Raw genomic sequence first — 230686 nt, 5'->3', positions numbered from 1 at the left:
AAATCCCGGAGGTGTTGCATAAATACACTGGATTTACGAGAATCGATTAAGGATTTTACGAATAAAAGAATCCCTTTGGTTTTACCGGAGGGATTTTTTGTTGTAGCATACTTTTTTATTTTAACCGCGAAGAAAATAAAAGTGCAAAGAGAATCTTGCACACTTCCATTATGAAAAATTACGGGACACTTGGCCGCATGCGTTTTTTTTGTTTGGTGGTCGTTAAATATTCATTTGTAGCGGTGAAATATTCATGCAAAAGGTTAATTGATACAACAATTAATTTCATATTTTGAAAGGTTTCGTGCAATTTTCAAAGCCCAATAGTTTGATTGAAAAGACCAGTACCGGCTTTTTGTAGATGAAATGAAATAACCCGTCAATTCTTACCGGACTAGACGGTTCGATTTTTTTTGCGTCATTGGGGTGTTGAGTTTAATTACTGTATTATGAAGACTAGATTGCCACTCCTTCGTGTGCTGAACCTCCTGTTTGGCGCATGTCTTTTCGTCCCCCTGATTTCCAATGGGCAGTACTGCGATTCTATCACACCGACATTCAATGTGGACCTGTCTGCAAGTCCGTATATGACCTGGGTGAGCCCCACTACCGACAGAGATGGTTTTTGTTGCGGGGCTTCCGCACCGGATAAATGCCTGGAATTTGTCATTACACTGAATCCGAATTCCGCAGCTATTGTATTTAATATTGCTTCGGGAGCGGTGCCTCCGGGGGCGTTGTTCTACCAGATTGATTGCGGAACACCCACGCCGGTTGGTTCACCGATCTGTTTGTATGGTACAGGCCCGTTTCATCTTACATTTTGTAAACCCGGGAACAATACCAATACCTTCTCCATTGAAACCATTCCTAATCCGATATTTGGCCCCAACCTGACGCTGGGAGATGGATGTTCGGATGAATTATGGGTACAATTTTACGATGAAAGCACCATTACATGGAACAGTATCAATCCGGGAACACCGGGCTCAGAAAACGGACTGCTATCCTGCACGGCTGCCTGTGATACGGTAGTTGCATCCAACAATTCATTGGCTCCTCCGGTTGTGGATTACCTGGTTTGCGGAATGGCTGCAAATGGGTGCACAAGCGCACCAATTTGCGATACGATGACGGTTACTTTTGCCTCGCCGCTGACTGCGGCAATCCTAGCCCCTGATACAATTCTTTGTCCGAACGAACTGACTGTTCCGGTGACTGCCCAGGCATCAGGCGGAACACCTCCGTATGCATTTACATGGTCTAACGGGGCAAATACTTCCGGAACGGCTTTAGGAGTCGGAACACATTCCGTAAGCGTTACAGATGCAACAAACTGCATCATCCGGCAGGCTTTTGTTACTGTTACGCAATTGCCTGCTCCAACTGTTGATGCAGGTCCTGCAATAGATGTTTGTTTGAATTACATCGGAGCAATTACATTAACAGCAACTGCTTCCAATACCCAGGGAGTTTTGTGGTCGGGAGGAACCGGGACTTTTTCACCGAGTGATACATCGATGGTTGTGGACTATTATCCCGGTGCAGGTGAGTTCAGTACCGGAATTGTCCAAATCGGAATAGGAACGGTAAATAACACAGGTTGCCCGGAAGCTTCGGACAGTACGCAAATTGCCTTTAATCCGGTTTTGGAGACAGTACTTATCGAAACGCAGGACGTTTCTTGTTTTGGAATGGCTAATGGTACGGCGATGGTAACTATGACAGGATTAACCGGTCCTTATTCTTTCGCCTTTGACGGAGGAGCTTATACCGCTTCCAATTCAGTTATGAATTTGGCACCGGGACAACACACGGTAAATATCTTGAATTCCATCGGTTGTGATACACTGTTGTTATTTGTTATTAATGAACCACCGCTTTTACAAGTGAGCCAGGTCAATATTACGAACGTCTCTTGTTCGGGTGGTTCCGATGGATCGGTCACCGTGCAGGGAACGGGAGGTTACGGCACATATGTTAATAGCTGGAATACGAATCCGGTACAGACTGCCGCAACGGCAACCGGTTTAAGCGCCGGAAATTACACGGTAATACTTACGGATCAGAATGGATGTACAAGCAATTTGACCCTGACAGTCAGCGAACCTTTACCACTGGCAAATAACTTTACCGTTATTCAGCCAAGCTGTAACGGATTCAATGATGGAAGTGTCCAGGCAGTGGTTTCAGGTGGTACGGCTCCATATTCTTATAACTGGAATAACGGCGGGAACGGAAATGCTATTAACGGACTCCTTTCAGGGAACTACTCGGTAACAATCGCGGATTTAAACGGTTGTACTTTACTTCAGAATGTGTTTGTTCCGCAACCAGCACCTCTTGCCATGACCATTTCACCCGATACCATCATTTGTCCCGGAAGCCCGATAACACTTGGCGTTCAGGTAAGCGGTGGTACGGGAACTTACTCCTTCGATTGGTCACCACAAACAGGAAGCTCCAATCAACTAACAGTTTCGCCGGTTGTTCAGACCACTTATACCTGTACTATTACAGATGCGAACGGATGTTTGATCGGATCTTCAGCGACTGTTTCCATGATTTCTTTGAATCCGGCAGATATTTACGCGACTATTTCAGACTCAGCTATCTGTGTGGGAGAAGAAGTAACAATAAGCGGGGCTTATACCGGTTCGGACCAAACCGTTGTACTCTCCTGGACTCATTGTTCTTCCTGTCCGATTACGCAAACCATTGCGCCGTCAACCGCTACTACCTATACCATTTCGGCAACAAATCAATGCAATCAGCAGATTAGTGCTGATGTAACAGTAATCGTATCTGAACCTCCTGTGGTGAATTTAAACCCGGATCTGGGAACTTATTGCCAGGGAGAATATTTTTCTGTGTCAAATTCGGGAACGAATGATCCGTCATGGATTTATACCTGGGTTTTCGCTGATGGAACTGTTTCACATGATATGACTGCGGTTCACGTATTCAATACGGCAGGTCAGTTCGACGTCAGTTTGACAATCGTGAATCAATTCGGCTGTCAAAGTGCTGCAGCTGCAAGCGGCACCGTGACGGTCAATCCACGCGCGGTTGCTTCTTTTACCTCAGACAGAACAGAAGTTACGACCATCGATCCGGTATTTCATTTCACCAATACTTCCCAGAATGCTTCGGAATATGAGTGGCATTTCGGAGATGATGATATGAGTTATGTCACGAATCCGACTCACAGTTACGATACCTATGGAGAATTCACGGTTACATTGAATGCAAATAACGAATACAACTGCCCGGATCAGGCTCACCTGGTTGTGACGGTAAAACCTTCTTTCGAATTGTTTGTGCCGAATGCATTTACTCCGGACGGAGATGAATTCAACAATACGTTTATGGCGACTGGTTATGGAATACTGGAAACCGATTTTTCGATGGAGATTTACAATCGGTGGGGCGAATTGATTTTTGAATCCCATAACATGCAAATTGGTTGGGACGGTTCATACGGCGCAGGTACAGAACGTGTTCAGGACGGAACATACACCTGGGTAATCCGGTTTAAAGATTTGACAAATACCTTGCATGAAAAAAACGGGCATTTGAGTCTGCTGCGTTAAGTAACAAATACACAGGTAGGGGGGTAAAATTTTACGCCCCTACCTGTTTCTGGTGATTTTATGTAATTTAGTAAAATGCTGAGAATCCTGTCTTTTGTAATACTGCTTGCCACCCTCGCTTCCTGCGAAGGCAAACTGGGCAAGTTTGAAGAAGATGTGCTGTTCTCAAAAGCTACCAATGATTCCGTTCAGGTTCTCCTCCGGGAACTGGATACCAACCAGGTTCTGAAACTGCGCGGAAAATCCAAAAGAATGCTGCTGAATTTCAATATAGAATTGGGAAATGACACGCTCGACATTGAAACGGCCAGAGAGATCGATGGGTTTATCCGGGCATACCGTGCTACGGATTTCTTCACTACGGAAATCAGGCAGTTGCGCCAGGCGCAAAAAGATCAGCAGGAAAGATTGCAGAAATTGCAGTCGGATATTGAGAATGGGGCGGGCGACCGTTCGGCCTATTACGAACAGGTTCAGTTTGAACGGAGAGAAGCCCGACAGATTCGCTTGCATAGTTTATCCCTGGAAAAAGAATTTATGGATTTTAAACAATCTTACGAGCAATTTAAACCTACATTTGAGCGTTTTAAAGCTGTACACTAAATAAATCATGAAACAAGCGCTGATTTTCTGTTGTCTTCTTCTTCTTTCTTTTGCGGGTTCGGCACAAACCAGTACCGACCAGCAATTGGCGAATTTGTATTACAACAATGGCGAATTCGAAAAAGCACTTCCGTATTTCGAGAAGATCATTACTAAGCAAAGCACGAAGTTTGACCAGTTGCGCTATGTGGATTGCCTGGAGAAAACCAACCAGGTAAAAGATGCTGAGAAATTCCTGAAAAAACTGGTTTCAGCCAATTCCAATGATTTCGATTATACGATTGCGCTCGGAGATTTATACGAACGGACAGAACGCACTTCGCAAACCGAAAAATTGTACAACGACCGTATCAAACAAGTCGCGTCGAATGGCTATGAAGTAGTTGAATTGTACAATTCCTTCATCAAAAAAGGAAAAGTAGAGTGGGGACTGAAAACCCTCGAAGCGGGAAGAAAAGAATTGAAGAAGAACTATCCTTTGCAGATCCAGTTTGCGGAAGTCTATTCCCTGTTGGGAAGAACCGATGAAATGATCGATGAGTATTTCGATGTCCTGGACCAGTATCCGAACTACAGCAGCAACATTCAGAATGCTTTGACCAAACAGATCGATTTCTCGGAAGATAAAACAGGTGTTTATCAGAAACTGAAAGACAAACTATTGGTGCGCATCCAGAAGAAGCCGAACGATTTTGTGTATTCCGAAATGCTGATCTGGCTGTTCATCCAAAAAAAGGAGTTCAAATCGGCGTTGACACAAACCCAGGCTTTGGACCGTCGTGAGAAAGGAAACGGGAACCGCGTGATGGATTTGGCGGAAACCTGCGTGGAAAACAGCGATTACACAACAGCGCGTTCGGCATACAGGTACGTCATCGACCAGGGGCCGCAAAACCCGAATTACTATGCGGCATACAGTGCGTTGCTGAACATCCGTTACCGCGAAATTACCATCGAAAAGAAATACCAGCCGCAGGATATCCGGGAAGCAGAAAAAGAATACCGTGAAGGGTTGAAGCTTTTGGGCTGGGGAAGAAACGCGGTTTATACGGCAAAAGAACTGGCCGAGATCAAAGCCTATTACGGAAACGACGCCAAAGGAGCAGCCGATTTGCTGGATAGCTGCCTGGCTGTAAACGGATTATCCGACCTGGAAAAGGCACAGATCAAAATGGCATTGGCAGACGTATTGGTACTCCAGGACGATATCTGGCAGGCATCGCTTTACTACATGCAGATCGACAAGGATTTCAAGTTTGAAGCAATCGGTTCCGAAGCGAAATTCAAGAATGCCCGCATTTTCTATTACGACGGCGATTTCAAATTTGCGCAGTCGCAATTAGACATCCTCAAAGAATCGACCAGCAAGCTCATTGCAAACGACGCGATGAAACTATCCGTGCTGATCACAGACAATTTGGGCCTGGACAGCAATTACACCGCCATGTACCAGTTTGCACAGGCAGATTTGCTCTTGGAACAGCACCAATACGAGCGGGCATTTACCCTATACGATTCGATCAATCAGGCATTTCCGGCACACGGATTAGCAGATGAAATTTTGCTCCGCAAGGCACAAGCCATGCAATACCAGGGAAAATGGCAGGAAGCACTCGATTACCTGAACAAAATTGTCACCTATCACATGGATGACATCCTATCCGACGATGCGATATTCACCATCGCTGAGATCTATGAGAAGAACCTCCACGACAAGGAAAAAGCCGCGGAATACTACAAAAAAATCCTTTTTGAATGCAAAGGAAGCCTATTGACAGTTGAAGCACGTAAACGATACCGGGCATTGCGCGGAGATGTATCCGATTCGGAGGATCTGTGATTTCGACTCTGTTCAGTCACCGGTTCATCTTTTATCATTGAACAGCTATTAATCAGTGTATTGAAATTTAGTTTCACCTTTCAAAGAACTTTAAGGTTTCAAATGTTAAATTTTTGTTTCACGGAAGTGTAACCAAAAAAGTTTTTTACATTTATTCCATTAACTGAAATCTTAAACTGTTCAAAAGTATGAAACCTGCTGTTCAAAAGGCTATGTATGCCTTAACCACCGTATTAGTAATTGCCAATCATTCTTATTCCCAAACCAATACATTCCCGGCTACGGGAAATGTAGGGATTGGAACCGGCGCTGCGCCCACAGCCAAGTTGCAAGTCAACGGATCTGCCAGGATTGACTCTACCTTAACCATAAACGATTCCATGATCGTAAACCGGGATGCACACATCCGCAGCGATTTGCAGGTGGATGGAAATACCACACTTGAAGGACGTTTGATACTCAATGCGTTTCGTGACTCCACCTTGGCGAATGATGAAGTAATCCTGATCGACTCTACCGGAAATCTCAAAAGAGGCGGTGATTTAAAGAGTTTGGTTTATTCCGAATCAACCTATGTGCCTTGCAAAGACGATAACGGTGGAAATACTACACCTGCCTCTCCTGTTTGGTTGAATGGTCCGGGTAAAATATACACCAGCCATCATTGCGTTCCCGATGTTAAAGTGGGAATCGGCCAGAATGATCCGGACTCAAAACTGCATATCACAACCGCTCTGAACAAAACTACGCATCCATTAATCATAGACAAATACTTACAGGGAAGTCCAACTAACTATAAATTACTGGAACTGGACAACGATGGATTGCTTTATGCCCGTGAAGTAAAAGTAAATCTGGATAATTGGCCGGATTATGTGTTCGATGCCAATTACCGGTTGATGCCTTTGAACGAATTGCAGGCATTTATTCAAAAGAACAACCACTTGCCAGACGTTCCGGGCGCTTGTGAAATGGAAGAATCAGGAATCAATTTGGCAAAGAACAACGTGATGCTGATGGAAAAGATCGAAGAATTGACTCTTTACGTGCTTCAGATCAACGAAAGGCTAAAGACGCAGGAAGAATTATTGAAACAGCAGGAAGAAACCATCCGCCTGCAACAGGAATTGATCCGGAAACTGGAACACCAATCAAAACCTTAAACCATGAGAAAGTTTATAACAGGAATGTTCCTGCTCATGGGATTAAATGGGTGGGGACAAATAGACACCGTTTTCTTATCACAGGAAAAACTGGCAGATACCATTTATCATAAGTTGTCGGCCAAGGCCCCAACCGGGTATTTGGCGAATAAACTAACGCTTTTGCCTGTGGATAGCCTCTTGCTTAAAACCGGTCAATTTGAGGGTGATTCCACCGGGTATAAATCAAATGCCGACAGGATGATCCAATGGTTGTATGAGATGAACAGCATGGCATTTGATAAGACGCTCTTACCACCTATGGATTCTGTTTTCAATGAAGCTTACAGCTACGTGGGTGAAATGGATTTCGAACTGGAGATCATCGTTGTTCCCATAGGCATCTTTGAACTGGAATATAATACTGTAGATGAAGAGCTTGGGTTAAGCAATGGAATATTGGGAAAAGAAACTTCTGTATTCTCTGATCTGGATCCGTTGGATCAATCGATTGTTTCAACGGATACATCCCTGCTTGCCGGGCCATTATTCGATTATTTTTCGAGTGACGTCATGGGAATAGTGCTGAAAAGCGACTTTTTCATAAGCAATATCAGGAGTATCAGTGACGTGCAGTCCGTTGAATTAGGTCGGGATAGTACCTGGAAAACCATCATGTTTGACGAAGTAACCTATTTCGCTCCACACTATGACTCCATTCAGTTCTTCCAAATACGAATTACTTATACCGACAGTACTTCAAAATTATTTGGTTTTATCCTGAATACTCCGGAAGTACTGCAGGAAGACAAGCCCAAGATTTTTTTCGATCCGGGAGAATGGGAAGGTGACGACGATGATTATGCAACCGGCTGCAAGAAAAAAGACAAAGAAGGAGCGGGTTGTACCAGATGTGGCATGATCCAAAAAGATGGGAACAAATTGAAATGGTGTATGATCCCGGCATGTGGAAGATACCGTCCTGAAAAACCCTATATTTTAGTCACCGGGTACCGTCCGCCGATGTTCGGCCAGGGATTCAAAAAAACGTGGACCATTTATAACGATTGGCACGATAACCTGCTCCAAAACCTGCGTGGACAGGAATACGACATCTTTATTGTGAAATTTAATATGGCCGGTAAACCTTATAAGCATGGGATGCAGGAGTCGGCCGAATTGCTCGAAACATTCCTGATTGATCTGAACATGAACCTGAAAACCGGGCAGTATTTTGAAAACATTATCCAGGGTTCTTCCATGGGAGAAGAAATTGCCCGTTTAACCTTGTTGCGCATGGAAAAAAAGCACATGGACTACAGCCAGAATTATCCGCATCACCACACAAGGTTGAATAATGCTTACGATGCCAATTTCTTCGGGGCGAATATTCCGTTGGGTTACCAGTACCAGGTTTATAGTGCGAATTATTACAAGAGTAATATTCTCGGGGGTAACGGATACATGACTCCTACACCGCTGATAAATGGGGTGCATTATTTTTTAAGCACTTTTTTATTGGCAACCGTCAATCAAAAATCATTCAAAGAGCTGGTGGCTTATCATGCGGCGTTCGATAATGACAACATCTTCTTGTCTCCCATACAGGAAATTAATTATACGGAACCTTCCTATCATTGGAGAAGACAGAATTTCCTGGATGCTCTGACTGAGGTAGATAACGGTGAACACATTTTCCCGATGCCGGTAGCAACAAGGAACATCGCTATTTCTTTGGGAAAAATTGAAGGAAAAAACAGCGATGGGACCGAGGAATACAACAATGCAGGAGAATACTGGCAGAATATTTCCTTCCTGGGCTACCGGTTCCGGGTTGGAACAGCGAAGTACATGCCATCCGGGCAAACCTTCCAGATCTTTAAACGGCAATTGCCGCCTTTATTCCTGAACCCGTTCCAGACCGTCTGCAAACACGAGGTCAATGTATCCCTAATGCAGGAAATTGACAATGTATCCGGTTCGTTTATGAATGGCGTCGGGAATTTCATTTCGGTGTCCGATTGGACCTTTTTCCCCATCACCCAGATTTACAACGGGAAAGCCTTCTACAGCCACAAATCGGTAGTGACGGCTCTGGGGATTAACCGGAATCTCTGGCCGGCAGACGGCAGTATGACAGTGAATGTAAAGGATTTGGGATTGATGTACAATCAATTTGACATAGTTAATATTCCCCAGTCAAATCATTATGGTTATCCGAATTTGGGACGTCCGAATGACCATTTCCAGGTCACTCCTTTTGAAGCCATTTATATCGACAACAAAATCAATCCACACATTATTTTAAAGGATGATGAAGCTACTGACCTCAAAGCTCTGAATGATTTCATCTTTGACGAAGCAGAGCCCTGGTATCTGAAACTGCAGAACCAAAACGTCGGCTCCAGAGCGCGATCCAATTATAAATACTACGTGCGTCGCCGGGCACTCCATTGGATTACAGTGGGACACCTGGTAACTCCCGCTACCGATCCGGGAGATTATGTAACCCGGGCAAATGCGGTAGTGGATCTACGCGCGGGAGACGAGATCAACCTGAAACCCGGAGTGCATTTCATGAATGGTTCAACCGTGCATCTGAAAATTGAATTTGAACGCTGTGAGGCTACTGATTTGACACCTGGTGAAACTTCTCCGGGGGAGTATACCGGTTCGGAACATCCTGAGCGAAAGCTGGATACGGAGGAGTTGAGGAGAGTCTGGAAATCAGTCCGGATCTATCCCAATCCGACGCTTGACGGGACTTTTTCTTTGAAAGCTGACCCGGAAGTGCTAATTTCAGCTATCCGGATCTACAACATGTTTGGGGTTTTGATCAGTGAAACAAACAATATGGAAACATTGGAATACCATCACCGCTCCGCATTAAGCACAGGGACCTATTTGATCCAGGTAAGTACCGGTTCAAAAACTGAAACACATAAATTGGTTGTATTATGAAGCAATTGGCAATTTTTAGTTTGGTATTCCTATTTGTTGGAGGTTGCACCAAATTCGGGAAAAATATGACAGTGAAAGGAAGAGTATTGAATCCAATTACGGGTGAAAAAATTCCAAATGCACCTTTGATCATGTATCGTTCTACACTGGATTATCCCAGTGGAAAGAAAAAAGTAAAAGAAACAAAGACAGATTCGGAAGGGTATTTTGAGATTAGTAAGGCAAGCCTTTCTAAGTGTTACTTAACGTGTAATGTAACGGAAGTGGGCGATTATTATCCGATAGGTTGGGAGAAGAAGGATGACATTCCTTTGTTTGATGCTTTTACTATCAGTATTAAAAAGGGTAAAACCATGCATGCGGATTATTATGCTGTACCATACGGAGAACTTAAAATCAGTATTCATAACGTAAATTGCCAAGGGGCAAATGATACCCTGATTTATAAAAGAAGCTACGTCTCACTAAATGGAATTTCTGTCTTTCAACCATTCACTTTAACAGGCTGTTATGATAATGATGGGGTTTTCGCTAAGGTTCCAAGTGGCGAGTATTTAGTTGAATGGACAGTAATAAGGAATGGCACAAGTAATGACTATACTCATATTGTCAGTGTTCCTGCAAATGGTCAGGCATATTATAATATTGACTATTGATATGAAGTCTGTTTTCATTCTCGTTTTGATATTGTCAATATTTTCTTCCTGCACCAAATTCGGGAAGAATATGACCATAAAGGGCCGTGTTTTGAACCCTGTTACGGGACAAGGAATTCCGAATGTACCGGTGGTTATGTACCGTTCCACTTTGGATTACCCCAGTGGGAGCAAACGGGTGAAAGAAACGACCACAAATTCGGAAGGATATTTTGAGATTAGCAAAGCGAGTCTCTCCAAATGTTACCTGACTTGTCATGTAACCGAAGTAGGTGACTATTATATTATAGGTTGGGAAAAGAAGGATGACATTCCTTTGTTTGATGCTTTTACCATCAGTGTTAAAAAGGGTAAAACCATGCATGCCGATTTTTACGCAGTACCTTATGGAAACCTACAGATTAATATTAATAACACTTCTTGTTTTGACTCAAACGATGAATTAAAAATTTACAGAACTCATTCAATTGTTGGTTTTTATGATAATGTTCCTAACCCAGCGGTTTATATGGGGTGTATAAATCAAACAGGGAATATGAATAAAGCTCCAATGGGTTGGTATAAGTATAATGGAACTGTTACAAAGAATGGAATTGTAACTGCAAAAAGAGATAGTATCTATTTAAGTGAAGGAGAGACTAAAATTTGGAATATCAACTATTGATTCTATGCGCTTACTGCTATTCTCAATTTTGATTTTTGTTTTGGGTTGCACCAAATTCGGGAAGAATATGACCATAAAAGGCCGTGTTTTGAACCCTGTTACGGGACAAGGAATTCCGAATGTACCGGTGGTTATGTACCGTTCCACTTTGGATTACCCCAGTGGGAGCAAACGGGTGAAGGAAACAACTACAGATTCGTAAGGATATTTTGAGATTAGCAAAGCGAGTCTCTCCTGAACCACAAGACCACTAAATCTCCGGCCAACCTCTGTTAATCTCCAGCAAACCCAAGTCAATCTCCAACGAACCTTTGTTAATAGCGCAGAGACTTTTGTTAATAACTCGGAAGCCTTTGTTAATCTCCCGTCAACCTCTGCTCGTGGAAAGTAAACCGAAGTCAATCTCCAACCAACTTATGTTCGTGGAAAGTAAACCGAAGTCAATCTCCAACCAACTTATGTTCGTGGAAAGCGAACCTACATCAATCTTCCGCCAAACCGATGCTCGTAGAAAACAAACCCAAGCCAATATCCAACGAACCGATGCTCGTGGAAAGTGAACCGAAGTCAATCTGCGGGCAACGGAAGTCACTGTGCAGCAAACCGGGCTGTTTGTTAAAGAGGAGGATGAAATTTTCAGGGTCGGCGAAGCAGACAAATGTTTTTGCGGGTTATTCAGACTACTAACTAGTCATTCATTTCAAGTACGGAAAATCGCAACAACAATCTCGAATCATTTTCGCAAGTTTGCAGAAACCAAATGAAATGAAGTTATCCGGTAATGTGTTGTTTTTCCTGATTGTTTTAAGCTGGTTCCTGTCAACTGGCAGCCACGCTCAAACAGACCGGTTTTCGGAAGGATCCGGGTTGCCTGCGGCGTCTCGCGAAAGTGTTATTCGCAGCATGCGCATACACAATGGCTATTTCGATACATTCTGGACCGGCCCCCGGGTCAGTTACATGCAGGGAAAACACGGCTTCCTTGGGGTTTCCGGAGCATTTATGTGGCACAATATCGGCTACATCCCCGAGGCACACATCGGATTTGCGGCGGGAATGGACTTCCGGCTCACTAAATCCGCGGTTTATGTACCGAAGCTTACGTTTGAGGGCCGTTACGCCGTTTTCCTGGCAAGAGTGGGTTACTCCTATCTTACCGATTTCAAATCCGATTCCGAACACCGCTTTTCTGCAGAAATCGGATTTTCGCTCCTGAGTTTCCTGGATATCACATACCTGCATTCCTTCGGGTCGAAACGGAATCCGTTCGGGCTGAACAACGATTACTTCAATCTGACTGTCACTATTCCTTTGAACAGTGATTGGTGAAATCAAGAAATTTTTTCATAAAATGAACTGGAAATTCGTTAAAAAAATCTTTTAACATTTTCATTTTCACACCACTCCTTTTAGATCCCATCACATCAATACGCCTTTATCATCGCTCTACAAAACCTTTTCTTCGACCAACGGTTTTACTGGGTTTTAAAAGTATTTACCCTGTAATTTAGATTAAATCTAAATAGTTTTTTTCGCGGTTTTGTCTTGTTAAAAAGTATTAAATTCGCCTGTCTTAAAAATTAGAGATTATGTCTTCTGCAGAAGATTACTTACCGATATTGCTCCAGGCAGGTGTTGCCCTGGGCTTTGTTGTAATGGTTTTGGTAGTTGCCCCGATGTTGGGTCCCAAACTATTCGGAAAAAAGAAAAATGCCAACTGGGAGTGTGGTATTGAAGAAGTTGGAAACGCTCGTTTTCCGATCTCCATTCGTTATTTATTAACCGCAATTTTGTTCGTACTGTTCGACGTGGAAGTAATCTTCTTCTACCCGTACGCGGTGAATTTTAAATTCCTGCAGTCCGACGGATTGATCGCGGTAATTGTTTTCGTAGCATTCTTCCTGACCGGATTTTTCTACGTACTTAAAAAAGGTGCTTTAGAATGGGAAAAGTAGAAATTATCAATGGTGTAGAAACCATTAACGGAGAAGGGTTCCAATTGACCATGCTTGACAAGGTCATCGGAGCTGCTCGTGCAAATTCCGTGTGGCCCCTGCCGTTTGCTACCTCTTGCTGTGGTATCGAATACATGGGAACAATGGGGAGTAACTACGACGTGGCGCGTTTCGGAATGGAACGTATGTCCTTTTCTCCACGCCAGGCAGATCTGTTGATCGTTGCCGGTACAATCTCCAAAAAACTGGCTCCGATCCTGAAACAGGTTTACGAACAAATGGCAGAGCCGAAATGGGTTCTTTCTGTGGGTGCATGCGCTTGTTCGGGGGGAATTTTTGATACATACTCCGTATTGCAGGGAATTGACCGCGTGATTCCGGTAGACGTTTACGTTCCGGGATGTCCGCCAAGACCCGAGCAAATCATCGAAGGATGTATGAACATTCACCGTTTGGTGAAAAACGAATCATTGCGCCGACGTTATTCGGATGAATACAAGCATTTGTTGAAGAAATACGATTTGAACGATGAGTAATTTGACAAACGAAGCGGTACTGAGCCGTATCCAGGGAAAATTCGGAGAAGCTGTTCGCAATGCCGAAGAACCTTACGGATTATTGACCATCGAGATTGAAGCTGCGAAAGCTCATGATTTGATCCAATGGTTGAAAACAGATGAGGTTTTGAAAGTTTCTTTCCTGACCCTGATCGGTGGAGCTCATTTTCCAAACGATAAAGGACGCGAGATCTGTGTAAACTATCACCTGCATTCCTTCGTGAACAATGTGCGTTTACGCGTTCGTGCATTTCTTCCGATCGAAAACCCGAGCATTCAGTCCATTACGGATATTTATGTAGGAGCTGACTGGCAGGAGCGTGAATCGTATGATTTCTTCGGGATAATTTTCGAAGGACATCCGAACCTGACTCGTATCCTGAATGAAGACGATATGGATTACTTCCCGATGCGTAAAGAATACCATTTGGAAGATGCAACAAGAGAAGATAAAGACGATCGCTTCTTCGGTCGGTAATTAAAAAACTATGAGCGATACTCCAAATAACAAAAGCCTGTTTGCCGATGAAACCATCGACGGACAAATCGCGACGCTGAACCTTGGGCCGACTCACCCGGCAACACACGGAATTTTCCAGAACGTGTTGACCGTTGACGGTGAGAAAATCCTGGATTCGGTTCAAACAGTAGGTTACATTCACCGTGCTTTTGAAAAGCTGGCTGAAAGAAGGCCTTACAACCAGATTACACCGATCACAGACCGATTGAACTATTGTTCTTCCCCGATCAACAACATGGGTTGGGAAATGACGATGGAAAAACTGATCGGGGTGCAGGTGCCGAAGAAAGTGGATTACATGCGTGTGATCATCATGGAATTGGCGCGCATTGCAGACCATTTGGTTTGTAACTCGGTAATCGGGGTGGATACCGGGGCATTGACGGGATTTACCTACATGTTCCAGGAGCGTGAAAAAATCTACGAATTGTACGAAGAAGTATGTGGTGCACGTTTGACCACCAACATCGGCCGTATCGGAGGATTTGAGCGCGATTTTTCACCGGCGTTCCACACGAAATTAAAGAAATTCCTTCAGGAATTCCCGAAGCGTTTCCAGGAGTTCGACGACCTGTTATTGCGTAACCGTATTTTCATGGACCGTACCATTAAAGCCGGGCCAATCAGCGCAGAGCGTGCAATGGATTACGGATTCACGGGGCCAAACTTGCGTGCGGCAGGTGTGGATTACGATGTAAGAGTGATGACACCTTATTCTTCCTACGAAGATTTCGACTTTGAAATCCCTGTCGGAACACATGGAGACACTTACGACCGTTTCTGTGTGCGCCAGGAAGAAGTGCGTCAGAGTTTGAGAATCATTGAGCAGGCGTATAAGAACATGCCGGAAGGAAAACACTTTTCACCGGACGTTCCTGAATTCTATTTGCCTCCGAAAGCAGACGTTTATACGAAAATGGAAGCGTTGATCTACCACTTCAAAATCGTAATGGGTGAAACACCGGTTCCGGTCGGAGAAGTTTACCACGCGGTTGAAGGTGGAAACGGGGAATTAGGGTTCCACCTGATTTCAGACGGAGGAAGAACACCATACAGACTTCAGTTTAGAAGACCTTGTTTTATTTACTACCAGGCATATCCGGAAATGATTAAAGGGCAAACCATCTCAGATGCCGTTTTGACCTTAAGTAGTTTGAATGTGATTGCAGGAGAATTGGACGCATAAGATGAGTATATCAGTTACACATAATTATACAGATCAGCCTGAACCGGAGTTTAGCGCTGAAAAATTGTTGGAAGTACAACGCTTCATCAGCATGTATCCGGAAGGAAAACAGAAAAGTGCGTTGATGCGTATTCTTCATTTGGCAGAAGAAGAGTTCGGAGGCTGGTTAAGCGTTCCGACCATGAATTACGTTGCCCGCTTGTTGAATATCCAACCGATCGAAGTATACGAAGTAGCCACTTTCTATACCATGTTTAACATTGAAAAACCTGGGAAAGTTGTTTTGGAAGTGTGCAGAACGGGGCCATGTATGTTGGTTGGTTCGGATCAGATCATCGAATACATCGAGAACAAATTAGATATCAAAGTTGGCCAGACTTCAGCAGACGGAATGTTTACATTGAAAACTGCCGAATGTTTGGGAGCTTGTGGTTACGGGCCGATGCTGCAATGCGGAAAGCACTACCACGAACATTTGACTCCTGCGAAAGTAGACGAGTTATTGGACACCTTGCGTAAAGAACATTCAGAGAAATAGGAATGGGAAGAAAATTATTATTGGAACATGCAAACGTTCCCGGAATCGAAACTTTTGAAGTTTACCGCAGAAACGGAGGTTACCGTTCTGTAGAAAAAGCTTTGAAAACGATGTCGCCGCAAAATGTGGTGGAAGAAGTTCAGGCATCCGGACTGAGAGGTCGCGGAGGAGCAGGTTTCCCGACAGGAATGAAATGGTCTTTCCTGGCAAAGCCGGAAGGAGTTCCGCGTTACTTATTGTGTAATGCCGACGAATCTGAGCCGGGTACTTTCAAGGACCGTTACTTGATGGAGAAAATCCCGCATTTGCTGGTAGAAGGAATGATCGTTTCTTCCTATGCATTGGGATGTAACCAATCGTACATTTATATCCGCGGGGAATACATGTGGGTGTTGGAAATTGTGGAAAAAGCAATTGCCGAAGCATACGCAAACGGATTCCTGGGGAAAAATATCTTAGGTTCGGGATACGACCTGGATTTGGCTATTGCACCGGGAGGTGGAGCTTACATCTGTGGGGAGGAAACTGCCCTGATCGAATCCCTGGAAGGAAAACGCGGAAACCCGCGCATCAAACCGCCATTCCCTGCCGTAAAAGGATTGTGGGGATGTCCGACCGTAGTAAACAACGTAGAATCTATCGCAGCAGTTGTTCCGATCGTTAACGACGGAGGTGCTGAATACGCGAAAATCGGTATCGGGAAAAGTACCGGTACCAAATTGATCTCAGCTTGTGGAAACCTGGTAAAACCGGGGGTTTACGAAATCGAACTGGGATTATCCGTAGAAGAATTCATTTACTCCGACGAGTGGTGCGGAGGTATTGCAAACGGTAAGAAAATCAAGGCTTGCGTGCCGGGTGGTTCTTCCGTTCCGATCCTGCCTGCAAACCTGATTACCAAAACAGCTGAAGGAACAGACCGTTTGATGTCTTACGAAAGTTTGGCTGAAGGTGGTTTCGCAACCGGATCCATGTTGGGTTCAGGAGGTTTCATCGTGTTTGATGAAGATCAGTGTATCGTTCGGAATACCTGGAACTTCGCGCGTTTCTACGCCCATGAGTCTTGCGGACAATGTTCGCCTTGCCGTGAAGGAACCGGATGGATGGAGAAAGTACTTCGCCGTTTGGAGCACGGACAAGGTCACATGCACGACATTGACCTGTTGGCAGAGATCAACAAAAAAATAGAAGGAAATACGATTTGTCCGCTGGGTGATGCAGCAGCATGGCCGGTAGCAGCAGCAATCCGTCATTTTAGAGAAGAATTTGAATGGCACGTGACACATCCGGATGAAGCAGTAAAACGCAACTTCGGAATTGCGTCAAATCACATGCCTTTAGTATAAAACAGAGATCATGGTAAAAGTTATCATTGACGATATCGAAGTAGAAGTAGAACCGGGAACAACCATCCTGAATGCTGCTCGTAAGATCGGTGGAGATGTAGTTCCTCCTGCAATGTGCTATTACAGCAAACTGCAGGGAAGCGGTGGAAAATGCAGAACTTGTTTGGTGGAAGTAGCCGCAGGTTCAGCAGCAGATCCGCGCCCGATGCCCAAATTGGTTGCATCGTGTTCAACTCCGGTAATGGATGGAATGGTTGTAAAGAACAAAACTTCAGAGCGTGTATACGATAACCGTGCTGCAGTAACTGAGTTCTTGCTAATTAACCACCCGTTGGATTGTCCGATCTGTGACCAGGCCGGAGAATGTCACTTGCAGGATCTTGGATTCGAACACGGAAAAGAAGGAACACGTTACGAAGAGAAACGCAGAACGTTCGATCCGATCGATATCGGTGACAAGATTAAGCTGCACATGAACCGTTGTATCCTTTGCTACCGTTGTGTTTACACGGCAAACCAGTTGACGGATCAGCGTGTTCACGGGGTGTTGCACCGCGGAGATCATGCGGAGATTTCAACGTACATCGAAAAAGCAATCGATAATGACTTCTCGGGGAACGTCATCGACGTATGTCCGGTAGGAGCATTGACTGATAAAACATTCCGTTTCAAAAGCCGTGTGTGGTTCTTAAAACCGATGGAAGCTTCCTGTGAGTGTACGAAATGTGCCGGAAAAGCAGTTGTTTGGATGTTCGGAGACGAAATTTACCGCGTAACAGGCCGCAAGGACAAATACGGTGAGATCGAAGACATCGACGGGAAAACAGCATGGATTTGCAACGAGTGCCGCTTCGACAAGAAAGACAAGACCAAATGGAATATTGAAGGACCACGAGTGATCAATCGTCACTCCGTGATCTCTCAAAATAAATACATCGTTGACGAACGTCTTGAAACCAAAAAATTGAATTAAGATGATCATTAAATTAATCATAGTTGTTGTTTTATTCGCGGTTACGCTGGGAATTGCAGCTTATTTGACCCTGATGGAACGAAAAGTTGCTGCCTGGATGCAGGACCGTATCGGACCGGACAGAGCGGGACCATTCGGTTTGCTTCAACCGTTGGCTGACGGTGGAAAAATGTTCTTCAAGGAAGATTTCCGCCCAACGAACGCCGATAAGTGGTTGTTCATCATCGGGCCGGGAATTGCCATGTTTACTTCACTCATTACGGGTGCGGTCATTCCGTGGGGACCGGATCTGAAATTATTCGGTGAGCAGATTTCCCTGCAGGTGGCAGATGTAAACATCGGAATCCTCTTCATTATGGGAGCAGTTTCCATCGGAGTTTACGGAATCATGATCGGAGGCTGGGCTTCCAACAATAAATTTGCCTTGTTCGGAGCAATCCGTGCAAGTTCGCAAATGATCTCCTACGAATTGGCGATGGGAGTTTCCGTGATCACGATCGTGATGATGACCGGATCTTTGAGCCTGAGAGAGATCGTAGACCAACAGCACGGTTTCTGGCACGACGGATGGTTCTCCTGGAACGTATTCAAGCAGCCGATCTGTTTCGTGGTATTCTTAATTACTGCTTTGGCAGAATGTAACCGCGCTCCGTTCGACTTACCGGAATGTGAATCCGAGTTGATCGGTGGTTACCACACGGAATATGGTGCGATGAAATTAGGGTTCTTCTTATTTGCGGAATACGTAAACATGTTCATTTCCTGTGCAGTAATCTCCGCATTGTTCTTCGGAGGGTACAACTTCCCGGGAATGGATCATTTCTCCGGAAACACTTTGGCGATCCTGGGAACACTGGTTTTCTTCGCAAAAACGTTCTTCTTTATTTTCGTATTCATGTGGATCCGCTGGACATTGCCGCGTTTCCGTTACGATCAGTTGATGCACATCGGCTGGAAAAAAATGATTCCGATCGCATTGATCAACCTGTTGATCACAGGTGTTGTTATCGCTTACACTTCCGGATGGTTCTCCAAAAACAAGGACAACGAATCTGCAAGCAATGCGAAAGTAGAACAGCCTTTGGGTGTCAATACATCCTTTGAAAAGACGAAAACCGGAAATAGCTTATAAATATTCGAATGGAAAGTTTATCAAATCGTAAAAAAGTTGTTTCGAACAAGAAGATGACCTTCATGGAGAAACTGTACTTCCCGGCAATTCTGGGAGGTATGTGGATCACCTTTAAGCATTTATTCAAGAAACACAATACCGTTAAATATCCGGAAGTAAAACGCGAGTTTGCTCCTGTGTATCGCGGACAGCACGTATTGAAGCGTGACGAACAGGGAAGAGAGAATTGTACTGCTTGCGGATTATGTGCAGTTGCATGTCCGGCAGAAGCAATTACCATGACTTCCGAAGAACGCAAAAAAGGCGAAGAGCACTTGTACCGCGAAGAAAAATATGCTTCCACGTATGAGATCAACATGCTGCGTTGCATTTTCTGTGGTTTGTGCGAAGAAGCATGTCCGAAAGAAGCAATTTTCCTGACAGATCGTATCGTTCCTACCTATTTTGAGCGCAACGATTTCATATATGGGAAAGATAAACTGGTAGAACCGGTTGATCAGCGTGTGGATATCAGTAAGAGACAATTAACCGGAAAAAGACCTGCGTAATGAGTTTGGATATTATATTTTACATCCTGGGCGGATTAACGATCGGAACAGCTTTGATGGTTGTTTTGAGTAAGCACCCGGTGAGAAGTGTATTGTACCTGGTACTTACTTTCTTCCTGATCTCTGCGAATTATGTATTGATGAACGCCCAGTTTATCGCCATTGTAAACATCATCGTTTATGCGGGGGCTATCATGGTACTATTCCTCTTCGTATTGATGTTACTGAACCTGAACAAGGAAAACGAACCGAAACACTCACCGTTGATGACCATCGGTGCGGCAATTGCCGGCGGAGGATTGTTTTTGGTGGTAGTTGCAGCTATGCGTGAGGCAATTCTTGCAGCTCCGATGATCGATACGAATTCGCATCAGGTGGGATTGGTTGAAAACCTGGGAAAAGTATTGTTTACGAAATACGTACTTCCTTTTGAGGTTTCTTCCGTGTTGTTCCTTGCAGCAATGGTGGGAGCAGTTCTTTTAGCAAAACGTGAAAAACAAACGATAGAGTAATATGTTATTAGCGACATTATTTGAATCAGGTGTAAAGATCGAGCACTACATGGTCCTTGCTACGGCATTGTTCGTGATAGGTGTATTCGGGGTGCTTTACAGAAAAAATGCGATCATTTTGTTGATGTGCATTGAATTAATGCTCAACGCGGTGAATTTATTACTCGTAGCGTTCTCCACGTATTTCGGGCAGGCAGACGGACAACTTTTCGTATTCTTCATCATGGTCGTTGCGGCCGCTGAAGCTACGGTCGGTTTGTCGATTCTGGTATTGCTTTACCGGAATACGCGTTCTACAGATATTCGATTGTTTAATAAATTAAAAAACTAAAACATGTCGGTATCACAATTACTGCCTTTGATTCTTTTGCTTCCATTAATTGGGGCTTTTATTAACGGTACAATCGGAAAATCACTTTCAAAAGTGATGGTAGGAGCTATCGGGACCGGTGTTATGGCGATTTCGTTTGTTTTTGCTGTAATGGCTTTTATGCAAGTTCAGCACAGCGAGCCGGTAACCGTTCATTTGTTCACGATGATCAAAACAAGTTCATTCTCTCTGAATGCGCGTTTGTTTGCAGATAACTTGTCCCTTTGGATGACTTTGATCGTAACAGGGATCGGAACATTGATCCACTTGTTCTCAATGGGTTATATGAAGCACGATGCGGGATATTACAAATTCTTTGTTTACCTGAATCTCTTCATCTTCGCCATGTTGACCCTGGTATTGGGAAGCAACTACTTTATGCTGTTCTTCGGATGGGAAGGTGTAGGAATCTGCTCATACCTGTTGATCGGTTTCTGGTACCAGGATTTCAAAAACACACTGGCTGCACGAAAAGCATTCATCATGAACCGTATCGGGGATTTGGGACTTTTGGTCGGATTGTTCTTAATCCTTGGAAAATTCGGAACCCTGGAATATGCTGAAGTTGCGAAAGCGGTGATGACGGAAGGATTTGAGATTTCTGAAATGCTGATCTTCGGAATCACGATCTGTTTGTTCATCGGTGCAACCGGGAAATCGGCTCAGATTCCATTGTTTACGTGGTTACCGGATGCGATGGCGGGACCAACTCCGGTTTCTGCATTGATCCACGCGGCTACGATGGTAACAGCAGGTATTTTCTTAACCGTTCGTTCCAACTTCCTGTATGAACTGGAAGGTGCGCATGTGGTGAAAGAAATTATCATGTACGTGGGTCTGGCAACTTCGATCATTGCGGCATTCATTGCAATGCGCCAGAACGACATCAAAAAAGTATTGGCTTATTCAACCGTTTCCCAGTTGGGAATGTTGTTCGTGGCCCTGGGAATGGGAGCTTACACGGCTGCGATGTTTCACGTTACCACTCACGCATTCTTCAAAGCTTTGTTGTTCCTGGGTTCAGGAAGTGTGATCCACGCCATGTCTGACGAACAGGACATCCGCAAAATGGGAGGTCTTCGCAAGAAAATTCCGGTTACGCACGTTACATTCCTGATCGGAACACTGGCAATTTCAGGTATTCCGTTGTTATCAGGGTTCTACTCGAAAGATGAGATTATCGGTCATGCTTTCGGTGACAATAAGTTTGTATTCGGAGCATTGATGTTCAGTTCTGCATTGACAGCAATCTATATGTTCCGTTTGTATTTCGTGACTTTCTTCGGGAAATTCAGAGGAACACACGAGCAGGAACACCATTTGCATGAAGGGCCTGCGTCTATGACATTGCCTCTGATCATTTTGGCTATTCTTTCTGTTTTCGGTGGATTACTGAACTTACCGGGAGTTTTCCTTCATAAAGGAACACATTGGTTGTCGCATTACTATGCGCACAACGTGGCAGGTCCGGGAGTAGCTGTTGGTGAGCACGGTGATTCATCCATGACATTGATCTTAATGTGTATTGCAGGAGCAATGGCAGTAATTATTGCCGGGATTACTTACACGGTTTATGTCACCAAGAACAGCATTCCGAAAGAAGATGACCAATTGAAAGGTTGGGAGAAAGCTTCTGCCATGAAATTATACTTCGACGAGATCTACGATTTCTTATTCGTAAAACCGGTTCTTTGGATTTCTGAAAAAGGAGCACATTACTTCGAAGGCGCATTCCTTCACCGCGGAGTAGTAACTATCGGGAAAGTGATTGGTAAATCAGGTGATTTGGTTCGCAAGATCCAGACAGGAAGAACCGATAACTACCTATTGTGGATGGTTTTCGGAATCATCGGGTTGATCGTTTATTACATTATCTATTATAAAAACTAAAGCGTGGCACTACTTTTATTTATACTACCAGTTTTCTTTGCGTTATCGGTATTGATTGTTCCGAAACAAGGAGTTCGGGCATACGGAATTATCGGTTCGCTTGCCGTGTTAGGGGTTGTGATAGCATGTATGATGCAGTACAACAACGATGGAACAGTGCAGTTGTTTGCACATCAGCCGTGGCTTGCAGGAATTACTATCAGCTTCGGATACGATGGAATTTCCTTATTGATGTTGTTATTGACAGCAGTATTGGTTCCGTTGATCCTGGTTTCAAACTTCAAAAATGAATTGGCGGAGAACCGTTTATTCACCAGCATGGTTTTCTTCATGCAATTGGGATTAATCGGTGTATTCGTTTCAATGGACGGATTGTGGTTCTACGTTTTCTGGGAAATCACATTGATTCCGATTTTCCTGATTTCCTGGTGGTTCGGAGCCCCGGAAAGAAAAGCGGCATTGATGAAATTCTTCATCTACACATTCGTAGGATCTTTGGCAATGCTGGCTGCATTGATCGGAATTAAAGTAAATGCACCTTCTTTCTACATAGAAGATTTGAAAGCAGTGGTGTTCACATCGAAAACAGCTTGTTGGCTGGCGTTAGGTTTCTTCTTTGCGTTTGCGGTGAAGATCCCGGTTTTCCCGTTCCACACGTGGCAGCCCGACACATATACGAAATCACCGATGGCAGGTACCATGCTTCTTTCGGGTATTATGCTGAAAATGGCATTGTACGGAATGATCCGCTGGATGATTCCATTATTCCCGGAAGCGGTTCATTGTCTTCAGTGGCCGGTAATTATTCTGGCAACAATCGGAGTAGTTTACGGTGCTGTAATCGCCATCAAACAAAAAGATATGAAGCGCGTATTTGCATTTGCTTCCATGTCTCACGTTGGATTGATCGCCGCTGCAATTATGGTTTGGGACTTTGACGCATTGTCCGGAAGCATGGTGCAGATCGTCAACCACGGATTGGTAGCAGTAGGATTGTTCTTAGCGGTAGAAATTATCGAACGCAGAACAGGAACCAGAAACCTGGCTGATTTGGGAGGATTTGCAAAACAAGCTCCGAAATTTGCGTTCTGGTTTGCAGCCTTGGCTTTTGCTTCCGTTTCGGTTCCGTTAACAAGTGGTTTCATCGGGGAATTCCTGATGTTGAAAGGATTGGTGCAGTTTGATATGATCATCGGAATTATTGCCGGAACAACCCTGATCCTCGGAGCGGTTTACACCTTCAGAGCTTACCAGTTGAGCATGTATGGTCCGGTTACCAGAGAACAATTTGCAGATTTACATTGGTCTGAGTTGGTTGTATTGGCAATCATCATCATTGCAGTAGTAGTCCTGGGAGTTTATCCTGCTTTGATTACGGATTTCGTGAATCCGAGTTTAAAAATAGTATTACAAACACTTTCAACACCTTCAGGTTTATAATATGGATGCATTAATAATTGTTTTTGCCAGTGGATTGATTTCCTTATTTGCTGCTTTTGCAAAGAAACCTTGGTTAGTTGTTGGATCTGCTATGGCAGGTTTGTTGGCTGCGATCATCGTTATTATCGGGCAACTTCAAACAGGAAAGGCATTTTTTGACTTCCTGACATACGAAGGATTGGCTTTTGACCAATTCGCATTGCTGTTCAGTCTGGCAATTTGCGTTTTGACTTTATTGATTGTCGGTATCGGATACGAGCGATTCAAAGAAAACCCGGTACATACGGGGGAATACGTCGGTTTATTGATGTTCTCCGCAACGGGAGCAATGATCATGACAGCTTACACAGACATGTTCATGTTCTTCCTGGGGTTGGAAATTCTTTCTATTCCGATTTATGTCATGGCGGGAAGTAACAAAGCGGATGTACGTTCTTCGGAAGCATCTTTGAAATATTTCCTGACAGGTTCATTCGCTACGGGAATTTTCTTATTCGGTTTGGCGTGGGTTTACGGTGCTACCGGAACCTTTAAATTGGCGGAAATCTACATGAAAGTAGCGGAAATGGACACTTTGAGCCCGATCCTGATGATTGGAGTCTTGTTGATCATGGCTTCGTTCATTTTCAAAGTAGGTGCAGCACCATTCCATTTCTGGAGTCCGGATGTATACGACGGAGCGCCACCGGCAGTAACCGGTTTCATGGCATCTGTGGTAAAAATCGCTGCATTCTATGCGTTCCTGAAAATGTTCGCAATCTGTTTCGGACAAGGCGAATTATTTCTATTCTGGAAAGATGCGCTGATCGTTATGATCATCATTACCTTGTTTGTCGGGAATTTATCTGCACTGCGCCAGGTGAAGTTCAAGCGCTTATTGGCTTACTCTTCCATTACGCATGTGGGTTACACACTGATCCTTTTCGTATCACAGGTTGATTATTTCTTCTCTTCAGGATTCCTGTGGTTCTACATGTTCTCTTATGGATTCTCTATCGTTGGAATTATCGCGGTTGCGATTGCTGTAAATGATCCGGAAGACCGCATCGACGGACTGAGAGGATTAGGAAAACGCAATCCGTTCCTGGCAATTGTTGCCATCGTAGCTTTGTTGTCATTGGCAGGAATTCCGCCTACATCCGGTTTCTTTGCTAAATACGTCTTGTTCTCTGCAGCATGGAAAAGTGCTTCCTGGTTGGTAATCATTGCTTTGATTAACTCAGCGATCAGTATTTACTACTACCTGAAAGTAATCGTAACGATTGCTTCTCCGGCAGACCAGGAACAAGAGAAGATCAAATTGTCACCTTTAACAATTGCGGTTTTGACCATTGCATTGGTTGGTATGCTGGGATTCAGCTTCATCCTTCCTTTGTTGAATTGAGATACCAATTTTTCTTAAAATAGTAGCTATGCTTCGAAATTCACGCCACTTTTGTGCTATGTTTTTGAAGTATAGCTTTTTTTTGCTGCTCCTTTTTCCAGCATTCCAATCTTCCGCACAGCTTATTGAGAATACGAAAGGAGTTGCTTTCACGGATATTCCCTTCTTCAATACGAAATTTGTGAAGGGCAGCAAAATCAAGGAAATTCACGGGAAATTCACCTTTAAGAAGCAGGGTGATATCATGCGTGAATCGAATTATGTGTACGTTTTCGACTTTGATACGCTGGGAAACCTGGTCCGCCATTATCAAACTTCCAAAGGAGATCAGATCACAGATACCAATGTCCGTTTTTACGATTATACCGCCGACGGAAGACTGGTACGCAAAAGAATCAGTCAGAAACGCGGTTTCCTATCCACTTACTATACCTATAATTCCGAGGGACAAATTGTAAAAGAGGAAGTTTACCGGGATATTGATACCATGAACAGCATCCTGAAACCGGCTATTGAACGCAGCTTGCTTTGGAATACGGAAACCATGGAATACCAGCTTTATGAAGGACAATTCAAGAAGAAAGTGTTCAACAGCTATGGAAACCAATACCTCGAAGTGACCCAATACAAGGACAGTTTGGGCTATTTGGCCCGGGAAGAAGAGTTGTTTACCATTACCCGCAACCGGATTACCACCAAATACAGCTATTCGGATAAAGGATTGATCGAGAAAGTAGCCGTTTATAAAAACACGGATACCGTTCCAATGTCTGAATCACGCTACACGTACGACACTTTTGGAAATTTGCAGGCAAAATATGTTTACAAGGATGGAGTATTCATTACCGAGTACCAGATTGTCTACAGCGGATTGACCGGCTTGTTGTATTCCATTATCATGCGAGAAGTGAGCAGCAATTTCATTTCCATTATCCGTTTCTCAGAACCTACGTTTTGGGATAAGCATTGAGGGAATCGCATAGGTTCAATCTAAAAACCACATAGGTATATAGAACACAGAGTTTTTTTTTGATTAGTGCTATTCAAGCTGGTAATTTGTAGTTTCGCTCCGCTCTCATTTTCTTTTAACCACATAGGTACATAGGTCACATAGAAATCAAGAATGTTGAATTTGTGTAGAAATCCAATAGGTATATGAAAGAATATTACTCTCTTCAACCTAAATAGATCACCTCGAGGAATATTAAAGAGGTCTTGCCTAGGATTAATACTATTAACCTTATAGAAATATTATGTCTGGTTTTAAATAAAAGGGTTGTATTGCTTGCAGACAGTTTAAAAAAACTATGTGACCTATGTACCTATGTGGTTCAATTACCATTCTATGAGGTTTATTATTCCATGAGGTTGAAACAAAAAATCCCTTCCACCGGAGTAGAAGGGACTTCCATTTATATAAAGTTTGCTTCGGTTGCGTTTTATAATTGTCCGTCCGAATGGTATACACCACCTTTGTAGACTTTAACTTTCAGAAGGATTCCATCGCTGTCATAGACATATACTTTTCCATCCCAAAGTGCGCCGTTCTTGAAATCTCCGTCTTGCCAGATTTCTCCGTCACTGTTGTAAACTTTGTTATATCCGTTAGGAGCCCATTTCACACCTTGTGTTTTAGGAGTTCCATTGATTGCAGGAGCTTTTTCCTTGGATTGGCTCGGGTCCTTCACCTTCACCATCGGGTGAACCGGTTCTTTTGTTTCTGTTTTGGTTTGGTTACCTGAACCATCGTAATAAGAAATCTCTTTTACGTCACCGTTTTCGTAATAACGTACCGCTTTTCCGGAAATTACACCGTTGTTTGAATCGTATTCGTATTCCAACTGCCCGTTCGGATAGTAGTAACGGATTTTCCCGTTCTCTTTCCCGATTTCGTTGTATTTCCCCTGATAAGACGGCTGGCCGTTTTCGTAATAACGAATCAATGAATCTTTATAGATGTTCTTTTCGAAATTGCCTTTTTCTTTCGGCTGGCCATTCGCCCAGTAACGGGTAAATTGTCCTTTCGGACGGTTGTTTTCGTAATTTCCTTTGAGAGACGGAGTAATTCCATCCGTATGATATTTGATCCAAATGCCTTCCTTACGGTCATCCACGTATTTGCCTTCTTCTACCTTACCGTTTGCGGGAACACCGGAATCAGGACGGTCTTTACCATAGTAAATCCACTTGCCCTGTTTTCTTCCTTTTTCATCTGTAACATTCAGCTTACCATCCTGATCAGTGATTGGGGATGCCTTGGCGGTCATAAGTAGTGACAGGAAAAAAACAACGAGTCCGACTTGTTTATACTTCCACATGTTTTGAATTAGTTTTGTAGCGCATTCTAAAGATAGAATTATTTTGGTACAGTTGCCTAAATACATACAAAATTTCGCTGAAGTGCTTTTTTTTTTCGATTAACAATGAACAGTTTGATTTTTTTAAACTCTAACTATAAGTTATTTAACATTTCACGGGTCGTTTTGTCTAAATCATAACGTTCTTCCCAACCCCAATTTTCGCGTGCGGCTGAGTCATCAATAGAAGCAGGCCAGGAATCAGCGATTGCCTGTCTGAAATCCGGATCGTAACTAATTGTAAAAGAAGGAACTACCTTCTTAATGCTTTCAAAAATTTGTTTCGGTGTAAAGCTCAGTGCGGAAAGGTTATAGCTGGAACGGATTTTCACTTTTTCAGCAGGTGCTTCCATCAGTTCAATCGTGGCACGGATCGCATCATCCATAAACATCATCGGCAACGCCGTATCTTCTTTCAGGAAACAGGTGAAATGCTCTCCTGCCTTTGCCTTATAATAAATGTCTACCGCATAATCCGTTGTACCGCCGCCCGGAAGACTTTTGTAGGAAATCAGTCCCGGGTAACGGATACTGCGTACATCCACACCGAATTTATTGAAGTAATATTCGCACCATCTTTCCCCGGCTTGTTTGGAGATCCCGTAAACTGTACTTGGTTCCATCACGGTGAATTGCGGAGTATGGTTTCGTGGTGTTGTAGGTCCGAAAACCGCAATCGATGAAGGCCAGAAAATTTTGGAAATATGCCCTTCCTTGGCAAGATCCAAAATAATGAACAGGCTTTCCATGTTCAGTTTCCATGCAAAATCCGGGTTTTTCTCTGCCGTAGCCGAAAGCAATGCGGCCAACAGGTAAACGTCGGAGAATTGTTGTTCGATAATATAGGAACGAACCAACTCTTTATTCAAAGCATCCAATTGGATATATGGTCCGTTTGCAAGGTTATCGGGACATTCATCTTTTAAATCAGCAGCGACAACGTTTTGAGCACCAAATTTCTCTCTCAGTGCCAATACCAGCTCAGTACCAATTTGTCCGCAGGAACCTAAAACCAGAATTTTTTTCATGGGGTGCGATTTGAGCGCAAATATACTTTTTTTTCAATGGAATGAAAGTTTTCACTTTCGGTTAAAAACTGACAATTCTCATTTTTTAGTTCCCTTTTTGTCGGTATTTTTGTGTAACTTTCAGATACTATGTGGTTGGAATTGATGCTAAAACTCATGTGGTTACTTATTCGGAAACCCGAATGAGCAGGTATTCCCTGTTATCGTCGAATTGTTAAAAACTAAATAAAGAAACATGCCTTTTTACTATCATTTGGGGAAAATTCCTCCTAAAAGACATACTCAATTCCGAAAGGAATCCGGTGATTTGTACTACGAACAATTGTTCGGTACGGAAGGATTCCACGGTTTTTCTTCCTTGTTGTACCATGTACATCGTCCGACAATGGTTAGATCCGTGAAGGAATTGAAAGATTTGACCCCGGTTCCTGCAGTGAATAAGAACATTACTTCACGCATGCTGAAAGGGTATAATGTGGCGCCCAAAGATGATTTTCTGGATTCCCGCGAAATCGTGTTGTTCAATAATGACCTGAATATTGCGCTTGCAGCACCTAAAAAGTCGATGCAGACCTATTTTTATAAGAATGCAGATGCCGATGAAGTAATCTTCATCCACGAAGGAAGCGGAAAATTGCGAACGATGCTTGGGAACATTCCGTTCAGTTACGGGGATTACCTGGTTATTCCACGCGGAATGATCTACCAGATGGAGTTTGAAACAGAGAAAAACCGCTTGTTCATTGTAGAATCGTTTTCCCCGATCTTAACTCCGCGCAATTACCGCAATAAGTTCGGACAGTTGCTGGAGCATTCTCCGTTCTGTGAACGCGATTTCAGAGGACCGACCGAACTGGAAACGCACGATGAACTGGGAAGCTTCATCATCAAGATCAAAAAAGAGAACATGCTGCACGAATTGGAATATGCTTCGCATCCGTTCGACGTAGTAGGCTGGGATGGGTACAATTTCCCGTATGCTTTTTCGATCCATGATTTCGAACCGATTACCGGACGAGTTCACCAGCCACCGCCGGTGCACCAAACGTTTGAGGCACACAATTTCGTGGTTTGCTCATTCGTTCCGAGAATGTACGATTATCATCCGCTTTCCATTCCTGCACCTTACAACCACAGTAATATCGATTCCGATGAGTTGCTGTATTATGTAGACGGTGACTTTATGAGCAGAAACCACGTGGAGAAAGGATACATTTCCCTGCATCCGGGTGGAATTCCTCACGGGCCGCATCCGGGAGCTTACGAAAGAAGTATCGGGCAAACAGAAACGAAAGAACTTGCCGTGATGGTAGATACTTTCAGACCATTAAAATTAACACAGGCGGCTGTTGATATGGAAGACGATTCCTACGCAACAAGTTGGCTGGATAAGTAACATTGTTTCCCCCTTTAAAGGGGGACAAAGGGGGATGGCTACCACCCCTCTTAATCTCCCCTCAAGGGGAGAAATGTAAAACATTTAAATAAAAAATATGAGTAACGAAATTAAAAACGTAGAATACGGATTAGAGAAAATTTTTGAAGGCGCACAAGACTTTTTACCTTTGCTGGGAACTGATTACGTGGAGTTTTATGTAGGTAACGCGAAACAGGCGGCTCACTATTATAAAACAGCATTCGGTTTCCAGGATTTGGCTTACGCTGGATTGGAAACAGGTGTGAAAGACCGCGCTTCTTATGTATTGAAACAAGACAAGATCCGCATTGTACTTACAACTGCATTGAAGAGCGATTCACCGATCGGGGAACACGTGAAAAAACACGGTGACGGAGTAAAAGTGATCGCGCTTTGGGTAGAAGATGCCAGAAAATCATACGAAGAAACAACCAAAAGAGGAGCGAAGTCTTTCTTTGAGCCGATGGTTGAATCAGACGAACACGGAGAGGTGGTTCGTTCCGGAATTTACGGGGCTTACGGTGAAACGGTTTTCGTTTTCGTGGAGCGCAAAAATTACACGGGAATTTTCCTTCCGGGTTATGTAGAGCATAAAACAGCTTACAATCCGGCTCCGGTTGGATTGAAATTCATTGACCACATGGTAGGAAATACCGGGTGGAACAGAATGAACGAAGCAGTAAAATGGTTCGAAGATATCATGGGATTCGTAAACTTCCTGTCATTCGATGACAAACAGATCACTACCGAGTATTCTGCTTTGATGTCGAAAGTAATGTCGAACGGGAACGGACGTATTAAATTCCCGATCAACGAACCGGCGGAAGGAAAAAAACGTTCTCAAATCGAAGAATACATTGATTTTTACGAAGGAGAAGGAGTTCAGCACCTTGCAGTGGCAACAGACGATATCATCCAAACGGTAGCGGATATGCGTTCCCGCGGGGTGGAGTTCTTATCAACACCTCCTCAGGCATATTACGATGCAATTCCGGAGCGTTTGAAAGACCACATGAACAAATTCAAGGAAGATATCAACGAGTTGCAGAAACTGGGAATTATGATCGATGCGGATGACGAAGGTTATTTGCTGCAGATCTTTACAAAACCGGTAGAAGACCGTCCGACTGTTTTCTTCGAAGTGATTCAGCGAATGGGAGCAAGAGGGTTCGGAGCAGGAAACTTCAAAGCTTTGTTCGAATCCATTGAAAGAGAGCAGGAAAAGCGTGGAACGCTTTAAGAGGTATCAGGATTTTAAGACCTTAAGACTTCTGGACTTATATTAATATAAGAAAGCCCGGTGAAATTCACCGGGCTTTCTATTTTCAAAGTCTTAATATCCTAATGTCTTAATATCCTAATGTCCTAATATCCTAAAGTCCTGATATCCTGAAGTCCAATCATCCGATCATCACCCCTTTTCCACCCAATTTCGGGATAGTAGTCATATTCTTTTCATTGATCGTTTCCGGAAGGAAGATAAAACGCTTGTCGTACATCACATCGTCTGCCCAAAATGAAACCCAGTATTCGTTGGTAAGCCCGAAAACCTCTTCCATAATCGGTTCGATTTTCGCCGCTTCATTCGGTAAAAGTACTTCCAGGGAATGACGTAAAGTAGAGGTTTTGATTTTCTCACCGGTGTTCACATCTTCGCCATACCCACGACTGGTAATGATAATTCCTTCCATGATGTCGTCACGTAAATTCAACAGGTAGACATAATGCTGTGTTCCGCCTTCTTCATTGATTTCGGGCACAACTACCACTTTTACATTTTCAACTACGGGACCTTTTAATTCTTCGCGCATGGCTTCAACTTATTTTGGATTGCAAAGTTAATCATTTGTTGGCTATCTCCTCCTTCAACGTTCGGGATGGATTGTTTATTTGGCTTCGAACTCGTAGATGTCGAAAATTTCTTCGATGTGGTGCTTATTCGTTTGATTGAATCCGGCATTCAATGTGTTCAGAATGTTGTTGTTAGGAGCGGAGAAATTACTGGCGGCGTCTACCAGAACAATGCGTTTTGCAGCTTTGTAATCGATCCATTCCAGGCTGTTGATGCAGTAAAGGTTTCGTTTACTCAATTTCCGTTGGACCAATTCCATATCGGGAAGCTTGAACAGATTCCGGTCATAATAATAAATGAAGTTGAGTGAGAAATGAACCGGGACAACCAAAACAAGTGTTTCTTTATTTTCCAGTTGTTTGACCAACTGAACCGTTTGCCTCACTTCGCGTTTGTTGGTCTTATCAGGTTTTACAGTAACGATAAACAATAAACAGATAAATCCCGGAATCAGGAGTCTTAGTTTCGGCTTTTGAATGATGAAATCTGTGGAAACAGCTACCAGAACCGGGAAACCGACGGCAATAAACATCAGGTAGCGGTCCAGGAACATGGGAATCCAAAACGAGATCACAAACATGAATAAGAACGGAATGTAGAACCAGCAGAGAATGAGTCTGGTTGCCAGCCGGTTGGGATTTTGTTTGCGTTTTACAACTAAAATAATCAACCCAGCAACCATTCCTGCAAGTGTAAACACAGCGGTTACCGGTGCATTGCTAAACGCCCGCAACATTTCATAAAGTGCATTCATCCCGCTTGGAGGCGCTACCCAGGTTCCGCCGGCAGAACTGGAGAAACGGTTTAGAACTGTCCAGATATAGGGCGAATAAGCGATGAGCATAACTACTACGAACAAAATCAGGAAGCGGTAATACTCGCGGAGTAATTTCCGTTGGAAAAGGATAAAGAAGAATTGAATGAACAGGATGAAAAACCCGAAAAAGTGTGTGTAGATCAATAAGGTGTTTGCCAGGAAGAACCAGCATAATTTCCAGCGATTGCTGTTTTTCGAATGGATGATTTCCAGGTAGTAGTACATGGAAACGGAGGTAAGGAAACCCATGAGTGCGTAAGCTCTTGCTTCGTGTGCATACAGGACCTGGTAAGTGGAGAAAGTAAACAGGATGGAGGCAATAACCGCCACGCGCAGGTTGAAGAATCGCAACCCGATCCGGTAGATAAACAATACCGTAAAAGCACTGAAAATCAGTGAAGGCATCCGCACCGAAAGTTCAGAAATACCGAACATCCTGATCCAATAATGCAATACCAGGAAATGCAGCGGCGGATTGTTCTCACTCTGGAAAACACTAAAAAGATGATCCAATGATTGCCGTGAATGATACACACTGAACGGTTCATCGCCGCCCAGGGAATTGGAGCCGAGGAATAATCCCTTCAGGACAAAACCCAAAAGGATGAAAAAGAGCGGAAAATAATATTTCGTATAATTTTTGCGGTCCATCAGTACTTCATTGCCCGGTTGTTTGCGGGCATGAAAGTAATCATTTGTTTGCAGCCGCTATGCTTCTTCCCATGCGGATGTATTCGAACAAGTCGGACGGATGGCCGATTTTCTCCCGGTTTGCCTGTGTATTTTCGGTTTCCAGGATTTTCGGATCTGTATCCGGCGCGCGTTTATGCCCGGTACGTACCACGATGAGTTGTTCATCCGGGATAGCAATGATGTACTGGCCCTTGATTCCGCGGCAGTAATAAACCGGGTGCCCGTTACTGATGTAGGTCCAGATATGCAATCCGTAGCGTGTATTCGGAACACCTTCTTCCGTTGACATGACCGGGTTTTTAACCATTTCATCAAAATAGGAAGCAGGAATTACCTGTTTGTCGTTCCATTTTCCATGATTGGCCAATACTTTCCCGATGCGTGCAAAGTCGCGGGTGGTGCTGTACAAACAGCAGAATGCTTTTTCGTCCCCGCTTTTCTTGTCCAGACTCCAGAATGCATCCGATTCGGCGCCCATAGGCTGCCATAATTTCTCGGAAGCATATTGTGCCAGGTCTTTTCCGGTTGCTTTTTCAAGAATAAAAGCAAGCAGTTGGGAATTCCCGCTTTGGTAGATGAATTCTTTTCCCGGAGCACGTTCCACATGCTGACGCGTAACCAATCCTCTCAGATCCCAGCCGTAATAAGATTCGGCATTTTCCGACAAGGGATTCTTCCCGCTTTCCGTCCAGTCGAGTCCCGAGGCCATGGCAAGCAGGTGACGAATGGTGATTTTTTCTTTCCCTTTCCCTGTAAACTCCGGAATATATTGATAAACCGGTTCGTCGAGGCTTTTGATAGCGCCTTCTTCGTGCGCGATTCCGATCAGGATACTCACCACCGTTTTTGCGGCAGAAAAGGAATTGGAAACCGTTTCCGGATGGTGTTCATCCCAATAATGCTCGTAAATAACCTGATTATTTTTCACGACCAGGAACGAAGAGGTCATCCACGTATCCATATATTTCAGGTCTTCTTTGCCGAGTGGTTCGCCTTTCACCAGATCGAACTTCCAGGGTTCGCTTTTTTTCGGAGCTTTTACCGTTGCGTTGTAGAATTTATTCAGGTCGTAGATCGTGGGCGAAGTTTCTCCCTGCAAATAAGTGTAGTAAATGCCTTTGTAGAGGTAAAAACGGCCGCTTAGAAGAATGAAAATATTGACAGATAAAAAGAGGATTAAGACAAACCAGCCGATTCGTTTTAACCATTTGAGCAAGGTGCGTTTCATGACTATTGTGCGTAAGTGAATCCGAATTGGGAGGCTAGTTTTTCCTTTAAGAGGTCTTTTACTTCCTGCATATCAACAGCTCTACCAAGTTCCTGTTGCAAGGAAGTTACAGATTTATCTTCAATTCCGCAAGGCACAATGTGAGAAAAATAAGAAAGATTGGAATTGATATTGAAACCGATCCCGTGCATGGTCACCCAGCGCGATGATTTAACGCCCATAGCACAGATCTTTCGGGCAGTAGGCAATTCCGGATCGATCCAAACGCCGGTGAATCCCTGTGAACGTTCTCCCTTGATTCCGTAATGTGCCAGCACCTGGATAACGGCTTCTTCCAGGTAACGCATGTATTTGTGGATATCCGTGAAGAAATAATCGAGGTCTAAAAGCGGGTAAGCCACCAATTGTCCGGGTCCGTGATACGTAATATCGCCCCCGCGATTGATCTTATAGAATTTGGCGTCGTGCTCTTCCAGGCCGGTTTCGTTCAAGAGTAAATGGTCTTCCGTACCGCTTTTCCCTAAAGTAAACACATGCGGATGCTCGCAAAACAACAGGTGATTTTTGGTTTCTTCCGTGCTGGTTTCGTTCCTGCGCTCGATTTTCAAAGCAATGGTTTCACCGAAAAGCTTTTCCTGATAATCCCAGGCCTCCTGGTAATCAATTAGCCCCAAATCCTGAAAGTGAACCTCTGGTAACATGCTCAAAAGTTTAAAATGTTCAATTGTTCAAAGTTCAAACCGAAAGGGAATAAGTTTTTGAACCTTTTCAACTCTTTGAACCCTTTTGAACTTGTTTTAGAACTCCAAATATACGAAAGGTTGGAAGGAATTGGAAGCGGCCTGGTACAAGATCACTACGAAAATAGCAATGATTAACATTTGTACGGCGTAATGCGTTTTTATGAACGCTCCCACCATAAAATCTTTCCATCTCTGAGGCATCCAGTGCAGGAAGAATCCAAGCAGCATAATCAGCAATGCCGGATAATACGTATTGATCAGCGTCTGGAAAGTTTCGCCCTTATAATCGAAATGATTGAAAATACGGTCCAGCATTTTGGTCGGAGCTCCTTCTGTTTTCAAGCGGAACCAGATCCTTGTAAATGTAATGAAGTTGAAAGTCAGCAGGATCTTCCAAAAATGCACGATCCACCACGAACTCTTTTCGTAAGGCGAAACCTTTTTCCAGTGATTGTAAATCACCAGCGCCATTCCGTTCATAGCTCCCCAGATCACGAAGTTTTGCGAAGCTCCGTGCCACAATCCGCCGAGAATCATGGTAATTAGCAGGTTCAAATCACGGTACATGAAGGTTTTCACTTTCGGACTGATCAGGATCGCAATTCCGTATAAGCTCATTAAACCGACATATACAAAGATCAGCTCAAACCAGCCGGTAATGAAGATCAGGAAAACGAAAATGACAATGATCGCGATGAACGTTCCGACAGTTCCCTTTTTGTTTCCTCCAAGCGGAATGTATAAGTAATCGCGCAGCCAGGAACCCAGTGATTTGTGCCACCTTCTCCAGAAATCCGCAACACTGTTTGCTTTGTACGGAGAGTTGAAGTTCGGAAGTAATTCGAAGCCCATCAGTTTGGAAATCCCGATCGCGATATCCGTGTACCCGGAGAAATCGCCATAGATCTGCAGGGAATATCCCCACATGGCAATCACGCTCCAATATCCGGGGTAAGTTTCCGGGTTGTCTACAATCGCATTGATAAAGTGTGTTGCAATGAAATCTGCCAGTACGATCTTTTTAAACAATCCTTTCATGATCAGGAAAACCGCTGCGCTGAATTCCGGTTGGCTCAGTTTGAATTTCTGATAGATCTGCGGAATGAAATCGCGTGCACGAACGATCGGTCCCATGAGCACGTGTGGGAAGTAGGTCACATAAAACGCGTAATCCCAGAAGTTTCTCACCGGCTTGATTTCCTCGCGATAAATGTCCACGACATAGCTGATCGACTGGAACGTAAAGAAACTCACACCAGCCGGCATCAAGATCATCGTTTCAAAAGTTCCTTCCCCGAAAAATCCATTTCCCCACTGGGCAAACTGGTTGAAGATCTCGTAATCGGTGTGGAACATCTTGTTGAAAGACTCCGTAAAGAAATGGGCATATTTGAAGTATCCCAGGAAGAATAAATTGAAAGTTGCGGAAAAAGCGATAATCCATTTACGTCCCAGTTTGTTTTCCACCCGGAAAATCCATTTTCCCAACAGGAAATTGACCACCACCGAAAGTGCCAGGAGCGTTACAAAAAAGCCGGAAGTTTTGAAATACAGGAATAAACTTGCCACCGTAATGAACATGCTTCGCACCAGCTGGTGTTTGTGCAAAAAGCTGAACAGCACCATGAACGCCAGGAAAAAGATCCAGAAATCCAGCCGGTTAAATGCCAGGTCATCTGCTGACATGTGCGTAAAACTAAAAATGCGGTGCAATGATTCCATAAAGGGTTTTAAAGTATAGTTTTAATTGATGTATTTTCTGTTTTCCATTTGCTGCAGCCACTTTTCAAAAGCGTCTATGAACAGATCGCCTTTCAGGTGGTAACCGGGTGCTGTAAAGTGAACCAAATCTCCACGCATCAGCCCCTGAGCTTTCCAAATCCTGGAAGAGCCCAATTCACCCATAATTCCGTAAAAATCCCAAACGGGACACTGGTATTTCCGGGCTAACTCGATGATTACTTCTCGCTGGCGGGCAACATTTTTGTTGAGGTATTTCTTTCGGTAACCGGCATCATTCGGAACAGTGAGCAAAATGGCACATTCGGGGTTTGCCGCCAGTACTTTGAGCATCATGGCTTCCAGGTTGTTCCTGTAGGTTTCCGGGTTGAAGGAAGCGTAAGGAACATTCGCGTCATTCGTTCCAACGGAAAATGCAAAGAAATCCGGTGGTGATTCTTTCAATTGTTCTTCAAAATCTTTATTCGCCAGGTAGGTGTATAATCCGGCACCGTTGATCCCGATGGCGGTGTAGGAAACCCCCGGAAAAGCATTGCTCAGCTGAAAGGCATTTAACTGTAAATGATACGGGCCTGCAATCAACCGGGTGAACTGAACATTGAAAGTATCTATGGGATCTGTAAAGACCGTTTCCGTATATCCCAGCGTTTCGTTGCGGAATTTGTTCACGATCAGGATTTCATCCGGCCCGAAATTCAACTCATACGGGAAAACACCCTTGTTGTGATAGATCCGCAATCTCGTAAACCCGGGCTTGACGTCCGTTTTGTCGTAATTAAACCGGACTTCCACAATCGAATCTGCTGTTTCAACCACGGCTCCCATCAATCCGAACTCAATTCCTTCCGGGCGATTGAAGTTTACACTCCGGTAGGTGATCCAGTGATTTTTGGAATGGAACTCGTAATTCCAGGGATTATTGGTGTGTGCCAGGTCGAAAGGAAAGACCAATCCGCGCTCTCCGGGAACTCCCGGCCAATGCGTTTGTAAGTAAGTGCGGATATCGTGTGTGTATACATCTGCCTGCAAATGCGATCCGCCGATGTGGTAGAAATTCAGTTTGCAGTTCCTGCGGGTAACCATGTTCCTGAAATCCTGGAAAAGGCGCTCCCAATTGGCACTTTGCGGACTGTAAAACCGGAAACAGTTGTTTTCGAAATGGATAAAGGGATATTGGCGTTTCAGGTTCGTGTCCAGGTGATGAAAAAGCGGATAAGTGTAAGTGTCGAGCGGCGTTTTTTCGCGCAGGGTTACCACCTGTGACTGTCCCGTACAGGCAATCAATGAGGCAATAATCAATGCGGTGTAAAAACTAAACTTCATCCAATATTTCATTTGAGCAACGAACATGCCGTTTTTAGTTAGCTCCTTGTTTCCATTTGACATATTCCGCTGCAAAAGCATCGAAGAAAAGCTGCGAGGCAATACTTGCTCCCCGGTTCGTGAAGTGGATGTAATCATTCCCGGCAAGGCCTTTTTCCACCCAACTCGGCATGGAATTTTCGCCACCCATCGCACTGAATAAGTCCCAATAACAAGCACCCACTTCTTTGGATACTTTGGTCATTTCCTGCACCAGGAACGGAAGCATTTTATACGTTACACGGCCGTTTGCAGATTGCATGGACATATCACTTGGCCCGATTACAATAATAGAGGCAGACGGACGCAATTTTTTCACGGTATACAATTGTCCCTTAAACTGCTTGGCATAACGTCGAACCGATGATGAATCGCTCATATAAGGAACGCCGTTTCCTCCGAATTGCATGATCACCATTTCCACATTCAGGTCTGCGTACATTTTGGATGCGGTGTTGTGATCGATCTTTCCGAAAAATGTTCCGCTGGAACCACGCATCCCGATGTTATCCACAAATACTCCGTAATCACTTTCCAGGGAAAACCCGATGATTGTAGGACTGACGGTTGCAGAGAATTCGTAACGCAATTTTCCGGGCGTTGAAGGGAATTCCAGTGAAAGCACGTGGTATTTCCCATCGTTTTCCAAACTGTCTTCATGGATCAGGTTGGTTCCGTTATAAACTTTAATTTTACAAGGTTTCAGACAGCTTGTATAGAACATTTTTGCGTGGTTGTATGTTCTTGCGCGGGAATAAGCCGTTTTTGTCGGTTCTATCTCGATGAATGCTTCTTTAACAGTGGTTGAAAGCGCCATTTGTGCACTGTCCATTTCAGGTGTAAAACGGGCTGCTGTATTCATAGAACCATACTTCCTGGATTTCAGGCTGGCACCTCCGAAAGCCGTATAACGGGTAAAATTGGGTGAGCAGGTTTGTTTGAAAGTAATGGTATTGTATTCGTTCTTGGCAGGAATCGTTCCCGGCCCGAATCCGCCGAACTGTGACTGTAAACGTTGACGAATGTACGAGGTCATGCGGTCGCCTTCAATTTGCGAATCCCCGTAATGCAGAATGCGCACTTTTTTTCCTTTTGCGGCACCATCCAGTTTTTCGAAGAATGCGTGAAGTTCTTTTTGGCCTTTTTCGTTGAATTGCAGGCTTGTGGCAGCTTCAGCAGATAATGTTCCGCCGGCAGGTGCGCCCATTTTTCCATCCGATTCGAAGGTGTTCTTAATTGTAGTGTCCGCAGAAACATTTTCGATGTTCACCGTATCGACCTTCACGATATTGGTGATATCCTTCTTTTCAACCGGTTTCGGAGGTGTCAACGCATCATTGAATGTGAGGAACTGGATCTCCGTTCCGAAAAGATCGATTTTATCTCCTTTTACCAAAAAACTGATGCCCGTTAACAATGCCAGGATTCCGGCAAGGTAAAAAAGGACATGAAAAGGTTGTAATTGCTTCACTTCCGTTAAAATTGAGCTACAAAATTAATCCAATTAAGCAAAAGACAAATGTTTGTTTATTATCTGCCCGGATTTGGGGATTATTTGAGGGTTTCTGTGTTTAAAAATACGGATAGACATGTGTCTATTTAGATAGTGATGGTGCGGTTTTTAGATCGACTTTCGTACCTTTAATCCATGGAACAATACACAAATGAACTCATTCACGAAAGTAGTCTTTACCTGCAGCAGCACGCTCACAACCCTGTAAATTGGGTTCCCTGGTCGAAGGAAGCTTTTGAAAAAGCAGAAAAAGAAGGGAAACTGGTACTGGTTTCCGTTGGTTATTCTGCCTGTCACTGGTGCCACGTGATGGAACACGAATGCTTCGAAGATGAAGAAGTGGCTGCATTGATGAACAAGCATTTTGTGTGTATCAAGGTCGACCGGGAAGAACGCCCGGATGTGGACCAGGTTTACATGACTGCAGTGCAATTAATGACACAGCGAGGTGGATGGCCCCTGAATTGTTTCACCATTCCCAACGGACAACCGATTTACGGCGGAACTTATTTTCCGAAGGAACAATGGATGCACGTTTTGAAATCGCTGAACCATACCTATACTGCCGAACCCGCAAAAGTGCTGGAATATGCCAGAGAACTGGCAGACGGTGTGCAGCAATCGGATTTGATTGCAGTAGCCGAACCAGTGAAACCTTTCCCGGAAAATAAGTTGTGGGAACTGGTTCGCAGGTGGCAGCCACGTATGGACATGGTAGAAGGAGGCCCGACGATCGCACCGAAATTTCCGCTTCCGAGCAACCTGGAATTCCTGTTGCACTATGGCGCTTTCACGAAAAATGAAGAAGTTCAGAAATACGTAAACCTGACCTTGCGCAAAATGGCCCTGGGTGGCATTTACGACCAGGTTGGCGGTGGTTTTTCGCGATATTCAGTTGATTTGTTGTGGAAAATCCCGCATTTTGAAAAGATGCTTTACGACAACGGACAGTTGATGAGCGTGTATGCACAGGCGTATACGCAAACGCAAAATCCGGAATACAAACGGGTTTTGGACCAGACGCTCGGGTGGCTGGAGCGCGAAATGCAAAGCGAAGAAGGAGGGTTGTTTGCCGCCCAGGACGCCGATTCGGAAGGAGTAGAAGGGAAATACTATGTCTGGACGAAGGAAGAAATTGAAGCAGCATTGGGTGAAGAAGCTTCCTGGTTCTGGAAATTTTACAACCCGGGAAATAAAGGATATTGGGAACACCAGCAATGGGTGCTGGTTAGAAATGAAACCTGGGAAGAGTTTTGTAAAAACAACCCGGAGATCGATCCGGCAAAGATTCGTTCGCAACTCGACACCTTATTGCATATTCGCAAAAAGCGCATTGCGCCGGTTACCGATACCAAATGTTTGACAGCCTGGAATGCTTTGACATTAACAGGTTTACTGGAAGCATTTAAAGCAACGGAAGACCATGCGTACCTGAAACTGGGGTTGCAAATTGCTAAATGGATTCGTAAATACCAGGCGACTGAAGATTTTCAATTATTCCATACGCGTCAAAACGGGCGTTCGTTCATCACCGGATTTTTGGATGATTATGCAACAACCATTCAGGCATTTCTGACGCTTTACCAGCTGACTGCCGACGAAGAAGATCTGGAATTTGCCCAACAATTGTGCAAATACACACTGAACCACTTCTACGATGAGGTTTCGGGGATGTTCTATTTCACGGCCGATGACCACGATCTGATCGCACGGAAAATGGAAATCAATGACAATGTAATTCCGGCAACGAACAGCATCATGGCAAATAATCTGCTCACGCTTTCCCTGCTGACAGACAACCTGGATTACGAAGCAAAATCGAAACAAATGCTTCAAAACGTGATTGATGGCATGGAGCAATACGGTTCCGGGTATTCCAATTGGGCGTTGCTATTGCTGCGTTTCCAGCAGGAAGTGCGTTTACTGACTATTCCAAAAACCGCCGACTGGAATTTGTTCCGGAAACAAAGCTCCCCGTTTTTACTGGTGCGCTATACCGATGATGCAGAAGCAACGGTCTGCGCTGCCGGTTTGTGCTCCATCCCGATGGTGCATGTAAGAGAAGTGGAAGATTATTTGGAGAATTTGAATTGAAAAGAAAAATCATATCGATCTGTGGGCATGCGATTAATCGCATGCCCACAGGGTTTGATTATTTTTTTTCTTCTTTCAACATTTCCGGGGCCTTGATCTTGAACTGCTCCAGTCTCGGCTGTGAAACAGCTTGAACATACCCGTTATTCGGGTTGCGGCACTCAAAATTCTGATGGTATTCCTCCGCTTTGTAGAAGGCGGTGTATTTCACTACTTCTGTTGTGATTCTAGGGAATTTCTTCTCTTTCAGTAATTCATCAATATAAGCTTTTGCATGATCGCGCTCATAATTGGTTTGATAGAAAATAGCCGAGCGGTATTGTGTTCCCGCATCCGGGCCCTGGCGGTTCAAAGTGGTAGGATCGTGGGAATCATAAAAGACTTTCAATAAATCATCGTAGGAAATAACGGTAGAATCGTAATAGATTTTCACGGTTTCCGCATGTCCGGTTGTGCCGGTACACACTTGCTCATACGTTGGGTTTGCTACATGTCCTCCGGAATACCCGCTTTCCACTTCGGCAACACCTTTTACCGATTCATAAATGGCTTCCACGCACCAAAAACAGCCGCTTCCGAAGTAAGCTACCTGGTATTTGGATAATTCGCTGCTTGTTTTCGGACTTTTGACAGCTTCGGGTGTTTTTGTTTTCTGACCGCAAGCACTTACGGATACAAGCGTAACAACTAAGGAAAAAATGAGGTGTTTCATGGATAATTTTTTTCAAGTTACGACAGAGTTTGGCTTGTGGTTTTATCCTTGCCGGATTTTAACCTTTATTAAACGTTTTAGTGCATCCGTTCAGACAAATAATTGAGGCAGAAACAACAAAAAAAAGTAGAAAGGTTTAAAAAGTCGGCTCAACTGATTATATTCGCACCCTTAAAAGAAAATATAGAATGGCAATCATCGGTAGAATCAGAAACATGCGTTACCTGCTTGTAGGTATCACAGGTTTAGCTCTTTTAACTTTTATCCTTACCGGATTATTTGATAAAATCGGCTCTTCAGTTGACAGAGGTACACTAGGTACAATCGACGGAAATGAGGTAGATACAGCAGTTTATTATTCCAAATTGCGTCAGTTTGAAATGTCTGACAGACAGCAGTTCCAGCAACAGCAAAAGGAATATACAGACAGAGACCAGGAGCAATCCGCTGACAAAGCATGGTCTGCTGCCGTAGATGAAATTATCTTAAAAGGCGAATACGAAGCGCTTGGTTTGGCGGTTTCTGAAAAAGAATTCACTTCTTTCCTTTACGGAGAAGAAGGATTTACCTTGTTGCCGGAAATTCAACAGGCATTTACAGATCCTGCTACCGGACAATTCAATGCTTCCCAATTGGAAAAATACATCCAGGACCAGGAGAAATCAACTGACCCGAATGCAATCGAAGGGTGGAAGAGAACGAAAGAAGCGATCCGCACGCAACGTATGCAGGAGAAATACTTCCAGTACCTGGGCCAGGGAGCTTATGTTACGAAATTGGAAGCTAAGAACGAATATTTGGCTAAGAACGAATCGAAGTCTGTTTCTTTTGTAATGGGTGCTTACCGCGATATTACAGATGATCAGATGAAGATTTCTGACAAAGAAGTTCGCGCATTCTACGAGAAAAACAAAGAAAAACCGAAATACCAGGTAATGGCAGGACGTGACGTGAAGTACTTCGATGTAACGATCGTTCCTTCCAAATCGGATTCCAATGCATTCAACAAGGAAATGACTGCGATCAAAAAGGCATTCGCAGCATCTACCAATGATTCCTTGTTTATTTTGGAAAAATCCGAATTGCCGAGAATGTATGCTTCCGGTCACATGATGACTTTCCGTCCGGAAGGAGATCCGAAAGCGCGCCAGGGAATGACTTACCCGGCTGCAATGGATACCGTATTCAAAACAGCGACAGTTGGTCAGATTGTAGGGCCATACAACGATAACGGAACAACCCGCATTGCGAAAGTGATGGATTTCAACTCCAACGTGATGAAAGTACGTCACATTTTGATCAGCGCTCAAAAAGGAGATACCAAGAAAATTGCTTCCGCTAAGAAATTGGCCGACAGTTTGGTGAAAGTGGTAAACGCTTCCAACTTCGAAGAATTCGTGAAAAAATATTCGGAAGATCCGGGATCGAAAGACAAAGGAGGAGTTTACGAAGATTTCATGGATTATGAAATGGTAACGCCATTCTCTGATTTCGCGAAGAGCAAACCGGTTGGAACAATCGGAGTGGTTCAAACGGATTTCGGATTCCACATCATGGAAGTGTTGGACAGAAAAAGCGATGCAAGATTCCCGGTATTGGCAGTTGTTCAAAAAACATTGTTGCCAACGGAACAAACAAAAATGGACCTGAAAGACAAAGCTTACAACTTGCTTTCCAAAATCGACCGTGAGTTGAGCAAGAAGCAGGATGTGACGGATAAAATCATTTTGTTCGATACCATCGCGCGCAGAGAAGGATATTACTCCAGACCGGCACGTATGTTTGACGAAGCTCCGAAAGTACAGGGATTCACTACGAAGATGGCTGCACAATCCATTTTGGAATTGGCTTACAACGACGAAGCAGAAGTAGGTGACTTGTGTTCAGCTCCTATCCAGGACGATAACCGTTTGATCATCGCGATCGTTTCTTCGATCCGTGAAAAAGGAGTTCCTGCATTGGTTGATACTTACGAAAGAATGCGAACAGATGCTTTGAATGAGAAAAAAGCAAACTACATTTTGAAGAAAATGGGATCTGTTACGAACCTGGAAGCATTGGCTAAGAAATTGAAAACAGAAGTAAAACAAGCGGAAGTAACCTTTGCATCTCCAAGTATCCAGGGAGGTGGTTACGAGCCGGAATTGGTCGGAGCATTGTTCTCCGGGAAGATCAAGGATAAAATGTCTTCCAAGGCATCCGTTGGTCAGTCGGGAGTATATGTATTCCGTGTAAACAAAACGGTAAAAGCTCCGGCAGCGAAAAACTACGATGCAGAGAAAATGCAGATGTTGAGCCAGATCAAAGGAAGCATCGCAAATGCATCCCGCCAGGCTTTACAGAAGAAATTGAACGTAATGGATAACCGAGCGCTTTTAGAAGCAGGAATTATCCGTTAAACGATCATTGATAGAGATTATGGAAGGTTGTGTCTTACGGGATACAACCTTTTTTGTTTTCCGGTATTATAGGATAAAAATCACCTCATGAAAATCGCTTTGTTTTTAGTTGTTCTTGTTCTTTCCTTTTTTTGCTCTGCACAAGAGAAGGAACAGCCTTTAAAAAACTTGTTCAACGAATATTATATTTCCGTTAATCACGGAATCGGTGATGGTTCTTTCGGAGGTGGTTTGGGGTTGAATCACGTTTTTCACCCCGATAAGATTGTTTCGTTCAGGACCGGATTGGATTTCCAGTATTTTAGTGAGATGTCCTATTCAGAACAACCTTCTCATTTTGGTTCTCCGTATGACTATTATTGTTCATATGTGGATTTGACGGTTCCAATTGTGATGAGGATTAACATCAAATGGGTGTTTATTGAGCTTGGTGGAAATCTGGCAGTAGGGATAGCAGGCCAAAAGAGAGGAGTTTTAAGTGATTATTCCCAACCATTATTGGAAACAACAACGAAAGATTCCTGGAATCCTGGATTTTCTGTAGGCCCGGTATTGGGAATCGGAGCTCGCATTCCAATGAATGAAAAACTGGATCTACTAATTCGTCCGGATGTGGGAGCAAGCATTTCTTTAGATCGCGAGTTCGGAAATCTGTATGGACGTTTGTGTGTGGGAATTCATTTGAAATAAACAGAATATGAAAAAGCTGCTTTTGATTGCATTTATGAGTTCCTGTATTTTAGGCTTCGCACAAAAGGAAAAACGCTCATTCAAAGACTATTTCAATGAGTTCCACATTTCAGTGAACCATGGGATTCCCTTTGGGGCGTATAACCGGACATTTTTTGGCGGGGGACTTGGAATGAGCCATGTTTTCCGGGCAGATAGAACAGTAGGAGCAAGAGCCGGGTTGGACCTGGACTTTTTTCATTTTTGGAATAATGGAGGATTCGATCATTTTTTGGAACAAACCATCATCAATCAACACCTTTATCTAACAAGTTTAAGCATTCCCATCAACCTCCGGATCAATTTGGGAGAAAAAAAGAACTTGCATCTGGAATTGGGTGGCAGGCTGGGGTTCAATCTTTATTCTTTTTATGAAGCCGATATACTCCATTCAGATTCCACTAACCAACCATACTTTGTGCACGAAAGACATCCGGGAGGGCCGGTTGGATTTGCATTTGCGGGAGTAAATTCAGGGCTTGGTTATCTTATTCAATGGAATGAAAAAATGGATTTCCTGATCAGACCAACATTTCAACTGAATATTTATGATCTGGATAGATTGCATATTTATACTCAGTTAAATCTGGGAATTCATTTGAAATAAACTATTATGAAGCAATCAAAATATCTGATCGCCATTTTTGCTGCAGCAATTAATTTTTTTTATCCTTCTTCTATGGTTTTTGCACAAACAAAGCTAAAAGATATTGCGGGATGGGAATTTCATGCTTCAGCAAACCTTCCTTTTAGAGGAGAAAGAACCTTTTTCGGAACAGGAATGGGTGTAAATATGCTAATTAAAGATACCGGTTTGGTAAGTTTCAAAACCGGGTTGGAGGTAAATTATTTCCATACCTGGGATAAATATCTGGATGCAGGGAATTTTACCAATCAAAGGAATGTGCATTATCAACATGCGCTTTTATCTATTCCGGCGATCGTTCGGTTTAACATAGGGAATGACTTCAAATTACTAGTGGAACTTGGCGGATATTTGGGAATAACGCTGGGAGGTGAAATGAGATCCGATTATTCTTTCTATGACCCGTTGAGTAATGCCAAGTTTAATGGAATTAAACACGAAAGTTATTTCCCGGGATTGGCATTTACACCTACACTGGGAATCGGGGGAAGATTTCCACTTTCAGAACGGATAGATTTGTTGTTAAAACCTGAGTGTGCCTTTGTGATGTATGAAGAAATCAAAGAGCGTTATTTTTATGCACGCCTTTGCGCCGGAATCCATCTGAAACCTAAGCGAAAATAGAGGTTTATGAATAGTTGTATTTAGAATGAAAAGGTTGGATGCTAAAGTATCCAACCTTTTTTGTTTTTTGCATTATCCCTTAAGGATTCGATAATTCGTTTTATCTTCATAAAATAGAATTAAACTGAAAGAATGAAACTGCTTAAACCGGTCAACTTATTGGTATTTACGGCTCTTTTAGCTGGAAAAAACACCTTTTCCCAATGTTTCGACGATACCTATGCCAAAATCACGAAGAAAGAAGTGATTTCCTGCAACGACCAGGAGTGGGTATTGGAATACGAAGACAACTTTGACGGAAAGGAATTGAAATCCAGGGAATGGATTCTTCCTTATCAGGGAGTTCTGGCGGGTTTTAATTTTGAGAAGGATGGTTCCAAAGTATGGTATGCGAATACGAATACGCATCCGAAAATTCCGCTTTCGAACAATATTGTTACCGAGAATGGGATCCTGAAGCTGATTGCACGCAAAGAAGCAACACCGATCCAGGGAAGCTATGTCGTGGACTGGTCGAAAAATCCTCCGGGAAGAGATTCCTCTTCGTTCCTGTATTCTTCTGCCTGGATTGAATCGCAGCGCATGTTTGGCTACGGGAAATACGAAGCGCGGATCAAAATTCCCAAAGGAAAAGGTCTGTGGCCCGCTTTCTGGCTGTTCAACGGGGAGAACGGAAAACACAACTATGAAATAGACATTTTCGAATTCTGGAACGAATACACTTGTGCCGGCAGGTATAAGAAAAGCCGTTTGTCGAAGAATCCGCATTTTACCATTCACGGTGACAGCATCAATCGCAGCAGTTCGCAATGTGCCGACGATATGTACCCATGTTACGGAAACTGGGGCAACTCCAAAACCGATTTCAGCGCTGATTACCACATTTATGCCGTGGAATGGGACTATTACAAGATCCTCTGGATGATCGACGGAGAGTTGGTGCATGCATTGTATCGCTATAATTCGAAGAATGGCGTGCCTACGGACTGTAACACGATCGTGGAAGGACAGCAATACAAAGTCAACGAATCCTGGCCGTTTACGGAACAAATGCAGGTGCGTTTCAACCTGGGAATCCAACACGGAAACAACAACGACCCGAATGCAAGCGATAATTTCCCGCAGGCTATGGAAGTGGATTATTTCCGTTATTACCGGAAGGGGCCTGGTAAAAAATAAGAGCTAACTAAATCCATCTAAATCATGAAAACCGCCTTAATCTTATTGATTCTAATTCCTTTCGCATCCCAAACGCAGGTTCCGGGTTTTGAGTTTCACGGCTCTGTGAATCAACCTTTGAGTGGGGAAAGGACGTTCTTCGGAGCAGGAGTTGGCGCGAACATTCTCTTTAGAGAAACCAAACGGGTCAACTTTAAAACGGGTATAGAAGGTAACTTTTTTCACACCTGGGAAGCCAATGCTTTTAAAGGAAAAAATGCCCATCATCAGTACGGCGTTATTTCTGTTCCGGCAATGGTCCGGTTTACTTTTGGAGAAAAGAGTAAACTGTTCGTAGAATCGGGAGTTTATTTGGGAATCGGTTACGGTGAAACCAGGACTGATTACTACACGTTCTACGGTTCGTACAGGTATGAAGATTATTTTCCCGGTTTGGTAATTACCCCGGCACTTGGTCTGGGAGGCAGGTTTTCGTTTTCAGAACGTATGGACCTCTTTTTGAAGCCTGAGTTTGCATTTACGGTTACTGAGTTTGATCCCTATCCCATTTCATTTGGAACATCGTATTTTTATGCCCGTTTTTGCGCAGGGATTCATTTGAAACCAAGACCCAAAAAGCCGGCAAAAAACGGAGTGATTAAAATTGAGCCGCTCCATCCGTAAAATCCGGTTTTAACTTCCATCTAAAAATTTAAATCATGAGAACATGCTTCATCATACTTATTTTCATTCCTTTTGGAACCCTGGCACAAAGAAACATTGGTTCTGAATTCCATCTTTCCGGGAATCATCCGCTGATTGAAGGCATCGGGGCCTCATTTTTTGGCGGAGGCATAGGAGGGAATGTCATTTTCCGGGATACAAATACCTTTGGTATTAAAACAGGAGTGGAAATCAATTACTTTCATACCTTGCGAGCTTCTCAGAATCTTTCGTATTACCATGGTGATAACCATTGCGTCTTTGTTACCATTCCGGCAATGATCCGGTTTTCCACGGGGAAGAAAAATAAGCGGTTTTTTGAAATGGGAGCATATGTTGGAATTGGTTCCGGTAAATCAGAAATGGGTAAATATTCCCAATTTGTACCCTATTCCTCCGGGGTCGTCTTTACACCTGCAATTAGTTTCGGGGGAAGAATTTCTCTTTCGGAACGGATTGATTTATTGCTGAGACCTGAATTAGGGTTGACGGTAACTGATTATCATGCGAGTGACCGGGTATTTGAAACCTGGTATAGTTATGCCCGTTTTTGTGCGGGAATCCATGTGAAACCAAAAAGAACGGATAAAATTAAATAAAACAAGTAGGGGTGTAAAATTTTACACCCCTACTTATTTTTTATATGCTTATTTTAAAGGAATTACTTCACTTCTTTTTTCATTGGGTCCGGACCTGGAATGATGTTCAATAACTCGATATCGAATACTAGATCCGAATAAGCCGGAATTGCTCCAGGTCTTCCCTGAGCTCCGTATGCTTTGAAATAAGGGATTACGAAAATTCCTCTTCCGCCTTTGCTTAAAATAGAGATCGCTTCGTCGTAACCTGCGATCATTTGTCCCACGTTGTGCGTGAAATCCAATGGCTGGTTGCGATCGCGGGAAGAATCGAATTTTGTTCCGTTTAAGAAAGTTCCTGTGTAATGCGTGGAAACCTGGTCGCCTTTTTTTGCTTTTTCACCGTTTCCTTCTTTTTGGATCACATACACCAACCCGGATTCAGTCTGTTGTGCAGCCGGGTATGTTTTGCGGATCTCGTTCAATAAATAAACGCGGTATTCTGCTTCCGACATGCCAGCAATTTTCGCTACACGTTCTTTTTCAAGAGCATCCAATTTTGCCTGTTCCGCTTTTTTCACTTCCTCTGCTGCTTTCGCTTTTGCATAAGCTGCTTTGAAAGCTTCCGTTGCGTTCCATGCCTTTGCTGCTTTCCCGTTGCGAATAATGATAACTTTCGTCATCACGTCGTTTTGTTCGATTTTATTCACCACATCCTGTCCTTCCACTACGTGACCGAAAACCGTGTGTTTTCCGTTCAACCACGGAGTTTCCTTGTGAGTAATGAAGAATTGGCTTCCGTTTGTAGCCGGTCCGCTGTTTGCCATGGAAAGGATTCCAGGCCCGCTGTGAGTCAGTTCGGGAGTTGTTTCATCGAAGAACTTGTATCCCGGTCCACCCATTCCTGTTCCCTGCGGATCTCCACCCTGGATCATGAAATCCTTGATCACGCGGTGAAATTTCAACCCGTCGTAGAATGGTTTGGTAATTTTAATGGAATCGAAAAGAGTCAGGTTCCCTTCAGCCAAACCAACAAAATTGGCAACGGTCATAGGGGTTTTCTCTTCCTCTAATTTTACAATGATGTTTCCTTTCGTGGTTACAAATGCGGCGTAAATACCAGGCTGTGCATCTTTTGGCAACTCAACTTTCTGAGCCAAAAGGGAAGTGGTAGTCATACATAAAAGCACCAAAGCTGAAATGTATTGAAATCCTTTTTTCATAGTTAATTATTTGGGTTTAAAAATAGCGCAATTTTGCGAACTGCATCCGAAAAATCAAAAATCAGTCCAAAACGAATGCAAAATTCAAATTGCAAAACATAAAAATGGGAATGCTAACTTTTGAATGCTGAATTCATCATTTTGAATTCTTATGAGCAAAGTCATTTTTTGCGTCGAAAAAATCCCGAAATTTGTTTTACAAAAATACACACACATGCGCGTAGAACAATTATACACCAAATGTTTAGCCGAAGCGGCATATTTCATTGAGAGCGAAGGAGAAATAGCAGTTATTGATCCGTTGAGAGAGGTTCAGCCTTACCTGGACCTGGCAAAAGAATGGAACGGATCGATCAAATACATCTTTGAAACGCATTTCCATGCGGATTTCGTTTCCGGGCACGTAGACCTTGCAAAACGCACGGGAGCACAGATCGTTTACGGTCCTACAGCAAAAACAAATTTCGAAAGCATTATCGCAGAAGATAACCAGGAATTTAAAATCGGGAAAGCAACAATTAAAGTATTGCATACTCCGGGCCACACGCCGGAATCGGTTACTTATTTACTGATCGATGAATCGGGGAAAGAAAAGGCGATCTTTACAGGAGATACGTTGTTCTTAGGTGATGTGGGCCGTCCTGACCTGGCAATTAAGGGAGATCTGACACAGAACGAACTGGCAGGAATGCTGTTTGATTCCCTGAGAAACCGCATCATGGTTTTACCGGATTCAATAACGGTTTATCCCGGACATGGAGCCGGAAGTTCCTGCGGAAAGAACATGAGTTCCGAAACAGTTGGAACGCTGGGCGAGCAAAAACAGACCAACTATGCGTTGCGTGCTGATATGACTCGTGACGAGTTCATCAAGGAAGTAACGGAAGGAATTTTGCCTCCGCCTCAGTATTTCCCGAAGAATGCTTTAATGAATAAGAACGGGTACGATTCGATTGACGAAGTGATCTCGAAAGGGAATACCGCATTGAGCGTAGCCGAAGTGAAAAGACTGATGGATGAAAACGTATTGGTACTGGATGTTCGCAACCAGGATGAATACATCAAAGGAGCAATTCCGAACAGCTTGTTTATCGGTTTGAACGGAACGTTTGCCATGTGGGTCGGAGCACTGATTGAAAACATCAACCAGCCGATTGTATTGGTTGTTCCGGAAGGAAAAGAAGAAGAAACAGTGACCCGTTTGGCGCGTGTCGGTTACGATAATTGTGTCGGATACCTGGAAGGCGGAATGAAAGCGTGGACAGAAGCCGGAGAACCGGTTGAAACGATCGAATCCGTAACAGCTGAAAGTATTGCAGATAGAATTGATTCATTGCCTATCCTGGATGTTCGCAAACCGGGAGAATACGAAGCGGAGCATTTGGAAAATGCAGAACATGTGGCTTTGGATTTCATGCTGGATGACCTGGGTGACCTGAAACCGAACAATCCGTATTACGTGCATTGTGCCGGAGGTTACCGTAGCGTGATCGCCATTTCGTTACTGAAGCAAAAAGGCTTCAAAAACCTGATCGATATTGCCGGCGGATTCGGGGCAATCAAAAAAGCTGGAATCCCGACAACGGATTTCGTTTGCAGTTCTAAAAAGTAACGTATCAACTGATTTATAACCTGTTTGAATCCAGATTTTTACGTAAATTTGAGAAAGGATTAAAAATTAAAAGATGAGCGAGGAAAAATTCACAGTAAAAGAAAAGGCAAAAGTGAGCCCTTTACTGAGTGGTTTGGAAGAATGGGTTGAAGGAGTCATCATTAAGATCTTTAAAAATCCGTTTTTAGGGGATGAAATCGCTATAAAAGATTCTCAGGGTAGAATATTTTTCGGAGAGAAGAAATACTTTAAGAAGAGTTAAGAGTGTTTGCTATCAGTTTTGACATGCTTATTTCCGATTTAAAGGAGCATTATAGAGATCCTTATAATAATGCTTACTATGAAATCGCGACTATTTTAGAAAAATATGATTTCTATCGTGGACAAGGAAGCGTTTATTTGTCAACCAAAAATGACATGGCAAATTTGCTGAGAGCGGTCAATGCGTTGAAAAATACACCTTGGTTTAAAAATTCAGTTCGGGACATCAGAGCTTTTAGGGTCGAAGATTGGTCTGATTTTACTTCATTTATCAAGGAAGATTAGTTTTCAAAGTCTTTAGAAAATATAGAAAGTAGGGGTGGAAAATTTTCCGCCCCTACTTTTTTTGAACCCATTGAACCTTCTTTGAACTATTCCATCTAAATTTGCGCCCATGGAACAGAAAGAAGATTTATTAAAGGAAGTTATTTCTCACGCGAAGGAATACGGATTCGTTTTCCCTTCATCTGAAATTTACGACGGTTTGGCTGCAACATATGATTACGGTCAGCTGGGCTCGGAATTGAAGAACAATATCAAACAGTACTGGTGGAAATCCATGGTACAGATGAATGATAATATCGTGGGAATTGACGCCGCAATCTTCATGCATCCTACCACCTGGAAAGCTTCCGGGCACGTGGATGCATTCAATGATCCGTTGATCGACAACAAAGATTCCAAAAAGAGATACCGCGCGGATGTATTGATCGAAGAGCATATCGAAAAGATCCGTCAAAAGATCACTAAGGAAGTGGATAAAGCTGCGAAGAAATTTGCAGAGGCTTTCGATGAAGCTCAGTTCCGCGCTACCAATCCGAATGTATTGCGCAACGAGGAAAAGATCAAAGAGATTGAAGACCGCATGCGTGTGACTTTGGAGAACAATGACCTGGAAGGAGTGAAAAAGCTGATCGAGGACCTGGAAATCGTTTGTCCGATCAGTGGCTCCAGAAACTGGACGGAAGTGCGTCAGTTCAACCTGATGTTCTCTACCGAATTGGGTTCTGTTGCAGGAGATGCTTCCACGATTTATTTACGTCCGGAAACGGCGCAGGGTATTTTCGTGAACTTCCTGAATGTTCAGAAAAGCGGCCGTATGAAAATTCCTTTCGGGATTGCACAGATCGGTAAAGCATTCAGAAATGAGATCGTTGCACGCCAGTTCATTTTCCGCATGCGAGAATTCGAACAAATGGAAATGCAGTTCTTTGTGCGTCCTGGAGAAGAAATGCAGTGGTACAACCATTGGAAGGAAGCACGTTTGAAATGGCACAAAGCGCTTGGATTGGGCGAACAGTATTACCGTGAGCACGATCACATTAAATTGGCCCATTACGCAAACGCGGCCAGCGATATCGAATTCGACTTCCCGATGGGATTCAAAGAATTGGAAGGAATTCACTCCCGTACGGATTTCGATTTGAAGCAACACGAGCAGTTCTCCGGAAAAAAAATGCAGTATTTCGACCCGGAATTGAACCAGAATTATGTTCCTTACGTGGTGGAAACGTCCGTAGGTTTGGACCGCATGTTCCTGGCTGTAATGAGCGCTTCCTACAAGAACGAAAAACTGGAAGATGGTTCCGAGCGCGTGGTATTGAGTTTACCTGCGCAACTGGCTCCGTATAAAGTGGCAATCATGCCATTGATCAAGAGAGACGGATTGCCGGAGATCGCAAGAGAGATCTTCGAGGATCTGCGTTTTGATTTCAACTGCCAATACGACGAAAAAGATACTCCCGGAAAACGTTACCGCCGCCAGGATGCGATCGGAACACCTTATTGTGTGATGGTCGATCACCAGACTCTGGAAGATAATACGGTGACAATCCGTGATCGTGATACGATGGAACAGGAGCGCATTGCAATCTCTGAATTAAGAGCAAAAATCGATGAGAAAGTAAGCTGGAGAAACTTACTGGCGAAGTAATATAAAAAAACAAAATTTGAAGGCCCTGACATTTGATGTTAGGGCTTTTTTGGTACTAGTTGGGAATCGGTTATTTTGATATATTTACCGTGTTGTTTTCCTCTTGGAATTCAGATGGAACTTAAACTTTAACTATTCACATCGCGTATGAAAAAACGTTATTTAATTACCTACAAAGACAAAGACTTAACTCTCCAAAAGATCAACACATTGTTTGGAACGAATAATTCGATTAAAGAGTTTTCAGCCGATACAATCATCAATGAGAGCAGCAATTATCACTTCCGGAACTTGGGAATTAGTTCTCATATGCTAAGTGAAAAGGATGTACAAGTCTTAAAAACTAATCCGAAGATCGCTTCTATTGAAGAGGATACCGGAACCACTTTTTCTGCTAACACTTCTGATACAAAACCAAAATTGCGTGCCGCATTATCTGACTCTTATTCCTGGAACATGCAGCTGATCAATGCGCCTAAGGCCTGGGCAAAGGGATATACGGGCACAGGGGTAAATGTTGCGATCCTTAGTACAGGGATTGCTAATCATCCGGAGCTTAATATCAAAGGCGGAATTTCCACCATACCCAACTGGAGCAGTTATATGGATGACCAAGGCCACGGGACACATTTAGCTGGTATTATTGCCGGTTTGGGTAAAAGTTCCAAAAGTATACGCGGGGTAGCCCCGGATGCATCCCTATATGCTGTGAAGGTATTAGAAAAGACTTCTGTTGGGGGAGCAGAAGGTAAAATGACATGGATAATAGCCGGCATGGATTGGTGTATTGGAAATGGAATAGATGTTATGTGCATGGGAGTTTCCAGTCAGATAAATCCGTCAGAAGCTTATTCCGTGGGAGTTAAGCAATGTCAGCAGGCAGATATTATGGTGGTTTGTGCCTCCGGAGATTCGTTTGGATATGGGGGGTTTTCATATGTCAACGCTCCCGCAAATTCAGGGATACTCGACACGCCACTTGCGAGTCCGATGGCAGTTGGAGCAATTGACAATACATCACAGGTTTCAGCTTTTTCTTCCAGGGGAGGAAAATCTGAAATACATTGGAATTACATATCAGTTGTTGCCCCTGGTGTAGATATCTACTCAACGTTTTTGAATAATGAATTTCGAATAATGTCAGGAACAGGAACAGCTTGTGCGCATGTTGCAGGACTTGTAGCTTTATTGAAACAAAAAAATAAGGAGATGCAACAAAGGAATGGGAAGCTGAACCCTTTGGTAATAAAATCACTGATCTGCTCGACAGCAAAAGGATTAGGTCAAGCCCCACTTCCGAATACACCCTACGGATATGGATTAATTGATTGCGATAAAGTGACAAATTAGATCATTAAAAAGGGCTGTTTCAATTGAAACAGCCCTTTTCTATTACTACTTAAAGGACTCATTCCCGTACTGCACCTTTCATAATGCCTTGTAACAATCCGTCGAATTTGATATCGCCGCTGGATAAATTGTGCGTTTCGTGGATATCGAATGTTTTCCCGAATCCCATCACGCTTCCGCGTACTTTTCCATCAAGTTTTAGTTCAAATTTGTCGGCACTTACCAGCTTCGCAATGCGAAACAAAGCCCCGTCACTCAAACTAAGCTTCAACGGAATGGTGTAAACGTTTTCGGATTTGCGCTTGATCTTGATCTTTTTGGTCAAATCAATATCTCCGATCTCCAGGTCATTGATCGAAACGGTTAATTCTCCCTTCTTGATTTTGAAACCGTATCCGTTGTCATTGTCAACTGTTGCATCAAAACTCACGTTCAGGGTTTTACCTTCCAGTTTTCCGAATTTGAAATTGGAATATCCCGAAACCACCGGTTCCTCGAAATCACAGCTTGAAACTGTTAAAAGGACCGCACACGCACATAAAAAAAAGAGCTTCTTCATAATTTACTTCATTGCTTCATTGAAATAATGGAAGAAATACGGAATGGTTTCAATTCCTTTGTAAAAATTGAACAACCCGTAATGCTCGTTCGGTGAATGGATCGCATCGGAATCCAGGCCAAAGCCCATCATAACCGTTTTCAGGCCCAATTCTTTTTCGAACAAAGCAATGATCGGAATACTTCCTCCGCTTCTTACCGGGATAGGTGTTTTCCCGAAAGTTTCTTCGTAAGCTTTTGCAGCACTTTTGTAAGCAATGGAATCGATCGGTGTAACTACCGGTTCTCCGCCGTGATGCGGATTTACGACTACCTTCACACCGGCCGGTGCAATGGATTCAAAATGTTTGGCAAACAACTCCGTAATTTTATCCGGTTCCTGGTTTGGTACCAAACGCATGGAGATTTTAGCGTAAGCTTTGGAAGCAATCACTGTTTTTGCTCCTTCGCCGGTATATCCTCCCCAAATTCCGTTTACATCCAGTGTAGGGCGAATAGAACCTCTTTCAGGTGTCGTGTATCCTTTCTCTCCGTAGACTGCATCAATATCCAATGCTTTTTTGTATGCTTCTTCATCGTAAGGAGCTTTTGCCATTTCAGCGCGCTCTTCCATGCTTAGTTCAACCACATCCGCATAAAATCCCGGAATGGTAATGTGATTATTTTCATCGTGCAACGAAGCAATCATTTTCGTTAAGATGTTAATTGGATTCGCCACGCATCCGCCGTAAAGCCCGGAATGCAAATCGCGGTTCGGTCCTGTAACTTCTACTTCCACATAGCTCAAACCTCTCAATCCGGTTGTGATGGAAGGAACGTCATTTGCAAGCATACCTGTATCCGAAACCAAAATGATATCGGCTTTCAAACGTGCTTTATTTTCTTTGATGAAAACACCCAGGTTGACCGAACCTACTTCTTCTTCTCCTTCGATCATGAATTTCACATTACATGGAAGTTCATTGGTTTTCATCATCGCTTCGAAGGCTTTCACGTGCATGAAGAATTGTCCTTTATCGTCACAGGCGCCGCGTGCGAAGATGGCTCCTTCCGGGTGAATTTCCGTCTTTTTCACCACCGGTTCAAACGGGGGAGAAGTCCACAAATCGATCGGGTCCGCAGGCTGCACATCATAATGTCCGTATACAAGCACTGTAGGCAATGCCGGATCAATGATCTTTTCACCGTAAACAATCGGATGTCCGGCGGTCGGGCAAATCTCTACGTTTTCAGCACCTGCTTCCTGCAGGAATTCAGCTACTTTTTCTGCTCCGCGAATCACATCCTTTGCGTAAGCGCTGTCAGCAGAAACGGTTGGAATTTTCAATAAATCAATCAGTTCGTTCAGGAATTTGTCTTTGGATTCCTGTATATATTTTTGGGTGTTTTGCATAAATTTTCTATTTCTCAGGCAAATTTGGTTAAATCATAGCGTTTTTAATCGAATAATTGTGATTAAAATTTAACAGTTAAACAAAAATTAATATAATTGACATCGAAACGCAACCTTTAACATATTATTTCAGTCTAAAGGAAGTACGAGATTATAACGACTATGAAGAAAATTACTACAATACTGTCGATTGTATTATTGTCAGTTAGCTTTAACGGAAATGCCCAAATTTCTGTGACTAGCGGACAGCCCATTACAGATTACGTGACGAACCATTTATTAGGTCTCGGTGTAACTGTATCCAATGTAACATTTACCGGAGATCCTGCCCAGATCGGTTATTTTGACGGAACGGGAGTAGCGGGTTTTGGTTTTGCTGACGGAACAGTTATATCATCCGGAGGAGTAACCAACCTGGTACCGGGAAATTTCGGTACGGATGATTTTTCCATGAATACGAATGCGGATTTGGTGGCTGTTGCACAATCAGTTACCACAAACCCTGCAGCCAGCAACATCAACGATGCGAATGACGTGGGTATTCTGGAGTTCGATTTCGTTCCGGAATCGGATTTGGTTTCGTTTAATTTTATTTTCGGATCAAACGAGTACGAATATTGGATCAATTCGCAGTACAATGACGCATTCGGGTTCTTTGTCAGCGGACCGGGCATTACAGGGCCTTACAGTGCTCCTGCCGGTTTTCCGGGAGGATCGCAAAACCTGGCGCTGGTGCCGGGAACAAACCTTCCGATTACCATTAGTACGATTTACCCGGCAAACGCTGCATCGGGGGCTGCCTCAAATCCAGCCGGACTGAATCCTCAATTTTATGTAGATAATTCGAGCAATACGAACGTTCAGTTAAACGGTTATACCGTTCCGATGAACATTACTTTCAGCGTAACATGCGGTGAAACGTACCACTTTAAGTTTGCGGTTGCCGATATGCAGGATCAATCGTTGTCTACAGTTGTTTTCCTGGAAGCAGGTTCATTTACTTCTCCTCCGATTAACCTTTCGTTATCCAATACCACAGGTGGGGGAAGTGATACAATCATTGAGGCATGTTCGGATGCAAGATTTGTATTGGCACGCAGTATTTGCCAGTCATTATACGACCTTACAATTAACTTCACTACTTCAGGTACGGCAACAAACGGAGTAGATTACAACATTGCTCAGCCAAGCCCATTGTTTATGCCTGCAGGTCAGGATACGATCTACCTGGATTTTTCAACCATTGCAGATGCGCTTGTTGAAGGAACAGAAACCGTTACTATTAATATCGATTATGTGGATCAATACGGGAACCCTCAAACCAGTTCGGCAACTTTTTATTTAAGTGATATTACTCCGCTTGGAATCAACGAAACAGACCTGAGCCTGGCATGTTTTGACGACGAAGTTATTTTAACGGCTGTTGGAACAGGAGGTTCCGGTACCTATGTTTACGATTGGGTTTCCGGTAGTTCAACGACTACGCAAGATACGGTAAGTATTCTTCAAAACGGTGTAACGAATTACGTGGTTTCCATTACGGATGCCTGTTTGGGAACATACACCGATACGGTTACGGTAACCATGAATCAAACATTGGTGATCGATACGATGATTGCTTACACAGCTTCGGCTTGTACACCGGATGGTGCGGTAAGCGGTTTAGGCGCAGGAATGACGGGAATCCCTCAATACCATTGGGAAGGGCCGGGCACAGGCGGACCAAGCCAGATTAACGCATCCGTGATGCAAAACCTTTCTCCGGGATGGTATGTATTTACGGTTACCGACAACGTTTGTTCCGTGACAGATTCCATCTTCCTGAACAGCGAACCGGGTCCAATTGCAGACATGACGTTGAGTACTATTTCAGGATGTAACCCAACAACGGTTACTTTCACAAACAACAGTCAGAATGCAACGACGTACGAGTGGTATTTCGGAAATGGAAACAGTGTTACGGTAACTGATCTGAGTTCTCAAACACAAACATTTACGGTTTCGGCAGATCAGGCGTTAATCGCAATCAACGGGCCATGCAGAGATACGGCATTTGCTTCTGTTTTGATCGTTGAATGTGGATGTACTGATCCGCAGGCAACGAACTACAACCCGAATGCAGTTCAAAACGATGGTTCGTGTATTTTCCCGGAGCCAAGTGTAATCGTTCCGAACATCTTTACACCGAACGGGGATAAGAACAACGACGTGTTTAAATTAACGACCGTGAATGCAACGGAGATCGAAATCAAAATCAATAACCGTTGGGGAAATAACGTATACGTTGGAACCGGTTTGGATGCTGCCTGGGATGGAAAAATCGACGGGACACTTGCACCTGACGGAGTTTACTTTGTACAGTATACCGTGAAAGGATTAATGGGAAGAGAAATCACCGGACAGGGATTCCTGCAGTTGATCAGATAATAGAAAATAGAAATAAAAAAATAGGGGTTCAGCATACTGAATCCCTATTTTTTTGTTCAAATGTTCAAATGTTCAAATGTTCAAATGTTCAAATGTTCAATTTGAACGATTTAAACCCTTTGAATTTTTTAACTGTCTAAAGCAACGAGTGTTTTTCCGCTCATTTCCAGCGGAGCGGCAATACGCATGCGATCCAGTATCGTTGGTGCTACATCTGCCAGAATCCCGGGATTTAAATGGATATCTTCGTTCTTTGTTACCAGGATTACCGGAACAGGATTCGTGGAGTGTGCTGTATTTGGAGAACCGTCCGGGTTGAACGCAACGTCTGCATTTCCGTGATCGGCAATAATGATCAATTCGTAGTTTAACCGGGTAGCCAGATCTACAATTTCTCCCAGGCAGGAATCAACGGTTTCAACAGCTTTTACGATCGCGTCATAAACTCCTGTATGACCCACCATATCGGGATTCGCGAAATTCAGGCAGAAAAAATCAGGTTCATCCGCTCTTAAATCTTCCAGTATGCGCTCCTTCACTTCCGGCGCACTCATTTCCGGTTGAAGATCGTAAGTGGCTACTTTCGGAGATTTTACCAGGATGCGGGATTCGCCCTTGAATTCCTGTTCTCTTCCTCCGTTGAAGAAGAAGGTCACATGCGGATATTTTTCCGTTTCGGCAATGCGAACCTGTGTACGGTCCATTTTACTAAGAATTTCACCCAACGTATTGTGCAGGTTGTCTTTTTCGAAAATGACATGCACGTTTTTGAATTTCGCATCGTAGCGTGTCATCGTATAATAATCGATTTGCAAAGGCCTCATTCCGTATTCCGGGAAGGATTGCTGTGTCAGGGCCTGACTTATCTCTCTCGGGCGATCTGTCCGGAAATTGAAACAAATGACCGTATCTCCGTCTTTGATTGATCCTTCGCCTGAACTGTTTACCAGCGGCAGGATGAATTCGTCTGTAATATCTTCTTCGTAGCTCGCTTCGATTGCTCTTGCGGCATTGGAAAACGGCGTTCCGATTCCTTTTACCATGGCATCGTAAGCAACTTGCACGCGTTCCCAGCGGTTGTCGCGGTCCATAGCGTAATAGCGTCCCGTAATCGAGGCGATTTTACCCGTCGTGTGCTGCAGGTGGTTTTCCAGCTTTTGGATAAACCCTAAACCGCTTTTCGGATCACAATCTCTTCCGTCTGTAAAGGCATGCACCCAAACTTTGGTGAGCTCATAACTTTTAGCCATGTCCAGCAGAGCATGCAAGTGTTCCTGCGAACTGTGTACACCACCGTCGGAAACAAGCCCGATGAAATGAACCGCTGTGCCGTTCTTTTTTGCTTTCTCAAAGCAGTCGGTCAATACCGGATTTTTGAAAAAAGCGCCTTCGCGGATGGATTTATTGATGCGAGTGAGTTCCTGGTAAACAATGCGGCCCGCGCCGATGTTCAGGTGGCCCACTTCCGAATTTCCCATTTGTCCGTCAGGAAGCCCCACAGCTTCACCGCTTGCAATCAAGGTACTGTGCGGATATTTCTCCAGCAGGGAATCCATTACCGGAGTGTTTGCATTGAAAATGGCATCTGCTTTTGATTGGTCACCCAATCCCCAGCCATCTAAAATTATTAAACCAACTTTTTGATTAGTTATCATAAGGCATTTGTATTTGGAAACATGCTCCCGGCCCGTCAGCTTTGATCAGGCGCAGGTTTCCCCCTAAAGTCCGTGCGCATTCCCTGGCAATAAACAAGCCTAGCCCGGTTCCTTTGGTGGTGCGTGTTTCCTCGTTTTCTAAACGATTGAATTTTTTAAATAAAAGATCCTGCTGTTCTACCGGAATTCCTTTTCCATAGTCCCTGACATCAATGGAAACATAGTCGTTTTCCTTGTGAACCGTCAGGTCAAGCCCCTTTTCCGTGTACCCGTATTTGAACCCGTTTTCAATCAGGTTATTCAAAATGTTGGTAAAAATGAGTGGGTCGGTTTCCAGTTGAAGGTCTTCAAAATCATTCAGTCGAATGGAACTATTGAAGCGTTTCTCCTGGATGTTTATCAAATGAGTCAGGAATTCCTTCAGGGAAATAGAGGTCATTAAACGAGGCAATGCCTGTTGTTCAAGCCTGGAAGCGGTCAGGATCTGTTCTACCAATGTTTCCAGCCTGCTGGATTCGTCCAGTGCTTTTTGGATCAGTTCAGCCTGTTTTTCTGCGCTTAATTGATGCTTTTGAATGGTTTGCAGGTACAATTTGGTAGCTGCGAGCGGAGTTTTCAGTTCGTGTGTAACGGAAAGCATGAAATTATTCTGCTGCCGCGCCATCTGGATCTCTTTTTTGATAGAACGCTTGATTTTCCAAAGCCCGAAAAGGAGTAATACCAGGAATACGGAACCTTCCCCGATGATCATCACAATGCGTTTGGTAATCAGTTCATCGGTATGCTGTGAAGCACGCGTTAAATCAATAAGGTGATAGCCCCACCAAAGGAATTGAATCAGTACATAAGCACCCAGCAAGTATACAAAAACAGTTGTGGGTTTTTTAAGCATTTCTCTTAATAAGCGCGTTCGTTTTTGCCCTCAATATAGTTAATAAATGCCTTATTTACGACTTTATTTCCTCCCGGAGTCGGGTAGTTACCGGTGAAATACCAGTCTCCCGTATTTCCCGGACAAGCTCTGTGCAAATCCTCCACTGTCTGATAAACGATGTTTACTTCAGCTTTGATATTTTCAGGAGTCAGCATTTTAGCGATCTGTGCAGAAATTTCTTCCGCCGTAAAAGGAGCGTAAATCTCTTTCACATAGTTTACGATCTGCTCTTTCGGCAGTTTTTCCTGCTCTTTTGACTTGCGGTAACACTCGTCAATGATATGCTGTCGGCCGGTTTCTTTCAGCAAAGTAATTGCGGCATCAAAAGCGATGAAATCACCCATTTTTGCCATATCGATCCCGTAACAATCCGGGTAACGGATTTGCGGAGCCGAAGAAACCACCAAAATGCGTTTCGGGTCCAAACGGTCCAGGATGCGCAGGATGGATTGTTTCAAAGTTGTACCTCTTACGATACTGTCGTCAATCACAACCAGGTTGTCTTTTCCGCGAACTACAGAACCGTAAGTAATATCGTAAACCTGAGCAACCATGTCGTCGCGGGCATCATCTTGCGTGATAAATGTACGCGCCTTGGCATCCTTAATAGCGATTTTCTCAATACGAGCACGGCGGTTCAGGATCTCTTTCAGTTGTTCAGGGCTCGGTTTTCCTTCAATGGCAGATAGTTGCTCGAATTTTTGTTCGTTCAGGTAATCTTCCAATCCTTTGATCATTCCGTAGAAACTGCTTTCAGCGGTATTCGGGATGAAAGAGAAAACGGAATTATCCAGATCGTAATCGATTGTTTTCAAGACGTTCGGAACTACAAAACGGCCTAAATTCTTGCGTTCTGCGTAGATATCGTAATCATTTCCTCGGGAGAAATAGATGCGTTCGAAAGAACATTTTGCCGGAGCTTTCGGAGCGTTGATCTCCACTTCGGAAACAGTACCGTTCTTTTTGATGATCAGTGCGTGTCCCGGAGTCAATTCCTTGATCTCGTCGTATTTCAGGTTAAATGCTGTTTGGATAACCGGTCTTTCCGATGCCACCACACAAACTTCTTCGTCTTCGAAATAAAACGCCGGTCGGATCCCGTTCGGGTCTCTCAGCACGAATGCATCCCCGTGGCCCAGTAATCCTGCCATTGCGTATCCGCCGTCCCACACTTCCGAAGAATGTTTCAGGATTTGCTGAATATCAATCGTATCGGCAATTTTCTGGTAGATCTCCTGGCTGTTTAATCCTTCAGCCTGGTATTTTTGGAATAATTCGTCGTTTGCAACATCCAGGAAGTGGCCGATCTTTTCCAGTACGGTAACCGTATCGGATTTTTCTTTCGGGTGCTGACCGATTTCCAGCAGTACCTCGAATAGTTCGTCGACATTTGTCAGGTTAAAGTTCCCTGCAACAACCAGGTTCCTGGTGATCCAGTTGTTTTGTCTTAAGAACGGATGGCAGCTTTCGATTGAATTCCTACCGAAGGTTCCGTATCGCAAATGTCCTAAAAACAACTCCCCGGTAAACCCTGCGTTTTTCTTCAGATAATCGACATCTTTCAGTAATTCCGGGTTTTCTTCCCCGATTTCGTAAAAACGCTTATTGATGTGATCGAAAATATCCTGGATCGGTTTCGGATCGATGCTCCGGTAACGCGAAATATAACGCTCCCCGGGTTCCATGTCCAATTTAATGTTCGCAACTCCTGCACCGTCTTGTCCGCGGTTGTGTTGCTTTTCCATTAAAAGGTGAAGCTTGTTTAGACCATAAAAAGCCGTTCCGTATTTATCAACATAGTACTGTAAGGGCTTTTTTAATCGAATGACTGCGATTCCGCATTCATGTTTAATTGCATCGCTCATGGGCATCAAAAATCTTGGTGCAAAGGTACGCAATCTAAATCGATTCAGGCTAGAAATATTCGACCAAAAAACAACTTTTTATTGAATTCATAGTCTTATAAATACCGCAGAATAAATAACACTTTTTGTGCTTTTTTATTTTGAATAGTATTTGTAAATTCGTTTGATGTTTTTTCGCGTTCTGATTGGGGTAATGTGCTTGTTTTCAGTTGCTTTCGGGCAAACTGACAAAGTGTTGTTACATCCCAACGAAGGACAGTGGGATCCGAAGATCCATTTCAGGGTCGACATGCGCCAGGGATCCGTGCTCATCAATGAAACGGGTTTTGCTTATTTCCTGCACGATGCGATGGATCACAACCACGAAGAAAAAGGGTCGGTTGAAGATAAAAAAATCCATTGCCAGATACTCCGGTCCGAATTTCTGAATACTACCTGGAAAGGTGCAAAGACAAAAGGAAAACCGAGCCGTTCTTACCGCAACTATTACCAGGGAAGCGATCAAAGCAAATGGAGATCCAAAGTTTTCAGTACGGAAAAAGTTACCTACGATGAGGTTTACGAAGGAATTGACCTGGTCGTTGAAGGCCGGTCGGATTTTCTGAAATACTCTTTTGTACTGGCTCCCGGAGCGGATGTCAAAAAGATTGCAACGAAGATTTCCGGAAGCGAGAACGTGTTTTTGCGCGAAGGAGATTTGGTGACCCGGACCGATTTCGGTGAAATTATTGAAAAAGAACCTGTTGCCTGGAGCATTCACAACGGAAGAAAAACCAAGGTGCCCGTGGCGTTTAAACTGGAGAATAATCTGGTTACTTATGAATTCCCAAAGGGATTTCCGGAAACAGATACGCTGATCATTGATCCGGATATCGTGTTTTCTTCTTTCACCGGGTCGACCCTGGATAACTGGGGAATGACGGCAACTCCTGACCAGGATGGAAACTTGTATGCGGGTGGAATTGTGTTTGCCGGTACGGGGTCTTATCCGACAATTACCGGGTCTTTTGACCTGAGTTTCAACGGCGGGAATTCTTATCAGTTCGGAACAGGAACCTTGCCGGGCTTTGATGTGGCTATTTCGAAATTCAATGCAACCGGAACAAATTTGGTTTATTCCACTTACCTGGGTGGTTCTGGAAATGAGTCCGTGCACAGTTTGGTAACTGATGAACAGGGTGACTTATACGTACTTGGCGTAACGAGTTCTACGAATTTCCCGACGATCACCGGATGTATCGATCAAAGCTTTAATGGCGGGCCAACTGTCGCTACCAACGAATTGGGGTTCCAGGGTGCGGATATTTACGTATGCCACTTCGACGCGGCAGGTTCAAACTTGGTAGGTTCTACCTACCTGGGAGGAACGGGAACGGACGGTATCAATTCCGGAAGTTTGTATTTCAACTACGGAGATCCTTTCCGGGGAGAAATCGTTGTCAATTCCGGACAAGTATATGTAACCAGTTCTACTTCATCGACTAATTTTCCTTTGGCAAATGCCTTCCAGGGTACTTTAAACGGTGCACAGGATGCGGTTGTCATCAAAATGAATTCCGGGTTGACTTCCCTCATTTGGTCGACTTATGTGGGCGGTTCAGGCCACGATTCCGGCAACGGGATCCAGATCTCCAGTACCGGAGAAGTATTTGTGGCCGGAGGAACAACTTCCTCCAATATGCCATTTACTTCCGGAAATGATCTGACCTACAATGCTGGTATTGCAGACGCTTATGTAATGCGTCTATCCGGAACTTCCGGTGCAGTTTTGTCCGGAACATACATTGGAACGAACGAATACGACCAGGCCTTTTTTGTCCAGTTGGACCTGGATGACAATGTGTATATCTATGCGCAAACAGAAGGTTCGATGGCCATTTCACCGGGCAAATACGGAGTGGGAAATTCGGGGCAGTTTGTTGCGAAGTTTTCCCCCGATCTGACCGGCTTATTATGGACTACATCCATCGGTTCCGGCTCCGGGCATATTGAAATTTCACCGACTGCTTTCCTGGTGTCGAATTGCGGCGAGATTTACCTGGCAGGCTGGGGAGGAAATGTCAACGTCAATAACTCTCCGGGCGCTATTCACAGTAGTTCCAACGGACTTCCGGTTACTCCGGACGCTTTCCAGCCGAATACCAATGGAAATAATTTCTGGCTGGCCGTTTTGGAGGAAGATGCAACGGCATTGAATTATGCAACTTTTATCGGTGGAACAAATAGTTCCTATAACCACGTAGACGGCGGTACCAGCCGTTTTGATAAGAACGGGAATATTTACCATGCTGTTTGCGGGGCTTGTGGCGGTGCACCCAATGGTTTTTCCACAACTCCGGAAGCCTGGTCAACCACTAACCAGAGTCTGAACTGTAACCTCGCAGCCTTCAAATTTGAATTAAGCAGTATCGAAGCGGTTGTTGCCGCGCCGGATCCTTTGGTGTGTTTGCCGGACCCGGTTATTTTCAACAACAACAGTGCAAACGGGAACGAATTCGAATGGGATTTCGGTGACGGACAAACTTCCTCGCAAGTGAATCCATCGCATGTTTATAGCGGGCCGGGCCAATATACCGTTACACTGATCGTTCGTGATACTACTTTATGCTACACACCGGATACGGTTCAGTTTGTAGTAAATATCGGGGATTTTAACGGGGGAATCGTGAATCCTACGTCGCAGACCTGTGCAAATGTACCGGTGCAAATGGAAGCTTACGGAGGAACGGTTTATCATTGGGAACCTGCTCAAAACTTTAACAATCCGAACATTTTTAACCCGATGGTGACAACCGGGCAGAATCTTGCGGTTTACTGTATCATTTCGGATAGTTGTGGGGTGGATACGGTATATGCGCAAATAAATGTGCTGAACGGAGCTCTCGATATGTCCAATGATACCGCAATTTGTGTGGGAAATTCTGTCAATTTATTTGTCTCGGGAGTAAACCAGGTTACCTGGAGTCCGGGAACTTACCTGGATAATCCGTCGAGTTTAACTCCTGTTTCTACACCTTTGCAATCGATTACTTACACAGTAACGGGTACTACTTCTGATGGCTGTCAGCTGACCGGAACGGTTCATATTCATGTGGATACCACGATGCCGCAGCCTGTAATGCCGGATTCACTGGTGTATTGTACGGGGTCTTCCGGATCGGTTACGGTTTCAGGAGCGACTTCATATAACTGGTCGCCGCAGACGGATATTACCCCGGTTACAGGGCCGCAGGTTACAATCAGTGCTCAGTCGGATCAATATTATTACTGCGATTTTTCCAATGCCTGCGGAACGGTCCGGGACAGTATTTTTATTCACATCAATGTTGCGAACATTCTCGCAGGAAATGATACTACGATCTGCCCGGGAGAAACGGCGCCTGTTCATGCTTCGGGAGGAGTTTCTTACAGCTGGTCACCGAATCCATATGGAGTTCTGCAGCCAGACGGGTCGCTTGTTTTGGTGAAACCGGGAGTGTCTACTACGTATACGGTGGTTGGAACAGACGAATACGGCTGCACGGATACGGCTTTTGTGCGGGTGAATTTATTTCCTTCTCCATTCGTTCAAACAAACCCGGATGTGTATGCTGTTTTCGGGGAAGAAGTCCAGCTGAATGCGATTTCGAATACGGCAGTCAGTTACGTTTGGAGCCCGGCGGAATACCTTTCCTGCAATGTTTGTCAGAACCCGGTTACGATGCCGAATAAAGCCATGACTTTTACGGTGACAATTTACGATATCAATGGCTGTTCTGCGTCCGACGTGGTGCACATTTTTTACGATGCAATAATTTATGTGCCGAATACCTTCACACCGAACAACAACGGAACGAATGAAACGTTTTTCGCACTTGGTGTCAATATCAAGGATTTTCAATTGGATATCTATAACAGATGGGGAGAACTCATTTACTCCGGCGATGCTTTATCCCAAATGTGGGACGGAACCTATGCCGGTTTGCCTTCTCCGGATGGTGTTTATACCTGGAAAATCGAATACAGTGAAATCCTGAATGCTGAAAGACACCAGATAGTCGGGCACGTTAGTTTGCTGCGTTAAGTTTTCGCTTGTAAAGAATCAGACCGCTCTGCCGGGAACGATCCAATAGGATTTGATATTCTCTGACTTCAATTCTGATAGTCTTGCATAACACGTATTCCGAGCGAAATTTTTCACCGTCCCTAAATACCTCTTGTATAGGAACCTTGTATTCCAGGCGATAATAATTGACAACAGGTTCGTATAGCCAGTTGCACTCTGCGATGTGAACAGAATTATCACTAATATCTTGCTTAATCAGAAGTGTTGCCTCTTTTAAGTCCTGATCCTCAGCCCAGGTCATCGTTTTTTTGAAGTTGTAAAAAGGAATATTTACTCCAATGAACGAAGCAGAACACCCTATAATTAATATCCGGAACGCTTTTAATCTCAAGGGTTCAATATTCAAAAGGAAAGTAAGCAGAAAAACGGGGTAGAGATACAATAAAGAGCGATTGATCGGGTAAAGCGCTTCGAACAGGATGTTTTCAGCAACAAGCGCACAAAAAAGACCTGTTGTAAGGAGTACTGCAAAAGTGCCAGGAGTGAAAAGTGCCTTTTTCCGGATAGCTAAAAAACCTGCCAGTAACAGTAAAACGTAGAATAGGTATCTTAAAAGATTCAGGTTTTCAAATCCATTGATTGCATAAAAACCGGAAGCGATAAGACTATCGATACTCGTGTTCAGATTTCCGGTACCGAAATACAACTCATTATGAGCTTTCAGGAAGAACAACTGGTTCAGGGAAAAGTAAAGTGGAAGGATGCATAAAACAATCACTAAAGCGGAAGTAAGCAGGTATTGTTTCGGTTTGCAGGCAATGAGACCGAATAAAATCAACGCCTGGGCAATTAAAAAATAGTTGAGCGTATTCAGGTTGGCACTCAATGCCAGGATTGAAAAAGCAGTTGCCAGATAAGCATGAACCGCTTTGGATTCCGTTTTCAACGCTGCAACCCGGAAAAGGTAGAACAGGGAAGCGGTGACAAAAGCGACCGATAATCCGTAACCGCGGCACAGGGAGAAAAAATCCAATATAAACGGATTTCCGCAAAGCAGGAATAGCAAAGCTATCTGAGTGGCTGAAGTATTCAGAAACGTCTTTGAAATACGGAATAGAAAGAACCAGAAAACAGCAAAAGAAAGCATGTTCGGAAGGCGCAGGGCAAATTCCTTTGCGCCGAATAAGTGAGAGCTTAAAGCGCTCAAATGCGTATTCAGCCAATGGTGATTGGCCGTTGCTTTCAACAGTTCATCTCCCTGGATGATTTTATAGGTCAAAGCTTCGTCGTGTGTCAAGCCCACACTGAACCCGCGAATAAGAACATAACTGAATGCGAAAAGAAGGCCGAGGTAGTAGGTTATTTGAACGGTGCGGTTCATTTTAGATGAATTCACATTTCAGAACACCATCGCGGTCTATTTCCGTAAGTTGTACCGTTTGCATTTGGTTTACCAGATCCGGGTTGAAAAGCGTTTTTACCTTCACATAATTTTCCGTGAAACCATACATGATCCCTTCGTCCTCTTCCGCTTCGAATAAAACGGTTCTTCTGGAACCTACCTGAGATTCGTAAAACGCCCGTTTTTTCTTGTCGGAAAGAATGTGAAGCTGTTTGCTTCGCTGCGCTCTGACCTGGTTCGGAACAGGATCTCCCAATTTTACAGCCGTTGTATTTGCGCGCTCGGAATAGGTAAATACGTGTAAATACGAAACGTCCAGATCTTTCAGGAAATCAACGGTTTCCATAAATTCTTCGTCCGTTTCTCCCGGAAATCCTACAATAACGTCCACACCGATGGCGCAGTCGGGACGCAGTTTTTTGATATGCTGAACGCGTTCCACGTACAATTCACGCAGGTATTTCCGGCGCATTGCTTTCAACAAACGGTTACTTCCCGATTGAAGCGGAATGTGGAAATGCGGAACGAAACGTTTGGAATCTTCCAATGTAAATTGAATGATTTCATCGCTCAATAAGTTCGGTTCGATCGAAGAAATGCGGTAACGGTCTATTCCGTTTACCTCGTCAAGTGCTTTCACCAATTCGAAGAAATTCTCGTCTGCTCCTTGTCCGAAATCACCGATATTGACACCGGTAAGCACCACTTCTTTGATTTTTGTATCTGCAATTTTTTGTGCTTCGGAAACCGTTTCTGCAATGCTTGCATTCCTGCTTTTCCCGCGTGCCAATGGAATGGTACAGAACGTACAGAAATAATCGCAGCCATCCTGTACTTTTAAGAAAGACCGGGTACGGTCGCCCATGGAATGTGAAGGAATAAAGCTGGTTGTTTGCTTGATATTTTCAAACTTCACAGTAGCTTGCTGTAACTCCTCATGCTGTTTCTCCTTCTCATTCTGTTCCAAATGCTCAACGATATTGAATTTCTCATTCGCACCCAAAACCAGAGAAACTCCCGGAATTTGTGCAATTTCAGTCGGTTTTAATTGTGCATAACACCCGATAATTGCCACATAAACTTCCGGGTTGATCTTTTTGGCACGTCTGACAAGTTGCTTGCATTTTTTGTCGGCATTTTCAGTAACCGAACAAGTGTTAATAACCAAAATATCAGGCGTTTCCTCGAAGTCAACCTTTGCAAAACCTGCGTTTTCAAAAAGCCTGGAAATAGTAGATGTCTCTGAAAAATTCAGTTTGCATCCAAGGGTATAAAAAGCGACTTTCTTAAACTGTTGCATTTTTTTGCAGAATTGAGGGCACAAAGATAGACATTTTCAAGTCTGTACAAAAATCCCAGTGCAACTAATCGTTATATTTGTTAGACTATAGATTCACATGAAAAAGCAACTGACGATCCATTACGAATGGCTGGACCATTGGAAAGAACTTCCTGACTCCGAGCAACTTTTGATTGAAAAGGCGCACGAGGCAGCAGAAAGCGCCTATGCTCCTTACAGCGATTTCAAGGTCGGAGCGGCGGTTTTACTGGCCGACGGAACGATTGTGAAGGGGAATAACCAGGAAAACATTGCTTATCCGAGTGGTTTGTGTGCGGAACGGGTTGCGCTTTTCTATGCAGGAGCGAATTATCCCGGCACAACCATAAAGACCATTGTGGTGGTCGCTGACGGAGATCTGATTGCGGCAGACGAATGTGTTTCTCCGTGTGGTTCGTGCCGGCAGGTTCTTGCAGAATCGGAAATGCGCCAGGACGAACCGATCCGGATTATTTTGGTTTCCCGCGACGGGAAAACCTGGATTTTCGACAGTATAAAAGATATTTTGGTATTTCCTTTTGGAGTAAAGTAAACGATGAACGAAAAACGTCTTGAAGAATGGTTCTCTTCCCGGAAGAAAATGCGCGAAGACCGGACGGCAGAAAAGCTGTTTGAGGCGATTCGCCAGGGAGATGCAACTGCTCTGAGCGGGGCGATTACCTTGCTCGAAAGTACACGCGAAGCGGATTTGGAAACGGCTAAGGAATTGATCCGTTTGTGCCTGCCGTTCTCGGGAAATTCATTGCGTATCGGGATCACCGGGGTTCCCGGAGTAGGAAAAAGCTCTTTCATTGAGAAATTCGGGCATACCATTTTAAAGACCCGCAAAAAAGTGGCTGTTTTGGCTATTGATCCGAGCAGCGAACGAACGGGCGGAAGTATTTTGGGCGATAAGACCCGTATGGAAACCTTGTCCCAAAATCCGCGGGTGTTTATCCGGCCCTCTGCTGCAGGAAATACGTTGGGTGGCGTTGCGCGCAAAACCCGTGAAACAATTATTCTTTGCGAAGCCGCCGGATTTGACGTGCTGCTGATCGAAACGGTCGGAGTGGGACAATCGGAGATTATGGTCCATTCCATGGTCGATTTTTTCCTCCTGCTTCTTTTGGCCGGTGCCGGCGATGAACTCCAGGGAATCAAACGAGGAATTATGGAAATGGCCGATGGTTTGGCTGTTACAAAGTCGGATGGTGACAATGTAAATAAAGCGAAACTGGCTTCCCGGGAATTGAAGAATGCCATTCATTTATTCCCACCGGCTTCCAATGGCTGGATCCCGGAAGTGAAGACCTGCAGTTCATTGGAAAATACGAATATTGATGAGGTTTGGGAAATGATCGAACGGTTTGAACGGCATACCAAACTGAACGGAAGCTTTGATTCCAAGCGCAAACACCAGGATCTGAACTGGATGCACGAAACCTTAAAAGATCTGCTGATGCAAGGATTGTGGGCGCAGGAAAAAACAAGAGCCTATATCGGAGCAAAAGGCTTGGAAGTGGAGAACGGAACTATTTCCGCCTTTGAAGCTGCCGAAGAAATTTATAGGCTCTATAGAAAAAACGTCGATTACTAAATCAAAAATAGAAAAGCTTCTTTTCCAGCCGGAACTCTTGCGGTAGAAACCTGTTTTTTGACGGTGTTTAATGAAAATGCTGCGCTACAGAAAAGAAAGGGTTAACTTTATCCCATGGAAAAGATCGAATTTACCATTAACGGGGAATTTATAGAGTTACTGGGCTTACTGAAGGCTACGGGGATCGCTCAAACCGGTGGTCATGCAAAAATGATCGTTGAAGACGAAGAAGTGTACCGGAACGGTGAATTGGAAACGCGGAAACGTGCGAAACTGGTTGCAGGAGATGTCATCGAAGTAGGCGATGAAGTCCGTATCGTGTTGAAATGATTGATGTAAGTTTCAAAAGTTCACACTTCGGCTACACTCAGTGTTCTTCGGTTTAGCGAATGATCTTAAAAGGGTGACTGAGCGAAGTCGAAGCCACCTTTTAAACGATTAAAATAATTCCTGTAATTCTTTTCGCAGAAATTCAACCGTAATCTCTGTAGGAAGTTTTCCTACTTCTGCTACGATTTCAAATATTTTTGCTGCCATGTCTGTTGAAAGAGCCGTTGCATCCATCTGCTGACCAGCTAAATTGATGATCTTGATTGTTTCTTCCTTGGAATTTCGGACCATGTCCCATGCCTGCGGGGAAACGAACATTTGCTGTGACACATTGTGATCGTATTCTTCACGGATAGCCTGTAACAAATCCGTTTGAAGTTTACGGGCAGGAAGTCCGGGGTTGTGAAGGCGCATAACCAAACTTCCGGGATGGATACGCTCCATTAAAAGTGCAGCACGCTGATAAGCTTCCACACGCATCGGAAGGAAGTGTTTCTGGCGCTCTTTTTTTAATTCGATTTGCGCAGCCCTGATCTCACGGTCTCCCGTTTTTTTTAGGAACAAATAAGCCATTAGCAATACTCCGCCGCCGGAGATGATTGAAATAAGAATAGGAAAGATGATTCCGACAAAAAAGTGCATACGAGTTGTTTTTCTGGGTAAATTCGTTTTTTGGTAAAAGTAACAATTCCGCTTAAATGAATTTTGGATCGGCCTCCATTTGATGTCCGCACACCGAGCAGGTTCTCATTTCTTCCGAATTGTAAAACTCCTTAAAGCGGGGCAGAAAATCCTTTTCGATATTATCCAGTTTGAAACGGTAGTGTTTCAATTCGTGGTTGCATTTTTCGCAGAACCAGAATAGACCGTCCTGCATGTCCGTGTTCTTGCGAACGCGCTCAATCACCAAACCAACCGTATTTTCGCCACGACGCGGGTTATGAGGAATGCGTGCGGGAAGCAGGAACATTTCGCCTTCTTTAATCACAATGTCCTTGGCCTTGCCTTCGTGCTGGATACCAACCGTGATATCACCTTCAATCTGGTAGAAAAGTTCTTCACTCTCATTGAAGTGGTAATCTTTTCGTGCATTCGGACCTCCAACGATCATGACAATGAAATCGCCGGCTTCCTTGTAAAGGTTTTTATTCCCGACAGGTGGTTTCAATAACTCCCTGTTTTCTTCGATCCACTGATGTAAATTAAATGGCATTAACATATCCCTGTGTTTTTATCAAAAGTACCAAATGCAAGCCCGATTTGCAATACCAAAGAGCATAAAAAAACCCCGAAGCAGATGTTTCCATCGCTTCGGGGTTTTTATGAATTTATTAACGCTTTTCAGAAGCAATGCTTCATTACTGCGCTAATACTTTATCTTATTGAATGACTACGCGGAATACTTTTTCAGCAGACTCTGTAGAAAGTTTGAAGAAGTAAGTACCTCTTTCAACTTCTTTTAAGTTTACTGTATTCGTTCCGGCAGCAACGCTTGTTCCGGATTGAATAGTACGTCCGTTGATGTCAGTAACCACTAAATCAAAGTTTCCTGTAAATGTTGATTCAATGAATACAACACCTGTAGAAGGGTTTGGATAAAGGGATACTGCCTCCAATGCATTCTCGTCTACAGATAACCAGTTACAGTTTGTAACAGTTACCACAACGTTTGCTGTATCATCCGGACAAACTCCGTTTCCTGAAATATAATCGTAGTTATACTGACCAGGGAAGTTTGCTGTCCAAATTTGAGAACTTGACAATAGCACATCAGATGGATCATACCAGTCACCGTTCAGGTCTGAATTTCCGTTCAATCCTGCTAACAAATCGATAGGCTCATTTCTACAAGCTGTAATCACACCGTCTTGTCCGGCGTTAGATGGAGCATAAACTTTCACTTGAGAAATAATTGAATCGTAAGCACATCCGTCAACTACGCGGTATTCGAAGTCGAAAGTTGTGTAAGCCAAACCGTTTGATTCGAAATCAGAACCTGTAATACTAGCATTTACAGATGGAACGTTGGAAGACCATGTACCTCCTGTGTTGTTTCCTGTAATTGTTGTGAACAGATCTACGTTTGCACCGTAACAGATCTCAGTTAAAGGAAGAGCAGATCCACCTTCAAGAACGATCTCAGTTACTTTCAAGCTGAAGTTACCTGTAGTAGCATCAAACTTGTCGTACATGATGTAATAAGTAGTTCCTGGAGTCAAACCACAAACTGTGAAGTTTGGAGCTAAACTTGTTCCACCGATCTCGTTATCGTTTGCTGCAACCAGCGTGAATGTGTTGAAGTCAGCACAGTTCGTTGCACTGTAGACAGCAGCCTGTCCGTTGTAAGGAATTGCAGTTGAGTTAACTCTTACAGAACCGGAAGGAGGTGCTACGAATGTATACCATAATGTTCCGTTCAATGTATTGTTAATCCATCCTGTAGTTGTTTGAGCACCTGTTGAAGGAGGAGCAATGTTTGCTTCGTTTAGAGAAACACCTGCACCTGTATTGTTAAACGTGTAAGTCTGGTTCAATGCAAGTACTTCCTGAGAACAAACAACATCGTTTGTAACCGGCATTACCAATGTAATTGGTCCTACCCAGTTAGAAGTATCTACTGTTGTTCCGTTGTCACACTCAGCCTGAACATACACCTGGTAAACACCGGATGCCATCAAAGCTGTATTTTGAACTGTATCTGCAAAGTTAATTCCTGTTGCATCCTGAATGAATCCGTTTCCAAGAGTGAATCCTGTCATTCCGTATTGAATGTTGAATCCTGTTACAGGGTAAGCCATGCTTGAAGCTGTCCAGTTCCATGTCAATTCAAGAGAGTCAACATCTGTTGCTCCTGCCAATCCTGTAATATCAGAACACAATGGTTTTGTACAGAAGTTTACAAGGAATCCGTCAGAAGTTAAGCTGTCAGCCTGACACTCAGAGTAGATATAAGCATCGTAGCAAGTTAACTGTGTTAAAGTACCACCGAAGTTTACGTCAGAGCTGTTTACTGTCAATGTTCCGATTTCCTGACCGGCAACTGTTGGATCAAATCCGTCCAATCCGTATACGATTGTCCAGTTTGTTTCACCGTATGGACCCGCATCCCAGTTCAATTGAGCGTCATCAGCATAAGTAAGTGTTACCATGTTCTGAACGTTCGGACAAAGTGCAGTGTAGAATCTTACACAAGAATTGTTTTGTAAGTATGTCTGGCTATTGTAAGAAATAGTCGTTGTAGACATTGGTCCTACAGCAGAGATTGTTGCGAAGTTACCAGCGTAGTCATAAGCACTTTGAGAACCACCGAATACTTTATCATCATACAAGTAGAAAATCTCACCTGTAGTTTGATTGATTGCGATTTCAAATGTTACGTTTTGACCGGAAACTGTAGAGAATTTAGGTCTGTTGAACCATTCTACGATCAGGTAGTTATCACCACCGATTGTTGTTTCCTGCCAGTATACGTTTCCTTCTTCATCATCCAAGTCAACGTTCCATGCGTTTAGAGTTACCGCTCCGAATTGAATCCATCCGTTGTTGCTAACTGTAACCGTGTTTGAAGTTACTCCCTGGAATGAAACCGGGTTAGTAGTTGTAATCGGAGTAGAAGCATCATCCGCAAGGTTCAATGCCGTTCCTGTAGTTTGGATTGGAGTGAATCCAGGTCCACACTGGCTATCCCATGTTGAGAAAGGAACATCTGTTGAGAATGCGAATGGTCCTGCCCATGCAGAAGATGTAGTACATCCTGCTTGAACATAGAATTGGTAATCTGTATCTTCAGTCAATCCTGTAATTTGAACCGTGTCATTTGTTACTCCGGTCATAGTAGGGAAAGGACTTGATCCAAGTGTGAATCCAGCAGGTCCGTACTGAACGTTCCATGTTGTTTCGTTTCCTTGAGGAGTCCATGTTGCCATTGCGTTGAAGAATGTAACGTTGTATGCATTCAATGCTGTTGGAGCAGATGGCTGAGTAATGATCACCTGGATTGGTGCACTCACTCCACCTACGTTATCCTGAACATAGAAGAAATAAGTACCTGCAGCAAGGTTTGTTGGGATTGGACCCCAGCTAACCTGGTCTGTAGAGTACTGGAACGGAGCAACACCACAGCTAACAGCAGTTTGTGTAAAGCTTCCGTTTGACAAACCGTTACAAGTAACGTTGATAGGAACAAGTGTTACCGCAACAGCTGTTACAATTGCTTCGATATCTGCACGAGCAGAAGAAGGACATCCTGTGTAGTCTTCCTGAACATAATAAGTTGTTGAAGATGTCAAAGAAGGAGTAGTAAATGAGTTACCGGTTCCTAATTGAGTACCTCCTGTTGGAGCATCCCACCAGCTGATAGTTGCACCTGAATAAGAAGGTGTACCTGTAAATGTAGCAGCTGTACCGGAACAAATACCCTGGTCAACGGCTCCTGTACCTGTTAAAGTAGGACAGATAATGTTTACGATGTAGTCTTCTGTTTCACCCCATGTATAAGTTCCACAAGGGTTAACTGTACCTGTAGTTTCAACGTTTACAACACGCATTCTTGTTTGACCCAAAACAGCTCCGACAGGAATTACCAACGTTCCTGTTTCTGTGTGAGGACCGTTTACGTATGCCGGTGAAAGAACTGTTTCTCCCGGATCAGTGAACAAACCGTTTTGGTTAAAATCGATGTATACACGGGTAGTGTTGTTGTAGTTACCACCACATGTTCCGATTTGTACCGATAAAGGATAACTTGCACCACGCACTAAGTTGGTTGCAGGAAGGTTCGCATAGTTAGAATACTGGTTCTGGATTGATCCCGGACCACCTGTTGTAGAACACGTAGAAGAGTTATTCAAAAGCGTTCCGATAGATACATTCAGAATTTCCTCATCTGCTGTACTGGTAGAATTACTTGTACAGTAACAGTTAATGAAGGAGTTTGTTGTTACAAGAAGTGCTGCAGATGTATCTGTCATTCCTGAACAAGTTACATAACGACGGTAATAAGTATTTACCGTTTGGTTACTTGTGTAGCTAGCTGAAGTTGCTCCTGCGATGTTCGCGAAAGAACCAGCTGCTCCTGTAGTGGAGCTTTGCCATTGGTAAGTCAATCCGGTACCTGAAGAAGCTCCTGTTACTGATAACACGTTGTTAACAGAAGGACAGATCGGGTTGCTCGCCGCTGAAACAGTTCCTGCTGTTGGAGGAGCCGTACAAGGAGGAACTACCGTACCGTTGATTGTAAAGCTTCCTGCACATGGACTTGGCGGTGATGGCCAGGTGTCGAACATAATGTAATATTGTACGCCAGCAGTTAAGCTAAATGAAGCTGTAGTTAAAGATGTACCGGAGGTAGTTTGACTTGTTACCAGTGTTCCACCTGAGGTAGGACAACCCTGATAAATAAAAATCCCTACCCAGGATTGACCTGTATAGGAGACAGTAACATTGCTGTAGTTGGTCGCAGGCGTCCAGGTGTACAGCGCTTCCAATCCGTTGTCGTAGTTTGAAGCAAAGTCGATGTCATTCGACCCACCACATACCACAGAAGGATCCGTGTAAGGCATGGTAGGAGCCGCAGGAAGTGCAATCGCTGATGGACAGGTCGTCGCAAAAGCAGATTGAATTCCTACTAAAAGTCCTGCCAGACCCAGTAGTAATTTTTTCTTCATAAAGTATTAATTTATTTACGTTCAGGCAAATGTAAAGAATTAACGGTTCAGTAACATTTTTTTCTTTTATTTTTTATTCGAATAATGGATTGGGTTTGTTGGATGTAACCTTTAGTTGATAGATTGCAATAGTGCATGAAATCCCTTTGTTTATTTGGGTTTCCGAAGGTGTTGTCTGATCAGGAATTTTTTATTGATCTAACAATTGTTGTGTTAATTTTCGTGTCAACAATTGTTTCAATAATTGATTAATCAAACAAAAAAGATGTTTACAAAACAGAAGACCTACTTTTTTAAGGAAAGGGTAAAAAGAAACCCCGGCATTTATCGCCGGGGTTTCCTGATTTTTATTCTTTCGTGCATCCGTTTTGCGGATATCACTTCGAAAAGAATGTTTCTTATTGAATTACTACGCGGAATACTTTTTCAGCAGACTCCGTAGAAAGTTTGAAGAAGTAAGTACCTCTTTCAACTTCTTTCAGGCTTACTGTATTCGTTCCGGCAGCAACGCTTGTTCCGGATTGAATAGTACGTCCGTTGATGTCAGTAACCACCAGGTTAAAGCTTCCTGTAAATGTCGATTCGATGAATACAACACCTGTAGAAGGGTTTGGATAAACAGTTACCTGCTCCAATGCGTTTTCGTCTACAGATAACCAGTTACAGTTTGTAACAGTTACTACAACGTTTGCCGTATCGTCCGGACAAACTCCGTTTCCTGAAATATAATCGTAGTTATACTGACCAGGGAAGTTTGCTGTCATAACCTGGGAGTTCGGCAATAGAACGTCAGATGGATCATACCAGTCTCCGTTTAAGTCTGTATTTCCGTTCAATCCTGCTAACAAATCGATAGGCTCATTTCTACAAGCTGTAATCACACCGTCTTGTCCTGCATTGGATAATGGATAGATGCGAACTTGCGAAACAATGGAATCGTACGCACAACCATCGGTTACACGGTACTGTAAGTCAAATGTCTGGTAAGCAAGTCCTGCTGTGTTGAACGTAGAATCCTGGATACTTGCGTTTACAGCTGCAATGGAAGACGACCAAACCCCTCCGGCATTGTTACCGGTGATTGTTGTGAACAAATCAACCAATTCGCCTGTACAAACACTTGTTAAAGGAAGCGCAGATCCGCCTTCAAGAACGATTGCTGAAACCATCAACCCGAAATTACCGGTTGTTCCATCGAACTTATCATACATCACATAGTAAGTATTACCCGGCGTTAATCCGCAAACCGTGAAGTTTGGAGCTAAACTTGTTCCGCCGATCTCGTCGTCATTTGCTGCTACCAGCGCAAATGTGTTGAAGTCAGCACAGTTGATTGCAGTATAAACAGCAGCCTGTCCGTTATAAGGAACGGAAGTAGAGTTGATTCTCACTGATCCGGACGCCGGTGCTACAAAAGAGTACCATAATGTTCCGTTCAAAGTTGTATTCACCCATCCGTCGGTCATTTGAGCACCTGTTGCAGGAGGAGCAATGTTTGCTTCGTTCAGGGAAACACCTGCACCCACATTGTTGAATGTGTAGGTTTCTCCTAATTGAAGAGCTTCCTGGCTGCAAACATCGTCATTTGTGATCGGCATAACGATGGTAATCGGTCCCATCCATCCGGAAGTGTCAACTGTTGTGCCGTTATCACATTCCGCCTGAACATACACCTGGTAAACACCTGATCCCATCAATGAAGCATCAAAAATAGTGTCTGCATAATTGATTCCGTTTGCCTGGTAGATCGTTCCGCTTCCTAATTGGAAACCTGTCATACCGTACTGGATGTTAAATCCGGTTACCGGGTATGCCAGACTTGAAGCAGTCCATGACCATGTCACCTCCAATGAATCAGGATCCGAAGCACCGTTGATAGATGCCGGGTTCGAACAATATGGCAACGTAGTGAAATTATGGATCAATGCTAGGGAAGTGTCTCCGTTCGCACAGTTCGCATAAATGTAGAGGGTGTAATCTGTCAACTGAGTTAAAGAAGAAATACTGGAGAAACTGTTTGTTTCGTTCAGGATCGTTCCTGTTCCCGGAGTAAATCCTGCCGGACCGTATTCGATAATCCAGTTGGTTTCGTTAGAGAATCCCGGAGTCCAGCCAAATTGGATCTCGTCAGCACCCAGGTATGTTGTTACAACGTTTTTAGGTTTCGGACAATCCGTGTAATAGAAGTGAACACACGTGTTTTCTTGTAAATAAGCAGAGTTATTCATGGAAACATCAATGTTTTGAGCTCCCCGAACACCGATTTCTGCGTCTGCTCCATTATCGTATGAAGCATTGTCATGATTTACATCTTCATATACATAATAGATCTCATTTGTTGCTTCGTCAATGATTAATTCAAACGTAGTTCCATCTGTTCCAAGTGAAGAGAAGAAATGAGCCACATCTGACCACATAACAACGAATTTCCGGTTTGGAGCAACGCCAAGTGTTTGGAAATATACCCCGTCATATGGAGTGTTCATATCCTGAACATATGGATACAAACCATTTCCGGCTGCCATAGTATATCCAACCTGCGCTGTTTGATTTCCTAATACTACACCACCATTGTTTCCGATTGTGATGTCATTAATAAGTGTTCCCTGGTATAACACAGGAAAAGGAAGAGTCAATCCGAATTCGGAATCATCAGTTGTATTTGTATTTGTACCGGTTGCAGAAATGTCTACAAATCCTCCTGCAGGACAATCTGTTGACCAGTCAATGTAAATACCTTGGTTATACGTGTTAAATGTAATCGGTCCGGTATAGTAAGATGAATCAGTTGCAGAACAAACCGCCATCACATAAACCTGGTAGAATGAGTTTGGAGTCAAACTTCCTAAAGTGAAAGGGTTAGTTGTTGCAACTACTGAATCTCCCGTTCCAAGAACAAATCCCGGAGGGCCATATTGCAATTGCCAGGAAGTTTCAGATCCGCCTGCAGTCCATCCCAATTCGATATCTGTAGAAGTAGCGCCTAAGTTTGTCAACCCTGTAGGTTGCGGACATGTCGGAGCCGGAGCAATGTTTACGAAGTAATCTTCTGTTTCTCCCCAGGTGTAAGTTCCACATGGAGTGATGTTGCTGATGACAGTAGTTTCAACGTTGATCACACGCATACGTGTAATACCAAGTGTTGCCGTTACAGGAACAAGTACCGTTCCGATCTCGTTGTGAGGTCCGACTGTATAAGTTGGAGAGGCATACACTTCTTCTCCCGGATCGCTGAACAATCCATTGTGGTTGTAATCAATATACACTTTCGTCATGTTACTGTAGTTACCACCACACGTTCCAATCCCGACATTCAATCCGTAACTAACTGTTCTTGCCAGCGTAGGTGCAGGCAAAGCAGTATAATTGGAATATTGGTTTTGAATGGATCCGGTCCCACCGGTCGAAGAACAGGTAGAACTGTTGTTCAAAGTTCCGATGCTGACATTCAGGATTTCTTCATCGCCTGTACTGGTGGCATTGCTGTTACAGTAACAGTTGACAAAGTTGCTGGTATTTACAAGGAATGCGGCGCTTGTATCACTCATTCCGCTACAAGTCATATAAACACGGTAATAAGTATCTACCGTTTGATTGGAAATGTAAGTGCTGTTTGTTGCACCTGCAATATTGGTGAAAGAACCGGCAGCGCCCGTTGTAGAACTTTGCCATTGGTAAGTTTGTCCTGTTCCTCCCGTTCCACCTAAGATAGAAAGGGTATTGTTAACAGATGGGCAAATAGGGTTGTTTGCTGCGGAAACCGTACCGGCCGTTGGTGGTGATGTACAAGGAACGGCAGGAATAAATGTGATTCCTCCGATCAGACCTCGCGGATAATTCGCCGGTGTGGAAGGGTAAACAGTTCCTCCCCAGGAAATTCCGTCACCGGTTAAAATGTTAACCCCGCCACCGCTGAAGGTGTTGGTTCCGGCTCCATTCGTTAAAGTGGAATACTGCATGGTTGTTGCAGACAAACCAAGCTGATAAGTAGCCCCTGCAGGGATGGTTAAAGACAAAGAAGTCAAACACGGAACAATCCCGTTTGCTGTGTTGGAATTTGATACAACTCCTGTTCCGGCAGAAATCCAGCCGTTTTGTCCTGCACCTACAGTACCGAAGCTCCACGGAGCTGCATTGTCTACATAGGGACTTGTGTTGTAAAGTAGTTCAATGTTATTGGTTGCTGTAGACCCTAAATGACATTGGATACCTGTAATAATGATATCAAATGCATTGGTGTTTTGAACATTGAACGTAACGGATCCGTTTCCGTTGTTGTTCGGGTGGGTGGTGTTAATCACCGTTTGCCCATATATAAATGAGCTAAACAGGCAGAATAACCCCAGCCAGAGTAATTTTTTATTCATAATCTTCAGTTTTTACAAAAATATGTTAAAAGGTTGCCTCAAAAAACGTGTTTTGTAGTTTCAACTAACAATCAGTAAATGAATGATACAGATCAATCAATCGTTTGATCTTGTGTTTCGTATTTCCGAACGAATATTTATTAGGTTTCACTTAACAATTCGATAATTAACAGATCATTTGTTTTTTATTAACAAGTTTGATTTTTAACAAAAAATATGTTGATTTGTCAATAAATGGTAATCGCAATTAACTTTAATAACAATAATTGACAGTTAGTGCGAAAACAAAAATCCGGGTCAAATGCCCTCAAATGACAGATATGATTAATTTTATCCCCGATGAAAGATTTGAATGGTAAAGTTGCTCTTGTTGCTGGAAGCACGCAGGGTATTGGAAAAGCGGTTGCTTTGAAACTGGCGGAAATGGGTGCCGGTATTGTTTTATTGGCCCGTAACGAGGAAAAACTCAAAAGTGTGAAAGAAGAACTGAGCCGGGAAGACGGACAAGTTCATGATTACCTGGCTGTTGACTTTACAAATCCCTCCGATTTGAAAAACAAAATCACCGATTATCTTTCAACAGGTAAAACCATTGATATTCTGATCAATAATACTGGCGGACCGAAAGCAGGGCCGATTATCGATGCGGATATTACAGAATTCCTTGCTGCTTTCAACCAGCATTTGATCTGCAATCACATTCTTGTACAGGCTGTTGTTCCGGGAATGAAGCAAGCAGGGGGAGGAAGAATCGTAAATATTATTTCTACAAGTGTGAAGCAGCCTCTTCCGGGATTGGGAGTTTCAAACACCATCCGCGGAGCAGTCGGGAACTGGAGCAAAACCCTGGCAAATGAACTGGGACAATTCAACATTACGGTAAATAATGTACTTCCGGGAGCTACAAACACGACAAGACTTCAGGAAATTGCTTCCAATAAATCGGCTAAAACCGGAGATACCGTAGATGCAATTTTTGAGGAAATGGCCGATGAATCTCCGATGAAACGAATTGCCAAGCCGGAGGAAATTGCGGCTGCAGTTGCATTCCTGGCATCTTCTGCGGCAAGTTATATCAATGGGATCAACATTCCTGTTGACGGAGGAAGAACAAAATCACTTTAATACATTGACGTGACCCACAATCTCGCCGGAAATATCCGAGCGGGAAGTGTATTTGATCTTGTACGTATATGTTCCGTCAGGAACCAATAGATCTTTGTAGGTACCGTCCCATTCCCAGCGGATACTGTTCGATTCGAATACGAGTTGTCCCCAGCGGTCATAAATAGTGACTTCTATTTCTTTGATGTTAATCAAAGAAGCTTTGAATGTATTGTTGAACTGGTTGCCGTCCGGAGTGAATGTATTCGGAACATAGATCCAGTATTCTTCCTGGATCGTAATCGGTTTCGTAATGGTATCCTTGCACCCGAGGTAATTGGTCGCAATAAGGGTAACGTAATAAGTTCCCGGAACATCGTATGTATTATTGGGATGTACCAGGGTTGACGTATGTCCGTCGCCAAATTCCCATTCGTAGGTATTTCCGCCGATCGTCAGGTTTTGGAAAGTGATCGGTAAATCCTCAAACAAGGTATGACTGGAGATAACAAAGTCTGCGTCAGGCTCGATCACCGTTACGGTGGTTGTTCCTTCAACCGTAAATGTCTGGCATTCATCCGAAACAGAAACCGTGTAGGAAGTCGTAGTGTACGGATTCACAAAAACCTGCGGAGTTGTTTCACCGCTGTGAAGCCATTCATAAAAATACTGACCATATCCACCGGTTGCGCTCACACTGATCGGAACGGTATCTCCCGGACAAATCACCTGATTCGGAGACATCGTAAGTAATAGCGGTGGACTCGTAATCGTGTAAAGAACGCTGTCAAGTGCAGAAACATCACATTGATCGGTCACTTCCACATAGTACATGGTCGAAGTGCTTGGAATAACGTCTAAGGTATCGTTTGTTCCCAAAACAGTTCCGCTTGCCAGGTACCAGGAATACGTATAATTACCTGCACCGCCACTGGCCTGCACGGTCAGTTCTTTCGGCACATAAGGACAAATTTCGGTAATATCCGGCGTTGTAATCAAACCGATAGGAGGATAAACAGGAACAGTTACCGTTGAAATAGCGGTGGCCGTTTCATGCAAACAGGCATCCGTAACGGAAACAGTATAATTCTGTGTAGCCGGCGGATTCACCGTTATGGACGCAGTGGTTTCACCGTTTGGTGTCCAGACAATGGTATAAGGTCCTGAACCGCCGCTTGGAACGGCTGTTAAAACGGCTTCGTCCTGCGGACAAAGTTTATCAACGGAATTTACCGTGACCTGGACGGGTTCAATATCGCCGATCCTCAGGTTTATGATGAACGGATTGAGATTCCCACAGGCATCCAGTAACTGAAAATCGAGAATGATCGTTTCAAACCCTTCCGCAACTCCGTCGGCAAAAGCAGCGAAGTTAAAAGTCACGGTAGTTTGTCCCGGATTGAAAGTCACCGTGTTCGGAATATTGGTGTAATCGACACCTTCCGTAGCTGTACCGGATACATTGATCGGAACAGTTACTGTTTGGGATAAATTTTTTGTTCTGGTGAGCGTTACGGTTGTGTTCACACATCCTTCCGCCATGGTTTTCCCATCGTTGAAAGGATCTGCCGACATGGTGTAATCGACCTCGATCGGTGCTTTGGAAGTTAAACTGTTTGCTTCCAGGAAAATTCCCGAATCAAAGATTCCGTCACCGGCATCTGCAATAGCAATGATGAGGTGATAGGTTTGCCCGCACTGTACTTTCGAAACTGCTTCGAGCACTTTGGTAAAACCGTCGTATTGGATGTATGCTGAAGAACCGTTATAAGGGCTTTGGCTTCCGTTTCCGTTATTGACGAAGTAAGCAGGATTACTCGCTCCGCAGGCATTGATACCGCTTCCTGTTCCCCCGGGATTTCCACCGTTTACATTGTTGATCGTAACGGTTGCCCCGGACGGCAATTTTGCCATGTTTTGTGTACCGCCGGGAATTCCAGGTCCGGAAATGAAAAATGCGAAGGCATCGTTATATTGGGAACAAACGTATTCCGGGTATTCTTCCGACCCGAAAACGTACTTGAAACGGACGGTATCGGAATAAGGAATGAAATCGAATTCCAAAATGGCCGCATTGTAAGTACTTGCACCTGCCTGATTGCTTAAGGCGCCAAAACCCGGATAGTTGTTGTCTACTCCGGAATTGGAGGAATTATTAGGTCCTTGAGGGCCGCTTCCGTTATTTGCAATGGTTCCGGTTGTAATGACAATTCCTGAGTTGATTCCCAGGTTTGTGCCGTTTGCTGTAAATTTTCCGATTGCCCCGGATGCTCCTGAATAATTAATATTTGAAACGGTAACTCCGGGTCCGAGAAGCGTATTTTGAACCAATGATGCAGCACTTTGAGGTGATGTGACCAATTGGCCCATCAGGGAAAGCGGAAAAAGAAGTGCTATCAGACAAATTAGCTTCATACGTAAATAACGTTCCGTAAATGGAATAGTTGTTTCTGAATTGCAAAAAGCGAACCAAAATGGAAATATAGTGATTAAACGGTAGGAATCAGTGATTTATCAGTCAAAAAAAATCATAAATTACTGGAAGATTCCCTGAAGCCCGCACAGGTTTGCATAAGTTCCGCCCAAAGCAATTAAATCCTGGTGTTTTCCGCGCTCAATAATCTGGCCTTTTGACAATACCAAAATTTCGTCGGCATTGATAATCGTGCTCATTCTGTGAGCGATAATCAAGGAGGTGCGGTCCTTCATTAATTCGTCCAAAGCTCCTTGTACGATGCGTTCGCTTTCAGTGTCCAATGCAGAAGTTGCTTCATCCAGGATCAGGATGGAAGGATCTTTCAAAACCGCCCGGGCAATGCTTAATCGCTGTTTCTGTCCTCCGGAAAGCTTGTTTCCGCGCTCCCCGATAATGGTGTCGTAACCGTTTTCAAGTTGTTCGATAAAACTGTCGGCGTGGGCAATTTTGGCTGCTTTCACAATCAATTCCATCGATACGTCTTCTCTTCCGAAAGCAATGTTATTCCGAACGGTGTCGTTGAACAATATGGATTCCTGCGAAACGATCCCGATGTTTTTGTGCAGATCTTCCAATCCGTATTCTTTGATATTGATATCATCGATGTAAATTGCTCCTTCATTCACGTCGTAAAAACGTGGAAGCAGGTCTGCAATCGTTGATTTACCACTACCGGATTCACCGACCAAAGCAATGGTTTTTCCGCGTTTCAGGTCAAAATTGATATTCTTCAAAACCCACTCGTCCTTGTATTTGAAACTAACAGATTCGAGTCTGATGTCGTTTTTCAGGCCATCCAGTTTTTTCGGATGTTCGGTTTCATAAATATTTTCATCCGTATCGAGGATTGCGTTGATCCGGTCGCGGGAAGCTTCTGCCTTATTGAGGTTTCCTACCGCAGTTGCAATTCCCTGGATGGGGCGCAGCAATTGGGAAAAGACGATGATAAAGGTAATGAACTGGGCACCTGTGAGACTGTTTGCATCTTTATCCAGGATCATGATTCCGCCGAACCAAACCAGGCAAATCATAACCGCAGCACCTAAAAATTCATTCAAAGGCGGCGAAAGGTCTTTCTTGCGGAAAGTGCGGGTAATTAACTGCTGATGTCTTAAATTGATCTTACGGAAACGCTCCATCATAAATGGAATGGCGTTGAATGCTTTAATCACTTTGATTCCACCCAACGCTTCTTCGATGGTCGAAAAAACAATCCCGTTTTGTTCCTGGCCTTGCTTGGCTGTACGTTTCAAACTTTTCCCGATGCGGGAAATAACGAAAGCGGAAATCGGAAGCAGAATAAAGGAAATTAAAGTCAGTTTCGGGCTGATGTACAATAAAGTACCCACCGCTGTAATAATGGCAAACGGTTCCCTGTAAATCAATTCCAAAATGGCAACCACTGCAATTTCGATCTCACCCACATCACTATTCATGCGCGACATCAAATCTCCTTTTCGTTCTTCTGTATAGAAGGAAAGCGGCAATTTCATCGCTTTGGCAAAAATCTGGTCTTTGATATCACGCACTACCGCCATACGCAACTGCGATTGATACCAGATTGCTCCGTAACGCGTGAGGTTTTTCAGGAAAAAAGCTGTCAATACGGAAATACAGACGAAGAAAAGCGCTTGTTTGGGATCTTCTTTGACCATTTCCTGCATGGTATAATTGAAAAGGTCCTTGCAATAAATAAAAAAGTCAGCAAAGCCTCCGTCGTAAACCGGTTTCTTCAGGTCTGCGGCCTCATCAGATTTAAAAATGAGCTGCAAAAACGGGATAAACAACACCATGGAAAGCAGGTTGAATATCACAAAGAGCAAGTTGTAAAAGATCGTCAATATAGCCGGAGCTTTATACGAAAAAGTGTATTTATGGAATGCTAATATCGATTTCATGCAGTACAAAGATATGTTTTTGTTGTCCTTTGTGGTTGAACGAGTTTACAATTCTTAACTTTGCAGCATGAGTTCAATTAGACAAAACCGGGTTGAGGGAGTAATTCAGGAAGAATTATCGACTTATTTTCAACGCAATGCACGTGAGATTTGCTTGGGTGCAATGGTCAGTGTGACGATTGTAAGGGTAACTTCCGATCTGTCTTTGGCACGTATTTATTTATCGATTTTTGCGGGTCCTGACAAGAAGGAAGTATTGAAAAATATCCAGGAGAATTCCCGAAAAATCCGCGGAGAAGTCGGGAAACGGTTGAAGAACATGCACAAAATTCCGGAACTTCAGTTCTATATTGATGATTCCCTGGATTATGCAGAAACCATTGATAAATTGCTGAAAGATTAAGGTTTCATTTTTCATAGCGAGAAGGTACCTTCGATATACCCGGAAACAGCGTAACCTGGTCAATTGGATTACGCGCATATCGGTTGTCGGAATTTCGGTCATTACAGCGGCCCTGGTGATTATTTTATCGGCCTTCAACGGGATCGAGCAAATGGTTTCCAAACTTTATTCGGATTACGATCCGGCCATTACCATGCGTTCGCTGGAAGGGAAAACCTTCGATTCCACGGCAGTAAACTTCCGGGAACTCCGGAAACTTCCGGGAGTTATTTCGGTGTCCAAAGCCATTGAGGAAACCGTCATCATCAAACACGGCAAGAAATGGATCAATGCGCGCATGGTCGGAGTAGATTATTCGTTTGTGGAAGCCTGTAACCTGAAAAATCACATGGTCGACGGTTATCCGTACCTCGAAGAGAATGGCGAGCCTACGGCCGTTATCGGGGCAAGTTTACTGGATAAAATTGACGGATATATTTCCGAAATGGACGGATACGAAGAATTGACCTTGTATACGCCGTTAAGAGATGCCTCCATTGCCCGTTTAAAAAGCCCGTTCAAAGTTTCCCCGCTGAAAGTGGTGGGAAGGATGAACTACAACAAGGACGTGAATATGTCGGATGTATTGGTGCCGCTCAACTACGCTGAAATCCAGCTGAATTACGGGTCGGACATTACAGCGATTTATTTTCATGCCGATAAGCAACACATTGAATCCGTTAAAGCAGCACTTGTAGCTAAATTCGGAAAGAAATTCATGATTAAAACAGCTGCTGAAAAGAACGAATTGATCTTTAAGACCAGTGAGAGCGAAAAGAAAATTGTGGTATTGATCCTGCTGTTCATTTTCGTACTGGCTGCATTCAACCTGGTCGCATCGCTGAACATGTTGTTTATTGAGAAGAAGGAAAACATCGAAACCATGGAACGCTTCGGAGCTACCAGGCAGTTTATTTTCCGGATCTTCTTTTTTGAAGGAATTTTAATTGCATTCAAAGGAATCGGGATCGGATTGGTTTTGGGTGTTGGCGTTTGCCTGCTTCAAATGCAGTTTGCGTTCCTGAAAATGCCGAATTCCGGCGGTGAAGCCTTCCCGGTTATTTTGCGCGCAATTGACGTACTGTTCATTTTTGGAATGGTGGTCCTGCTGAGTGTTTTATCGTCTTATTTCCCGGTGCGTTACCTGGTAAAAAGAACCATTGACTGATCACGGCTATGAGGTTTCATCCTCACTCTCATTCTCCTTTTGTTTCAGGTATTTCTTCAATCCGATAATCGTGATATCATCCGTTTGTTCGTGTCCTTCGGACCAGTTCGACCAGGCATTTTCAAAATACTTTTTCTGCAATGGCATTGATTCGACCTTGATCTTTTCAAGCAATTCGCGGATGCGTTTGAAGGAGAATTTTTTGTTGCGGATGGAACCGAACTGCTTTTGGAACCCATCTGTAATCAGGTAAAGCTGGTCTTCTTCCGAAAGGGAAATGGCCTTGTTCTCATAAATCTGCAATTCCATGTCCTTTTCGAGTTTCGTAGACCTGTACAGGTTAAATTCTTCCTGGTGAATATGGATCAGGGCAACGCCGCTGGTTGCAAACTGGATAGCATCTCCTTCAAAGACTACCACCAGTGCATCCATTCCTTCGGTTGTCAGGGTGTTGTTTCCGTGGTGAAGCAGTTTATGCAGTTCGTTATTCAACCCGTTGAGGATTTCTGCCGGATCATCAATTTTGCGTTCGATCACCAATTGGTTTAACAGGTTAATTCCAAGAATGGTCATGAAAGCACCCGGAACACCATGCCCGGTACAATCTGCAAGTACCAGGATCAGTTTATTCCCGATTTTATGGGTCCAGTAGAAATCGCCGCTGACAATGTCCTTCGGTTTGAAAATCACGAAATAATCTTCAAAATGACCTCCGATTTCGGAAGCCTTCGGCAATAAACTGTACTGAATGCGTTTTGCCGAGTTGATACTCGAAGTAATGTCCTTGTTTTGCTGTTCGATCAATAGTTCATTCGCCCTTTTTTCAGTGATATCACGGGCAAGAGCCGTGAACCCGATAATACGCTTGCGTGAACCCGGTTCGAATACAATGGATGCGTTTTGTCCGAGCCAGATAATGCGTCCTTCTTTCGTACGGATAGGGAATTCCAGGTAAGTATTCTGGATCCGGTTAATGATCTGGTTGCGGAAGAAATCCTTTACAATTTCGCGGTATTCCGGGTGAACGATAGTCACGGAATCCTTCCCTACGAGGTTTTCGTGCTTATACCCGAAAGTGCGGCTACTCATTTCGTTCAGGTAGGTGAAATGCCCGTCGATATCCGTATTGAAGATCATATCGTGTGCATTCTCTACCAACGACTGGTAATTCGTTGTCAGTGTCAGTTTTTCCGTTACGTCTTGTCCCATGATAACACGTACTGAGTCGGAGAAGTATTTACAGGACCATTCGATCCACACCACTTCGCCTTTTTTGTTGTACATCGGCACCAGGAATATTTTACCGTCCGAAAATTCATCTCCCAGCGAGAATTCACGCATCTCAGCGGATACTACAATCGGGTTCAGGGTGGAAAGTGATTTCCCTACAATCATGTTTGAATCGATGTGAAGCAAAGAAGAAAGGTTCTTGCTGCAATAGGTGATGATTCCTTTTTGATCGAAGGAAATGGCCATCATGTTCCCTTTGTTCAGGATGTTGCTCACGAAGAACAGTTTTTCCAGGGAATCGTTTCTCAGATAAGTAACCATTACAACCAGTGCCGAGGAAACCCCGATCGTAAGAATAAAGAGCACGCCGTTGTAAACCGGATTTTCGATCCAGATCAGCATCATGACCGCAACCAGGATTTCCAGCAGGCAAATAATGATGATCGAACGGATGTTATTCAAAAGGTAAGGCAGCGCGCTTGAAATAAGTACAATTGCCGTTATCGGGTACGGATGAATGTTCGAAATGAAGAGGATGTAGAAAAACTGGATGAAAAGGACAATCAGTGAGAAATACAAACTCAGGTTGTTGATGTAATCCAGCCTGTTCCGGCGGGAAGAAATGCGGTGTACAAAATAAGCGACGATCAGCACCGAACTTGCCAGAATGTTTACCATGACATAGGCCAGCTTTTCATCTACGAAGTAGTAAATGATCAGACCTGTCAATACATTGGTCAATGCTCCGAATAAAAGCAGTTTGGGCACAAAGCGCGGATCCAGGGAGTTGTAGCTTATCTCGTAAAGGTTAATCCGCATTCCGGTCCTGGTCCATTCCAGGTAACCTATGTTCAACAATCCCAGGAAAAGAATAATGATCACGATAAACCACTTGGATTGCCAGATCGGGTTGTGGATCAGGATGGGGTAGTGTGCAATCTCCGAAAAGTTGATTCCGTCGAAACTGGATTTTACTTCCAGGCGGTAGGAACCATTTTCCAGTTCAGGCATTTTCATTTCTCCGGAACTGTTGAGCCTGATCCAGAATTTATTGTATCCGGCAATCTTATAATAATATTCCAGTCCACTGTTTTTGGAAAGAATGGTTTTGAATGTCAGGTATTTTCCCTGGTCCACGTCGCGGATCACTCCGTTTTGGAACAAGCGCCCTTTGATAATGATGGGTTTCGGCGGAACCGGGTAGTTCTTTAAGATTTCCGTATTGATCAGGAACAAACCTTCGGAAGTCCCTACAAACGATTTGTTTTCATCCTGGAAAACCGCCCGCATATTGGTTTCATAACCGGTGAACCCGTTTTTTTCGTTGTAATTTTTGTGGTAAACCACTTTCCCGTTTTTGTCCATTTTGAGAATGTGAATTCCCAGGTTGGTCCCGATAATCAGGTTTCCGAGTTTATCCGCGGTAAGTGTATAGAACAAATAAGAAGGCAGGATTTTTTGATCTTTGATCAGGATCAGGCGGTGTTTCCGGTCGATTCCTGCTATTCCCCGGTCCAGGCTGAACCACAGGTTCCCATACATGTCGGTAGTAGAATTCCCGGCGTAAGCTCCGATTTCATTAAAACGGGTTAAGTGCTTGATTTCTTTGGTTGCAAGATTGAGTTTTTTGATCCCTTCGTTGGAGCCAAAATAGAGGAATTTTCCGTCAGCCGATTTCTGCCCGCAATAGAAGTAATCGGGGGCATCGGTCATTTTTAATTTCGTGCTGGTCCTAGTTTTCGGGTTGTAACAGTAAAGACCTTTTTGAACGGGTGCGAACCACAGGTTTTCTCCATCCCAGAGTGCAAATTTGATCCGTTCGCCTTTTTGGTTGGGAATATTCGTTTCGCGGATTTCTCCGTTTTTTAATTCATAAATACCGTTCTCAGAGCAAATGAGCGTTCCGAGTGGGCATTCCAGTATGTGGTTTGCCCGGAAATTCTTTTTCAACCGGAAATCCCCGGAATACAAAGGACCGTAATAGACTTCGTTTTTTCCGTTGCCCAACAGGAATTCATTGTTCTTTGTTCGGAAAATCTGCAGGATCAGGTTGTCTTCGAAAATCGGGCTTAGTTTCACTTTCGTGAAAGGCTCAATGCTTATTTTGGTAATTCCCTGCGAGGTATTCATCCAATAATCGCCCGACTGATCAATAAAAAGATGATAAATAACCCCTAATTCATGGTCGTAATTGGGAGCGATACGCTTGAGTTTGTCTTCTTCAATGGAAAAAAGCAGTTTATCCGAATGACTGAAGAAAATGCGGTTATTCCTGGAAGTCACATTGTCGATCGGACTGATGGAAAAGTCGAAATTCGTAGCTTCAACAGCCTTTCTGAAAATACTTCCGTTGTTCGAGAAGTAATACGTGTATTTGTTTTTCCCGCTTTCATCGTAAAGCACCAGTTTCTTTTGGTAATATGAAGCGATCTTAAAACGAATGCCCGGTGAATCCAACCATTTGTCCAAAGGAACAATTTCCGCAGCACTGATGAAATAGGAATCTTTATCGGTAATCAGAATGTTCCCGTAGGGAGTTTCCAATAACTGGACACATTTACTGATATACCTCGACAAATAGGGCTTTTTCAGAAGTAGTTTTCCGTTGAGATCCGTCACCAGCATGTAATTATTGGTGATAATGGACAGTTTACTCTGGCATTTTGCGATGCGTAAAGCAGAACCTTCCGTAACAGGATTTATCTTGTAAAAAGAGTGGATCCCGTTGTTGTAGTAATTCAGGATCCCGGCATAAAGTGTGGAAAAATAAATTTCCCCGTTTACCAGCGCAATTCCCGTAACGTGATAGGGGCGGTCCAATCCTTTGGAGTTGTGCATGGATTCAAAAGTGGTCCCGTTAAACCGGACAATCCCGTTTCCATCCGTTCCGATCAGTAAATGCCCGAGTTCATCCTGGGTGGCAGAAAGGGTAGTGGTTATCTTTAAACCGTCCTGGTGATTGAATTCCTGGAAAGTATATAACTGCGCATGAAGTTGCGGGCTCAATACAAGTAGAGAGAATACAAGAATAAGTGTGTGCAGTTTCAAATTGTTCTCAAATTGGGGGTTAAAGGTAGTAATTAAAGCGTAATAATTGAATTTAAGCTTTGATTTTTAATTCTTTAGCCACCATTCTTCCCCTTGTTTTGAGTTCATCCAGGTTTGGCCCGTAGATGGTTACATGTCCCATTTTGCGGAAAGGTTTGGTAGTTTGCTTTCCGTACAGGTGAACACTGACTCCTTCCAGGGAAATGACTTCTTCGAGGTTTTCGTATTTGGCAGTTCCTTCGTAGCCGGGCTCTCCCAGCAGGTTGATCATTACTCCGGGAGTAATCAGTTTGGTAGACCCCAACGGAGCATTTACGATACTTCTCAGGTGTTGTTCAAACTGGGAAGTATAACAGCATTCAATGGTATGGTGCCCGCTGTTGTGAGGACGAGGCGCGATTTCATTGATCAAAATCTCATTGTCAGCAGTCAGGAAAAGTTCTACGGCCAAAATACCGACCATTTGCAGCGAATCAATCACTTTCAGCGCAATTTCACGTGCTTTTCTCTCTACTTCTTCGGAAATTTCTGCAGGTGAAAACAGGAACTCAACCAGGTTTGCCACCGGACTGAATTCACATTCCACAGTGGGGTAAACCACGCTTTCTCCCGCTTCATTCCTGGAAACTATCACCGAAAGTTCTTTGGTGAAAGGCACCAGCTGTTCGATCACGTAAGGAGTGTCTTTCAACTGGTCGAAATCGGCAGCAGATTTCATCATTTGCACACCTTTTCCGTCGTATCCGCCTTTACGCCATTTCAGTACGTATGGGAACGGGATGTTTTGAGCAAGTAAGGCTTCTTTTCCGTCTACGAGGGTAAATTCCGCCGTCGGAAGACCGTGTTTCAGGTAGAACTCCTTTTGCAAGCCTTTGTCCTGTACAATTGCCAGTACGTCTGGCTGCGGGAATACTTTTACTCCGCGGTTTTCCAATTCGCGCAATGCTTCCACATTCACGTGTTCGATCTCTACGGTTACCACGTCTTTGTCCTTCCCGAAATCCACCACTGTTTCGAAATCCAGCAAAGAACCATGCCGGAAAGAAGTTGCCAGGTGCCTGCACGGAGCATCTGCATCGGGGTCCAAACAATGTACATGAACATCATAATTCAAGGCTTCCTGTATAAACATGCGGCCCAATTGTCCGCCACCAAGCATTCCAACTTTATAAGAGTTTCCGTTCCATTGTTTTTTCATGCCACAAAAGTAAAAAAAAGGATTTAGTTGGCAGTTGAGGAAAGTATGGGTTTTGTCCTGTTTTTGTATGAAAAGGATGTACTGCAGATCGGATTTTAGAATCAGCCCGAAATTCACTGAATTTGTCTTTTCACGGGATTTCTTCGTGACTTAAGCCGTTAATTGGTGTAAAAATCGTAGTTTTGCACTTAAAATTAGACGACAAAGTGCTTCAACTCAACGATAAAACATTTGAGATTTTTATCCAAAAAGAAAAAATTCAGTCAGAGATTTCGGCTTTAGCTGCACGATTGGAACAGGATTACGCGGGAAAAGAGGTCGTATTTATTGCTGTTTTGAACGGAGCGTTTATGTTCGCTGCTGATCTGATGAAATATTTCCGGTCTTCCTGTGAAATTACCTTTGTAAAAGTAAGCAGCTACCAGGGAATGCATTCTTCCGGAAGAGTGGATGAGGTAATCGGCCTTACAACGTCGATCAAAGATAAACACGTCGTTATTTTGGAAGATATCGTAGACACCGGTATTACGATGGAGAAGTTATTTACCTTGTTATCGGTAGAAAAACCGGCAAGTTTGGAAATAGCAACTTTGTTATTCAAACCGGACGCATTTAAAGGAACACATACCCCAACATATATTGGTTTTTCCATTCCGAACAAATTTGTAGTAGGCTACGGCCTGGATTACAACGAGCAGGGAAGAAATACCGAACACATTTATCAACTGAAGGGAGAATAAATCCCATTAAAAGAAAAAAGTATGTTGAACATCGTACTATTTGGCCCTCCCGGAGCAGGGAAAGGGACACAGTCGGAAAGATTGATCGTCAGATATAACCTGGTGCATTTATCAACAGGTGATATCTTTCGCGCAAACATCAAAGGTGAAACCGAATTGGGCCTATTGGCAAAAAGTTACATGGATCAGGGAAATTTAGTACCGGATGAGGTGACAATTAATATGTTGAAAAGCGAAGTGTTGAAGCATGAAAATGCCAAAGGCTTTATTTTTGACGGATTTCCACGAACAAATGCACAGGCTCAGGCTTTGGATTCATTCCTTGGTTCTATCAATACCGAAATTACCATGATGGTTGGGTTGGAAGTAGCTGAAGAAGAATTGCGAGAGCGTTTGAAAAAACGTGCGGAAGTCAGCGGAAGACCGGATGATGCAAATCCGGAAGTAATCCAGAACCGTATCAATGTTTATAAGAATGAAACGGCGCCGGTGAAAGATTACTACGAAAAACAGGGAAAATACATTGCAGTAGACGGCATCGGAAGTATCGACGATATTTCAGAGAGATTGTACGCTGCAATAGACAATAATTAATTACGGAAAACAACCCGGACGTTAACCGCATTCGAACAGAGTGCGGTTTTCAAGTCTATAGGAGTTTTTCAAAACGGTTCAAACGTTTAAAAAGTTCCAAAGTTCGAATTTGATCCGCCGGTATTGCGAGATTATTGAACCTTTTGAACATTTCAACACTTGAACTTTTTCTAAAAGAAAAAAGTATGGCATCAGATAATTTCGTTGATTATGTAAAAATTCACTGTACTTCCGGGAACGGAGGTGGTGGTTCGGCGCATTTTCGTCGCGAAAAGTATATTCCGCAGGGAGGACCGGATGGTGGTGATGGAGGACGCGGCGGCCATATTATCCTGCGCGGGAACAGTCAATTGTGGACTTTACTTCATTTGAAGTATCAGAAACACTCCAAAGCCGGTCACGGGGAACATGGTTCTGGCCAATTGCAAAAAGGTGCACAGGGAGAAGATAAGTACATTGAAGTTCCGCTTGGAACCCTGGCAAAAGATGCGGAAACCGGAGAAACACTTTTCGAGATCACGGAAGACGGCGAGGAAAAGATCCTGGTACCGGGAGGTCGCGGAGGTTTAGGGAACGATCATTTTAAATCGTCGACCTACCAGACTCCGCGTTTTGCACAGCCCGGGGAACCTGGCCAGGAACGCTGGATGATCCTCGAAATGAAAATCCTGGCGGATGTCGGTTTGGTGGGGAAACCCAATGCCGGGAAAAGTACGCTGCTTTCTGTTTTATCTTCAGCGAAACCCGAAATTGCGGACTATCCGTTTACCACGCTCCGACCGAACCTGGGAATTGTCAAATACCGCGATTACCGTTCATTTGTAATGGCAGATATTCCGGGAATCATTGAAGGGGCACACGAAGGAAAAGGTTTGGGATTGCGCTTCCTGCGCCACATCGAACGGAATTCCTGTTTGTTGTTCATGGTTCCGGCAGATGCGGATGATATTCACGAAGAATACAAATTGCTGCTAAACGAATTGAAACAATACAATCCGGAATTGCTGCACAAAGAGCGCTTGCTGGCAATTACGAAATCCGATATGCTGGACGACGAATTGAAAGAAGCAATGAGCAAGGATTTGCCGAAAATACCTTATGTGTTCATTTCGTCTGTTGCACAGCAAGGCCTCACGGAATTAAAAGACTTGATCTGGAAGCATTTGACCCATGTTTGAATACCTGGAATCCATTGACAGAAGTATTGTTCTAACGATAAATGGTTGGAATACGCCGTTCTTGGATCAGTTTTTCTGGTATGTTACCAAAACAGCCACGTGGATTCCGTTTTACTTATTGCTCATTTATTTGATCTACCGGAACTATGGAACGCGAACCATGTTTGTGTTCCTGGCAATGGCCCTGTTAATGATAGCCATCGTAGATAGTTCCACGACTTTCTTTTTCAAGGACACGATCATGCGGTACCGCCCGTCCCATAATTTGCTGCTGGAAAAACACCTGCATTATTTCATGGAAGACGGACATACCTATTTGGGCGGAAAATACGGGTTCTTTTCTTCCCACGCCTCCAATAATGCTGCAGTAGCATTGTTGGGATGGTTCTTCCTGCGCAAGTTCTACCCGAACCTGAAATGGATCCTGATCTTTTGCGTTGCTTTGATCGGGCTTAGCCGGATTTACCTGACGATGCACTATTTATCGGATGTACTTTGCGGCGTTATTTGGGGAATTTTGTGGGCTTTCGTATTTTGGAAGTTGTATCAACGATTTTTTGGTACTAAAACAACGTCCGAATGAATGTATTTTATGTCTTTTTGGGAGGAGGAATCGGGTCCTTACTGCGTTTTGGGATCAGTCAGTTAATTCTTAAATTCCCGAAATCCGTTTTTCCGGTCGCAACACTCGCTTCCAATCTGCTGGCTTCTTTATTGGTAGGTATATTCCTGGTACTGATGATGAAAATGAAACCTGCGAATGCGGATTCCTTCCAGGCATTTTGGATTATCGGTGTTTGCGGCGGATTCAGTACATTTTCAACCTTTGCAAAAGAAAACCTGGAATTGATGGAAAGAGGGCAGTGGCTGATTGCGGTTTTGAATATCGTGATCTCGATCAGTTTCTGTATCGGAATGGTATATTTGGGCAGGAAATTAGTTGTTTAATGTTCAAATGTTCAAATGTTCAAATGTTCAAATGTTCAAATGTTCAAATGTTCAAATGTTCAAATGTTCAAATGTTCAAATGTTTTCATATGTTAAACAACCCTGAACTCTTTTGATCTCTTTGAACCTTCGAAACTCACAACGCTTATGCTGAAGCTCTTGCCTTTGTGTAGCCACTTCGGCAGAGCAAGGTCAGCGAAGGCACAGAGCGAAGAAGATTTAAACCTTTTGAACTTCCTCTAAAGTCCGATTCCAAATACACAGATATCATCCACCTGCTCCAGGTCCGATTTCCACTGGTTAAATGTATCTCTTAAAATCGAGTGCTGTTCGTTTTCCGGTTTTTTGCTGGTGTTCAAAAGCAATTCTTTCAGCTTGCTGTACTTGAATTTTTTCCCTTTCAATCCACCGAACTGGTCCGCATAACCATCTGTGAACAGGTACAACCAATCACCGGTTTGATGCGGTAATGCATGTGTTTGGAACATGTTGGTGCGTATCCCGTTTCCGACAGGCATTTTATCGTAAGGCAACTCGATGATTTCTTCGTTGCGGATAATTACCGGGCCATTATTGGCTCCCGCGTATTGAATCTCCCTGGTTTCGAGGTTCATGGACAGCAGTATTCCGTCCATTCCGTCGAAATGTTTTCCCTGGTCCAGGTTTTCGATCAGGCGTTTTCTAACGAAATCAAGAATCTGTCCTGGATCGGAAAGGTGTTTTTCCGTGATGGCTTCTTTGAGGAAATTGATATTGAGCAAACTCATAAAAGCTCCGGGAACACCATGGCCCGTGCAATCGCAAACTGCCAGGAAAAAATGTGTTTTGGTTTTGATTGCCCAGTAGAAATCGCCGGAAACAATGTCTTTGGGCTGGAAAAGTACAAAGTGCTTTTTGAGGTTCGACTCCAGTAAGGAATCGTTTGCCAAAAGTGTATATTGAATGCGTTTGGCGTAATTGATACTGCTGAGGATTTCCTGCTGTTTTTCTTCAATAATCGTATTTTTTAAAGCGAGCAGTTCGTTGGTTTTGTTTTTTCTGCGAATGGATTTCAACAGATAAATCCCGACTCCGACCAATAACAATCCTGCAAATCCGAAGGCCCAAATCATAAATTGTTTGCGATCCAGTTCACTTTCGTGCAATGCATTTGCCTGGCTCAGTAATTTGATCTCGGCATCTTTTTTCTCCGTTTTGTATTGTTCTTCCGTAGAAAGCAATTGCTGATTACTGGTTTCATTGAACACGCTGTCTTTGTATTGCAGGTGCATTTTCAGAGCATCCACCGATTCTTTATACTGGTGATTTTTAGCATAAGCTTCTGACAGGAGTTTGGAAAGATCGGAAATGTTGTGGTTTGCCTTATCGATCAGTACGAGGTCGAGAGCGGTTTTGTAGGCAGGAATGGCTTCTGCATATTTTTTTTCAACCATGAACTGATCGCCCACTTCCTGGTGGTACCCGGATTTGGCATAATTGTTTTCGCTCAGCAATACGTTCTTTTCGGATTCCCGGAGCATCTTTTTCGCCTTATCCATTTGGTGGAGCTTGCGGTAATTCGCTGCAATATTCACGCGAATAATGCCACTTGCCAGGTTGTTGTGAATGGCGTCGAATTGTGCCAGCGCTTTATAGTTCCATTTGTTCGAAGCTTCGTATTCCTTGATACTGCTGTAATAATTGCCCAATCCGGTAGCTCCGACGGCAATCGTCATTTGGTTGCCCAGTTTCACCCCGATATCGTAACAGTTCCGGAAACTTTCTTCCTGCTTTTTTTCATTTTTCAAAGCGAAATAAGTGTTTCCCATCAAACTGTAAGTTGTGCCCAGCAAATGCGTCAGAGGAATGCGTTTCAATCGCTTTTCGGCGATGATCTCGTATTTCAGGGCCTGGGAATACTTTCCGACATTATTGTACTGGCTTCCGATGAAAATAGCGATCTGGGCTACATGCCGGTGGTTTTTGGTGTCCGAAATAAAGCCGTAAAACTTTTCAGCTTTTAAAGCGGTGGAATCCGTTTCTGCGCCGTCCTTTTTAATTTTTTGCAAAAAAGCAGTGACAGTGGTGGTGTCTGAAGGATTTTTCCTGATACGGTCAAATAAATCCCTGTAACTGACAGTTTGTGCTAAACATACGCTGTTTAGCCCAAGTAGTAAGGAACTTAGTAGTAATCGTTTCAAGATGTTCATTTTCAGCGTGTGAAGTAAATTTAGTCTTTCTTACCGATTATGCAACCGGAATCAGCTTTTTGATACGCTCTTCCAGGTCTGCACGCTTCTCGATAAACTTGGAAAGATCCACACTTTTCATTTTGCGTTTGATTTGGATTTCTTTGAACTGCCGGGCATATTCATAGCTCAAACGCCACAATACCGGAATGATGAAATAGTATAGAACTCCAAGCGACCAGTGAGGTAAATACCATTTGGTAACTAAAATAATGATCGGGATATTGTAGATCGAACCGATGATCTTGGCCATCATCATTTTTACGGAACCCCAGAAAACCTTTCGTCTCATGATTTTTTCCGTCAGTTTTTTGGAAATGATGTAAGGAATAAATCCGTGAATGAATCCGGCGATTGCAAAAGGCCACATCAAAATCAGGTACAACCAGTTATTCAAGGTGCTTACCAACTCAGGGTGTTGTTTGGCAATCACAAAACGGTCCTGTACTTTCATGCGTTTTTCCAGGTTGAAATAAGCGTCCAGATCCTTCTGAAGAGCAAGGATTTCCGTGCTTTCATCCGTTACGTTCTCATTGATCCAGGTTGCCAGTTTTTTGGAATATTCCCAGCGTTTCACCAGTGGAATACGCGCATCGTGATTGGTGTGATTGTATCCTTTACGTGTAATCTGCATAATGCCTTCCAGCAAGGAATAACGAGCCGGTTTGGCAATATAGACAATACAGTCCTGCATGTCTTTTTCAACCCGCTTGGTCACCTCATTGATGACTTTATTGGGATTTTCAGCATAAGCTTCTTTGTAGTCGTTCAAGCAGATTTTCGGGCCATTGTCCAGGACAAACTCAGATCCGATCGTGTTTCTATCGGTATAACTCACGCCGATTCCGGCAATGTAGATTTTTTTGCTCCAGTTGATCGCATCCAGCGCCCCGAAAGCCATTCGTGCAGGCCCTTTTTTAACCGGTTTTAAACCTCTGATGGGCGTATCATCCGTAAAACCTTCACCGAAAATCAGGATATTGCGCCCCATTTTCAGGGATTGATTTACTTTTTTGAAAACATCGGTGTTTTTTCCTTTCATATCACCGCCGTCGTGCTGGCGATAAATCGGTAACATGTGTGCCGACCATAAAATCGGTTTCAGCCACCAAACGAATACATCCGACCGGGTCATAAAATGAACAATGGGATAATTCATCGCTCCGATCATGATCGGGTCCATGAAGGAATTCGGGTGATTACTCACATAAATCGTACTGCCGAAAAGTTTTTTGTGTTTACGTAAAACAATGAAATGCTTGTAGAAGAGTCTGAAAGAAATGTTTAATGAAACTTTGAGTAAGAAGTAAAACGGACGCATAGCAAGTGAACTTTTTTACAAAATTAACAATACTTGAAAATTAGCATTTATTCTTGCGGTTTTACTTCTTCGACAGGAGCAGGATCTACCTTTTCATCTTGCTTAAATTCTTTGTCCATGTTCCTTCTGTGCCCGAAAATAAAGCCCAGTCGAACTTCGTGCGAAGTATTCCCGAATTTCTCCGTAACGCCGTTCCCGAATTCAAAAGAGTACGAAACGTTGAACCGCGCCAGTAAATTGATCCCGAAACCAACTCCGATGGAAGATTGGCGGCGGTAAGAAAGGCTCACCCATCCCATGCGCATGTAGTGCAAACGCATTGCCACATCGTAGCTGATAGGAGCATTTTTTACGGATTTGAATTGAACGATCGGCTCTAAACCGTATTTGGAACCTAAATCAAAGCGATAACTTCCCAATACGAATAAATGCGGCTGGAAATGGCTTTCTGTAGTGACGTCACTCAAACGTGTCTTATTGTTGAAAAGCTGGCTTCCGCTCACACTCACTAACAAACGGTCGTTGTAAACAATCAGTCCGGCCTGCGCGTCCAGGTAATTTTGTGAAGCCGCAATTCCGATATAATTGGCGTAAGCCTTATCGTTTGCATTTCCAAGCGTTACTTTCGAATTGTCAATTCCGAAATTGGACCAGCCAATTCCCAAACCGATCCCGGCATTCAATTTTTGGGAAAGTGGAATATGCACCCCGATGTTTGCTTTTACATTGGTTCGGGTAAACGGACCGATAACGTCATTGATGAAAGTCAAACCGGCAACTTGCTTGTAAGCAACAGTCCGCTGCGGAGTGCTGTAAAAAGTTTGCCCGATTGACGAAAGTTCGCTCAACAACGCTTTTGATTTGCGCTTTTTAAAACGCACCATGCTTTGAATTCCCGCAAAAGTAGTCATGGGCCTTCCGTCGATTCCTGCATATTGCAGGCGGTTTCCGACCACTACTTCAGCCACGTTCATCAGTCCGCCTGCTGCCGGGTTGATCAAAAACGGGGAAGAAGCTGTTTGTGTAAACTGAATGTCCTGTTGTCCGAATACTAATCCTGCAACTGAAACAAATGCTGTAACTACGAATTTTTTCATGAGTAATAAGGATTAACGGATAATACTGATTGAACCTTTGATAACGCTGAAATCGTTGTTCGGAGAAGCGATTTCGTAGAAATAAGTTCCGAAAGGAAGATCGTCTCCTTTGAAAGTCCCGTCCCACGGTTCACTGTATCCAGTCGATTCGAAAACCCGGGCTCCCCAGCGGTTAATAATAGTGACTTTGCAATCCGGGTAAGTTTCATACAGGTTTGGAATGACGAACAAATCGTTGTCCCCGTCATGGTTCGGTGTAAACACAGTTGGAATATCAAAAGTAGCTTCCCCGCAATTGGTGAGTTGAATGCGAAGCGTATCCTGGGTAGCCCCGCAGAAATCGTGTGTGTGTCTGTAAAGAAGCACTAATTCTCCCGGAGCACCGCCTGTTAGTTGCGTATTCGGATTGTATTTATTGGTCAGGGAGCCTGTGCCTGAAAGGGTGATCCAATAAGTTGCCTGGTCGCTTCCCGGCTGATTTCCCTGCAGGTTGACCGGTAATTGATTCAGACAGAAAGAAGTGTCGGGTGTGAGTACTTGTGCCGTTATCGGTGCATAAATGATCGCGCTGTCTACTGTACTCGGACATCCGTTGGTGGAGATGGTCCAATACAAGGTATGGTATCCGTCCGGAATGGAAAGAATGGTTGCTACCGGAGCGTGGATGTTGTTGAAAGTAATGGTTGAATTGCTGGACCACGTTCCCTGTGCGCCTGCTCCCGGGGCATTTCCCTGGATAATGTAATTCGTAGTGGCACAAGCGTACATGGAATCCTGCAGGTTTGCCTGCGGAGGAGGCATGTTTACGACAATTCTGACCGTATCTCTTCTGGCACCGCAAGTCGGAGAAGTAACAACCCACTCGAAAGTATTCGATCCCAAAGAAAGGTTTTGAACAGTCGTTTGCAAAGCATTCGGATTGGAAATCGTTCCGCCCCCGGTCAGCATACTCCAGGAACCTGTTCCGGATTGAATTGCCTGCGCTTCAATCGTTGTCGTATAAGTATCACACAGGTAGATCAGGCTGTTCGGGATGAAAGCCGTATCCGGGTATTGAAGGACTTCAACCGTAAAGGAACAGTTGGAAGTATTTCCCGAAGAATCTTCGATCTGGTAAGTCTGAGTTGTTATACCTACCGGGAAAATATCGCCGGAAGAAAGCCCCGAAAGATCTGTTTGTGAAATCGTGAAATAACAGTTATCCGTTCCGACCGGGTTTCCATAATTCACCAAAGGGTTACAAGTTGAAATATTTCCCGGACAACTAATAACCGGAGACTGGTTCTCAATAATGCTGAAAGTAGTGTTACAGGAAGAACTGTTTCCGGCAAGATCGGTAACGGTAATAGTGATTGTGTGAGTTCCTGAAATGAGGTTTGTTCCCGGAGCAGGTTGCTGAGTTAAGGTATATCCGGTACAGTTATCGGTTACGGTTGCCAGCGAGGTCAAATTAGCCATCAAACCATAACAGTTCACCCCGTTGTTCAGCGTTTGTGCCGGCGGACAGGTAATCGTCGGGTTAACTGATTCGATCGGAATCGTTTGTGTGGTACATGTACCCACATTCCCGGAAGTATCGGTATAGGAAATCACAATTCCAACCGGATTGGTAACCACCATTCCCGGAGCAGGACTTTGTGAAAAAGTAAGCAGGTTGGATGGTGCGCAATTGTCAACGGCACTATGCGTTCCCGCCAAATTCGGTATAGTCATGGAGCAAGTTCCGGAAATAGCCAGACTCACACTGTTTTGACAAGTAACCACCGGTGCCAGAGTGTCAATCGCGGTAACAAAAATGGAACAGCTTCCGATGTTCCCGTTTAAATCAACGGCTGTCATTAAAACGGTAATGCTGTCGGAAAACAACAAGGTTGCCGGTTTGTCCTGGGCAAAAACCAATAAGTTACTTGCCGTACAATTATCAGTTGCTGAAACCAACGGAACCAAATTCCCAACCAGTGCCAGACACTGATTGTTTACCGGGACAGAAACCGTTGCCGGGCAATTGACTACAGGCAATGTTCCGTCCTGAACCGTTAAATTGAATTGACAAACGCTTGCATTCCCGTCCTGGTCAATGGCCTGGATAGTGATGCTGTTTACTCCGGTCGGTAAAGAGTTTCCAACAGCCGGACTTTGGTTCAAGAGGAAAACAGTCGAACAGTTATCCGTCACGGTCGCTTGTGACGTGAAGCTGGCCACATCGTACGTACAACCGTTGTTGGTAGAAACAGTTTGATTGGACGGACAAGTTATTTGGGGCGAAATCGTATCGAAGAAAACCACATGCGTAAAGCACGACCCCGTATTTCCTGCCAGATCCGTTACCGTTACAAATACGTTTTGCGTTGCTGTGATCGTTGTTCCGGCTGCCGGGCTTTGACTAAAAACCAGCGACGCTGCCGGTGTACAGGCTTCATTCACGGTAACGGAAGGTACGAGGTTCGGAACAATGGCATTACAGGAAGCGGTTGCGTAAACGCTGTCTAATGCGGGACAGGTCGGTTTCGGTTGCACGGTGTCTAATACGGTCAACAGGAAGTTACAGCTTGTGCTGTTCCCCGAAGGATCCAGTGCCTGAATCGTAATAGTTGTATTGGCACTAACCGTTGTTCCCGGTGCAGGATTCTGGATGGTTGAAACAACACCGCAGTTGTCGTTTACCGTGGCAAGCGCTCCGAAATCCACTAAAGTGAACTGGCACAGGAATTCGTCGGTATAGCCTGTTGCAGGTGAAGGACAGGTAATGGTTGGCGGTGTTACATCGCCGGATATTCCCTGTACCCGGAAATTATCGATAGCGGGAGCTTTGTTCCCGATAGTTGAATTGTTGTAAGTAAAGCGGAAACCGATTAAGAAAACAGTATTGTCAAAACTTCCCGGAAGTAACTGGTTAAATGCGGTATAAGCCGGATTTGCAACCAATTGTGTGGAAACGGGCGCCCAGGTTGCCCCGGCATCCGTACTTAGAACGACTTCCAGGTAATCCAACCCGCTTTCTCCGTCTATCTGTATCTCAGCCAGGATACGGATAGCGCTGTAGCAGGCAGCATTGATCTGGCGGTAAACAATCGCCGTTTCCGTTCCTGCGGAAGCGTTTGTATACCCGTAATGCGCAATACCTGTCGGTGTACAGTCATTGGTTGTTCCGCCGGAAGTAATGTACAACGCGGAAGTTCCCCCGTTATTGGTACACGAACCCTGTATCCAGTGATTTGGACCGGTAGTACTTACAGTGTTCCAGGAAAACGCTCCTTCAAAATTATCGGTAATAAAAGTCGTTTGGGCCAGTAGTAGTGAACTCCATTGCATGAAAATGGCGCACACAAAAATGGGTATTAGTCTTTTCATAATCTAAGTTGGACGAGGCCCAAAACTAAGAGAAAATTCAATAAAAACCGGGGAAAATCCTTCACATTAGACGAATAGTTTTCAACGATTGTCGAATATTCGTTAGATTTGCAAACAAAATTGAGAGAAATGGTTGGGATTATCATGGGCAGCACTTCAGACCTGCCGATTATGCAAGATGCGGCAGATATTTTAAAGGAATTCGGAGTGGCTTATGAACTGACCATTGTTTCTGCGCACAGAACTCCCGAGCGCATGTTCGAATATGCAAAAACGGCTTCCGAAAGAGGGATTCAGGTAATTATTGCAGGAGCAGGAGGAGCAGCCCATTTGCCGGGAATGACAGCAAGTCTGACACCGCTTCCGGTGGTAGGAGTTCCGATCAAATCCAGCAATTCAATCGACGGATGGGACAGCTTGTTGTCCATCGTTCAGATGCCGAACGGAATTCCGGTTGCAACTGTTGCAATCAATGCAGCAAAAAATGCAGGAATCCTGGCAGCGAAAATCCTGGGAGCAACCAATCCGGAGCTTCAGCAAAAACTAAGCGCCTACATGGAATCGATGAAAGAAACCGTGTTGGAAGGCGCTAAAAAAGTAGAGCAATCCAGCAAGTAAGCAATAATGATCAAGAGTGAAATTTTCTTGATCATTAAATCATTTATAATTGATAATTACTTGTAAAACAGGTTGTTTCAATGTTTGTTTAAATGATGGTCTGGGAAATGAATTCCAGTAATTCAGGTCCTTCCCAGTCTCCGTTGAATTTTTGTCCGTTGACGTAAAAAGAAGGAGTTGTATTTACACCGCTTCTCATACCGCTGTAGAAATCAGCTTTTACTTTTTCCTGCAGATCAGTGTTTGAAATATCCCGGTTAAATTGTTCGGTATCCAATCCCAGCCGCTCTGCATAGGTCATTAAGTCTATGCGAATGCGTTTTTGGTTCTCAAAGATCAGGTCGTGCATTTCCCAATATTTTCCCTGCAAGGCTGCGGCTTCACTGATAATTGCTGCCTGCATCGCTTGTGGGTGAATCTTTTCAAGCGGGAAGTTGCGGAAAACGAATTTCATCCGGTCTCCCAGTTTTTCCTGCAGGTCTTTGATAATAGGATATGCTCTTCCACAATGCGGACATTGGTAATCACCATATTCCACCAATTCAATTTCCGCGTCGGGATTTCCCTGGATGTGATCCGCTTCAGTTACGGGAGGAGTAAGTGCCATAATCTAAAATTTAATAAGGTTATTTAGTCGATTTGTCCATTTCATCGAGCGCATCCATGATGCCGTCAGCACCCGGATTAATTCCCACAGGCGAAAGATAATTCCAGCGAATGACTCCTTTTTCATCGATCACGTATAAAGCTCTCATGCATTCACCGGTGTTTTCGTCATAGACTTCATACTGCTTCGCAACTCCTCCTTTGGGCTCAAAATCTGCAAGTAACGGAAACTGTAATTTGCGGTCCTGTCGAAAGGATAAATGACACCATTTACCATCGACTGAAATACCTAATAAGATGGCGTTTTGTTTGTGAAAATACTGGAGCATTTCATTGTAAAGTGCCATTTGATCTCCGCAAACCGGGCTCCAGTCTGCCGGATAAAATGCAAGAATGACTCTTTTTCCCTGGAATTCAGAAAGACTAACCCGCTGGTCCGGTGTGGCAAACAAAGAAAAATCGGGTGCTTGTGATCCTATTGATAGCATAGTTCAATTGTTTATAGATGTAGGTTAAAAGTATAACAGTTCATTAAAATTCATTGAAGAAGCATGGATTTATTTTTCCGGATCGGTGTCAAAACCGTTTAGTGTCGGAGGGTGAAAGGAAAGTAGGGCGAAAAATTTTTCGCCCCTACTTTTACCTGTAAATCAAATATTTCTGTCGTGTTTTCAAAAACGATTGAATCCCCGTTTTCCAGGTTTCCTTGATCTCTTTGGCTCCCAATCCGGCTTTCAGTTGTGCCCGAAGCTGTGTGGTTCCTGCCAGGCGGTCGAAAAAGTTGCGCTGATTGATAAAATCAACACTGTCGCTCAATTGGTCGCGGGCATTGATCAGCCAGTTCAGGTTGATCTCGTACATGCGTTTGTTTTGGCTGGCTCTCAGATCGTAACCGTTACACGTGCGGTTTTGCCATAAAGGATCTTTCGCACCGGTAGTCGGCATCGGAACAAAGGTAAAACCGGTATGTCGGAAACTCGGATGGCCATACATTTCAAAAGGTCGTTCTGTTCCTCTTCCGATACTTACTGTTGTTGCCTCGAAAAAGCAGAGACTAGGGTATAAATTGATCGCCAAATCTGTTCGGAGGTTTGGAGACGGCGGAATGGCAATTTCAAATTTCGTTTTGTGTGTATAATTGCGGCACGGAACGATATACATCTGGCAAGTCACATTGTTGTGCAGCCAGAATTCACCGTTGACCATCAAAGCATATTCACCGATGGTCATTCCGTAAACGATCGGAACGGGGTGCATCCCGATGAATGAAGTCTGGTCTTTTTCCAAAACCGGACCGTCTACATAATGAGCATTCGGGTTCGGACGATCCAATACGATCAGCGGTTTATTGTTTTCGGCACATGCTTCCATCACGTAGTGAAGCGTGGAAATATAGGTGTAGAAACGCACGCCAACGTCCTGGATGTCGAACAACACGATGTCTACGTCATATAACTGGTCGGCACGCGGTTTTTTATTGCTCCCGTAAAGCGAAACGATCGGCAGGCCGGTAACCGGATCCTTGTGACTCCACACTTTTTCCCCTGCGTCTGCGGTTCCTCGGAATCCGTGTTCCGGGGCAAAAACCTTTTGGATCTGAATTCCCAAAGACAACAAGGTATCTACCAAATGGTCGTCACCCAAAAGCGAAGACTGATTGGCAACAATGGCCACTCTTTTACCTCTTAAGGAATCCAGGTAAAGATCCATGCGCGCATTTCCCAATTGCAGGTCCGGGAGTTTTTCCATGCCGTATGCGTCGTATTTGATCTCATCATCAATGGGTTGAATGACCGGATATTCTTTCGGTTTGTCTGTGTTGGGATCAACGGGCTGAGCCGGACGCAGGTTTTTATTTGTGGCACACGAAGCCAGGAAAAGCAAAATAATACTTTTCAACGCCAAAAGCTTTATGTACTTTCGTATTCGCATGAGCAATAATTGGAATTATATTTATTTCATCGCTAAAAAACTTCAACGTAAGCAATCGGTTACGGATGATTCATTGCAAGGCAATAAAAAAGCAGCAAAACCAATTACGAGAATTGCTATTTTGAGTATTTCTCTGGCAATGATTGTAAACATCGTTACAATTGCAGTGGTTGAAGGATTCCAACAAGAAGTGAGCCGTAAAGTTATAGGTTTTGGTTCACATATCTCCATTCAGAAGTCGGGAGAAATTTCTTTAATGGAATCTGCACCCTTAATGAAGAGTCAAAAACTGGAGGAGGCTTTGCGAAGAATTGAAGGTGTAAAACATGTTCAATCAGTTGCTTATAAGCCCGCGCTGCTTCAGTCAAGAGGAGATGTGGATCAGAAAGAAATCCTGGGGGTTGTTTTAAAAGGTGTTGATAAAAATTACGACTGGTCTTTTTTTAAAACATACCTGAAAGCAGGGAAATTGCCCGCATTTAAAGATCCGGCTTCTACGGAAATACTGATTTCACAGCGCATTGCATCCGATTTGCACTATCAGCTGGGCGATACGGTCAACGCTTATTTTGTGAAGCAGAAGCCCATTCAGCGGCAATTCCGGATTGTGGGGATTTATGAAACCGGCCTGGAGGATTTTGACAAGGAACTGGTGTTTTGTTACCTGCCCCAGGTGCAGCAACTGAACGATTGGGGAATCAGTGCCGAACTGATCGTGGAGGATTCTCTCTATTACGGGAATCTGATCCTGCGTGCCCAGGTTTCAGGAGGAAACGGGAATTACCGCTACGATTGGGGCGAAGGATATGAAAACACGCCTGTTATTGCGATCTATCCGCAAAAAGACACGACGATTCAGCTCATTGTAGCAGATTACTGGACGTTTATGGACGAACCGACCGGAAGCCCGGATAATCCCAAAAGTGAAACCGCGATTCCGGATACCACCTGGCTGAAAATTAAAGTGAACGGAGATAAAGCGGGAACCAGTCCGTTTTCGGTGGATTCGGAAGGAAATCTGAAGAAGAAATATTTGAGCCGGGACGGCCTTCATTACGAAGTAAAAGCAGGAGCGAAGACGGTTGACCTGGAATTTTTCCCCGGACATGGTTCATATACGGAATATGTAGGATCTTACGAGTTGAGTGTAGCCGATTTTTCAGACATAGAAAACCAACAAAAGAAGATCGAAAAAGCAGTGGAGTTCAACCCGGATTTCAGACAGCAGGTCAAAGTAAACAGCATCAAGGACAACCAGCGTGACCTCTTTATGTGGCTGAGCTTTTTGGATGTCAACCTGGCCATTGTTCTGATCCTGATGTTGGTGATCGGTATTGTGAATATGGGTTCTGCTTTGCTCGTTCTGATCCTGGTGAGAACCAATTTTATCGGGATACTGAAAGCATTGGGAGCGAATAATTTGTTTGTCCGGAAAGTCTTTTTGGTACACACCGGGCAGCTGATTTTGAAAGGAATGATTTGGGGAAATGTCATCGGGATAGGCCTTTGCTGGTTGCAATACCAATTCCATATCATTCCGCTGGACCCGAAAGTTTATTACCTGAATACCGTTCCGATTGAATTCAGTCTTTGGAAAATCGGGGCGTTGAATATCATTACTTTGGGTGTGTGTTTGCTGGCCTTGTTCATTCCTTCTTTACTGATCAGCAGGATTAATCCGGCAAAATCGATCCGGTTTAAATAAGCCGTTTAATCGATAATTCACGCATTTCCCGATAATTTGGTCGTTGAGCGGCGATATTTCCTTATTTTTGAGTGACTTTAAAAAACATGAGAAATTCTTTTTTACTTGCTTTTTTGATCTGCTTCAGTTTCCTGGGATTTGGTCAGAGAAATGTGCGTGACAGTGCAATTGCTACGCCCTGGGTGGCTATTCATTACGGATTGAATGCACCGGGAGGAGATTTGAAAGAGCGTTTCGGAGTCATCAATCATGTGGGTGCAATGGCCGGTTACAAAACTTCCCGCAACTGGGTTTACGGACTGGATGGAAACTTCATGTTCGGAAACAAGATCAAGAACCCGAATATGTTTGCTGCACTTACGGATTCTTACCAGCATATCCAGGATGCAAACGGAGATGTAGCCATCGTGGTGGTAAATATGCGCGGTTTTAATGCCAATGTAATGGTCGGAAAAGTGTTTCCGGTACTTAGCCCAAATAAAAATTCCGGGTTGTACGTACACGCCGGACTCGGATATCTGCAGCATAAAATTCGCGTGGAAACGCAGGATCAGGTAGTTCCTACGCTGGAATTGAAATACCGCAAAGGATACGACCGGTATACGACCGGGTTGAATTTCCACCAGTTTGCGGGCTATGCCTTTATGGCAAACCAGGGATTCGTAAACTTCTATGCCGGATTTTATATCCAGGAAGGATTGACCTATAATCGCAGGGATATCTTTTTTGATCAGCCGGATGTACCGGTTTCTAAAGCACAAAGGTTAGATTTACAATATGGATTTAAAGTCGGATGGTTTGTTCCTGTTTACAAGCGCAAGCCGAAAGACTATTATTTTGAGTAAATGAGATTATTCTACGGATTTGGCATTCGGGGGTTCTATGCGGTCATGTGGCTTGCATCATGGTTTCATCCGAAAGCAAAGAAATGGATACTTGGCCGGCGTGTTCCGCTGAATTCGTATCACGTTCCCAAAAATAAAGAAGTCGTTTGGTTCCATTGTGCTTCACTGGGCGAATTTGACCAGGGACTTCCCGTCATGAATGCCTATAAAGCAGCACATCCTGGTTCATTCCTGATAGTTACTTTTTTCAGCCCTTCCGGGATGGAATTTTACAATAAAAGAGAGCACCAGGTAGATTTAGCGCTTTATTTACCCCTGGATACAAAGATCAAAGCGCGCAGGTTTGTGGAGCATTTCAATCCCCGAATGGTGTTTTTCGTCAAATACGAATTTTGGTACAACCACTTGAAATGTGCCCGCAGAAACGGCGCAGGAATTTACGGAGTAAGCAGTTTATTCAGGCCCGGTCACCGGTTTTTCAAATGGTACGGCGGATTTTTCCGGAAAGCGTTGCGTTTATTCGACCACTTTTATGCGCAGGACCAACGCTCGAAAGATTTGCTGAACAGTATCGGGATTGACCAGGTGACAGTAACCGGCGATACCCGTTACGACCGGATGATCGCTGCGAAAGAGAGAAGCCAGGAAAACGAAATCATCCGCAGTTTTGTGGAAGATAAACCGGTGCTTATTTTGGGAAGCTCCTGGACAATCGATGAAGAAATCCTGGTTCCGGCTTTGTTCGAATTGCGTCATAAATTCAAAATTATTATTGCCCCGCACGATATTTCGGAGAAGCATATCGAACAGATTTCTGCCGAATTTGACGGAGATCTGGAACGTTATACCAGCTTCCGGAATTTGGGTAAAGATATTTTGATTCTGGACACCATAGGACAGTTAACCAATGCCTATCAATATGCCGATCTGGCTTACATCGGTGGCGGATTTACCGGGAAATTGCACAACATCCTGGAGCCCGGAGCTTATGGTATTCCCATCTTTTTCGGACCGAAATTTGCGCGTTTCCCGGAAGCTCAATTGTTCCTGGATCATGAAGTAGCTTTCTCCATCGAAGACAGTTTCAGTTTCGAAAGAGCCATAGACGAAGCACTCGGAAAAAGAGCACTGATCAACGAAAGACTAGCTGAAATTTTCGCCAGAAATCAAGGCGCAGCCAAGAAGATTATCAGTTCATTGAGTTAAACCACATAAAAAACATAGGTCGCATTTAAGATACGTTCTATGCATAAAGTTCATTCAAAAACGATGTGTGCTATGTACCTATGTGGTTTAAAGAGAATGAGAGCGGAGCGAAACGACAAATTGCCAGCTTGAATAGCACTAATCAAAACAAAACCTCTGTGTTCTACGACCTATGTGGTTTGCTATCTATCCTTCTCCCGTGCTCGTCAGTGGGAAACCTTATATGGTTATTGCCTAGAAGTTCGGGCTTAAATCGTGCGTTTTATAGAAATCATCCACATATTTCACTGCTTCATCCGCCGTATCAACAATGGTCAAAAAGCGCATGTCGTCCGGTGAAATATTGTGTTCTTTTTCAAGCATCACGTTCTGCACCCATTCTACCAATCCGGTCCAGTAATCCCTACCTACAAGCACCACAGGCCGTTTGGTAATTTTCTTGGTTTGGATCAGAGTAATGGCTTCGAATAATTCATCCATCGTTCCGAATCCGCCCGGCATCACGACAAATCCCTGGGAATACTTCACGAAAATCACTTTGCGGACAAAGAAATAATCGAAGTTCAAATGGCTTTCGCGGTCGACATATTTGTTGTGAAATTGCTCAAAAGGCAGGTCAATGTTCAGTCCTACCGATTTTCCGCCTCCCTGGTGCGCACCCTTGTTTCCGGCTTCCATGATACCCGGTCCGCCACCGGTAATAATTCCGTATCCGGCCTTTGCAAGCTTTTCACCGATCTCAACACTTAATTGGTAGTACTTATTTTCTTCTTTGGTTCTGGCAGATCCGAAGATGGAGATACACGGGCCAATGCGGGCCATGCGTTCGTATCCTTCCACAAATTCGGACATAATTTTGAAAATTGCCCAGCTGTCGTTTGTTTTTATTTCGTTCCAGTCCTTGCGTAATGCGTTCATTTCAATGTTTTAGTAGCCAAAATGCTATTTCAGTAAAAATAAAGCTACTTGATAAGAATCAAGCTTTAAATTCTGATTAATTATGAACTAAGTATCGTTTATAAGGAATTGAGCACTTAAAAGTTAAAAAAGTGACGAATAAATTTTTTTCAACTATATAGATAGTTAATTGGTTGAATTTCAAGTATTTAAATATCTAACAAAATAGACTTAAATAAATGTGATATCGACGAATCCTTAAATTTTGACGTTAAAAATTTGGATCGTGTTAAATTTTTTTATAATGTTGAGTTACCTTAATTACGACTACTAACGCCTTCTGAATCTTACCACGGCCGTTTGGAGTGGGGTATGAGTAATAAGGGATTAAAAACTAAAATTATGACCGTTATTTACTCGAATCGAGCCAGGATTCTTATGTCCTTACTTTTCAGCTCCCTTTTCATTGCAAATTCCAAAGCGCAGTGTCCGGGTTCAAATACTGGATATGTAAATGCTCAAGTTAGCTTAAACAATGCCGCGGGGGGAACAGATCCCTGGAACAATCCCGGCAACGCACTAACTGATAACAACAGTTATGCAACCATGTCGAATGCAGCCCTGCTTATCGGTGGAACAACCAGGAGCTCCAATTTCCTCGTTCTGAGGAACCTGAACTTAAATATCCCGATAAACGCCCAGATCTGTGGTGTACAGGTTGAAATCAGGAAAGCAAGTTCTGATAACTCCGGTTCCAACTGGACACGCGATTTAGACATCCGGTTATTGAAGAATAATCAGATCACAGGTACAAACCATGCCAATACCGGGGTAAACTGGCCTACGTCGGAAACAGCCTTTACCTATGGTACGAATTCCGATTTATGGGGAACTACCCTGAATGGAATGGAAGTCAGCAGCAATGGTTTCGGAGTAGCGATCGCTATTGAATCACGGGCTGCCGGATTACTTTTGCCAACAGTTATTTCATACATCGATGCGGTGCGAATGCGGGTTTATTACTACGTTCCGACTACTGATTCGGATAACGACGGGATTCCGGATGTTGCCGATATTGACTGGGATGGTGACGGAGTAGCAAACAATGCGGAATTACAGCCTTGTACAGCAACGGTAACTTTGCCATTGACCGCGCAAACCGATCCTACACTTTATTATCCGACGGTTTCAGGAGTTACGGCAAATATACTTACACGGAATACAACCGGTGCGGGAATTTCTAACTTCAATATTTCTGAAAATTTTTCGGCCGTTTCCGGTTTGGAAATTTACACCGAACAGGATGTTGTTGCAGCTGCGGATCAATCCATCCAGGTGTTGCGTTTCAGTCAGCCGGTCAATAATTTATCCTTCAAATTGCAGGATGTGGATATCGCGGCCGGTCAATTCCAGGACCGGATTACGGTGAATGCCTATTCATTCGGTCAATTATACCAACTCACAGCTGCAAATTATACGATCGGTACCGGGAACTTCAATTCCTTTATCGGATCTAACCGCTTCCAGGGCTTGGTAGCCATGGACAATACCGAACTGAACGGAACAATTACGGTAACTATTCCGGTTTTGGTCGATTCCGTGCGATTTGTTTACGAGAATGTCGACGCAGGTTTGGGGAATCAGGGTTATGGAATCGGTGAAATCAAGTTCTGTTCACCGACTGCTTCTTCCCAGGACTTTGACGGAGACGGAAAGGTAGATTGGAAAGACCAGGATTCGGATAACGACGGAATCATGGACTTGTACGAATATCAAAGTTCAACCGGGTTTATTCCTCCGGCAGGATCAGATTCCGATGGTGACGGATTGGACAATGCCTACGATGCAAGTACGGGAGGAACAACGATTACTGCAGTAAATACCGATGGCGCAGATAATCCGGATTACATTGACCTGGATTCGGATAACGACGGATTTTCCGATCAGCTGGAAGGAAACGATGCCAATCACAACTGTGTGGCCGATTTCAACTTACTGAATATCGATACGGATAATGACGGATTGGACAATGCGTATGATCCGAATAACGGCGGAACGCTTGCCCCGAGACAGGATACGGATGGAAATGGTATTCCTGACTGGAGACAAAATGCTACTCCGACCACCGCGAATGCAGGAAACGATCAGAGTGGTTGTGCTGCAACATACATCATGGCGGCGAATGTTCCGGTGGTAGGCCAGGGTTACTGGACAGTTGTTTCCGGAGCGGGAACTTTTTCGAATAACAATGCTGCCACAGCAACAGTTTCAGCATTGAATACCGGAACAAATACGTATACCTGGACGATCTACACAGATGGCTGCCACTCTTCTTCGGACCAGGTTTCCATCAATCAAAGCGCTCCGATCGCTACACCCGCTGCAATGAGTAATGGGCCATTGTGTGAAGGAGCTACGCTGAATTTAACAACTCCAACAGTTTCAGGTGCCACTTATTCCTGGACAGGGCCTAACAGTTTCACAAGTTCTTTGCAAAACCCTTCCATTCCCAATGTTACGGTAGCAGAAGCAGGAACTTACAGTGTAACGGTTTCTGCAGCCGGATGTAGTTCTGCAGCCGGAACCACCAACGTTGTAGTGAACCCGGCACCGATTGCTCCGGCTGTTTCAAGCAACTCTCCGGTGTGTCAGGGATCTCCGATCAACTTAACGGCACCGGCGGTTTCGGGAGCAACCTACCAATGGTCAGGACCGGGAAGCTTTAGTTCTGCTTTACAAAATCCAACCATTGCCTCTGCCGCATTAAGCAATGCAGGAACTTATTCCCTGCACATCACTGTTGGCGGATGTACGTCTACAGTGGCAGGAACAACAAACGTCATTGTGAATCCGACACCGGCTGCAGCAACAGCATCGAGCAACTCACCGGTTTGTCAGAATGCGACGATCAACTTAGCAGCAACGACCGTTTCCGGTGCAACTTACTCGTGGACGGGGCCAAATGCATTCTCCAGTACGGACCAAAACCCGGTTATTCCGAATGCTCAGGCTGCGAATGCGGGATCTTATTCCGTAACTACGATAGTGAACGGATGTTCTTCATCGGCGAATTCAACGTCGGTTGTAATTAATCCGAGTCCTGTCATTGCGGTGGGAACGGTTTCCAATCCTACAACCTGTTCCTCAACCAACGGAAGTATCCAGGTAACGGGCTCTGCAACCGGAAATTTATCCTGGACAGGTACTGCTTCGGGAACTCAGACCGGAGTTACGCTTCCGGCTACGATCCCGAATTTAGGTTCCGGAGCTTACAACATTACTTTAACAGTCGCTTCCGGCTGTACATCAAATACATTGGTACAAACACTTACCGGGCCAAGTGCACCGGCAACTCCGACGATTACTCCGGGTGGGCCTACAACATTCTGTTCGGGCGGTTCGGTGACACTGACATCCTCTGCTGCCAGCACTTATTTGTGGTCGACCGGTGAAACAACTCAATCAATTACCGTTTCAACCAGTGGATCTTATTCGGTGACCGTTGGAAATGGTTCCGGTTGTGTGGCAGCATCAGTTCCTGTAACAGTTACCGTGAATCCTTCACCGGGTATGCCAACAATTTTGGCCGGTGGACCAACTACGTTCTGTACCGGAGGATCGGTTACGTTGACATCTTCAGCTCCTTCCGGGAATACCTGGTCAACAACAGAAACGACGAATTCGATTACCGTTTCCACTTCGGGAACATATACCGTAACGGTATCCAATGGAACGTGTAGCTCTACAAGTGCAGGAATTACAGTGACAGTAACACCTCCGCCGGCTACACCGACTATTACACCGGGTGGGCCAACTACCTTCTGCGCAGGAGGTTCCGTAACTTTAACGTCTTCTGCATCATCAGGGAATACCTGGTCGACCGGTGAAACAACCAATTCAATTACTGTTTCAACCAGCGGTTCCTATACGGTAAGCGTCGGTTCGGGAAGTTGTATGGCTACGAGCGCACCGGTTTCAATCACGGTGAATCCGATACCTAGTGCAACCATTACACCGGGAGGCCCAACTTCTTTCTGTGCCGGAGGGTCGGTAACATTAACAGCTTCAGCAGGAGATAGTTATTTATGGTCGACAGGAGAAACTACACAATCCATTACAGTTTCCGCTTCAGGTTCGTATACAGTAACGGTCACAACCAACGGATGTAGTGCAACCAGTGCACCGACAACTGTAACAGTGAGCACGATCCCGTCACCTCCAACCATTACACCCGGGGGACCAACTACATTCTGTTTGGGTGGTTCGGTGACATTGACTTCATCGACCGGAGGTTCTTATTTATGGTCAACAGGAGAAACCACACAGGCAATCAGTGTGACTAGTTCCGGTTCCTATACGGTAACCATTACAACCAGCGGTTGTTCGGCAACCAGTTCACCTACAACGGTAACGGTAAACCCAGTTCCGGCAACTCCAACCATAACAGCAGGCGGCCCTACGAATTTCTGTGCAGGTGATTCTGTTGAATTGATATCTTCTGCGGCAACAAGCTACTTGTGGTCGAATTCAGCAACAACCCAATCTATCTGGGTAAGCAATACCGGAACATTTACAGTAACCGTTTCCAACGGAAGTTGCTCTTCACAGCCTTCTTCACCGTTTAGCGTAACAATGGTAGATTGTAACCTGGATTCCGACGGTGACGGTTTGACTGATTTCGATGAGGTAAACACGTTTGGAACTGATCCGAATAACCCGGATACGGACGGCGACGGTTACAACGATGGAAACGAGGTAACAATCAGTTCCGATCCGTTGAATCCATGCGATCCGAACCCGATGAACCCGGTTTGTGACCAGGATGGAGACGGCCTGACGAATTCTGAAGAAGCATCCAATGGAACAGATCCTTCTATCCCGGATACGGATGGTGACGGAGTATTGGACGGGGAAGAGGTCAATGGAACGGATGATCCTTCCACGCCTTATGTTCCTACCGGAACTTCAGATCCGCTGGACGCATGTGATCCGATCAGTACAAGTCCGGCTTGCGATACGGACGGCGACGGATTGAATAACGGCGACGAAGCTACGAACGGAACAAATCCGAATAATCCGGATACAGACGGCGACGGATTCAATGATGGTTACGAAGTTACTAACGGAACAGATCCGCTTGATCCGTGTGACCCGAATGCGATGAGCGTTTCCTGTGATGTAGATGGTGACGGGTTAACGAACGGTGAAGAAGCAACTGCAGGAACCAATCCGAACAACCCGGATACGGATGGTGACGGAGTACTGGACGGAGAAGAAGTTCTTGGAGTAGACGATCCTTCTACGCCTTATGTTCCTACGGGAACTTCCAACCCGCTTGATCCGTGTGATCCGCTATCAACAAGCCCTGCCTGTGACGGTGACGGCGATGGAGTATCCGATGGCGATGAAGCTACGAATGGTACTAACCCGAACAATCCGGATACGGATGGTGATGGGGTAAATGACGGCGAAGAAGTGTATGGAACAGACGATCCTTCCACACCTTATGTACCGATCGGAACTTCCGATCCGCTTGATCCGTGCGATCCGCTGCCAACGAGCCTTGCTTGTGACGGTGATGGTGACGGAGTATCAGATGATGATGAAGCTACAAACGGTACCAACCCGAACGATCCGGATACGGACGGTGATGGGGTAAATGACGGGGAAGAAGTGTACGGAACAGATGATCCTTCCACGCCTTACGTACCGACCGGAACGTCCGACCCGCTTGATCCGTGTGATCCGCTTCCGAACTCAGCTGCCTGCGAAGGCAACGGAGGCAGTGGAGTGGAAAGCGTAGATGTTCCGGAAGGATTCTCTCCGAACGGAGATGGTTCCAATGAAACACTGATCATCCCACATCTGGAAGACTATCCGGATCATGTGTTCAAGGTCTTCAATCGCTGGGGAGTGGAAGTTTATAAGGCAAGTCCTTACAAGAACGACTGGGACGGAACCGATCAGGGTAAAATGGCAGTCGGAAAAGACGTGCTGCCTGAAGGAACTTACTTCTACATCCTTGATCTGGGGATCGGACAAGATAAAATAGTGAAAGGTTATATCTATATAACAAGGTAAGTATTGATGCAGATTAAAAACCCTGATCCCGCATGTGTGGGATCAGGATCTAAAAAGAGAAGAAATGAAAAATAAATATGCATTATTAGTATGGATTGTTTTAGGGATAAATCAACTCCATGCGCAACAACAGGCGGCGTACACGCATTACATGTACAATACGCTGGTCATAAATCCCGCTTATGCAGGGAGCAGGGATGCGTTGACATTCACAGCATTGGGAAGGTTTCAATGGGTTGGATTTAAAGGCGCACCGACTACCCAGACGTTTACCGTACATACACCGGTTGCCAAAAAGAATATCGGTTTGGGACTGAGTGTAATGAACGATAAGATCGGGCCGACCAATAACACCGGCGTGAACGTAGATTTCGCTTACCGGTTGAAGCTTTCAGAAAAAGCGCGCTTGTGTTTCGGTATTAACGGAGGGTTCAACAGTTTTTCCGCAGAAGTAAACAACCTGACCCTGGCAGATCCGACAGATGCCGCGTTTTTGGAAAACAGAAGGGGAAAAATGCTTCCTGCACTGGGAGCAGGAATTTACTTCCAGCTACCGAACTTCTATGTTGGAGCATCTGTTCCTTCCATCCTGGAGAACAATTTGTTTGCAACGGGTAATAGCAATGCGGTGGATATTTCAAAAGAAAGAAGACACTATTACTTCATTGCAGGTGCGGTGTTCGCGATTTCTCCTTCCGTGAAATTCAAACCGACCCTGTTGGGGAAATTGGTACAAAATGCACCATTCCAGATCGATGTTACTGGAACATTCATGCTGCGGGATCTCATTGACCTTGGCATCATGTACCGCACCGGTGATGGTGTAGGTGCCCTGGTTGGCGTGCACATTTCCAAACAACTGCTTTTCGGCTATTCCTTCGATTGGTCCACAGGAGTGCGCACCGGGAAATTTAACGGGGGAAGCCACGAGATCATGCTGCGTTATGATTTACTCTTTAATAACGATGGAAAAATTAAGTCACCGAGATACTTCTAAACTATGAAAAGAACATTACTATTTGCTGTTTCATGCCTGATCGTAAGTTGGGCTTCAGCACAGGAAAAACATGAAATTATCGGTACGGATCAATTGAATCAATACGATTATTTTGCCTCGGTGAATTCCCTTGAAAAAGTCAAGGATAAAGACGCCAGCGTACTCCGGAAATTGGCAGAAGGCTATGATATGATCGGGAACTACCCGAATGCAGAAGCTTGTTATGCAACAATTTGTTCGCGCGCAGACCGCATTCCGAATGATCATTTGGAATACGCACGTATCCTGATGAAGAACCAGAAATATGCGGACGCAGAAGCGCAATTGAAGATTTATTCCCAATTGAATCCGAAAGACAGTGAAATGGACCGTTTCCAGCTATTGAACGAATCATTGTCAAAATATTCCGCCCAGGCAGCGACCATTAAAGTACAAAATGCCGCCTTCAATACCGAACAGGCCGATTTCGGCCCGGTAATTTACAACGGGAAATTACTTTTCACGTCTTCCCGCCGGAAAAGTGACGTGGTGAACCGCAAATGGTTGGGAAATCGCCTGTCGTTCCTGGATTTGTATGTTGCGGATATCAATCCGTCGGATAATAACGTGACGAATATTCAGCCTATTCCGAGTAAAAAAGTCAACAAGAAGTATCATGAGGGGCCGGTGGCATTTTCCCCCGATGGGAAACAAGCATATATCACCCGGAATAATTACGATGAAAAAGGGAAAGACGGGACGCGGCATTTCTCTTTGTTTGTTTCCAACCTGGTAGGAGAAACCTGGTCCGAACCTGAACCGGTTATATTTAACAGCAACGATTACAGCGTGGGACATGCAACCCTTTCCCCGGATGGAAAAACCTTGTTCTTTGCATCGGATATGCCCGGTGGAAAAGGCGGTGTGGACATTTATCGCTCACGCTGGCAGGACGGGAATTGGTCGGTGCCGGAAAATATGGCCTCCATCAATACGAGCAGTGACGAGATGTTTCCTTTCTTCCATGAATCCGGAGTGTTCTTTTTCTCCTCTGAAGGTTACCCGGGCTACGGCGGATTGGATGTGTTCATCGGTCAATATAAGGACGACGATTTCAGACAGCTTCGCAATGTGGGAGCACCATTCAATTCTTCCGGAGACGATTTTTCTGTTTGGATGAACAAAGACGGACTTACGGGAATGCTCTCATCAAACCGGGCAGGAGGAAAAGGAAATGATGACCTGTATACCTTTACGATGGAAAAACCGTTTGCATTTGCACGCAATATTCGAGTTGTGGCTAAAGATGAAAAAGGGAACAGGCTGCCGGGTGTGCTTATCAGGGTGAAAGACATTTCCGGAAAAGAACTGGCAACCTTGACAACGGATGCAGATGCAGAAGCCACTTACGAAACTTCGGAAACGGGAGCTTTCAACCTGGAGGGTACGAAAAAGGACTATTTTGAATCGAGTGAAAGTGTCATAGTGACCGATGATTCCCCGGAGAATCTTCCTACGGATCTGGTGCTGGAAAAAGATCCGGGATTCATGCTTTTAGTGAAAGTTCTTGACAAAAAATCGAGCACGGTTCTGGACAGCGTGAAAGTGACCCTGATCAACAACATGACCGGGAAAGAAGAAGGCGTTTTTTATACCAATAAAGAGGGGCAAATCAAACGACCGATCTACGATAAAAAGCTGAATGACCGTGTTTCCTACAATATTCGCCTGGAGAAAAAAGGATACCTGCCGAAAGGAACGACTTACAACAAAGAGTTGACTACGCCGGGAGTGTATGACGTATCCAAAGACCTGAATTTGTCTATCGAGAAAATGGAAGTGGGAACCGACCTGGCAAAGGCCATCGATCTGAAACCGATCTATTTTGATTTGGCGAAATTCAATATCCGTCCGGATGCGGCGATAGAATTGGATAAGATCGTTGCGATCATGAATGAATTCCCGACCATGGTGGTGGAACTGGGATCGCATACCGATTGCAGGGGAACAGCTGCGAAAAACCTGGAACTTTCCCAAAAACGCGCGGATGCTTCAGCGGAATACATCAAATCACGCATCAAAGATCCTTGGAGAATTTCCGGTAAAGGATATGGTGAATCGAAAATATTGAATGGTTGTACCTGCGAAGGGCCGAAAAAACAACCGAAGTATACGGAAGCACAGCATGCTGTGAATAGACGAACAGAATTCCTGGTGGTAAAGATTTAATATCATAAACCAATAACAGACAAGGGCGTGCCGGTTAAGCCGGGGCGTCCTGCTTTTTCTCAGCCGCCTCAATCAAATCTTCCAGCGTTTGACGGTGATCTTCTCCCCACTGTGCAAGGTGCGTAATCAATGGAATCAATGTTCTTCCCAAAGGAGTTAATTCATATTCCACCTTTGGCGGCAGCTGATCGTAACTGTTTTTGACAATAATTCCATGATCCGTTAATTGCTGTAATTGCGTGTCCAAAACTCTTCGGGATGCTTTTGGAATTTTCCGTTGGATCTCTCCAGGCCTTTTTATGTCGTTATAGATGCACCAGATCAAACTGATTTTCCATTTTCCGTTAGTCACCGCAGTGAAAAGATTCAGACCACAATCCAATGAAACAGGTATCTTTTTTTTGTACATCAGGAAGAATTTTAGTGTCAAATATAGAAGATTAGAGCACACTATCCGGCATAGATAAATTTATCCGTACTTGTTTGCTGCAGGATGAATCAGGAATTTTGTGACCTAAAATGTACAAAATGAATTATAAGTTATTTGGAACAAACACAGGTTTAAAAGCGAGTGAAGCAATCTTGGGAGCAGCAACTTTTGGTACACGAAAAGGATATGGGGCAGACCGGGAAGAAGCCCGGAAGATCTTCCATGCATACGTGGAAGCAGGAGGAAATTTTATTGATACGGCAGACAGGTATCAGCTTGGCGAATCGGAGGAATTAATCGGGCAATTTATCGGGAATCAGCGCAGCAATTTTATTTTGTCAACGAAGTATACGCAAAGTGCCGAAGCAAATCCTTCCCTCAGCAATTTCGGAAATCACCGCAAGGCAATGCGGCAAGGAGTAGAAGCCAGTTTAAAACGGTTGAATACGGATTACATTGACATTTATATGCCGCATTTTGATGATGGAATCACACCTTTGGATGAAATTGTGAGATGTTTGGAGGACTTGGTAAGTTCAGGAAAAATCCTTTACACCGGTGTAGCAAATTTTCCGGCATGGAAAACTGCTGTCATTGGAAACACAACCAGGCTGGCAGCCAATCAGCTGGAATATAATTTATTGCAGCGAACAGCGGAGCGGGAATTGATTCCAATGGGAAATCAGTTCGGCTTGGGAACTATGGCGTATTCGCCTTTAGCCGGAGGAATCCTTACAGGCAAATACCGAAAAGGGGAAACCGGGCGTATCAATCTAACGGCGGATTATCAGGAAAATGAGTTTACCCGAAAAATTGTGGACCGGCTTTTTATTCTTGCGGAAGAACTGGAAGCCACACCTGGCCAGGTAGCTTTTGCCTGGGTTCTTTCAAAAAATGTTTTCCCGATCATCGGAGCGCGGTCGGTAGATCATGTAACTGAAAGCATAAAAGGGCTATCGCTTCAATTAAGTCCGGAACAACTTGAACAGCTGGATAATCTGAGTGAGATATCAATGGGATATCCACACGATTTACTGGCTACTGTTCAGGGTTAATAACCAATACCAATAGGCGCGCGATTAATCAAAAAATGAAGGGACGCAATGCTTGCGTCCCTTCATTTTGACCTGTTATTTCTTTTTTGCTTGTTTCTTCAATTTCTCCATGTGCTCCATTTCCATTTTCAGGTATTTCGCCGTGTGAGAAACGTCGGTATATTTTTTAATGATCTCTTCCGGTGTTCCGGTGCAGACAATGTTTCCACCGCCTCTTCCTCCTTCCGGGCCAACGTCAATAATGTGATCTGCTACCTTCACGATGTCCAGGTTGTGCTCGATGACCAGAACGGTATTTCCATCATCAACCAAACGCTGAAGGACTTCGATCAGCATGCGGATATCTTCGAAATGCAAGCCGGTGCTTGGTTCGTCCAGGATATAAATCGTGTTCCCGGTTCCGCGTTTGGTAAGTTCACCTGCCAGCTTGATGCGTTGAGCTTCACCACCGCTTACAGTGGTAGAAGGCTGCCCCAATTTGATGTAACCCAAACCAACCGAATTCAATGTTTCCAGTACACGATGGATTTTCGGAACATTTTCAAAGAAAACGACCGCATCTTCAATGGTCATTTCCAGTACATCATTGATCGATTTTCCTTTGTAACGAACTTCCAGCGTTTCGCGGTTGTAGCGTTTTCCGTTGCAGGTTTCACATTCTACATACACATCCGGAAGGAAATTCATTTCGATGACTTTTAAACCGCCACCACCACAGGTGTCACAGCGTCCTCCGGCTACGTTGAAAGAGAATCTTCCCGCCTTGTACCCACGGATCTGTGCTTCCGGCAGGGCAGCAAACAGCGAACGGATCTCTGTAAACACATTCGTGTAAGTTGCCGGGTTACTGCGTGGAGTTCTCCCGATCGGGCTTTGATCGATCTCAATTACTTTATCCAGGAATTCCAGTCCTTCAATTTTCTTGTAAGGCATGGGTTTTTTCACGCCGTTGTAAATATGAGCGTTCAGAATAGGGTAAAGCGTATGATTGATCAACGTAGATTTCCCGCTTCCCGAAACACCGGTAACGCAGGTCAATGTTCCCAAAGGAATCGTTAAATCGACGTTTTTTAAGTTATTTCCTGTTGCACCTTTCAGTACCAGTTTTTTCCCGTTTCCTTTCCGGCGTTTTTTCGGAATTTCAATTTCCAGTTCGCCGTTCAGGTATTTGGTGGTGATGGAATCTGTAGAAACCAATTCGTTGAACGGAGCTGCATTGACAATTTCTCCGCCGTGTACTCCTGCTCCCGGACCGATATCAACCACAAAATCCGCAGCCTCCATCATTTCGCGGTCGTGTTCTACCACAATCACGGAATTCCCGGTATCTCTCAGGCGCTTCAGGGAATTGATCAAACGGGTATTGTCGCGCTGGTGCAACCCGATACTCGGTTCGTCCAGGATGTACAATACATTCATCAGTTCGGACCCGATTTGGGTTGCCAAACGGATGCGTTGTGCTTCACCGCCCGATAAACTTCTGGCAGAACGGTGAAGGGTCAAATATTCCAACCCGACTTCCAGGATGAAGCGCACACGTGCACGGATTTCTTTTAGGATTTCTGTTCCGATCACCTGCTGTTCGTTGGTCAGGGAACTTTCAATGTTCTCCAGCCAAACAGCCAGTTCCTGGATGTCCAGTGTAGCAACCTCACCCAACGTTTTTCCATTAACCTTGAAATGAAGCGCTTCTTTTTTCAGGCGTGCACCGTGACATTCCGGACAAGTAATCTTGTTCATGAAACTTTGCGCCCAGCGTTGAATTCCGGCTGTGCTTTCTTCGGCATGCCGCGCCATGAAATTCCCAAGTCCTTCGAATTGAATGGTTGCTTCCTTGCCGCTTTGTTCCAGGCCTTCATTTCCGTTCAGGATGACGTGGATTAAATCGTCGGGAAGATCTGCAATAGGCGTATTGATGGTATATCCTTCCTGTTGCAGGAAAGCTTCGATACGTTCAAAGAACCAGTTTCTTTTGTATTCACCGATCGGGGCCAAACCACCTTTTTTGATACTTAATTTAGGATCCGGAATGACTTTGTCGCGGTCAATCTCTGAAATTTCACCCAAACCGACGCAGGTCGGGCAAGCTCCATAGGGTGAATTGAAGGAAAATAAATTCGGTTCCGGTTCCGGGTAAGAAATTCCGGTTGTGGGACACATGAGCAAACGGGAGAAATGACGGACCTGGTTCGTTTCGAAATCCTGGATCATCATGCTTTTTCCTCCGTGCTTCATAGCCATTGTGATGGAGTCGTACAAACGTTTGCGGTCTTCCGCCTTCACCTGTATCCGGTCCACCACAATTTCAATGTCGTGGATTTTGTAACGGTCCAAACGCATTCCCTTGGTGATTTCCACGATCTCGCCGTCAATGCGTGCTTTGGAATATCCCATTTTCCCGATCTGTTCGAACAATTCGCGGTAATGCCCTTTTCTTCCTTTGATTTTGGGAGCAAGGATGAGTACTTTTTTGCCTTCAAATTGTTCAATGATCAAATCGGTAATCTGGTCATCCGAATACTTAACCATTTGCTCTCCCGTTTCGTAGGAATAGGCCGTTCCGATACGTGCGTAAAGCAAACGCATGAAATCGTAGATTTCCGTAATGGTGCCCACTGTAGAGCGCGGACTTCTCGAAACCGTTTTTTGTTCGATCGAAATAACCGGGCTCAGGCCATTGATCTTATCCACATCGGGGCGTTCCATACCGCCCAAAAACTGGCGGGCATAAGATGAAAACGTTTCGATATATCGGCGTTGTCCTTCAGCAAAGATCGTGTCAAATGCCAGTGAAGATTTCCCGCTTCCGCTCAGACCCGTAAATACAACGAGTTTATCCCTGGGGATTTCTAAATGGACGTCTTTTAAATTGTGTTCCCTGGCTCCGTAAACTTCAATTGTTTTTGTTTGTTCGTCAAGACTCATGTCAAAATGTGTGTAATCTTTAAATTAATATCAATTAATAAGGCAGGTTCAAGAGTTCAAAGAGTTCAAGAGTTCAAATTTCATGGAACTTTTTGAACCGTTTCAACCTTTTGACCCGCTACTTATAAGCGTTATATGGTTTCAGATTTTCGGAAGCTGCCGGCAAAAGCAGGGTGAATTTCTTTCCTGCCTTTATGGTCAATTTGGTTGTTTTCAACCAAGGATTTAATTTACGAAGAATTTTGATATTAAAGCCCTGATCGTTTGACCAAAGTGCCAGGTTCGGGATAGATTCTTCCACAACTACTTTCTGAACACGGAATGGTTCATACAATTCCATTTTATCCGGGTAAAAACCATAGGCTTCCGGGTTCTCATAAATGAGTTTTGTTGCAAGCAGGCGGAAAACGTACCGACCGGTTTCGCTGTTTTGGTAAGTATCGAAATAGTGCTCTGTTTTTTGCCATTCCATGTCATCGATTACCCCGCCGACTCCGCGGTTGTAAGAAGCAGTTGTCATGACCCAATCATTCAGTGTGCTGTGTGCATCTTTCAGGTATTGGCAGGCCGCATGCGTACTTTTTTCAATATTCAGGCGCTCGTCAATTTCATCGTTCATTTGTAAGCCGTATAATTTGGCGGTTGCCGGCATGAATTGCCAGAAACCCTGTGCACCGACCGGTGAAATTGCCTGCTGCAGGTTACTTTCAATGATTGCCAGGTATTTAAAGTCGTTTGGAACACCTTCTTCTTTCAGAATGCGTTCAATTTCAGGAAAATATCTGTTTGCACGTTTAATGGCTCCGATCCACGCGCTTTGGTAATAGGCCGTCATGAGCACTTCGCGGTCCAGTCGTTCGCGCAGATCTTCGTCCTGGAGATTGATGGTCGTTCCGGCAAACTCCATGCTTTGGGGCAAGGCCGGGAAAACTACAGCGGATGCAGCAACGACTTCCTGGTGTTTCGCCTCTTCTTTTTTCTCTTTGGTTTCGTTATTCTGGCATGCAACCATTAAAGTAAGAGATAAGCAAATGAAAATGTGTCTCATGTCATGCAATTAAAGCACTACAAAATTACACAATCTAATGCGAGTTTTATAATAACCAAATAGGAGAATAATGCCATGAACCACATAGGGACATAGGTCACATAGAAGTTGATTGTTATTATACAAATTTTTGTTATATTAAGTAAATAATCATTATTCCCATTTTATGACAAAATCCTATTTAGATCAATTAACTTATGATATAATTGGAGCTGCTATCGAAGTACATAGTCAATTAGGTCCAGGCTTACTTGAAAGTATCTATCATGAGTGTCTGAAGATCGAATTAATGGATAGAGGAATTTCTTTTGAAACAGAAATGATTGTTCCGGTAAGCTATAGAGATAAACTGTTGGAAACAATGTTGCGATGAGATTTGTATGTAGCAGGTTCTATAGTAGTTGAATTAAAAGCAACAAAATCACTCGAACCAATATATGAAGCCCAACTTTTAAGCTATATGAAACTTTTGGATGCGCCTAAAGGAATTCTCATCAACTTTAATTGTACGAATATCTTTCGGGAAGGTCAAAAAACACTGGTCAATGAATTATACCGGAACTTGCAGGAATAATTAAGCATTTAGCGGTTGATTTATATCCATCACCACTAAGAGTTGTCTGTTTACAGGCAACTTTGTAAATCTATGTGACCTATGTCCCTATGTGGTTCAAATTCCCTATGTCTTGGAAACAAGTTACTTCTTGTGAACAATCGTGTTGCGGTATAACACAAAAAACACGGCAAAAAAGTAGCTGGTAAGGAAAAACGCCATCCACGGATTCCCCATTTTCGCGAAGACAACTGCTAAAATCGTTACCAGAGTAGCCATCAGCCCGATTCCGAGGAAAACGAGCCACACCTGGCGGTCGTTTAACCCCGAATACACCAAATGATGGGTCGTATGATCTTTTCCACCGACCATGGGGGACTTTCCCTTTCTCAACCGGTTGATCACAACTGTAAGTGTGTCTGAAATTGCGGGGGTGAAGGCAATCAGCGTGATTGCTCCGCCGGTTAGCGGATTTAACAGCGTCACATTTCCGATATTCCACAATTCATGAATGGAAAAGAAGGCAACAAACAACCCGATGAACTGGCTTCCGGCATCGCCCATGAACAACTTGGAAGGATAGATGTTGTATCCCAGAAACCCGATAATCGCCCCGATCTGGATGAGCATGGTAAGCGTCCAGATGTTCATGTTCCAATCGAACAAAATGACATTACTCGCCAAACAGGAAAGGAGCAGGAACAGGGAAGTAGTTCCCGTAATTCCGTCCATGTTATCGAGCATGTTCAGGGAATTCATCATTCCAACGACCCACGTCACCGTAATCAGCGCATTTACCCAACCGATCTGTGTCAGTTCGATGATATTGTGTGTGTAAACGAAAATCATCCCGCAAAGGATTTGTACGAACAATTTGATAAATGGCCGGGTGTTGTAAGCATCGTCTGCCAGCCCCATGATGAAGGAAATGGTGCCTGCGGTCATTAATCCCACAAACTGCCGGTTCTGAAAGATATTCTCATTGTTAAAAATGATCGAGTAGGCTACTGTTCCGAAGAAGAAAGCAACAAAAAAACCGATCCCGCCCAAAGATGGTTTCGACTCATTGGCCCAGCGTACCGTTACGTCGTTCTTATTCCGGATTCCCAGGCTTTGGGAAAATCGCAGAAGGATTCCATTGGATACATAGCTCATGATGATTCCCATAATCAGGAATCCAATACATGCCAAAGTTATTTCAAACGTCATCTTTACCTATTCAAATGGAGTAATAAAATCTGCCAGAAGGATTCCGGTCTGATCTTTTGCAGATAAAACCGGATCCGTTTCTTCCCATCGGATGTTTAACGCAGGATCATTCCAAAAGATGCTTCCTTCGCTGGATGGATTGTACCAGTCGGTGCATTTGTATTGGAAAACAGTATCGTCTTCCAGGGTCACAAAACCATGGGCAAAGCCTTCCGGGATGTAAGCCTGGGTTTTATTATCCCCGCTCAGGACAAACGAAACATGCTTTCCGTAAGTCGGTGAACTTTTGCGAATATCCAAAGCAACGTCCAGCACGCTTCCTTTTACAACCCTTACTAATTTTCCCTGTGCATGCGGAGGAGCCTGGAAGTGAAGGCCGCGCAACACGCCTTTGGAAGATTTCGATTCATTGTCCTGTACGAAAGAAACTTCCGAACCAATGAACTCGTTGAACTTCTGCTGATGGAAAGACTCAAAAAAGTAGCCCCTTTCATCACCGAAAATAGTAGGTTGTATCAGTATCACATCGGCAATTGCCGTACGTTTAAATTCCATTTATTTGTTTTTAATTCTTCTTCCTTCAGATTGCGGTCTTTTCAGACGGAACCTCAGTCTTTCCGCCGCGGGGGACTATCGCTACTTCTTCCTCTTCTTTTTATCCTCTTCATCGTAATAGCCATATCCATAACCATAGCCATATCCGTAACCATATTTCCCTTTAAAGACTTTGGTACCATTCAGAATGACATTCAAATGCGTAATCTGGTTCATTTCAAACAATTCACGCACTCTTCCTGCAAAAATACGCTTGGAATAATGTGCTTTAAAGATGTAGATCGGAACATCTGCTTTTGCCAGGATCTGAACACCATCTGTAACCAAACCAACGGGCGGATTATCAATAATAACCACATCGTATCTGGATTTCAGGGCTTCCAATATTTCAAAAAACGAGTCGCTGAGAATCAATTCGGAAGGATTGGGAGGAATAGGCCCGGCACTGATGAAGTCCAGGTTCTCAATTTCCGAGTGGCGGATACATTCTTCAAGCGTTGCCTGGTTAATGATCAGGTTACTGATCCCTTTGTCATTGGCAACATTCAATCCCAAATGGACTTTCGGCTTTCTGAGATCCAGGTCGATCACGATAGTTTTCTTCCCGGAAAGTGCAATAATTCCCGCCAGGTTCAGGGCAACGAAGGTTTTTCCTTCTCCCGAGATCGACGAAGAAATGGCGATCACACGCGCATTTGCATTGACGAAACTGAGATTGGTACGGATATTCCGCATGGATTCTGCCAGGATCGATTTCGGATTGTTGTGAATCATCAACTGGCTGAATTCAGAGCTTTCCCGTAACTGCGGGATGTTCCCCAGAATCGTTATTTTGTCCGGAAGCAGCTGTTTCAGATCTTCAACGGTGTTGATCTCATTGAAAGTAATGTACTTAAAGAACAGCAGGGCAAACCCAAAAATAAAACCGATGAACGTGAAACCGGCGTAAACCAGTTTCCGGTTCGGACTTACCGGAACAGTATTTAAAGAAGCGTCGTTCAATATCCGGTTGCTGGAAGTATAGCCCGCATTGGAAATGGAATACATGACTTTTTTCTCGGTTAGAAGCGTGTAGTATTTTTCATTCAGGTCCTGAAGTGACTTCAGGCGGTTGTATTCCATTTTCTTTTGAGGAAGTTTCAGGTATTCTCCTTCGATCACCCCGATTTTCCCGTTGATGGTAGTGATTTGTGAGCGAATACGTTCCTGGATTACTTCGACGCTTCGGCGGATGGATTGCACTTTGGACTGGATGCGCGAATTCAGGTTTTTCAGTTCCGAATTGTTCTCCGTAACATTTGTCAGCAATTCTTCTTTCCGCTCCAGTAAGGTATTCAGGTCTGTGATCTGCTTGGTCAATGATGCCTCAAAGCTTTTACCGAGCATTTCCGGGATCAGGCGGTAAATATCCAGCCGGTTCGGTTCCGATTTCAACTTCGAATGGACTATTTTTAAAGTAGCCAGTTCATTTTCCAGTTCGAAAAGCATATCCTGGAATTTGTCCATGTTATCAGAAAGGGTACCACCGGTCGCTTCAGGATCCGCGAGGTGTGTTTTTCGCTGGAAATCCGTCAGGCTGTCTTTCGAATCTTTCAGTTCTCCGGAAATGGAATCCAGTTGCAGCTGAATGAACGAAAGAATATTATCCGCACTTTTTCGCTTCATTTCTTCGTCGTAATTGAAGAAAGTAGTAGTTACGGACTGGATAATGTCTTTACACAATTCGGGGTTATTTCCGTTGTAGCGCAATTCGATCGTTTTCGCATTCACATCAATCGGATTTACCGCCAGGTTTGCGATCAGACGTGAAGCCAGCGTTTTTTGGTTGTTGAATGTAAAGTAAAGACGGTTTGCCTCATCGTCCTGTTTGAGTACATCCCAATTCTCCACTTTGAATGCAATGTCAAAATGCTGCGTGTGAATGTTCTGATTCACATCTGAAGTTTTCGAATACATTTTGCCATTTGCGGTATAACTCAGTTTCACCCGGTGATTATCCAGTGTTTCCACTTCAATCGGAATGTCACACAAACTGCTGTCGCGAAGCGCATATGGAAGTATTGTGAAGGTACTTTGATGGTATTTTTCTTCGGTAAGAATTTTCCCTTCGGCAAAGATCGACACATTCATGTTCATTTTCGAAATAGCCATCTCGAAAAGCAATTGAGACCGAAGAAGTTCTATTTCAGAGGAAATGTCCTCGTTTTTATTGATGTTGTCGAGTTCGAGCAACTCTTTTCCCTGGTCTTTTTCAACCAGTTGTATGATCATACTGGAATCGTAGACCGGCTTGGTATACCTCAAATAAAAGAATGCAATGCCCAGGAACAAAAAGATCAACAGTAAAACCCACCACCAATAGCGGCGAAGGATTACGCTCACAATGATCGGATTGTAATCTTTATTGATAAATATGGATGAGTTTGAAGAATTCACGTTATTTCAGTGTTGAGAATACGGTAATGATGACAAGTCCGCTGGTAATTAACGAAACAATCGGTGCTACCACTTTGATCGTTTCCTGTCCCACTTGCTCTTTCGGCTCAATATAAATATAATCATTGGCCTGGATAATCATATCGGCGTACTGCAGGTTTTCTATTTTCGACAGGTCGACAACGTACATGGTGCGAACATTGTTTACCACTCGCATGATTTTGATCTTGCTGGCCTTTCCGCGTTCGGCGATCCCACCTGCCAGGGCGATGGCTTCCATAAGCGTGGTATTGTTATTTTGGAGCGGGACAACTTTCGCAGCACTTCCGTTTCCGGGAAATACGATCACCCGCTGATTGGTGAGTTTTACCTGTACGAAAGGTTTGTTGTACCCGTTTTTCTGTTCGAACAGTTTGGCAAGTGTGTCTTCGCATTCCTTGACGGTCAATCCGGCAACCGGTGTTGATCCCAGAATAGGCAGGTCTGCTCTTCCGTCGGGCCTTACCACATATTCAATCTCTGTTTTTGCAACGGCATCCTTGTTCATTCCGGCCATTTCGTTCACAATCCGTTCTCCTTCATTGGTATAAAGCATGAACGTGAATTTATCATCACGGGAAATTTTGTATTCCGCAGCCGGTTTTAACGGAATGCTGTCTTTTACTTCCTTCACTCCTTTGGGAGTACGGAACATGAGGTTGCTGTTGATCCCGCAGGATTGCACCAGGAACAAAGCGGTCAGGAAGAAAAATAATACCCCTTTATTTCGCATTTTTACGAGTCTTTTCAATGAGTTCAGCATAATAATTCTCCATGTTTTTTACCAAAGTAGTATAATGGAATTTATCTCTTACGAAGTTCCAGCCATTTTGTGACATTTTCGTGCGAATTTCTTTGTTTTCGATCAATAAGCGGAGTTTTCCGGCAAATGCTGCGGCATCTTTTTTGGGAACAACAAAGCCGGTATTTCCTTCATCCAGGATGTCTTTTACTCCGCCCACATCCGTTGATATGACCGGAACTCCGCTTGCCTGGGCCTCAATTAAGCTCACAGGTGTGCCTTCATTATCCGAACTCAGGCAGATAATATCCATTCCGGCATTGAATGTGGCAATGTCTTTTATCCAACTCGTTAATTCAATCCGTAAACCATAGTTGGTTTCCAGTTGCTTTGCCCGTTGTTCAATGGTTGTTTTTTCCTGACCGTCGCCTACAATAAAATAACGCGCTTTCACGCCCTTTTCAGCTAATATTTCAATCACATCCAGGAATAACTGATGGTTTTTGATCGGTGCCAGTCTCCCTACAATCGCCACGGCGACTTCATCTTCGTTCAGTTTCCATTTCCGGCGCGTTTCCATTCGTTTTTCAGCCAGGTTTTCCCGGAACTTCAGCAGGTCGAACCCAAGCGGGATAACTTTGATCTTATCCGCTTTGCAAATCCCGTGAATGCTGCTCAGTTCTTCTTTTTGAAGTGGACTGATGGCAATAATCCCGGTGGAAAGTTTCGCAAGCCTGCGTTCGATGAGTTTATACAGCCAGGTTTTTGCCTTCCCGAAGTAAGAATGGAAAACATGTCCGTGAAAAGTATGCACGATTACCGGAACGCCGGCTGCTTTTGCTGCCCTTCTGCCCAGTGCTCCTGCTTTTGCAGCATGTGTATGCACAATGTCCGGCTGGAATTCTTCGATGATCTGTTTGATTTTCCGATACGCTTCCCGGTCTGATTTTAAATTCGGAATGCGCTTCATTTCCGGAATTAACAGGGGCTTTACACCATAATCTTCCAAAATATGCAGGGAATCCGATTCGTCTTTCTCCGGCAGACCGCCTACCAATAAGGTTTCATAGTCCTCAGAAATGAATTTCGTCAAGAAAGCAGCGTTGTAAGTTGGTCCACCAATATTGAATCGATTAATGATTCGCAGCACTTTTGGCATTGATTATCCACAGTTTAAATAGTTCAAAAGTTCAATGGTTTTAAAATTCAACCAGGTTTGAGTGCCTTTATCCGTTTGGGACTCCTTAAACTTTGTTTGACTCTTGTAATTTATTGAACCTTTCCAAAGGTACGGATAATCCAACTAAATGTTTTGTAAAATGTTAATTGGAACCCGCCAAATGGAAACTTTCCTGATTGAAGTGTTCAAAAGTTTTTAAGTGGCAGAAAATTTGCAAGCCGATAAACCAGAACTTTACGTTATGATTCATTTCAAGTTGATATCACGCATTGTTTCTGTCGGATTTAGTGTTCTTTTTGCGGGGAGTTTCAGTTTTTCCCAACAATCTATCCAGGCGGCAATCGATGCTTTTTCTTCCAACGCTTATTTCGCGAATGCATCCATCAGTTTTGAGGCGATGGATTGTGCTACGGGGCAGGTGCTGGCAGCTAAAAATCCTTCACTGGCTTTACCTCCGGCTTCTACCACCAAGTTGTTTTCAACAGCAACCGCATTTCAGTTATTGGGAAAAAACTATGCACCGCAAACACGTATTTACCTGGATGGTGAACTGACAAAAGATGGAGTGCTCAACGGGAATTTATGGATCAGGGGCGGAGGAGACGTTGCACTTGGAAGTCGCTATTACAATGGCGATGGAAGAGAATCCGAATTCATGGAAAAATGGGTGGACACGCTTGTGAAACTGGGAATCAAAAAAATCAACGGTGCTGTGGTGGCAGATGCTTCCGAATTTGGCTATGAAGGTGCTCCAGACGGCTGGAATTGGGGTGATATGGGGAATTATTACGGAGCTGGGGCTTCCGGGCTTCCGATCTACGACAACATGTTGCGTTACCATTTCCAGGTAGGGGCCAAAAGCGGTACGAAAACCACTTTTTTAGGAACAACTCCGTCCGTTGAAGGATTGAAATATGTGAATTACATCCAGACAGGCGGTTCGGGAGATAACTCTTACATCTACGGAGCTCCGTATTCCATGGACCGCTTCGGAACAGGGACTTTGGGCGCAGGTTTGGGAAGATTTACCGTGAAAGGAAGTTTGCCCGACCCGGAATTGACTTTTTCCCAGGAATTTACACGCGTTTTGAAAGCAAAAGGAGTGGAAGTAAAGGAAACGGCTCTTTCAGCACGGAATTTAACCATCGTTTCGGCAAGTACGCGCTATGCTGCTATGAAACTGTTCTTTACCTACAAGGGAAAAACCCTGAATTCCATTGCCTGGTGGACAAATATGAAATCCGTGAACCTTTTTGCGGAGGAAGTGTTGTGCTGGATCGGTTACGGAACTTCCGGAAACGGCTCGGTAGACAACAGCATTTCCAGGATGATGAACTATTGGTCGGGAAAGATCAATACCATCGGGTTGTATATCACAGACGGTTCCGGTTTGTCACGCAGTAATGCCATTTCGGCCAACCATTTCTGTGAAATGCTGAAATACATGTCGACCGCCAAAGAATTCGATGCATTTTATGCCACTTTACCGGTTGCAGGAGTTTCCGGAACACTTTCTTCCGTTTGCAAGAATCAGCCTGCAGAAGGGAAAATACATGCAAAAAGCGGAACCATGAAGCGCATCAAAGCGTATTCGGGATATGCGGAAACCAAATCCGGGAAGAAAATCTGTTTTTCGCTGATCATTAATAATTTCAACTGCTCTTCGGAATACACGGTAGAACAAATGGAAAAGGTGTTCAACGCGATCGTGCTTTCTGAGTAGTATTTGCCATTCCTTCCCAACCTGGAAGATTTTAGAATTCCTCCCTGCGAGGGAGGATAAAGGAGGGTGGTCATGAGTGTTCGGATCAGGTATTTCCCACCTCCCTTAATCCCTCCTCAAGGAGGGAGAAATCAAGTTCATTTAACTTTGCTTCAAGTTTTCCCAATTCACCGCTTTTATTAATTTTGCAGGAATAGAGTATTTTAGTAATCTCCATAGATTAAGCGTGTGAAAAAAATTCAAATGGTGGACCTGGCAACCCAGTACCAGGCAATAAAATCCGAAATAGATTCAGCAATCCAGGAAGTATTAGATTCTTCTGTGTTTATTGGCGGACCAATCGTACAACGTTTCCAGAAATCATTGGAATCGTATTTGAATGTCAAGCACGTAATTCCGTGCGCAAACGGTACGGATGCCTTGCAAATTGCTATGATGGCTCTGGGGCTCAAACCTGGAGATGAGGTAATCACTCCATCGTTTACCTACATTGCAACAACAGAAGTCATTGCATTACTGGGATTGACACCTGTATTTGTGGATGTAGATTCCAAAACCTTTTGCCTGGATCCTGCAAAGATCGAGGCGGCAATTACGCCGAAAACAAAAGCAATAGTTCCGGTCCATTTGTACGGGCAGGCTTGCGATATGGAGGCAATTATGGCGATTGCCCAAAAACACAACCTGTTTGTCATTGAAGACAACGCACAGGGAATCGGTTCCGATTATTATTTCCAAAACGGGGAAACCCAAAAACTCGGAACGATCGGACACATTGGCTGTACGAGCTTTTTCCCGTCCAAGAACTTAGGATGTTATGGAGACGGCGGGGCCATGTTTACCAATGACGATGCGTTGGCAGAACAATTGAGAATGGTGGCAAATCACGGTCAGAAAGTGAAATACCAGCACGATGTAGTGGGATGCAATTCCAGGCTGGACGCCATGCAGGCAGCTATTTTGAATGTAAAACTTCCAAAACTGGATGAATACGTGGCTGCGAGAATTCAGGTGGCTGATTTTTACGACCGTGCATTGAGTGCTTCAGACAAGATCCAGGTACCATACCGCGATGGAAAATCCAAACACGTATTCCACCAATATACCGTTCAGCTGAAAGGAGTTGATAGAAATGCATTGCAGGATTACCTGGCTTCAAAAGATATTCCTTCGATGATTTATTACCCGGCTCCGGCTCACAAACAAGGAATGTTCCAATCATTCAACCTGGGAGATCTGGACCTGCCTGTTACGGAGGAATTGACAAAACACGTAATCTCATTCCCAATCCATACTGAAATGACCGAAGAACAACAGAACTATATTTGTTCTGAAATTCTCACATTCGTAAACGCTCACTAAATCATGAAAAAAATTGCTGTTGTTGGAACCGGTTATGTCGGTTTAGTTACCGGAACTTGTTTTGCAGAAACCGGAAACCAGGTTATATGTGTTGATATTGATAGTAAAAAGGTTGAGCGCATGCGCAACGGGGAAGTTCCCATTTACGAACCGCACCTGGATGTTCTTTTCGAACGGAACATCAAGGCAAACCGCCTGTCGTTTACTACCAACCTGGAAGAAGGGATTAAAGACGCGGAAATCATTTTCCTGGCTTTGCCAACACCTCCGGGAGAAGATGGTTCGGCTGACCTGAGATACATTTTGGGTGTAGCAGATGAGTTGGGTAAATTATTGAAAGATTACAAAGTTATTGTAGATAAAAGTACGGTTCCTGTGGGAACTGCAGAGAAAGTACACAACGCAATCGCGAAACATGCGACCGTGGATTTTGATGTGGTTTCCAACCCGGAATTCCTGCGTGAAGGATTTGCGGTAGACGATTTCATGAAACCGGACCGCGTGGTGTTGGGAACATCTTCCGAACGCGCCGAACGCATCATGGAACAGTTATACAAACCATTCGTGCGTCAGGGAAACCCGATTATTTTCATGGATGAAAAGTCTGCGGAGCTCACGAAATATGCGGCAAATGCCTTTTTGGCAACGAAGATCACCTTCATGAATGAAATTGCCAACTTCTGCGAACTGGTAGGAGCGAACGTAGATAAAGTACGCATCGGGATCGGTTCCGATGAACGCATCGGCAAACGCTTTTTGTTCCCGGGAATCGGTTACGGAGGTTCCTGCTTCCCGAAAGATGTTCAGGCATTGGTAAATTCCGGACTGGAGCATAATTTCTCGTTCGAGATCATCAAATCCGTGATGGAAGTAAACGAATCGCAGAAAACCATTTTGTTCCCGAAAATGAAGAACTTCTTCCGCGGAGATCTGAACGGAAAGAATATTGCTTTGTGGGGACTGGCATTCAAACCGGATACCGACGATATTCGCGAAGCACCGGCTTTGTATATGATCGATGCATTGACAGCAGCAGGGGCAAAAGTAACGGCTTACGATCCGGAAGCAATGGAAAATGTGAAAGCAGTGGTAGGAGAAAAGATTTCTTTTGCATCCAACGAGTATGACGCACTGAAAGATGCGGATGCCCTGGTGATCTGCACCGAATGGGGCGTTTTCAGAAACCCGGATTTTGATAAAATGAAGTCCCTGATGAAAGATTCCGTTATCTTCGACGGTAGAAACCTGTTCGAGGTTTCCGAAATGAACGAAAAAGGATTCTATTACAATTCAATCGGCAGGTCCGTAGTAGCGCAATAACATGAATACAGGCAGAAAACGCATATTGATTACCGGAGCAGCCGGATTTTTGGGGTCTCATTTATGTGACCGGTTTATCAAAGACGATTACCATGTAATTGCGATGGATAATCTCATCACAGGACGTTTGAAGAACATCGAGCACTTGTTCCACCTGGAAAACTTCGAGTTTTATAACCACGATGTGAGCAAATTCATCCATGTTCCGGGAAACCTGGATTACATCCTGCATTTCGCTTCGCCGGCCAGCCCGATCGATTATTTGAAAATCCCGATCCAAACCCTGAAAGTTGGATCTTTGGGAATACACAATTGCCTGGGATTGGCGCGAGTGAAGAACGCACGCGTACTGATCGCAAGTACTTCAGAAATTTACGGTGATCCGACTGTGCACCCGCAAACGGAAGAATACTGGGGAAATGTGAACCCGGTTGGTCCGCGTGGTGTTTACGACGAAGCAAAACGTTTCCAGGAAGCGATCACGATGGCTTATCATACGTTCCATGGAATTGAAACGCGCATTGTCCGCATTTTCAATACCTACGGTCCGCGCATGCGTTTGAATGACGGACGCGTACTTCCTGCATTTATCGGGCAGGCGCTACGCGGTGAAGACCTGACGGTTTTCGGAGACGGATCCCAAACGCGTTCATTTTGTTATGTAGATGATCTGGTGGAAGGAATCGTGCGTTTATTACACAGCGACTGCTCAGATCCTGTAAACATCGGGAATCCGGATGAGATCACGATCAGCCAGTTTGCAGAAGAAATTATCAAACTGACGGGTACGACCCAAAAAGTGATTTACAAAGACCTTCCGGTAGATGATCCGAAACAACGTCAGCCGGATATCACAAGAGCTCGTGAAATACTGGGTTGGGAACCACAGATCGACCGCGCAGAAGGGTTGAAACGTACTTACGCTTATTTTAAGAGTTTAACCAAGGAGGAATTGTACCAATCGGATCACATTGATTTTGAGAAGTACATCGTTCGATAATATGAATTGAAAATTGAAAATTGACAATTGAAAAAAAGGATTAAGCCTTTTGTGCGAAAACCATTTTCAAAATCTTTTCAATTTTCTTTATTGTCCATTTTCAATTGAAGAGATGAACTATTTTGCACACGAAACAGCAGTTGTAGATGAAGGCTGCACGATTGGTGAAGGAACGAAGATCTGGCATTTTTCGCACATTATGCCGAATTGCGTGATCGGTGAGAAATGCAATATCGGGCAGAACGTGGTCGTTTCTCCGGAAGTTATTTTGGGGAACAATGTGAAAATCCAGAATAACGTTTCGATCTATACGGGAGTCATTTGCGAAGACGATGTGTTTTTAGGCCCGTCGATGGTTTTTACGAATGTTATGAATCCGCGTTCAGCCGTAAACCGCAGAGATCAATATTCCAAAACAACCGTTCGTAAAGGAGCTTCCATCGGGGCGAATGCAACGATCGTTTGCGGGAATGACATCGGTGAGTATGCTTTTATCGGCGCAGGATCCGTTGTTACAAAAGAAGTTCCGGCATATGCCCTGGTGGTGGGAAATCCGGCGCGCCAGATCGGCTGGATGAGCGCTTTCGGCCACCGTTTGACTTTTGATGAGAACGGCTTTGCGGTATGCCCGGAAAGCAATGAACGTTACCAGTTGACGGATAACCGCGTAAAGGCAATCTAAGATCAAAGGCTATTTGGATTTTTTTTCAACCACATAGTCACATAGACCACATAGAGAATGCCTGTTTATAATCTATTAGTCGTGTCGGTTAGACATGTGTGTTTATTATAATGCCAACAAACCTGTAAACCAAAGCTATGTGATCTATGGTTTCTATGTGGTTTTTAATGAACACATACAAAACAGGATGGTTACTTCAACATAAAGCCCAGCACTACTTCATGCGTTAAGGTTTTGAAGTAAGTGAACGGGGTCTTGTTGGTTCTGATAAGTGCTGTATATCCTATACGGAATTTGCCTTTGATATCGTAACCGATCATTGGATTTATGGCATAAAGGTTCGTGCCACTTAGTTGCGCCCCGGCTCCGAACCATAGATTCTGTTTCCAGGCGGCCATCAGTTGTATATTAGTAGCAAAATCAATGTTGTCCATTACAACCTGTGCACGTGGAGTGAGACTCCAGTTTGCTCCCAAATCAAAGCGGTAATCTGCGAAAAGCCAAAAATGTGCGAAAAACCGGTAATCGTAACCAACGCTGTCTTTTACATGAAAAACAGGGCGGTTCCATTGTGTGGTGCTAAGCCCGACGTTCCACTTTTCATGACGCAGCGCAATTCCAAAATCAGTAGTAAATGCCGGGGATAACCTCCAGGTTTTTGAAACCATATTGGGATCGGAAGGATCAGGCAATGTATAATTGAACGTTTTAATCCCACCGGAAGCACCTATTGAAAGGAACATGGACTTGATCGGGATGTGATAGGCATAAGAAAGTAAAGCGGTCTGCATTTGTAAAAATCCCTGTGAATCGTAGCGGTAACTGGCACCGATACCGCTGTTGATTTTGTCGATTTTAGCTGCATAATTGGCGAAGATCGTTTGTTCATAGGGCATGCTGGCAAATGGTTTTACAAGCGGATAATCTTTCCAGCTGACGTTTGCTTGGTGTTTGTAAACCGCTCCGGTCATGGCAGGATTGGTATGCAGGTAATTGTTCCAGAACAGGGTGGAAGTCGGTTCCTGTTGCGAAAAAGAAAAAAGGGTGGTGAATAGTGCCGACAAGAGAATAACGGTTCTTAACTTCATGGTGTGTAATGAATAAATGGGTTTAGGATACCAAAAGTATTAAATTTCCCGGTGATTACACAGAATTGTGTAAGCTGAATGAGTATTTGGCCTGATACATCGAACGATCATTGATTTCGGGTTATTTCATAGGGGTTTTACAACCGGATCTGGGTGTCTGCCGAAAATAACAGTCACATAAAATGCTATTTATTCGCGGATTGCAGGTATTGAACGGATGCGATTTCCGAATTTGGCTGATACCACTTTATTCCAAGCAATTTTAATTACTTTTGGGCTTTGAAAACACCGTCGATAACAGAGCATTGAATATATGATACCAGAAAATCACAAAGTAAAGTTTGCCGTTCTTGGTGCAGGACACATCGGGAAGAGACATGCTGAAATGGTCCGCAGAGACCCGGAAGCTGAGTTGGTTGCCATGATCGATATCCGTTCGGTCGAAGAATGTGCCGCTGCGGATTTCAATGTTCCTTTCTTTAGTTCATTGGACGAATTGCTGGCTTCAGGAATCGATTTTGATGTGCTGAACGTATGTACTCCGAATGGTTTGCATGCGGAACAGGCTTTGGCAGGTTTGGAAAACAAAAAGCATGTAGTGGTTGAAAAACCGATGGGATTAACCAAAGACCAGTGTGAAAAAGTGATCTTTAAATCGCTGCAGCAATCCAAACAGGTTTTCTGTGTGATGCAGAACCGCTATTCACCTCCGAGTGAATGGATCAAAGACCTGATCGAGAACAAAGTACTGGGAGATATTTTCATGGTGCAGCTGAATTGCTATTGGAATCGTGATGAGCGTTATTATAAAAAAGGAGGCTGGAAAGGAACGAAAGACCTGGATGGCGGAACCTTGTTCACCCAGTTTTCCCATTTCATTGATATCATGTACTGGTTGTTCGGTGATATCGACAATATTCAGGGGAAATTTGCGGATTTCACACACAAAGATTCAACGGATTTTGAAGATTCGGGATTTGTGAGTTTTGATTTCATCAACGGCGGAATGGGATGTATCAATTATTCCACGGCTGTAGCTGACCGCAACCTGGAAAGTTCCATGACGATCGTCGGAAAGAACGGAAGTGTGAAAATAGGCGGACAGTACATGAACGAAGTAGAAGTTTGCAACATTCCCGGATATGAAATGCCAGAACTGGCACCAACCAATCCCGGAAACGATTACGGGGCTTACAAAGGTTCTGCGGCAAACCACCATTATGTGATCACCAATGTGATTGATACCCTGAAAGGACGTACTTCTGCCACAACCAATGCTTTGGAAGGATTGAAAGTAGTAGAGATTATTGAACGCATTTATAAAGTAAGAAATGAGCAGCTTAATTTACAATAAATTAGTAGCGAAAGAAGCGAAACTGGCAGTTATCGGGTTGGGTTATGTAGGACTTCCGATTGCCCTGGAGTTTGCCAAAAAAATCCAGGTAGTCGGGTTTGATATCAACCAGGCACGCGTAGACATGATGCGCAACAAAAAAGATCCGAGCAATGAATTGGATTCCACCGCTTTCGACAATTGTGATATTCATTTTACGGCTGATCTGGAAGATCTGAGAGACGTCCAGTTCTACATTATTGCGGTTCCGACCCCGATTGACGATGCAAACCTTCCGGACCTGCGTCCGCTTTTGGGAGCTTCCAAAACAGTGGCCCAGGTTTTGAAAAAAGGAGACTACGTGGTATTTGAATCCACCGTTTACCCGGGATGTACGGAAGAAGACTGTATTCCGGTACTGGAAGATATTTCCGGGCTGAAATTCAAAGAAGATTTCAAAGTAGGCTATTCACCGGAAAGAATCAATCCGGGAGACAAAGAACACACACTGCAAAATGTGGTGAAAGTGGTTTCCGGATGCTGCGAAGAATCGTTGGACCAGATTGCGAAAACGTATGAATTGGTGGTAAGTGCCGGAGTTCACCGTGCTGCTTCCATCAAAGTAGCAGAAGCTGCAAAAATTATCGAAAATACTCAGCGCGATGTAAACATTGCATTGATCAACGAATTATCCATCATTTTTAACCGACTGGGAATCAACACCTACGACGTATTGGAAGCTGCCGGAACCAAATGGAATTTCCTGCGCTTTTCACCGGGATTGGTGGGCGGACACTGCATCGGTGTTGATCCGTATTACCTGACGCATAAAGCACAGCAGGCCGGTTACCACGCAAAGATCATCAACAGCGGACGCTATGTGAATGATTCCATGGGCTTCTATATCGGGAAACAAACCGTGAAGAAGATCATTGCCCAGGGTAGAAACATCCACGACGCAAAAGTGTTGGTGATGGGAGCAACCTTCAAAGAAGATGTATCCGACATCCGCAATTCCAAAGTGATCGATGTGGTAAACGAACTGAAATCTTTCCAGGTGAAAGTGGATTTGGTAGACCCGCATGCTTCTTCTGAGGAAATGGAACACGAATACGGGGTAGGTTTGGTAGAGATCGGCAACAACTACGATGCGATTATTGTAGCGGTAAACCACAAGAACTACAAAAACCTCGATGAGAACTATTTCAAATCCTTAATGAAAGACAATCGCGGAGTTTTCGTAGATATCAAAGGAATTTACAAAGGAAAAATCAAGGACCTGGAATACTGGAGTTTATAATAAAGGCGCTTTCGACTCCGCTCAGCGGCCTTATTATCGTTTCTATAAAAAAGGTGACTGAGTCCCGAAGTTTCGGGAAAGCCACCCTTTTTGAACTTTTGAAGATTTCTTCTGTTAAAATTAAAACGGCTTGTCCGTTTTTTTGTTTTGTCCCGTTTTTGTCCCATATATATAAAGCAACCTTAACTTACTTTTGAAGTTTATCATGTAAAGTACAGAACAATGATATTCCCAAAGCTCTCTCGTTTGGCTAAACTCGGTTTTATAATTCCGCTCGGACTTTCTTTCAATAGTTTGTCCCAATGCAGCGGAATGATTACGCAGGTGAACCTGGGGCCGGATACCACGCTCTGTACCGGGCAGTCGATTACGCTCAATGCGGCAACGACCGGCCCGTATGATTCCTACAAATGGAATAATAACTCCACGGCTCCGACGCGGTTTGTTACCAGTCCGGGAACCTACAGCGTAAAAGTAGGAAAACTGGGCACCAACCTGATTGTAAACGGAGACTTCGAAGCGGGAAATATGGGTTTTACAACCGGTTATGCGGTTGGAACCGGCGGAACCTGGGGACTTGTTTCACTGGCTGGAACCTATGTCGTAACAACGAATCCGTCATTGGCGCACAGCAATTTTATGTCCTGCACGGATCACACGGCAGCACCCGGAACAAAAATGATGGTCGTAAACGGGGCAGGAACGCCCGGAACGAATGTTTGGTGCCAGACAGTGCCTGTTGACGCAAATACCGATTACCAGTTCAGTACCTGGGCATCCAATGCACTCAATAACACGAGTGTGGCGCAGTTGCAATTCTCGATTAACGGTTCTCCGATCGGAACGGTATTCTCAACACCTACGATCGGTTGTTCGTGGCAGCAGTTTTTCCAGACCTGGAATTCAGGATTGAATACTTCTGCGCAGATTTGTATGCTGAGCCAGAACCTGATCGATGATGGAAACGACTTCATGATCGATGATATTACGTTCAAACCGATCTGTTATTCTTACGACACGGTTGTTGTGACTTACAGTACTTTCCCGGTGGTGAATTTGGGAGCCGATACCAATCTTTGCGAAGGATCTACACTGGTGCTTGACGCACAAAATCCGGGAGATACCTATTTGTGGAACGACGGTTCAACTAACCAGACATTGAGTGTTACAACAACAGGAACATACCAGGTAACGGTAAAAAATACCGCGCAATGTGCTAAAACAGATGCCATCAATGTGACTTTTGAAGCGCAGAAACATGCCGGAAACGATAGCCTGGCAATTTGGTGTGAAACCAACGGTGTGGTGGATCTGAATAACCTGCGTTCGGCAGGAAGCACCGCAGGCGGAAGCTGGTCGGATGTGAATAACGGCCTGGGAGCAAGTTTGACTTCTGCCGGGCAACTCACGGTAAACGGTGCAATCGGTTCGAACTTATTGGAATATGTTGTGTTCGGAACGTATTGTCCGAATGATACCAGCCGGTTCCAGATTACTGTAAACAGTCAGCCAATCGGAATCAACCCGACTCATCTGCATTTGTGTAATTCTTCCGGGTCAACGGTTGACCTGGACCAGTATACAACCGGTTCATCCCAGACATTAGCGCCATACTGGACGGAAACATCTGCTTTCCCTACCAATCAATTCGATGCACCAACGGGTGTGTTGGACTTGTCGCTTTTGGCAAACGGGAATTACGAATTCAGCTACGTGTTGCCCGCAGATACGATGTGTGTGAACGATACGACAAAAGTGACTATTCAAATCACCGAGAATCCGATCATTGCTTTTTCTTCGGATGTGATCAAAGGGTGTTTCCCGCTGGATGTACAGTTTATCAACGAAAGTACGGCAAATCCGGGATCAGTGGTACAGTGGGATTTGGGAGACGGAACCCTTTCTTCGAATAATTCCACCGTGAGCCATCAATATACCGGAATCGATTGTTTCGATGTAACATTGACAATTACAGCGGACAATTTGTGTACGACTACGAAAACACTGACGGATATGATTTGTGTAGATCCGCTTCCGGTGGCATCTTTCAACGCCAATCCGCAGCAGGTTTTCTCCTTTGATCCGACGGCGAGTTTTGAGAATACTTCCTCATTGAATGACCAAAATCTCTGGAATTTTGATGACGGAACAACTTCCGACCAGGTAAGTCCTACGCATCAGTTCCCGATCGGGCAAATTGGTAATTACAACGTGGAACTGATCGTGATTTCCGATCAGGGCTGCCGGGATACGGCATATCGGATTGTCATCGTAAAAGACCAGTTGCTGTTCTATGTTCCGAATACCTTCACACCGGATGGCGACGAGCACAACAATATTTTCCTTCCGATCATGACAGCTGGTTTTTCACCGGCAACTTACGAGTTCTATATCTACAATCGTTGGGGAGAACTGGTGTTTGAGTCGCACGATACGCAGGTAGGCTGGGACGGAACGTATGGGGGAGGCGGCATGTCGCAGGTTGGATTGTACACCTGGGTCATCCGTTTCAAAGACGATGACAACGACGAAAAGTTTGAATTTGCCGGTCACATCAATTTGATGAAGTAACCAAGAGTTCAAATGTTTCTGCCGCGGCAGATTCAAATTAGACTTTTTGAACGATTGATCCTTTTAAACTTTTAGACCTTCAAACAACTAATTCTGCGTGTTATTCGTCTAGTGATCTGATAAAGCTATTGATTCTTCGTTTTTTCTTCGAGGAATAAATAGTTTACTTTTGTAAGATACCCCTAGTTGAAGACACTTTGAAACACATTTACTATCGTTTAACCGCATTGTTCTTTTCTTGCGTACTAATCTCATTCTTTTCCGGTGCAACACTGGATGCAGAACAGGGAGTAGCAAAAATGATTTCGGAACAGGAAACGAAAGGGGTTTCATTTATCCGATTGTTTGAAGATTATCATTCCTCCGATTTTTCCACAAACGCTGAGTGGGACCGCTTCCTGCGAAAACTTTGCCGACAGGAAAAAGTAACGGAAAGAGAAGATTTTCCAGAGTTGTGCTATGCAATCGGACGGCGCTTGAGCGATGCCCAAAAATACCGGGAAGCTTATTATTTTCTATACATTACCTTGCGGGAAGAGAAACATGTTTACACTTCTCAAAAACCTTATTTGGCCCTTTTTCACGAAACATTAGGTCAGATATACTATTTTTTTAGACGCTTTGATCTTTCAGAAAAACACCTGAAAATCGCCTTGCATCATTCGCATGTTACGGAAATCAGCAAGATCAAATTGTACAACACGCTGAGTTTGATTTACCGGGACAAACTGGACAATAAAACTTCGGAATGGTATCTGCAAAAAGCTTATAACCAGGCAGTCAAATTAAAGGACGAGGCGTGGACAGGAATTTTGTCTGGGAACTTGGGCTACATTGCCTTGTCGAAAAAAGAGAACGAAAAAGCCCGCAAGCTCATCCAGTTTGATTACGAAGTAAGTACGAAAAGTGCACAAACGAATAGCCAGATCAATGCCCTGGCTTTACTGATCGAGTTGGACCTGATGGAAAACAAACTGGCACAGGCATCTTTAAAAATGAAAGTGTTTGATAGCCTGATGAAAGATGAGACGAATCCGCAATTGTGGGGAACACTTTATAAAACAAAGATTACCTACTACGAGAAATTGGGGCAATACGAAATGGCTTTGAACAGTTTCCGGAAGTACATTTCCTACAAGAAAATCAATGATGAAAAACGGCAGTTCCTGAATATTCAGAATGCGGAATTCCAGATCGAGTTTGAACGGAAACAGGGAGAAAACAACATTTACAAGGAAAAGAAAAAAACCGACGACCTGATCATTTTAGGGTTATTCGTAATTTGTCTCATTCTGGGGTTGACCAGTTTTATCATCATCAAACAAATCCAGCGCAAACGTTTCCAGGATAAGGAATTATTGACCCTGCGTGCGCAGAAAATGGAAGACGAATTGCATGCTACTGAGCGCGAAATGCGGGCGCTGCTTTCAACCATGTTTGATAAAAACAAAGTGATCTTTGAATTGCAGGAACAGGTAGAGGCTTTTGAAAAGAACCAGCATTTCAAAACAGATTCGGAGAAAGAAACCATGCTGAATGATTTGCAGTCTTTTTCCCTGCTGACGGAAAATGACTGGATTGAGTTCAAACGCCTGTTCGAAAAGCTGAATCCGGGCTTCTTTGATTTCTTCCAGGAACGTTTCCCGGAGATTACCGCCGCTGAGATCCGGTTGGCCGCATTGATTAAACTGAATTTGTCCAACCTGGAGATGGCACGAACGTTGGCAATCTCTCCTGACTCCGTGCGAAAGACCAACCTGCGTCTTCGAAAAAAATTAAATATCGAATCCTTAGACGATCTCACACGCTTTATCAAAGGGATTTAGTTCAATTTATCATGCTTGAAACGCTCACTGTTAATCATTTCACAAAAACCGGTTTGTCCCCTTTTTGTCTCACTAATCATTTAGTAAAAACACCGGGTTCTTTATAAGTTAGCCTAAAAATAAACTTATCATAATCTTATGAAGAAACTTACAACTTTCAAAATGAGGAATCGATCGGTTGCAAGAAACCTTACACTGGGTATCTTGATGTCGATGGGTTCTTTGGTTTCTTTTGCACAGACTATTACAACGAGTCTTGCAACAGGAACCAACACGTCTACCAACGTTCCGATTCACGGAAACTACGATTATTCGTATTCTCAGCAAATTTACCTGGCAACTGATTTCAACGTAGCAGTAGCAGGTACACCGAACTATATTACAAAAGTTCGCTTTTTCAACGTTACAGGATCATTGGGATCATCCAATAACTGGACGGTTTATATGGGTAACACGTCAACTACTTCTTTTGCGAGTAACAGCGCATGGATTCCTGTAGGGAGTTTGACACAAGTGTTTTCCGGAACCCTGCCAACTCCGGCTGCGAATTCCTGGGTGGAAGTTACATTGGCTACTCCCTTTCTTTGGGACGGTGTAAGTAATGTAGTAGTAGCTGTTGACGAAAATGCTCCGGGCTTTGTCAATCTGACATGGCGTCGTTACGATACGGGAACCGGTTCAAACAGATCTTTGTACATCAGCCGTGATGGTACGGATATCGATCCGGCTGCGCCTGCAGGTACAAACAACTCACGTTTTGCATACGTACCACAGGCACAGTTTGTTCACGCGCCGTCAGTAGCTTGTGCGGGAATGCCGAATCATGCAACTGCAACAGCTTCTGTTTCTTCGGTTTGTTCCAACTCTCCGGTGCCTGTTACTTTTTCTGTTACAGGAACATCGTTTGTTAACGGATTATCTTTCCAGTGGCAATACAACGACGGATCGGGATGGGTAAATTACCCTACAGGTACAACAGAAACATTCGCTACTGTTCCATCAACCACTGTAAACGTTCGTTTGGTAACTACTTGTGTTGCAACGGGTGACCAGGATTTTTCAGAAGAAGCTTCTGTGGTAGTTAATCCGGCTCCAACAGTTGCTGCAAACTTTACGGAATTGGCTTATTGTACGGGAGCACCGGCTCAATTAATTGCAACAGGTGCCAGCACATACGCATGGACGCCTGCAACAGGATTGAACGTTACTAATAACGATACGGTAAATGCAAACCCGACAGCAGTTACTACTTATAGCGTAGTAGGAACAGATGTAATGGGATGTAAAGACACAACTACAGTTAAAGTATACCCATTGTCAAAAATTGACAGAACAGCATCTTACACTCCGGCAACACTTTGTACTCCGGGAACGCCTGTAACAGTGACAGCTACTGCTATGCCTGCTGTAATTAACGGTGGAGGAGCTTATGAATACAAATTCATCGGAGCAAACGGAGCTATTTTACAGGATTGGAGTTCTTCCAATACATATAATTTCACACCAACTGCAGACAGCGTTTACAAAGTTTACACAGATTTCAGATCAAACACCTGTACGGATGCAGTTGATTCTATTTTAACTTCCGTTACTGTAGGATTCGGAGCAAACGTAGCAGTTGTAGATTACGACTGTATTAATTTGGGCGGATCTGTGACATTGAGCTCTATCTTCGGGCAAACGACTACCGAAACAGTTTATTCAAACCCATTTGCAGCAACAACGGATGTAACTTCCGGTATTGTTACTTTGGGCGGAGTAGCTGCTATTTCCGGTGGACGTGCAGTTTTGACTCCATCCCAAACGAGTGCTAACGGTTCGCTTACAATCAACGATCCGGCATTCCATACAGGATTGAACAACGCCATGACTGTTTCCTTTAAAATGACTGCTGACCAACCGATCAATGTATTTGGTACAGGTGGTGCTGACGGAATCTCCTATTCTTTCGGAGACGACGTAAGTGCAACAGGAAACCAGAACGGTTCAGGTTCCAAATTGAGACTTTCTTTTGACGCGAACGATAACAGCCCGAACATCGCAGGGATTTATCTTGGATACGGTGTAACAGGTACACTTTCTCCTACAGGTACAGGAACATTGGTTCACGTAGGAAATATCGCTTTGTGGAAAATCAAGCAAGACGTTCCTGTAGTATTGACAATTGATGCAAACGGAAAAGCAAGCTTAACAGTTGACGGATCAACGGTATTCCAAAACATTCAGATGCCGGCTGCTTATATGAATGCAAATACAGCTGCATGGAAACACGTATTCGGTGCTGCAACAGGAGGTGATGCCATGAGACAAGCTATCAAAGATGTAGTGATTACTTCTCCGTCTGTGAAATATGCATTTGTACCTGCAAACACAACGCCTTCAACCTGGGGAACAACAACAGCGTTTACAAACGTTCAACCCGGAACTTACGATGTATGGATCAGCAGCAACGGATCAACTTCCTGCGCGAAAAAAATTGAGACTGTTGAGATCGTGAACACAAACCCATTGGTTCTTTTAGGAAACGATACAACAATCTGTGAAGGTGAATCTTTGACTTTGGATGCAGGTAACCCTGGAGCTTCATATGTATGGAGTGGTTCTCAGATCACTACTCAAACACGCGTTGTAACTCAGGCTGGCCCTTATGTAGTTAACGTTACAGCTCCTAACGGATGTATCGGTGTTGGTTCAATCAACGTTTCTGTAATGGACCATCCTACAGCGTCAACCATTTACATAGTAAACAACATGCCGACGTACACATTCACTATCCTGAACCCGCAAAATGCTGATCAGTATTCATGGGATTTCGGAGACGGAACAACGATCGCAAATGCACCTGCAACAGTAACGCATACTTATACAACGGCTGGTCCGAGACAAGTATCTGTTACATTGACAAACGAATGTGGAACTGAAACAGTGATCGCAACGGTTGTAGTTACAAGTACTGCAGGTGTTGCAACAAACACAATCGAAGGATTGAATGTATATCCGAATCCGGCTAATGAGTATGTAACGGTTGAATTACCTGCTGCAACTCAGGCTACAGGATCTGTATACAACATGGCAGGATCTTTGATCAGAACGGTTGACAGCTTTACAGCTAAAACAACGGTATCTGTAAGCGATTTGACACCTGGAGTTTACTTCCTGCATGTTCAAAGCGAAGAGAAAACAAGTGTTATTAAACTGGTAGTAGAATAATAAACAGATTAAAAGCAATTATCGAATTAGTAATTGTTCGGTAATTTTTTAGGTATAATCTCAGTTTAGAAGGGTGGTCCGTCGGATCACCCTTTTTTGATAGTATCCGGGTTTAAAATAAACTGCATAGGATAATAAAAATGAACCACATAGGGAACATAGATTTACAAAGTTGCCTGTAAACAAACAACTCTTTAATGGTGAATTAAAAGCTACGTAACTTAGCTATTCTTGTAAGTTTCGATAGAGTTTTTTGACCTTCCCGAGCAGGAATAATGATTATGTATTTAGCAAAAAATTGTACAAAACATCACTTTTCTATGTGACCTATGTCCCTATGTGGTTAAAAGAAATGAGAGCGGAGCGAAACGACAAATTACCAGCTTGAATAGCACTAATCAAAACAAAACCTCTGTGTTCTATGTACCTATGTGGTTCAAAAAATCAATTCTTGTTATCTGCGTCAGCTGACGAGAGCATGCGGGATTGTTAAATCTCAATCCCCATGATACAAACATCATCCACCTGCTCGAAATTCGCTTTCCATTCGGTGAAATAGCGTTCCAGTTCAGAAGCTTGTTGTGTAATGGAATTTCCGGATGTGGCCACTAAAAACTCTTTCAGGTTTTTAGTCTTCAATTTTTTCCCGATCGGCCCTCCGAACTGATCTGCAAAACCATCCGAAATGAAATACAGGCGATCCATTGGTTCAAGGATGATTTCGTGACTGGTGAAGGATTTGAAATGTTCAAAATGTCCTACCGGTTGTTTGTCGGCCTTGATCTCGATCAGTTCCTTGTTGCGGATAATCCACAACGGATTGTGGGCTCCGGCCCACTTCATGGTATTGGTGCTGAAATCGATACAAGCCAGGGAAATGTCCATTCCGTCTTTCACATTTTCGTGCGCGGACTCGAATGATTCTACCACCAGCTGTGCGGATTTATCCAGGATTTTGCCCGGATCCGTCAGGTTGAACTCTGTTACCGAACGCTTGATGGCGGAAGAACAAACCATGGAAACCAGCGCTCCGGGAACACCGTGTCCGGTACAATCCGCAACGGCAACGATCCCGATTTTGCGCCCGGCCATCTCAATACTTTCACACACGTAGAAATCTCCTGCAACAATGTCTTTCGGCTTGTATAGAACGAAATTCTTCGGAAACAGGTCGTCGATTTTTGCCTGCGGTGGCAGAATGGTGTTCTGAAGGCGTTTTGCGTAGTTGATACTGTCAATAATCTCATCGTTTTTCTGTTGAAGGATCACTTGCTGCGCTTCAATTTCCGCGTTCTTTTCCGTAAGTGTCAGGTTTGCCAGTTTACGCTGTTTATTGCTTCTGGCAATGAGGATCACCAATCCGAAAATCAGCACCAAAACGATCAGCATCCCGAAAATAATAGACGTATTGCGCTGGTTCGTTGCTTTCTCTGAAATGATTTTAAGGTTTGACAGGCTAAGTTCTTTTTTATTGATGTTCAGGGAATCTTCGATCTGCTGTGTCTGGAATTCCTGTTTCAGGGAAAGGATTTTATCGTTTAAGGTCAATGCATCCAATGAATCCTGGACACGCTTATGCGCATTCAGGTTTTCATAGGCCAACTGGTATTTTCCGAGCTTTCCGTAAACGTTTGCATACAGCAAATACCTGTCGGCGATATGCTGGCCTGTTGCATACTTTAAATCCTGGTATTTATCTGCTTCCTGGTAAGCTTTCAATGCCTTAGCGAAGTCTTTCCTGTCGAAATAAACAACCCCCAGGTTTTGGTTGTAACCGGTCATTGCATCTGGATTTGGTGGAGTTTTCTTCGATTCTGCTTCAATGGCTTTCCGGAAGTACTTTTCAGCCGGGTCCAATTGGTTCATTTGCTTGTAGCAAACCCCGATTTTGCAGTACAAGGTCGAGTTCTCACCGTCGTATTTCTTTTCAATCAATTCTTTTTCCAGATCCAGAAGAAGCCGCAGCCCTTTTTTCACGGGAAGCATATCCGACTTTTCGAAAACAGCCGAAACATAGGTAAACATGTGCTTGCCCTTTGACAAACGGATCGCTTCATTGATTTCCCGGAGAGCATGAACCGTATCTTTCAGCTGGATATAAATACTCGCCAATTTGATGTGAGAATTCGGAAGCATCCGGGTATTTTTGGTCTTTTTGAAGAAAGCCATGCTGGATTTGGCACATTTGATAGCCGATTCAAAATCTTTCATTTGAATGTATTCACCGATCTTGTTCTGGATCAATGCATTGTACTTGGTGGTATCTTTTATCTGCAGGTAAATATCCGCCGCCTTATCGTAGTAATCCATGGCAATATCTGTTTTTCCGTAATTGGAATAGGAAATTGCCAGGTTTTCGTTGATCATTCCTTTCAAAGGCATGTCGATATTCCCGTTCATGCGGTCGGCTCTTTTATAGGCTTCAATCGCTTTTGCGTTATTCCCTGTCCGGAAATTGATTACGCCCAGGTTCATGAGCGATCCGGCAATTCCTGAGCTGTCTCTGGTATCCATGTAATCCACCGATTTTTCAAAGGTGTAAATGGATTTCCGGGTATCTCCCATCATGTAAGCACTGATCCCCATAGCGCTGTAGATATCGGAAAGCGGAAACTCCTTGTACTTTTTAAACAAAGGCATATTTTTTTCTCCCAAAACAAGTACTTCAGGATGCATATCCAGTTTGCCAAGGGTTTTTAGTTCGTGGTATTTTCCAAAGGCATGAACGAGCGTAATGGATTGGTTTTCTGTCGTAAACCTGCGGATTTCTTCCAGCTTTTCAGGAGTGTTTTCCTTGGTGGAAAGTTCAAATAAGTGAAGCAGTTTTAGATGCTTTTCGTCTTTTTTGGCGGCGAATTTTTTCTGATAGGCAGGAAGCTCTTTTTTGAAAGAATTGTTGAGTAATCGCAGGTATATATACTCATAGGCAATTTTTTGATCACCGCTGCTTTGTTCAATTTTTTTCGGATACTCTTGTTTTCTGAGTTTATCGATCAGTTCAATTTCCTGGGCACAAACAAAGGTTGTCTGTATAAATAGTGTGAATAGCAAAGCTAAAACTGATCCAGTTTTCATAGAGTGAGAATTTTGGGGGTAAAATTAGCTAAATCAGGAATTTAATCGGTTTAGTCGCAAAACTTATTGAAAACTTAAAATTGGAATCCTATTAATACAGAATGAGAAAGAGGAAGAGAGTGCGTAAAGTATACTTCGCATCTGAAGCTGGAAAAAGGAATATTATCTTCATTCCCTTTCTCATTGTCATTTTGGTTCGTTATTTTTACTTCTTGTATGACAGCACAGAAACACATACTGGTAACAGGCGGCGCAGGGTTCATCGGATCTCATTTGGTTCGCCTGCTGGTAAACAAATACCCTTCCTATCAAATCATTACCTTTGATTCCCTCACGTATGCAGGAAATTTGTCCAATCTCAATGACGTTATGGACGCAGGAAACCACGTGTTTCTGAAAGGGGATATTACTTCCGAAACAGATGTAAAAGGAGCTTTTGAGAACTATCAGATCACAGATGTTATTCACCTGGCAGCGGAATCCCATGTAGACCGTTCCATTGAAGGGCCTATGGAATTCGTGCATACCAATGTGGTCGGAACAGTAAACCTGATGAACCAGGCCAGAGCGTATTGGAAAACGTTGGAGGGACATGTTTTTTACCACGTTTCAACGGATGAAGTGTTCGGATCCTTGGGAGATGAAGGGTTTTTTACGGAAGCAACTCCATATGATCCCAGAAGCCCGTATTCGGCATCCAAGGCCGCATCCGATCATTTCGTTTCTGCTTATTATCATACTTACGGTTTCCCGGTAAAACGCTCCAATTGTTCCAATAATTACGGAAGCCATCACCATCCGGAAAAATTGATCCCGCTGATGATTAACAACATCCTTCATAAAAAACCATTGCCTGTTTACGGCGAAGGGATCAATGTGCGGGATTGGTTGTGGGTCGAAGATCATGCACGTGCTATCGACGTGATTTTCCACGAGGGTGAAATCGGCTGCAACTACAATGTTGGCGGTTGGAACGAGTGGCGGAACATTGATCTGATCCACGAACTTTGCAAAATTATGGACGGCGAATTGGGCCGGAAGGAGGGAGAAAGTGCGGAACTCATTACCTATGTGAAAGACCGCGCCGGCCACGATATGCGCTATGCCATCGATGCTACCAAACTGTTTGATGAATTGGGCTGGAAACCGAGCATTACCTTTGAAGAAGGCCTTCGAAACACGGTTCTTTGGTATTTGAATAACCAGGACTGGGTGCAGCAGGTAACTTCGGGTGCTTACCAGGATTATTACAAGAATATGTATCATCAACGATAGAATGGCCCTGTTCGGACTATTTAACACCCAAAAAAAGGAAGCTGCCAACCTGGGCGGGAACCTGCTTGTTGACATTCATAGCCATTTACTTCCGGGTATCGATGACGGAGCGCCCACCATGGATCATACGATCGGGATGCTCCGGAAGTTTGAAGAACTCGGTTACCAAAAGTTGATCATGACTCCGCACATCATGTCGGGAGTTTATGACAACACTTCTGAGATTATCGTGCAAAAGCTGGAAGAGGTCCGCAAAGTAAGTCATGATCTCGGCTTAAAACTACAATTGGAAGCTTCCGCAGAATATTATTTCGATGAAACGCTTTTTGACCGGATCCGCAGGAAAGACTTACTGCCGTTCGCAGGAAATCACATTCTCTTTGAGTTCTCATTCCGGAATCAGCCCTCACAAGTCGAGGACATCGTTTTCAGTTTGAAATCGGCCGGTTACCAACCTGTTTTAGCACATTTTGAGCGCTACCTGTATTTCCACCCGTCCATTGAAATTGCGCGCTCTTTGCGTGAACGCGGGTGTTACATCCAGGTCAACCTCAATTCCTTTACCGGACATTACGGCGCGGATGTAAAAAACCAGGCCATTCGTTTGCTGAAAGCAGGTTTAATAGATATTCTGGGAAGCGATTGCCACCGTATTCAGCATTTGGAACTCCTGCAAAGTTCCCTGAAGGATTCGGTTTTTCACCAATTGATGACATTGAAAGTCAAAAACCGGGAGTTTTTTTAAACTTGTTATCTTCTTACCGCCAGGGTTTATTCCCGCAAATCCCATAATAGCGGGACAAGTTGCACAAATTTTGAAGGCGCTCACCGGTCGCCTTGTTCCTAAAATTTAATAGACGTCTTATTTTTCGAAAACCAGCAGCAATTAAGAAGTTACCGGAATGTTGGATTATAGAAAAGGCAAGTATTGATTTGTGAATTTACGGGATAAGAACAGTAAATGATTCGTGTGCAAACAAGTCTAGTTGTTAAAATTTCTTTGGAAAGTTCATTTTTTTAAACTAATTTTTCACTTGGTTCCGGTAGTTACCGGGATGATTCCAATAGAAATAATTACTACTTAAAAAACACCACATGGAAAATTATCTGGGAATGGGCGTAGGGATTATTGCAATCGTAAGCGCCTTTTTGGTCCGTGCCGGATTTCTTTTTAAAACTTCATTGAGCATTGCTATCATTTGTTTAATCATCGCTTTGACCAATGGATTCGAGGAAGATCCTTCACTGGAAATGATCTGTTTTACATTGATCGGCATGATTGCTCTGGGATTTGTGATTTCCCTGCTTCCGGAAAAGATCCGGAAAATTGCCCCTTATTTTGTGGGATTGCTGGCATTGATCCCGATCGGGGCAAAGGCAAACTACCAGGGATTTGAGGTAAACTGGACATTTGAAGTGGCCGCATTTGCCATTATCGGTTCGATCATCCCGCTTTTCGCGAAAATAAAGGATTGGTTTGCGGAGCGCTGGTTCGGTGCCGACAAGGCAGAATTCAGCACGGCTGTTTCCCTGGTTTACCTCGGGATTTTTGTCTTTGTCGCGTCATTTATGGTATCCACTTTCGGAGTGATCTTATTGGCAACCGGATTTTTCGCTGCGAATCTCGGACTGCGCTCCAACAATGGATTGCAACTCGGAATAGCACTGTTCGCAGTTGCATGGATTTTCTTCTCTTTAAATTCCCTCGATGGAGCTTCGGATTCCTTGCTGAAAGGAAATTTGTGGATGGGGATACTGGCCGGTTTGGGGTCACTTTGGGTCTGCAAATCGATCAAAAACAACCGGGCTCGTGTTTTTATAAGCCTCTTCCTGCCGCTTCTGATTATCGGGATTTTGGTCAGTTTCGGATTGATCAACGAAAATTTCGGAGGAATGCCGACATACCTGGGGGCCATTATCGGAACGTCGCTTGCTTTGGCATTGGTTGAACAGCCGGAAGATGCGAAACCTTTTCACGGAATGCTTTTGCCGTTGATACTGATCGGCTTTACTTATCCGGTGGATAGCTGTTTGCAGCGCGAAAAACTAAAAATAGAAACGCTTTTGGCAGACTCCGGTGAAACTCCGAACCAATCTTCAGAGAAAAAAGACGTCATGGCTTTGCCGGCTATCGCACTCACGGATGGAGATGCAGGAGCATGGAAAAGTGTGGCTGCCAATTCAAAACTGGAATTTGAAGTAGGTCCGCCTGCAAGCAGAACAGCCGGTGCGATCAAAGATTTTACCGTTGACCTTCAACTGGATAAAGCCGGGGTCTTGAAATATTTGAATGTAGCTATGAAAAGCGGCAGTTTAACGACTTTCAATGACATCCGCGACGAATCGGTGCTAAGTGATGAATTTATCGAAAGCGAGAAATACCCGGAAATAACCTTCCGTTCAAAAGAAATCCGGAAAATGGGTGAGGATTACAAGATCACCGGCGACCTGGAATTCGTGGGAATGAAATCAGAAACGGTCATTGATCTGCGTTTTGTGTCGAAAGTGGATAAAGACGGAAGTGCTATACTGGTTTTTGTGGGAAAAACGACGGTAGACCGCACCAAACACAACATGACTTCCGATTCGAAAATCGGTGATTTGGTTGATGTAACCTTTGAAGTCGCTGTTTCACGCTAGGAAAGTTCAAAAAGAAAGTTCAAAAAGAAAGTTCAAAAAAAGTTTAAAGGAGTTCAAAGAGGTCAAGGGTCAAAGAGATTAATTAGAATTTGAACATTTGAACATTTTTAAATCCTGTCAAAAGAGATTAAAGACAGAAAGTTGTATTTTTCAGTCGTGAAAGTGCTCCTTTTCTGTCTTTTTTTTGCGTCTGTTTCCGTTTCTGCCCAGCAAGCGGATACTACGTGGAACAAGCGTTCTTATTGGGTCGGCGGAACGGATCTGGTATTGGGCGGAGGAAGTGTAGCCTTGCTTTCAGCGGTTTGGTATCAGGAATACCCCAAATCGAAATTCCACTCCTTTGACGATTCCAACGAATGGCTTTACATGGACAAATTCGGCCATGCATACACGGCTTATAAATTGTCGACCGTAAATTATGCAGCCTGGCGCTGGGCGCGAATGCCTAAAAAGAAAGCCGTGCTCGTTTCGGGAGGAATTGCCTGGACCTACCAGCTTTCCGTGGAAATTTTGGATGGATTCAGCGCGGAGTGGGGATTTTCCTGGGCCGATCTGACTGCAAATACAGCCGGGGTCGGTTTATTCCTGGGACAGCAATTGGGTTGGGACGAACAGCGTTTTCAACTCAAATTCGGTTACAAACCTTCACCTTATGCCGCAATCCGGCCGAATACCCTGGGTTCCAATTTCCCGGAAAGATTGCTGAAAGATTACAATGCACAAAGTTATTGGCTGTGCGTGGCTCCCGGAACGTTTTTCAAACAATCCAAATTCCCGAAATGGATCCAGGTTGGTTTCGGGTACAGCATCGATTCCAAACTAAACGGGGATTTAAATACTTACACAGATTTGAATACGGGTAAAACGTATTTCGCCAAACAGGAATATGCCATTTCACTGGATATTGACTGGGCACAACTTCCCATTAAAAAGCCGTGGTTAAAAAAGGTGTTGAAACCGTTGAATTCGATTAAAATACCTTTCCCGGCTGTCTTTTGGAGAAACGGTGTCTGTTATTTCGGAATGTTTTAAGTACCTTTAAAAGAGCTTGCCTATTTTCACAGGTCGAATTAAACTTTCTGCATACAACAACATCTAAACGGCAAACTAATACGCAACACATGAAAATACTTTCCGCACTCATTTTAACGATTCCGTTTTTAACAACAGCTCAATACTCAGATCCGAATGTGGGGAAACCAAGTTCGGGCTATGGTTCTGACGGGAGCTATACGGTAGCATCAGAAGCCTTCGAAAATGTCAATTTTCCGGGTGAAGACATCGTAATCTATCACCCGCAACAAATTACAACGCCGGTTCCTACGATTTTTTATTCACATGGTTATGGAGGAAATAACCCGGTTTACATCAAAGGTTTAACGGATTTCGTGGCCAAAAAAGGATATGCATTGGTTTTCGTTCCGTACCAAACTACAGGAGTATCCGTTCCGTTGCGCTATGAAAACCTGTTACAGGGATTCCGCAAGGCAGCGCGCGATTATCCGAACATTATCGACACCACCAGAGCGGCATTTATGGGCCATTCTTTTGGGGGCGGTGCTTCTTTCGGGAATGCATTCAAGTGCTTTACCGAAAATAACTGGGGAAGCAACGGGCGTTTTATCTATGTTTCCGCGCAGTGGTATTCCTATAATATCAGCCAGAATGATTTGCAGAATTTCCCTTCGGATGTCAGACTCGTTACGGAGATTTACGAAAGCGATTCTACGAATGACCATCGCCTGGCAGCAGATATTTTCCGGAATATTTCAATTGCAAATTCGGAAAAGGATTTCCTGGTGCTTCAAAGAGATACGGTGAACGGCTACATTTACCCGGCAGATCACAATACTCCCAATACGGTCATTGCTTTGAATGCGCATGATTACTACGGAATTTACCGCATTTTGGATGCATTGGCAGATTATGTGTGGAACGGTAACATCGCTGCGAAGGACGTTTGTCTCGGGAATGGTTCTGCAGCGCAGACAACGATGCCCGCCGGATTGAAACCCATTCTTCAGACAGATGCTCCGCACATTACAAGACCCATGAGCAGCTACCAGTTTCCGTGCGATTCATCCATTAACCTGAGAATCGGGTATTGCGAACCTTTGGGCGGGATCAGTGAAAATGACCTGCACCTGCTGAAAGTTTCTCCGAACCCTTTTCAAAGCGATTTTGTACTGGAAACAGCCAATGAACTCACGCAAATTCGCCTGGTGGATATTTCCGGGCATGAATTACCGGTGGAATATGCGAAAACGGCTACAGGAATTCGCGTAAAAGGAGAAAACCTGGAAAACGGAATTTACTTCCTGCAAACCTCTGCCGGAGTGGTGCAATTGATGAAATATGGAAAATAAGGTGTTCCGGATCGAAAGTCCGAATGGGACGATCAGGGGAAATTTTGCCTCCTGCGGACCGGATTCTGCTATCGTATTGATGGCTTGTGGCCACAATGGCTTTTACCATTTCGGGATGTTTCCCACGATCCAAAAATACCTGGCTGAGAACGGGATTTCTTCCATTGCGTTCAATTACACGCATTGCGGTATCTCCGGTGACGGCGATTATTTCGACGATTTGGAAAGCTATAAGAGCAATTGCCGCCGGCTGGAAGTGGAAGACCTGGTTTTTATGGCCAGGCAGCTGTCGGAAAATACTGTTTTCCATCAACCGGAACAATTATTCCTGTTCGGTCACAGTATGGGTGGTTTTTCAGCGATGTTTGCTTCGAAAGCCATGCAGGAAGCAGGAATAAAACTCAACGGAATTATTTTATTGAATTCACTTCGAACGCTGGATACACGCACTCCGGAAATCATGGAGGAATGGAAAGCAAACGGCGTGTATTTCAGGCCGAATATGCGCACAAAGCAGGAATTGCCGCAGGGACCGGAATTTTTAGCCGAAACTTTAGCAAGCGATTCTACCTGGAGCATGCAAACGGTGGTAGAGAAATTGACCATTCCGTGTTTTGTAGCACATGCTGTGGATGATGAAGCAGTTCCTTTCGAGCACGGCCGGACGATTTTCTCGTGGGTATATAAAAACAACCCTCAAAATGCATTCCTACCGATTCCGAACGCAGGCCATACTTTGAATACCACACATCCCATGAAAAGGGATTCGGAAGAATTGCAGTTTTTCTGTGAACAGGTGGTGAATTGGATAAAAACCACGTGGGCACGCGATTAATCGCGTGCCCACCGTTTTTTGCATTATATTTTCTTGAAAATCACGGTGGCAATGTGCCCACCGAAACCAAAGGTATTGCTCATGGCATAATTGATCTCTTTTGCTTTCCCTTTTCCTAGCGGGAAGTCATACAAATCTTTGAATTCCGGTTCGATCTCCGTAGTGTTGATTGTTGGAGGAACTACCGAATCGCGGATCGCCAGAATACAGGAAATGGCTTCCACTGCTCCGGCCGCTCCAAGCAAGTGACCGGTCATGGATTTTGTCCCCGAAACACTCAGGTCGGTTTTTTCACCGAAAACGCGTCTCAAAGCAATCAACTCGCTGTTATCTCCCTGAGGAGTAGAAGTGGCGTGCATGTTCACGTAGTCAATTTGTTCCGGACCGATTTCCGCATCGCGCAAGGCTTCTTCCATCCCCAAAACAGCTCCGTCTCCTTCCGGGTGCGTCCCCGTTAGGTGATAAGCATCAGCGGCCATTCCGCCACCGACAACTTCTGCATAGATTTTCGCACCACGAGCAACAGCATGTTCGTATTCTTCCAGGATGATTGCTCCGGCACCTTCACCCATCACGAAACCGTCGCGGGTTACATCAAACGGGCGTGAAGCTGTTTCGTAGGAATCATTGCGTTTAGACAAAGCCTGAGCGGAAGAGAATCCTCCGATCGCTGCTTCGTTGACTGCTGCTTCAGATCCGCCGGTAATGATCATATTTGCTTTTCCCCACTTGATGTAGTTGAAAGCATCGATCATAGCAGTGTTGGAAGTAGCACAGGCAGAAACTGCACAGTAATTGATTCCGCGCAGACCGTATTCCATGGAAATAATCCCGGAAGCAATGTCTACCAGGATTCTCGGGATAAAGAATGGCGTGAAGCGCGGAGTTCCGTCACCTGCACAATATTCTTTCATCTGGTCCTGGAATGTCTGGATTCCCCCGTTTCCGGATCCCCAGATCACCCCGATACGGTCGCGGTTCAATTCTTCGAAGTTAATTCCTGCATCAGCAACTGCTTCACGAACTGCAACCAGTGCGTATTGAGAAAACGGGTCGTATTTACGGATTTCCTTCACATCAAAGTGATCTGCCGGATTGTATCCTTTCACTTCACAAGCGAAAGTTGTTTTGAATTTCGATGTGTCAAATTTGGTAATCGGTGCTGCACCGCTTTTACCTGCTTTCATGTTGTTCCAAAAATCAGGAACGTTGTTTCCGATTGGTGTAAGGGCTCCCAAACCGGTAATTACAACTCTTCTTGTCATCATAAATTGTTTCGATTAACGGTGCAAATTTAAAAACTGTAGGGACGCAATGCATCGCGTCCCTACCATATTTTTAAATTTTATAAAAAAACGAGGGGGTCAAAACGTTCAAAGCGTTCAAAAAGTTTAAATGGAACTTTTGAACATTTCGTCTTTTGAACTGGTTTATAAAAATCCAAGTTCCAGCTTCGCTTCTTCGCTCATCATATCCTTGTCCCATGGCGGGTCGAATACAATGTTTACGTGTGCTTCGGACACTCCGTCCACACTTTCCACTTTCTCCTTCACGTCTTTCGGAAGGGATTCTGCAACGGGGCAGTTGGGAGAAGTCAGTGTCATATCGATTTCCACAACTCCTTCCTTGGAGATGCGAACCTCGTAGATTAAGCCCAATTCGTAGATATCAACCGGGATTTCCGGATCGAATATGGTTTTTAGTATTTCTACTATTTTGTCTTCTAAATGTTCCATCTTATTTTGCTAATGAGGACAATGCCAGTAATTTGATTTTTTTGACCATACTCAGTAATCCGTTTGCCCGAGTAGGTGAAAGATGTTCTTGTAGTCCGATGTCTGATATGAAATGAAGATCACTTTTTACGATGTCTTCCGGTGTTTCGTTGTCTAAAACGCGAATCAGCAAACCAATGATTCCTTTGGTGATGATCGCATCCGAATCTGCCGTTAACTGGAGTTTGTTGTTCTCAATGGCTGCATCAAGCCAAACACGGCTCTGGCAACCTTCGATCAAACGGTCGTCCGTTTTTTTCTCCGGGTCAATTAAAGGAAGTTCTTTTCCAAGCTCAATGATGTATTCGTATTTCTCCATCCAGTCGTCGTAGATAGAAAAATCATCAATGATTTCTTGTTGTTTTTGTTCTATTGTCATTTTCTCTCCTAACCCAGCATGGAAATACTCTTCTCCACTGCTGCTATAAATTGATCAATTTCTTCGCGTGTATTGTAAAATGCAAAGGAAGCGCGCACCGTTCCGGGAATCTGATAGAAATCCATCAATGGTTGTGTACAGTGATGTCCTGTTCTGACAGCAATTCCCTGTTTGTCCAGCAGTGTCCCGATGTCGAAAGGATGGATTCCGTCTACCGTAAAAGCAACCACGGAAGTTTTGTTCTTTGCTGTTCCGATCAGCTTGATATTTTCGAATGTTTCAAGCATTTCCTGTGCGTATTCGGTCAATTCACGCTCGTATTCTTCCAGTTCGTGCGGGTTGAACTGGTCCAGGTAGTTCAAAGCGGTTCCCAAACAAATTCCGCCGGCAATGTGCGGTGTTCCCGCTTCAAATTTAAACGGCAATTCGTTGTAAGTTGTACGCTCGAATGTTACTTTGGCAATCATATCACCGCCACCCTGGTAAGGAGGCATTTCATCCAAAAGCGCTTCTTTACCGTAAAGCACCCCGATTCCGGTAGGTCCGAAAACCTTGTGTCCGGAGAAGACGAAAAAGTCACAGTTCATGGCTGTAACGTCTACTTTTGTATGCTGTACGCTCTGCGCTCCGTCAATCAGTACTTTTGCTCCCACAGCGTGCGCTGCTTGAATGATCTGTTCTACCGGGTTAACCGTTCCCAAACTGTTTGAAATGTGGGTAACCGCAACCAGTTTCGTTTTGGAAGAAAGCATGTTCTGGTATTCTTCCATCAGCAATTCGCCGCGTTTATTGATCGGGATCACTTTCAGTACTAATTTCTTGCGTTCTGCCAGCATTTGCCACGGAACAATGTTGGAATGGTGTTCCATGGCGGAAATCATGATTTCATCTCCGGCGCTCAGTAATTCACCGAAAGAATTTGCAACGAGGTTAATTCCGTCGGTTGTTCCCTTGGTGAAAATAATTTCTTCTTTTTTTCCGGCATTAATAAACCGGCGGATAATTTCACGTGCTTCTTCGTATTCGTTCGTAGCCTTTTGGCTCAAATGGTGCACCCCGCGGTGGATGTTCGCATTGTCCTTGCTGTAATATTGGTTAATGGCATCCAGTACCATTTGCGGTTTTTGAGAAGTTGCGCCGTTATCAAAGTAGATGAGGTTCTTTCCGTATACTTGTTGGCGTAATGCAGGGAAGTCCTGGCGGATATCACGCACATTGAATTTTCTTTTTGATGGATTTTCCATGGTACAAAGGTAGCAAAATGCTATTTATAATACTTCTAAATAAGATTAATTTCCAACCTTTTTATTTTAGCTGTATCTTAGCTTTAAATTGTTTACAAATGAGGGCATTATACCTATTATTGATACTGGTGGTTTTAGGTTCCGGTTGTGAAAGATACAACTTGAAGCAGCCTGCTTATCTTGGACTAAATTGGAAATTTCAATCAACAACCAATAGTCAGGGAAATTATGCGGTAACAAAAGGGTTCTTTTATTCCAAAGAATTCACTGTTTCAGGTACTCGTGAAAAGGGCTCTCCGATTGAGATTACGAAGAGTTTACCCGCTCAGAAGGTACAGTTTTCCACGGAAGATGATTTGTACATTTCATTGGATGTACCTATGGGAAGTTACACGGAATTCAATTTGAAAACATTGATCGATAAGTCGAATAATCCGAGTATCCGTTTGGAAGGAACTTATTCTAAAGGACCGGAATCTTTTCCGATGGTCATTGAATGGACTGATTTGGATGATTTGAATTTTAAGATTCGAAATCCGTTCTTCCTGCAGAAAAAGAAGAATTACAAAGTGTTTATTGGGTTTGATATCAATAAATTGTTTTCGGAGGTTCCAAGTACTTTATCTAATGATCCTCAGAAGCCTTATCAAAACGGTGTTCCGACGGTGGTTATAAACAAGGATTACAACGTTAATATGTTTAATAAAATCACTGCACAAATACCAAACGCATTGGTTTTAACCGTTGAATAATGTCTGCAGAATACAAAGATATCATCGAAGGCTGCGCAAATTGGGAACGATCTGCACAGGAACGGTTGTATCGTCTTTTCTCGAAAGACCTGTTCAAGGTTTGTAAATTGTACGGTTCGGATACGCAGGATGCGGAAGATATGCTGCACGACGCGTACATGCACATTTATAAAAACATTGGTTCATATACATTTACAGGGTCGTTCGAAGGCTGGCTGCGAAGAGTTACCGTGAATTGCTGCCTTCAAACACTGCGTAAAAGAAAGAATTTCGCACAATTGGGAGATGTTCCTTTTGTGGACCAGGAAGAAGCGGATCTGGAAACAGGAATCCCATTTGCCAAAGTACTGGAAGAGATCAACCTGCTGCCAACAAAAGCGGGATTGGTGCTCAAATTATACGCGCTGGAAGGATGGTCGCATTCTGAAATCGCGGAAGAACTGGAAATTTCCGTGGGAACTTCCAAGTCACAATTGAATTATGCACGCTCCGTGCTCAAACAAAAATTGGTTTCATAAAACATGTCTTTAGACAAGGGATCACATACAAACCGGGAGTTCAAATCTCTGCAAAAATCCTTCGGGCAATGGGAGGCGGGTGAACCGTCTGCGGATGTCTGGGAAAATCTGGAGGCTGATTTGGCTGTTTCTGCTGTTTGGGACCGTTTGGATGAAACCCTGGAAGCAAACGGAAGTTCTGCAGACAAGGCATTGACAGATGCTTACGAAAACTGGTCGCCGAACAGTTCCGGAGACGGCTGGTCGCGATTGGAAGAAGAACTTTCCCGTGAACGTGTTTGGACCCGATTGAACAATACGCTGAATTATCCGGTTACAACCCGCATTCCATGGGTGAAAATGGCGGCAGCTTCCGTATTGTTCACATTCCTGGCATTTTATGCTGACCGCTTTACAGGTTCAGATATCCATCATTCCGGGACTGCTTATTTAGCAGTTGAGCATACTTCCGGACCGGAAAATACCGGTGCGAATCTTCCGATTGCTTCTGCTAACGGAACGGATAAAACGGTTGCTGTTGACGGAGCAAATGAAGTTCGCGTTAATAATGCGTTGAATAATACTCCTCGTAATACAAACACGGCGAACAAATTGCTGGTTTCGAATGCGAATCGGGTGAACCCGGTTAATAACGAGCAAGAAACTCGAAATAACGAATTGATCGCGAACCAAAATTCTGCTGGAAACCGTTCTGCTGAAAATACTTCCAATACAACTTCTGAAGAGACAACAGCAACAGATTTGGCTTCTTTGGATCAATTAGCTCCAAAAGGAGTTTCTGAATTCAGCGTACCGGGAACAGTGAGTGATTTTGACTTCCTGCCATCCCAGGCACCTTTCAGACCGAAGTTTAGTGTATTGGTCGGCGGACAGTTCTCCTTTATTAATGAGAAAGATAGAAGCGCGTTTTCCAGTTCGCTTCCTTCTATGGGAATTGCGGGAGATTTCCAGTACCACACATACTTAGGTAAATGGAGATTGACTCAGGACGTAGGTTTCAGTCAGTATGCACAGTCCAACGGAAGTTATGTAAACGGGCGCTATACGAATTCAAACCAAAAACTGAATACCGTTCATTTGATTTCTTCCGTAGGTTATTCTTTCAAAGGAGTAACAATTTCCGGAGGAATTGCTGTAAACCGTTTATTGAATGGGTACGAGGAAAGCAGAACAGCTATTACGAATGTGTACAATTCGAAGAAATTACAAATCGGGGCAACCGCCGGCGTAGATTACCATTTTACGCCGTTCAGAAACAAAACAGCTTTGGGATTAGGCATTCAATACCAGTTTGTTTCCAGGCTGAAAAGCGAGAATACGGTGTTTAATGACATCCAGGGTGTGAAGCTCCAGATAAAATATTCATTTTAATTTCCAACCTTTTAAAAGATAGTGCATCTAAGGGGTAGAAAGATATTTATTTCGTTGTCAACTTCTCCAAAGGAGTTTGAAAAATTACTACAGCTCAAACGATAACGAAATAGTCGAGGCAAGGTAGAACTGGCTTGAATAAGTCCCCTGAATTTTCGGGGGATTTTTTTATTCCCATGGAAAAACTTAACCCTTAAAAGAATATGCAAAAAGAAATCTGCGCAATCAGCGGGAACTATTTCTTTACAGCGTACATCAGGAATTCCTTGTTCCCATCTCCTCCGATGATTGGTGAATCAATAATCCCTTTCACTTCAAAATGAGAATCCGCCGCTGACTTTTCGATGCGTTTCAGAATATCCGGGTAAACGGACGCGCTTTTCACTACGCCATGCTTATTCAGAAAACGTTTTTCCAGTTCGAACTGGGGCTTAATTAAGGCAACAAGTATTCCACCTTCCTTTACGAAAGAACCGGTAAACGGAAGGACTTTTTCCAGGGAAATGAACGAAACATCTATCACAATCCCATCAACAGGTTCCGGAATATGCGATGTTGTTAATTCACGGATATGCGTTTTTTCAATATTCGTGACAGAAGGATTGCTGCGAATGCGTTCGTGCAATTGCCCGTGGCCTACATCTACGCAAAAAACATGTTTGGCACCTTTGCTCAACAATACTTCCGTAAAACCTCCGGTAGAAGCTCCCAGGTCGATGAAAGTATGGCAGCTTGCAGAGATTTGGAAATGTTCCAGCGCTTTCAGTAATTTCAACGCACCCCTGGAAACCCAGGTCAATTCTTCGTTTAACAACAGGATTTTGGCATCGATAGCAATTTTCTTTCCGGGTTTTTCCACGGAAATTCCATTGACCAATACATCGCCGTTCTTGATCAGTTCTTCACCGCGTGTCCGGGAGGTTACCAATCCGCGGTCGACCAATAATTTATCCAAGCGCTCTTCCATGCTGCAAAGTTAGCTTAAATAATGGCTGATTGTTCCTGATAATTATCGGCGATGCTATTTGGATGATTGTGTGAAAGCAAAGTGTGAGAACGCGCATTTTCAGAATCTGCACTTTTGCGGAGGTTATTTAAGTGAGTCAAAAACCTGATTATTTAACTTTAAAATTAAAATCTGAAAACAGAAGAAATTTTATTTCACAAATTAACGCTCATTTTCACCTAATTCTAATAAAATCAGCACGATAAGCAACTAATTTTCATAGTTATACGTCTGGTTTTGAATAGCGTTAATTATATTTGTTGCACATTAATTGTACACTACATGAAACTACTAACTCGTGCGTTGCTGGGAGGGATATTTCTGCCGCTCTCTTCTTTCGGACAGATCCTCTTCTCAAACGGTGCTTTGCTTTCCGTCTCTTCCGGGGCGATAGTGCAGGTAAACGGAGGTGCAGAACTCGCACAAACAACCAATTTTACGAATCAGGGTACCGTTACAATTACCAAGAATTCGACTTTCCCGAATCCCGGAAACTTTCAAATCGGAAATAACTCCACCGCAAGCGGAAATGGGTTTTACCTGGTTGAACAGGATTGGGTGAACAACGGAACGTTCAATTTCGGAACTTCAACCGTTACTTTGTTCGGGAATACCCAACAATTGATTACTTCTACAAACGGAGTTTCAACCGTTTTTAATAACCTGGTACTTACCGGTGCCGGAGTTGGGGCCAACCGCAAGAAAACATTGCAGGGTGTGAACGCCTCCACGGGTGTTTCAGGAACCCTTCAGTTGAATGACCGGGAACTGGAAACTCAAACCAATTCTTTTTTTGTATTGAATCCAGCTGTTGCGGCAGTTACATATTCCAATACCTTCGGGGCTGAAGGTTTTGTGAGCAGTTTGGAACCGGGAACACTTTCGCGGATTACAAATTTCGCAAATACATATATTTTCCCGACCGGTTCAAGTGACGGAACCCTGCGTTTTCGACCTGTGGAATTGACCCCACAAACAAATATCGGATCGGAATATACGGTTCGTTTCAATAATTACGATGCCAACACGGATGCATTTGACCGGAACGAGAATGACGGAAGCATGTGTGCATTGAACCCGGCTTATTACCATTCTATTGAACGGTTGATCGGAAATGCTCCTACGGATGTCCGCTTGTTTTATGTGATCGCAACTGACGGTGACTGGACAGGTATGGCACATTGGAGAACCGCAAGCTCGGATTGGAACGATATGAGTGCCAATACGTCGGCTATCAACGGCGGATTTACTACCCGCACAAGAACCGGTTGGAATTTTACGAATCCAGGGTTTCCTTATATTTTGTCGACAACAAGACCTGGTCCTCCTGATTTGAATTGTCCGGCAGTTTGTGAGAATTCCTTCAATAACGTATTTTCCGTAAACGGAGGATCCGGAAATTTCCAATGGACTTTTCCTTCAAACGGTACAATTACCTCCGGACAAGGAACTTCGAGTGTATTGGTTGACTGGACCACCGGAAGCGGCGAGATCACAGTGGTAGATATGGGAGCGAACGGATGCAGCTCACAGCCCGGAACGTGTACACCAACGATTAAACCTTCACCCGCTGCACAATTCAGCTACACGGAAGAAGGAACAAGCTATGCGTTTACAGATGAAAGTACCGGGTCAATTACTGCCTGGAACTGGAATTTCGGGGACGGACAGGGTTCGACGACTCAAAATCCGTCGCACAATTACGAAGACAATGGCGATGCTTACAGCGTAGTTTTGCAGGTAACTGCGGCAAACGGGTGTATGGCTAGCCTGACGCAGGTCATCGAAATCTTCCAGGATATTACCGTTCCGAATATCATTACACCGAACGGTGACGGAACGAATGACTTTTTCTTAATTAAAACAGCAGGAATTAAATCTTATGACCTTGTCATCGTCAACCGATGGGGGAATATGGTTTTCCAATCAAGTGATCCTAACGTAATCTGGGATGGAAAAAGTGATGGAAAACCGGTGGATGAAGGAGTTTACTTCTATAAATTAAAGGCTTCATCTGCTACAAAAGAATACAATTATCAAGGCAACGTAACAGTTGTCAGAAACTAATCAAAAATTACTATGCTACAAAAACAGAACTTTATTGCGGCTATAGCATTCGTCTTCGGAGTGGGGGCGGTTTATGCTCAAAACAATGTAGGAATCGGAACAACTACACCGAATGCAAATGCTATTTTGGAAATGCAATCCACCAGTCAGGGAGTATTGGTGCCAAGAATGACAACCGTTCAACGGAATGCCATTGCTGCTCCTACGGAAGGATTGCTTGTTTATGATATTGATGTGAATTGCTTTTTCTTTTATGAAAGCACTGCTGCGTCCTGGACAAGTTTATGCAGTGCCGGTGGAGTAGGGCCACAAGGTCCGGCAGGACCTGCGGGTCCTACAGGTGCAACCGGAGCAACAGGCCCGGCTGGTCCGGCGGGAGCTACCGGTGCAGCGGGTCCACAAGGCCCGATCGGTTTAACTGGTCCGGCAGGACCAGCTGGCGCAGCAGGACCGGCAGGCCCACAAGGCCCTGCGGGAACAAACGGTATTGACGGAGCACCAGGAGCAACAGGTCCTGCAGGCCCACAAGGTCCGATTGGAGCGACAGGTCCTCAAGGCCCGGCAGGAACAAATGGTGTTGATGGAGCACCGGGAGCAACAGGTCCGGCAGGTCCACAAGGTCCAATTGGAGCAACGGGTCCTCAAGGTCCAGCGGGTCCGGCAGGAACAAATGGTGTTGACGGAGCACCGGGAGCAACAGGTCCGGCAGGACCACAAGGTCCGATTGGTGCTACAGGTCCTCAAGGTCCAGCGGGTCCGGCAGGACCAACAGGAGCTACGGGTGCAACCGGTGCAACAGGTCCTCAAGGTCCATCAGGAGTAGTTGCTACTTATTATGTGTCTTCTACCGGGTATATAACAAATCCGGCAACCTTGACATTAATTCCCGGATGTTCACAAACAATTAGTTTGACTGCAGGACAAAAAGTAATGATCCATGCTGTTGTCGGAGGTAATATTACTTCACTTACCGTAGGGCAATGGGCAGATGTAAGAGCATGTATTTTTGTCAACGGGGGATTTTTACCTACCGGGGCTTATTCTCAGATGTATTGGGATAATACCAGCGGACATACAACTACCGGAGGAGGAATTTTGCCGTTAAGCACGATGTATACGGTACCTACAACAGGCAGTTATACTTTCGGATTGTACGGATTGAAATATGCTGGTTCCGGAACTGCACAAATGGGAGGAAATGCTGCTGTAAATTCAAATGCAGGAGAAATGACAATCGTGGTGTTTAATTAATTTGGAAAGCAATATGAAGTCTATTTTTTTATTAGGAGGAATGGCCCTGTTTTCAGTGGTTGGTTTCTCCCAGGAACTGAAAGTTTCCAATCAAAGAACTGCTGTTGCCGACCCCAATCAAAAACAACTGCCCGTAACTGAAAATACGGCAGGAGGAACTTTGATTGTCGCTCAGCCAATTGAAAGAGCAATGAATGCTGCTGAACAATCTTCTGAAAAGACAGCGGGAAATGCACCTGTTGGTTCATCTGTTCATCTGATTAATGCTACGGAAAGAGCAAGCAATCAATCTTCGAATCCTGTTCCGGAAAAACCGGCTAATTCAACAAACAAAAAACCGGAATAGTTCCGGAATATCAGATCATAAAAAAATCCAGCTGAAGGCTGGATTTTTTGTTTTGCAGAAAGAACAGAATCGGTTTATTATTCAATAACCCAATTGAACCGTTCTTTCAATATTTCATGGATGCGGCTAGTAACCGCTTCGTTTTCAATTTTTTGGATCACATCTTCGATGAAAGCACCTACCATCAATTGTCTGGCGCTTGCTTCGCTCAAACCTCGTGCACGCAGGTAGAAAACCGCTTCTTCGTCCAATTGCCCGGTTGTAGAGCCGTGTGAACATTTCACGTCATCAGCATAGATTTCCAATTCCGGTTTGCTGTTGATCGTGGCGTCATCACTCAATAACACGTTACCATTTGACTGGAACGCATTGATTTTTTGAGCATCTTTACGTACGAATACTTTTCCGTTGAAAACAGCAGTTGCTTTTCCGTCGATAACACCTTTATACAATTCATTGGATTCGCAGTTGGCCACTTTATGATCTACAACTGTGTGATTATCCACATGCTGGTTTCCGTTCAGGATGTAAGCTCCGTTCAGATGCGTTTCGCAATTCTGGCCGTCTACCTTAATCGTGAGGTTATTACGTACCAATAAACCGTTTAAAGTAACCGTATTAATGGTGAAGTTCGAATCCTGGTGTTGGTTTACCAATTCGGTAGAAACCTGGAAACACGATTCGTTTTCTTCCTGTAATTTATCGATCGTCAGTTTTGCGTTCTTTCCAACGTGGATTTCAGAAATCACATTCGTGAAATTATCCGAACCGTTTACAGAAATGGAACGCTGAATGAACTTCACTTCTGAAAATGCTTCCGCAACGAATACGTGTCTCAGATTGGAAAGGATATGGGAGTTGGTATTGATCTGGATGATCTCAATCACCGGTTCGATCTGCATTTTTGCAGAAACGTGGACGTACAATCCGTCCGTTGTATAAGCGGTATTGATGGAAGAGAAAACTTCTCCGTCCAATAAGACATTTCCACCCAAAACACGTACTTCAGCTTCATCCATTTGAGAAAGCGGAAGAATTTTAAGGCCTTCCGGATACGAGTTGGAAGAAAGTTCGCTTGAGAAATGTCCGTTCACAAAAACGTATTGAACGTTCTCTGTTGAAAGTCCGAAATTTCCTGAAACAGAAACCGGGTTTTCCTGGATGGATAATTCGCTGTTTTTAATTCTGGCAACACGGGTATATTTCCATGCTTCCGTTTTGGTCGTTGGAAAAGGGGTGTTTTCCAGGACTTCAAGCGCTTTCCGGCGCAGTTCCGGGTTTAAGGGAAAAGCTCCTTTTAATTGCCAATTCACACTTGCTGCCGATTCTTTTTCAATGGTTTGCATCTGCATGATTTAAATTAATGAGCAAATTCTGCTTTAATCCAGTCGTATCCTTTTTCTTCCAGTTCAAGAGCCAATTCTTTCGGTCCTGATTTTACAATCTGTCCGTTGTAAAGAACGTGCACGAAATCCGGAACGATATAATCCAGCAAACGTTGGTAATGCGTGATTACGATTGTTGCGTTCTTATCTGATTTCAATTTATTGACACCGTTGGCAACGATACGAAGTGCATCGATATCCAATCCGGAATCCGTTTCATCGAGGATCGCCAATTTCGGGTCAAGCATCGCCATTTGGAAGATCTCGTTGCGTTTCTTCTCTCCTCCGGAAAATCCTTCGTTTACGGAACGGGAAGCCAGTTTTGCATCCAATTCAACGATAGCTGACTTTTCCTTTACCAGAGCCATGAAATCTTTTGCCGAAATGGTGCTTTCTCCACGGTATTCACGGATTTCATTCAAAGCCGTGCGCAGGAAATTTACATTGGAAACCCCAGGTATCTCAACCGGATATTGAAATGCTAAGAACAAACCTTCTCTGGCGCGGTCTTCCGTTGCCATTTCCAGCAAATCAGTTCCGTCAAAATCTACAGAACCTGCTGTGATTTCATATTCTTCGCGTCCTGCCAAAACACTCGCCAAAGTACTTTTTCCGGCACCGTTCGGCCCCATGATTGCGTGAACTTCACCTGCTTTTACTTCTAAGTTCAACCCTTTCAGGATTTCTTTCCCGTCAATCGACGCGTGTAAATTTGTGATCTTTAACATCTTATTCTTCAATTCTGAATTTCAGAATTATCAATTCCTTGATAATTCATAATTAATCCATTAATAATTTTCTATCCTACTGACCCTTCCAAACTGATGGTCAATAATTTTTGTGCTTCTACGGCAAATTCCATCGGAAGCTGGTTCAATACTTCTTTACAATATCCGTTTACGATCAAACTGATCGCTTTTTCTTCCGAAATTCCCCGTTGAAGGCAGTAAAAAATCTGGTCTTCTCCGATTTTGGATGTCGTTGCTTCGTGCTCAATTTTAGCACTCGGGTTTTTACATTCGATGTATGGGAAAGTATGTGCACCACACTCATCGGTCATCAATAAGGAATCACATTGAGAGAAGTTTCTCGCATTGTGCGCATTCTTGTGGATCTGAACCAATCCGCGGTAAGAGTTGTGGGATTTTCCTGCTGAGATTCCTTTGGAAATGATCGTACTTTTGGTGTTTTTACCCAGGTGGATCATTTTTGTTCCGGTATCCGCCTGCTGGAAGTTGTTGGTAACTGCAACCGAGTAGAATTCCCCGATCGAGTTATCTCCTTTCAGGATACATGACGGATATTTCCAGGTTACTGCCGAACCTGTTTCCACCTGTGTCCAGGAAATTTTGGCGTTTGTTTCACAAATTCCGCGTTTGGTCACGAAGTTGAAAACTCCTCCGTCTCCGTTTTTATCTCCCGGATACCAGTTCTGAACAGTCGAGTATTTGATCTCTGCATCTTTCAATGCAATCAATTCTACTACCGCAGCGTGTAACTGATTTTCATCGCGCTGTGGAGCCGTACATCCTTCCAGGTATGAAACATAAGATCCTTCGTCGGCAATAACCAATGTGCGTTCGAACTGACCTGTGTTTGCTTCGTTGATACGGAAGTAAGTGGATAATTCCATCGGGCATCTGACACCTTTCGGTATGTAGCAGAAAGAACCGTCGGTAAATACAGCTGAATTCAGCGCGGCATAAAAATTATCCGTTGCCGGAACCACAGAACCCATGTATTGTTTCACCAATTCCGGGTGTTCCTGTACTGCTTCGGAAAACGAGCAGAAGATAATTCCCAGTTCCTTCAATTTGGATTTAAAGCTGGTTGCCACAGAAACGGAATCCATCACGAAATCCACTGCAACACCTGTCAAACGTTGTTGTTCCTCCAATGAAATTCCCAATTTTGCCATGGTTTCTTTCATTTCAGGATCCACGTCATCCCAGCTTTCGTATTTTTTAGTCTGTTTCGGAGCTGCGTAATACGAGATTCCCTGGAAATTTGGTTTCGGATAGGAAATATGCGCCCAGGAAGGTTCAGTCATTTCTGACCAGATCTTGTAGCATTTCAAGCGGTAATCCAATAGCCATTCCGGTTCTTCTTTCTTGGCAGAAATAAACCGGATAATATCTTCGTTCAATCCAAGCGGCGCTCTGTCGGATTCGATATCGGTCGTAAAACCGAATTTGTATTCCGAGTTCTCTAAGTCCTTCGCTAAGTCGTTTTCAGTATAACCCATCTAAATTTTGTACTTTATTATAAGGAGAAAGATTCTCCGCAACCGCAGGTTCTGCCTGCATTCGGATTCGAAAACACAAATCCTTTTCCGTTCAATCCGCCTGAAAAATCCAGGGTCGTTCCGACCAGGTATAAAAAGCTTTTTTTGTCCACAACAACCTTAATTCCGTTGTCTTCAAAAATCTTATCGTCTGTGTTTTCCTGGTTGTCAAATGTAAGTTGGTACATCAATCCGGAGCAACCTCCGCCCTCAACTCCAACACGAATGAAATAGCCTGCTTTGCCTTCGTCTTCCATCAAGCGAATCGCTTGTTTTTTGGCTTGTTCTGTTACTGTAATCATGACAAGTATGTTGTTCTTTATTTAGATTAATTTTAAATAAAGCTGTATTTCGTTGACAAAAATACCACATTTATGGTATAGGTGCAATAAAATGGCAAAGATAATTGAGTATCACCGTTATTTTATTTTAAATCAGTCCAAATAAGCAGCCGCTAATAGAATGAGGAATTTAAATGCGGTTTTTTCTATTCGGAAAATAACCGGAAATTATTGATTTATCAATGGAATTTGTGATCTGTCATTGATTCGGGCTGAACAGTGCCCAACGAGCGGAAATTTCAAACAAAGACAATTCGTTTGTTTTTTTAAAACCCTCAAAAATAAAGGGTTTCGGACTTGATATATCAACGAAAAAAAACGTTGAAAGAGTGCAACTTTTCCAAAAACCGCCTCGTTTTGCTTAAAACAGTACTGAAACAACCATTAAAGTAATATTGTTATACCTCTGCTAAAAATGAGAAAAATAATTCTTTTGGGCCTGTACGCGTCCTTTGTATCGCTCGCAGGCCATTCGCAAACAAATACCACCCAATTACCGAATGGGGTGATTGTTCACCAGGCCCAGGGAGTGGAAAAAACACCTGAGGCAAAAAATGAGAAACAGGTTCATGTCAGAACGCTTCAGGATTTAACACTCCCGGAATGCATCGATGCTTTGGCAGATACCGAAATGAAGCTGAATGAAGCCTCAGAAGCCGACCGCGAACGTTATCTGGCTGAGAAAGCCCGCATTGTTCAACGGATTAACGAACTTAAAGCAGTCAATTAAGATGAAAAAGTTATTGATTCTTCTGGCGCTGGTAAGTTCAGTGTACAGCTACGGACAGTTGGTTGCAAACGGAAATTCGGGTGCTTCTACGACCGCATATACCAACGGAGCTCCGAATGATCCTATTTATATCTGGTGCGGAAATACGTTAAACGCTCAGCAGGGAAGTTTAACTGCTACCCCGACAAGTGGAACAGGTCCGTTTACCTTTAACTGGTTCTATCACGATCAGGCAACCTCTTCCTGGCAATCGTTATCGGTTGAAGCGGGAGTAAGCACTTCTACAATCTCCAATCTTCCAAGTGACGGTTATCGGGTAGAGATCCGCGACGCTTCCAATACATTGATAGATTGTTTTGTGGCCTGGGTTTGGAATTTAAATACCGAAGTAACGGCTTCCAGTTCATTGTCGAATTGTAACAATGCGTCACTGTCTTCGACAGTAAATACCACGGGTTCATTCTCGTACTATAATCCGCCGCCGCCGCAATCCCTGATCAATTCAAATACGCAGATTCAGGTTTGTTTTACTGCAAATCATACATTTGTTTCGGATTTGGCATTCTATTTAGTAGGGCCACCGGCTTGCGGATCCCCAACTATTCTCTTACTTCCTAACCCGGGAGCAATCGGACAGGGCTCAACCTGTAACAGCGGTGACAATGTAAATAACCTGTGCTTTACAACATCAGGCGGAGGCAATATCAACGTGTGTAATCCGTCTCCGTCTTCTTTAAGCGGAACTTACAGTACTTACGGACCTTCCAATACACCGATCAACTGGTCGTCATTGATAGGCTGTAATGCTGCCGGAGGAGGCTGGGCCGTTCAGATTTACGACTGTATCGGAGCGGACGTCGGTGCGTTGACGAATGCCAACATCACTTTTTCAAACTTAACTTCGATCTGTGGTTCTCCAACTACTATTTCATATAGTTCCGGGGCAATCAATTCGGTTATTAACGATAATTCCTGTACTGCTGCTTCGGCTTCTATTTTCCAGGTACCGGTTTCGCCAACTTTAACCACACCGATTACCATTACTGCTACAACCACTTTGTTGTGGGCAGGTCCGGGTGCTATCGCAGATCCGACTACAGGTACGACAACTTCGACCGGATTACCGGCGGGAACTTCTACTTTTACATTGACTGCAACTACAACTTACGGTACAACGACTTGTTCACCTCCGGCTGCTTCAACCAGTGTAACGGTTGTTTATCCTACGGTGGATGCAGGACCGGATCAAACGGTTTGTATGGGTCAATCGGTAACGCTTTCCGGTTCCGGAGCACAAACCTATACCTGGAATAACGGTGTAACGAACGGTGTTCCTTTCGTTCCGGGTGCTACCACAACTTATACCGTAACAGGAACTGCTGCAAACGGGTGTACGGATACGGATGATGTACTTGTAACCGTGAATACAACCATTCCGGTAGGTGCAGGACAAGACCAGTCGGTTTGTATGGGACAACCGGTAACACTTTCCGGTTCGGGAGCACAAACGTATACCTGGAATAACGGCGTAACGAACGGCGTTCCTTTTGTACCGGCTTCAACAGCAACTTATACCGTAACTGGAACCGATGCAAACGGTTGCACGGGAACAGATCAGGTAGTGGTGACCGTAAATCCGCTTCCGGTGGTTGATGCAGGACCGGCTCAAAACGTTTGTCAGGGAACATCTGTTACACTCAATGGTTCTGGAGCTCAAACGTATACCTGGAACAATGGAGTAACGAACGGAGTTCCGTTCATTGCAAATGCAACAACGACTTATACCGTAACAGGAACCAATGCAAACGGTTGTACGAATACCGACCAGGTTACGATCACCATCAATCCTGCTCCAACGGTCAATGCCGGTGCAGATCAGGCGGTTTGTCAGGGTGCAGGTGTTACACTGACAGCTACTGGTGCTCAATCATACTCCTGGAATAACGGTGTAACGAACGGAGTTTCTTTTGTTCCGGGGTCAACTGCCACTTATACAGTTACCGGGACAGCTGCGAACGGTTGTACAGGAACGGATCAGGTGATTATAACTGTAAACCCGATTCCGGTTGTAAATGGGGGAGCGAACCAGACGATTTGTGAAGGAAGTCCGTTTATTTTGAGCGGTTCCGGTGCGCAAACGTATACATGGAATAACGGAGTAACGAATGGAGCGCCATTTACGCCGCCACTGGGAACGAATACCTATGTAGTAACAGGAACTACCGCCGCGGGTTGTCAAAGTACGGACACGGTTGTGATCACGGTTATTTTGGTTCCAACAGCTGTTTTGGGAAGTAACTCCGTGCTTTCCGGGTATCCGGGGCTGGAAGTTGAGTTTACCAACTCCAGTTTGAATTCAAATTCCTACAACTTTGCCTATGGAAACGGTTCTTCCTACAATACGACCAATATTTTGGCAACACCGAGTGTTACTTATCAAACACCGGGAACGTATACGGTTATTTTGACTGCGAGTAACGGAGTTTGCCAGGATACAGCTCACTTGGAAGTGATTGTTATTCCTTTCCCTCCGATGTCGATCGTAGCACCGAATATTTTCACTCCGAACGGTGACGGTAAGAACGATATATTCTTTATTCGCTTGGAAAATGCTACGGCTATTGACGTAACGATCGTAAACAGATGGGGAAATAAAATGGTGAGTTTCTCCGGGTTGAACAGCTACTGGGATGGTACTGTCAACGGAAACTTAGCAGATGAAGGAGTTTATTTCTACAACTATACAGCAACAGGCCTTGACGGAACCACGCAAACCGGACAAGGAAATGTCCAGTTAATTAAATAGAATTCATCAAATCCAGATAATACGAAAGGGGCGCAGGGTGTTTATATTCAAAACCGGCGCTCCTTTTTTTGTGAAAAATGCTGGTTGATTGAAAGTTATATTTTTTTTACCGGAATATTAATTCATAAATTTGATACAAATGCATCCGGGGATTTATTCCGACCGCATTTGAATTGAAACCATTTACTACTACTAAAATGAAAAAAATTGTAATCCTACAGTTGTTTTTCTTTGTTGCCGTACCTTGTGTTTTTTCCCAGGATGGCAGTCAAGTGCAAACAACTCAGCAAAACATCACTTATCAGTATGTTTCTGAAAAATCCAAGACCGAATCACTGGAAGTGATCTACGGATTGGTCGATCAATGTTCGCTTTCCGAGTTTAACAAACTGCATGAACATTTTGTGTATAAAGCCCGGACGGAACCCACCGATCGGAACAGGGCCATTTTGGAATACATCAAAAACAAGAAAAATCAACCAAAATGAAACACATCCTGCTAACACTACTATTACTACTGTCACTGAAGGGTTATTCCCAACCGCCTTGTGGCAGTAATCCTGCAGCCGGAGAAAGCTGCGCTACTGCAACTCCGATTTGTGAGTTGAACGGATACTGCGGAAATACTTCCTCATCCTATGCTGTTGATACCTGGAGCCAATCCTGCGGATTTTTAGGGCTGTTCGATTGTGGGTTATCGGGAGAATTTTGCGGATCCATTGAAAACAACTCCTTCCTGTCTTTTGTTGCTTCGTCCTCATCCATTACATTCAATTGCTGGGTGTATAATTCAACGTACGGCGACGGAATCCAGATCATGATTTTCTCTGCAAATAACTGTTCCGGAACGGTTACTTCCTACTACTGCAGCCAGCTGGCTCCGTCGGCAGGTTCACAAACAGTCAGTGCCAGCGGATTAACACCCGGAAATACTTACTATATCATGATAGACGGATTTGCAGGAGATGTTTGTGATTACACCTTTGCTGCAACTTCAGGAGTTTCAATTCCCGTGGATATCAATCCGGCGAATTCAACCATTTGTGTGGGAGAATCCGTTTCATTGACAGCGACAGGCGGCGGTGGAACTTACACATGGAATGCATCCCCTGATTTAAGTACAACAAGCGGTGCATCAGTAACAGCTACTCCTCCGTCAACTCCGGGTACTTATACTTACACGGTAAGCTCGTCTACCGGGAATTCATTATGTCCTTCTTCCGCATCTGCAACCGCTACGATTGTCGTGAACCCATGCGGATGTAGCGTGACAGCTACGAATAGTGGTAACGTTTGCGCAGGAACGGGTACGATTAATCTCTTTGCAACAACCATTACTGGGGCAACTTATTCCTGGACGGGTCCGAACGGGTTCACTTCTTCGGCTCAAAACCCGGCCTCAGTTCCGGTTCCAGCTACACCCGGAACCTATACTTTCACGGTTGATGTGACAGATAACGGGTCGGTGTGTTCTTCCACAACAACTGTCACAGTTTATGCTTTGCCGGCTGTTGATGCGGGTGCGGCGATTGCTGTTTGTGCCGGTGGTTCAGTTACTTTATCGGGTACCGGAGCACAAACGTATAGCTGGGACAATGGCGCAACAAACGGAGTTTCTTTTGTTCCGCTTAGCAATCAAACCTACACAGTTACAGGAACGGATGCGAATGGTTGTCAGAATACGGACCAGGTAACTTTAACGGTTAATCCTTTGCCGGTAATCAGTGCCGGTTTGCCGCAATCCATTTGTTTGGGAGAGGTGATTACACTGGCCGGATCGGGAGCCCAAACGTATGTTTGGAGCAACAGTGTGACGAATGGATTGTCCTTTATTCCCGGAGCTACGCAAACATATACGGTTACCGGAACGGATGCAAACGGGTGCAGCAATACCGGCCAGGTAACGATCACCGTGAATCCGCTACCTGTTGTGGAAGCAGGTTTGCCTCAAAGTGTTTGTCAGGGAAGCCCCGTTACACTCACTGGTTCAGGTGCTCAAACCTACACCTGGAATAATGGTGGGATCGACGGGGTACCATTTACTCCGGGTTCGACTTCAACCTATATTTGCACGGGAACAGATGCAAACGGCTGCCAGAATACAGACCAGGTGCTGGTGACTGTAAACCCGATTCCAACGGTGAATGCAGGAGCGGATCAGTCTGTCTGTATCGGTGGAAACGTTACGCTTACGGCTTCGGGTGCTTCGAATTATTCCTGGAACAACGGAGTTACGAATGGTGTTGCTTTTGTACCCGGGGCTACTCAGACATATACAGTGACGGTAACTGCGAATGGCTGTCAGGCATCCGATCAGGTAGTTGTAACGGTAAATCCGTTGCCGAACGTGAATGCGGGCGTTGATCAGTCGATTTGTGCAGGAGACGAAATCATACTTTCCGGATCCGGTGCGCAAACCTATAGCTGGAACAATGGGGCCGTTAATGGAATTTCCTTCGCTCCCGGTTCTACGCAAACGTATACGGTGACAGGAACAGACGCAAACGGGTGTGTCAATACCGACCAGCTTACCGTAACAGTGGTTCCTGTACCGGTGGCAGATGTTTCTGCGGATGTGCTCTCAGGGCCGCCAACACTGACCGTTAATTTTGATAATAATTCAAGCAATGCGTCCGGTTATCACTGGGCATTCGGAACAGGTGCCGAAACAAACTCCGCCACTACAGCGGGGCAGCAATATCAGTATACCAATCCGGGAGAATACACGGTTATTCTGACCGCTGCAAATGGTTCCTGTGTGGATTCGGATACGCTAAAAATTCTTGTTGAACCAATTCCTGATCCGGTAGTTGTGATCCCGAATATTTTTACGCCGAACGGGGATGGTAAAAACGACGTATTCTTCATTCGTTTGGAAAATGCCGCATCTGTAGAAGTAACCATTGTGAATAGATGGGGAAATAAAATGGTTAGCTTTTCAGGGGTAAACAGCTCCTGGGATGGAACTGTCAACGGAAACCTGGCAGAAGAAGGCGTTTATTTCTTTAACTATACAGCAACCGGCCTGAACGGAACTACGCTGACCGGACAAGGAAATGTGCAGTTGTTGAGGGATTAAATACAGATAAAGATTCGAAGGTGTGCAATTATTGATAATACAATGATTTGCACACCTTTTTTTGGTTTGAAACCTTTTTTGTGTATTTTCGTTTCAACTACTTGTTACTCAGAACGACCAATTATGAAACTTACTACTACTCTGATAGGGATCCTGTCAGTAATTACAACTGCGTATGCACAGTTTCCGGGATGTCCCAGCGTGAATGCCGGAGCAGATCAAACGCTTACTTGTAATCAGCCCTGTGCTACATTAACGGCCACACCGTTTCATGCCGGAGCCACCAATACTTATTCAGTTGCTTCTATTCCACACACTCCGCCGATTGCTTACAATCAGGCAGGAGGAACGGGAGTTTCCGTAGGAACCGATGACGTTTGGAGTCCTCAGATTACATTGCCTTTTACGTTTTGTTATTACGGACAATCCTACACAAGTTGTAAGATCGGGTCGAACGGATCTATCAAGTTCGGAACGTATGCACCGACAACACAACCCTGGTCGTTTACGGCATCTTGTCCTTCAACCAGTTTGACTGCGGCAGGAGATATTTTTGGAATTTACCACGATATTGATCCGTCTTATGGAGGGACCGTAAAGTGGTATGTGGTTGGAACAGCACCGTGCAGAATATTTGTTGTCTCTTATAATGGCTTGCCTCATTACTCCACTTCCTGTAACGGTAGTGTGTTTTCCACTTTTATGATGGTATTGTATGAAACAACCAATGTGATCGATGTATACGTAAACAATAAAGGGTTGTGTTCAAGCTGGAACGGCGGAGCGGCGATTATCGGTATTCAAAATCCTGCAGGGACTTCCGGAATTGCAGCTCCTAACAGGAATACTTCACCTACCTGGACGGTTTCAACCCCGGAAGGATGGCGCTTTACTCCGAACGGAGCTCCGATTTATACAACGGAATGGTTCCAGGGAGCAACAAGTGTAGGAACTGGAAATACCGTAAACGTTTGTCCAACGGTAGCAACTACTTATACCGCTACAACAACGTATACCGCCTGTGACGGAACGGTGATTGTTAAAACAGATAATGTACTGGTCACCCCGGATCCGGGAATACCTTCCGGAAATCAAATTGCTTCAACGCCTCCTTCCTGTTCTTCATCCACAGGTAGTTTTGAGGTGCAGGGGACCGGCGGAGCGGGTAGTTATCAGTATTCGATCGATAACGGAGTAAGCTGGCAGCCGGGTGGAGTGTTTAACAACCTGGCTTCAGGTAACTACACGGTCCTGGTTCAGGATGTGAATGGTTGCCAGGGAAGTATTTCTGCTACAGTTGGTCCGTCAAGTACGATTGATTTAACGCTTGCAAGCACTATGGATGTTTCCTGTAACGGTGGTTCAAACGGTTCTGCTGTTACTGCGGTGTCGGGAGGCCAGGCACCTTATTCTTATACACTAAACGGTGGTTCCACCCAATCCGGCGGTACTTATTCAAACTTGGCAGCCGGAACCTATACTATTGAAGTAACGGATGCGAACGGATGTACCGATACTCAGCCTGTAACCATTACACAACCGGCGGCAGTTACCATTTCTTTCGTATCGGCAACAGCTGCAAATTGCTCTGCAAGCGACGGAAGTTTAACCATGTCAGGATCGGGAGGAACCGGAACGCTTCATTATTCTTCCAACGGAGGAACTTCTCAAACAAGCCCGACATTTAACAATGTGGCAGGAGGAACTTACACCATTCAGGTGGTTGACGATAATGGTTGTTCTGCATCCATGCCCGCAACGGTGGGAATGGTTAACAACCTGACCGCTCTTTTGATTGACAACCAGGATGCATCCTGTAACGGATTGAGTGACGGAAGTGCGCAACTCGGAGGAACGGGAACACCATTACCTTATACCTATTCGCTTGTAGGTGGTACTTACCAGGGATCGAATACATTCACAAGCCTGGCTGCCGGAACATATAATTATGTGGTAGCTGATGTCAATAATTGCCGGGATACAATTTCAGTTACTATTGCACAGCCTACTCCTGTAAACGTAACAACCAATACACCGCTAACGATGTGTGCGGGTGCTAGTGTGGTGATGAATGCTCAGGCAACGGGCGGGAACGGATCTTACGTTTTCTCCTGGAGCAATTCCCTTCCAAATGGGCCGAGCAATACGGTTAGTCCGGCAACGACCACCAACTATACGGTTACCGCAACAGATGTAAACGGATGTACGGCAAATTCGATCATTCAGGTGACTGTGAATCCGGCTCCACTGGTAAATGCCGGAAATGATCAGGCGATCTGTATCGGAAGTTCTGTCGTATTGAGTGGTTCCGGAGTGCAATCTTATACCTGGAATAATGGTGTTACCAACGGTGTTTCATTTACCCCGGCTTCTACCCAAACATATACGGTAACCGGTACTGCTGCGAATGGTTGCCAGGGAACAGATCAGGTAGTTGTTACAGTAAATCCGCTGCCTGTGGTTGATGCAGGTGCCCCGCAAACAGTTTGTCAGGGAAGTCCGGTTACTTTGAATGGTTCGGGTGCGACTTCCTATACCTGGAACAATGGAGTTACAAATGGTGTAGCATTTACACCTTCTGCGACACAAACATATACGGTAACAGGAACAAATGCGAATGGTTGTACCAATACCGACCAGGTTACCATTACAGTAAACACGGCGGTTCCCGTGAATGCAGGAATTGACCAGTCGGTTTGCCAGGGCGGAAGTGTTACGTTAACAGCCACAGGAACCCAAACATATAGCTGGAATAATGGCGTTACAAACGGCGTTTCCTTCATACCTGGCTCTACACAAACATACACAGTAACCGGTACGGATGCGAACGGGTGTCAGAGTACGGATCAGGTAGTGGTAACCATCAATCCGCTTCCGAATGTAAACGCCGGAGCAGATCAAACGATTTGTATCGGAAGCCCTGTGACACTTTCAGGTTCCGGAGCTCAGACTTACGTTTGGAATAATGGAGTTACCAACGGAGTTTCATTTACTCCGGGATCGACTCAAACTTACACGGTTACAGGTACGGATATCAATGGCTGTGTCAATACCGACCAGGTTACTGTAACAATCGTTACGTATCCGGCGGCAAGTGTTTCTGCAGATGTGACGGAAGGTTTTCCTGCCCTTACGGTTAATTTCGATAATAATTCAACCAATGCATCAACCTATCACTGGAACTTCGGAGATGGTTCCCAATGGAATGTTTCTTCCACAGCGGGGCAACAACATGAATATGCGAATCCGGGTGATTACATCGTTATTTTAACAGCTTCGAACGGGTCATGCTCCGATACCGATACGGTATTAATAACAGTGAATCCGCTTCCGGATCCGATTATCGTAGTTCCGAATATTTTTACACCGAACGGAGATCATAATAACGATACATTCTTTATTACAGCAAGTTACGTGAAATCTGTGAGGGTGCAGATTGTGAACCGCTGGGGAGACAGAATGTATGATTACGACAATGTACAGGGTTATTGGGATGGAACAGTGAACGGAAATCTCGCTTCAGACGGGGTTTATTTCTTCACTTATGTCATCGAAGGATTGAACGGAACTATTCTTTCCGGACAAGGAAATATTCAGCTGGCCCGATAATTTATGCAACTTTTTGTTCCAAAGGCCGTATTCCGAAAATGCGGCCTTTTTTTAGGACAATTCGGAATTTTTTGTTGTTAAAAAAAGACGTATAATTGGTTTTTATTTAATTATTCCTTAAAATTCGTAACTTTTAAAGGATTATTACTACTAAAAAACAAGGAACACATTTCTTAAGGAGGTTTCTTGTTACTACTTATTACTACTATGAAAAAGCTATTGAAACAAGTTCAATTGACGCTTTTGTCGTCATTGGTTGTGACGATTATAAGTTGCACCAATTCTGTCAGCGCACAGATTACTTTAAGCTCCGATGTCGCCAATAATTACGTGGCCACCATCTGCGGTCCGGGAGTAACTTTTTCCAACGTATCACTTACCGGAGATTCAAGAGCCATTGCCAAATTTATAGGCGGTACTTCTGCAGGTATCGGTACATCCATGAACTCGGGAGTTGTTTTGAGCAGCGGATTTGTGAATACTGCCACGGCACTTCAGGGAGGTCCGGGAGTATTTTTGAGCGGAGACAATAATGGTAATTCTATTCCTCAATTGGATGGAATTGCCGGCGATGATACTTATGATGGAATCATCCTGGAGTTTGACTTTGTTCCCATCACCAATAGTATCAATGTAAATTACATTTTTGGTTCGGAAGAGTACAATGAATATGTTGGTTTGGGGTATAATGATGCCTTTGCGTTTTATATTTCAGGGCCGGGAATAGCCGGAACACCAAACATCGCCGTGCTACCGGGTAATATGCCTGTAACCATTGATAATATCAATCTCGGGTCGAACAGTTCTTTGTATAGAAATAATATTGCATTGAACAACCCGAATGTCATGGATGGGTACACTGTTCAGTTGACTGCCAGCAGTAACGTAATTGCTTGTCAAACTTATCATATCCGTTTGATGATAGCAGATGGTGGTGACCCGATCTACGATTCATGGGTATTTATCCAGGAAAACGGATTGTTTGCGGTTGGAAATCCTCCATTGTCACTGGCGGCAACTTATCCGTTCGGAACTGCTTTGTACGAAGAATGTTTCAATACGAATACCATCACTTTTACCATTCCAACTGCGCAGGCGTCCGATTATTCGTTCAACGTAACCTGGGGAGGAACGGCTACCAGTGGTGTCGATTATTCGTCCTTGCCATCTTCGATTACTATTCCTGCCGGGCAAACTTCCATTAACCTGCCGATCAATGTCTTTACAGATGGGATAACGGAAGGAGTTGAAACGATCGAATGTACTTATCCGATAAGTGTTTGCAGCAACGGATTAGCCATTATAAATATTGATGATGCTGCTCCATTGACCGCTAATGCTGGTCCGGATACGGATATTTGCGGCGGCGCTTCTTCGGCTACATTAACTGCTACATCTGCTAACGGAAACGGATCAGTGACTTATTCCTGGGATAACGGTGCGGGATCAACCGCGTCAGTTTCCGTGTCACCTGCTTCAACAACAACGTATACGGTTACGGCAACCGATCAGTGCGGACGTACTGCTACCGACCAGGTAACGGTAGCTGTGGGAACTCCACCCGTTATTGATGCCGGAACAAATACTTCTATTTGTCCGGGAGGAAGCACCACTTTATCGGCTACGGGAGCTGTGAGCTATTCCTGGGATAATGGATTGGGAGCAGGAAATGGTATTTCTGTTTCTCCTGCAACTACAACTACTTATAATGTTACCGGAACGGCGGCAAATGGCTGTACATCTACAGACGCAGTTACCATTACAGTAAATGCGGTCCCGGTTGTGAATGCAGGTTCGGATCAAACGATTTGCCAGGGAGCAATGATTTCGGTTTCCGGTTCGGGAGCGCAAACCTACTCCTGGAATAATGGAGTCAGCAACGGTGTTTCTTTTGCTCCAGCCTCAACAACGACTTATACAGTAACCGGTACGGATGTGAACGGCTGTCAGAGTACGGATCAGGTTACTATTACAGTAAATCTGTTGCCAAACGTAGATGCGGGTGCGCCTCAATCGGTTTGCCAGGGCGGGTCGGTTACATTGAACGGATCGGGAGCACAATCGTATTCCTGGAATAATGGAGTTACGAACGGAGTTTCCTTTGTTCCCGCTTCAACAACGACTTATACGGTAACCGGTACGGATGCGAATGGCTGCCAAAGTACAGATCAGGTTACGGTTACGATCAATCCATTGTCCAATGTAGATGCGGGTTCTCCCCAATCTGTTTGCCAGGGCGGATCTGTTACTTTGAACGGATCAGGAGCACAATCTTATACCTGGAACAATGGAGTCAGCAACGGAGTCTCCTTTTCTCCGGCGTCAACCACAACTTATACGGTAACCGGAACAGATGCAAACGGCTGTACGGGAACAGACCAGGTGACGGTTACAGTGAATCCGTTGCCAAACGTAGACGCAGGTTCGCCTCAAACGGTTTGTCAGGGCTTGCCTGTTACATTGAACGGTTCGGGAGCACAATCTTACGCCTGGAATAATGGTGTTTCGAACGGAGTTGCTTTTACTCCGTCTGCTACAACGACTTACACGGTGACCGGAACAAATGCGAACGGATGTACGAATACCGATCAGGTTACCATTACCGTAAATCCGCTTCCGAATGTAGATGCGGGTTCTCCTCAGGCGGTGTGCCAGGGCGGGTCGGTTACATTGAACGGATACGGAGCGCAATCCTATACCTGGAATAACGGGGTTACTAACGGCGTTTCTTTTGTTCCTGGGTCAACAACTACCTATACGGTAACTGGAACTGCTGCAAACGGTTGTATGGGAACAGACCAGGTAACCATTACTGTAAATCCATTGCCGAACGTGAATGCAGGAGCCGATCAGTCCATTTGTATCGGGGGCACGATTATACTTTCCGGCTCAGGAGCGCAGACTTATACCTGGAACAACGGAGTTTCAAACGGGGTTCCATTCGCTCCGGGATCCAGTCAAACGTATACGGTTACCGGAACAGACGCTAACGGGTGTGTCAATACCGATCAGATTACAGTAACTATCGTGCCGATGCCGACCGCAGTTGTTTCAGCAGATGTCACGGAAGGTTTCCCTGATCTGACGGTGAATTTCGACAATAACTCCATCAACGCTTCTACCTATAACTGGTCATTCGGGAACGGTTGGGAAATTGATCTGACGACGACTGCCGGAACTCAATATATCTATACCAGCCCGGGAGAATACCTGGTTGTTTTAACTGCCGCGAACGGATCTTGTGTGGATACCGACACGGTGAAGATCATCGTAAACCCGATTCCAGATCCTATTATCCGCATTCCGAATATTTTCACGCCGAACGGAGACCATAATAACGATACATTCTTCATTACGGCAACTTATGTGAAATCGGTGAAAGTGGTCATTGTGAACCGCTGGGGAGATAAAATGTGCGATTACGACAATGTAAACGGATATTGGGACGGAGTTGTTCGCGGGGACCTTGCTTCCGACGGTGTTTATTTCTTCAAATACGAAATCGAGGGACTCAATGGGAAAATACTGACGGGTCATGGAGATATCCAGTTGATCCGGTAACGCAAAAAACTTTTTCGGGAAAAAGACTGCATTTCAATTTTCGATGAGTGCAGTCTTTTTTTGTTTGACTACATTTGTACCATGCGTGTAGTCCGGCAGTTGAATTCAGAAACAAAGTTTAATCATCCAATCCTTACTTTGGGTACCTATGACGGTGTTCATTTGGGCCACCAGGAGATTATTCGTTCGTTGGTTCAGAAGGCTAAGCGCGAAAACAAGGAATCTGTTTTATTTACATTCGAACCACATCCGCGAAAAGTCCTTTACCCCGACAGTTACTCCGTGAAACTGATCGATACGGTGGACGAGAAATTGGCGAAACTGGAAAAACTGGGACTGGATACCGTTATTCTTTTTCCTTTCACGAAAGAATTTTCACGCTTATCAGCCATGGAATTTGTCCGTGATGTATTGGTGAACCAGATCGGTGTCAGCGAAATGCACATTGGCCACGATCATCACTTCGGGAAGAACCGGGAAGGATCTTTCCAGGAATTGCAGGAGTTGGGCGAATTGTACCATTTTGATGTTTTCCAGTTGCCTGCTATTTCTGCCGGAGAAGTAACGATCAGTTCTACCAAAATCCGCAATGCTATCCTGGAAGGAAATGTGGAATACGCGTCCGAATTGATGGGAACTCCGTTTGTGTTGCAGGGAAAAGTGGTAAAAGGACAGCAAATCGGGCGGACAATCGGTTTCCCGACTGCGAATATAGACCTGGAAAACTCCGAGAAAATCTTTCCTAAAAATGGGGTGTATGCTGCGAAAGTTCACCTGGGAGACCAATTGGTTTACGGGGTTATGAATATTGGCACGCGTCCCACTGTTGCGAATAACGGCCAGATTACCATTGAGGTTTATTTGTTCGATTTCTCGGAGGAAATTTACGACCGGCAGATTCAGGTGGAAGTCATGCAACATATACGCGACGAAAAGCGTTTTGAAAATATAGAAGATCTGAAACATCAAATTCAACAGGATGAAATTACTGCCCGCACTTATTTTTCTTTGTATCACTAACTTTTCTTTCTCGCAGGATACCCTGAAGATTTACCGGTGGGAAGCTATTCAAAAAGCAAATCCGGACACGATCCTTGCAATAGATGCTTCGAAATTAAAGTGGGAACAGATCCCTGAGAAATTATATGCATTCAAGAATCTGAAATATTTAAATATTTCGAAAAATAAATTGAAAGAACTTCCATTGGAAATGGGTGTTTTTAAATCGCTGAAAACCCTGGATGCAACAAAAAATGACTTGGATGGTGCCCCGATTGTAATTTGTCAGATGCCGAAACTTCAGCGGCTTCACCTGGCAAGAAACAGAATCAGTTCCCTTCCGGCTTGTACCGGATACCTGGCAGATTTGAAAGTGCTGGACATCTGGGATAACCCGATTAATGTGCTTCCGGAGGAAATCTTAGGCTTGAAAAAACTGGAGGCGGTAGACATGCGTGGAATTCTTTTAGGTCCGCGCTTTCAACAAAAATGGGAAGAATCCATGCCACAGGTGAAATGGTATTTTGATGCACCTTGCCGTTGCGTTGAATAAGAGTCCTCATCAGCGGATGAAGACCGAGGCTATGTCTCACAAGAAAGAAAGCCGAAGGAAGTTCGATTCATTGAATAGAACGAATTATTTTCACCCGGAAAGTTCAGACAAATCTGGTAATTTGAAAAAAACTGGAAAAAAATTATTTTTTTTTCCAACCTTTTAAAAACCCGAGCATCATAAGGGTGTCAAGTATATATCAGAAATCTCTCTGATTGGTTTGGTAAATTGGGTTTTAGGTTTGGAAAAGGGTACTTATTTAGATTGTACCCTTTTTCATTTAATAAACGTTCGAGGTGCAAATTCTGCTTTTTAGTTTCAGCGCAAAGAGAATAAGAAAAGAAGAGCATGGAATTTTGAGTGTTTTATCTTTGCGCCCTTCCTTCTTTGCGGTATAAACCAATGGTTTATTTTTTCGTTAGTTCCACGCTGAAAATCTGGCTCCAGAAATCCGTAATGGAAATTCCTGCTTCTGCCAGCATCTGCGGCACCAAACTCGCAGCAGAAAATCCGGGAGTCGTATTTACTTCAATCACATGCGGAATATCATTCACCACCATGAAATCAATACGTGCGATCGATTTTAACTGCAGCAGGTTGTAAACATCTTTGGATGTTTCCCAAACTTTGTTTCGAATAGCATCCGGAATACGCGCCGGTGTGATTTCCTGGGATTGTCCCAAATATTTGGCTTCGTAATCGAAGAAGTCATTTTCCGTTACGATTTCTGTCAATGGCAAGGTCACCAATCCTTCCGGAGAACGATAAATGCCGCAGGTAACTTCTGTTCCTTTCAGGAAAGATTCGATCACCACCGTGTCTCCTTCTTCAAAAGCTTTGTCCAGTGCATTTTGCAGGTCTTCCGCCTGGGAAACCTTACTGATCCCGAAACTGGATCCCGAATCGGATGGTTTTACGAAACAAGGAAGTCCCAATTCCGAGAGGATTTCATCAGAGCTGTATTGCTGGCGCGATTTTAAGAAAAGCGATTTGGCTACCGGGATACCGAAGCGCGACAGGAACTGGTTGCAGTACCACTTGTCGAAGCTCAATTCGGAAGCCAGTGCATTGGAATTCACATACGGAATTCCTTTCATGTCGAGCAAAGCCTGGATCTTTCCGTTTTCTCCGGGATTCCCGTGGATGTAGATCAGCCCGATATCGATCTTACGCTCGCCGGTTTTGCCTGCGAAACTCATGCTTTCAATGGAAAACGGGAATTTTTCTTCGCCGCTCGGAACGAACCAGCCGCTTTCTGTTACATGGACCGGAACTACTTCAAATTCCTTCGGGAAATTATCCATAATAGTTTGAGCACTTTTCAAAGAGATCTCAAATTCCGAAGAATATCCGCCGCAAAACAAACCAACCAGCTTCATAACGTATTTTTTTAGTTCAAAAGAATAACTGTTCAACTGTTCAAAAAATGGAAGATTGGACCATTGAACTTTTGAACATTTGGAACGCTTTTTTGCAAAAGTAGCGGATAATTATGCCGTGTTTTATTCTGCTCCGAAAAGTTTTCAGAACAGATTGTTAAAAGCTTCGTATCTGCTTTGCATCCTTGCAGAAACATTCTTTTTATATTTGTGCAACTTACAATCGATTTATGAAGTTTTTTCAGAAGCTTAAGGCATTTGTTTGGAGCAGGCATTTTTTGAAGCATACCATCTTCATTGTGCTTACTTATTTTCTGGTGATTACGATCCTTGTTTTCTACCTGGATTCGTATACCAATCACGGTGAAAAGATTGATGTTCCGAATGTGGTTGGATTGAATACCGGCAGTGCCCAGTCCAAACTGGAAGCTTTGGAATTGAAAATTGAAGTCCTGGATTCGGTTTATAAACCGGATCTGCCTGCAGGAACGATTGTTTCACAGGACCCGCTTCCGACTTCCAAATCATTGGTTTGTGTGAAGCCCGGACGTATTATCCGTGTACAGGTTTCCAAAAAATCGCGTTTGGTGGAAATGCCGAGTTTGATCGATAAATCAGAACGTATTTCAGAAAGTATCCTGAAGAACCGTGGCTTGAAATGCCGTAAAACATATGTACCTACGTCCGAATCCAACGGAGCGGTGCTGAAACAGCTTTACAACGGAAGAGAAATCAAGGAAGGAACAAGAATCCCGGTAGGAAGTACTATTACTCTGGTCGTAGGTCAGAACAACGAAGCACAGCCTGTTACGGTAATTGATTTGATCGGGTTAACAATATCTGATGCCAAAGCGCGTTTAAGTGGAATATCGCTACAGATTTCAGTTGGCGCATGCGATGGATGTACGAATGCAGCCGATTCAGCTAACGCACAGATTTATTCTCAAAGCCCTGAGTTTATTGAAGGTGTTACTGTTCCATCTGGTACTACAATCATGGTTTCAGCTGAAAAAAAGTAGGTAATTTTTGATTTAGATGAAATTTAGTTTAGTATCCGTTTTTGTATTTGTTATTGGTGTTGTTTCGTTCGGACAGGAAGTTCTGAGCCCGATCGGTGCGATGAAAAGAGAAGTTTCTCCTAAAAGATCCTTGAATCTGAAAAGCATCACAAACATTGACAGTACCTTTATCTATTCATTCGACACCTTGTCCCTGCCGCTTTTGGATGAGTTTTCTCACTCCAAATTCCCGGTATTGGATGCACAACCCGGTGATGCGAACGTTACGGAGCAGAAATTCTATCATTTGACAGACATGTCGGACGTTCCGTTGCCGAATACTAAAATGTTCTCAACAACTCCTACGAGACGCTATACCTATTCGGGAGGAATTCTTCAGAGCCAGACAGATTTACCGTTGATTACCATTAAAGAAGCCGATTTTCAGAATTACCCGGTAGTTTACTCCCCGACACAGTTTTATCCGCCATACAATATTTACGACAGTATTGATTTTCCGAATGATCCGGATACGGTTAGTCTCACAAACCCGGATATCAAACAGGATTCCGTGACGATCTTTTATGCACACGAAGTGGATCCGGATAAATACTGGATGGATGTGTCGGCATACCACAATTACACACATGCTGTAAACCCATGGACTTTGGGCGTGGTAACTTTTGACGGTTTGGACGAAACAGGCTATCCGTATGCGATCAATACGACACAAACAGGGTATGCAGATTATCTGACTTCCAAAGTCATTAATTTATCGGGATATACTCCCAATGATTCCATTTACCTGAGTTTCCTCGTTCAGCGGCAGGGATTCGGTGATGCACCGGAGCAACAGGATTCCCTTGTTCTGGAATTCTATAACCAGGCAAATGACGAGTGGGACCATATTTGGTCTATGAACGGCGGGTCATTGGGAGATTTCAAGTTGGGCCATTTGAGAATTGTGAATGCGGCTTACCTGACAAACGGATTCAGATTCCGCTTTAAGAATTACGGAGCACTTTCCGGTATGCTGGACGAATTCCATTTGGATTACGTGCATTTAAGAAACGGAAGCGGTTATCAGGATACACTTTTCAAAGATTTTGCCTTCGTATACAATATCGGATCATTGATCCAGGAATATACGCAGGTTCCGTGGGAACATTGGGTGAATGACCCGACACACATGAATCCTGCCGTGAAAGTTTCCGTGAGAAACGGATCAAATATTCCGGAAAACAACCTGAATGGAACGGTAAAAGTGAATTTTGCAGGAACAACCGAAGGATCATTCACGATGAATGGAGCTACTTTGTCGGGAGCATTGAACTATGCACCGAGAACAACCGTGGCGAGTGTACATGATTTTACCGGAGGATATACCTTTTCGACAACTCCTGCATCCACAACCAAAACATTTGATATTATCGCGAATGCCGGAGCACAATTCCCGAACCTCCCTTTAAACGATTCTTCCTATACACAACAAGTATTTGAGAACGTATATGCCTATGACGACGGGTCTGCAGAAGCAGCTTATGGAATTTCACAGGTTCAGGCAAGATTGGCCCTGAAATTCAAGCCCTACCAGACGGATACCTTGTTGGGAGTAAGGATGTGTTTTGTTCCGACGGTGAAAGATATGTCCAATAAATTGTTCCTGTTGACAGTTTGGGGAGATAATAACGGCGTTCCGGGATCAGTGCTTTATGAAGATCAGTTCTTCTACCCGAGAACACCGATTTATGAAGACGAAAGAGGAGTTTACACGGATTATTTGCTAAAAGATACACGACTTCCGCTTCCGGCTAATGCAGGAGTGTTTTATGTGGGAATGCGCCAGATCGATGCAGATCCTTTGAACATCGGTTTTGACAGAAATACCACACCAACCGGGAAATTGTTTTACTCAATCAACGGTGGTACAACCTGGAATGCGTCATCAACACCTGGGGTTCCGATGATCCGTCCTATTATCCTGACGGGAGACAACGTAAACCTTTCTGTGGACGAATTAGCGCGCGAAGAAATTGACTGGAATGTATATCCGAATCCGACAACAGGTATGGTGAACATTGACTGGAGATCGGAAAGTGCATTCCCGGGAGCCGTATTGGTGGATTCACAGGGACGCACGATTTTAACGGTCGGAACGGAAGATTTGCGTTTTGACCTGAGCGATGCTCCTGGCGGAATCTACTTCCTGAGATTGAACAATACACAAACAGTCAAAAAAATTATCAGATAAGGTATGAATGAAGATGTTCAGGATGTTGAGCAGGAAGAGGAAGAACTTTTTGAACATTACCGTTTTAAAGCAGACCCGGGGCAAGAATCTGTCCGTATCGATAAATACTTATTAGACCGGCTTCCGAATACTTCCAGGAATAAGATCCAGTCCGCGGCCAAGAATGGAAGCGTGGTTGTTAACGGCAAACCGGTTAAATCCAATTATAAAGTAAAACCGAAAGATGAGGTAGCAATCGTTTTACCTTATCCGGTGCGCGAAATAGAATTGATTCCGCAAAATATCCCGTTGGATATTGTATACGAAGACCATGAACTGATCGTTGTGAATAAACCGGCAAATATGGTTGTTCATCCGGGTTACGGGAATTATACAGGCACCTTGGTCAACGCGCTTGTGTATCACTTCGACAACCTGCCGGAACGCAAATCGGATTATTTCGGAAGGCCCGGGTTGGTGCACCGTTTGGACAAACACACTACCGGTATCATGGTGGTAGCCAAAACCGAAGATGCATTGACAAACCTGGCAAAACAGTTTTACGACAGGACCACTGAAAGAAGGTACCAGGCTTTGGTTTGGGGAGATGTGGAAGAAGATATGCGCATTGAAGGCAACCTGGGGCGTTCCCTGCAAAACCGGAAGGTAATGACCGTCTTCCCGGACGGAGATCACGGAAAACATGCCGTAACACATGTGAAGGTTCTGAAAAGATTCGGTCTGGTGACCTTGGTTGAATGTAAATTGGAAACAGGAAGGACTCACCAGATCCGTACGCATCTGAAATGGAAAGGACATCCTTTATTCCACGACCTGGAATATGGCGGTGACCGCATCGTAAAAGGAACGACACATGATAAGTACAAGCAATTCATTTCCAATTGTTTCGACCTGATTCCCGGTCAGGCACTGCATGCAAAGTCTTTAGGATTCCAACATCCGAAAACGGGAGAGTGGAAGCAGTTTGATTCCGATTTACCGGAAGGATTTCAGAATTTACTGCATAAATGGGAAAGATACGTCTCCGAATAAAATCTCACAAAAACCACTTTAGACGTTTTTTTTTCCTTGATAAATAGTGCGTATTCAAAATTTTAATTTAATTTCGGCAATCACGATAACTGAGTAACTATAACTTTAATCCTGTAGTAGCCCATTTATCACTGTGTTTATATAAAAAGATTGCACCTTGCTATGAATGTTAAAACGCTTATTTTATCTGGACTTTTAGTTGTTTCCGGCGTGTCTTTCGGACAAGTGAAACAAATTAAAGATGCAAATACTCAGTTTAGAAGTGGAAATTACTGTGAAGCTGCAGAAAAAACTCAGCTAGCCTATTCGAAAATCAAGCGTAAGTCAAAATCAGGACTTGCATTGAAGGGGGAGATGGCTTATAAAACAGCTGAAAGCTACAGAATGACAGACCAATTCAAAAATGCGAATGAATGGTATGAAAAAGCTATTCTGTTGAAGTACCAGCAAAAAGAACCGCTTGTGTTATTGTACAATGCAGACATGCTTCGCCAAATGAGTGATTTGAAAAAAGCTCAGGAAAACTACATGGCGTATAAAGCATTGGTTCCGGATGATCCGAGAGCAGATGTAGGGATTGCATCTTGCAAGATGTATGAAGAATTTAAGGAAAACAGAACACGCCACACGGTTTCCAACGTAAAAGCCTTGAACAAAGAAGGTTTTGAAATGGCACCGATGTTCGTAGATAAGAAAGATACCAAGATCGCTTTCGGTACATCCAGTGACCGTGAAGGCCTTCAGGGAAAAGCAAAAGATCCGTTGACATGCCAAAAATACATGGATATCTTCGTTTCCGAACTGGATAAAAAAGGAAACTGGCTCGAGCCGAAACCAATTGTAGGTGACAGTATCAATACAGAAGACAGCGAAGGTACTTTGTGTATCGATGCCCGTGGTAAAACCATGTTCTTTACACGTTGTCCAAGCATCAAAAAACAAAACTTAGGTTGTGACATTTACATGTCTGAATTGGGAGGTAAAGGATGGGAACGTCCGAAAAAACTTTCTTTGAAACCAAACGATACACTATCTGTTGGTCACCCATGTGTGTCTGACGACGGGAAATTCCTGATTTTTGCTTCTGATATGCCAGGTGGTCAGGGTGGACACGATTTGTGGTACACGACTTACGACAAAAAAGGAGATTCCTGGACAGTTCCTGTAAATATGGGGCCTGAGATTAACACTGCAGGAAACGAATTGTTCCCGAGCTTTGCAAGAAACGGAGATTTGATTTATGCTTCCAACGGACTTCCGGGAATGGGTGCATTGGACATGTTCCGCGCTGAAAAAATAGGAGACAAAAACCAGTGGGAAAAACCAACAAACCTGGGTTCTCCAATTAACTCTGAGTTTAACGATTACGCATTGGTAGAAGTAGATGACCGCAAAGGATACTTCACGTCTGAGCGTAAAGGAAACGTAGGTGAGCAGTTCAGCCCGGATTTATGGATGTACGAATTGCCTCCGAACATTTTCTCTTTGAAAGTAAACGTATTCGATTTATTGGATAAAACTCGCCAAACGAAGATCGAAGGAGTGAAAGTAGTTGTTACCGGATCCAATGCAAATGAGAAGTGGGAAGGTTTGACTGCAAAAGACGGATCTGTTTACTGGGATAAAAAACCAAACGGAGACCGTTACATCGCTGAAGAGTCTGATTACAAAGTAACGATTTCAAAAGAAGGTTACTACGAAGATAAATTAGGAGCATCTATCTCTACGAAAGGATTGAAATACAACCAGGATTTCGTATTGGATATGGGATTATTCCCGGTGAAAAAACCAATCCGTCTGCCGGAAGTTCGTTATCCTTTGGCAAAATGGGATTTGTTAGTTGACTCTTCCATTAACTCAAAAGATTCCTTGTTGTTTGTTTACAACCTGTTAAACGAGTTCCCTGGATTGGTTCTTGAGTTGAGTTCTCATACGGATCCACGTGGTAACGATGTTTACAACCAGGTTCTTTCTGAAAACCGCGCCAAAGCTTGTTACAAGTTCCTGGTAGAGGAAAAAGGGGTAGATCCGCGCAGAATTATTCCTGTTGGAAAAGGTGAGCGTGAGCCAAGAACAGTTTACCTGTTGGCTGGTAAGTACATGGAATCTGAACCGAAGGATGAAAATGGGGTAATGATTGCAGGGACACAGGTGATTGTATTGAAAGAAGCATACATGAACCAGTTTAAGAAAACAAACAAGAAGTTGTTTGAACAATTGCAGCAGTACAACAGACGTACGGAAGGTAAAGTGATTACCCTGGAGTTTGACGCAGCCAACGCGGCTCCTGCAAATCCGGATAACCTGATATTTAAACCGCTTCCGAAAGCGAAGTAGTTCTAAAATAACTGATAGAAAAAGGTCTTTGTTTCAAAGGCCTTTTTTTGTGGCCTTTCCTCTCAATTGAATTTTGTAACTTTGCCCTTTCAATTTTTAGTATGTCAGATATTCGATACAACTTACGCGGTGTTTCCGCCGGAAAAGAAGAAGTACACAATGCGATCAAAAAAGTCGATAAAGGCTTGTTCCCAAAAGCCTTCTGTAAAATTGTGCCGGATTATTTGACGGGAGACGAAGAGTATTGCATTGTCATGCATGCAGACGGTGCGGGTACAAAATCTTCCCTGGCGTACATGTATTGGAAAGAAACCGGCGATATTTCCGTGTGGAAAGGAATTGCCCAGGATGCATTGATCATGAATATCGATGACCTGTTGTGTGTGGGTGCTACGGAAAACATTTTGCTTTCATCTACAATCGGGAGAAACAAGAACCTGATCACCGGTGAAGTGATCGCTGCGATCATTAACGGAACTGAGGAGTTGTTGGAAACACTTCGTGAACAGGGAATCGGGATTTACTCTACAGGTGGCGAAACAGCTGATGTGGGTGACTTGGTTCGCACCATTATTGTGGATTCAACGGTGGTTTGCCGCATGAAACGCTCGGAAGTGATTTCCAATCATACCATCCAGGACGGTGATGTGATCGTGGGGCTGGCTTCTTACGGCCAGGCGACGTATGAAAGCGCATATAACGGGGGAATGGGATCCAACGGATTGACTTCTGCCCGTCACGATGTGTTCAATAAATCACTGGCGGAAAAATACCCGGAAAGTTTTGACGCGGCAGTTCCTGCAGATTTGGTGTATTCCGGATCGAAGAACTTGACGGATTTCGTAGACGGAGTTCCGGTTGATGCAGGGAAACTGGTGCTTTCACCTACCAGAACATATGCACCGGTTATCAAGGCAATTTTAGACAAATGCCGTTCGTCGATCCATGGAATGGTTCATTGTTCGGGCGGAGCTCAAACAAAAGTGCTTCACTTTGTAGACGATGTTCACGTCATAAAAGACAATCTGTTCCCGATTCCGCCATTGTTCAGAATGATTCAGGAAGAGTCCGGAACGGATTGGAAGGAAATGTACAAAGTATTCAATATGGGCCACCGTATGGAGGTTTACCTGCCGGAAAGTGAAGCGCAGCAAATCATCGAAATCAGTCAATCATTCGGGATCGATGCACAGATCATCGGACGGGTAGAAAAAATGGACGGGAAACAGGTAACTGTTCGCTCGGAAGTCGGAGAATTCGTATACAACGGATAATTTTCGCGTTTTTTCATGAATGCAGAATAAGAATTAAAAGATTAGAAAATAGATGCAAGATTTATTAATTAAACTGGAAGCAATTCATTTCCGATTTGTAGAAGTCGGTAAGATGATTACGGACCCGGATATTATTTCGGATATGGATCGTTATGTGAAGTTGAATAAGGAATACCGGGACTTGGAAGAGGTTGATAATGCTTACAAGGCATATAAGAATGTTTTGGACAACCTGAAGAGTTCCAAAGAAATGCTGGAAGTTGAGACCGATCCGGAAATGCGCGAAATGGCAAAGATGGAAATCAACGACCTGGAGCAGAAGAAACCCGAACTGGAAGAAGAAATCAAAATATTATTGATCCCGAAAGATCCGGAAGACGATAAGAATGCCATTTTGGAATTGCGTGCCGGAACAGGAGGGGATGAAGCATGTATCTTCGTGGAGGATGTGTTCCGGATGTACACGATGTACTTCAAGGAAATGGGTTGGCAATACGAAATTGCAAACTCTTCCGAAGCTTCTGCAAAAGGATACAAAGAGATTTCCATGAGCATCGAAGGTGCGGGAATCTACGGAATGCTGAAATTCGAATCGGGTGTGCATCGCGTACAGCGTGTTCCGGAAACAGAATCGCAAGGGCGTGTCCACACTTCCGCAATTACCGTAGCGGTTTTGCCGGAGGCAGAAGAAGTGGATTTCGAACTGGATATGAACGACGTTCGGAAAGACACCTTCAGAGCATCCGGTGCGGGAGGTCAGCACATTAACAAAACAGAATCGGCGATCCGTTTGACTCACATTCCGACAGGAGTAGTGGTAGAATGCCAGGACGGGCGTTCACAGCATAAAAACCTGGAGAAAGCAATTTCCGTATTGCGTTCCCGTTTATACCAGGCAGAATTGGACCGCGTTCACCAGGAACGTGCGGCTCAACGAAAAACTTTGGTATCGACCGGAGACAGATCTGCCAAGATTAGAACCTACAATTATCCGCAGGGCCGTATTACGGATCACCGCATCAATAAAACGATGTACAACCTGGGAGCTTTTATGAACGGAGATATCCAGGAGATGATTGATGCGCTGAAAATGGCAGAGAACGCTGAAAAAATGAAAGGCGAATTAAACTAGTTCAAAAGTTTAAAGGTTTAAAAAGTTCAAAGGTTCAAAAAGTTTAATTCCTGAACCATTCAGAAATAATCAGAAAGGTGGTTGAGTCCCGAAGTTTCGGGAAACCACCTTTTTTGTTTTGCAGACTCCGGCAAATGTAAAAATGTATCATTCTTCCCGACTTCTGTATAAATTATCAGGCATTCCCTCAGCCTAATTTTGTCTTCATCATTAAAGACAAAAACAATGGCAAAGACAATTTTTATTACCGGTGCTTCAAAAGGATTCGGTAAGATCTGGGCAGAAGCCCTTTTACAAAGAGGTGAAAAAGTCGTGGCAACAGCCCGTGACCTGCGTTCACTGGATGATTTAGTGAAACGCTACGGAGAAAATATTCTCCCGTTACAACTGGATGTAAATGACCGCACAGCTGATTTCGCTGCAATCCGTAAAGCAAAGGAACACTTCGGGAGGATTGATGTGTTGATCAATAATGCCGGTTATGGTTTGTTTGGAAGTATAGAAGAAACGAGTGAACAAGAGGCCCGTGCACAAATGGAAACCAATTTTTTCGGTTTGCTTTGGCTCACACAAGCCGTGTTACCGGTTATGCGCGAACAGGGATCAGGCCATATTATCCAGGTTTCAAGTGTTGTAGGATTGATTACCTTTCCGGTACTGGGGGTTTACAACGCTTCTAAATTTGCTGTGGAGGGATTAAGCGGAACACTTGCTGCAGAAGTGAAGGGATTCGGAATCGATGTTACATTGGTTGAACCGAATTCGTATGCTACAGACTGGTCTGGTGCTTCTGCGGCGAGCACAACTGCAATGCCGGAATACGATGGCGTAAAAGCAGCATTTCAGGCTGGAATGCAGGATGATTTCTTCGGCGTTCCGGAAGCAACAGTTCCGGCTATTCTGAAACTGATTGACAGTGAAAATCCGCCGCAACGATTATTCCTGGGGAAATACGGTTATAACTGGGTGAAACAAGCTTATGAAGAAAAGTATGCCGAATGGGAAAGCTGGAACGATGTTTCTACCGCTGCTCACGGCAAATAATTCATTATCCGTTTATTTTAGTGAATCTGCGCCGTATTTCGGCGTAGATTTGTAGTATAACAATGTATCATGGAGCATTTTAAAAAACTGTCCGACATTCATCGGTTTAACGGCTTTCCGATGCCTGAAAATCCTTTGTTCAGCATTTACCGCTGTACCCAGACTTGCGGATTAGGAGATCGCGAGTTCACTTCCGATTTTTACATGATCGGGTTTAAAAAACTGAAAGCCGGAATGATCCTTTACGGACGGACGAAATACGACCATGAAAATGGCAGCATGATATTCATTAAGCCCCGGCAAGTGATCGAATTTAAAAATGTGGAATACGATGAAGATGCATTTATCATTTTTATTCACGAAGATTTTCTGAATGGCCATTTCCTGCATACCGAAATCAATAAGTATGCTTTTTTCGATTACGAAGCCAATGAAGCCCTGCATCTTTCACCTTCTGAGGAACAGATTATGTGGGATTTACACGATAAACTGGAAAATGAATACCGCAACAATCCCGATGAATATAGCCGGGATATCATCCTTACGCATATTGATTCGATGCTGAAATATTCCCAGCGCTTCTACAAACGTCAGTTTATCAACCGTACAGAACTTTCCGGCAAAACGGTTTCCAGGTTTAACGAGGCTTTGAATGCGTATTTCAAAAATGGCTTACTTCTTTCCCAGGGACTTCCTTCGGTGAACAATCTGGCGGCCCAAATAAACTTATCACCACGTTATCTGAGTGATTTACTGAAACAGGAAACCGGTAAAACAGCCATTGAACTGATTCATATTTATCTGGTCAATGAAGCAAAGAACCGGCTGAAAAGTGATGATCAAAGTGTTTCTGAAATTGCTTATCAGCTCGGATTTGAAAACCTTCCTTACTTTTCAAGGCTTTTCAAGAAAGAAACCGGAATCAGTCCCAACCAGTTTAAAAAGGGATTAATGAATTAAGTTCAAAGATCAGCGCTTCACTTTTAACAATAAAAACTCCCACAATGAACGGGAGTTTTTTTCGTTTACAGAGTACGTTTAACCGAATAATAACAACCGTTCACCATTTTTTTTAACCTTTTTGAAAAGATAAATGCGATTTTTGCACCACAACTCAACAATATGAAATCAGGAATACTCATTTTATTTGTTCTAATCACTGCAATTTCTTTCGGTCAGGGGAATGCAACCCTGAGCGGAACCGTCAAGGATCAATCAAAAGGCGAAGAAATCATCGGGGCTACGGTCCGCGTAAAAGACCAGAAACTGGGCGCGGTAACCAACGAGTACGGGTTTTATTCCCTGACTTTGCCGGTGGGAAAATACATCATTCAAATTTCAGCTGTCGGATACTTGTTGATGGAGAAAGAAGTAGATCTTTCCGTTTCACAATCTGTCGATTTTCAATTAAAGACCGAACAGGATGAAAAAGAACTGGAAGAAGTGGTGGTTTCTTCCGAGAGGCGCGATGGAAACGTGCGCGATCCGTTGATGGGAGTAGAAAAGATCGATCCGAAGGAAATTTCCAAGATCCCGGTAATTTTCGGGGAGAAGGATTTGATCAAGACCATGCAGCTGATTCCCGGTGTGAAAAACGCGGGTGAAGGAAGTTCCGGATTTTATGTGCGCGGTGGTGGTGCTGATCAAAACCTCATCTTGCTGGATGAAGCGCCTGTTTACAATGCCAGTCACTTGTTGGGTTTCTTCTCGACCTTCAATTCCGATGCGATCAAAGATGCGATGCTTTATAAGGGAAATCAGCCTTCGAATTACGGTGGACGGCTTTCTTCCGTACTGGATATTAAAATGAATGACGGGAACCAGAAACGCTACAATGTAGGTGGCGGGATCGGTCTGATCTCTTCCAAATTAATCGTGGAAGGCCCGATCGCAAAAGACAAAGCATCCTTTTTGGTTTCCGGAAGAAGAACCTATGCGGACCTGTTCCTGAAATTGTCCGACCGGTTCAAGGATAATAAGTTGTTTTTCTACGATTTGAATGCAAAAGTCAATTACCGCGTAGGGAAAAAAGACCGCTTGTTCTTATCCGGCTACTTCGGAAGGGATAAACTCGGCTTGGGTGATGTTTTCGGGATAAACTGGGGAAATGCTACCGGAACACTACGCTGGAACCACATCATCAATGAAAAGTGGTTTTCCAACACCTCTTTCATTTACAGCAAATACGATTACAAAATTTCCATTTCAGGAGGAGATGTGCAGTTCGACATTACTTCCCAGATCCAGGATTTCAACCTGAAACAGGAATTCCAGTGGTTCCCGAATAACCGGAATAAATTGAAGCTCGGGCTGAATGTGATCAATCACGGAATTACTCCGGGACAAATCGATGCCAACGAAGATTCGGGGATCAATACCAAGCGTATCAAGCCGACCAATTCCGTGGAGAATGCGGTGTACATCACGAACGATTACACCATCACCGAGAACTTTACCATGAGCTACGGAGTACGCGGTTCGAACCTGATCGCACTCGCAAACGGCGATGAAATGTATACCTATAACCCGGATGGAACCGTTGCCACAGCAAATACCTGGGCCAAAAACAAATTTCTGAAGGCTTATTTCTTCGTGGAACCGAGACTCTCTTTCAGCTGGCAGTATTTAAAAGGACAATCCATTAAAGCGGCTTATTCCCGCAATACACAGAACATTCACCAGGTGTCGAATTCCACTTCGGGTTCACCCACGGATGTGTGGCTTTCTTCCAGCCTGAATATCAAACCGGAGATCTCCGACCAGGTAGCTTTGGGGTGGTTCCGGAATTTCCTCGACAACAAACTGGAACTGAGCACGGAAGTATACTACAAATGGATGCAGAACCAGCTTGATTATAAGAACGGGGCAAACGAACAGGCCAATGAACGCCTGGAGGGAGAATTGCTTTCCGGGATCGGACGTGCTTACGGGTTGGAAATCATGCTGAAGAAGAAGACGGGTAAATTTACCGGTTGGATCGGGTATACGCTTTCGCGCACGGAACGCAAAATTGACGGGATCAATGACGGAAAATGGTACCTGGCAAAACAAGACAGGCTGCATGATTTATCCGTAGTGGGAATTTATGAGATTACGCCCAAATGGTCGATTTCTGCCTTGTTTGTTTTCTATACCGGAAATGCCGTGACCTTCCCTTCCGGGAAATACCAGATCGATGGCCAGACTTACTTTATTTACACCCAGCGAAACGGGTACCGCATGCCGAATTATCACCGACTGGATTTGGGAGTAACGTGGCTGCGCAAGAATACCAAGAAATTTGAAAGCAGCTGGAACTTCTCGATTTACAACGCATACGCACACGAGAATGCGTATTCGATTACATTCCGCGAGAACAAGGATGATCCTTCCAAAACAGAAGCGGTCCAAACAACCCTGTTCCGCATAGTTCCTGCAATTACTTACAATTTTAAATTCAAATAGGATGAAATTTGCACTGATTATATGGATTTCTTTTGCCGTTCTTTTGGGTTTTTCAAGCTGTGAAAAAGTCATTGACGTGGATTTGAACGATACCGAGCAAAAAGTGGTGATCGAAGGATTTATCTTAAGAGGTGATACCGTTCAACGAGTGCGTGTTACCAGAACCCAGAATTTCGATGAGAGCACGGCTCCCCCGACGGTAGATAATGCATCCATAACCGTGATCGATAACTATGGAAATGCAGGAACATTTACAGCGGTAGGAAATGGTTGGTACGAATTAACGAACTACCCGGGAATTGAAGGCCGTACTTACACATTGACAACCGTTGTGGACGGAACTTCTTACACCGGAAGCAGTACGATGCCTTCTTATCAGCCTTTCCAGGGATTGTATTCCGTCTTTTATCCGTTCGGGGCCGATACCCTTCGTTCGGTGGTCCCGGCGCACTACGATGAACAGGGAGTTGCCAATTATTACCAGTTCCATGTTTACATAAACGGGAAAAAGAATAACAACATTTTCATCCAGGACGACCAGTTCACAGACGGGAACCTGGTGGTTCAGCCATTGTTTATCCAAGAGTTGGAAGTGGGCGATACGGTTCGTGTGGATATGTTCGGTATCGACAAACCGGTCCATACGTATTTCAACCAGTTGGGAGTGAATTCTTCGAGCAGTGCCACACCTGCAAACCCGATTTCTAACTTAAGCGGCGGATGTATGGGCTATTTTTCAGCGAGGACTTTTGATACGCGAACTATTGTGGTCAATTAGGACGAAGAATTTTCCGGTAAATTACTTTCCACTAATCCCGGATATCCGGGATCGTAATTTAGTTTTCAAAAGCTTTTTCTTATCTTTGCAGGCTTAAAACAAATGGATGACAAGACAGGAGTTAATTCAGCAAATTCGCGAAAAGAGATCGTTTTTATGTGTCGGTTTGGATACCGATTTGGATAAAATTCCTGCTCATTTGTTGCAGACAGAAGATCCGGTTTTTGAATTCAACAAAGCCATTATCGATGCGACCAAAGATTTGTGTGTGGCCTACAAGCCCAATATTGCTTTTTACGAGGCATTGGGTCCGAAAGGCTGGGAATCGCTGAAAAAGACCATCGATTATATTCCTTCCCACTGTATGACCATTGCAGATGCAAAGCGCGGAGATATCGGGAATACGTCTACTTATTACGCAAAAACCTTCTTTGAATATTTGAATTGTGATGCAGTTACCGTTGCTCCATACATGGGAGAAGATTCGGTGACTCCTTTCCAGGAATTTGAAAACAAATGGGTAATCCTTTTGGCATTGACTTCCAATAAAGGCGCTTTGGATTTTCAATTTACAACCGATGCTTCCGGGGAGGAATTGTATAAAAAAGTATTAAAAAAAAGCTCCAAATGGGGATCGGAAAGTAACCTGATGTACGTAGTAGGGGCAACACGCGCCGAAGGAATTGCAGAAGTGCGTAAACTGGTCCCGAATCACTTTTTCCTGGTTCCCGGAGTGGGAGCGCAGGGAGGAAGCCTGGAAGATGTTGCTAAATACGGCTGGAATGAAGATTGCGGTTTATTGGTCAATGCATCCCGTTCGATTATTTATGCTTCAAACACTCCTGATTTTGCTTCCGAAGCACGAAAAGAGGCTCAGAAACTGCAGGAAGAAATGGCTCAGATTTTGACAGCGAAGAATTTCTAAAACGGAATTTTTATGGTTGATTACGTAGAAAAACTCATCATTTTTATCAGCACACCGATTTACGTGGTGTTGATCCTTGGTGAAATTATTCTGAGTAATTGGCACAACCGCAAGCTATATACGGTCGGAGATACGATCCAGAACCTTTACCTGATGATCGCCAATATGGGAATCGACGTACTGATGCGCGGAATAACCCTGTTCGTGCTTCTATTCTTCTTTGATTACCGCTTCGTTCATTGGGAATCACATGCGTGGATGTACTGGACTATGCTATTCATCGCGGAAGATTTTATTTTCTATTGGATCCACCGCATCGATCACATGGTGCGCTTCTTTTGGGCCATTCACGTAACGCACCATTCATCGGATAAGTACAATCTAACAACCGGTTTCCGTTCTTCGGTGTTCCAGCCCGTTTATCGCTTTATCTGGTTTATTCCTTTGGTATTTTTAGGCTTCGAACCTTTCGATATTTTCATCATGTATTCGATCACCCAGACTTACGGGATTTTGGTTCACACCAAAGCAGTGAAGAAACTTGGAGCACTGGAGTATTTTTTAGTCACTCCTTCACACCATCGCGTGCATCATGCTTCCAATGTGGAATACCTGGATAAGAACATGGGAATGATCCTGATTGTCTGGGACAAGCTTTTTGGCACTTTCCAGGCAGAAATAGACGATCTTCCGATTCAATTCGGATTGTACGAAAAGAAGATAGACAACAATCCGGCGAACGTTATTTTCCACGAATGGGTGTCTATTTACAAAGACGTTCGAAATGCAAGAGGACTGAAGAATAAATGGTTGTACATCACCAAGCCGCCCGGATGGAGCCCGGACGGAAGCACCATGACATCGAAACAATTGCGAAACCAGATAAAACAAGCAGAAAAGAAATAGGATGGAACAGCTGAAAAAAGAACTGGCAGACGTTATTCGTGCCTATCACCAAAAAGGCTGGTCGCCTGCAACTTCTACCAATTATTCCTTCAGATTGGCTGAAAGACCCGAGGTGATCGTTGTTTCCCGCTCCGGGATCGATAAATCCGCGTTCTCTGCAGCTGATTTCATGGAAGTGGACATGGAAGGGAAAGCACTTCCGGCTTACGAAGGAATTCGTCCGTCGGCAGAAACGCTGATCCATTGCAAATTGTACCAATTATTCCCGGAGATGATGTGCATTGTTCACAGCCATTCGGTGTATTCGGTGTTGCAATCCATGAAGAACTCCCAGGCCGTTGAATTGAGCGGTTACGAAGTGTTGAAAGGTTTCGAAGGAATCCAGACACACGATACAACCGTGCAAGTCCCGGTTTTCGACAATACCCAGGATATGCCGGCATTTGCAGCTACGCTGGAAGCGCAGAAACACCGCCTCACAGTTCCTACATTCATTATGCGCCAACACGGAACGTATGCCTGGGGAAGAAACTTATTCGAAGCCAAACGCCACCTCGAAACAGCAGAATACCTGTTCGAAGTAGACTGGAAATTTTCGAAATAAGCAAGAGCACCCAACCGTCTGCCCGAAACACACGTTGATAATTGATATCAGGGATATCAATTCAAGAATTGGCCAAAAAAGACCTATATGAAATTATTTTTGACGTTAATTACAGGATTAGCTACCGCGTTATTTGCCACCGGGCAAACCTTTTCGCCTCAGAACAGCGGAGTTTCTTCGCAGTTGAACGGGATTGACTTTTCAAGTCCGTCTGTTGGAATTGCTGTTGGAAACGCAGGAGTCATCCGTAAAACGGTTGATGCAGGTTTGAACTGGACTTATTCCGGTTCGGGTACGTCATATGATTTGACCGGAGTAGCGTATTTGAACGGATCTACCTACATTGCCGTGGGTAAGAACGGAACGATCCTCAGAACCACCAATGGAGGGACAAGCTGGTCATTGGTGAATTCCGGAACGACCAACGATCTCACCGGGATTTTTGTAAACGGCCTGAATATTTACGTAACGGGAACAAACGGAACCATTTTGATTTCTACCAATTCGGGGAATGCCTGGAACCCGACCAATACCGGGATCTCGTTTAAATTGAATAAGATCTTTTTTGTTTCAGACCTGATCGGGTATGCAGTTGGAGACGGAGGAACGATCCTGAAAACAGTCAACGCCGGGCAAGGCTGGAATTTTCTCACCAGCGGCACCAATACGCATTCATTGACAGATATTTATTTCACGGATGGAAATACGGGGGTTGTTGTGGGAGGAATAGCCGGTACGAACGAAGCAATTACTTTGCGCACGACAAACGCCGGTTCTGTCTGGACTTCCAATAATATTTCCGGAATTATCCTAAGCGGAGTAGGATTCTACCCGGACAATTCGGTGGGCTATGCAGTTGGCGGAAGTTATACCGGGAATACCAGCGTCATTTTAAAATCAACAAGCCAGGGAGCTTCCTGGACACCGGTTACCTCCAGTTCTTCGCGCCAGCTGGCAGTTTGTTTTCCGGGCAACGGGATCGGCTATTCCTGCGGATTAAACGGAACGATCTTACGTTTGGCAACCAATACATTGGATGTGGAAGAACAAAACACCGAATCGGATATCCAAATCAGCCCGAACCCGGGGAATGGGATTTTCTATGTTTCCGGAGAGTTAGCAGGTAATTTTTCCATTGAAGTCTTAGCTGCAAACGGACAGCGCGTTGCTTTGGTAGAGAATGGGAATCAAATCGATCTGACAGCCGCTCCGAAAGGAATGTATGTAGCCGTGATCAAATCCGGATCATCTGTTGTTACGCGACAATTGGTGAAAGAGTAAATATTTCACAGCAGTGATAGTATCATTTGATAGTATCAAATTTCTTCCAATACTGAATTTCCCTTAGATTGATCACCGGAAGTCCACTGCCAGCTTTCATGCAATCGGATTCTTCCATCACTAAGAATTTCTGGTTTGGAATAACAAGTTCCGGTCATCAATATTCCTTTGGCATTGATTTGATGATAACGTATATCAATATTTCCTTCCGTATCCACTAACCCGATTAGTTGTCCACATTTGATCTGTCCGCCGGAATAAGTGCAGGTAAGAATATTTCCTTCTTGCTTGTAATGAAAGGTCGTTTCTTCGGAGGTTTCGCCGTTTGGTGTATTGCTGACCGGTCTGAATTTTTTGTTGTGATAGTTCATTGACAAAAGCACCATTTATTAATCATAGCAGAAAAAATGATCATTGTTAGAATGATTAAAATGTGAAGGTATATATACAATCTATTCCGATTGAAAAAATCTTCGTCACTATCTACTTTTCCAACGTGTTTCTTTATTCGATTGAATTCATTGGCATTGCTTTTACTTGCTAAACTTGCACGTTTCTGATGCATTTTTATGAAAGGTCTTGTTTTTCGGATAAAGACAATTGCAATCAGATTAACCGCACAAACAAAAACAACCAGTAAATTGGTGTAAGGGATAGAATGATTTTTAGTGCTGAGATAAAAACCAATAATGGCTGTACTTACAGTGAGCACATAATTGCATAGATTCTCTCTTTTTGTTTCCAGTTTATCAATTCGGTCATATTGATTTTGGTAAAACAACCTGAAGTTTTCATCAGTCATTTTGTATTGTTCGTTCGTTTCTTCGTTCATGGAATGTGGTTTATCATTGACTATAAAAATGCAAAAACATTTTTTACTCAGTTGATTTTATCTCTTTTTACCAACTATTTTTTGTAATTCGGATGTATTTCATTTAAATTAGTACCCGGGTAAATATTTATCTCATGAGTAAAGAAGTCACACGTAGAAATTTTGTTCAGCGCCTTTCTGCAGCCTCTGCAGGACTTTTTGCATTGCCCTGGCTGGCAAGCGGAAAAGAACCGTCCGAACCCTCAATAGAAAAGAATATGAATGCAGTAAAACGCTTTTTCCCTTTGGGCTTTCAATGGGAAACACAGGATCCGTTCTTGTTTTGTGTGCATCACGAAGACCAGTTCCCGAAAGGAAATGAACAAATGGGGCCTGACCCGGAATATTTCAAGGGCCGCCACATGGGCGATGATTTTATCATCAAGGACGGATTCCGGATGTATCACGGGAAGAAGGTTCCGGGTTTTCCGGGACATCCGCATCGCGGTTTTGAGACCATTACGGTGGTGCGTCACGGGTTGGTAGATCATGCCGATTCATTGGGTGCTGCGGGCCGCTATGGAAACGGTGATGTGCAATGGATGACTGCGGGAAAAGGAGTGCAGCATTCGGAAATGTTTCCTTTGATGTCACAAGCGGAAGAAAATCCGCTGGAATTGTTCCAGGTGTGGCTGAACCTGCCGAAAAAGGATAAAATGGTAGAGCCGCATTTCAAGATGTTGTGGCGTGAAAGCATCCCGAACCTGAAACTGGACCAGGGGAAAGTACTGGTTGAACTGATTGCAGGAACCTGGGGTGAACACAAAGCAGTTAGTCCGCCACCGGATTCGTGGGCATTTCCGGGTGAAAACGAGGTGCTGATTGTCAATATCAAAATGGAACCGCACGCAAAAGTGATTTTGCCGAAAGCATCGGCTGATGTGAATCGCAGTTTGTTTTTCTACGAAGGCGACCAGTTGTCGATCAATGAAGAGAGTTATGAATCCTATTCCGGGTTTTTCCTGGATCCGGCTGTTGAAACGCAGTTAAGTTCGAACGAAACTCCTGTAAGCATTTTCCTGTTACAAGGAAAACCGATCAACGAACAGGTAATGCAATACGGCCCGTTTGTGATGAATACGAAGGAGGAAATCAAACAGGCATTCGATGATTACCATCAAACGCAATTCGGTGGTTGGCCATGGCCTAAATACGACCAGGTGCACGACCGGAACAAAACGCGTTTTGCGTTGCACGCGGACGGGAAGGAAGAGGTTAAGGACGTATAGTTGATCAAAAAAAGCAGTAAAAAAATGTGGGCATCCCGTACGTACGGGATGCCCACTGTTCATCATTTAATTTTATTATTTTCCTGAACTTTGCAACAAGTTCATAATTTCATCCAATTTCGGAGAAAGAATGATTTCTGTTCGTCGGTTTTTTGCTTTTCCTTCCGGAGTATCGTTGGATGCTTTCGGGAAATATTCCCCGCGTCCTGAAGCGGTCATACGCGTTGCTGCAACGCCGTATTTTTCGTTCATCATCCGTGTGATAGATGTTGCACGCGCCACACTCAAATCCCAGTTGTCTTTGTAAACGGCTGTTTTGATCGGAACGTTATCCGTATGGCCTTCTACCAGGATCTGGATATCCGGGTTTTTGTTCAATACATCGGCAAGTGCTTTCAATGCTTCGACTCCTTTCGGCTCAACGGCATTGGAACCTGATTTGAACAAGAGTTTATCGGACATGGAAACGTAAACTTTCCCGTCACGGATTTCCATGGTCAATTCATCGGAGTTAAATCCAACCAGCGCATCTCTCAGGGTCTGGTTCAGCTTTTTGGTCATTGCATCCTGACGCGCAATAATTGCCTGCATTTCACGCAGCATGCGTTCTTTTTCCTGGAGATCCTTGTTTTTATTCTGAAGGTCTCTTTCCTGCTGGCTTAATTGCGCGGATTGGTTCTCATTGATGTTTTCCTGGCCTGAAAGCTTCATTTGAAGATTTTTGTTATCAGAAACAAGTCGCTCGTTTACCGATTTCTGGTCGGCAAGTGTTGTACACAAGGAATCTCGTTCGGATATCACTGTCTGAAGTCTTTTTCCACCTGGTTTCTTTTCAGGAATAGGGTCGCCACATGTATAAACTGGTTTACAAGAGGACACTGCCAGTATTCCAACGGCTAATCCGCCCATTAGAATGCTTTTGTTGAATACTTTCATAACTCTTTTGTTTTATAATTGGTCTATTAAAGAAAAAGGAATCTGTTAAATCGCCCGGAAATAATTAGGTTTTTTTAGGATTGTTTGGGTTTAATTGTGAATTTGAGAATTGAGAATTGAGAATTGCGAATTGCGAATTGCGAATTGCGAATTGTTTTAGTTACAAGCTTTTACAATTGTGTGAAGGGTTTAAACCTTGTTTTTCTGACCTGTTAGCTGATTAACGACTTTTTTTGTTGTTTTCCTGAGCTAATTGAGGTTATGCCTTCTTTTCAGGATTCCTGCTACAGCACAGGTCTCCACGTTCCCGTAATTGAGTTGTTAAAAATAATGTGATTTGTTACAGGAGTAACGTTTTAATACTATACCCGTACTTGACCTGGGCTTGATCCGTACTTGACCCATACGTGACATTTCTGAGGCTGATTTTGAGATGAGTTTAGTTCTCATAGTTGTGAAATCCTGCATGGACCAAAAATTTTTCATTCCAACGGATTTTCTGCGCGGTTGACAATTCGCAATTCATTAATTTTGCAGTATGGCAGTATTATCTATTCCGGACTTGAATATTACGGAGCGCGATCCTGAGAAGATTCGCGCATTCATGAATGCACGCGGGATCTTTTTTGATCAGTGGCAGGCAGATGTGGTGTTTGAAGACAGTGCAAACCAAGAGGAAATCCTGAAAGCATATGAATCGAGTTTGACTCCTTTCATGCATTCCGGCGGTTACCAGACTGCGGATGTGATTACGATCAATAAGCTGACGGAGAATTACGAGGCTATCCGTGCGAAATTTTTGGCCGAGCATACGCATTCGGAAGATGAGATCCGTTTTTTCGTGGATGGCGAAGGTTTGTTCTGGTTCAACCTGGAAACGGAGCCTGTATTTAATTTGCTGTGCGAAAAGGGTGATTTGATTTCCGTTCCGGAAGGTACCAAGCATTGGTTCGATGCCGGAGAAACGAACCCGTTCGTGAAGGCGATCCGCATTTTCATTGATATGAGCGGATGGGTGCCTCATTACACGGAATCGAAACTGGAGCAGCGGTTCAGCGATTTCAGAGTTGAGAAATAAATGAAATTACTGAGAGATTATTATACACTTGTTAGTACCGGTGTTTGGATAATCGTGACTCTGATTGGGTATTTTTACTGGTCGTGGGATATCGGCCAAACGATCTTATTCCTGAATATTTCATTTTTCAGCCTCTTTTTCAATCACTATTTGTCTTTGTGCGAACTGACGTATCAAAATACGGTTATTGCAGCTGTAAAAGGAACGCTCAGGCACGAAGATTTGGCTCAGCCATTGGTAGTTATCTGGCAGGTATTTACTTTTATCTTCAACGTGTTTTTGTTTACCTGTGCACTGGTGATTTCCATGATAATAATGGGAGCGATAACAGGAGCTTTTTTCTACAAAGCTTTAAAAGTGGAAGATTTTGATCAGTTTATAGAGAAATGGAACGGAGAATGGACGCATGTCATCTTAACAGCCGGGGCCGTTTTAATTTTCGAGTTTATCGGGTTCAGGAAGGAAATCCAAACACTGAATGTTCATAAGATTACCGACTGGAATATTTTCCTGCCCCTAATCAAAAACACGAAACTGAAGTTCAATTCGTACTTCTGGGGATCGATCGTGGCAATCATCATTGACGGGCTGGTCAGCGACTTTAATACCTTCGGACACATTTGCCTGGTGTGGATGTTTACCTGTCATTTTATCTGGTCGTATATTGATGTAAAATTTAAACCGGTACCCCTTCCTCCGGAAGCTTACCGGGAAGAATTAGAATAAATGTTATAAAGCATGTTTTCTTTTGTTTTACTTCGTAAATTTGAGTCATGACGATTACCAGACCCAAATATATTCTTACTGATATCGAAGGAACGACTTCTTCCATCTCTTTTGTTGCCGAAGAATTGTTTCCTTATTTCCGGGACAATATTTCCGACTTGCTTGCCTTGAAAGACCGTTTGGTGGTTAAAGAAGCTTTCGATGAAACGGTTCAGCTGGCCCAAGCGGAAGACGGGGAAACGCTCACTACGGATGAGGAAATCATTCAGAAACTGCACCAATGGAGTATGGAGGACCGGAAGATCACACCGTTGAAAACCTTGCAGGGAGTTTTGTGGGATACCGGTTACCGCGACGGAGAACTGAAAGGACATGTTTACCCGGAAGTAGCGGCGAACCTGAAAAACTGGAAGGAACAGGGCATCAATCTCGGCGTATTCTCATCGGGTTCCATAGCGGCTCAAAAACTGATTTTCGGTTATAGCATTGCGGGAGACCTGACGCCTTATTTTTCCCATTATTTTGATACCACTACCGGAGGAAAACGGGAAGCGGGAACTTATGCGAAAATTGCAGAAGAGTTGCAACTGGACCCTTCAGAAATCCTTTTCCTGAGCGATATAGCGGAAGAACTGCAGGCTGCGGCCTCAAACGGGTTCCAAACGATCCAATTGGTGCGCGAAGAAACGCAACCTTCCTGGGAACGATCTGTGGCATCATTCGATGAGATCATTTTCGAATAAGAACATCAGAATCAATCATTGATACCGTTCACATTGTTTTCCTTTGAACGAAGCATCTGTTTTGTCCCGAAATGACGTCTTGCAGAAAAAGGAACTACTTATGAGAAAACTAGTTACACTTACAGCATTGGGAATGCTTGTACTCGCAGCGAAAGCACAAATTCCGAATAACGGATTTGAGATACTGAATGCAGACAATAACGTCAGCCAATGGTCGAAAGCCTTCCTGACAGTTATCTGGATCGATTCCACCGGCGAATCACACGGAGATTCCATTGTATTCGACAGTCCGAACAACGCTTTGTACCTTCCTTCAACGGATGCACATTCCGGTCAGTACGCACTTGAAATGCGCAACGCACTCAATCTTACATCCGGTATCGGAATTACAGGAGGAGCAATCCTGCATTCCGAGGACACGTATGCAATCGGTTTTGAACTACCGGTTCCCGTAAGCCCGATGATACCGGAATCTTTCAGTTTTTACTACAAATACTTCCCGCTGGCAACGGATTCTGCCTATGCCATTGCAAAAATGTTTGATGTGGACGGATTCCAGATCGGTGAAGCGTCCATTACACTGGGCGGAACGGTCAGCAACTACACCTTTGCCAGTGCCCCGATCGTTTATACGGATTTAAGGCCTGTGGAATATATCTCAATCAATTTCGCAACCGCTACACCGGAAAGCCAGCCCACTTTCGGAACACGTTTTTTGGTGGATGATGTTTCTTTTGACGGAACGCTCGGACTGGATGAACCTGAAAATGCACTATCCATCTATCCGAACCCTTCAGCTACTGAATTCTCAATCGATGGTATGCAGGAAGATTACGAGGTGAAATTGTTCAGTTTAAGCGGAGAATCATTGGAATTAACAGTGTCTGCTGACGGCAAAATCAACTGTTCGAACTGGCCTGACGGAGTTTACCTGCTACACATTTCTACCGGAACGGGGACTTCGGTTAAAAAATTAATGGTTTCACATTAAATCTTCTGCGGAAACTCCGAAAATGCGTTCATGCTCGCCCGGTTTGCTTCAAATAGATTAATTTTGCAGCAGAAAATAAGATTATGAGCGCATTCAGAACCATTTGGACAACCGAAGACAAGTACGTAGAAGTTATTGATCAACGCAAACTGCCACACGAATGGGTGGTTGAAAAATTGATTTCCTATAAGGATGCGGAACGTGCGATCAAGGACATGGTTGTTCGTGGTGCTCCGTTAATCGGTGCTACGGCGGCTTACGGAATATACCTGGCTGCAAGGGAAGGTGCGAATCTCGAAGAAGCTTTTGCGGATCTGCGTCTTTCCCGTCCTACGGCTGTGAATTTGTTCTGGGCGCTAGACCGCATGAAGGCAAAACTGGAACATGCGACCGATTTAGTGGAAACAGCCTGGAATGAAGCTGCTCAAATCGTAGAGGATGACGTGGAAACCTGTCGCATGATCGGTGTACACGGCTTGCCGCTGATCGAAGAACTTTCGAAGAAAAAAAACGGGGAAACCGTTCATATATTGACGCATTGCAACGCAGGAATGCTTGGTTGTATCGAATGGGGAACCATTACCTCACCGATTTACCAGGCGGTACAAAAAGGAATCAAGGTGCATGTTTGGGTGGATGAAACCCGTCCGCGCCTGCAGGGAGCGAATCTCACCTGCTATGAATTGACCAGACACGATGTACCGCATACCCTGATCGTAGACAATCAGGGCGGACATTTGATGCAGCACGGCATGGTCGATATGTGTATCGTTGGAACGGACAGAACAACCCGACAAGGAGATGTTGCGAACAAAATAGGTACTTACCTGAAGGCATTGGCGGCTCACGATAACCAGATTCCGTTTTACGTGGCGCTTCCGTCAACTACGCTGGATATGACTATCCGTGACGGTTTGAAGGAAATTCCGATCGAACAGCGAAACCAGAACGAGGTGCGCTATGTGGTTGGAAAGAGTAAATTGACCGGCCAGTTGGATGAGGTATTGATCTGCCCCGAGACAACCCAGGCCAGCAATTACGGGTTTGATGTAACGCCGGCGCGTTTGGTTACTGCGTTAATTACCGAAAGAGGAGTTTGTAGTGCCAGCGAAGAAGGATTGGTGAAGCTCTTCCCGGAGTACAACTAAGAAAACCAGGTTTCTACGTGCCTATGTGGTTAAATAAACCACATAGGACAGAATAGAACACATAGTATCTGTTAGTGTTTAATGACTTTATGCTTACGCGTATTTTTACTTGCTGAATTTTGCAAAGAACAGATCTCCTGTAAGCGGAAAGGACTACTTCCAGGCAATTACATTGATCATGCTTTTCCGGATCTTTATTTTCCTGTTTTTCGGGTTCCGGAGGTAATAAACCAGTTCGTAGATCTGGTCTTTTGAGCGGCAGTTCTTTACATCCACAAAGAACGAATAGGTAATCCTGTTCCATTTTTCCGGTTGAAGGGGTTCCTGGAGTTTTGCCGAATGCGCTTTCCATTTGATCATTTTCTTCTTTCCGTTTTTGGTCGCTTCCAATGCAAACATTAACTGAACGAATTCTTCCAGTTCTTTCCGGTTGTTCAGAAAAATTTCGCCGTTCAATTCCACTTCGAGTCCTTTCCATTCTTTTTTGATGCGGATTTTCGGGGCCAGTTTGATGAAGCCGTCGCTGGACTCATTGTTGTGCATGGTTTTTACAAAATCGTTGCGCAAGACCAGTTTTTCGCCTCTCCGTGCAAATTTTTGGAATTGTTCTTTGGGGATGATCTTATCGTTTTCGTGGTAGTACTGAGCCAGTTTCCGGTAAGCAAGCAGTTGTTTCGAAAGTTTGTTGTTCAATGCCTGATCATTCACCGGCGCCAGGGCCATTCCTTTCCGGATGCGGTACAATTGCCCTTCGTATTGGTAATAATCCCCGAAGATCAGGTGTTTGGTTTCACTGTCAAGGGTAATCAAAGGCAGGGTACGCTTGCAGATAAACGATTTTTCAAAGGAAATTTCACGTCCGAAGAAAGGAACCTGTTTGGGCAATTTTAATTCCGGGTAGTTGATCCGCAGGTAATTGAGAATGGTGGGAGTGAGGTCGTTGTGCGAAGAAATGGAATTAAACCGGCCCGTTTTTTTCAGCAGGGGAGAAAAAATGAACAGCGGGGTTTGGTATTTCTGGATCTCATTTCGCGGAAACAACGGGTTTCCATGATCGCCAAGAATGAAGAAGATCGTATTGTCGTAATCCGCTTTTTTGGAAGCTTTTTCGAAGTAGCTTTTCAGCGCCTGGTCCGTAAAGAGATAACTTCCATATACTTCGGAAAGCCGGTTGATTTCTGCCCGTTGCTTCAAAGAGGCTATCGAATGGCTCAGTTTTTCTTTAACCAGGTCCATGTAGTGCTTCTTATTGGGGTAAGCAAAGGGTTCATGGGTGCTGATAGTCAGGAATATGTCCAATTTCGGTTTTTTAACCGGGAATTTCTGATCGTCGACAAATGATTTTTCGAACAGGTGATCATCTGCATGCCCCCAGGTACTGCGCACACCGTTCCGCACGGTCGGAAACCTTTTTTCCCAGGAATGGACCACATAATCGGTCTGGTTGTATTCCATAAAATCATCCATGTTGGCGAAGTTCATTCTCACTCCGCAATAAAAACGGGAATGATATGAATCCAGGAGGGAGATCAATGACCAGTGCCGCGGGTACTCTTCGCCTTGCATGAGTTGCTTTTCGGGCGGATTGGGAGTGGATGCAAGCGTAGCAGGAAGCACATTGTGGGTGCGTTCGCAAGTCGACATGAAATTGGGGAAATAAAGACTTTTCTGAGACAGAGAATCCAAAAACGGCATGAAGTGGCAGGGATTGTTCTCGTTTTTCCCAACCAAAAAGGAGGAAAGTGATTCTACGATGATGATTACGATATTCGGTGGTCCTTTGGGCGATTTACGGATGTATGTTCCGAATTCACTTTCAGAATCCAGTTCGTGGATCAGGGAATATTCGTTGTTTCGATTGGCGGGATCGGGGAAAAAAGAATCATCCAGCTGTTTAAAAACAGAAGTACTCACCTGGTCCAGTTCATTCCCCGACAAAAAGTGCTTTTCGCTCACACCGATGAAAGCGATCAGTTTGTTGTTCACCACCATGTCTCCTACATAATCGCGGGAAACAATCACCTTCCAGGGATAAGCCACCAGGGAAATCAGCATCAGTGAAACAAACACCGCAGAAGTAATTTTGCCGAAACGGACTTTCTGGAGCAGGAAGCCGATGAGAAAGTAAGCGATTAATAAGAAGACCGGGAAGGCAACGGCGAAAAAAGTGAGGTTTGAATCCAGGTTCGCCGAGGTCATCAACTCGGAATAGCTCAACTGGTAAAACACGTCTCCCAGGAGCAGGTTTGTTTTCACGAAGTAAACCGTGAGTGCATAATTGGAAAGAATGCCTATAAGGGCGAACAGATGCAGGAAGAACAAGCTTCCTCTTTTCAGGAAAACGGACCAAAGAACCGCGAAAACACATCCTACTGTGGAAATCAGCAGCGCGAGCAACAAGTCCATGATAAAACCCTTCAGGTGGTATTCGGCCTTTATTTCGGTCCGGAAAATCTCATTCGGTTCCTCGATAATTTGAAAGATGCGCGAAATAACCAGCGCCACAAACAAGGCGATGAAGTAGGGCAAAACGCGTTTAGGTACAGACTTGAGCAGGCTCATGTTAATGGTTTCGACACATTGATTTCACGCAAAATTAACAATATCAGTGTTAAACGTGCTTTTTTGGAAAATCGTTGTTTAAAAAATCGAAAAATAGTTCATGCAAAACGACAAAATCGGGCACTTACCGACAAAAAACACCTATTTACCTCAAAAAAATTGGGTAATCGAAAAAATAATACTAACTTCATCCTGATTTAGGTGGTTAGGTTAGGTTGATTAGTGAATGGAGTAATGACGCCTGTCTTACTCCATTTGCATTTTTAGTCAATTCTTCTCGAATTTCAGTCATACCTATTTCGACAAATCTTTCTTTTTGATCGGACTAATCATTTCTAATTGATTCAGTTTTCTTTTTAATCGACGAGTATGCAGATATAAATTTCTAGTCGGTTCCGGCTCACTATCATTTCGGCTAAACTTTGAATTTATACCTGATTCATTAAAAGATCCGGCTAACCTAAGTTTAGTATTTGATCACGAATATATTTATCGCAACTATTAATTACATCGTAAAATGATTACGAAGCTGAGCAATATCTTTGCTACGAATTAATTACCTATGTCTTTTCATGTTTGTAAAATTTACTACTCTTTTGTGTGTATTTTTAGGTTTTTTTCTAATTTAAGAGTTTGATTAAATAAGATATGTAACAAAATGAACTAACAGGATTATTTGTCACAGAATTTATTCCACCAGGTAATTACTGAAATTCATCGGAGAAATCAGAAAGCGATCCCTGTAAGATCTGCTTTTTATGTTCCAATTGCTTACAGGTCTATTGGACAAATACTTTGCATTGGTAGGGATGCCGAAAAATGCTGATGCGAAAATGCTTAGAGTAGGCACTTAAACTTAAACAGTTCACTATTATGAAAAAGATCACTTATTTGCTGTCACTAACAGCTTTATTGACCACCACTGCGGCTTTTTCGCAGGAAAATGTTATCCCGGAGAACGGGAATGTAGGAATCGGTACCGGATCAACGGCACCCACAGCACGTCTACAAGTTGCCGGATCAACACGTATTGATTCCACTCTAACAGTAAATGATTCCGTTGTTATGGCTTCGAGTGCGCGGGTCGGCGCCGATCTAAAAGTTGACGGAGACTTATATTTGCCAAATATTTCTACTGTAGACCATCCTAATGGTGAAACGATTCTTGTTAGTGGTGAGAATGGCATCACTAAAAAACTTGCCTTGGAAACTTTGCGGGATATTTTCTATTCCCGAAATTGTGACATCAATGGCGGAAGTGTTGCTACCCCAACCTGGGCAAATGGGCCTAACAAATTGTTCAGCGAATGCCCGCAAGTGCTTGTGGGAATCGGGACTTCCACACCAACCAGGCAACTCGATGTTGTCGGTGAGGCAAAGGTGAGCGGTAATTTATGGGCGCAAGGATCTATCTCCATTGGTTCTGATGTGAACACTTTTTCTAAGTTGAGCATAGTAAATACCAACAGAACCGCTGCAATTCAAGCAAACACGGTTGGTAACACCAAGCCTTATCAACGCTTACTGTTTTTTGAGTACAACAATGCTGATACCAAAATTTTGGAAGTTGTAAATACAACGACAGGAATAACGCCCTTCGTATTAAATTCCAATGGAGCAATGGACATCCATAACGGAACGGATCGGATTTTCCATTTAGGAACCGAGGGATCACTAGAATTGAAAAGTGGTGGGTTACAAACTTTCAAGGTAGAAACAAATGGCTTAATCCGTGGTCGCAGAATGAAGCTGGATTTGGATACGTGGGCTGATTATGTTTTTGAACCGACTTACCAATTAATGCCTTTGAGCGAAGTGGAAGTTTTCGTAAAGAACGAAAAGCATTTGCCAAATGTTCCGTCTGAACAGGATTTGATTTCAGAAGGTGCCGACGTGATGGAGATGAACAAAATCCTGATGGAGAAAGTGGAAGAATTGACCCTGTATTTGATTCAACAGAATAAGGCAATGATTCAGCAAAATAAAAATACAGAGGAACTGAAAAAGCAATTGGAAGCGTTGGAGGCGAAACTTGCTGAATTGGAAAAAGCGCAGAAATAATGAGTAAATATTTATTTTCGATTCTTTTGTTGTTAGGGATAACAGCAAGAGTAAATGCGCAAGACATGATGCTGAACGGGAGTTTTGAGCAATGTGATGGAGTTGCACCTCCCGGATCAGACCCTTACTCAATCGAATATGGCGCATATTGGCATAATCTTACAGGTACGAGTGATTTGATTAACCCTTGTGTTCCGAATTCGGTTTCCGGAAGTCCTTGTTTTGGTGATGGATGTGGTCGGTTCGGTCTCAATGGTACAGGTTATATTGAGTATTTATATGGTACAACACTACCATTAACTGCCGGACAGATTTATGAGGTATCTTTTTGGATCAAAAAAGATTACTCAACAGAATCAATCAGGAAAGTAGGTTTAGCAATTACTGAAACAGTTCCTACTCCCTCTATAACTTCAACGACACCATTGATTTCAGAACTTATATCCAGTACACAATGTGTAAAGCTAAAAGCCTGTTTTACGGCTCAAAATAGTGTGACTCATTATGTGACAATTGGTCCGTTTGGAGGAGCTGCTCCCGAATCTATCCTTTATCTCGTAGATAGCGTTAGCGTTATGACAATTCCTCCAACTACTCCGCTTGCCCAGGCTAGTCTGAGTGCTTCCGAACCGGTACTTTGTTTCGGTGAACAAGTGACTTTGGATGGAACAGGCTCTTCCAATGAAACTTCGTATGAGTGGAAAATCTATAATATTACAAACGGCCCGAATCTTTTTTACAGTTCAGGAATTATTCAGGGCACGGCGGGTACGCTAACTCCATCGCTTTCTTTCCCTGTTCCGGGAAGTTGTTACAGAGCTGAATTAACCGTATATGGTGTTTGTAAAGATGTAGCCACGGTAGAATTTTGTATCGCAGACCCCAGTATTGATTTCATTTCTGACGGTAACCCGGTTTGTGAAAACTTTCCAGTAGATTTACAAGTTACCGGAGATAACGGTTGGACTTACACCTGGAGCCAGGGAAGCCAGCAATTAGCAACAGGAACAGGTCTAAAAACCTTAACTGTAACCCCCACGATTGGAAATGCAACATATTCCGTAACGGTGACTACTCCAGAAGGTTGTACACACACCGAAACTTTAACATTGAATGTCAATTCCCCAAACAATATTGCGCCTTGGATGGATGGAATAAATGGCACGGGAGAATATACTTATTATGTGACTCAGGGTGACGCTGTATTTTTTAATTCGCTATTATCAAATGATCATATCAATGAAGAAATATTATACTCAAATTACAATACCATTCCAAATGGTTTTACGTTTAACTATCCTCCAGAATATGGAGGGCTTTTTTCTCTTAGTTGGGTAACTTCATTTAACACTCCTACGGGAGAGTATCATTATTTCTTAACAGCTAATGATCAAAATGCATGTGGTGTTGGAATTGATACTTTCGATTTCCGAATTATCGTAGTTTGCGATCAATGCCCTATTTGTGTAAATTATGAGAATAGAACCCCGAGCGGAACGCCACTTCCGGCTGAAACAAAGGCTGGAAAATGTATTGAGGCAGGTCTAAATCAAACCGTTTCAACAGGTGACGCCAATGTATTATTTCAAGCAGGGTTGTCTATTACCGAAGGACCTTATTTTGATGCCGGACCTGGTTATGAAGGTGTCATTGAACCGACTACTTGTGTAACCGATTGTGAAGATTGTTGTACCGATTGGGACGGATTCACTTATGATGAATTACCCAATCCATTTTACATGAATTTTGATGATGAAGATCCAACAAATGACTTTGTTCAGGTAACGGATACCTATCATCCCTTTTGTGCCTTCAATGCCAAAGGATATAGCTTTGAAATAGTCGATGGAAATGGAAACCTGATGAATAACGATGTGACAGGTTACCAGGGATCTCCATGCTGTGCATTAGAATCTCCGGCACCGGAAAACCCGATTGCGCATTCTTCGATTTGGTGGGACGGTTATACGGAAAATATCTTTGGAAATACAGTCAGGCCGAATGATGGTGTTTATTTTTATGTACTTACCCTTTATGGTTGCAATGGACAGGAAGTAACCATACACGGCTTTATTCATGTGTTTGGAAGTAATGGAATGATGCAAGCACCGGGAGGAACACAGCAAGCCGAGGCAACTTTAGCAGAATCACCTTTAGGACCTGAACAGCAACGGCAGTTAGAAGAATCTATTGCAAAGCACGATCGTTTTGATAGAGAACTGAGTTTATCACCAAATCCGACAACAGATATTGTAACCATTTCAGGTGTAGGACCAGACGATGTGTTCTATCAAATATTCGACGATAAAGGCATTATGATCTCACGGAAGGAGAAAGCGGAAAACCAAAGCTTCTCTTTAACAAATTATTCCAAGGGAACGTATTATATTCGTATATATTCCGGAACAACGTATACCGTTCGGAAAGTTGTAAAAATGTAAAGATGCTATTCATTAAAAGATACCAATTACTAATCCCGACATTAATTGTCGGGATTAGTATGTTTTTTTCCTGTACAAAAGAAAAGACACCAATAATTCCAAGTGTTCCAGAGCCAACCCTATGGGAAAAAGTAAATGGTCATTACAAGGTCTACGATACAACAGGTGTTTATTTGTATGATATGAGTATTGTCCATATTCACGTAAATGACCAAGTTGATTCATTGCGTTTTGAAAACTTTGATGGAAAGTTTACTTTTACTGTAAGACAATCTAGCCCTAATCCGAATAATTATCCCAATTTAGTTACTATTGGATTTCATAATCCAATATTTGACTATAACTCAAAAAGATGGCAATTAGGAGGTGGAGCAGACAGCTATTATAATAGCTTTAATAACGATACAATTCCGCTCAAATTTCAAATGACAAATATCAATTATTACATCTCAGATTTAACTCCCTATTATGCCTGTGACTGCAAGCAAATCGCAGTTAAACAACATTGATTTTTTAGTGAGACTATTCACACAATATCAAGTACTTGTTCCGGCATTGATTGTCAGTGTTAGTTTCTTTTTCTCATGCACTAAGGAAAAGACACCAACACCAGTAACTCCTGAACAAACTAAGTGGGAAAAAATTTCGGGGCATTACAAAGTGTACGATACTACAGGAGTGTATTTGTATGATATGGATTTGATTCACAGCCATAATAATGCAACAAATAGAGATTCCATACGATTTGAAAATTTCGATGGTGAATTTACATTTACTTCAGAACAACAAGAATTTTCCAATATTCCTATGGGAATTACTATCGGAGGTGGAGATACCTTATATGATTCCAATAATAAAAGATGGAAATTATACGGACCCAGTTGGTTGGATTATAACATTTTTCATAATGATACAATTAACATTCGTTTTAATAAAACGAACATCAATTATTACATCGAGGATGCAACTCCTTACTATGCCTGTGATTGCAAACAGATTGCTGTGAAACAGCATTAATCCGGAAAGATGGGTTTCATTAAAAAATATAAATTAGTTATCCCGGTACTTTGTGCCGGGATAATTTTTCTTTTTGCTTGTACAAAAGAAAAGACACCAATAATTCCAAGTGTTCCAGAGCCAACCCTATGGGAAAAAGTAAATGGTCATTACAAGGTCTACGATACAACAGGTGTTTATTTGTATGATATGGATTTGATTCATATCCACAATGACGCGACAAATAGAGATTCGATCCGCTTCGAAAATTTTGATGGAGAATTTACTTTTACAACTCAGCAAGAAGAATTTGCAAATCTTCCTATGTATGTAAGAATTGGAGGGTATGATCCGTTATATGATTCAAATGGAAAAAGATGGAAAATAACTAGTGCTGCCTTTACTTATTA

At 43.9% G+C, this 230686-nt stretch carries 174 protein-coding genes and 1 pseudogene (2 of these 175 cut by a window edge); 117 read left to right on the top strand and 58 right to left on the bottom strand.

Annotated elements, in window-relative coordinates:
• The 25 genes from serS to ABDW02_RS10905 form a co-directional block, all read left to right on the top strand.
• A protein-coding gene (serS, locus tag ABDW02_RS11025; protein WP_343634611.1) for a serine--tRNA ligase crosses the window boundary here: on the top strand, positions 1-50 show its 3' end. It extends 1222 nt beyond the left edge of the window; the window shows 50 of its 1272 coding nt (coding positions 1223-1272); its start codon lies off the left edge, out of view; it ends in the stop codon at positions 48-50.
• A 399-nt stretch (positions 51-449) separates the two neighbouring features.
• Positions 450-3593 carry a PKD domain-containing protein gene (locus tag ABDW02_RS11020; RefSeq protein ID WP_343634610.1) on the top strand — a complete coding sequence of 1048 codons (3144 nt, stop codon included), beginning with the start codon at positions 450-452 and terminating at the stop codon, positions 3591-3593.
• Positions 3594-3668: 75 nt separating this feature from the next.
• On the top strand, positions 3669-4196 hold the full coding sequence (locus ABDW02_RS11015) for a hypothetical protein (protein WP_343634609.1): 528 nt from the start codon (positions 3669-3671) through the stop codon (positions 4194-4196).
• Between the two features lie 7 nt (positions 4197-4203).
• A complete protein-coding gene (locus ABDW02_RS11010) occupies positions 4204-6036 on the top strand; it encodes a tetratricopeptide repeat protein (protein ID WP_343634608.1) in 1833 nt (610 codons plus the stop codon).
• Between the two features lie 188 nt (positions 6037-6224).
• The gene (locus ABDW02_RS11005; RefSeq protein WP_343634607.1) at positions 6225-7199 is read left to right on the top strand and encodes a hypothetical protein; all 975 of its coding nucleotides are present in this window, start codon (positions 6225-6227) and stop codon (positions 7197-7199) included.
• Positions 7200-7202: 3 nt separating this feature from the next.
• A complete protein-coding gene (locus tag ABDW02_RS11000) occupies positions 7203-10139 on the top strand; it encodes a T9SS type A sorting domain-containing protein (protein ID WP_343634606.1) in 2937 nt (978 codons plus the stop codon).
• Positions 10136-10795: a hypothetical protein gene (locus ABDW02_RS10995; protein WP_343634605.1), complete on the top strand. Its 660-nt coding sequence runs from the start codon at positions 10136-10138 to the stop codon at positions 10793-10795. Before ABDW02_RS11000 ends, ABDW02_RS10995 begins: the two co-directional genes overlap by 4 nt.
• A 70-nt stretch (positions 10796-10865) precedes the next feature.
• A complete protein-coding gene (locus ABDW02_RS10990) occupies positions 10866-11459 on the top strand; it encodes a carboxypeptidase-like regulatory domain-containing protein (RefSeq protein WP_343634604.1) in 594 nt (197 codons plus the stop codon).
• Positions 11460-11463: 4 nt separating this feature from the next.
• Positions 11464-11661 (top strand): hypothetical protein, encoded by a 198-nt coding sequence (locus ABDW02_RS10985; protein WP_343634603.1) that lies wholly within the window; start codon positions 11464-11466, stop codon positions 11659-11661.
• A 563-nt stretch (positions 11662-12224) separates the two neighbouring features.
• The gene (locus ABDW02_RS10980) at positions 12225-12788 is read left to right on the top strand and encodes a hypothetical protein (RefSeq protein ID WP_343634602.1); all 564 of its coding nucleotides are present in this window, start codon (positions 12225-12227) and stop codon (positions 12786-12788) included.
• Between the two features lie 260 nt (positions 12789-13048).
• Positions 13049-13414, top strand: a complete 366-nt coding sequence (locus tag ABDW02_RS10975) for an NADH-quinone oxidoreductase subunit A (RefSeq protein ID WP_343634601.1) — start codon at positions 13049-13051, stop codon at positions 13412-13414.
• Complete coding sequence (locus ABDW02_RS10970; RefSeq protein ID WP_343634600.1) at positions 13402-13950, top strand: NADH-quinone oxidoreductase subunit B; 549 nt, start codon at positions 13402-13404, stop codon at positions 13948-13950. Before ABDW02_RS10975 ends, ABDW02_RS10970 begins: the two co-directional genes overlap by 13 nt.
• On the top strand, positions 13943-14449 hold the full coding sequence (locus ABDW02_RS10965; protein ID WP_343634599.1) for an NADH-quinone oxidoreductase subunit C: 507 nt from the start codon (positions 13943-13945) through the stop codon (positions 14447-14449). Before ABDW02_RS10970 ends, ABDW02_RS10965 begins: the two co-directional genes overlap by 8 nt.
• A gap of 10 nt (positions 14450-14459) precedes the next feature.
• Positions 14460-15677, top strand: a complete 1218-nt coding sequence (locus ABDW02_RS10960) for an NADH-quinone oxidoreductase subunit D (RefSeq protein ID WP_343634598.1) — start codon at positions 14460-14462, stop codon at positions 15675-15677.
• 1 nt (position 15678) lies between these two features.
• Positions 15679-16215 (top strand): NAD(P)H-dependent oxidoreductase subunit E, encoded by a 537-nt coding sequence (locus ABDW02_RS10955; RefSeq protein ID WP_343634597.1) that lies wholly within the window; start codon positions 15679-15681, stop codon positions 16213-16215.
• A 2-nt stretch (positions 16216-16217) separates the two neighbouring features.
• Entirely contained in the window at positions 16218-17561 is a 1344-nt protein-coding gene (gene nuoF / locus ABDW02_RS10950; RefSeq protein WP_343634596.1) for an NADH-quinone oxidoreductase subunit NuoF, read from the top strand.
• Positions 17562-17571: 10 nt separating this feature from the next.
• Positions 17572-18534, top strand: coding sequence for a 2Fe-2S iron-sulfur cluster-binding protein (locus ABDW02_RS10945; RefSeq protein WP_343634595.1), 963 nt, complete (start codon positions 17572-17574; stop codon positions 18532-18534).
• A gap of 1 nt (position 18535) precedes the next feature.
• The gene (nuoH, locus tag ABDW02_RS10940; protein ID WP_343634594.1) at positions 18536-19666 is read left to right on the top strand and encodes an NADH-quinone oxidoreductase subunit NuoH; all 1131 of its coding nucleotides are present in this window, start codon (positions 18536-18538) and stop codon (positions 19664-19666) included.
• Positions 19667-19674: 8 nt separating this feature from the next.
• The gene (locus ABDW02_RS10935) at positions 19675-20214 is read left to right on the top strand and encodes an NADH-quinone oxidoreductase subunit I (protein ID WP_343634593.1); all 540 of its coding nucleotides are present in this window, start codon (positions 19675-19677) and stop codon (positions 20212-20214) included.
• Positions 20214-20726 (top strand): NADH-quinone oxidoreductase subunit J, encoded by a 513-nt coding sequence (locus ABDW02_RS10930; RefSeq protein WP_343634592.1) that lies wholly within the window; start codon positions 20214-20216, stop codon positions 20724-20726. Before ABDW02_RS10935 ends, ABDW02_RS10930 begins: the two co-directional genes overlap by 1 nt.
• Before the next feature lies 1 nt (position 20727).
• Positions 20728-21057 (top strand): NADH-quinone oxidoreductase subunit NuoK, encoded by a 330-nt coding sequence (gene nuoK / locus ABDW02_RS10925; protein WP_144332466.1) that lies wholly within the window; start codon positions 20728-20730, stop codon positions 21055-21057.
• A 3-nt stretch (positions 21058-21060) separates the two neighbouring features.
• Positions 21061-22986, top strand: a complete 1926-nt coding sequence (gene nuoL / locus ABDW02_RS10920) for an NADH-quinone oxidoreductase subunit L (RefSeq protein WP_343634591.1) — start codon at positions 21061-21063, stop codon at positions 22984-22986.
• 3 nt (positions 22987-22989) lie between these two features.
• On the top strand, positions 22990-24426 hold the full coding sequence (locus ABDW02_RS10915; RefSeq protein WP_343634590.1) for an NADH-quinone oxidoreductase subunit M: 1437 nt from the start codon (positions 22990-22992) through the stop codon (positions 24424-24426).
• 1 nt (position 24427) lies between these two features.
• The gene (locus ABDW02_RS10910; RefSeq protein ID WP_343634589.1) at positions 24428-25810 is read left to right on the top strand and encodes an NADH-quinone oxidoreductase subunit N; all 1383 of its coding nucleotides are present in this window, start codon (positions 24428-24430) and stop codon (positions 25808-25810) included.
• 28 nt (positions 25811-25838) lie between these two features.
• Positions 25839-26780 carry a hypothetical protein gene (locus ABDW02_RS10905; RefSeq protein WP_343634588.1) on the top strand — a complete coding sequence of 314 codons (942 nt, stop codon included), beginning with the start codon at positions 25839-25841 and terminating at the stop codon, positions 26778-26780.
• A gap of 469 nt (positions 26781-27249) precedes the next feature.
• On the opposite strand, the gene ABDW02_RS10900 is transcribed toward ABDW02_RS10905, so the two are convergent.
• Complete coding sequence (locus tag ABDW02_RS10900) at positions 27250-28128, bottom strand: hypothetical protein (protein WP_343634587.1); 879 nt, start codon at positions 28126-28128, stop codon at positions 27250-27252.
• Between the two features lie 134 nt (positions 28129-28262).
• The gene (locus ABDW02_RS10895; RefSeq protein ID WP_343634586.1) at positions 28263-29195 is read right to left on the bottom strand and encodes an NAD-dependent epimerase/dehydratase family protein; all 933 of its coding nucleotides are present in this window, start codon (positions 29193-29195) and stop codon (positions 28263-28265) included.
• Between the two features lie 235 nt (positions 29196-29430).
• Between ABDW02_RS10895 and ABDW02_RS10890 the strand changes: the two genes are divergently transcribed.
• On the top strand, positions 29431-30591 hold the full coding sequence (locus ABDW02_RS10890) for a homogentisate 1,2-dioxygenase (protein ID WP_343634585.1): 1161 nt from the start codon (positions 29431-29433) through the stop codon (positions 30589-30591).
• 97 nt (positions 30592-30688) lie between these two features.
• A complete protein-coding gene (gene hppD, locus ABDW02_RS10885) occupies positions 30689-31852 on the top strand; it encodes a 4-hydroxyphenylpyruvate dioxygenase (RefSeq protein ID WP_343634584.1) in 1164 nt (387 codons plus the stop codon).
• Between the two features lie 160 nt (positions 31853-32012).
• Here the strand turns inward: hppD and ABDW02_RS10880 are convergent, their stop codons facing one another.
• From ABDW02_RS10880 to ABDW02_RS10850, 7 genes are all read right to left on the bottom strand, one after another.
• Positions 32013-32423, bottom strand: coding sequence for a hypothetical protein (locus ABDW02_RS10880; protein WP_343634583.1), 411 nt, complete (start codon positions 32421-32423; stop codon positions 32013-32015).
• A 75-nt stretch (positions 32424-32498) separates the two neighbouring features.
• Positions 32499-33932 carry a glycosyltransferase family 39 protein gene (locus ABDW02_RS10875; RefSeq protein ID WP_343634582.1) on the bottom strand — a complete coding sequence of 478 codons (1434 nt, stop codon included), beginning with the start codon at positions 33930-33932 and terminating at the stop codon, positions 32499-32501.
• A 40-nt stretch (positions 33933-33972) separates the two neighbouring features.
• The gene (locus ABDW02_RS10870; protein ID WP_343634581.1) at positions 33973-35202 is read right to left on the bottom strand and encodes a serine hydrolase; all 1230 of its coding nucleotides are present in this window, start codon (positions 35200-35202) and stop codon (positions 33973-33975) included.
• Between the two features lie 2 nt (positions 35203-35204).
• Positions 35205-35903: a lipoyl(octanoyl) transferase LipB gene (gene lipB, locus ABDW02_RS10865; protein WP_343634580.1), complete on the bottom strand. Its 699-nt coding sequence runs from the start codon at positions 35901-35903 to the stop codon at positions 35205-35207.
• Positions 35904-35999: 96 nt separating this feature from the next.
• Entirely contained in the window at positions 36000-37667 is a 1668-nt protein-coding gene (locus ABDW02_RS10860) for an MBOAT family O-acyltransferase (RefSeq protein ID WP_343634579.1), read from the bottom strand.
• 21 nt (positions 37668-37688) lie between these two features.
• Positions 37689-39008 (bottom strand): GDSL-type esterase/lipase family protein, encoded by a 1320-nt coding sequence (locus ABDW02_RS10855; protein WP_343634578.1) that lies wholly within the window; start codon positions 39006-39008, stop codon positions 37689-37691.
• A gap of 34 nt (positions 39009-39042) precedes the next feature.
• On the bottom strand, positions 39043-40518 hold the full coding sequence (locus ABDW02_RS10850) for a hypothetical protein (protein ID WP_343634577.1): 1476 nt from the start codon (positions 40516-40518) through the stop codon (positions 39043-39045).
• A gap of 177 nt (positions 40519-40695) precedes the next feature.
• On the opposite strand from ABDW02_RS10850, the gene ABDW02_RS10845 reads away from it, so the two are divergent.
• On the top strand, positions 40696-42654 hold the full coding sequence (locus tag ABDW02_RS10845; RefSeq protein WP_343634576.1) for a thioredoxin domain-containing protein: 1959 nt from the start codon (positions 40696-40698) through the stop codon (positions 42652-42654).
• A 58-nt stretch (positions 42655-42712) separates the two neighbouring features.
• On the opposite strand, the gene msrA is transcribed toward ABDW02_RS10845, so the two are convergent.
• Entirely contained in the window at positions 42713-43366 is a 654-nt protein-coding gene (msrA, locus tag ABDW02_RS10840; protein WP_343634575.1) for a peptide-methionine (S)-S-oxide reductase MsrA, read from the bottom strand.
• A 188-nt stretch (positions 43367-43554) separates the two neighbouring features.
• Here msrA and ABDW02_RS10835 point away from each other — a divergent pair, with 188 nt between their 5' ends.
• From ABDW02_RS10835 to ABDW02_RS10805, 7 genes are all read left to right on the top strand, one after another.
• Positions 43555-45765, top strand: a complete 2211-nt coding sequence (locus ABDW02_RS10835; RefSeq protein ID WP_343634574.1) for a peptidylprolyl isomerase — start codon at positions 43555-43557, stop codon at positions 45763-45765.
• 87 nt (positions 45766-45852) lie between these two features.
• Positions 45853-46455, top strand: a complete 603-nt coding sequence (locus ABDW02_RS10830) for a hypothetical protein (protein WP_343634573.1) — start codon at positions 45853-45855, stop codon at positions 46453-46455.
• 7 nt (positions 46456-46462) lie between these two features.
• Positions 46463-47101, top strand: coding sequence for a hypothetical protein (locus ABDW02_RS10825; RefSeq protein ID WP_343634572.1), 639 nt, complete (start codon positions 46463-46465; stop codon positions 47099-47101).
• Positions 47102-47107: 6 nt separating this feature from the next.
• Positions 47108-47764: a hypothetical protein gene (locus ABDW02_RS10820; protein WP_343634571.1), complete on the top strand. Its 657-nt coding sequence runs from the start codon at positions 47108-47110 to the stop codon at positions 47762-47764.
• 132 nt (positions 47765-47896) lie between these two features.
• The gene (locus ABDW02_RS10815) at positions 47897-48943 is read left to right on the top strand and encodes a glycoside hydrolase family 16 protein (RefSeq protein WP_343634570.1); all 1047 of its coding nucleotides are present in this window, start codon (positions 47897-47899) and stop codon (positions 48941-48943) included.
• Between the two features lie 24 nt (positions 48944-48967).
• Positions 48968-49606 (top strand): hypothetical protein, encoded by a 639-nt coding sequence (locus ABDW02_RS10810; RefSeq protein ID WP_343634569.1) that lies wholly within the window; start codon positions 48968-48970, stop codon positions 49604-49606.
• A gap of 35 nt (positions 49607-49641) precedes the next feature.
• Positions 49642-50244: a hypothetical protein gene (locus tag ABDW02_RS10805; RefSeq protein WP_343634568.1), complete on the top strand. Its 603-nt coding sequence runs from the start codon at positions 49642-49644 to the stop codon at positions 50242-50244.
• A 62-nt stretch (positions 50245-50306) separates the two neighbouring features.
• Here the strand turns inward: ABDW02_RS10805 and ABDW02_RS10800 are convergent, their stop codons facing one another.
• Entirely contained in the window at positions 50307-51446 is a 1140-nt protein-coding gene (locus tag ABDW02_RS10800) for a peptidylprolyl isomerase (protein WP_343634567.1), read from the bottom strand.
• A gap of 214 nt (positions 51447-51660) precedes the next feature.
• Here ABDW02_RS10800 and ABDW02_RS10795 point away from each other — a divergent pair, with 214 nt between their 5' ends.
• From ABDW02_RS10795 to ABDW02_RS10775, 5 genes are all read left to right on the top strand, one after another.
• Entirely contained in the window at positions 51661-53058 is a 1398-nt protein-coding gene (locus tag ABDW02_RS10795) for an MBL fold metallo-hydrolase (RefSeq protein WP_343634566.1), read from the top strand.
• Positions 53059-53131: 73 nt separating this feature from the next.
• Entirely contained in the window at positions 53132-53320 is a 189-nt protein-coding gene (locus ABDW02_RS10790; RefSeq protein ID WP_343634565.1) for a hypothetical protein, read from the top strand.
• Positions 53321-53322: 2 nt separating this feature from the next.
• Positions 53323-53604 (top strand): virulence protein, encoded by a 282-nt coding sequence (locus ABDW02_RS10785; RefSeq protein ID WP_343634564.1) that lies wholly within the window; start codon positions 53323-53325, stop codon positions 53602-53604.
• A gap of 109 nt (positions 53605-53713) precedes the next feature.
• Positions 53714-55252, top strand: coding sequence for a glycine--tRNA ligase (locus ABDW02_RS10780; RefSeq protein WP_343634563.1), 1539 nt, complete (start codon positions 53714-53716; stop codon positions 55250-55252).
• Positions 55253-55399: 147 nt separating this feature from the next.
• Positions 55400-56602: a S8 family serine peptidase gene (locus ABDW02_RS10775; RefSeq protein WP_343634562.1), complete on the top strand. Its 1203-nt coding sequence runs from the start codon at positions 55400-55402 to the stop codon at positions 56600-56602.
• 58 nt (positions 56603-56660) lie between these two features.
• Here the strand turns inward: ABDW02_RS10775 and ABDW02_RS10770 are convergent, their stop codons facing one another.
• Positions 56661-57161 carry an LEA type 2 family protein gene (locus tag ABDW02_RS10770; protein ID WP_343634561.1) on the bottom strand — a complete coding sequence of 167 codons (501 nt, stop codon included), beginning with the start codon at positions 57159-57161 and terminating at the stop codon, positions 56661-56663.
• A 3-nt stretch (positions 57162-57164) separates the two neighbouring features.
• Positions 57165-58553: a dipeptidase gene (locus ABDW02_RS10765; protein WP_343634560.1), complete on the bottom strand. Its 1389-nt coding sequence runs from the start codon at positions 58551-58553 to the stop codon at positions 57165-57167.
• Positions 58554-58715: 162 nt separating this feature from the next.
• Here ABDW02_RS10765 and ABDW02_RS10760 point away from each other — a divergent pair, with 162 nt between their 5' ends.
• On the top strand, positions 58716-60980 hold the full coding sequence (locus tag ABDW02_RS10760) for a choice-of-anchor L domain-containing protein (protein WP_343634559.1): 2265 nt from the start codon (positions 58716-58718) through the stop codon (positions 60978-60980).
• A 128-nt stretch (positions 60981-61108) separates the two neighbouring features.
• Here the strand turns inward: ABDW02_RS10760 and gpmI are convergent, their stop codons facing one another.
• The 3 genes from gpmI to ABDW02_RS10745 are packed head-to-tail and all read right to left on the bottom strand — an operon-like array spanning position 61109 to position 65434.
• Positions 61109-62635, bottom strand: a complete 1527-nt coding sequence (gene gpmI / locus ABDW02_RS10755) for a 2,3-bisphosphoglycerate-independent phosphoglycerate mutase (protein ID WP_343634558.1) — start codon at positions 62633-62635, stop codon at positions 61109-61111.
• Positions 62625-63527: a HAMP domain-containing sensor histidine kinase gene (locus ABDW02_RS10750; protein ID WP_343634557.1), complete on the bottom strand. Its 903-nt coding sequence runs from the start codon at positions 63525-63527 to the stop codon at positions 62625-62627. Before ABDW02_RS10750 ends, gpmI begins: the two co-directional genes overlap by 11 nt.
• Positions 63528-63532: 5 nt before the next feature.
• A complete protein-coding gene (locus ABDW02_RS10745; protein WP_343634556.1) occupies positions 63533-65434 on the bottom strand; it encodes an amidophosphoribosyltransferase in 1902 nt (633 codons plus the stop codon).
• A gap of 166 nt (positions 65435-65600) precedes the next feature.
• On the opposite strand from ABDW02_RS10745, the gene ABDW02_RS10740 reads away from it, so the two are divergent.
• Positions 65601-69497 carry a PKD domain-containing protein gene (locus tag ABDW02_RS10740; protein ID WP_343634555.1) on the top strand — a complete coding sequence of 1299 codons (3897 nt, stop codon included), beginning with the start codon at positions 65601-65603 and terminating at the stop codon, positions 69495-69497.
• Here the strand turns inward: ABDW02_RS10740 and ABDW02_RS10735 are convergent.
• Positions 69481-70860, bottom strand: coding sequence for a hypothetical protein (locus ABDW02_RS10735; protein WP_343634554.1), 1380 nt, complete (start codon positions 70858-70860; stop codon positions 69481-69483). The two genes, ABDW02_RS10740 and ABDW02_RS10735, sit on opposite strands and share 17 nt — an antisense overlap.
• Before the next feature lies 1 nt (position 70861).
• Positions 70862-72181, bottom strand: a complete 1320-nt coding sequence (gene mtaB / locus ABDW02_RS10730) for a tRNA (N(6)-L-threonylcarbamoyladenosine(37)-C(2))-methylthiotransferase MtaB (RefSeq protein ID WP_343634553.1) — start codon at positions 72179-72181, stop codon at positions 70862-70864.
• Between the two features lie 97 nt (positions 72182-72278).
• Here mtaB and ABDW02_RS10725 point away from each other — a divergent pair, with 97 nt between their 5' ends.
• The 3 genes from ABDW02_RS10725 (at position 72279) to ABDW02_RS10715 (ending at position 74126) form a co-directional block, all read left to right on the top strand.
• A complete protein-coding gene (locus tag ABDW02_RS10725; RefSeq protein WP_343634552.1) occupies positions 72279-72752 on the top strand; it encodes a cytidine deaminase in 474 nt (157 codons plus the stop codon).
• A 3-nt stretch (positions 72753-72755) separates the two neighbouring features.
• Positions 72756-73796: a methylmalonyl Co-A mutase-associated GTPase MeaB gene (gene meaB, locus ABDW02_RS10720; protein ID WP_343634551.1), complete on the top strand. Its 1041-nt coding sequence runs from the start codon at positions 72756-72758 to the stop codon at positions 73794-73796.
• Positions 73797-73910: 114 nt separating this feature from the next.
• Positions 73911-74126 carry an RNA-binding S4 domain-containing protein gene (locus ABDW02_RS10715; protein ID WP_343634550.1) on the top strand — a complete coding sequence of 72 codons (216 nt, stop codon included), beginning with the start codon at positions 73911-73913 and terminating at the stop codon, positions 74124-74126.
• A gap of 108 nt (positions 74127-74234) precedes the next feature.
• Here the strand turns inward: ABDW02_RS10715 and ABDW02_RS10710 are convergent, their stop codons facing one another.
• The 4 genes from ABDW02_RS10710 to ABDW02_RS10695 form a co-directional block, all read right to left on the bottom strand.
• Complete coding sequence (locus ABDW02_RS10710) at positions 74235-74768, bottom strand: hypothetical protein (protein ID WP_343634549.1); 534 nt, start codon at positions 74766-74768, stop codon at positions 74235-74237.
• A 52-nt stretch (positions 74769-74820) separates the two neighbouring features.
• The gene (locus tag ABDW02_RS10705; RefSeq protein WP_343634548.1) at positions 74821-75345 is read right to left on the bottom strand and encodes a 3-hydroxyanthranilate 3,4-dioxygenase; all 525 of its coding nucleotides are present in this window, start codon (positions 75343-75345) and stop codon (positions 74821-74823) included.
• Between the two features lie 160 nt (positions 75346-75505).
• Entirely contained in the window at positions 75506-79792 is a 4287-nt protein-coding gene (locus tag ABDW02_RS10700) for a GEVED domain-containing protein (RefSeq protein ID WP_343634547.1), read from the bottom strand.
• Positions 79793-80190: 398 nt separating this feature from the next.
• Complete coding sequence (locus ABDW02_RS10695) at positions 80191-84159, bottom strand: GEVED domain-containing protein (RefSeq protein ID WP_343634546.1); 3969 nt, start codon at positions 84157-84159, stop codon at positions 80191-80193.
• Positions 84160-84498: 339 nt separating this feature from the next.
• On the opposite strand from ABDW02_RS10695, the gene ABDW02_RS10690 reads away from it, so the two are divergent.
• Entirely contained in the window at positions 84499-85284 is a 786-nt protein-coding gene (locus ABDW02_RS10690) for an SDR family oxidoreductase (protein WP_343634545.1), read from the top strand.
• Here ABDW02_RS10690 and ABDW02_RS10685 read toward each other — a convergent pair.
• Together ABDW02_RS10685 and ABDW02_RS10680 are read right to left on the bottom strand one after the other, a co-directional pair.
• On the bottom strand, positions 85276-87678 hold the full coding sequence (locus tag ABDW02_RS10685; RefSeq protein ID WP_343634544.1) for a choice-of-anchor L domain-containing protein: 2403 nt from the start codon (positions 87676-87678) through the stop codon (positions 85276-85278). The genes ABDW02_RS10690 and ABDW02_RS10685 overlap by 9 nt on opposite strands.
• A 120-nt stretch (positions 87679-87798) precedes the next feature.
• A complete protein-coding gene (locus ABDW02_RS10680; protein WP_343634543.1) occupies positions 87799-89637 on the bottom strand; it encodes an ABC transporter ATP-binding protein in 1839 nt (612 codons plus the stop codon).
• Positions 89638-89704: 67 nt separating this feature from the next.
• On the opposite strand from ABDW02_RS10680, the gene rbfA reads away from it, so the two are divergent.
• Together rbfA and ABDW02_RS10670 are read left to right on the top strand one after the other, a co-directional pair.
• A complete protein-coding gene (rbfA, locus tag ABDW02_RS10675) occupies positions 89705-90040 on the top strand; it encodes a 30S ribosome-binding factor RbfA (protein WP_343634542.1) in 336 nt (111 codons plus the stop codon).
• Positions 90036-91247: an FtsX-like permease family protein gene (locus ABDW02_RS10670; protein WP_343635941.1), complete on the top strand. Its 1212-nt coding sequence runs from the start codon at positions 90036-90038 to the stop codon at positions 91245-91247. The genes rbfA and ABDW02_RS10670 overlap by 5 nt, the downstream gene beginning before the upstream one ends.
• Positions 91248-91253: 6 nt before the next feature.
• Here the strand turns inward: ABDW02_RS10670 and ABDW02_RS10665 are convergent, their stop codons facing one another.
• Together ABDW02_RS10665 and ABDW02_RS10660 are read right to left on the bottom strand one after the other, a co-directional pair.
• Positions 91254-95525 (bottom strand): PAS domain S-box protein, encoded by a 4272-nt coding sequence (locus tag ABDW02_RS10665; protein WP_343634541.1) that lies wholly within the window; start codon positions 95523-95525, stop codon positions 91254-91256.
• 52 nt (positions 95526-95577) lie between these two features.
• Entirely contained in the window at positions 95578-96723 is a 1146-nt protein-coding gene (locus ABDW02_RS10660) for a 5-(carboxyamino)imidazole ribonucleotide synthase (protein WP_343634540.1), read from the bottom strand.
• 182 nt (positions 96724-96905) lie between these two features.
• Here ABDW02_RS10660 and hpt point away from each other — a divergent pair, with 182 nt between their 5' ends.
• The 5 genes from hpt (at position 96906) to crcB (ending at position 100183) form a co-directional block, all read left to right on the top strand.
• Positions 96906-97463 carry a hypoxanthine phosphoribosyltransferase gene (gene hpt / locus ABDW02_RS10655; protein ID WP_343634539.1) on the top strand — a complete coding sequence of 186 codons (558 nt, stop codon included), beginning with the start codon at positions 96906-96908 and terminating at the stop codon, positions 97461-97463.
• A 21-nt stretch (positions 97464-97484) separates the two neighbouring features.
• The gene (locus tag ABDW02_RS10650; protein ID WP_343634538.1) at positions 97485-98057 is read left to right on the top strand and encodes an adenylate kinase; all 573 of its coding nucleotides are present in this window, start codon (positions 97485-97487) and stop codon (positions 98055-98057) included.
• A 185-nt stretch (positions 98058-98242) separates the two neighbouring features.
• Positions 98243-99235 (top strand): GTPase ObgE, encoded by a 993-nt coding sequence (obgE, locus tag ABDW02_RS10645; RefSeq protein ID WP_343634537.1) that lies wholly within the window; start codon positions 98243-98245, stop codon positions 99233-99235.
• Positions 99228-99818, top strand: coding sequence for a phosphatase PAP2 family protein (locus ABDW02_RS10640; protein WP_343634536.1), 591 nt, complete (start codon positions 99228-99230; stop codon positions 99816-99818). Before obgE ends, ABDW02_RS10640 begins: the two co-directional genes overlap by 8 nt.
• Positions 99815-100183, top strand: a complete 369-nt coding sequence (gene crcB, locus ABDW02_RS10635; protein WP_343634535.1) for a fluoride efflux transporter CrcB — start codon at positions 99815-99817, stop codon at positions 100181-100183. The genes ABDW02_RS10640 and crcB overlap by 4 nt, the downstream gene beginning before the upstream one ends.
• A gap of 239 nt (positions 100184-100422) precedes the next feature.
• Here crcB and ABDW02_RS10630 read toward each other — a convergent pair whose 3' ends face one another.
• From ABDW02_RS10630 to ABDW02_RS10615, 4 genes are read right to left on the bottom strand one after another with little or no spacing between them, the layout of a single operon-like run.
• The gene (locus ABDW02_RS10630) at positions 100423-102363 is read right to left on the bottom strand and encodes a SpoIIE family protein phosphatase (RefSeq protein ID WP_343634534.1); all 1941 of its coding nucleotides are present in this window, start codon (positions 102361-102363) and stop codon (positions 100423-100425) included.
• Positions 102364-102409: 46 nt separating this feature from the next.
• Positions 102410-103732 (bottom strand): 1-acyl-sn-glycerol-3-phosphate acyltransferase, encoded by a 1323-nt coding sequence (locus ABDW02_RS10625; protein WP_343634533.1) that lies wholly within the window; start codon positions 103730-103732, stop codon positions 102410-102412.
• Between the two features lie 47 nt (positions 103733-103779).
• A complete protein-coding gene (locus ABDW02_RS10620; protein ID WP_343634532.1) occupies positions 103780-104829 on the bottom strand; it encodes a type IX secretion system membrane protein PorP/SprF in 1050 nt (349 codons plus the stop codon).
• 12 nt (positions 104830-104841) lie between these two features.
• Positions 104842-108180: an HYR domain-containing protein gene (locus ABDW02_RS10615; protein ID WP_343634531.1), complete on the bottom strand. Its 3339-nt coding sequence runs from the start codon at positions 108178-108180 to the stop codon at positions 104842-104844.
• 129 nt (positions 108181-108309) lie between these two features.
• Between ABDW02_RS10615 and purE the strand changes: the two genes are divergently transcribed.
• A complete protein-coding gene (gene purE / locus ABDW02_RS10610) occupies positions 108310-108798 on the top strand; it encodes a 5-(carboxyamino)imidazole ribonucleotide mutase (RefSeq protein ID WP_343634530.1) in 489 nt (162 codons plus the stop codon).
• A gap of 88 nt (positions 108799-108886) precedes the next feature.
• On the opposite strand, the gene ABDW02_RS10605 is transcribed toward purE, so the two are convergent.
• From ABDW02_RS10605 to ABDW02_RS10595, 3 genes are all read right to left on the bottom strand, one after another.
• Positions 108887-109405 carry a thioredoxin domain-containing protein gene (locus tag ABDW02_RS10605; RefSeq protein ID WP_343634529.1) on the bottom strand — a complete coding sequence of 173 codons (519 nt, stop codon included), beginning with the start codon at positions 109403-109405 and terminating at the stop codon, positions 108887-108889.
• Positions 109406-109424: 19 nt separating this feature from the next.
• Positions 109425-109892, bottom strand: a complete 468-nt coding sequence (locus tag ABDW02_RS10600; RefSeq protein ID WP_343634528.1) for a redoxin domain-containing protein — start codon at positions 109890-109892, stop codon at positions 109425-109427.
• A 151-nt stretch (positions 109893-110043) separates the two neighbouring features.
• Positions 110044-111336: a DUF1343 domain-containing protein gene (locus tag ABDW02_RS10595; protein ID WP_343634527.1), complete on the bottom strand. Its 1293-nt coding sequence runs from the start codon at positions 111334-111336 to the stop codon at positions 110044-110046.
• On the opposite strand from ABDW02_RS10595, the gene ABDW02_RS10590 reads away from it, so the two are divergent.
• The 3 genes from ABDW02_RS10590 (at position 111335) to ABDW02_RS10580 (ending at position 115092) form a co-directional block, all read left to right on the top strand.
• Entirely contained in the window at positions 111335-113041 is a 1707-nt protein-coding gene (locus ABDW02_RS10590) for an FtsX-like permease family protein (protein ID WP_343634526.1), read from the top strand. The two genes, ABDW02_RS10595 and ABDW02_RS10590, sit on opposite strands and share 2 nt — an antisense overlap.
• Before the next feature lie 86 nt (positions 113042-113127).
• Complete coding sequence (locus ABDW02_RS10585) at positions 113128-113886, top strand: hypothetical protein (RefSeq protein WP_343634525.1); 759 nt, start codon at positions 113128-113130, stop codon at positions 113884-113886.
• On the top strand, positions 113887-115092 hold the full coding sequence (locus tag ABDW02_RS10580; RefSeq protein WP_343634524.1) for a glycosyltransferase N-terminal domain-containing protein: 1206 nt from the start codon (positions 113887-113889) through the stop codon (positions 115090-115092).
• Positions 115093-115326: 234 nt separating this feature from the next.
• Here ABDW02_RS10580 and ABDW02_RS10575 read toward each other — a convergent pair whose 3' ends face one another.
• The gene (locus tag ABDW02_RS10575) at positions 115327-116010 is read right to left on the bottom strand and encodes a TIGR00730 family Rossman fold protein (protein ID WP_343634523.1); all 684 of its coding nucleotides are present in this window, start codon (positions 116008-116010) and stop codon (positions 115327-115329) included.
• Between the two features lie 417 nt (positions 116011-116427).
• Between ABDW02_RS10575 and ABDW02_RS10570 the strand changes: the two genes are divergently transcribed.
• From ABDW02_RS10570 to ABDW02_RS10560, 3 genes are all read left to right on the top strand, one after another.
• Positions 116428-122070, top strand: a complete 5643-nt coding sequence (locus ABDW02_RS10570; RefSeq protein WP_343634522.1) for a gliding motility-associated C-terminal domain-containing protein — start codon at positions 116428-116430, stop codon at positions 122068-122070.
• A 64-nt stretch (positions 122071-122134) separates the two neighbouring features.
• Positions 122135-123067: a type IX secretion system membrane protein PorP/SprF gene (locus tag ABDW02_RS10565; RefSeq protein ID WP_343634521.1), complete on the top strand. Its 933-nt coding sequence runs from the start codon at positions 122135-122137 to the stop codon at positions 123065-123067.
• 3 nt (positions 123068-123070) lie between these two features.
• A complete protein-coding gene (locus tag ABDW02_RS10560; protein ID WP_343634520.1) occupies positions 123071-125275 on the top strand; it encodes an OmpA family protein in 2205 nt (734 codons plus the stop codon).
• Positions 125276-125309: 34 nt separating this feature from the next.
• On the opposite strand, the gene ABDW02_RS10555 is transcribed toward ABDW02_RS10560, so the two are convergent.
• The gene (locus tag ABDW02_RS10555) at positions 125310-125684 is read right to left on the bottom strand and encodes a helix-turn-helix domain-containing protein (protein WP_343634519.1); all 375 of its coding nucleotides are present in this window, start codon (positions 125682-125684) and stop codon (positions 125310-125312) included.
• Between the two features lie 119 nt (positions 125685-125803).
• Here ABDW02_RS10555 and ABDW02_RS10550 point away from each other — a divergent pair, with 119 nt between their 5' ends.
• Positions 125804-126760 (top strand): aldo/keto reductase, encoded by a 957-nt coding sequence (locus ABDW02_RS10550; RefSeq protein ID WP_343634518.1) that lies wholly within the window; start codon positions 125804-125806, stop codon positions 126758-126760.
• 75 nt (positions 126761-126835) lie between these two features.
• Here ABDW02_RS10550 and uvrA read toward each other — a convergent pair whose 3' ends face one another.
• Both uvrA and ABDW02_RS10540 read right to left on the bottom strand, forming a co-directional pair.
• Positions 126836-129685, bottom strand: coding sequence for an excinuclease ABC subunit UvrA (gene uvrA / locus ABDW02_RS10545; protein ID WP_343634517.1), 2850 nt, complete (start codon positions 129683-129685; stop codon positions 126836-126838).
• 118 nt (positions 129686-129803) lie between these two features.
• Positions 129804-130733: a lytic transglycosylase domain-containing protein gene (locus ABDW02_RS10540; RefSeq protein ID WP_343634516.1), complete on the bottom strand. Its 930-nt coding sequence runs from the start codon at positions 130731-130733 to the stop codon at positions 129804-129806.
• A 166-nt stretch (positions 130734-130899) separates the two neighbouring features.
• Here ABDW02_RS10540 and ABDW02_RS10535 point away from each other — a divergent pair.
• Positions 130900-131307 (top strand): annotated as a pseudogene (locus ABDW02_RS10535) (GxxExxY protein).
• A gap of 123 nt (positions 131308-131430) precedes the next feature.
• Here ABDW02_RS10535 and ABDW02_RS10530 read toward each other — a convergent pair.
• The 5 genes from ABDW02_RS10530 to ABDW02_RS10510 all read right to left on the bottom strand — a co-directional run bounded on the left by ABDW02_RS10530 (position 131431) and on the right by ABDW02_RS10510 (position 137426).
• Entirely contained in the window at positions 131431-132495 is a 1065-nt protein-coding gene (locus ABDW02_RS10530) for an MraY family glycosyltransferase (protein ID WP_343634515.1), read from the bottom strand.
• Positions 132496-132501: 6 nt separating this feature from the next.
• Positions 132502-133050: a dTDP-4-dehydrorhamnose 3,5-epimerase gene (gene rfbC, locus ABDW02_RS10525; RefSeq protein WP_343634514.1), complete on the bottom strand. Its 549-nt coding sequence runs from the start codon at positions 133048-133050 to the stop codon at positions 132502-132504.
• An 81-nt stretch (positions 133051-133131) separates the two neighbouring features.
• A complete protein-coding gene (locus tag ABDW02_RS10520; protein ID WP_343634513.1) occupies positions 133132-135486 on the bottom strand; it encodes a polysaccharide biosynthesis tyrosine autokinase in 2355 nt (784 codons plus the stop codon).
• A 1-nt stretch (position 135487) separates the two neighbouring features.
• On the bottom strand, positions 135488-136258 hold the full coding sequence (locus ABDW02_RS10515; protein WP_343634512.1) for a polysaccharide biosynthesis/export family protein: 771 nt from the start codon (positions 136256-136258) through the stop codon (positions 135488-135490).
• The gene (locus tag ABDW02_RS10510; protein WP_343634511.1) at positions 136248-137426 is read right to left on the bottom strand and encodes a glycosyltransferase; all 1179 of its coding nucleotides are present in this window, start codon (positions 137424-137426) and stop codon (positions 136248-136250) included. Before ABDW02_RS10510 ends, ABDW02_RS10515 begins: the two co-directional genes overlap by 11 nt.
• Before the next feature lie 262 nt (positions 137427-137688).
• On the opposite strand from ABDW02_RS10510, the gene dacB reads away from it, so the two are divergent.
• The 5 genes from dacB (at position 137689) to ABDW02_RS10485 (ending at position 143534) form a co-directional block, all read left to right on the top strand.
• Complete coding sequence (gene dacB / locus ABDW02_RS10505) at positions 137689-139170, top strand: D-alanyl-D-alanine carboxypeptidase/D-alanyl-D-alanine-endopeptidase (protein WP_343634510.1); 1482 nt, start codon at positions 137689-137691, stop codon at positions 139168-139170.
• Between the two features lie 243 nt (positions 139171-139413).
• A complete protein-coding gene (locus tag ABDW02_RS10500) occupies positions 139414-140532 on the top strand; it encodes a DegT/DnrJ/EryC1/StrS family aminotransferase (protein ID WP_343635939.1) in 1119 nt (372 codons plus the stop codon).
• A 3-nt stretch (positions 140533-140535) separates the two neighbouring features.
• On the top strand, positions 140536-141852 hold the full coding sequence (locus tag ABDW02_RS10495; protein WP_343634509.1) for a UDP-glucose/GDP-mannose dehydrogenase family protein: 1317 nt from the start codon (positions 140536-140538) through the stop codon (positions 141850-141852).
• Between the two features lies 1 nt (position 141853).
• Positions 141854-142852, top strand: coding sequence for a UDP-glucuronic acid decarboxylase family protein (locus ABDW02_RS10490; RefSeq protein WP_343634508.1), 999 nt, complete (start codon positions 141854-141856; stop codon positions 142850-142852).
• 112 nt (positions 142853-142964) lie between these two features.
• On the top strand, positions 142965-143534 hold the full coding sequence (locus tag ABDW02_RS10485) for an acyltransferase (RefSeq protein ID WP_343634507.1): 570 nt from the start codon (positions 142965-142967) through the stop codon (positions 143532-143534).
• Between the two features lie 191 nt (positions 143535-143725).
• Here the strand turns inward: ABDW02_RS10485 and ABDW02_RS10480 are convergent, their stop codons facing one another.
• Positions 143726-144622, bottom strand: coding sequence for a PorP/SprF family type IX secretion system membrane protein (locus ABDW02_RS10480; protein WP_343634506.1), 897 nt, complete (start codon positions 144620-144622; stop codon positions 143726-143728).
• Between the two features lie 313 nt (positions 144623-144935).
• Between ABDW02_RS10480 and ABDW02_RS10475 the strand changes: the two genes are divergently transcribed.
• The 5 genes from ABDW02_RS10475 to ABDW02_RS10455 all read left to right on the top strand — a co-directional run bounded on the left by ABDW02_RS10475 (position 144936) and on the right by ABDW02_RS10455 (position 154862).
• Entirely contained in the window at positions 144936-145976 is a 1041-nt protein-coding gene (locus ABDW02_RS10475; RefSeq protein WP_343634505.1) for a Gfo/Idh/MocA family oxidoreductase, read from the top strand.
• The gene (locus tag ABDW02_RS10470; RefSeq protein ID WP_343634504.1) at positions 145954-147255 is read left to right on the top strand and encodes a nucleotide sugar dehydrogenase; all 1302 of its coding nucleotides are present in this window, start codon (positions 145954-145956) and stop codon (positions 147253-147255) included. Before ABDW02_RS10475 ends, ABDW02_RS10470 begins: the two co-directional genes overlap by 23 nt.
• A 246-nt stretch (positions 147256-147501) precedes the next feature.
• Positions 147502-149826 (top strand): PKD domain-containing protein, encoded by a 2325-nt coding sequence (locus ABDW02_RS10465; protein WP_343634503.1) that lies wholly within the window; start codon positions 147502-147504, stop codon positions 149824-149826.
• 197 nt (positions 149827-150023) lie between these two features.
• Complete coding sequence (locus tag ABDW02_RS10460; protein ID WP_343634502.1) at positions 150024-151652, top strand: hypothetical protein; 1629 nt, start codon at positions 150024-150026, stop codon at positions 151650-151652.
• Between the two features lie 162 nt (positions 151653-151814).
• Complete coding sequence (locus ABDW02_RS10455; RefSeq protein ID WP_343634501.1) at positions 151815-154862, top strand: T9SS type A sorting domain-containing protein; 3048 nt, start codon at positions 151815-151817, stop codon at positions 154860-154862.
• A gap of 489 nt (positions 154863-155351) precedes the next feature.
• On the opposite strand, the gene ABDW02_RS10450 is transcribed toward ABDW02_RS10455, so the two are convergent.
• Positions 155352-157937 (bottom strand): SpoIIE family protein phosphatase, encoded by a 2586-nt coding sequence (locus tag ABDW02_RS10450; RefSeq protein WP_343634500.1) that lies wholly within the window; start codon positions 157935-157937, stop codon positions 155352-155354.
• Between the two features lie 216 nt (positions 157938-158153).
• Here ABDW02_RS10450 and rfbB point away from each other — a divergent pair, with 216 nt between their 5' ends.
• The 6 genes from rfbB (at position 158154) to ABDW02_RS10420 (ending at position 165053) form a co-directional block, all read left to right on the top strand.
• Positions 158154-159212 (top strand): dTDP-glucose 4,6-dehydratase, encoded by a 1059-nt coding sequence (gene rfbB / locus ABDW02_RS10445; protein ID WP_343634499.1) that lies wholly within the window; start codon positions 158154-158156, stop codon positions 159210-159212.
• A gap of 1 nt (position 159213) precedes the next feature.
• Positions 159214-159957 carry a CpsB/CapC family capsule biosynthesis tyrosine phosphatase gene (locus ABDW02_RS10440; protein ID WP_343634498.1) on the top strand — a complete coding sequence of 248 codons (744 nt, stop codon included), beginning with the start codon at positions 159214-159216 and terminating at the stop codon, positions 159955-159957.
• A gap of 350 nt (positions 159958-160307) precedes the next feature.
• Complete coding sequence (locus ABDW02_RS10435; protein ID WP_343634497.1) at positions 160308-161852, top strand: YceI family protein; 1545 nt, start codon at positions 160308-160310, stop codon at positions 161850-161852.
• A gap of 156 nt (positions 161853-162008) precedes the next feature.
• On the top strand, positions 162009-162884 hold the full coding sequence (locus tag ABDW02_RS10430) for a DUF2279 domain-containing protein (RefSeq protein ID WP_343634496.1): 876 nt from the start codon (positions 162009-162011) through the stop codon (positions 162882-162884).
• Positions 162885-162973: 89 nt separating this feature from the next.
• On the top strand, positions 162974-164218 hold the full coding sequence (locus tag ABDW02_RS10425; RefSeq protein WP_343634495.1) for a T9SS type A sorting domain-containing protein: 1245 nt from the start codon (positions 162974-162976) through the stop codon (positions 164216-164218).
• Positions 164208-165053 carry an alpha/beta fold hydrolase gene (locus tag ABDW02_RS10420; RefSeq protein ID WP_343634494.1) on the top strand — a complete coding sequence of 282 codons (846 nt, stop codon included), beginning with the start codon at positions 164208-164210 and terminating at the stop codon, positions 165051-165053. The genes ABDW02_RS10425 and ABDW02_RS10420 overlap by 11 nt, the downstream gene beginning before the upstream one ends.
• A gap of 23 nt (positions 165054-165076) precedes the next feature.
• On the opposite strand, the gene fabF is transcribed toward ABDW02_RS10420, so the two are convergent.
• From fabF to ABDW02_RS10400, 4 genes are all read right to left on the bottom strand, one after another.
• Positions 165077-166321 carry a beta-ketoacyl-ACP synthase II gene (gene fabF / locus ABDW02_RS10415; protein ID WP_343634493.1) on the bottom strand — a complete coding sequence of 415 codons (1245 nt, stop codon included), beginning with the start codon at positions 166319-166321 and terminating at the stop codon, positions 165077-165079.
• Between the two features lie 162 nt (positions 166322-166483).
• Positions 166484-166789 carry an SUF system Fe-S cluster assembly protein gene (locus ABDW02_RS10410; RefSeq protein ID WP_343634492.1) on the bottom strand — a complete coding sequence of 102 codons (306 nt, stop codon included), beginning with the start codon at positions 166787-166789 and terminating at the stop codon, positions 166484-166486.
• A gap of 1 nt (position 166790) precedes the next feature.
• Positions 166791-167207 (bottom strand): SufE family protein, encoded by a 417-nt coding sequence (locus ABDW02_RS10405; RefSeq protein WP_343634491.1) that lies wholly within the window; start codon positions 167205-167207, stop codon positions 166791-166793.
• Between the two features lie 8 nt (positions 167208-167215).
• Complete coding sequence (locus ABDW02_RS10400) at positions 167216-168451, bottom strand: cysteine desulfurase (RefSeq protein ID WP_343634490.1); 1236 nt, start codon at positions 168449-168451, stop codon at positions 167216-167218.
• A gap of 98 nt (positions 168452-168549) precedes the next feature.
• Between ABDW02_RS10400 and ABDW02_RS10395 the strand changes: the two genes are divergently transcribed.
• From ABDW02_RS10395 to ABDW02_RS10385, 3 genes are read left to right on the top strand one after another with little or no spacing between them, the layout of a single operon-like run.
• Positions 168550-169203, top strand: a complete 654-nt coding sequence (locus ABDW02_RS10395) for a hypothetical protein (protein ID WP_343634489.1) — start codon at positions 168550-168552, stop codon at positions 169201-169203.
• Entirely contained in the window at positions 169203-169721 is a 519-nt protein-coding gene (locus ABDW02_RS10390; RefSeq protein ID WP_343634488.1) for a sigma-70 family RNA polymerase sigma factor, read from the top strand. Before ABDW02_RS10395 ends, ABDW02_RS10390 begins: the two co-directional genes overlap by 1 nt.
• A 3-nt stretch (positions 169722-169724) precedes the next feature.
• Positions 169725-171092, top strand: a complete 1368-nt coding sequence (locus tag ABDW02_RS10385; RefSeq protein ID WP_343634487.1) for a hypothetical protein — start codon at positions 169725-169727, stop codon at positions 171090-171092.
• Between the two features lie 235 nt (positions 171093-171327).
• On the opposite strand, the gene ABDW02_RS10380 is transcribed toward ABDW02_RS10385, so the two are convergent.
• Entirely contained in the window at positions 171328-172059 is a 732-nt protein-coding gene (locus ABDW02_RS10380) for a TlyA family RNA methyltransferase (protein WP_343634486.1), read from the bottom strand.
• 321 nt (positions 172060-172380) lie between these two features.
• On the opposite strand from ABDW02_RS10380, the gene ABDW02_RS10375 reads away from it, so the two are divergent.
• The 3 genes from ABDW02_RS10375 to ABDW02_RS10365 are packed head-to-tail and all read left to right on the top strand — an operon-like array spanning position 172381 to position 175762.
• Positions 172381-174165, top strand: a complete 1785-nt coding sequence (locus ABDW02_RS10375; protein ID WP_343634485.1) for a gliding motility-associated C-terminal domain-containing protein — start codon at positions 172381-172383, stop codon at positions 174163-174165.
• Positions 174166-174177: 12 nt separating this feature from the next.
• Entirely contained in the window at positions 174178-175416 is a 1239-nt protein-coding gene (locus ABDW02_RS10370) for a hypothetical protein (protein WP_343634484.1), read from the top strand.
• Between the two features lie 13 nt (positions 175417-175429).
• The gene (locus tag ABDW02_RS10365) at positions 175430-175762 is read left to right on the top strand and encodes a hypothetical protein (RefSeq protein WP_343634483.1); all 333 of its coding nucleotides are present in this window, start codon (positions 175430-175432) and stop codon (positions 175760-175762) included.
• A gap of 77 nt (positions 175763-175839) precedes the next feature.
• On the opposite strand, the gene sufD is transcribed toward ABDW02_RS10365, so the two are convergent.
• The 4 genes from sufD to ABDW02_RS10345 all read right to left on the bottom strand — a co-directional run bounded on the left by sufD (position 175840) and on the right by ABDW02_RS10345 (position 179733).
• Positions 175840-177108: a Fe-S cluster assembly protein SufD gene (sufD, locus tag ABDW02_RS10360; RefSeq protein WP_343634482.1), complete on the bottom strand. Its 1269-nt coding sequence runs from the start codon at positions 177106-177108 to the stop codon at positions 175840-175842.
• 14 nt (positions 177109-177122) lie between these two features.
• Complete coding sequence (gene sufC, locus ABDW02_RS10355) at positions 177123-177875, bottom strand: Fe-S cluster assembly ATPase SufC (protein WP_343634481.1); 753 nt, start codon at positions 177873-177875, stop codon at positions 177123-177125.
• Between the two features lie 71 nt (positions 177876-177946).
• The gene (gene sufB, locus ABDW02_RS10350) at positions 177947-179392 is read right to left on the bottom strand and encodes a Fe-S cluster assembly protein SufB (RefSeq protein WP_343634480.1); all 1446 of its coding nucleotides are present in this window, start codon (positions 179390-179392) and stop codon (positions 177947-177949) included.
• A 17-nt stretch (positions 179393-179409) separates the two neighbouring features.
• Positions 179410-179733 carry an iron-sulfur cluster assembly accessory protein gene (locus ABDW02_RS10345; protein ID WP_343634479.1) on the bottom strand — a complete coding sequence of 108 codons (324 nt, stop codon included), beginning with the start codon at positions 179731-179733 and terminating at the stop codon, positions 179410-179412.
• A 454-nt stretch (positions 179734-180187) separates the two neighbouring features.
• Between ABDW02_RS10345 and ABDW02_RS10340 the strand changes: the two genes are divergently transcribed.
• From ABDW02_RS10340 to ABDW02_RS10305, 8 genes are all read left to right on the top strand, one after another.
• Positions 180188-180502 (top strand): hypothetical protein, encoded by a 315-nt coding sequence (locus ABDW02_RS10340; protein WP_343634478.1) that lies wholly within the window; start codon positions 180188-180190, stop codon positions 180500-180502.
• A gap of 1 nt (position 180503) precedes the next feature.
• Positions 180504-183308 (top strand): gliding motility-associated C-terminal domain-containing protein, encoded by a 2805-nt coding sequence (locus tag ABDW02_RS10335; protein WP_343634477.1) that lies wholly within the window; start codon positions 180504-180506, stop codon positions 183306-183308.
• Positions 183309-183505: 197 nt separating this feature from the next.
• Positions 183506-183796, top strand: a complete 291-nt coding sequence (locus ABDW02_RS10330; protein WP_343634476.1) for a hypothetical protein — start codon at positions 183506-183508, stop codon at positions 183794-183796.
• Positions 183793-186387, top strand: a complete 2595-nt coding sequence (locus tag ABDW02_RS10325) for a gliding motility-associated C-terminal domain-containing protein (RefSeq protein WP_343634475.1) — start codon at positions 183793-183795, stop codon at positions 186385-186387. Before ABDW02_RS10330 ends, ABDW02_RS10325 begins: the two co-directional genes overlap by 4 nt.
• Positions 186388-186510: 123 nt before the next feature.
• Entirely contained in the window at positions 186511-189996 is a 3486-nt protein-coding gene (locus tag ABDW02_RS10320) for a gliding motility-associated C-terminal domain-containing protein (protein ID WP_343634474.1), read from the top strand.
• 207 nt (positions 189997-190203) lie between these two features.
• On the top strand, positions 190204-193557 hold the full coding sequence (locus ABDW02_RS10315) for a choice-of-anchor L domain-containing protein (protein ID WP_343634473.1): 3354 nt from the start codon (positions 190204-190206) through the stop codon (positions 193555-193557).
• An 81-nt stretch (positions 193558-193638) separates the two neighbouring features.
• The gene (locus ABDW02_RS10310; protein ID WP_343634472.1) at positions 193639-194577 is read left to right on the top strand and encodes a bifunctional riboflavin kinase/FAD synthetase; all 939 of its coding nucleotides are present in this window, start codon (positions 193639-193641) and stop codon (positions 194575-194577) included.
• Complete coding sequence (locus ABDW02_RS10305; protein ID WP_343634471.1) at positions 194537-195109, top strand: leucine-rich repeat domain-containing protein; 573 nt, start codon at positions 194537-194539, stop codon at positions 195107-195109. Before ABDW02_RS10310 ends, ABDW02_RS10305 begins: the two co-directional genes overlap by 41 nt.
• Positions 195110-195516: 407 nt before the next feature.
• Here ABDW02_RS10305 and ABDW02_RS10300 read toward each other — a convergent pair whose 3' ends face one another.
• Complete coding sequence (locus tag ABDW02_RS10300; protein ID WP_343634470.1) at positions 195517-196488, bottom strand: D-alanine--D-alanine ligase; 972 nt, start codon at positions 196486-196488, stop codon at positions 195517-195519.
• Between the two features lie 230 nt (positions 196489-196718).
• Here ABDW02_RS10300 and ABDW02_RS10295 point away from each other — a divergent pair, with 230 nt between their 5' ends.
• The 14 genes from ABDW02_RS10295 (at position 196719) to ABDW02_RS10230 (ending at position 214494) form a co-directional block, all read left to right on the top strand.
• On the top strand, positions 196719-197507 hold the full coding sequence (locus ABDW02_RS10295) for a PASTA domain-containing protein (RefSeq protein ID WP_343634469.1): 789 nt from the start codon (positions 196719-196721) through the stop codon (positions 197505-197507).
• A 16-nt stretch (positions 197508-197523) separates the two neighbouring features.
• Positions 197524-199737 carry a T9SS type A sorting domain-containing protein gene (locus tag ABDW02_RS10290; RefSeq protein WP_343634468.1) on the top strand — a complete coding sequence of 738 codons (2214 nt, stop codon included), beginning with the start codon at positions 197524-197526 and terminating at the stop codon, positions 199735-199737.
• A 3-nt stretch (positions 199738-199740) separates the two neighbouring features.
• On the top strand, positions 199741-200769 hold the full coding sequence (locus ABDW02_RS10285) for an RluA family pseudouridine synthase (RefSeq protein ID WP_343634467.1): 1029 nt from the start codon (positions 199741-199743) through the stop codon (positions 200767-200769).
• Between the two features lie 162 nt (positions 200770-200931).
• On the top strand, positions 200932-203106 hold the full coding sequence (locus ABDW02_RS10280; protein WP_343634466.1) for an OmpA family protein: 2175 nt from the start codon (positions 200932-200934) through the stop codon (positions 203104-203106).
• 101 nt (positions 203107-203207) lie between these two features.
• Positions 203208-204380 carry an AIR synthase related protein gene (locus ABDW02_RS10275; protein ID WP_343634465.1) on the top strand — a complete coding sequence of 391 codons (1173 nt, stop codon included), beginning with the start codon at positions 203208-203210 and terminating at the stop codon, positions 204378-204380.
• A 52-nt stretch (positions 204381-204432) separates the two neighbouring features.
• Positions 204433-205512 (top strand): peptide chain release factor 1, encoded by a 1080-nt coding sequence (prfA, locus tag ABDW02_RS10270; RefSeq protein ID WP_343634464.1) that lies wholly within the window; start codon positions 204433-204435, stop codon positions 205510-205512.
• A gap of 225 nt (positions 205513-205737) precedes the next feature.
• Entirely contained in the window at positions 205738-206556 is an 819-nt protein-coding gene (locus ABDW02_RS10265) for an SDR family NAD(P)-dependent oxidoreductase (protein WP_343634463.1), read from the top strand.
• 69 nt (positions 206557-206625) lie between these two features.
• On the top strand, positions 206626-207516 hold the full coding sequence (locus ABDW02_RS10260; protein WP_343634462.1) for a helix-turn-helix domain-containing protein: 891 nt from the start codon (positions 206626-206628) through the stop codon (positions 207514-207516).
• A gap of 162 nt (positions 207517-207678) precedes the next feature.
• The gene (locus ABDW02_RS10255) at positions 207679-210000 is read left to right on the top strand and encodes a TonB-dependent receptor (RefSeq protein WP_343634461.1); all 2322 of its coding nucleotides are present in this window, start codon (positions 207679-207681) and stop codon (positions 209998-210000) included.
• 1 nt (position 210001) lies between these two features.
• Positions 210002-210778, top strand: a complete 777-nt coding sequence (locus ABDW02_RS10250; RefSeq protein ID WP_343634460.1) for a DUF4249 family protein — start codon at positions 210002-210004, stop codon at positions 210776-210778.
• Positions 210779-210884: 106 nt separating this feature from the next.
• Positions 210885-211703 (top strand): orotidine-5'-phosphate decarboxylase, encoded by an 819-nt coding sequence (gene pyrF / locus ABDW02_RS10245; protein ID WP_343634459.1) that lies wholly within the window; start codon positions 210885-210887, stop codon positions 211701-211703.
• Positions 211704-211715: 12 nt separating this feature from the next.
• On the top strand, positions 211716-212609 hold the full coding sequence (locus ABDW02_RS10240) for a sterol desaturase family protein (protein ID WP_343634458.1): 894 nt from the start codon (positions 211716-211718) through the stop codon (positions 212607-212609).
• 1 nt (position 212610) lies between these two features.
• The gene (gene mtnB / locus ABDW02_RS10235) at positions 212611-213213 is read left to right on the top strand and encodes a methylthioribulose 1-phosphate dehydratase (protein ID WP_343634457.1); all 603 of its coding nucleotides are present in this window, start codon (positions 212611-212613) and stop codon (positions 213211-213213) included.
• Positions 213214-213300: 87 nt separating this feature from the next.
• A complete protein-coding gene (locus ABDW02_RS10230) occupies positions 213301-214494 on the top strand; it encodes a T9SS type A sorting domain-containing protein (protein ID WP_343634456.1) in 1194 nt (397 codons plus the stop codon).
• 35 nt (positions 214495-214529) lie between these two features.
• Here the strand turns inward: ABDW02_RS10230 and ABDW02_RS10225 are convergent, their stop codons facing one another.
• Both ABDW02_RS10225 and ABDW02_RS10220 read right to left on the bottom strand, forming a co-directional pair.
• Positions 214530-214865: a n-acetylglutamate synthase gene (locus ABDW02_RS10225; protein WP_343634455.1), complete on the bottom strand. Its 336-nt coding sequence runs from the start codon at positions 214863-214865 to the stop codon at positions 214530-214532.
• A complete protein-coding gene (locus tag ABDW02_RS10220) occupies positions 214862-215326 on the bottom strand; it encodes a hypothetical protein (RefSeq protein ID WP_343634454.1) in 465 nt (154 codons plus the stop codon). The genes ABDW02_RS10225 and ABDW02_RS10220 overlap by 4 nt, the downstream gene beginning before the upstream one ends.
• 134 nt (positions 215327-215460) lie before the next feature.
• Between ABDW02_RS10220 and ABDW02_RS10215 the strand changes: the two genes are divergently transcribed.
• The gene (locus ABDW02_RS10215; protein WP_343634453.1) at positions 215461-216594 is read left to right on the top strand and encodes a pirin family protein; all 1134 of its coding nucleotides are present in this window, start codon (positions 215461-215463) and stop codon (positions 216592-216594) included.
• A 75-nt stretch (positions 216595-216669) separates the two neighbouring features.
• Here ABDW02_RS10215 and ABDW02_RS10210 read toward each other — a convergent pair whose 3' ends face one another.
• Complete coding sequence (locus ABDW02_RS10210) at positions 216670-217530, bottom strand: OmpA family protein (RefSeq protein WP_343634452.1); 861 nt, start codon at positions 217528-217530, stop codon at positions 216670-216672.
• A 538-nt stretch (positions 217531-218068) separates the two neighbouring features.
• On the opposite strand from ABDW02_RS10210, the gene ABDW02_RS10205 reads away from it, so the two are divergent.
• The 5 genes from ABDW02_RS10205 to mtnA all read left to right on the top strand — a co-directional run bounded on the left by ABDW02_RS10205 (position 218069) and on the right by mtnA (position 222216).
• Complete coding sequence (locus ABDW02_RS10205) at positions 218069-218608, top strand: cupin (protein ID WP_343634451.1); 540 nt, start codon at positions 218069-218071, stop codon at positions 218606-218608.
• A complete protein-coding gene (locus tag ABDW02_RS10200) occupies positions 218609-219334 on the top strand; it encodes a hypothetical protein (protein WP_343634450.1) in 726 nt (241 codons plus the stop codon).
• Between the two features lie 47 nt (positions 219335-219381).
• Complete coding sequence (mtnC, locus tag ABDW02_RS10195) at positions 219382-220077, top strand: acireductone synthase (RefSeq protein ID WP_343634449.1); 696 nt, start codon at positions 219382-219384, stop codon at positions 220075-220077.
• A gap of 100 nt (positions 220078-220177) precedes the next feature.
• Positions 220178-221068: a T9SS type A sorting domain-containing protein gene (locus ABDW02_RS10190; RefSeq protein WP_343634448.1), complete on the top strand. Its 891-nt coding sequence runs from the start codon at positions 220178-220180 to the stop codon at positions 221066-221068.
• A gap of 83 nt (positions 221069-221151) precedes the next feature.
• Positions 221152-222216, top strand: coding sequence for an S-methyl-5-thioribose-1-phosphate isomerase (gene mtnA / locus ABDW02_RS10185; RefSeq protein ID WP_343634447.1), 1065 nt, complete (start codon positions 221152-221154; stop codon positions 222214-222216).
• A gap of 153 nt (positions 222217-222369) precedes the next feature.
• Here the strand turns inward: mtnA and ABDW02_RS10180 are convergent, their stop codons facing one another.
• Positions 222370-224778 carry a sulfatase-like hydrolase/transferase gene (locus tag ABDW02_RS10180; RefSeq protein WP_343634446.1) on the bottom strand — a complete coding sequence of 803 codons (2409 nt, stop codon included), beginning with the start codon at positions 224776-224778 and terminating at the stop codon, positions 222370-222372.
• Positions 224779-225651: 873 nt separating this feature from the next.
• Between ABDW02_RS10180 and ABDW02_RS10175 the strand changes: the two genes are divergently transcribed.
• The 5 genes in view from ABDW02_RS10175 to ABDW02_RS10155 are tightly spaced (at most 9 nt apart) and all read left to right on the top strand, a layout consistent with a single transcriptional unit that may run on beyond the window.
• A complete protein-coding gene (locus ABDW02_RS10175; RefSeq protein WP_343634445.1) occupies positions 225652-226839 on the top strand; it encodes a hypothetical protein in 1188 nt (395 codons plus the stop codon).
• Entirely contained in the window at positions 226839-229280 is a 2442-nt protein-coding gene (locus tag ABDW02_RS10170) for a T9SS type A sorting domain-containing protein (RefSeq protein WP_343634444.1), read from the top strand. Before ABDW02_RS10175 ends, ABDW02_RS10170 begins: the two co-directional genes overlap by 1 nt.
• Before the next feature lie 2 nt (positions 229281-229282).
• Positions 229283-229789 carry a hypothetical protein gene (locus ABDW02_RS10165; protein WP_343634443.1) on the top strand — a complete coding sequence of 169 codons (507 nt, stop codon included), beginning with the start codon at positions 229283-229285 and terminating at the stop codon, positions 229787-229789.
• Positions 229749-230297: a hypothetical protein gene (locus ABDW02_RS10160; RefSeq protein WP_343634442.1), complete on the top strand. Its 549-nt coding sequence runs from the start codon at positions 229749-229751 to the stop codon at positions 230295-230297. The genes ABDW02_RS10165 and ABDW02_RS10160 overlap by 41 nt, the downstream gene beginning before the upstream one ends.
• 9 nt (positions 230298-230306) lie before the next feature.
• A protein-coding gene (locus ABDW02_RS10155; protein WP_343634441.1) for a hypothetical protein crosses the window boundary here: on the top strand, positions 230307-230686 show its 5' portion. It continues 124 nt past the right edge of the window; the window shows 380 of its 504 coding nt (coding positions 1-380); the start codon lies at positions 230307-230309; its stop codon lies off the right edge, out of view.

Origin of the sequence: Fluviicola sp. (genome assembly GCF_039596395.1) — a bacterium.
GTDB lineage: Bacteria > Bacteroidota > Bacteroidia > Flavobacteriales_D > Crocinitomicaceae > Fluviicola.
The sequence above is the reverse complement of the archived record's forward strand: the minus strand, read 5'-3'. Positions and strand labels throughout refer to the sequence as shown.

What these genes read in the sequence shown, in the direction of transcription:
- ABDW02_RS10970 (WP_343634600.1), top strand. Translation starts at nt 13,402, where the DNA reads ATGGGAAAAGTAGAAATTATCAATGGTGTAGAAACCATTAACGGAGAA.
- ABDW02_RS10560 (WP_343634520.1), top strand. Translation starts at nt 123,071, where the DNA reads ATGAAAAGAACATTACTATTTGCTGTTTCATGCCTGATCGTAAGTTGG.
- ABDW02_RS10215 (WP_343634453.1), top strand. Translation starts at nt 215,461, where the DNA reads ATGAGTAAAGAAGTCACACGTAGAAATTTTGTTCAGCGCCTTTCTGCA.
- ABDW02_RS10530 (WP_343634515.1), bottom strand. Translation starts at nt 132,495, where the DNA reads ATGACGTTTGAAATAACTTTGGCATGTATTGGATTCCTGATTATGGGA.
- mtaB (WP_343634553.1), bottom strand. Translation starts at nt 72,181, where the DNA reads ATGCAACAGTTTAAGAAAGTCGCTTTTTATACCCTTGGATGCAAACTG.
- ABDW02_RS10860 (WP_343634579.1), bottom strand. Translation starts at nt 37,667, where the DNA reads ATGGAATCATTGCACCGCATTTTTAGTTTTACGCACATGTCAGCAGAT.
- fabF (WP_343634493.1), bottom strand. Translation starts at nt 166,321, where the DNA reads ATGATGACAAGAAGAGTTGTAATTACCGGTTTGGGAGCCCTTACACCA.
- ABDW02_RS10910 (WP_343634589.1), top strand. Translation starts at nt 24,428, where the DNA reads ATGGATGCATTAATAATTGTTTTTGCCAGTGGATTGATTTCCTTATTT.
- mtnB (WP_343634457.1), top strand. Translation starts at nt 212,611, where the DNA reads ATGGAACAGCTGAAAAAAGAACTGGCAGACGTTATTCGTGCCTATCAC.
- ABDW02_RS10345 (WP_343634479.1), bottom strand. Translation starts at nt 179,733, where the DNA reads ATGATTACAGTAACAGAACAAGCCAAAAAACAAGCGATTCGCTTGATG.
- ABDW02_RS10955 (WP_343634597.1), top strand. Translation starts at nt 15,679, where the DNA reads ATGAGTATATCAGTTACACATAATTATACAGATCAGCCTGAACCGGAG.
- ABDW02_RS10180 (WP_343634446.1), bottom strand. Translation starts at nt 224,778, where the DNA reads ATGAGCCTGCTCAAGTCTGTACCTAAACGCGTTTTGCCCTACTTCATC.
- ABDW02_RS10230 (WP_343634456.1), top strand. Translation starts at nt 213,301, where the DNA reads ATGAAATTATTTTTGACGTTAATTACAGGATTAGCTACCGCGTTATTT.
- ABDW02_RS10435 (WP_343634497.1), top strand. Translation starts at nt 160,308, where the DNA reads ATGGAAAATTATCTGGGAATGGGCGTAGGGATTATTGCAATCGTAAGC.
- ABDW02_RS10165 (WP_343634443.1), top strand. Translation starts at nt 229,283, where the DNA reads ATGCTATTCATTAAAAGATACCAATTACTAATCCCGACATTAATTGTC.
- ABDW02_RS10715 (WP_343634550.1), top strand. Translation starts at nt 73,911, where the DNA reads ATGGAAAAGATCGAATTTACCATTAACGGGGAATTTATAGAGTTACTG.
- ABDW02_RS10975 (WP_343634601.1), top strand. Translation starts at nt 13,049, where the DNA reads ATGTCTTCTGCAGAAGATTACTTACCGATATTGCTCCAGGCAGGTGTT.
- ABDW02_RS10265 (WP_343634463.1), top strand. Translation starts at nt 205,738, where the DNA reads ATGGCAAAGACAATTTTTATTACCGGTGCTTCAAAAGGATTCGGTAAG.
- ABDW02_RS10200 (WP_343634450.1), top strand. Translation starts at nt 218,609, where the DNA reads ATGAAATTACTGAGAGATTATTATACACTTGTTAGTACCGGTGTTTGG.
- ABDW02_RS10895 (WP_343634586.1), bottom strand. Translation starts at nt 29,195, where the DNA reads ATGAAAAAAATTCTGGTTTTAGGTTCCTGCGGACAAATTGGTACTGAG.
- ABDW02_RS10930 (WP_343634592.1), top strand. Translation starts at nt 20,214, where the DNA reads ATGAGTTTGGATATTATATTTTACATCCTGGGCGGATTAACGATCGGA.
- ABDW02_RS10395 (WP_343634489.1), top strand. Translation starts at nt 168,550, where the DNA reads ATGAGGGCATTATACCTATTATTGATACTGGTGGTTTTAGGTTCCGGT.
- ABDW02_RS10470 (WP_343634504.1), top strand. Translation starts at nt 145,954, where the DNA reads ATGAGCAGCTTAATTTACAATAAATTAGTAGCGAAAGAAGCGAAACTG.
- ABDW02_RS10600 (WP_343634528.1), bottom strand. Translation starts at nt 109,892, where the DNA reads ATGCTATCAATAGGATCACAAGCACCCGATTTTTCTTTGTTTGCCACA.
- nuoH (WP_343634594.1), top strand. Translation starts at nt 18,536, where the DNA reads ATGATCATTAAATTAATCATAGTTGTTGTTTTATTCGCGGTTACGCTG.
- ABDW02_RS10830 (WP_343634573.1), top strand. Translation starts at nt 45,853, where the DNA reads ATGAAAATCGCTTTGTTTTTAGTTGTTCTTGTTCTTTCCTTTTTTTGC.
- ABDW02_RS10190 (WP_343634448.1), top strand. Translation starts at nt 220,178, where the DNA reads ATGAGAAAACTAGTTACACTTACAGCATTGGGAATGCTTGTACTCGCA.
- mtnC (WP_343634449.1), top strand. Translation starts at nt 219,382, where the DNA reads ATGACGATTACCAGACCCAAATATATTCTTACTGATATCGAAGGAACG.
- ABDW02_RS10845 (WP_343634576.1), top strand. Translation starts at nt 40,696, where the DNA reads ATGGAACAATACACAAATGAACTCATTCACGAAAGTAGTCTTTACCTG.
- ABDW02_RS10390 (WP_343634488.1), top strand. Translation starts at nt 169,203, where the DNA reads ATGTCTGCAGAATACAAAGATATCATCGAAGGCTGCGCAAATTGGGAA.
- ABDW02_RS10760 (WP_343634559.1), top strand. Translation starts at nt 58,716, where the DNA reads ATGAAGAAAATTACTACAATACTGTCGATTGTATTATTGTCAGTTAGC.
- ABDW02_RS10335 (WP_343634477.1), top strand. Translation starts at nt 180,504, where the DNA reads ATGAAAAAGTTATTGATTCTTCTGGCGCTGGTAAGTTCAGTGTACAGC.
- ABDW02_RS10640 (WP_343634536.1), top strand. Translation starts at nt 99,228, where the DNA reads ATGTTTGAATACCTGGAATCCATTGACAGAAGTATTGTTCTAACGATA.
- ABDW02_RS10175 (WP_343634445.1), top strand. Translation starts at nt 225,652, where the DNA reads ATGAAAAAGATCACTTATTTGCTGTCACTAACAGCTTTATTGACCACC.
- ABDW02_RS10365 (WP_343634483.1), top strand. Translation starts at nt 175,430, where the DNA reads ATGAAGTCTATTTTTTTATTAGGAGGAATGGCCCTGTTTTCAGTGGTT.
- ABDW02_RS10595 (WP_343634527.1), bottom strand. Translation starts at nt 111,336, where the DNA reads ATGCGAATACGAAAGTACATAAAGCTTTTGGCGTTGAAAAGTATTATT.
- ABDW02_RS11020 (WP_343634610.1), top strand. Translation starts at nt 450, where the DNA reads ATGAAGACTAGATTGCCACTCCTTCGTGTGCTGAACCTCCTGTTTGGC.
- ABDW02_RS10570 (WP_343634522.1), top strand. Translation starts at nt 116,428, where the DNA reads ATGTCCTTACTTTTCAGCTCCCTTTTCATTGCAAATTCCAAAGCGCAG.
- ABDW02_RS10795 (WP_343634566.1), top strand. Translation starts at nt 51,661, where the DNA reads ATGCGCGTAGAACAATTATACACCAAATGTTTAGCCGAAGCGGCATAT.
- ABDW02_RS10320 (WP_343634474.1), top strand. Translation starts at nt 186,511, where the DNA reads ATGAAACTTACTACTACTCTGATAGGGATCCTGTCAGTAATTACAACT.
- ABDW02_RS10900 (WP_343634587.1), bottom strand. Translation starts at nt 28,128, where the DNA reads ATGTGGAAGTATAAACAAGTCGGACTCGTTGTTTTTTTCCTGTCACTA.
- ABDW02_RS10870 (WP_343634581.1), bottom strand. Translation starts at nt 35,202, where the DNA reads ATGAAACGCACCTTGCTCAAATGGTTAAAACGAATCGGCTGGTTTGTC.
- ABDW02_RS10410 (WP_343634492.1), bottom strand. Translation starts at nt 166,789, where the DNA reads ATGGAACATTTAGAAGACAAAATAGTAGAAATACTAAAAACCATATTC.
- ABDW02_RS10285 (WP_343634467.1), top strand. Translation starts at nt 199,741, where the DNA reads ATGAATGAAGATGTTCAGGATGTTGAGCAGGAAGAGGAAGAACTTTTT.
- ABDW02_RS10170 (WP_343634444.1), top strand. Translation starts at nt 226,839, where the DNA reads ATGAGTAAATATTTATTTTCGATTCTTTTGTTGTTAGGGATAACAGCA.
- ABDW02_RS10575 (WP_343634523.1), bottom strand. Translation starts at nt 116,010, where the DNA reads ATGAACGCATTACGCAAGGACTGGAACGAAATAAAAACAAACGACAGC.
- ABDW02_RS10485 (WP_343634507.1), top strand. Translation starts at nt 142,965, where the DNA reads ATGAACTATTTTGCACACGAAACAGCAGTTGTAGATGAAGGCTGCACG.
- ABDW02_RS10325 (WP_343634475.1), top strand. Translation starts at nt 183,793, where the DNA reads ATGAAACACATCCTGCTAACACTACTATTACTACTGTCACTGAAGGGT.
- ABDW02_RS11000 (WP_343634606.1), top strand. Translation starts at nt 7,203, where the DNA reads ATGAGAAAGTTTATAACAGGAATGTTCCTGCTCATGGGATTAAATGGG.
- ABDW02_RS10990 (WP_343634604.1), top strand. Translation starts at nt 10,866, where the DNA reads ATGACCATAAAGGGCCGTGTTTTGAACCCTGTTACGGGACAAGGAATT.
- ABDW02_RS10605 (WP_343634529.1), bottom strand. Translation starts at nt 109,405, where the DNA reads ATGGCACTTACTCCTCCCGTAACTGAAGCGGATCACATCCAGGGAAAT.
- ABDW02_RS10475 (WP_343634505.1), top strand. Translation starts at nt 144,936, where the DNA reads ATGATACCAGAAAATCACAAAGTAAAGTTTGCCGTTCTTGGTGCAGGA.
- ABDW02_RS10555 (WP_343634519.1), bottom strand. Translation starts at nt 125,684, where the DNA reads ATGTACAAAAAAAAGATACCTGTTTCATTGGATTGTGGTCTGAATCTT.
- ABDW02_RS10400 (WP_343634490.1), bottom strand. Translation starts at nt 168,451, where the DNA reads ATGGAAAATCCATCAAAAAGAAAATTCAATGTGCGTGATATCCGCCAG.
- nuoK (WP_144332466.1), top strand. Translation starts at nt 20,728, where the DNA reads ATGTTATTAGCGACATTATTTGAATCAGGTGTAAAGATCGAGCACTAC.
- ABDW02_RS10330 (WP_343634476.1), top strand. Translation starts at nt 183,506, where the DNA reads ATGAAAAAAATTGTAATCCTACAGTTGTTTTTCTTTGTTGCCGTACCT.
- ABDW02_RS11005 (WP_343634607.1), top strand. Translation starts at nt 6,225, where the DNA reads ATGAAACCTGCTGTTCAAAAGGCTATGTATGCCTTAACCACCGTATTA.
- ABDW02_RS10275 (WP_343634465.1), top strand. Translation starts at nt 203,208, where the DNA reads ATGTCAGATATTCGATACAACTTACGCGGTGTTTCCGCCGGAAAAGAA.
- ABDW02_RS10440 (WP_343634498.1), top strand. Translation starts at nt 159,214, where the DNA reads ATGGCCCTGTTCGGACTATTTAACACCCAAAAAAAGGAAGCTGCCAAC.
- ABDW02_RS10800 (WP_343634567.1), bottom strand. Translation starts at nt 51,446, where the DNA reads ATGAAAAAAGGATTTCAATACATTTCAGCTTTGGTGCTTTTATGTATG.
- ABDW02_RS10500 (WP_343635939.1), top strand. Translation starts at nt 139,414, where the DNA reads ATGGTGGACCTGGCAACCCAGTACCAGGCAATAAAATCCGAAATAGAT.
- ABDW02_RS10890 (WP_343634585.1), top strand. Translation starts at nt 29,431, where the DNA reads ATGCCTTTTTACTATCATTTGGGGAAAATTCCTCCTAAAAGACATACT.
- mtnA (WP_343634447.1), top strand. Translation starts at nt 221,152, where the DNA reads ATGAGCGCATTCAGAACCATTTGGACAACCGAAGACAAGTACGTAGAA.
- ABDW02_RS10735 (WP_343634554.1), bottom strand. Translation starts at nt 70,860, where the DNA reads ATGAACCGCACCGTTCAAATAACCTACTACCTCGGCCTTCTTTTCGCA.
- ABDW02_RS10740 (WP_343634555.1), top strand. Translation starts at nt 65,601, where the DNA reads ATGTTTTTTCGCGTTCTGATTGGGGTAATGTGCTTGTTTTCAGTTGCT.
- ABDW02_RS10455 (WP_343634501.1), top strand. Translation starts at nt 151,815, where the DNA reads ATGAGGAATCGATCGGTTGCAAGAAACCTTACACTGGGTATCTTGATG.
- purE (WP_343634530.1), top strand. Translation starts at nt 108,310, where the DNA reads ATGGTTGGGATTATCATGGGCAGCACTTCAGACCTGCCGATTATGCAA.
- sufD (WP_343634482.1), bottom strand. Translation starts at nt 177,108, where the DNA reads ATGCAAACCATTGAAAAAGAATCGGCAGCAAGTGTGAATTGGCAATTA.
- ABDW02_RS10880 (WP_343634583.1), bottom strand. Translation starts at nt 32,423, where the DNA reads ATGCGCGAAGAATTAAAAGGTCCCGTAGTTGAAAATGTAAAAGTGGTA.
- ABDW02_RS10690 (WP_343634545.1), top strand. Translation starts at nt 84,499, where the DNA reads ATGAAAGATTTGAATGGTAAAGTTGCTCTTGTTGCTGGAAGCACGCAG.
- ABDW02_RS10495 (WP_343634509.1), top strand. Translation starts at nt 140,536, where the DNA reads ATGAAAAAAATTGCTGTTGTTGGAACCGGTTATGTCGGTTTAGTTACC.
- ABDW02_RS10995 (WP_343634605.1), top strand. Translation starts at nt 10,136, where the DNA reads ATGAAGCAATTGGCAATTTTTAGTTTGGTATTCCTATTTGTTGGAGGT.
- ABDW02_RS10370 (WP_343634484.1), top strand. Translation starts at nt 174,178, where the DNA reads ATGCTACAAAAACAGAACTTTATTGCGGCTATAGCATTCGTCTTCGGA.
- meaB (WP_343634551.1), top strand. Translation starts at nt 72,756, where the DNA reads ATGAACGAAAAACGTCTTGAAGAATGGTTCTCTTCCCGGAAGAAAATG.
- ABDW02_RS10550 (WP_343634518.1), top strand. Translation starts at nt 125,804, where the DNA reads ATGAATTATAAGTTATTTGGAACAAACACAGGTTTAAAAGCGAGTGAA.
- nuoL (WP_343634591.1), top strand. Translation starts at nt 21,061, where the DNA reads ATGTCGGTATCACAATTACTGCCTTTGATTCTTTTGCTTCCATTAATT.
- ABDW02_RS10825 (WP_343634572.1), top strand. Translation starts at nt 46,463, where the DNA reads ATGAAAAAGCTGCTTTTGATTGCATTTATGAGTTCCTGTATTTTAGGC.
- ABDW02_RS10315 (WP_343634473.1), top strand. Translation starts at nt 190,204, where the DNA reads ATGAAAAAGCTATTGAAACAAGTTCAATTGACGCTTTTGTCGTCATTG.
- ABDW02_RS10805 (WP_343634568.1), top strand. Translation starts at nt 49,642, where the DNA reads ATGAGAACATGCTTCATCATACTTATTTTCATTCCTTTTGGAACCCTG.
- nuoF (WP_343634596.1), top strand. Translation starts at nt 16,218, where the DNA reads ATGGGAAGAAAATTATTATTGGAACATGCAAACGTTCCCGGAATCGAA.
- uvrA (WP_343634517.1), bottom strand. Translation starts at nt 129,685, where the DNA reads ATGAGTCTTGACGAACAAACAAAAACAATTGAAGTTTACGGAGCCAGG.
- ABDW02_RS10905 (WP_343634588.1), top strand. Translation starts at nt 25,839, where the DNA reads ATGCTTCGAAATTCACGCCACTTTTGTGCTATGTTTTTGAAGTATAGC.
- rbfA (WP_343634542.1), top strand. Translation starts at nt 89,705, where the DNA reads ATGAGTTCAATTAGACAAAACCGGGTTGAGGGAGTAATTCAGGAAGAA.
- ABDW02_RS10300 (WP_343634470.1), bottom strand. Translation starts at nt 196,488, where the DNA reads ATGAAGCTGGTTGGTTTGTTTTGCGGCGGATATTCTTCGGAATTTGAG.
- ABDW02_RS10305 (WP_343634471.1), top strand. Translation starts at nt 194,537, where the DNA reads ATGAAATTACTGCCCGCACTTATTTTTCTTTGTATCACTAACTTTTCT.
- ABDW02_RS10420 (WP_343634494.1), top strand. Translation starts at nt 164,208, where the DNA reads ATGGAAAATAAGGTGTTCCGGATCGAAAGTCCGAATGGGACGATCAGG.
- ABDW02_RS10450 (WP_343634500.1), bottom strand. Translation starts at nt 157,937, where the DNA reads ATGAAAACTGGATCAGTTTTAGCTTTGCTATTCACACTATTTATACAG.
- ABDW02_RS10510 (WP_343634511.1), bottom strand. Translation starts at nt 137,426, where the DNA reads ATGCCAAAAGTGCTGCGAATCATTAATCGATTCAATATTGGTGGACCA.
- ABDW02_RS10745 (WP_343634556.1), bottom strand. Translation starts at nt 65,434, where the DNA reads ATGAGCGATGCAATTAAACATGAATGCGGAATCGCAGTCATTCGATTA.
- ABDW02_RS10780 (WP_343634563.1), top strand. Translation starts at nt 53,714, where the DNA reads ATGGAACAGAAAGAAGATTTATTAAAGGAAGTTATTTCTCACGCGAAG.
- crcB (WP_343634535.1), top strand. Translation starts at nt 99,815, where the DNA reads ATGAATGTATTTTATGTCTTTTTGGGAGGAGGAATCGGGTCCTTACTG.
- ABDW02_RS10660 (WP_343634540.1), bottom strand. Translation starts at nt 96,723, where the DNA reads ATGAAAAAACAATGGAACGGAAACTCTTATAAAGTTGGAATGCTTGGT.
- ABDW02_RS10310 (WP_343634472.1), top strand. Translation starts at nt 193,639, where the DNA reads ATGCGTGTAGTCCGGCAGTTGAATTCAGAAACAAAGTTTAATCATCCA.
- pyrF (WP_343634459.1), top strand. Translation starts at nt 210,885, where the DNA reads ATGACAAGACAGGAGTTAATTCAGCAAATTCGCGAAAAGAGATCGTTT.
- ABDW02_RS10205 (WP_343634451.1), top strand. Translation starts at nt 218,069, where the DNA reads ATGGCAGTATTATCTATTCCGGACTTGAATATTACGGAGCGCGATCCT.
- ABDW02_RS10815 (WP_343634570.1), top strand. Translation starts at nt 47,897, where the DNA reads ATGAAACTGCTTAAACCGGTCAACTTATTGGTATTTACGGCTCTTTTA.
- ABDW02_RS10875 (WP_343634582.1), bottom strand. Translation starts at nt 33,932, where the DNA reads ATGGACCGCAAAAATTATACGAAATATTATTTTCCGCTCTTTTTCATC.
- ABDW02_RS10620 (WP_343634532.1), bottom strand. Translation starts at nt 104,829, where the DNA reads ATGAAAAAATTCGTAGTTACAGCATTTGTTTCAGTTGCAGGATTAGTA.
- ABDW02_RS10385 (WP_343634487.1), top strand. Translation starts at nt 169,725, where the DNA reads ATGTCTTTAGACAAGGGATCACATACAAACCGGGAGTTCAAATCTCTG.
- ABDW02_RS10980 (WP_343634602.1), top strand. Translation starts at nt 12,225, where the DNA reads ATGAAGTTATCCGGTAATGTGTTGTTTTTCCTGATTGTTTTAAGCTGG.
- ABDW02_RS10425 (WP_343634495.1), top strand. Translation starts at nt 162,974, where the DNA reads ATGAAAATACTTTCCGCACTCATTTTAACGATTCCGTTTTTAACAACA.
- ABDW02_RS10515 (WP_343634512.1), bottom strand. Translation starts at nt 136,258, where the DNA reads ATGCGAAATAAAGGGGTATTATTTTTCTTCCTGACCGCTTTGTTCCTG.
- ABDW02_RS10765 (WP_343634560.1), bottom strand. Translation starts at nt 58,553, where the DNA reads ATGCAAAACACCCAAAAATATATACAGGAATCCAAAGACAAATTCCTG.
- ABDW02_RS10255 (WP_343634461.1), top strand. Translation starts at nt 207,679, where the DNA reads ATGAAATCAGGAATACTCATTTTATTTGTTCTAATCACTGCAATTTCT.
- msrA (WP_343634575.1), bottom strand. Translation starts at nt 43,366, where the DNA reads ATGAAACACCTCATTTTTTCCTTAGTTGTTACGCTTGTATCCGTAAGT.
- ABDW02_RS10380 (WP_343634486.1), bottom strand. Translation starts at nt 172,059, where the DNA reads ATGGAAGAGCGCTTGGATAAATTATTGGTCGACCGCGGATTGGTAACC.
- ABDW02_RS11010 (WP_343634608.1), top strand. Translation starts at nt 4,204, where the DNA reads ATGAAACAAGCGCTGATTTTCTGTTGTCTTCTTCTTCTTTCTTTTGCG.
- ABDW02_RS10945 (WP_343634595.1), top strand. Translation starts at nt 17,572, where the DNA reads ATGGTAAAAGTTATCATTGACGATATCGAAGTAGAAGTAGAACCGGGA.
- ABDW02_RS10820 (WP_343634571.1), top strand. Translation starts at nt 47,108, where the DNA reads ATGAAGCAATCAAAATATCTGATCGCCATTTTTGCTGCAGCAATTAAT.
- ABDW02_RS10985 (WP_343634603.1), top strand. Translation starts at nt 11,464, where the DNA reads ATGCGCTTACTGCTATTCTCAATTTTGATTTTTGTTTTGGGTTGCACC.
- ABDW02_RS10835 (WP_343634574.1), top strand. Translation starts at nt 43,555, where the DNA reads ATGGCAATCATCGGTAGAATCAGAAACATGCGTTACCTGCTTGTAGGT.
- ABDW02_RS10480 (WP_343634506.1), bottom strand. Translation starts at nt 144,622, where the DNA reads ATGAAGTTAAGAACCGTTATTCTCTTGTCGGCACTATTCACCACCCTT.
- ABDW02_RS10210 (WP_343634452.1), bottom strand. Translation starts at nt 217,530, where the DNA reads ATGAAAGTATTCAACAAAAGCATTCTAATGGGCGGATTAGCCGTTGGA.
- hppD (WP_343634584.1), top strand. Translation starts at nt 30,689, where the DNA reads ATGAGTAACGAAATTAAAAACGTAGAATACGGATTAGAGAAAATTTTT.
- ABDW02_RS10280 (WP_343634466.1), top strand. Translation starts at nt 200,932, where the DNA reads ATGAATGTTAAAACGCTTATTTTATCTGGACTTTTAGTTGTTTCCGGC.
- ABDW02_RS10710 (WP_343634549.1), bottom strand. Translation starts at nt 74,768, where the DNA reads ATGCACTTTTTTGTCGGAATCATCTTTCCTATTCTTATTTCAATCATC.
- ABDW02_RS10250 (WP_343634460.1), top strand. Translation starts at nt 210,002, where the DNA reads ATGAAATTTGCACTGATTATATGGATTTCTTTTGCCGTTCTTTTGGGT.
- ABDW02_RS10685 (WP_343634544.1), bottom strand. Translation starts at nt 87,678, where the DNA reads ATGAAGCTAATTTGTCTGATAGCACTTCTTTTTCCGCTTTCCCTGATG.
- sufC (WP_343634481.1), bottom strand. Translation starts at nt 177,875, where the DNA reads ATGTTAAAGATCACAAATTTACACGCGTCGATTGACGGGAAAGAAATC.
- dacB (WP_343634510.1), top strand. Translation starts at nt 137,689, where the DNA reads ATGATTCATTTCAAGTTGATATCACGCATTGTTTCTGTCGGATTTAGT.
- rfbB (WP_343634499.1), top strand. Translation starts at nt 158,154, where the DNA reads ATGACAGCACAGAAACACATACTGGTAACAGGCGGCGCAGGGTTCATC.
- ABDW02_RS10770 (WP_343634561.1), bottom strand. Translation starts at nt 57,161, where the DNA reads ATGAAGAAGCTCTTTTTTTTATGTGCGTGTGCGGTCCTTTTAACAGTT.
- ABDW02_RS10240 (WP_343634458.1), top strand. Translation starts at nt 211,716, where the DNA reads ATGGTTGATTACGTAGAAAAACTCATCATTTTTATCAGCACACCGATT.
- ABDW02_RS10705 (WP_343634548.1), bottom strand. Translation starts at nt 75,345, where the DNA reads ATGTTAATGCCATTTAATTTACATCAGTGGATCGAAGAAAACAGGGAG.
- ABDW02_RS10585 (WP_343634525.1), top strand. Translation starts at nt 113,128, where the DNA reads ATGAGAAATTCTTTTTTACTTGCTTTTTTGATCTGCTTCAGTTTCCTG.
- ABDW02_RS10220 (WP_343634454.1), bottom strand. Translation starts at nt 215,326, where the DNA reads ATGAACGAAGAAACGAACGAACAATACAAAATGACTGATGAAAACTTC.
- ABDW02_RS10405 (WP_343634491.1), bottom strand. Translation starts at nt 167,207, where the DNA reads ATGACAATAGAACAAAAACAACAAGAAATCATTGATGATTTTTCTATC.
- ABDW02_RS10695 (WP_343634546.1), bottom strand. Translation starts at nt 84,159, where the DNA reads ATGAATAAAAAATTACTCTGGCTGGGGTTATTCTGCCTGTTTAGCTCA.
- ABDW02_RS10160 (WP_343634442.1), top strand. Translation starts at nt 229,749, where the DNA reads ATGCCTGTGACTGCAAGCAAATCGCAGTTAAACAACATTGATTTTTTA.
- gpmI (WP_343634558.1), bottom strand. Translation starts at nt 62,635, where the DNA reads ATGATAACTAATCAAAAAGTTGGTTTAATAATTTTAGATGGCTGGGGA.
- ABDW02_RS10680 (WP_343634543.1), bottom strand. Translation starts at nt 89,637, where the DNA reads ATGAAATCGATATTAGCATTCCATAAATACACTTTTTCGTATAAAGCT.
- ABDW02_RS11015 (WP_343634609.1), top strand. Translation starts at nt 3,669, where the DNA reads ATGCTGAGAATCCTGTCTTTTGTAATACTGCTTGCCACCCTCGCTTCC.
- ABDW02_RS10225 (WP_343634455.1), bottom strand. Translation starts at nt 214,865, where the DNA reads ATGAACTATCACAACAAAAAATTCAGACCGGTCAGCAATACACCAAAC.
- ABDW02_RS10580 (WP_343634524.1), top strand. Translation starts at nt 113,887, where the DNA reads ATGAGATTATTCTACGGATTTGGCATTCGGGGGTTCTATGCGGTCATG.
- ABDW02_RS10965 (WP_343634599.1), top strand. Translation starts at nt 13,943, where the DNA reads ATGAGTAATTTGACAAACGAAGCGGTACTGAGCCGTATCCAGGGAAAA.
- ABDW02_RS10810 (WP_343634569.1), top strand. Translation starts at nt 48,968, where the DNA reads ATGAAAACCGCCTTAATCTTATTGATTCTAATTCCTTTCGCATCCCAA.
- ABDW02_RS10725 (WP_343634552.1), top strand. Translation starts at nt 72,279, where the DNA reads ATGAAAAAGCAACTGACGATCCATTACGAATGGCTGGACCATTGGAAA.
- ABDW02_RS10935 (WP_343634593.1), top strand. Translation starts at nt 19,675, where the DNA reads ATGGAAAGTTTATCAAATCGTAAAAAAGTTGTTTCGAACAAGAAGATG.
- prfA (WP_343634464.1), top strand. Translation starts at nt 204,433, where the DNA reads ATGCAAGATTTATTAATTAAACTGGAAGCAATTCATTTCCGATTTGTA.
- ABDW02_RS10615 (WP_343634531.1), bottom strand. Translation starts at nt 108,180, where the DNA reads ATGAAAAGACTAATACCCATTTTTGTGTGCGCCATTTTCATGCAATGG.
- ABDW02_RS10490 (WP_343634508.1), top strand. Translation starts at nt 141,854, where the DNA reads ATGAATACAGGCAGAAAACGCATATTGATTACCGGAGCAGCCGGATTT.
- ABDW02_RS10790 (WP_343634565.1), top strand. Translation starts at nt 53,132, where the DNA reads ATGAGCGAGGAAAAATTCACAGTAAAAGAAAAGGCAAAAGTGAGCCCT.
- sufB (WP_343634480.1), bottom strand. Translation starts at nt 179,392, where the DNA reads ATGGGTTATACTGAAAACGACTTAGCGAAGGACTTAGAGAACTCGGAA.
- rfbC (WP_343634514.1), bottom strand. Translation starts at nt 133,050, where the DNA reads ATGGAATTTAAACGTACGGCAATTGCCGATGTGATACTGATACAACCT.
- ABDW02_RS10375 (WP_343634485.1), top strand. Translation starts at nt 172,381, where the DNA reads ATGAAACTACTAACTCGTGCGTTGCTGGGAGGGATATTTCTGCCGCTC.
- ABDW02_RS10590 (WP_343634526.1), top strand. Translation starts at nt 111,335, where the DNA reads ATGAGCAATAATTGGAATTATATTTATTTCATCGCTAAAAAACTTCAA.
- ABDW02_RS10960 (WP_343634598.1), top strand. Translation starts at nt 14,460, where the DNA reads ATGAGCGATACTCCAAATAACAAAAGCCTGTTTGCCGATGAAACCATC.
- obgE (WP_343634537.1), top strand. Translation starts at nt 98,243, where the DNA reads ATGGCATCAGATAATTTCGTTGATTATGTAAAAATTCACTGTACTTCC.
- ABDW02_RS10340 (WP_343634478.1), top strand. Translation starts at nt 180,188, where the DNA reads ATGAGAAAAATAATTCTTTTGGGCCTGTACGCGTCCTTTGTATCGCTC.
- ABDW02_RS10540 (WP_343634516.1), bottom strand. Translation starts at nt 130,733, where the DNA reads ATGAGACACATTTTCATTTGCTTATCTCTTACTTTAATGGTTGCATGC.
- ABDW02_RS10650 (WP_343634538.1), top strand. Translation starts at nt 97,485, where the DNA reads ATGTTGAACATCGTACTATTTGGCCCTCCCGGAGCAGGGAAAGGGACA.
- ABDW02_RS10700 (WP_343634547.1), bottom strand. Translation starts at nt 79,792, where the DNA reads ATGAAGAAAAAATTACTACTGGGTCTGGCAGGACTTTTAGTAGGAATT.
- ABDW02_RS10565 (WP_343634521.1), top strand. Translation starts at nt 122,135, where the DNA reads ATGAAAAATAAATATGCATTATTAGTATGGATTGTTTTAGGGATAAAT.
- ABDW02_RS10625 (WP_343634533.1), bottom strand. Translation starts at nt 103,732, where the DNA reads ATGCGTCCGTTTTACTTCTTACTCAAAGTTTCATTAAACATTTCTTTC.
- ABDW02_RS10750 (WP_343634557.1), bottom strand. Translation starts at nt 63,527, where the DNA reads ATGCTTAAAAAACCCACAACTGTTTTTGTATACTTGCTGGGTGCTTAT.
- ABDW02_RS10290 (WP_343634468.1), top strand. Translation starts at nt 197,524, where the DNA reads ATGAAATTTAGTTTAGTATCCGTTTTTGTATTTGTTATTGGTGTTGTT.
- ABDW02_RS10855 (WP_343634578.1), bottom strand. Translation starts at nt 39,008, where the DNA reads ATGAAGTTTAGTTTTTACACCGCATTGATTATTGCCTCATTGATTGCC.
- lipB (WP_343634580.1), bottom strand. Translation starts at nt 35,903, where the DNA reads ATGTTACCAGAGGTTCACTTTCAGGATTTGGGGCTAATTGATTACCAG.
- ABDW02_RS10295 (WP_343634469.1), top strand. Translation starts at nt 196,719, where the DNA reads ATGAAGTTTTTTCAGAAGCTTAAGGCATTTGTTTGGAGCAGGCATTTT.
- ABDW02_RS10260 (WP_343634462.1), top strand. Translation starts at nt 206,626, where the DNA reads ATGGAGCATTTTAAAAAACTGTCCGACATTCATCGGTTTAACGGCTTT.
- ABDW02_RS10775 (WP_343634562.1), top strand. Translation starts at nt 55,400, where the DNA reads ATGAAAAAACGTTATTTAATTACCTACAAAGACAAAGACTTAACTCTC.